208 protein-coding genes, 1 tRNA gene and 1 riboswitch (2 of these 210 running past the window's edge) are annotated in these 225,715 nt (G+C 67.6%); of the genes, 79 read left to right on the plus strand and 130 right to left on the minus strand.

Features of this window, described 5'->3' with window-relative positions; all coding sequences use genetic code 11:
- The 7 genes from RAN53_RS02145 to RAN53_RS02175 all read left to right on the plus strand — a co-directional run.
- Positions 1-2,017, plus strand: partial view of a monovalent cation/H+ antiporter subunit A gene (locus RAN53_RS02145; protein ID WP_305795176.1) — the 3' portion only. Its footprint begins 779 nt before the window's first position; the window shows 2,017 of its 2,796 coding nt (coding positions 780-2,796); its start codon lies off the left edge, out of view; it ends in the stop codon at positions 2,015-2,017.
- The gene (locus tag RAN53_RS02150) at positions 2,017-2,355 is read left to right on the plus strand and encodes a Na+/H+ antiporter subunit C (RefSeq protein ID WP_305795177.1); all 339 of its coding nucleotides are present in this window, start codon (positions 2,017-2,019) and stop codon (positions 2,353-2,355) included. The genes RAN53_RS02145 and RAN53_RS02150 overlap by 1 nt, the downstream gene beginning before the upstream one ends.
- Positions 2,352-3,875 carry a monovalent cation/H+ antiporter subunit D gene (locus RAN53_RS02155; protein ID WP_305795178.1) on the plus strand — a complete coding sequence of 508 codons (1,524 nt, stop codon included), beginning with the start codon at positions 2,352-2,354 and terminating at the stop codon, positions 3,873-3,875. Before RAN53_RS02150 ends, RAN53_RS02155 begins: the two co-directional genes overlap by 4 nt.
- A complete protein-coding gene (locus RAN53_RS02160; RefSeq protein WP_305795179.1) occupies positions 3,872-4,378 on the plus strand; it encodes a Na+/H+ antiporter subunit E in 507 nt (168 codons plus the stop codon). Before RAN53_RS02155 ends, RAN53_RS02160 begins: the two co-directional genes overlap by 4 nt.
- Complete coding sequence (locus RAN53_RS02165) at positions 4,375-4,644, plus strand: K+/H+ antiporter subunit F (protein ID WP_305795180.1); 270 nt, start codon at positions 4,375-4,377, stop codon at positions 4,642-4,644. The genes RAN53_RS02160 and RAN53_RS02165 overlap by 4 nt, the downstream gene beginning before the upstream one ends.
- Positions 4,641-4,988, plus strand: a complete 348-nt coding sequence (locus tag RAN53_RS02170; RefSeq protein ID WP_305795181.1) for a Na+/H+ antiporter subunit G — start codon at positions 4,641-4,643, stop codon at positions 4,986-4,988. Before RAN53_RS02165 ends, RAN53_RS02170 begins: the two co-directional genes overlap by 4 nt.
- A 103-nt stretch (positions 4,989-5,091) precedes the next feature.
- Complete coding sequence (locus tag RAN53_RS02175) at positions 5,092-6,198, plus strand: pyridoxal phosphate-dependent aminotransferase (protein ID WP_305795182.1); 1,107 nt, start codon at positions 5,092-5,094, stop codon at positions 6,196-6,198.
- 22 nt (positions 6,199-6,220) lie between these two features.
- Here the strand turns inward: RAN53_RS02175 and RAN53_RS02180 are convergent, their stop codons facing one another.
- The gene (locus tag RAN53_RS02180) at positions 6,221-6,412 is read right to left on the minus strand and encodes a hypothetical protein (RefSeq protein WP_305795183.1); all 192 of its coding nucleotides are present in this window, start codon (positions 6,410-6,412) and stop codon (positions 6,221-6,223) included.
- A gap of 206 nt (positions 6,413-6,618) precedes the next feature.
- Here RAN53_RS02180 and RAN53_RS02185 point away from each other — a divergent pair, with 206 nt between their 5' ends.
- The 3 genes from RAN53_RS02185 (at position 6,619) to RAN53_RS02195 (ending at position 9,192) form a co-directional block, all read left to right on the plus strand.
- Positions 6,619-7,827: an MFS transporter gene (locus RAN53_RS02185; protein ID WP_305795184.1), complete on the plus strand. Its 1,209-nt coding sequence runs from the start codon at positions 6,619-6,621 to the stop codon at positions 7,825-7,827.
- On the plus strand, positions 7,824-7,949 hold the full coding sequence (locus tag RAN53_RS02190; RefSeq protein WP_305795185.1) for a hypothetical protein: 126 nt from the start codon (positions 7,824-7,826) through the stop codon (positions 7,947-7,949). Before RAN53_RS02185 ends, RAN53_RS02190 begins: the two co-directional genes overlap by 4 nt.
- A gap of 79 nt (positions 7,950-8,028) precedes the next feature.
- Positions 8,029-9,192 (plus strand): alpha/beta fold hydrolase, encoded by a 1,164-nt coding sequence (locus RAN53_RS02195; protein ID WP_305795186.1) that lies wholly within the window; start codon positions 8,029-8,031, stop codon positions 9,190-9,192.
- Between the two features lie 53 nt (positions 9,193-9,245).
- Here the strand turns inward: RAN53_RS02195 and RAN53_RS02200 are convergent, their stop codons facing one another.
- Entirely contained in the window at positions 9,246-10,133 is an 888-nt protein-coding gene (locus RAN53_RS02200) for a helix-turn-helix transcriptional regulator (protein WP_305795187.1), read from the minus strand.
- A gap of 186 nt (positions 10,134-10,319) precedes the next feature.
- Here RAN53_RS02200 and RAN53_RS02205 point away from each other — a divergent pair, with 186 nt between their 5' ends.
- From RAN53_RS02205 to RAN53_RS02215, 3 genes are read left to right on the plus strand one after another with little or no spacing between them, the layout of a single operon-like run.
- A complete protein-coding gene (locus RAN53_RS02205; RefSeq protein ID WP_305795188.1) occupies positions 10,320-11,024 on the plus strand; it encodes an ABC transporter permease in 705 nt (234 codons plus the stop codon).
- Positions 11,021-11,746 carry an ATP-binding cassette domain-containing protein gene (locus RAN53_RS02210; RefSeq protein WP_305795189.1) on the plus strand — a complete coding sequence of 242 codons (726 nt, stop codon included), beginning with the start codon at positions 11,021-11,023 and terminating at the stop codon, positions 11,744-11,746. Before RAN53_RS02205 ends, RAN53_RS02210 begins: the two co-directional genes overlap by 4 nt.
- A gap of 56 nt (positions 11,747-11,802) precedes the next feature.
- Entirely contained in the window at positions 11,803-12,621 is an 819-nt protein-coding gene (locus RAN53_RS02215) for a substrate-binding domain-containing protein (protein WP_414842948.1), read from the plus strand.
- Positions 12,622-12,640: 19 nt separating this feature from the next.
- Here RAN53_RS02215 and RAN53_RS02220 read toward each other — a convergent pair whose 3' ends face one another.
- On the minus strand, positions 12,641-13,639 hold the full coding sequence (locus RAN53_RS02220; protein ID WP_305795190.1) for a LysR family transcriptional regulator: 999 nt from the start codon (positions 13,637-13,639) through the stop codon (positions 12,641-12,643).
- Positions 13,640-13,761: 122 nt separating this feature from the next.
- Between RAN53_RS02220 and RAN53_RS02225 the strand changes: the two genes are divergently transcribed.
- From RAN53_RS02225 to RAN53_RS02250, 6 genes are all read left to right on the plus strand, one after another.
- Positions 13,762-14,703, plus strand: coding sequence for a sodium-dependent bicarbonate transport family permease (locus RAN53_RS02225; protein ID WP_305795191.1), 942 nt, complete (start codon positions 13,762-13,764; stop codon positions 14,701-14,703).
- Positions 14,704-14,921: 218 nt separating this feature from the next.
- Positions 14,922-16,091: an isovaleryl-CoA dehydrogenase gene (locus RAN53_RS02230; RefSeq protein WP_305795192.1), complete on the plus strand. Its 1,170-nt coding sequence runs from the start codon at positions 14,922-14,924 to the stop codon at positions 16,089-16,091.
- 161 nt (positions 16,092-16,252) lie between these two features.
- A complete protein-coding gene (locus RAN53_RS02235) occupies positions 16,253-17,860 on the plus strand; it encodes a carboxyl transferase domain-containing protein (protein WP_305795193.1) in 1,608 nt (535 codons plus the stop codon).
- A 12-nt stretch (positions 17,861-17,872) separates the two neighbouring features.
- Positions 17,873-18,721 (plus strand): enoyl-CoA hydratase/isomerase family protein, encoded by an 849-nt coding sequence (locus tag RAN53_RS02240; protein ID WP_305795194.1) that lies wholly within the window; start codon positions 17,873-17,875, stop codon positions 18,719-18,721.
- Positions 18,718-20,769 carry an acetyl/propionyl/methylcrotonyl-CoA carboxylase subunit alpha gene (locus RAN53_RS02245; protein WP_305795195.1) on the plus strand — a complete coding sequence of 684 codons (2,052 nt, stop codon included), beginning with the start codon at positions 18,718-18,720 and terminating at the stop codon, positions 20,767-20,769. Before RAN53_RS02240 ends, RAN53_RS02245 begins: the two co-directional genes overlap by 4 nt.
- Positions 20,770-20,774: 5 nt before the next feature.
- The gene (locus RAN53_RS02250) at positions 20,775-21,674 is read left to right on the plus strand and encodes a hydroxymethylglutaryl-CoA lyase (RefSeq protein WP_305795196.1); all 900 of its coding nucleotides are present in this window, start codon (positions 20,775-20,777) and stop codon (positions 21,672-21,674) included.
- A 99-nt stretch (positions 21,675-21,773) separates the two neighbouring features.
- Here the strand turns inward: RAN53_RS02250 and RAN53_RS02255 are convergent, their stop codons facing one another.
- From RAN53_RS02255 to RAN53_RS02290, 8 genes are all read right to left on the minus strand, one after another.
- Positions 21,774-22,556, minus strand: coding sequence for a hypothetical protein (locus RAN53_RS02255; RefSeq protein WP_305795197.1), 783 nt, complete (start codon positions 22,554-22,556; stop codon positions 21,774-21,776).
- 537 nt (positions 22,557-23,093) lie between these two features.
- A complete protein-coding gene (locus RAN53_RS02260; protein ID WP_305795198.1) occupies positions 23,094-23,408 on the minus strand; it encodes a hypothetical protein in 315 nt (104 codons plus the stop codon).
- Between the two features lie 95 nt (positions 23,409-23,503).
- Positions 23,504-24,016 carry a DUF4145 domain-containing protein gene (locus tag RAN53_RS02265; RefSeq protein ID WP_305795199.1) on the minus strand — a complete coding sequence of 171 codons (513 nt, stop codon included), beginning with the start codon at positions 24,014-24,016 and terminating at the stop codon, positions 23,504-23,506.
- Positions 24,017-24,621: 605 nt separating this feature from the next.
- Complete coding sequence (locus RAN53_RS02270; RefSeq protein ID WP_305795200.1) at positions 24,622-25,122, minus strand: VOC family protein; 501 nt, start codon at positions 25,120-25,122, stop codon at positions 24,622-24,624.
- 66 nt (positions 25,123-25,188) lie between these two features.
- The gene (locus RAN53_RS02275) at positions 25,189-25,890 is read right to left on the minus strand and encodes an aspartate/glutamate racemase family protein (protein ID WP_305795201.1); all 702 of its coding nucleotides are present in this window, start codon (positions 25,888-25,890) and stop codon (positions 25,189-25,191) included.
- Between the two features lie 97 nt (positions 25,891-25,987).
- Positions 25,988-26,554, minus strand: a complete 567-nt coding sequence (gene tehB / locus RAN53_RS02280; RefSeq protein WP_305795202.1) for a tellurite resistance methyltransferase TehB — start codon at positions 26,552-26,554, stop codon at positions 25,988-25,990.
- Between the two features lie 105 nt (positions 26,555-26,659).
- Positions 26,660-27,343 (minus strand): DNA-3-methyladenine glycosylase I, encoded by a 684-nt coding sequence (locus RAN53_RS02285; RefSeq protein WP_305795203.1) that lies wholly within the window; start codon positions 27,341-27,343, stop codon positions 26,660-26,662.
- The gene (locus tag RAN53_RS02290; protein ID WP_305795204.1) at positions 27,340-29,244 is read right to left on the minus strand and encodes an ABC transporter ATP-binding protein; all 1,905 of its coding nucleotides are present in this window, start codon (positions 29,242-29,244) and stop codon (positions 27,340-27,342) included. The genes RAN53_RS02285 and RAN53_RS02290 overlap by 4 nt, the downstream gene beginning before the upstream one ends.
- 153 nt (positions 29,245-29,397) lie before the next feature.
- On the opposite strand from RAN53_RS02290, the gene RAN53_RS02295 reads away from it, so the two are divergent.
- Together RAN53_RS02295 and RAN53_RS02300 are read left to right on the plus strand one after the other, a co-directional pair.
- Complete coding sequence (locus RAN53_RS02295; RefSeq protein WP_305795205.1) at positions 29,398-31,017, plus strand: BCCT family transporter; 1,620 nt, start codon at positions 29,398-29,400, stop codon at positions 31,015-31,017.
- The gene (locus tag RAN53_RS02300) at positions 30,989-31,456 is read left to right on the plus strand and encodes a universal stress protein (protein ID WP_305795206.1); all 468 of its coding nucleotides are present in this window, start codon (positions 30,989-30,991) and stop codon (positions 31,454-31,456) included. Before RAN53_RS02295 ends, RAN53_RS02300 begins: the two co-directional genes overlap by 29 nt.
- 79 nt (positions 31,457-31,535) lie before the next feature.
- Here RAN53_RS02300 and RAN53_RS02305 read toward each other — a convergent pair whose 3' ends face one another.
- The 4 genes from RAN53_RS02305 to RAN53_RS02320 all read right to left on the minus strand — a co-directional run bounded on the left by RAN53_RS02305 (position 31,536) and on the right by RAN53_RS02320 (position 34,927).
- Complete coding sequence (locus RAN53_RS02305) at positions 31,536-32,411, minus strand: sensor domain-containing diguanylate cyclase (protein WP_305795207.1); 876 nt, start codon at positions 32,409-32,411, stop codon at positions 31,536-31,538.
- A gap of 270 nt (positions 32,412-32,681) precedes the next feature.
- Positions 32,682-33,161, minus strand: a complete 480-nt coding sequence (locus tag RAN53_RS02310; RefSeq protein WP_305795208.1) for an SRPBCC family protein — start codon at positions 33,159-33,161, stop codon at positions 32,682-32,684.
- 40 nt (positions 33,162-33,201) lie between these two features.
- A complete protein-coding gene (locus RAN53_RS02315) occupies positions 33,202-33,657 on the minus strand; it encodes an aminoacyl-tRNA deacylase (RefSeq protein ID WP_213311255.1) in 456 nt (151 codons plus the stop codon).
- Positions 33,658-33,895: 238 nt separating this feature from the next.
- A complete protein-coding gene (locus RAN53_RS02320; protein WP_305795209.1) occupies positions 33,896-34,927 on the minus strand; it encodes a GlxA family transcriptional regulator in 1,032 nt (343 codons plus the stop codon).
- A 109-nt stretch (positions 34,928-35,036) separates the two neighbouring features.
- Between RAN53_RS02320 and RAN53_RS02325 the strand changes: the two genes are divergently transcribed.
- Positions 35,037-36,122, plus strand: a complete 1,086-nt coding sequence (locus tag RAN53_RS02325) for a class I SAM-dependent methyltransferase (protein WP_305795210.1) — start codon at positions 35,037-35,039, stop codon at positions 36,120-36,122.
- A gap of 91 nt (positions 36,123-36,213) precedes the next feature.
- Here the strand turns inward: RAN53_RS02325 and RAN53_RS02330 are convergent, their stop codons facing one another.
- The 5 genes from RAN53_RS02330 to RAN53_RS02350 form a co-directional block, all read right to left on the minus strand.
- On the minus strand, positions 36,214-38,421 hold the full coding sequence (locus RAN53_RS02330; protein WP_305795211.1) for an OsmC domain/YcaO domain-containing protein: 2,208 nt from the start codon (positions 38,419-38,421) through the stop codon (positions 36,214-36,216).
- Positions 38,422-38,595: 174 nt separating this feature from the next.
- Positions 38,596-38,886, minus strand: coding sequence for a DUF1330 domain-containing protein (locus tag RAN53_RS02335; RefSeq protein WP_305795212.1), 291 nt, complete (start codon positions 38,884-38,886; stop codon positions 38,596-38,598).
- Between the two features lie 284 nt (positions 38,887-39,170).
- Entirely contained in the window at positions 39,171-39,878 is a 708-nt protein-coding gene (locus RAN53_RS02340; protein WP_305795213.1) for an ABC transporter ATP-binding protein, read from the minus strand.
- Positions 39,871-41,094 (minus strand): ABC transporter permease, encoded by a 1,224-nt coding sequence (locus RAN53_RS02345; RefSeq protein ID WP_305795214.1) that lies wholly within the window; start codon positions 41,092-41,094, stop codon positions 39,871-39,873. Before RAN53_RS02345 ends, RAN53_RS02340 begins: the two co-directional genes overlap by 8 nt.
- Positions 41,091-42,320 carry an efflux RND transporter periplasmic adaptor subunit gene (locus tag RAN53_RS02350; RefSeq protein WP_305795215.1) on the minus strand — a complete coding sequence of 410 codons (1,230 nt, stop codon included), beginning with the start codon at positions 42,318-42,320 and terminating at the stop codon, positions 41,091-41,093. Before RAN53_RS02350 ends, RAN53_RS02345 begins: the two co-directional genes overlap by 4 nt.
- Before the next feature lie 248 nt (positions 42,321-42,568).
- Here RAN53_RS02350 and RAN53_RS02355 point away from each other — a divergent pair, with 248 nt between their 5' ends.
- Positions 42,569-43,069 carry a CIA30 family protein gene (locus tag RAN53_RS02355; RefSeq protein ID WP_305795216.1) on the plus strand — a complete coding sequence of 167 codons (501 nt, stop codon included), beginning with the start codon at positions 42,569-42,571 and terminating at the stop codon, positions 43,067-43,069.
- 105 nt (positions 43,070-43,174) lie between these two features.
- Positions 43,175-44,488, plus strand: a complete 1,314-nt coding sequence (locus tag RAN53_RS02360; RefSeq protein WP_305795217.1) for a peptidoglycan-binding protein — start codon at positions 43,175-43,177, stop codon at positions 44,486-44,488.
- Positions 44,489-44,512: 24 nt separating this feature from the next.
- Here RAN53_RS02360 and RAN53_RS02365 read toward each other — a convergent pair whose 3' ends face one another.
- Positions 44,513-45,190: a TVP38/TMEM64 family protein gene (locus RAN53_RS02365; protein ID WP_305795218.1), complete on the minus strand. Its 678-nt coding sequence runs from the start codon at positions 45,188-45,190 to the stop codon at positions 44,513-44,515.
- 194 nt (positions 45,191-45,384) lie between these two features.
- Here RAN53_RS02365 and RAN53_RS02370 point away from each other — a divergent pair, with 194 nt between their 5' ends.
- On the plus strand, positions 45,385-46,974 hold the full coding sequence (locus RAN53_RS02370; protein ID WP_305795219.1) for a BCCT family transporter: 1,590 nt from the start codon (positions 45,385-45,387) through the stop codon (positions 46,972-46,974).
- A gap of 72 nt (positions 46,975-47,046) precedes the next feature.
- Here the strand turns inward: RAN53_RS02370 and RAN53_RS02375 are convergent, their stop codons facing one another.
- From RAN53_RS02375 to RAN53_RS02385, 3 genes are read right to left on the minus strand one after another with little or no spacing between them, the layout of a single operon-like run.
- Complete coding sequence (locus RAN53_RS02375) at positions 47,047-47,517, minus strand: GFA family protein (protein ID WP_305795220.1); 471 nt, start codon at positions 47,515-47,517, stop codon at positions 47,047-47,049.
- 27 nt (positions 47,518-47,544) lie between these two features.
- On the minus strand, positions 47,545-48,072 hold the full coding sequence (locus tag RAN53_RS02380; protein WP_305795221.1) for a GNAT family N-acetyltransferase: 528 nt from the start codon (positions 48,070-48,072) through the stop codon (positions 47,545-47,547).
- Positions 48,069-49,637, minus strand: a complete 1,569-nt coding sequence (locus RAN53_RS02385) for a glutamate synthase-related protein (RefSeq protein ID WP_305795222.1) — start codon at positions 49,635-49,637, stop codon at positions 48,069-48,071. The genes RAN53_RS02380 and RAN53_RS02385 overlap by 4 nt, the downstream gene beginning before the upstream one ends.
- A gap of 199 nt (positions 49,638-49,836) precedes the next feature.
- Between RAN53_RS02385 and RAN53_RS02390 the strand changes: the two genes are divergently transcribed.
- Positions 49,837-50,742, plus strand: a complete 906-nt coding sequence (locus RAN53_RS02390; RefSeq protein ID WP_305795223.1) for a cation diffusion facilitator family transporter — start codon at positions 49,837-49,839, stop codon at positions 50,740-50,742.
- A gap of 52 nt (positions 50,743-50,794) precedes the next feature.
- Here the strand turns inward: RAN53_RS02390 and RAN53_RS02395 are convergent, their stop codons facing one another.
- From RAN53_RS02395 to RAN53_RS02425, 7 genes are all read right to left on the minus strand, one after another.
- Positions 50,795-52,468, minus strand: a complete 1,674-nt coding sequence (locus tag RAN53_RS02395) for a mechanosensitive ion channel family protein (RefSeq protein WP_305795224.1) — start codon at positions 52,466-52,468, stop codon at positions 50,795-50,797.
- 153 nt (positions 52,469-52,621) lie between these two features.
- A complete protein-coding gene (locus tag RAN53_RS02400; protein ID WP_305795225.1) occupies positions 52,622-54,265 on the minus strand; it encodes an MBL fold metallo-hydrolase in 1,644 nt (547 codons plus the stop codon).
- A gap of 14 nt (positions 54,266-54,279) precedes the next feature.
- Entirely contained in the window at positions 54,280-54,726 is a 447-nt protein-coding gene (locus RAN53_RS02405) for a PaaI family thioesterase (RefSeq protein WP_305795226.1), read from the minus strand.
- 114 nt (positions 54,727-54,840) lie between these two features.
- The gene (locus RAN53_RS02410) at positions 54,841-55,194 is read right to left on the minus strand and encodes a DUF1428 domain-containing protein (RefSeq protein ID WP_305795227.1); all 354 of its coding nucleotides are present in this window, start codon (positions 55,192-55,194) and stop codon (positions 54,841-54,843) included.
- Complete coding sequence (locus tag RAN53_RS02415; protein WP_305795228.1) at positions 55,191-55,565, minus strand: YciI family protein; 375 nt, start codon at positions 55,563-55,565, stop codon at positions 55,191-55,193. The genes RAN53_RS02410 and RAN53_RS02415 overlap by 4 nt, the downstream gene beginning before the upstream one ends.
- Positions 55,562-56,401: a YciI family protein gene (locus RAN53_RS02420; RefSeq protein WP_305795229.1), complete on the minus strand. Its 840-nt coding sequence runs from the start codon at positions 56,399-56,401 to the stop codon at positions 55,562-55,564. Before RAN53_RS02420 ends, RAN53_RS02415 begins: the two co-directional genes overlap by 4 nt.
- A 75-nt stretch (positions 56,402-56,476) precedes the next feature.
- A complete protein-coding gene (locus RAN53_RS02425; protein ID WP_305795230.1) occupies positions 56,477-57,706 on the minus strand; it encodes an RNA polymerase sigma factor in 1,230 nt (409 codons plus the stop codon).
- Positions 57,707-57,928: 222 nt separating this feature from the next.
- Here RAN53_RS02425 and RAN53_RS02430 point away from each other — a divergent pair, with 222 nt between their 5' ends.
- Positions 57,929-58,351, plus strand: a complete 423-nt coding sequence (locus tag RAN53_RS02430; RefSeq protein ID WP_305795231.1) for a RidA family protein — start codon at positions 57,929-57,931, stop codon at positions 58,349-58,351.
- A gap of 22 nt (positions 58,352-58,373) precedes the next feature.
- Here RAN53_RS02430 and RAN53_RS02435 read toward each other — a convergent pair whose 3' ends face one another.
- The 5 genes from RAN53_RS02435 to RAN53_RS02455 form a co-directional block, all read right to left on the minus strand.
- Positions 58,374-59,297 (minus strand): metal ABC transporter permease, encoded by a 924-nt coding sequence (locus RAN53_RS02435; RefSeq protein ID WP_305795232.1) that lies wholly within the window; start codon positions 59,295-59,297, stop codon positions 58,374-58,376.
- Complete coding sequence (locus RAN53_RS02440) at positions 59,294-60,505, minus strand: metal ABC transporter permease (protein ID WP_305795233.1); 1,212 nt, start codon at positions 60,503-60,505, stop codon at positions 59,294-59,296. Before RAN53_RS02440 ends, RAN53_RS02435 begins: the two co-directional genes overlap by 4 nt.
- A complete protein-coding gene (locus tag RAN53_RS02445; RefSeq protein WP_305795234.1) occupies positions 60,502-61,311 on the minus strand; it encodes a metal ABC transporter ATP-binding protein in 810 nt (269 codons plus the stop codon). The genes RAN53_RS02440 and RAN53_RS02445 overlap by 4 nt, the downstream gene beginning before the upstream one ends.
- 3 nt (positions 61,312-61,314) lie before the next feature.
- The gene (locus RAN53_RS02450) at positions 61,315-62,304 is read right to left on the minus strand and encodes a metal ABC transporter solute-binding protein, Zn/Mn family (RefSeq protein WP_305795235.1); all 990 of its coding nucleotides are present in this window, start codon (positions 62,302-62,304) and stop codon (positions 61,315-61,317) included.
- A 137-nt stretch (positions 62,305-62,441) separates the two neighbouring features.
- Entirely contained in the window at positions 62,442-62,798 is a 357-nt protein-coding gene (locus RAN53_RS02455) for a hypothetical protein (protein WP_305795236.1), read from the minus strand.
- Between the two features lie 174 nt (positions 62,799-62,972).
- Between RAN53_RS02455 and RAN53_RS02460 the strand changes: the two genes are divergently transcribed.
- The 4 genes from RAN53_RS02460 to RAN53_RS02475 all read left to right on the plus strand — a co-directional run bounded on the left by RAN53_RS02460 (position 62,973) and on the right by RAN53_RS02475 (position 67,634).
- The gene (locus RAN53_RS02460) at positions 62,973-64,109 is read left to right on the plus strand and encodes a ChaN family lipoprotein (RefSeq protein WP_305795237.1); all 1,137 of its coding nucleotides are present in this window, start codon (positions 62,973-62,975) and stop codon (positions 64,107-64,109) included.
- Between the two features lie 113 nt (positions 64,110-64,222).
- A complete protein-coding gene (locus RAN53_RS02465; RefSeq protein WP_305795238.1) occupies positions 64,223-64,615 on the plus strand; it encodes a glutaredoxin family protein in 393 nt (130 codons plus the stop codon).
- Positions 64,616-64,735: 120 nt separating this feature from the next.
- On the plus strand, positions 64,736-66,481 hold the full coding sequence (locus tag RAN53_RS02470; RefSeq protein WP_305795239.1) for a chloride channel protein: 1,746 nt from the start codon (positions 64,736-64,738) through the stop codon (positions 66,479-66,481).
- A complete protein-coding gene (locus RAN53_RS02475; RefSeq protein ID WP_305795240.1) occupies positions 66,474-67,634 on the plus strand; it encodes an extracellular solute-binding protein in 1,161 nt (386 codons plus the stop codon). Before RAN53_RS02470 ends, RAN53_RS02475 begins: the two co-directional genes overlap by 8 nt.
- A gap of 16 nt (positions 67,635-67,650) precedes the next feature.
- Here the strand turns inward: RAN53_RS02475 and RAN53_RS02480 are convergent, their stop codons facing one another.
- The gene (locus RAN53_RS02480) at positions 67,651-68,865 is read right to left on the minus strand and encodes a methyltransferase (protein ID WP_305795241.1); all 1,215 of its coding nucleotides are present in this window, start codon (positions 68,863-68,865) and stop codon (positions 67,651-67,653) included.
- A gap of 178 nt (positions 68,866-69,043) precedes the next feature.
- Between RAN53_RS02480 and rraA the strand changes: the two genes are divergently transcribed.
- Positions 69,044-69,532 carry a ribonuclease E activity regulator RraA gene (gene rraA / locus RAN53_RS02485; RefSeq protein ID WP_305795242.1) on the plus strand — a complete coding sequence of 163 codons (489 nt, stop codon included), beginning with the start codon at positions 69,044-69,046 and terminating at the stop codon, positions 69,530-69,532.
- Positions 69,533-69,607: 75 nt separating this feature from the next.
- The gene (locus tag RAN53_RS02490; protein ID WP_305795446.1) at positions 69,608-71,491 is read left to right on the plus strand and encodes a glycerophosphodiester phosphodiesterase family protein; all 1,884 of its coding nucleotides are present in this window, start codon (positions 69,608-69,610) and stop codon (positions 71,489-71,491) included.
- Here the strand turns inward: RAN53_RS02490 and RAN53_RS02495 are convergent.
- Positions 71,488-73,323, minus strand: a complete 1,836-nt coding sequence (locus RAN53_RS02495; protein WP_305795243.1) for a gamma-glutamyltransferase family protein — start codon at positions 73,321-73,323, stop codon at positions 71,488-71,490. The two genes, RAN53_RS02490 and RAN53_RS02495, sit on opposite strands and share 4 nt — an antisense overlap.
- Before the next feature lie 169 nt (positions 73,324-73,492).
- Positions 73,493-75,865 (minus strand): phosphoenolpyruvate synthase, encoded by a 2,373-nt coding sequence (gene ppsA, locus RAN53_RS02500; RefSeq protein ID WP_305795244.1) that lies wholly within the window; start codon positions 75,863-75,865, stop codon positions 73,493-73,495.
- A gap of 237 nt (positions 75,866-76,102) precedes the next feature.
- Between ppsA and RAN53_RS02505 the strand changes: the two genes are divergently transcribed.
- Positions 76,103-76,936, plus strand: a complete 834-nt coding sequence (locus RAN53_RS02505) for a pyruvate, water dikinase regulatory protein (RefSeq protein ID WP_305795245.1) — start codon at positions 76,103-76,105, stop codon at positions 76,934-76,936.
- A gap of 135 nt (positions 76,937-77,071) precedes the next feature.
- On the opposite strand, the gene RAN53_RS02510 is transcribed toward RAN53_RS02505, so the two are convergent.
- From RAN53_RS02510 to purU, 5 genes are all read right to left on the minus strand, one after another.
- Positions 77,072-78,277, minus strand: a complete 1,206-nt coding sequence (locus RAN53_RS02510) for a CaiB/BaiF CoA transferase family protein (RefSeq protein WP_305795246.1) — start codon at positions 78,275-78,277, stop codon at positions 77,072-77,074.
- Positions 78,278-78,445: 168 nt separating this feature from the next.
- Complete coding sequence (locus RAN53_RS02515; protein WP_305795247.1) at positions 78,446-79,627, minus strand: acyl-CoA dehydrogenase; 1,182 nt, start codon at positions 79,625-79,627, stop codon at positions 78,446-78,448.
- A gap of 101 nt (positions 79,628-79,728) precedes the next feature.
- The gene (locus RAN53_RS02520) at positions 79,729-81,093 is read right to left on the minus strand and encodes an MATE family efflux transporter (RefSeq protein ID WP_305795248.1); all 1,365 of its coding nucleotides are present in this window, start codon (positions 81,091-81,093) and stop codon (positions 79,729-79,731) included.
- A 6-nt stretch (positions 81,094-81,099) separates the two neighbouring features.
- On the minus strand, positions 81,100-81,771 hold the full coding sequence (locus tag RAN53_RS02525) for an energy-coupling factor ABC transporter permease (RefSeq protein WP_305795249.1): 672 nt from the start codon (positions 81,769-81,771) through the stop codon (positions 81,100-81,102).
- A gap of 15 nt (positions 81,772-81,786) precedes the next feature.
- The gene (purU, locus tag RAN53_RS02530; RefSeq protein WP_305795250.1) at positions 81,787-82,641 is read right to left on the minus strand and encodes a formyltetrahydrofolate deformylase; all 855 of its coding nucleotides are present in this window, start codon (positions 82,639-82,641) and stop codon (positions 81,787-81,789) included.
- A gap of 142 nt (positions 82,642-82,783) precedes the next feature.
- Here purU and RAN53_RS02535 point away from each other — a divergent pair, with 142 nt between their 5' ends.
- On the plus strand, positions 82,784-84,472 hold the full coding sequence (locus RAN53_RS02535) for a ribonuclease J (RefSeq protein WP_414842949.1): 1,689 nt from the start codon (positions 82,784-82,786) through the stop codon (positions 84,470-84,472).
- Positions 84,473-84,572: 100 nt separating this feature from the next.
- Here RAN53_RS02535 and RAN53_RS02540 read toward each other — a convergent pair whose 3' ends face one another.
- From RAN53_RS02540 to mobA, 7 genes are all read right to left on the minus strand, one after another.
- Positions 84,573-84,863, minus strand: coding sequence for a hypothetical protein (locus RAN53_RS02540; protein WP_305795251.1), 291 nt, complete (start codon positions 84,861-84,863; stop codon positions 84,573-84,575).
- Between the two features lie 218 nt (positions 84,864-85,081).
- Positions 85,082-86,074, minus strand: coding sequence for a GTP 3',8-cyclase MoaA (moaA, locus tag RAN53_RS02545; RefSeq protein WP_305795448.1), 993 nt, complete (start codon positions 86,072-86,074; stop codon positions 85,082-85,084).
- A 24-nt stretch (positions 86,075-86,098) separates the two neighbouring features.
- Entirely contained in the window at positions 86,099-86,548 is a 450-nt protein-coding gene (gene moaE, locus RAN53_RS02550) for a molybdopterin synthase catalytic subunit MoaE (RefSeq protein ID WP_305795252.1), read from the minus strand.
- Between the two features lie 3 nt (positions 86,549-86,551).
- A complete protein-coding gene (gene moaC / locus RAN53_RS02555) occupies positions 86,552-87,364 on the minus strand; it encodes a cyclic pyranopterin monophosphate synthase MoaC (RefSeq protein ID WP_305795253.1) in 813 nt (270 codons plus the stop codon).
- Between the two features lie 11 nt (positions 87,365-87,375).
- Positions 87,376-88,641: a gephyrin-like molybdotransferase Glp gene (glp, locus tag RAN53_RS02560; protein ID WP_305795254.1), complete on the minus strand. Its 1,266-nt coding sequence runs from the start codon at positions 88,639-88,641 to the stop codon at positions 87,376-87,378.
- Positions 88,638-89,225 carry a molybdopterin-guanine dinucleotide biosynthesis protein B gene (gene mobB, locus RAN53_RS02565; RefSeq protein WP_305795255.1) on the minus strand — a complete coding sequence of 196 codons (588 nt, stop codon included), beginning with the start codon at positions 89,223-89,225 and terminating at the stop codon, positions 88,638-88,640. Before mobB ends, glp begins: the two co-directional genes overlap by 4 nt.
- The gene (gene mobA, locus RAN53_RS02570; RefSeq protein WP_305795256.1) at positions 89,222-89,827 is read right to left on the minus strand and encodes a molybdenum cofactor guanylyltransferase MobA; all 606 of its coding nucleotides are present in this window, start codon (positions 89,825-89,827) and stop codon (positions 89,222-89,224) included. Before mobA ends, mobB begins: the two co-directional genes overlap by 4 nt.
- A 192-nt stretch (positions 89,828-90,019) precedes the next feature.
- Between mobA and RAN53_RS02575 the strand changes: the two genes are divergently transcribed.
- Positions 90,020-90,610: a cupin domain-containing protein gene (locus tag RAN53_RS02575; RefSeq protein WP_305795257.1), complete on the plus strand. Its 591-nt coding sequence runs from the start codon at positions 90,020-90,022 to the stop codon at positions 90,608-90,610.
- 22 nt (positions 90,611-90,632) lie between these two features.
- Here the strand turns inward: RAN53_RS02575 and RAN53_RS02580 are convergent, their stop codons facing one another.
- The 19 genes from RAN53_RS02580 to leuC form a co-directional block, all read right to left on the minus strand.
- Entirely contained in the window at positions 90,633-91,922 is a 1,290-nt protein-coding gene (locus RAN53_RS02580; protein ID WP_305795449.1) for an MATE family efflux transporter, read from the minus strand.
- A gap of 117 nt (positions 91,923-92,039) precedes the next feature.
- A complete protein-coding gene (locus RAN53_RS02585) occupies positions 92,040-93,881 on the minus strand; it encodes a putative bifunctional diguanylate cyclase/phosphodiesterase (RefSeq protein ID WP_305795258.1) in 1,842 nt (613 codons plus the stop codon).
- A gap of 291 nt (positions 93,882-94,172) precedes the next feature.
- Complete coding sequence (locus tag RAN53_RS02590; RefSeq protein ID WP_305795259.1) at positions 94,173-94,757, minus strand: YceI family protein; 585 nt, start codon at positions 94,755-94,757, stop codon at positions 94,173-94,175.
- 51 nt (positions 94,758-94,808) lie between these two features.
- The gene (locus tag RAN53_RS02595) at positions 94,809-95,360 is read right to left on the minus strand and encodes a cytochrome b (RefSeq protein ID WP_305795260.1); all 552 of its coding nucleotides are present in this window, start codon (positions 95,358-95,360) and stop codon (positions 94,809-94,811) included.
- Between the two features lie 181 nt (positions 95,361-95,541).
- Positions 95,542-96,738, minus strand: coding sequence for an O-succinylhomoserine sulfhydrylase (locus RAN53_RS02600; RefSeq protein WP_305795261.1), 1,197 nt, complete (start codon positions 96,736-96,738; stop codon positions 95,542-95,544).
- Positions 96,739-96,749: 11 nt separating this feature from the next.
- The gene (gene purF / locus RAN53_RS02605) at positions 96,750-98,270 is read right to left on the minus strand and encodes an amidophosphoribosyltransferase (RefSeq protein ID WP_305795262.1); all 1,521 of its coding nucleotides are present in this window, start codon (positions 98,268-98,270) and stop codon (positions 96,750-96,752) included.
- A gap of 186 nt (positions 98,271-98,456) precedes the next feature.
- Positions 98,457-99,041, minus strand: coding sequence for a CvpA family protein (locus tag RAN53_RS02610; RefSeq protein WP_305795263.1), 585 nt, complete (start codon positions 99,039-99,041; stop codon positions 98,457-98,459).
- A 1-nt stretch (position 99,042) separates the two neighbouring features.
- The gene (locus tag RAN53_RS02615; protein WP_305795264.1) at positions 99,043-99,702 is read right to left on the minus strand and encodes an SPOR domain-containing protein; all 660 of its coding nucleotides are present in this window, start codon (positions 99,700-99,702) and stop codon (positions 99,043-99,045) included.
- Positions 99,699-101,003: a bifunctional tetrahydrofolate synthase/dihydrofolate synthase gene (gene folC / locus RAN53_RS02620; protein ID WP_414842950.1), complete on the minus strand. Its 1,305-nt coding sequence runs from the start codon at positions 101,001-101,003 to the stop codon at positions 99,699-99,701. Before folC ends, RAN53_RS02615 begins: the two co-directional genes overlap by 4 nt.
- The gene (accD, locus tag RAN53_RS02625) at positions 100,975-102,003 is read right to left on the minus strand and encodes an acetyl-CoA carboxylase, carboxyltransferase subunit beta (protein WP_305795265.1); all 1,029 of its coding nucleotides are present in this window, start codon (positions 102,001-102,003) and stop codon (positions 100,975-100,977) included. Before accD ends, folC begins: the two co-directional genes overlap by 29 nt.
- Before the next feature lie 73 nt (positions 102,004-102,076).
- A complete protein-coding gene (gene trpA, locus RAN53_RS02630; RefSeq protein WP_305795451.1) occupies positions 102,077-102,889 on the minus strand; it encodes a tryptophan synthase subunit alpha in 813 nt (270 codons plus the stop codon).
- Between the two features lie 15 nt (positions 102,890-102,904).
- Entirely contained in the window at positions 102,905-104,119 is a 1,215-nt protein-coding gene (trpB, locus tag RAN53_RS02635) for a tryptophan synthase subunit beta (RefSeq protein WP_305795266.1), read from the minus strand.
- 68 nt (positions 104,120-104,187) lie between these two features.
- Positions 104,188-104,817 (minus strand): phosphoribosylanthranilate isomerase, encoded by a 630-nt coding sequence (locus RAN53_RS02640; protein ID WP_305795267.1) that lies wholly within the window; start codon positions 104,815-104,817, stop codon positions 104,188-104,190.
- Positions 104,814-105,737: a tRNA pseudouridine(38-40) synthase TruA gene (gene truA, locus RAN53_RS02645; RefSeq protein ID WP_305795452.1), complete on the minus strand. Its 924-nt coding sequence runs from the start codon at positions 105,735-105,737 to the stop codon at positions 104,814-104,816. The genes RAN53_RS02640 and truA overlap by 4 nt, the downstream gene beginning before the upstream one ends.
- 7 nt (positions 105,738-105,744) lie before the next feature.
- Positions 105,745-108,540, minus strand: coding sequence for a FimV/HubP family polar landmark protein (locus tag RAN53_RS02650; protein WP_305795268.1), 2,796 nt, complete (start codon positions 108,538-108,540; stop codon positions 105,745-105,747).
- Between the two features lie 247 nt (positions 108,541-108,787).
- Complete coding sequence (asd, locus tag RAN53_RS02655; protein ID WP_305795269.1) at positions 108,788-109,900, minus strand: aspartate-semialdehyde dehydrogenase; 1,113 nt, start codon at positions 109,898-109,900, stop codon at positions 108,788-108,790.
- A gap of 185 nt (positions 109,901-110,085) precedes the next feature.
- Positions 110,086-111,165 (minus strand): 3-isopropylmalate dehydrogenase, encoded by a 1,080-nt coding sequence (gene leuB / locus RAN53_RS02660; protein ID WP_305795270.1) that lies wholly within the window; start codon positions 111,163-111,165, stop codon positions 110,086-110,088.
- 175 nt (positions 111,166-111,340) lie between these two features.
- A complete protein-coding gene (gene leuD / locus RAN53_RS02665; protein WP_305795271.1) occupies positions 111,341-111,994 on the minus strand; it encodes a 3-isopropylmalate dehydratase small subunit in 654 nt (217 codons plus the stop codon).
- A 3-nt stretch (positions 111,995-111,997) separates the two neighbouring features.
- Positions 111,998-113,449, minus strand: coding sequence for a 3-isopropylmalate dehydratase large subunit (gene leuC, locus RAN53_RS02670; RefSeq protein WP_305795272.1), 1,452 nt, complete (start codon positions 113,447-113,449; stop codon positions 111,998-112,000).
- A 299-nt stretch (positions 113,450-113,748) separates the two neighbouring features.
- Here leuC and RAN53_RS02675 point away from each other — a divergent pair, with 299 nt between their 5' ends.
- Both RAN53_RS02675 and RAN53_RS02680 read left to right on the plus strand, forming a co-directional pair.
- Positions 113,749-114,654 carry a LysR family transcriptional regulator gene (locus RAN53_RS02675; RefSeq protein ID WP_305795273.1) on the plus strand — a complete coding sequence of 302 codons (906 nt, stop codon included), beginning with the start codon at positions 113,749-113,751 and terminating at the stop codon, positions 114,652-114,654.
- A 116-nt stretch (positions 114,655-114,770) separates the two neighbouring features.
- The gene (locus tag RAN53_RS02680) at positions 114,771-116,015 is read left to right on the plus strand and encodes a hypothetical protein (protein WP_305795453.1); all 1,245 of its coding nucleotides are present in this window, start codon (positions 114,771-114,773) and stop codon (positions 116,013-116,015) included.
- A 4-nt stretch (positions 116,016-116,019) separates the two neighbouring features.
- Here the strand turns inward: RAN53_RS02680 and RAN53_RS02685 are convergent, their stop codons facing one another.
- The gene (locus RAN53_RS02685; protein WP_305795274.1) at positions 116,020-116,538 is read right to left on the minus strand and encodes a zinc ribbon-containing protein; all 519 of its coding nucleotides are present in this window, start codon (positions 116,536-116,538) and stop codon (positions 116,020-116,022) included.
- Between the two features lie 211 nt (positions 116,539-116,749).
- Between RAN53_RS02685 and leuS the strand changes: the two genes are divergently transcribed.
- The 6 genes from leuS (at position 116,750) to RAN53_RS02715 (ending at position 123,224) form a co-directional block, all read left to right on the plus strand.
- Entirely contained in the window at positions 116,750-119,344 is a 2,595-nt protein-coding gene (gene leuS / locus RAN53_RS02690; protein ID WP_305795275.1) for a leucine--tRNA ligase, read from the plus strand.
- A 26-nt stretch (positions 119,345-119,370) separates the two neighbouring features.
- On the plus strand, positions 119,371-119,850 hold the full coding sequence (gene lptE / locus RAN53_RS02695; protein WP_305795276.1) for an LPS assembly lipoprotein LptE: 480 nt from the start codon (positions 119,371-119,373) through the stop codon (positions 119,848-119,850).
- Between the two features lie 171 nt (positions 119,851-120,021).
- Positions 120,022-121,080 carry a DNA polymerase III subunit delta gene (gene holA / locus RAN53_RS02700; protein WP_305795277.1) on the plus strand — a complete coding sequence of 353 codons (1,059 nt, stop codon included), beginning with the start codon at positions 120,022-120,024 and terminating at the stop codon, positions 121,078-121,080.
- 321 nt (positions 121,081-121,401) lie between these two features.
- A complete protein-coding gene (locus RAN53_RS02705) occupies positions 121,402-121,794 on the plus strand; it encodes a PA2779 family protein (protein WP_305795454.1) in 393 nt (130 codons plus the stop codon).
- A gap of 12 nt (positions 121,795-121,806) precedes the next feature.
- Complete coding sequence (locus RAN53_RS02710; protein ID WP_305795278.1) at positions 121,807-122,790, plus strand: PA2778 family cysteine peptidase; 984 nt, start codon at positions 121,807-121,809, stop codon at positions 122,788-122,790.
- Positions 122,787-123,224, plus strand: a complete 438-nt coding sequence (locus RAN53_RS02715; protein ID WP_305795279.1) for a DUF488 domain-containing protein — start codon at positions 122,787-122,789, stop codon at positions 123,222-123,224. Before RAN53_RS02710 ends, RAN53_RS02715 begins: the two co-directional genes overlap by 4 nt.
- Before the next feature lie 94 nt (positions 123,225-123,318).
- Here the strand turns inward: RAN53_RS02715 and nqrM are convergent, their stop codons facing one another.
- From nqrM to RAN53_RS02755, 8 genes are all read right to left on the minus strand, one after another.
- Positions 123,319-123,573, minus strand: coding sequence for a (Na+)-NQR maturation NqrM (nqrM, locus tag RAN53_RS02720; protein ID WP_305795280.1), 255 nt, complete (start codon positions 123,571-123,573; stop codon positions 123,319-123,321).
- Positions 123,574-123,764: 191 nt separating this feature from the next.
- A complete protein-coding gene (gene nqrF, locus RAN53_RS02725; protein ID WP_305795281.1) occupies positions 123,765-124,997 on the minus strand; it encodes an NADH:ubiquinone reductase (Na(+)-transporting) subunit F in 1,233 nt (410 codons plus the stop codon).
- Positions 124,998-125,065: 68 nt separating this feature from the next.
- A complete protein-coding gene (gene nqrE, locus RAN53_RS02730; RefSeq protein WP_195688275.1) occupies positions 125,066-125,683 on the minus strand; it encodes an NADH:ubiquinone reductase (Na(+)-transporting) subunit E in 618 nt (205 codons plus the stop codon).
- A 1-nt stretch (position 125,684) separates the two neighbouring features.
- Positions 125,685-126,353: an NADH:ubiquinone reductase (Na(+)-transporting) subunit D gene (locus tag RAN53_RS02735; protein ID WP_305795282.1), complete on the minus strand. Its 669-nt coding sequence runs from the start codon at positions 126,351-126,353 to the stop codon at positions 125,685-125,687.
- Between the two features lie 2 nt (positions 126,354-126,355).
- Positions 126,356-127,174 carry a Na(+)-translocating NADH-quinone reductase subunit C gene (locus RAN53_RS02740; protein ID WP_305795283.1) on the minus strand — a complete coding sequence of 273 codons (819 nt, stop codon included), beginning with the start codon at positions 127,172-127,174 and terminating at the stop codon, positions 126,356-126,358.
- A complete protein-coding gene (locus RAN53_RS02745) occupies positions 127,174-128,400 on the minus strand; it encodes an NADH:ubiquinone reductase (Na(+)-transporting) subunit B (protein ID WP_305795284.1) in 1,227 nt (408 codons plus the stop codon). Before RAN53_RS02745 ends, RAN53_RS02740 begins: the two co-directional genes overlap by 1 nt.
- Positions 128,400-129,749, minus strand: a complete 1,350-nt coding sequence (locus RAN53_RS02750; RefSeq protein ID WP_305795285.1) for a Na(+)-translocating NADH-quinone reductase subunit A — start codon at positions 129,747-129,749, stop codon at positions 128,400-128,402. Before RAN53_RS02750 ends, RAN53_RS02745 begins: the two co-directional genes overlap by 1 nt.
- Before the next feature lie 343 nt (positions 129,750-130,092).
- A complete protein-coding gene (locus tag RAN53_RS02755; RefSeq protein ID WP_305795286.1) occupies positions 130,093-131,556 on the minus strand; it encodes a glyceraldehyde-3-phosphate dehydrogenase in 1,464 nt (487 codons plus the stop codon).
- Positions 131,557-131,767: 211 nt separating this feature from the next.
- Between RAN53_RS02755 and mfd the strand changes: the two genes are divergently transcribed.
- Together mfd and RAN53_RS02765 are read left to right on the plus strand one after the other, a co-directional pair.
- Positions 131,768-135,217, plus strand: coding sequence for a transcription-repair coupling factor (gene mfd / locus RAN53_RS02760; protein ID WP_305795287.1), 3,450 nt, complete (start codon positions 131,768-131,770; stop codon positions 135,215-135,217).
- Between the two features lie 371 nt (positions 135,218-135,588).
- Positions 135,589-136,623 carry a L,D-transpeptidase family protein gene (locus RAN53_RS02765; RefSeq protein WP_305795288.1) on the plus strand — a complete coding sequence of 345 codons (1,035 nt, stop codon included), beginning with the start codon at positions 135,589-135,591 and terminating at the stop codon, positions 136,621-136,623.
- A 132-nt stretch (positions 136,624-136,755) separates the two neighbouring features.
- On the opposite strand, the gene RAN53_RS02770 is transcribed toward RAN53_RS02765, so the two are convergent.
- The 10 genes from RAN53_RS02770 to RAN53_RS02815 form a co-directional block, all read right to left on the minus strand.
- Positions 136,756-137,019 (minus strand): Lpp/OprI family alanine-zipper lipoprotein, encoded by a 264-nt coding sequence (locus RAN53_RS02770; protein WP_161432779.1) that lies wholly within the window; start codon positions 137,017-137,019, stop codon positions 136,756-136,758.
- A gap of 196 nt (positions 137,020-137,215) precedes the next feature.
- Positions 137,216-137,830 carry a L,D-transpeptidase family protein gene (locus RAN53_RS02775; RefSeq protein ID WP_305795289.1) on the minus strand — a complete coding sequence of 205 codons (615 nt, stop codon included), beginning with the start codon at positions 137,828-137,830 and terminating at the stop codon, positions 137,216-137,218.
- 101 nt (positions 137,831-137,931) lie between these two features.
- Positions 137,932-139,182, minus strand: a complete 1,251-nt coding sequence (locus RAN53_RS02780; protein WP_305795290.1) for a GspE/PulE family protein — start codon at positions 139,180-139,182, stop codon at positions 137,932-137,934.
- A gap of 105 nt (positions 139,183-139,287) precedes the next feature.
- Complete coding sequence (locus tag RAN53_RS02785; RefSeq protein WP_305795291.1) at positions 139,288-140,880, minus strand: ABC-F family ATPase; 1,593 nt, start codon at positions 140,878-140,880, stop codon at positions 139,288-139,290.
- Positions 140,881-141,200: 320 nt separating this feature from the next.
- Positions 141,201-141,632, minus strand: coding sequence for a hypothetical protein (locus RAN53_RS02790; RefSeq protein ID WP_305795292.1), 432 nt, complete (start codon positions 141,630-141,632; stop codon positions 141,201-141,203).
- A 10-nt stretch (positions 141,633-141,642) separates the two neighbouring features.
- The gene (locus RAN53_RS02795) at positions 141,643-142,107 is read right to left on the minus strand and encodes a 2-hydroxyacyl-CoA dehydratase (protein WP_305795293.1); all 465 of its coding nucleotides are present in this window, start codon (positions 142,105-142,107) and stop codon (positions 141,643-141,645) included.
- Positions 142,108-142,246: 139 nt separating this feature from the next.
- Positions 142,247-142,720: an NYN domain-containing protein gene (locus tag RAN53_RS02800; RefSeq protein ID WP_305795294.1), complete on the minus strand. Its 474-nt coding sequence runs from the start codon at positions 142,718-142,720 to the stop codon at positions 142,247-142,249.
- Positions 142,721-142,725: 5 nt separating this feature from the next.
- Positions 142,726-143,190 (minus strand): DUF6586 family protein, encoded by a 465-nt coding sequence (locus RAN53_RS02805; RefSeq protein WP_305795295.1) that lies wholly within the window; start codon positions 143,188-143,190, stop codon positions 142,726-142,728.
- Positions 143,187-145,814, minus strand: coding sequence for a type I DNA topoisomerase (gene topA / locus RAN53_RS02810; protein ID WP_305795296.1), 2,628 nt, complete (start codon positions 145,812-145,814; stop codon positions 143,187-143,189). Before topA ends, RAN53_RS02805 begins: the two co-directional genes overlap by 4 nt.
- A 242-nt stretch (positions 145,815-146,056) precedes the next feature.
- Positions 146,057-148,735, minus strand: a complete 2,679-nt coding sequence (locus tag RAN53_RS02815; protein WP_305795455.1) for a DUF3141 domain-containing protein — start codon at positions 148,733-148,735, stop codon at positions 146,057-146,059.
- A gap of 316 nt (positions 148,736-149,051) precedes the next feature.
- Here RAN53_RS02815 and lipA point away from each other — a divergent pair, with 316 nt between their 5' ends.
- The gene (lipA, locus tag RAN53_RS02820) at positions 149,052-150,110 is read left to right on the plus strand and encodes a lipoyl synthase (protein ID WP_305795297.1); all 1,059 of its coding nucleotides are present in this window, start codon (positions 149,052-149,054) and stop codon (positions 150,108-150,110) included.
- A gap of 149 nt (positions 150,111-150,259) precedes the next feature.
- Here lipA and lipB read toward each other — a convergent pair whose 3' ends face one another.
- The 11 genes from lipB to RAN53_RS02875 all read right to left on the minus strand — a co-directional run bounded on the left by lipB (position 150,260) and on the right by RAN53_RS02875 (position 160,918).
- On the minus strand, positions 150,260-150,922 hold the full coding sequence (lipB, locus tag RAN53_RS02825; protein WP_305795298.1) for a lipoyl(octanoyl) transferase LipB: 663 nt from the start codon (positions 150,920-150,922) through the stop codon (positions 150,260-150,262).
- Entirely contained in the window at positions 150,922-151,233 is a 312-nt protein-coding gene (locus RAN53_RS02830) for a YbeD family protein (protein ID WP_305795299.1), read from the minus strand. The genes lipB and RAN53_RS02830 overlap by 1 nt, the downstream gene beginning before the upstream one ends.
- Positions 151,234-151,600: 367 nt before the next feature.
- Positions 151,601-152,812, minus strand: coding sequence for a D-alanyl-D-alanine carboxypeptidase family protein (locus tag RAN53_RS02835; protein WP_305795300.1), 1,212 nt, complete (start codon positions 152,810-152,812; stop codon positions 151,601-151,603).
- A 46-nt stretch (positions 152,813-152,858) separates the two neighbouring features.
- The gene (locus RAN53_RS02840) at positions 152,859-153,788 is read right to left on the minus strand and encodes a septal ring lytic transglycosylase RlpA family protein (RefSeq protein ID WP_305795301.1); all 930 of its coding nucleotides are present in this window, start codon (positions 153,786-153,788) and stop codon (positions 152,859-152,861) included.
- Positions 153,785-154,855 (minus strand): lytic murein transglycosylase B, encoded by a 1,071-nt coding sequence (gene mltB / locus RAN53_RS02845; protein WP_305795302.1) that lies wholly within the window; start codon positions 154,853-154,855, stop codon positions 153,785-153,787. Before mltB ends, RAN53_RS02840 begins: the two co-directional genes overlap by 4 nt.
- 40 nt (positions 154,856-154,895) lie before the next feature.
- A complete protein-coding gene (gene rodA, locus RAN53_RS02850; RefSeq protein WP_305795303.1) occupies positions 154,896-156,056 on the minus strand; it encodes a rod shape-determining protein RodA in 1,161 nt (386 codons plus the stop codon).
- A gap of 3 nt (positions 156,057-156,059) precedes the next feature.
- Positions 156,060-157,967, minus strand: a complete 1,908-nt coding sequence (gene mrdA, locus RAN53_RS02855; RefSeq protein WP_305795304.1) for a penicillin-binding protein 2 — start codon at positions 157,965-157,967, stop codon at positions 156,060-156,062.
- A 51-nt stretch (positions 157,968-158,018) separates the two neighbouring features.
- Positions 158,019-158,486 carry a 23S rRNA (pseudouridine(1915)-N(3))-methyltransferase RlmH gene (gene rlmH / locus RAN53_RS02860; protein ID WP_305795305.1) on the minus strand — a complete coding sequence of 156 codons (468 nt, stop codon included), beginning with the start codon at positions 158,484-158,486 and terminating at the stop codon, positions 158,019-158,021.
- Positions 158,483-158,845: a ribosome silencing factor gene (rsfS, locus tag RAN53_RS02865; protein ID WP_305795306.1), complete on the minus strand. Its 363-nt coding sequence runs from the start codon at positions 158,843-158,845 to the stop codon at positions 158,483-158,485. The genes rlmH and rsfS overlap by 4 nt, the downstream gene beginning before the upstream one ends.
- 85 nt (positions 158,846-158,930) lie before the next feature.
- Positions 158,931-159,560, minus strand: a complete 630-nt coding sequence (nadD, locus tag RAN53_RS02870; protein ID WP_305795456.1) for a nicotinate-nucleotide adenylyltransferase — start codon at positions 159,558-159,560, stop codon at positions 158,931-158,933.
- A 47-nt stretch (positions 159,561-159,607) separates the two neighbouring features.
- Entirely contained in the window at positions 159,608-160,918 is a 1,311-nt protein-coding gene (locus RAN53_RS02875; protein WP_305795307.1) for a glutamate-5-semialdehyde dehydrogenase, read from the minus strand.
- A gap of 101 nt (positions 160,919-161,019) precedes the next feature.
- On the opposite strand from RAN53_RS02875, the gene RAN53_RS02880 reads away from it, so the two are divergent.
- Genes RAN53_RS02880 through RAN53_RS02890 form a run of 3 tightly spaced genes read left to right on the plus strand, consistent with a single transcriptional unit; the run spans position 161,020 to position 164,248 of the window.
- Entirely contained in the window at positions 161,020-161,898 is an 879-nt protein-coding gene (locus RAN53_RS02880; protein ID WP_305795308.1) for a hypothetical protein, read from the plus strand.
- Complete coding sequence (locus RAN53_RS02885; RefSeq protein ID WP_305795309.1) at positions 161,885-162,811, plus strand: diguanylate cyclase domain-containing protein; 927 nt, start codon at positions 161,885-161,887, stop codon at positions 162,809-162,811. The genes RAN53_RS02880 and RAN53_RS02885 overlap by 14 nt, the downstream gene beginning before the upstream one ends.
- Positions 162,812-162,844: 33 nt before the next feature.
- Entirely contained in the window at positions 162,845-164,248 is a 1,404-nt protein-coding gene (locus RAN53_RS02890) for a bifunctional DedA family/phosphatase PAP2 family protein (RefSeq protein WP_305795310.1), read from the plus strand.
- Here the strand turns inward: RAN53_RS02890 and RAN53_RS02895 are convergent.
- From RAN53_RS02895 to mpl, 3 genes are read right to left on the minus strand one after another with little or no spacing between them, the layout of a single operon-like run.
- Positions 164,245-164,868 (minus strand): LysE family translocator, encoded by a 624-nt coding sequence (locus RAN53_RS02895; RefSeq protein WP_305795311.1) that lies wholly within the window; start codon positions 164,866-164,868, stop codon positions 164,245-164,247. The genes RAN53_RS02890 and RAN53_RS02895 overlap by 4 nt on opposite strands.
- Positions 164,869-164,926: 58 nt before the next feature.
- On the minus strand, positions 164,927-165,547 hold the full coding sequence (locus RAN53_RS02900) for a flavin prenyltransferase UbiX (RefSeq protein WP_305795312.1): 621 nt from the start codon (positions 165,545-165,547) through the stop codon (positions 164,927-164,929).
- Positions 165,540-166,919, minus strand: a complete 1,380-nt coding sequence (gene mpl / locus RAN53_RS02905) for a UDP-N-acetylmuramate:L-alanyl-gamma-D-glutamyl-meso-diaminopimelate ligase (protein ID WP_305795313.1) — start codon at positions 166,917-166,919, stop codon at positions 165,540-165,542. Before mpl ends, RAN53_RS02900 begins: the two co-directional genes overlap by 8 nt.
- A gap of 241 nt (positions 166,920-167,160) precedes the next feature.
- Here mpl and RAN53_RS02910 point away from each other — a divergent pair, with 241 nt between their 5' ends.
- The gene (locus tag RAN53_RS02910) at positions 167,161-168,417 is read left to right on the plus strand and encodes a 6-phosphofructokinase (RefSeq protein WP_305795314.1); all 1,257 of its coding nucleotides are present in this window, start codon (positions 167,161-167,163) and stop codon (positions 168,415-168,417) included.
- A 68-nt stretch (positions 168,418-168,485) separates the two neighbouring features.
- On the opposite strand, the gene RAN53_RS02915 is transcribed toward RAN53_RS02910, so the two are convergent.
- The gene (locus RAN53_RS02915) at positions 168,486-170,219 is read right to left on the minus strand and encodes a protein kinase domain-containing protein (RefSeq protein ID WP_305795315.1); all 1,734 of its coding nucleotides are present in this window, start codon (positions 170,217-170,219) and stop codon (positions 168,486-168,488) included.
- Positions 170,220-170,490: 271 nt separating this feature from the next.
- Here RAN53_RS02915 and ppa point away from each other — a divergent pair, with 271 nt between their 5' ends.
- Entirely contained in the window at positions 170,491-171,021 is a 531-nt protein-coding gene (gene ppa / locus RAN53_RS02920; RefSeq protein WP_305795316.1) for an inorganic diphosphatase, read from the plus strand.
- Positions 171,022-171,152: 131 nt separating this feature from the next.
- On the opposite strand, the gene RAN53_RS02925 is transcribed toward ppa, so the two are convergent.
- A complete protein-coding gene (locus tag RAN53_RS02925) occupies positions 171,153-172,379 on the minus strand; it encodes a DUF2333 family protein (RefSeq protein ID WP_305795317.1) in 1,227 nt (408 codons plus the stop codon).
- A gap of 248 nt (positions 172,380-172,627) precedes the next feature.
- Here RAN53_RS02925 and dsbD point away from each other — a divergent pair, with 248 nt between their 5' ends.
- The 7 genes from dsbD (at position 172,628) to purH (ending at position 180,897) form a co-directional block, all read left to right on the plus strand.
- A complete protein-coding gene (gene dsbD / locus RAN53_RS02930; RefSeq protein ID WP_305795318.1) occupies positions 172,628-174,511 on the plus strand; it encodes a protein-disulfide reductase DsbD in 1,884 nt (627 codons plus the stop codon).
- 239 nt (positions 174,512-174,750) lie between these two features.
- The gene (gene accB / locus RAN53_RS02935; RefSeq protein WP_305795319.1) at positions 174,751-175,218 is read left to right on the plus strand and encodes an acetyl-CoA carboxylase biotin carboxyl carrier protein; all 468 of its coding nucleotides are present in this window, start codon (positions 174,751-174,753) and stop codon (positions 175,216-175,218) included.
- Between the two features lie 43 nt (positions 175,219-175,261).
- Positions 175,262-176,611 (plus strand): acetyl-CoA carboxylase biotin carboxylase subunit, encoded by a 1,350-nt coding sequence (accC, locus tag RAN53_RS02940; protein WP_305795320.1) that lies wholly within the window; start codon positions 175,262-175,264, stop codon positions 176,609-176,611.
- 237 nt (positions 176,612-176,848) lie between these two features.
- Positions 176,849-177,763, plus strand: coding sequence for a 50S ribosomal protein L11 methyltransferase (gene prmA / locus RAN53_RS02945; protein ID WP_305795321.1), 915 nt, complete (start codon positions 176,849-176,851; stop codon positions 177,761-177,763).
- Positions 177,764-177,840: 77 nt separating this feature from the next.
- Positions 177,841-178,902, plus strand: coding sequence for a tRNA dihydrouridine synthase DusB (dusB, locus tag RAN53_RS02950; protein WP_305795322.1), 1,062 nt, complete (start codon positions 177,841-177,843; stop codon positions 178,900-178,902).
- A complete protein-coding gene (gene fis / locus RAN53_RS02955; RefSeq protein WP_305795323.1) occupies positions 178,899-179,219 on the plus strand; it encodes a DNA-binding transcriptional regulator Fis in 321 nt (106 codons plus the stop codon). Before dusB ends, fis begins: the two co-directional genes overlap by 4 nt.
- Before the next feature lie 97 nt (positions 179,220-179,316).
- Positions 179,317-180,897 (plus strand): bifunctional phosphoribosylaminoimidazolecarboxamide formyltransferase/IMP cyclohydrolase, encoded by a 1,581-nt coding sequence (purH, locus tag RAN53_RS02960; RefSeq protein WP_305795324.1) that lies wholly within the window; start codon positions 179,317-179,319, stop codon positions 180,895-180,897.
- Between the two features lie 215 nt (positions 180,898-181,112).
- Here the strand turns inward: purH and RAN53_RS02965 are convergent, their stop codons facing one another.
- The 3 genes from RAN53_RS02965 to folE form a co-directional block, all read right to left on the minus strand.
- On the minus strand, positions 181,113-182,570 hold the full coding sequence (locus tag RAN53_RS02965; protein WP_305795325.1) for an NAD-dependent succinate-semialdehyde dehydrogenase: 1,458 nt from the start codon (positions 182,568-182,570) through the stop codon (positions 181,113-181,115).
- Positions 182,571-182,693: 123 nt separating this feature from the next.
- The gene (gene folX, locus RAN53_RS02970) at positions 182,694-183,095 is read right to left on the minus strand and encodes a dihydroneopterin triphosphate 2'-epimerase (protein WP_305795326.1); all 402 of its coding nucleotides are present in this window, start codon (positions 183,093-183,095) and stop codon (positions 182,694-182,696) included.
- Positions 183,096-183,137: 42 nt separating this feature from the next.
- Entirely contained in the window at positions 183,138-183,695 is a 558-nt protein-coding gene (folE, locus tag RAN53_RS02975) for a GTP cyclohydrolase I FolE (RefSeq protein WP_305795327.1), read from the minus strand.
- Between the two features lie 261 nt (positions 183,696-183,956).
- Here folE and RAN53_RS02980 point away from each other — a divergent pair, with 261 nt between their 5' ends.
- Complete coding sequence (locus RAN53_RS02980) at positions 183,957-184,496, plus strand: hypothetical protein (RefSeq protein WP_305795328.1); 540 nt, start codon at positions 183,957-183,959, stop codon at positions 184,494-184,496.
- Between the two features lie 67 nt (positions 184,497-184,563).
- Here the strand turns inward: RAN53_RS02980 and RAN53_RS02985 are convergent, their stop codons facing one another.
- Complete coding sequence (locus RAN53_RS02985) at positions 184,564-185,550, minus strand: serine/threonine protein kinase (protein WP_305795329.1); 987 nt, start codon at positions 185,548-185,550, stop codon at positions 184,564-184,566.
- A gap of 42 nt (positions 185,551-185,592) precedes the next feature.
- Positions 185,593-186,297, minus strand: a complete 705-nt coding sequence (locus tag RAN53_RS02990) for a ComF family protein (protein WP_414842951.1) — start codon at positions 186,295-186,297, stop codon at positions 185,593-185,595.
- A gap of 81 nt (positions 186,298-186,378) precedes the next feature.
- Between RAN53_RS02990 and bioB the strand changes: the two genes are divergently transcribed.
- The 10 genes from bioB to RAN53_RS03040 all read left to right on the plus strand — a co-directional run bounded on the left by bioB (position 186,379) and on the right by RAN53_RS03040 (position 197,211).
- Positions 186,379-187,509, plus strand: a complete 1,131-nt coding sequence (gene bioB, locus RAN53_RS02995; RefSeq protein ID WP_305795331.1) for a biotin synthase BioB — start codon at positions 186,379-186,381, stop codon at positions 187,507-187,509.
- Between the two features lie 3 nt (positions 187,510-187,512).
- On the plus strand, positions 187,513-188,682 hold the full coding sequence (gene bioF / locus RAN53_RS03000) for an 8-amino-7-oxononanoate synthase (protein ID WP_305795332.1): 1,170 nt from the start codon (positions 187,513-187,515) through the stop codon (positions 188,680-188,682).
- A complete protein-coding gene (locus tag RAN53_RS03005; protein ID WP_305795333.1) occupies positions 188,679-189,422 on the plus strand; it encodes an alpha/beta fold hydrolase in 744 nt (247 codons plus the stop codon). The genes bioF and RAN53_RS03005 overlap by 4 nt, the downstream gene beginning before the upstream one ends.
- Positions 189,419-190,228, plus strand: a complete 810-nt coding sequence (locus RAN53_RS03010; RefSeq protein ID WP_305795334.1) for a methyltransferase domain-containing protein — start codon at positions 189,419-189,421, stop codon at positions 190,226-190,228. The genes RAN53_RS03005 and RAN53_RS03010 overlap by 4 nt, the downstream gene beginning before the upstream one ends.
- Before the next feature lies 1 nt (position 190,229).
- Positions 190,230-190,943: a dethiobiotin synthase gene (gene bioD, locus RAN53_RS03015; RefSeq protein ID WP_305795335.1), complete on the plus strand. Its 714-nt coding sequence runs from the start codon at positions 190,230-190,232 to the stop codon at positions 190,941-190,943.
- A gap of 40 nt (positions 190,944-190,983) precedes the next feature.
- Positions 190,984-191,068, plus strand: a tRNA-Leu gene (locus RAN53_RS03020).
- A gap of 136 nt (positions 191,069-191,204) precedes the next feature.
- The gene (gene bioA, locus RAN53_RS03025) at positions 191,205-192,503 is read left to right on the plus strand and encodes an adenosylmethionine--8-amino-7-oxononanoate transaminase (RefSeq protein WP_305795336.1); all 1,299 of its coding nucleotides are present in this window, start codon (positions 191,205-191,207) and stop codon (positions 192,501-192,503) included.
- A 142-nt stretch (positions 192,504-192,645) separates the two neighbouring features.
- On the plus strand, positions 192,646-194,634 hold the full coding sequence (locus tag RAN53_RS03030) for a hypothetical protein (RefSeq protein ID WP_305795337.1): 1,989 nt from the start codon (positions 192,646-192,648) through the stop codon (positions 194,632-194,634).
- Between the two features lie 142 nt (positions 194,635-194,776).
- Complete coding sequence (locus tag RAN53_RS03035) at positions 194,777-196,024, plus strand: ATP-grasp domain-containing protein (protein WP_414842953.1); 1,248 nt, start codon at positions 194,777-194,779, stop codon at positions 196,022-196,024.
- Between the two features lie 164 nt (positions 196,025-196,188).
- The gene (locus RAN53_RS03040) at positions 196,189-197,211 is read left to right on the plus strand and encodes a hypothetical protein (protein WP_305795339.1); all 1,023 of its coding nucleotides are present in this window, start codon (positions 196,189-196,191) and stop codon (positions 197,209-197,211) included.
- 22 nt (positions 197,212-197,233) lie between these two features.
- Here the strand turns inward: RAN53_RS03040 and RAN53_RS03045 are convergent, their stop codons facing one another.
- Positions 197,234-198,685 (minus strand): cobyric acid synthase, encoded by a 1,452-nt coding sequence (locus tag RAN53_RS03045; protein WP_305795340.1) that lies wholly within the window; start codon positions 198,683-198,685, stop codon positions 197,234-197,236.
- A gap of 129 nt (positions 198,686-198,814) precedes the next feature.
- Here RAN53_RS03045 and RAN53_RS03050 point away from each other — a divergent pair, with 129 nt between their 5' ends.
- Complete coding sequence (locus RAN53_RS03050; RefSeq protein WP_305795341.1) at positions 198,815-199,189, plus strand: DOPA 4,5-dioxygenase family protein; 375 nt, start codon at positions 198,815-198,817, stop codon at positions 199,187-199,189.
- 216 nt (positions 199,190-199,405) lie between these two features.
- On the opposite strand, the gene bluB is transcribed toward RAN53_RS03050, so the two are convergent.
- The 15 genes from bluB to RAN53_RS03125 form a co-directional block, all read right to left on the minus strand.
- The gene (gene bluB / locus RAN53_RS03055; RefSeq protein WP_305795342.1) at positions 199,406-200,119 is read right to left on the minus strand and encodes a 5,6-dimethylbenzimidazole synthase; all 714 of its coding nucleotides are present in this window, start codon (positions 200,117-200,119) and stop codon (positions 199,406-199,408) included.
- On the minus strand, positions 200,116-200,721 hold the full coding sequence (gene cobO, locus RAN53_RS03060; protein WP_305795343.1) for a cob(I)yrinic acid a,c-diamide adenosyltransferase: 606 nt from the start codon (positions 200,719-200,721) through the stop codon (positions 200,116-200,118). Before cobO ends, bluB begins: the two co-directional genes overlap by 4 nt.
- Positions 200,722-200,725: 4 nt before the next feature.
- On the minus strand, positions 200,726-201,493 hold the full coding sequence (locus RAN53_RS03065; protein WP_161432733.1) for an ABC transporter ATP-binding protein: 768 nt from the start codon (positions 201,491-201,493) through the stop codon (positions 200,726-200,728).
- A complete protein-coding gene (locus tag RAN53_RS03070) occupies positions 201,493-202,461 on the minus strand; it encodes a FecCD family ABC transporter permease (RefSeq protein WP_305795344.1) in 969 nt (322 codons plus the stop codon). Before RAN53_RS03070 ends, RAN53_RS03065 begins: the two co-directional genes overlap by 1 nt.
- Positions 202,458-203,366, minus strand: coding sequence for a cobalamin-binding protein (locus tag RAN53_RS03075; protein WP_305795345.1), 909 nt, complete (start codon positions 203,364-203,366; stop codon positions 202,458-202,460). The genes RAN53_RS03070 and RAN53_RS03075 overlap by 4 nt, the downstream gene beginning before the upstream one ends.
- Entirely contained in the window at positions 203,366-205,258 is a 1,893-nt protein-coding gene (locus RAN53_RS03080) for a TonB-dependent receptor domain-containing protein (protein ID WP_305795346.1), read from the minus strand. Before RAN53_RS03080 ends, RAN53_RS03075 begins: the two co-directional genes overlap by 1 nt.
- A gap of 128 nt (positions 205,259-205,386) precedes the next feature.
- Positions 205,387-205,623: riboswitch (cobalamin riboswitch) on the minus strand.
- Positions 205,624-205,680: 57 nt separating this feature from the next.
- A complete protein-coding gene (locus tag RAN53_RS03085) occupies positions 205,681-206,097 on the minus strand; it encodes a bifunctional adenosylcobinamide kinase/adenosylcobinamide-phosphate guanylyltransferase (RefSeq protein WP_305795347.1) in 417 nt (138 codons plus the stop codon).
- Entirely contained in the window at positions 206,052-206,684 is a 633-nt protein-coding gene (locus RAN53_RS03090) for a histidine phosphatase family protein (RefSeq protein ID WP_305795348.1), read from the minus strand. Before RAN53_RS03090 ends, RAN53_RS03085 begins: the two co-directional genes overlap by 46 nt.
- The gene (locus tag RAN53_RS03095) at positions 206,636-207,391 is read right to left on the minus strand and encodes an adenosylcobinamide-GDP ribazoletransferase (protein WP_305795349.1); all 756 of its coding nucleotides are present in this window, start codon (positions 207,389-207,391) and stop codon (positions 206,636-206,638) included. The genes RAN53_RS03090 and RAN53_RS03095 overlap by 49 nt, the downstream gene beginning before the upstream one ends.
- Entirely contained in the window at positions 207,388-207,960 is a 573-nt protein-coding gene (locus RAN53_RS03100; RefSeq protein WP_305795350.1) for a bifunctional adenosylcobinamide kinase/adenosylcobinamide-phosphate guanylyltransferase, read from the minus strand. The genes RAN53_RS03095 and RAN53_RS03100 overlap by 4 nt, the downstream gene beginning before the upstream one ends.
- Positions 207,957-209,120, minus strand: a complete 1,164-nt coding sequence (gene cobD / locus RAN53_RS03105) for a threonine-phosphate decarboxylase CobD (RefSeq protein ID WP_305795351.1) — start codon at positions 209,118-209,120, stop codon at positions 207,957-207,959. The genes RAN53_RS03100 and cobD overlap by 4 nt, the downstream gene beginning before the upstream one ends.
- A complete protein-coding gene (gene cbiB, locus RAN53_RS03110; protein WP_305795352.1) occupies positions 209,117-210,106 on the minus strand; it encodes an adenosylcobinamide-phosphate synthase CbiB in 990 nt (329 codons plus the stop codon). Before cbiB ends, cobD begins: the two co-directional genes overlap by 4 nt.
- Positions 210,099-210,803, minus strand: a complete 705-nt coding sequence (locus RAN53_RS03115) for an adenosylcobinamide amidohydrolase (RefSeq protein WP_161432723.1) — start codon at positions 210,801-210,803, stop codon at positions 210,099-210,101. Before RAN53_RS03115 ends, cbiB begins: the two co-directional genes overlap by 8 nt.
- Positions 210,800-211,846, minus strand: coding sequence for a nicotinate-nucleotide--dimethylbenzimidazole phosphoribosyltransferase (gene cobT / locus RAN53_RS03120; RefSeq protein ID WP_305795353.1), 1,047 nt, complete (start codon positions 211,844-211,846; stop codon positions 210,800-210,802). Before cobT ends, RAN53_RS03115 begins: the two co-directional genes overlap by 4 nt.
- Before the next feature lie 282 nt (positions 211,847-212,128).
- Positions 212,129-213,082, minus strand: coding sequence for a GlxA family transcriptional regulator (locus tag RAN53_RS03125; RefSeq protein WP_305795354.1), 954 nt, complete (start codon positions 213,080-213,082; stop codon positions 212,129-212,131).
- Positions 213,083-213,228: 146 nt separating this feature from the next.
- Between RAN53_RS03125 and RAN53_RS03130 the strand changes: the two genes are divergently transcribed.
- The 6 genes from RAN53_RS03130 to RAN53_RS03155 all read left to right on the plus strand — a co-directional run bounded on the left by RAN53_RS03130 (position 213,229) and on the right by RAN53_RS03155 (position 218,509).
- A complete protein-coding gene (locus RAN53_RS03130; protein ID WP_305795355.1) occupies positions 213,229-214,104 on the plus strand; it encodes an MBL fold metallo-hydrolase in 876 nt (291 codons plus the stop codon).
- Positions 214,105-214,296: 192 nt separating this feature from the next.
- Positions 214,297-214,500, plus strand: coding sequence for a hypothetical protein (locus tag RAN53_RS03135; protein ID WP_305795356.1), 204 nt, complete (start codon positions 214,297-214,299; stop codon positions 214,498-214,500).
- A 148-nt stretch (positions 214,501-214,648) separates the two neighbouring features.
- Positions 214,649-216,967, plus strand: a complete 2,319-nt coding sequence (locus tag RAN53_RS03140) for a heavy metal translocating P-type ATPase (RefSeq protein WP_305795357.1) — start codon at positions 214,649-214,651, stop codon at positions 216,965-216,967.
- 177 nt (positions 216,968-217,144) lie between these two features.
- Positions 217,145-217,747, plus strand: coding sequence for a class I SAM-dependent methyltransferase (locus tag RAN53_RS03145; protein WP_305795358.1), 603 nt, complete (start codon positions 217,145-217,147; stop codon positions 217,745-217,747).
- A gap of 139 nt (positions 217,748-217,886) precedes the next feature.
- Entirely contained in the window at positions 217,887-218,300 is a 414-nt protein-coding gene (locus RAN53_RS03150; RefSeq protein ID WP_305795359.1) for a hypothetical protein, read from the plus strand.
- Entirely contained in the window at positions 218,297-218,509 is a 213-nt protein-coding gene (locus RAN53_RS03155) for a GDCCVxC domain-containing (seleno)protein (protein ID WP_305795360.1), read from the plus strand. The genes RAN53_RS03150 and RAN53_RS03155 overlap by 4 nt, the downstream gene beginning before the upstream one ends.
- Before the next feature lie 312 nt (positions 218,510-218,821).
- On the opposite strand, the gene RAN53_RS03160 is transcribed toward RAN53_RS03155, so the two are convergent.
- The 3 genes from RAN53_RS03160 to RAN53_RS03170 all read right to left on the minus strand — a co-directional run bounded on the left by RAN53_RS03160 (position 218,822) and on the right by RAN53_RS03170 (position 223,677).
- Positions 218,822-221,458 carry an AAA family ATPase gene (locus tag RAN53_RS03160; protein ID WP_305795361.1) on the minus strand — a complete coding sequence of 879 codons (2,637 nt, stop codon included), beginning with the start codon at positions 221,456-221,458 and terminating at the stop codon, positions 218,822-218,824.
- Between the two features lie 287 nt (positions 221,459-221,745).
- Positions 221,746-222,528: a hypothetical protein gene (locus RAN53_RS03165; RefSeq protein ID WP_305795362.1), complete on the minus strand. Its 783-nt coding sequence runs from the start codon at positions 222,526-222,528 to the stop codon at positions 221,746-221,748.
- Between the two features lie 3 nt (positions 222,529-222,531).
- Positions 222,532-223,677: a hypothetical protein gene (locus RAN53_RS03170; protein ID WP_305795363.1), complete on the minus strand. Its 1,146-nt coding sequence runs from the start codon at positions 223,675-223,677 to the stop codon at positions 222,532-222,534.
- A gap of 604 nt (positions 223,678-224,281) precedes the next feature.
- On the opposite strand from RAN53_RS03170, the gene RAN53_RS03175 reads away from it, so the two are divergent.
- Complete coding sequence (locus RAN53_RS03175) at positions 224,282-224,884, plus strand: hypothetical protein (RefSeq protein ID WP_305795364.1); 603 nt, start codon at positions 224,282-224,284, stop codon at positions 224,882-224,884.
- A 56-nt stretch (positions 224,885-224,940) separates the two neighbouring features.
- Here RAN53_RS03175 and RAN53_RS03180 read toward each other — a convergent pair whose 3' ends face one another.
- Positions 224,941-225,300: a hypothetical protein gene (locus RAN53_RS03180; RefSeq protein ID WP_305795365.1), complete on the minus strand. Its 360-nt coding sequence runs from the start codon at positions 225,298-225,300 to the stop codon at positions 224,941-224,943.
- 132 nt (positions 225,301-225,432) lie between these two features.
- On the opposite strand from RAN53_RS03180, the gene RAN53_RS03185 reads away from it, so the two are divergent.
- Positions 225,433-225,715: the 5' portion of a nucleoside deaminase gene (locus tag RAN53_RS03185; RefSeq protein WP_305795366.1), read on the plus strand. Its footprint extends 194 nt past the window's final position; the window shows 283 of its 477 coding nt (coding positions 1-283); its start codon is at positions 225,433-225,435; the stop codon falls past the right edge of the window.

A 225,715-nucleotide genomic window follows, 5' to 3' on the forward strand; every position in this document is an offset into this window, starting at 1 on the left:
GCTTCACCCGGCGCTGGGCGACACCTCGCTGTGGTTCCACCTGATCACCCTGACCGGCATGGTGACGCTGATGCTGGGTGCCTTCGTGGCGATGTTCATGCACGACATGAAGGGCCTGCTGGCCTACTCCACGGTCTCCCACCTGGGGCTGATCATGCTGCTGCTGGGGCTGGGCACGCCCATGGCGCTGGCGGCGGCGCTCTTCCACCTGCTCTGCCATGCGCTGTTCAAGGCGCCGCTGTTCATGATGGCGGGCTACGTCGATCGCGCCACCGGCACCCGTGATATGCGCCGGATCAACGGCATGTGGCGTTTCATGCCGGCGCTGATGGTACTGTCCGGTATCTCCGCCGCCGCCATGGCCGGCCTGCCGCTGATGAGCGGCTACCTGAGCAAGAAGATGCTGTTCGGCGAGAGCCTGCAGGTGACGGCGCCGGACTGGGCGGTGGTGGTGATTCCCCTCTGGGTGACCCTGGCCGGGCTGTTCTCGGTGGCCTACTCGATCCGCATCTTCCACAACGTCTTCTTCAACGGCCGGCCGGTCGACCTGCCTGTCTGGCCCCCGGTCTCACCGCGGGCGGCGGCGCTGTCGCCCATCGCGCTGCTGGCCTTCGCCACCCTGCTGGTGGGGTTGGCCCCGGAGGCCTTCTACGCCGGCCTGGTCCACCCCGCCTTCGCCGCGGCGCGCCAGGCCATGGTGACGCCCTTCGACTTCGCCACCCTGGGGGGCCGCCTGCCGATGCTGATGAGCCTGTTCGCCCTGGCCGGCGGCGCGCTCTTCTACCACTTTCGCGATCCCCTGTTCCGCCTCCATGCCCGCCTGCCGGAGGTCGACGCCAAGGAGATCTTCGACTGGCTCATGCGCCGCACCATCGCGCTCTCCCAGCAGCGGGTCTTCCAGCTCGAGAACGGCTCGCTGCAGCGCTACCTGACCTTCATCATGGCCACCCTGGTGGTGCTGGTGGGCCTCGAGCTCGGCGGCGTGACCCACTGGGACGGCGGCGTGGCGCTCGCCCCCCTCGACCCGCTGACCCTGCTGGCGGCAGTGCTGTTGTGCCTGGCCGCCATCGGCGTGGTGGCCTTCCACCACTACCGCCTGCCGGCCCTGCTGCTGCTGGGCGTCACCGGGCTCTTCGTCACCGTCACCTTCGCGCGCTTCTCGGCCCCCGACCTCGCCCTGACCCAGCTGATGGTGGAGGTGATGGCGGTGGTGATCATGATGCTGGCGCTCTCCTTCCTGCCCCAGACCTCGCCCCGGGGCTCGAGCGGCTTCCGCATGGGGCGCGACCTGGCCATCGCCGGCCTGATGGGCATCGGCGTGGCGGCTTTCAGCTACGCCATCCTGACCCGTCCCCAGCAGACGATCTCGGACTTCTTCCTGGTCAACAGCGTGCCCGGCGGCGGCGGCAGCAACGTGGTCAACGTGATCCTGGTCGACTTCCGCGGCTTCGACACCCTGGGCGAGATCACCGTGCTGGGCATCGCCGCGGTGGCGGTGTTCGCCTTCACCCGCGACCTGCACCTCAAGGAACGGGTGGTGGAGACCAACCCCATGCACTGGGTCGCCGAGCCGCACCCGATCATGCTCAGCACCGTGGCCCGGCTGGTGCTGCCCATCGCCCTGCTGGTCTCGGCCTATATCTTCCTGCGCGGCCACAACCTCCCCGGCGGCGGCTTCATCGCCGGGCTGATCACCGCGGTGGCGCTGACGCTGCAGTACATGGCCGGCGGCCTGGTGTGGGCCCAGGCGCGCATGCTGACCGCCTTTCGGCCGCTGATCGGCGCCGGCGTGCTGATCGCCACCTTCACTGGCCTGGGCAGCTGGCTGTTCGGCTTCCCCTTCCTCACCTCGGCCCACGGTCACTTTCACCTGCCGCTGGTCGGCGAGTTCGAGCTGGCCACCGCCATGCTCTTCGACCTCGGCGTCTATGCCACCGTGGTCGGGGCCACGCTGCTGATCCTGGCCAACCTCGGCAAGCTGATGACGGTGGCCGGCCCCGGCAAGGAGATCGGCTGATGGAACTGCTCTACGCCATCACCCTGGGCGTGCTCACCACCTGCGGGGTCTACCTGCTGCTGCGGGCGCGCACCTTCACGGTGATCCTCGGGCTGACGCTGCTCTCCCACGCCGTCAACCTCTACCTGTTCGCTTCGGGACGCCTGGTCGCCGGCGCCCCGGCCATCGTCGGCCTGACGGAGCACTCCGCGGACCCGCTGCCCCAGGCCCTGGTGCTCACCGCCATCGTCATCGGCTTCGCCATGACCGCCTTCGTGGTGGTTCTGGCGCTCAAGGCCGCGGTGGAGCTGCGCAATGACCACGTGGACGGCGAGAACCCCGACGAGGACCGCGCATGAACCACGCCTTGATCCTGCCCATCCTGCTGCCGCTGCTCACCGGCGCCGGCCAGCTGCTGTTCTACCGAGCCCCGTTCCCCCTGCAGCGCCTGCTGGGCTTCGCCAGTACCGGCTGGCTGGTGTTGCTGGGCATCTGGGCACTGGCCACGGCCGGCTCGGGCGACTACCTGCTCTACCAGGCCGGCGACTGGCCGGCCCCCTTCGGCATCGTGCTGGTCCTCGACCGCCTCGCCGCCATCATGCTGGCCCTGACCGCCGTGCTGGGGTTGTGCTGCCTGCTCTATGCCAGCGGCGGCACCGACCAGCGCGGCGCCCACTTCCACGCCCTCTTCCAGTTCCAGCTGGCCGGCCTCAATGGCGCCTTCCTGACCGGCGACCTGTTCAACCTCTTCGTGTTCTTCGAGATCCTGCTGATCGCCTCCTACGCGCTGCTGCTGCACGGTGGGGGCCGCGCCCGCAGCCGCGCCGGGCTGCACTACGTGATCATCAACCTGGCGGGCTCGGCGCTGTTCCTGATCGCGCTGGGCACCCTCTACGGCCTCACCGGCACCCTCAACATGGCCGACCTGGCGCTGCGCGTGGCCGCGGCGCCGGCGGAGGATGCCCCGCTGCTCGCCGCCGCCAGCCTGATCCTGCTGGTGGTGTTCGGCATCAAGGCGGCGATCCTGCCGCTGCTGTTCTGGCTGCCGCGGGCCTACTCGGCGGCCAGCGCCCCGGTGGCGGCACTCTTCGCCATCATGACCAAGGTGGGGGTCTACGCCATCCTGCGGGTCTTCCTGCTGGTCTTCGCGCTGGGCGAGGCGCCGATCAACGAGACCGCCTGGGCTTGGCTGTGGCCGCTGGCGCTGCTGACCCTGGCGCTGGGCGGCGTCGGCGTGTTGGGCTCGGACAGCCTGCGCACCCTGGCCGCCTACCTGGTAATCCTCTCGGTCGGCACCCTGCTCGCCACCATCAGTCTGGTGACCCCGGCCGCCCTGGGCGCCGCACTCTTCTACCTGATCCACAGCACCGGCATGGCCGCGGTGTTCTTCCTGCTCGCCGACCTGCTGGGCCAGCAGCGCGAGGAGGGCTACGACCGCTTCTCGGCGCCCGGCCCCATCGGGCATCGCCGGGTCCTGGGCACACTGTTCTTCATCGCCGGCATCGCCATGGCGGGGCTGCCGCCGTTCGGCGGCTTCGTCAGCAAGGCGTGGATCCTTCAGGCCAGCGCCGCCGACCCCCGGGGGCTGTGGCTGTGGGGCGTGCTGCTGGCCTCGGCCCTGCTGGTGATCATCGCCATCAGCCGCACCGGCAGCAGCTGGTTCTGGCGCCCGGGCGAGATGGCCAGGCCCTATCCACTCAGGCGCGGCCTGCTCACACTGGTCTACAGCATGGTCGGCCTCAACGCGCTGCTGGCGGTCTTCGGCGACCCACTGATGGGCTATCTCGAACTGACCGCCGAGCAGCTGCTCGCGCCCCGCGGCTATATCGCCGCCGTGCTGTCCGACGCCCTCGCGTCCACCAGGGAGTCCAGCCCATGACGCCATCCTTCCGCTCCCGGCGGTTCTGGCTGCCGCACCCGCTTTTCTCGCTGTTCCTGGCGCTGCTGTGGCTGCTGATGGTCAACGAGGTCAGCGTCGCTCACGCCCTGCTGGGGCTGGCCCTGGGCGTGGTAATCCCCCGGGTGACTCACGCCTTCTGGCCCGAGGAGGCGAAGATCCGCCGGCCCCTGCCGCTGCTGCGCTACCTGCTGGTGCTGCTGGTGGACATCCTGCGCTCCAACCTGGTGGTCGCCCTGCGCATCCTGCGCCCCGCCCGCCACCTGCGGCCGGGCTTCTTCACCTACCCGTTGACGCTGGACGACGACTTCGCCATCACCATCCTGGCCAGCACCATCTCGCTGACGCCGGGCACCGTCTCGATCCACTACGACGCGAAGGCCAACACCCTGCTGGTGCACGCCCTGCATCTTGAGGATGAGGCCGAGACCATCGCCGGCATTCGTGAACGCTACGAGCAGCCGCTCAGGGAGATCTTCCGATGATCGCTTTCGTGATACCCATCGCGATGACGCTGTTTGCCATCGCCGCCCTGCTCAACCTCTACCGCCTGGCCGTGGGCCCGGACATCGTCGACCGGATCCTGGCGCTGGATACCCTGATGATCAACAGCATCGCGCTGATCGTGCTGGCCGACATGCGGATGGGACTCGGCGTGCTGTTCGAGCTGGCCCTGCTGATCGCCCTGATGGGCTTCGTCAGCACCGTGGCCATGAGCAAGTACCTGCTGCGGGGAGACGTCATCGAATGACCAGCATCGACATGCCGTGGTATCTGCAACTCATCGTCGCCGCCTTCCTGCTGGTCGGCGCGATCGTGGCCCTGATCGGCTCCTGGGGGCTGGCCAAGCTGCCCGACTTCTACACGCGCCTGCATGGCCCCACCAAGGCCAGCACCCTGGGCGTCGGCTGTACGCTGATCGGCTCGCTGCTCACCTTCAGCCACCAGCAGGACGGCGTCTCGGTGCAGGAGGCGCTGGTGACCATCTTCCTGTTCGCCACCGCCCCGGTCAGCGCCCACATGATGGGCAAGGCCGCCCTGCGCCGGCGCCTGCCGGGCGTGGCGGGCACGCGCAATATGCCCAACGACAAGTAGTCAGCTACCGGCAAGAGGCCACGTGATAGCCCGGCGAGGTCCATCTCCTCACCAAAGCCTGATAGGGTGAATAGCCAGCTGGCATCAACGACTGGAGGCCGACATGCCCCGCTTCCCCGACCATCTGACCGGCGACGGTCCCCACAACCCCTTCCCCGGCGTGCGCGTGCTGGAGCGGCGACTGGGCCGCGAGATCCCCCACCAGCTGGGCTCCAACGAGGGCCTCGACATGCCCCATCGCGCCCTGCGCGAGCGCTTCGGGGATGCCATGGCCGAGCATGTCTACAGCTACGGCGATGCCGAGGCACTGGGGATCCGCCGTCGCCTGGCGGACCAGAAGGGCATTCCAGTGGAGGCGATGCTGGTGGACGCCGGCGCCGACAGCCTGATCGCCCTGGCCCTGCGCGCCCTGGTCACGCCGGGCGACGCCGTGGTCGGCACCCGGGGCACCTACCCCACCTTCGGCTATTTCGCCCGTGGCGAGGGAGCTCGCCTGGTGGAGGTGCCCTATGACGAGGGGCCCGGTCGGCTGGCGCCGGACCTCGAGGCCCTGGCCAGGTCCGCCAGGGAGGAGAGCGCGCGGCTGGTCTACCTGGCCAATCCCGACAATCCCGGCGGTCACCTGCACCGCGACGACGACGTGCTGGCGCTACGCCGGGCGTTGCCGGATGACTGCTGGCTGCTGCTCGACGAGGCCTACCACGACTTCCGCGACGACGCCGATGGCGAGTTCGGCCGCCGGGTACTCCCCGGGGTGGTACGCCTGCGCACCCTCTCCAAGGCCCACGGCCTCGCCGGGCTGCGTGTCGGCTACGCCATCGCCGCCCCCGAGACCCTGGCGGTGATGATGAAGGTGCGCATCCACTATGCGGTGTCGACCCTGAGCCAGGCCGCCGCCGAGACCGTGCTGGACCACCCCGCCGAGGTCGATGCCCATGTGGCCGCGGTACGAAGGCGTCGCGAGCGTCTGGCGGCACACCTGGGTGGGCTGGGCGCCGACGTGCTGCCCAGTGCCACCAACTTCGTTGGCATCCGCCTGGCCAGCGCGGCGCTGGCCGGCGAGGTACACAAGGCGCTGCTCGACGAGGGCAAGCTGATCGCCCGCCCCGCCGACCCGTCGCTGGGCCACGTGCTGCGCATCACCGCGGTGGAGGATGCCCTGGTACCCGGCCGGCTGGCCACCCTGGAGAGGGCGCTGGCAACCCCCTGAGCCGGCAGGCCTTTCCGGTACCTCAGCAGCGTCCCTTCTTGGCCTGTCCCGGCGGGCAGAAGTATCCGCCACGCGAGCGGGAATGGTAGCCACCGCGATCGTCGTCGATGACGATCAGCGGCTCGGAGCTGATGCGTGCGGGGGTGTAGCTGCAGCCGGCCAGCACGGCCGCCGAGAGAGTCAGGACAACGGGGAACAGCAGGCGCCGGAACATGGGATCCTCCTTGAAAGTATCATCAGCGAACGCAGCGCATTCTAGCCAAGCGGGCGCCGACAACACATGTGGAGCATCGGCGACATCGATGTCGCCATCAGGAGACAGTAGCCAGCGGATCGTCACCGGGCGATAGTGACGGCTATTAGCCTGCAAACCGCACCCGCGACCTCAATCACAACGACAACCACGATAACGGAACGACCATGGATGCCCTGCGCCGCCACTCCCTATTGATCATCCTCTTCGGCAGCCTGGTGGTGACCCTGGCCATGGGCCTGCGCCACGGCTTCGGGCTGTTCCTGGAGCCCATGAGCAGCGAGCTGGGCTGGGGCCGTGGCGTCTTCGCCTTCGCCCTGGCCATCCAGAACCTGCTGTGGGGTCTCTCCCAGCCCTTCGCCGGCGCCCTGGCCGACCGCTTCGGCGCCGCACGCGTGGTGGTGGTAGGCGGCGCCCTCTATACCCTGGGCCTCGTCTGCATGGGGCTCTCCGACTCGGCGCTGGGCATGAGCCTCTCCGCCGGGGTGCTGATCGGCCTGGGCCTCTCCGGCACCACCTTCTCGGTGATCCTCGGCGCCGTGGGCCGCGCCGTGGCCCCGGAGAAGCGCAGCATGGCCATGGGCATCGTCAGTGCCGCCGGCTCCTTCGGCCAGTTCGCCATGCTGCCCGGCACCCTGGGGCTGCTGGGCTGGCTGGGCTGGTCCGCGGCGTTGCTGGCGATGGGCGCCATCGCCGCGCTGATGCTGCCGCTGGGCGCCCTGCTGCGCGACCGTCCGGCCGCTGCCGCCGCCGGTGACCTGCCGCTGCGTGAGGCGCTCGACGAGGCCGCCGGCCAGCGTGGCTTCTGGCTGCTCTGCATGGGCTTCTTCGTGTGTGGCTTCCAGGTGGTGTTCATCGGTGTTCACCTGCCCGGCTACCTCTACGACAACGGCATCGCCGTCCAGGTCGGCAGCACCGTGCTGGCGCTGATCGGCCTGTTCAATATCTTCGGCACCTACGTCGCCGGCTGGCTGGGCGGGCGGTTCTCGAAGCCCCGTCTGCTGAGTGGGATCTACCTGACCCGGGCGGTGATCATCACCCTCTTCCTGATGGCCCCTCTGAGCCCCACGACCACCTACCTGTTCGGCATCGCCATGGGGCTGCTGTGGCTCTCCACGGTGCCGCTCACCAACGGCATCGTCGCCTCGGTATTCGGCGTCCAGCACCTCTCGATGCTCGGCGGGATCGTCTTCCTCTTCCACCAGCTCGGCTCCTTCATGGGCGTCTGGCTCGGCGGCTTCCTCTATGACCTGCAGGGTGACTACGACGTGGTCTGGAAGCTGGCCATCCTGCTCGGCGTGGTGGCGGCCATGCTGCACTGGTGGATCAGCGAGGCACCGGTGGCGCGCGGCGCCCGCCAGGAGATCGAAGCATGAGTCGCCAACTGGCCTGGCGGCTGGCGGCGGCGGCCCTCACCGCGGCCGCCCTGGCGCTGGTATGGTGGGGCTGGCATCGGCTGGACGCCGCCCTGCTGCTGCTCGGCAGCCGGCTCTGCTGAGGCCCTTGCCGGAGCGAGTGACAGGGCGAAAGGGCTGACAGCCACGCCCGTGCGGCAGGCCGGCCGCGGAGGGGGGATCATGCGCTTGCCCGAGGACGACATACCGCGCCGCCGCCGGCGCCCGCTATGGGTGCTGCCAAGCCTGCTTCTCGGCATGCTGCTGTCGGGCTGCAGCGCTCTGGAGCGCCAGCATGAGGCCCTGCTGGTGCTCGGCGACCTGGCCGCCGGCGAGGGGCCGAGCCGGCTGAAGCAGCGTACCCCACCTCCCGAGCGTGAGCGACTCGCCTACGCCGTGGCGGGACGCGACTACCTGGCGGACCTCTACCGGCCGGAAACATCACGCCGCGGGACCCTGATCCTGGTGCATGGCCTGACCGAGGCGGGCCGGCGCGATCCCCGCCTGATGGCCCTGGCCCGCTCCCTGGCACGGGCCGGTTTCACCGTGCTGGTGCCCGAGCTGGACGGCCTGCGTGACTTCTCGGTCGGCACTCGCGAGGTGCAGGGCATCGCCGATGCCATTCGCTACGCCAGCGACGCGCTTGCCACCACCGACGGGGGGCCGGCGCTGGCCGCCATCAGTTTCGCCACGGGTCCGGCGCTGCTGGCGGCCATGCAGCCGGATACCGCCCACCGGGTACGTTTCGTGATCGCCGTTGGCGGCTATTACGACCTGACCGACCTGCTGCGCTACGCCACCACCGGGGAGGATCGGGGTAGCGCCTGCCGCCGGCCGCCTCCGCCCCAGCGCGACGTGCGCTGGGCCGTGCTGCGCAGCCAGCTCCACGCCCTGGAGGATGCCCAGGACCGGGAGCGCCTGGCGGCCATCGCCCGCGCTCGGCTGGCGGGCGAAGAGGCGGCGGATCCCGACACGAGCGAGCTAAGCCCCGAGGCAATGGCGCTGTACGCGCTGGTGACCAACCGCGACCCGGCGCGGGTCACGCCGCTGCTCGGGGCGCTACCACCGCCGCTGCTCGCCCAGTTCACGGCGCTGGATCTGGCGTCTCGGGATCTCGATGCGCTGGAGGCGAGGCTGGTACTGATCCACGGCCCGGACGACCGGGTGATCCCGGTCAGTCACTCGCGGCGGCTGCGCGCCGCCCTCCCCGCCGGCCAGGCGCGACTCTTCGAGGCCGAGGGGCTCGGCCACGTGGAGGTCTCGGCCAACTGGCGCGACGCCTGGACGCTATGGCGGGCGATCCATCATGTGCTCTGGCTGGGCGAGGATGCAGACACGAAGCGGTAGCCGGGTGTGGCCTTCCTGCGGCTCAGACAAGGACACGGAAGCGACGGCGACCCTCAGGCGTTGTAGACCACCCGCCCGAGTTCGCCGATATCGTAGCCGCCCAGCGCCTCGGCGCGCTCGGCGAAGCGTGGCTCCTGGACGAACGCCAGCAGACGCTGGATCGGCGCTTCGAAGTAGCTGCGCCGACGTAGTGCCAGGTCGAAATGCTCCCGGTGCAGGGGCAGGAAGGTCAGCCCCTGGCGCCTCGCCGCCGCCTCCACCCCGAGCCCCGCATCCGCTTCGTCCTGGCGTATCGCCAGTGCCAGATCATCCTCCGAGAGTGAGGGGTGGGCCGTGAAATGCAGCCGTGAAGCCTCCACGCCCGCCTGCTCCAGCAACCAGCTCAGCAGCCGCCCCGCCCCGGCGTCCGGCTGGCGATGGGCGATGCGCACCTCGGGACGCGTTAGATCGGCCAGGCGGCGAATGCCCAGCGGGTTGCCCGGCGCCAGCAGCAACCCCTGGCGCCGGGTCGCCCAGCGCACCATCACCAGGTCGCGCATCCCGCCCATCCCCAGGGCCTGGGGTTGGTTGTAGCCACCGCTCGCCGCATCCAGCAGGTGCAGCCCGGCGAGCATCGCCTGGCCCTCCAGCAGCCGTCGCACGCCGTCACCGCTGCCCTGGCACAGCAGCGCCAGTTGGGAGCCGCTCTCGCGCACCGCCCACTCCAGCAGCGGATCCTGGCTGCCGGCTAGGACCACCGGCACCGGGCGCGCCGTCGCCTGGTCGCCCTCCAGATGATTCATCAGCCACAGGTCGATGCTGTGGCGCGGAAACAGCAGCTTGCCGGTGACCCGCACGCAGGGGATCGCCCCCTGGCGCACCAGATCGTAGACCTTGCGCTCCTTGAGGCGCAGGTAGTCGGCCACCTCGGCGGTGGTCAGGTACGTGGCCCTCGATTCCATCAGGCTCTCCTTGCTTGCGCCGCCGGGGCCATCACCCCGGTCACCTCGGCCCTGCTCGAGCGGGAAGGGCAGGGTCCCACTCTCCTCACCTACTGCATATAGCTGTGTCTCACTGTTTTGATTTCCACACTGCATGCATATTGGAACCTGAGCGCACAAGATGCCAGACAACCAGAGGAGAACTGCATGCCCAGCGACTCCGGTGCCTTCGTCACCGCTCTCGACCTTATCCTCGGACTCGATCCCGACCTGCTGAACATCGTGGCCCTGTCGCTGCGGGTATCACTGAGCGCCGTGGCGCTCGCCACCCTGATCGGCCTGCCGCTGGGCGCGGCGCTGGCGCTGTGGCGCTTCCCCGGCCACGGCGTCCTGGTGGTGGCGCTCAATGCCCTGATGGGGCTGCCCCCGGTAGTGGCGGGCCTGTGCGTCTACCTGCTGCTGTCCCGCGCCGGCCCGCTGGGGGAGCTGGGCCTGCTGTTCACCCCCACCGCCATGGTGGTGGCCCAGCTGGTGCTGGTGCTGCCGATCATCGCCGCCCTGGCGCGCCAGCAGGTGGAGGAGCTGCACCAGGAGTATCGCGAGCAGCTCACCTCCCTGGGGCTGTCGCGGCTGCGCATGATCCCTACCCTGCTGTGGGACGCACGCCTGGGGCTGGTCACGGTGGTGCTCGCCGGCTTCGGGCGCGCCAGTGCCGAGGTGGGTGCGGTGATGATCGTGGGTGGCAATATCGATGGCGTCACCCGGGTGATGACCACCGCCATCGTGCTGGAGACCAGCAAGGGCGACCTGCCCCTGGCGCTGGGGCTGGGTATCGTGCTGCTGGGGCTGGTGGCGCTGGTCAACGCCGGCGCCTATCTGGTGGGCGAGACGTCGCGGAGAAAGCTGGGATGAACGACATGACCACGCTGGCCATCACCGAAACACCGGCGCTCGAGCTGCATGGCGTCAGCTTCACTCACCGTGGCCAGCGCCTGCTGGGGCCGCTGGACCTGCGCCTCACCGGCTGCCGGCGCACCCTGGTGATGGGCCCCAACGGCGCCGGCAAGAGCCTGCTGATGCGCCTGGCCCACGGCCTGCTGGCCCCCTCCGCGGGCCGGGTGAGCTGGCAGGAGCGCACCCCGCGCCAGGCGATGGTCTTCCAGCGCCCGGTGCTGCTCAAGCGCTCGGCGCTCGCCAACCTCACCTACGCCCTGGCGGTGAACGGTACGCCACGCCCCGAGCGCCGCCCGCACGCCCGCGAGGCACTGGAGCGTTTCGGCCTGGCCGCCCTGGAGAAGCGCCCGGCGCGGGTGCTCTCCGGGGGCGAGCAGCAGCGCCTGGCCCTGGCCCGTGCCTGGCTGCTCGACCCCGAGGTGCTGTTTCTCGACGAACCCACCTCGGCCCTGGACCCCGCCGCCATCAAGGCGGTGGAGGATGCGGTACAGGAGTTCCATCGCCGCGGCACCCGCATCCTGATGAGCAGCCACGACCTGCATCAGGCGCGTCGCCTGGCGGACGAGGTGCTGTTCCTCCATGCCGGTCGACTGATCGAGCACACCGACGCCACCACCTTCTTCACGGCCCCTGCCTCGAAAGAGGCGCGGGCCTTCATCCGCGGAGAGCTGGTGCTCTAGCCCGGCGCTCCGAACCCACCCGGCAACTCTCATCCCGACACAACAAGGAAGCGACCATGCAACACAAGGCACGCATCGCACTCACCGCCATCGGCATCCTGGGCCTCTCGATGGCCGCCCAGGCCCAGGACGGGGAGAAGTACATCACCCTGGCCTCTACCACCTCCACCGAGGCCTCGGGCCTGTTCGACGCCATCATCCCTCAGTTCACCGACAAGACCGGCATCGAGGTGCGCGTGGTGGCCGTGGGCACCGGCCAGGCCTTCGAGATCGCCCGGCGTGGCGACGCCGACAGCCTGCTGGTCCATGACACCGTGGGCGAAGAGCGCTTCGTCGAGGAGGGGTACGGCACCGAGCGTGCCGACGTCATGTACAACGACTTCGTGCTCATCGGCCCCGGCGGCGACCCGGCCGGCATCGCGGATGCCGAGACCGTCGCCGAGGCGCTGCAGCTGATCGCCGAGGCCGAGGCGCCCTTCGCCTCCCGGGGTGACGACAGCGGCACCAACCGTGCCGAGCTGCGCCTGTGGGAAGCCGCCGGCGTCGAGGCTGACGGCGAGTGGTACCGCGAGCTCGGCAGCGGCATGGGGCCGACCCTGAACACCGCCGCCGGCATGGACGCCTACGTGATGAGCGACCGCGCCACCTGGGTCGCCTTCGAGAATCCCCAGAATCTCGAACTGCTGTTCGAGGGCGACGAGGCCCTCTTCAACCAGTACGGCAGCCTCGTGATCTCCGAGGAGCGCCACCCCCACCTCAAGCATGATCTCGCCGGGCAGTGGCACCAGTGGCTGCTCTCCGCGGAGGGCCAGCAGGCCATCGGTGACTTCACCGTCAACGGCCAGCAGCTGTTCTTCCCCAACGCCGCCGAATAACCCTGCGGGGTCAGGCCCTTCAGGATACTTGAGGGCCTGACCCCAGCCCCGGGGGCGCCGCCTGGACCACCTCCAGGCGCCTCAGCAACACCGGTAGCTCATTGCTCAGAAAGCGTGACTCCACGCACTCCGCGAGTCGCTGGGCGCCGAAGCCCAGGAAGCCCAGCGCCGCATGGGAGAGGCGGCGGTCGCGGCGCACGATGAACTGCCAGTGACTCTCGATGGGCAGCCCCTCCACCGGCAGGATCACCAGCTCCGGGTGCTGCGGCGGCAGCACGTGCTCGGAGAGCACCGCCAGCCCCATGCCGGAGGCCACACCGACGCGAATCGCCTCGTTGCTGGCCATCTGCAGGGTCGGCCCCAGGGTCAGCCCCTGCTCCTGCAGCCAGCTCTCGAACAGCATCCGCGTGGCCGAGCCCGGCTCGCGCAGCAGCCAGCGCTCCTCGAGCAGCTCGCTCATGGCGATATGCTCGCGCCCCGCCAGCGGGTGTCCCCGAGGCGCCACCGCCACCAGCGGATTGCGCAGGAAGCGCCCGGCCAGGGCGTGGGCCAGCGACGGTGGATGGCTGAAGACGTAGAGGTCATCCTCCTGGCGCTCGAAGCGGGTCAGCATCTGGCGGCGATTGCCGATATGCACCGTGACCTCCACCTCGGGGAAGGCCTGGCTGTAGGGACCGAGCAGCCGCGGCAGCACGTACTGGGCGGTATTGACCAGGGCGATGGAGAAACGCCCCCGCTCGCCGCCGCGCAGGGCGGCCAGGTAGTCATCCAGGTCGTCGAAGCGCCCCAGCACCTCGCGGCTGGCACGGTAGAGTTCGCCGCCCGCCTCGGTGGGCGTCAGCCGCCCCTGCCGGCTTACCAGCAAGGGCTCACCCAGCGTCTCGGCCAGGCGCTTGAGCTGCTGCGAGACGGTGGGCTGGGTCAGGTGCAGGCGGCGCGCCGCTTCGCTGATCGAGCCGGCGCGTACCACCGCCACATAGACCTGCAGCAGGCGAAACGTCAGGTGTCGGATGTTCATTGCGGGTGATTCCAGCATGCATAGATAATTATCTATAGTGCATTGCAGAAGAGTTTATTGGAATCAATGGGCGTGGGTCAGCAGAATGCGTGGCGTTTCAACCCGCCACCAGAGACCCTCCGATGCCCGATATCGTGGTGATGTTCTTCCTGCTCGGCCTGCTGGCCGGGCTCGTCAAGTCCGACCTGGCCATTCCCAAGGCCGCCTACGACACCCTCAGCCTGCTGCTGATGCTGACCATCGGCCTCAAGGGCGGCATGGCGCTGTACGGCAACCTGGGCTGGTCGCTGCTGCCGGAGCTTGCCGCCGTGGCCGCCCTCGGCGCCCTGATCCCCCTGGCCCTGATGCCGCTACTGCGCCGCCTGGTGCGGCTCTCCGCCGCCGACAGCGCCAGTCTCGCGGCCCACTACGGCTCGGTGAGCGCCGGCACCTTCGCCGTGGCCCTGGCTTTCGCCGAGGGACGCGGGCTGCCCATCGGCGCCGAGGTGACCCTCTACCTGGTGATGATGGAACTGCCGGCGATCATGGTGGCCATCGCCCTCTACCGTCGCCACCAGGGCAGCAATGCCGGCGAGGCGATGCAGGGCATCTGGCACGAGACCCTGACCAACCGCGGGGTGATCCTGCTCGCCGGCGGCGCGGTGATCGGCGCCATGTACGGCCCCATGGAGGGCGCCAAGGTCACCGAGCTCTTCACCGGCGCCTTCCATGCCGTGCTCGCCCTCTTCCTGCTGCAGATGGGCCTGACCGCCGCCGAGACCCTGCGCCCCATTCCCTGGTTTCACTGGCGGCTGCTCGCCTTCGCCCTCATCGCCCCGCCGCTGCTGTCGCTGGCCGGCCTGGGTGTCGGCCTGGCCCTGGGGCTGCCCGCCGGGTCGCTCTTGATCCTGACCGCGCTGGCCGCCAGCGCCTCCTACATCGCCGCCCCGGCCGCCATGCGCACCGCCATCCCCGAGGCCAATATCGGCCTGGCGATGCTGGCCTCGCTCGGCTTCACCTTCCCCTTCAACGTGATAGTGGGCATTCCCCTCTATCACCGGCTGATCACCTGGCTGACCGGGTAGGCGCCCCGCCCGTCGCTTTCGACGCGGGGCCCCGACATTCGTCTAAGGCATGAGTAGCTTCACTTTACGTTAACGTCAACCTGACCTAGTCTTGACGAATCACGGTTCACCACCTGACCCGGACCGCTGTGCGCGCCGCCTTTGCCCCCTGGATCATGGACAAGAGGCAGGCGCCACCGCCCTGACCAGTACGCCTGACAAGAACGGGAGTCCCGCCCATGCACACGCCCTTCAAGCCCCTCGACTTCGGCCTCGACGACGAGCTCAACATGCTGCGCGAGCAGGTCAACGCCTTCGCCCGCGACGAGATCGCCCCGCGCGCCGCCGAGATCGACGAGAAGAACGAGTTCCCCAACGACCTGTGGCAGAAGTTCGGTGACATGGGCCTGCTCGGCATCACCGTCTCCGAGGAGGATGGCGGTACCGGCATGGGCTACCTCGCCCACTGCATCGCCCTGGAGGAGATCTCCCGGGCCAGCGCCTCGGTGGGCCTCTCCTACGGCGCCCACTCCAACCTCTGCGTCAACCAGCTCAAGATCAACGCCAGCCCGGAGCAGAAGGCCAAGTACCTTCCCAAGCTGATGAGCGGCGAGCACGTCGGGGCGCTGGCCATGTCCGAGCCGGGCGCCGGTTCCGACGTGGTCTCCATGAAGCTGCGCGCCCGCAAGGATGGCGACAAGTACATCCTCAACGGCAACAAGATGTGGATCACCAACGGCCCCGACGCCGACGTGCTGGTGGTCTACGCCAAGACCGACCCCGAGGCCGGCTCCAAGGGCATCACCGCCTTCATCATCGAGAAGGGCATGCCCGGCTTCTCCACCGCCCAGAAGCTCGACAAGCTCGGCATGCGCGGCTCCAACACCTGCGAACTGGTGTTCCAGGACTGCGAGGTGCCGGAGGCGAACATCCTCGGCGAACTGAACCGCGGCGTGCGCGTGCTGATGAGCGGCCTCGACTACGAGCGCACCGTGCTGGCCGCCGGCCCCATCGGCATCATGCAGGCCGCCCTGGACATCGTGGTGCCCTATATCCACGAGCGTAAGCAGTTCGGCCAGTCCATCGGCGAGTTCCAGCTGGTGCAGGGCAAGGTGGCCGACATGTACACCACCCTCAACGCCTGCCGCGCCTACCTCTACGCCGTGGCGGCCGGCTGCGACCGCGGCCAGACCTCGCGCAAGGATGCCGCCGGCGTGATCCTCTACTGCGCCGAGAAGGCCACCCAGGTCGCCCTGGACGCCATCCAGCTGCTGGGCGGCAACGGCTACATCAACGAGTACCCCACCGGCCGCCTGCTGCGCGACGCCAAGCTCTACGAGATCGGCGCCGGCACCAGCGAGATCCGCCGCATGCTGATCGGCCGCGAGCTGTTCAACGAATCTGCCTGAGCCACCGGCTTGTGTAGGAGGGATGCTTCGCATCGCGACCGGAGGCCGCAGGCCTCCCACGGAAAACCCCAAGGCACCTGACGGTGCCTGTCGCGCAGCGGAGCTGCCCTCCTACAACACCACCGGTACCCTGTGTTGGCATATCATTTCAAGGATTCGCTATGAGCATCCTGCAGACCCAGATCAATCCGCGCAGCGAGGGCTTCCAGGCCAACGAGGCGGCGATGCGCGCCGAGGTGATGAAGCTGCGCGAACTGACCGCCGCCATCGCCCAGGGCGGCGGCGAGAAGGCCCGCGCCCGCCACGAGAGCCGCGACAAGCTGTTCGTGCGCGACCGCATCGACCACCTGATCGACGAGGGCTCCCCTTTCCTCGAGTTCTCGGCGCTGGCCGCCCATGAGGTCTACGACTCTGCGGTGCCCGCCGCCGGCGTGGTCACCGGCATCGGCCGCGTCTCCGGCGTGGAGTGCGTGATCGTCGCCAACGACGCCACCGTCAAGGGCGGCACCTACTTCCCGCTCACCGTGAAGAAGCACATCCGCGCCCAGGAGATCGCCCGCAAGCACCGCCTGCCGTGCATCTATCTGGTCGACTCCGGCGGCGCCTTCCTGCCCCGCCAGGACGAGGTCTTCCCGGACCGCGACCACTTCGGCCGCATCTTCTACAACCAGGCCACCCTCTCCGCCGAGGGCATCCCGCAGATCGCCGTGGTGATGGGCTCCTGCACCGCCGGCGGCGCCTATGTGCCGGCCATGGCCGACGAGTCGATCATCGTGCGCGAGCAGGGCACCATCTTCCTGGGCGGCCCGCCCCTGGTGAAGGCCGCCACCGGCGAGAGCATCAGCGCCGAGGACCTTGGCGGCGCCGACGTCCACGCCAAGAAGAGCGGCGTGGCCGACCACTATGCCGAGAACGATGCCCACGCCCTGCAGCTGTGCCGGGCCAGCGTGTCGCGGCTCAACTGGCAGAAGCGCGGCCAGCTGAAGATGCAGGAGCCCAAGGCCCCGCGCCTGGACCCCAGCGAGCTCTACGGCATCGTCGGCACCGACCTCAAGAAGCCCTACGACGTGCGTGAGGTGATCGCACGCATCGTCGACGACTCCGACTTCGACGAGTTCAAGCGCTACTACGGCGATACCCTGGTCACCGGCTTTGCGCATATCCACGGCTACCCGGTGGGCATCGTCGCCAACAACGGCGTGCTCTTCTCCGAGTCCGCGGTAAAGGGTGCGCACTTCATCGAGCTGTGTGCGCAAAGGAAGATCCCGCTGATCTTCCTGCAGAACATCACCGGTTTCATGGTGGGCTCCAAGTACGAGCACGAGGGCATCGCCAAGCACGGCGCCAAGCTGGTCACCGCGGTGGCCTGCGCCAGGGTGCCCAAGTTCACCGTGCTGATCGGCGGCAGCTTCGGCGCCGGCAACTACGGCATGTGCGGCCGCGCCTACGATCCCAACCTGCTGTTCATGTGGCCGAATGCCCGCATCTCGGTGATGGGCGGCGAGCAGGCGGCGGGCGTGCTGGCCCAGGTCAAGCGCGAGCAGATCGAGCGCGAGGGCGCCGAGTGGACCAAGGAGGAAGAGGAAGCCTTCAAGGCGCCCACCCGCGAGCAGTACGAGCACCAGGGCCACCCCTACTACGCCAGCGCCCGGCTGTGGGACGACGGGGTCATCGACCCGGCCCAGACCCGTGACGTACTGGGCCTGTCGCTGGCGGCGGCGATGAACGCCGAGGTCGAGGAAACGAAATTCGGCGTGTTCCGGATGTAAGGGGAATCAGACATGTCAGATAGCACCTTCTCACGCCTGGAACTCGACGATCGCGGCGTGGCCTGGCTGACGCTCGACCGTCCCGAGGTCCACAACGCCTTCGACGACAGCCTCATCAGTGAGCTCAACGCCCAATTGGAGCGACTGCACGACGCCGCCCACCACGGCGAGATCCGAGCCGTGGTGCTGCGCTCCGAGGGCAAGAGCTTCTCCGCCGGCGCCGATCTGAACTGGATGAAGCGCATGGTCGAATACGATTTCGACGGCAACCTGGCGGACTCGCGCAAGCTCGCCGCCCTGATGCACGGCCTGGACACCCTGCCCTGCCCCACCGTCTGCCGCGTGCAGGGGGCCGCCTTCGGCGGTGCCGTGGGCCTGGCCGCCTGCTGTGACCTGGTGGTCGCCTCCGATAAGGCGAAGTTCTGCCTCTCCGAGGTCAAGATCGGCCTGTCGCCGGCGGTGATCAGCCCCTATGTGCAGCGCGCCCTGGGCAAGCGTCAGATGCGTCGGTATGCGCTGACCGCCGAGGTGATGGATGCCCCCACCGCCCTGGCCCTGGGCCTGGCCCACCAGGTGGTAGCGCCCGAGGCCCTCGACGACGCCGTCGCCGCCATGCTCGAGACCCTGCTGGCCGGCTCGCCCCAGGCCCAACGCGCCACCAAGGCGCTGCTCGCCGAGGTGGCTCGAGAGCCCGACAGCAAGGCCACCCGCGAGCACACCTGCCGGGTGATCAGCGAGCTGCGCGTCAGCGCCGAAGGTCAGGAGGGGCTGGCCAGCTTCTTCGAGAAGCGCCGCCCCGCCTGGACAAACGAAAGCGACAACCGTGTCGCAGAAAACAAGGCCGCGGAGCCCCGCTCATGACTACCGATCTGAACAAGTTCGACACCCTGCTGGTCGCCAACCGCGGCGAGATCGCCTGCCGGGTGATGCGCACCGCGCGCGCCATGGGCCTGCGCACTGTGGCCGTCTACTCCGATGCCGACGCCAACGCCCGCCATGTGCGCGAGGCCGACGAGGCCGTGCGCCTGGGCCCCGCCGCCGCCCGCGACAGCTACCTCAAGGTGGAGGCGGTGATCGAGGCCGCCAAGCGCACCGGCGCCGGCGCCATCCACCCCGGCTACGGCTTCCTCTCCGAGAACGGCCCCTTCGTGGACGCCCTGGAGAAGGCCGGCATCACCTTCGTCGGCCCGCCCGCCTCGGCCATCGCCGCCATGGGCGACAAGTCCGCCGCCAAGGCGCGCATGCATGACGCCGGCGTGCCGCTGGTGCCGGGCTACCACGGCGACGACCAGGACGACGCCCTGCTCAAGGCCGAGGCCGACAAGATCGGCTACCCGGTGCTGCTCAAGGCCAGCGCCGGTGGCGGCGGCAAGGGCATGCGCGTGGTCGAATCCGCCGCCGGCTTCCAGGCCGCCCTGGACGGCTGCCGCCGCGAGTCCCAGGCCGCCTTCGGCGACCAGCGCATGCTGATCGAGAAGTACCTGACCCAGCCGCGCCACGTGGAGGTCCAGGTGTTCTGCGACAGCCACGGCAACGGCGTCTACCTCTTCGAGCGCGACTGCTCCGTGCAGCGCCGCCACCAGAAGGTACTGGAGGAAGCCCCGGCCCCGGGCATGAGCGCCGAACTGCGCCGCGAGATGGGCGAGGCCGCCGTGCGCGCCGCCCGCGAGATCGGCTACGTGGGCGCCGGCACCGTGGAGTTCCTCCTCGACGTCGATGGTTCGTTCTTCTTCATGGAGATGAACACCCGCCTGCAGGTGGAACACCCGGTCACCGAGATGATCACCGGCCAGGACCTGGTGGAGTGGCAGCTGCGCGTGGCCATGGGTGAGCGGCTGCCGCTCGCCCAGGACGAGCTGACCATCACCGGCCACAGCTTCGAGGCGCGCCTCTACGCCGAGGACCCGGAGCAGGACTTCCTGCCCGCCACCGGCACCCTGACCCGCTTCGCCCTGGACCTGGAAGGCGCCGGCCTGGATGCCAATAAGGTACGCCTGGACAGCGGCGTGGAGAGCGGCGACGCCGTCTCCATGCACTACGACCCCATGCTCGCCAAGCTGATCGTCCACGGCGGCGACCGCGACCAGGCGCTGGCCACCCTCAACCGGGCGCTTGCTGCCCTCGACGTGCAGGGCGTGGTCACCAACCGCGCCTTCCTGCAGCGCCTGGCCACCCACCCGGCCTTCAAGGGGTGCGAGCTCGACACCCGCTTCATCGAGAAGCACGAGGCGACCCTGTTCGCGTCCCGTGAGGTCACCACCGAGGCCTACGCCTCCGCCGCGCTGATCGGCCTCAAGCAGCTCTCCCGGGAGTGCGAGAGCGACTCTCCCTGGGATCGCCACGACGGCTTCCGCCTCAACGCCCCCCACACCATTCGGCTGGCCCTGTGCGCCACCGGTCACGACCTGACCCGCGCCCAGGCCCCGGACGCCGAGGACGTGGTGATCGTGGAGGGCCGCCGCGAGACCGCCGCCGATCCCTGGCAGCTGGTGATCGGCGACGAGACCCTCACCGCGCGCATTCAGCACCTGGAGGGCGACGCCGTGGCGGTCACCCTCAATGGCCACCGCCGTCGCCTGCAGGCGCGCCTCGCCGACAACGGCGTGGTGGTGATGGCCGACGCCGCCGGCGAGACCCGCCTGTTCTGGCGCCGCATCGACGCCATCGACCATGGCCAGCACGAGGCGGAATCCACCCTCACCGCGCCCATGCACGGCACCGTGGTGGCGCTGCTGGTGGAGCCGGGCCAGAAGGTGGAGAAAGGCATGCCGCTGATGGTGATGGAAGCCATGAAGATGGAGCACACCATGTCCGCCCCCGCCGATGGCCATGTGGAGAGCTTCCACTTCGCCGCCGGCGACACCGTGGGCCAGGGCGACGTGCTGCTCGAGTTCGCCCCGGAGGAGTAACGCAGATGGCATTCCCGAAACACGTCCGCCTGGTCGAGGTCGGCCCCCGCGACGGGCTGCAGAACGAGCCTGAGCCGATCGGCACCGCCACCAAGCTGGAGCTGATCGACCGCCTAGGCGCGGCCGGCCTCTCCTACATCGAGGCGGCGAGCTTCGTCTCGCCCAAGTGGGTGCCGCAGATGGCCGACCATCGCGAGGTGATGAAGAACCTCGCCCGACGCGACGGCATCACCTACGCCGCGCTGACCCCCAACCTCAAGGGGCTGGAGGCGGCCCTGGAGTGCGGCCTCGAGGAGGTGGCCGTGTTCGGCGCCGCCTCCGAGGCCTTCTCACAGAAGAACATCAACTGCTCCGTGGCCGAGTCCCTGGCCCGCTTCGAGCCGGTGCTGGAGCGCGCGCAGCAGGCCGGCGTGCGGGTGCGCGGCTACGTCTCCACCGTGCTGGGCTGCCCCTACGAGGGTGAGATCGCTCCCGCCAAGGTGGCCGAGGTCTCGAAGGCGCTGTACGAGATGGGCTGCTACGAGATTTCGCTCGGCGATACCATCGGCACCGGCACCCCGCTCAAGGCCAAGCGCATGATCGAGGCCGTGAGCCGCGACATTCCCATGGACAAGCTCGCCGCCCACTTCCACGACACCTACGGCCAGGCGCTGGCCAACCTCTACGCGGTACTGGAGGAAGGCATCGCGGTGGTGGACAGCTCCGTCGCCGGCCTCGGCGGCTGCCCCTATGCCAAGGGCGCCTCCGGCAACGTGGCCAGCGAGGACGTGGTCTACCTGCTCGATGGCCTAGGCATCGAGACTGGCATCGACCTCGACAAGCTGGCCGACACCGGCACCTGGATCACCCAGACCATCGGCCGGCCCAACCGTTCCAAGGTGGGGGTGGCGCTGGCCGCCAGGTAATCGCAACGCCAACACGCAAAAGACCCGAGCCAGGTGACTGACTCGGGGCTTTGTTTTTGGACAGTTTAACGCCTGAGTTGGGCGGCAGCTCTTCAGCGATCACGACTTAGGAATCTCGATGAAAAGGACACAGCCCCCTGATGCAACATCTCTGACCCGCATGGCTTCGCGAAACTCGGCTTCACTGACCTTTGTTTCGACCCTAAATATACGTTCGGGAGACATTTGGACAAGGCTCATGTCGTCTTTCGAGACATCGAGTGCCGCTTGCATTGCACAGCCGAATTTAATTGCCATCGTTCCGCCCGGCCATTCCGTAACAACAACCAATACAGGCCTCTTACTTATCCGAGCCTTTTTTGGTGGCGCTTTCGTAGCACGAGGCACTTCGATCTGAGCATCAGGTTCCGACGGGCGTACTTGTGAATGCGAGATATCGCCGAAAGTATCGTTGTCGATTCCTCCCATCTTGAATGCGTCAGTCTCAGTGTTGGCAACCTTGACTTCCACCTCGCTCACGACGAAATACTTGCCATCGTACAAGTAGATTTTCACCCCTGAGCCGCCGGACCAAGCCTGTTCAGCCACTGGCTCCCCTAGCTCCGTGTAAAGGTCGCTTGGCACCAAACTCGGATCTAAGCCTGCGGATATAACCTCATACTCACCACATAAGAAGAAATCGTTGAGGTCGAATCCTTCGGAATCAACGTAATCGATTACATCTTGAAAATTCTCTATTGAATCGATTTCCGCAAGCTTTGACTGCCAGAATTCGTAATCCTCGGAACCTTTCACAGGCAAATTCATACCGACCCACTCTTCTAGGCGTGCAAGAAGGTCCGCTTTCATTCTCTCGATGACTTCAGCTTGGATAGTGCTCATGGCCGTTTTTGTTTTCGCTCCTAGAAATGGATTGCCGAGCACCCAGCACACGGAAGGGTGCATTGCCTCCCAACGCTGGGCTTAGCGATGCCCTTGAAAAGGAGGCGAAGCCGCGATGCAAAGGTCGCCCCGACGGCCACCGGCGGCGTAGTACAGTGATTTTTTCAAATACACTTCAAGCCCCGAGGTAGTAACCCAATGCAACGATGACGACTGCGATGACCAAATTCTTTAAGTAGCCACCGACTTCAAGAAAACGGACGGGAACCATACTTACCAGAAACCAGCCGAGAACACCTCCAAAAAAGATGTGCGCAACGCACGCTATTACTCCCGACCACCAGTTCACAGCATAGCCAACATATATTGCTGGCCCAACGGTGCACAGTAATACCCATATATTCTGGACCGGTGTCATGAAAACTCCATGAGCAATTGAACGCTGAGTTTAGCGACGCCCTTGTAATGGAGGCGTAGCCGCAATGAAAAGGGAGTCCGGCGGCCATCAGCCGCGCACTAAAGAAACTTTTTAAAACATCAGGCCCGCTTTGGGTAAACGTGATAACGGTCAGTACCAGTCTTCTCGATTACCACCCGATCGCCTGCAGCCAAATTGTGGACCTCGAAAAACTCGCCCACCCAAGCCCGACGACGAAAAATTTTCTTATCGCCTGCAATGTCAGTTCGCACTGAGGACGCGATGCCGCTATGAACTTCGAGAAATCGCGGAGCCAAACTAGAATCGTTGCTGCCTCCGATAGAATCGGATGGGAAGAACTCGATTACCGACGAGAGATAAAGATGATTGTTTTTGATATTGCCCTGAGTAAGCTCAATTTCGACAAACTCCATTTTATGTTTCCTTTTACATTTAACTCTTGCAGCATGCGCGCCCACGAAATGGAGCCGAAGACGCAATGTAGTGGGTGTCGCCGTGCCTGCAATTGTTAGGATTTTTCCCCATTCAAGTCCTCAATCTTGTCGTGTAGCTCTTCTATTCTTACTGGCAGTACGAAAAAGTATTCGATCAATTCCTCTGCCAAATCCAGCATCAATTGAGAGACCTCCTGTGTCGGCTCGGCTTCCAAATCGAAATGCGCACCCAAGTTCCCTCCCTTACGGATAGCATCTGCAATTTTCAGTACCGGTTCCGAAAGATCCTTTGTTTCGGGAAGCTTTTCTACTTGCTTGGCTAGCGGAAGAGACTGGTACTCTGGTGGAAGTAATGATTTGGTTACACCCTCCAGAAGCCTGCGAGTTAGTACAGCTGTTGCTCCCCATTCTTGGGCATTGAATACATTTACCGCTGAGACATAAGCTCGCTTAAGTGGGTCATCCAAGCCCTTCCCATCCAAAATTTCAGGAAGAGCCTCTCTTCCTGGTGGTTTAGCATGTATGTAAAGCTGCTCGTCACTGCCAAGGGTTCCTGCTTCCCCTTTATGATTCAGCAAAAAAAACATCGTAGGTGTTTGGCATGCCGGACATCGAACTACCGCTATTCTTGTATTCTGTGGCGCAGGACTCCATTTGGCTGTCGCGAATGAGACCAGACGCCCGCACTCTGGACACTGAGAGTCGATTGATGACGGCAGAAAAACGGAAGATTCCTTTTTCCATCTCGGGATCTGATCATTCGACAGTCGATACATAGATAGTCATAGCTCCACGCTCTGCGGAAACTTTGGAGCGCAGCGGAAATTTTGTCTTACAGCAGCGCTTTGTTAATCGATTACTTACCGTCATCCCATGAATTCAAAAAGTCTGCCAACAAGGAAATCGGGGACAGCCCCCCCCCCAATTGTTAAGTCACGCTACCGCCCCTACCCGGCAAGCCATGATGGCTCCCTGCCATCCCTGCGGTAGTCCCTGCGCTGCGTGTAGTGGCATTTCGCCTGGTCGTCTAAGCGACCTTAACCAATCAGCGTATGTGACGAAGCCGATGGATGCCACACCCGATTGGTCGCAGTGGTGGCAAGGCCCCCGAGCCAGATGAGTGACTCGGGGGCCTTGCCTGGGGGGGCAACGCTCAGCGGCGGTGCACAGCGCGATCTGCGGCATGCTGTTGTCAGGTCGAGGGCTTCTCACCACGAACCGCCGCTTCGATTGCGGCGATGTCGATTTTCCTCATCGTCATCATGGCATCGAACGCCCGCTTGGCGGCGGCGCGATCGGGGCTGGTGTAGGCCCTGGTCAACGCGATGGGGGTAATCTGCCAGGAGATGCCCCACTTGTCCTTGCACCAGCCGCAGTCGCTCTCCTGGCCGCCGTTGCCGACGATCGCCTTCCAGTAACGATCGGTCTCGGCCTGGTCCTCGGTGGCCACCTGAAACGAGAACGCCTCGTTGTGCTGGATGCCTGGCCCACCGTTAAGCCCCAGGCAGGGAATGCCCATCACGGTGAACTCGACGGTCAGGACATCGCCCTGCTTGCCCGCGGGGTAGTCTCCCGGTGCGGGATGGACCGCGCCGACGGAGGAATCGGGAAAGGTCCTGGCGTAGAACCTCGCCGCCTCCTCGGCATCGCGCTCGTACCACAAGCAAATCGTGTTCTTGGCAATCGTCGTCATAGGCGCCTCCATCATGGTTCCAGGCTTTCAATGGTGGCCGATCCGACGGGGCTTCGCCGGCATGCGCTATGACGCCGGGGTCGCAAGCGCCTCCTCAACCGCCTGTTCGGCGTGGATGGCGGTGGTGTCGAAGAGGAGAACGTCCGTGTCGTCGGCCTCGATCAGCAGCCCAATCTCCGTGCAGCCGAGGATGACGCCCTGGGCGCCCTGCCCGGCCAGCGAGGCCACGATCTCAAGATAATCAGCTTTCGAATCCGCGCGGATCTCGCCACGGCAGAGCTCTTCGTAGATGACACGGTGGACTGTCTCGCGCTGGGCGGCATCGGGAGTCAGCACCTGGATGCCCTGCGCCTCCAGGCGCTCGCGGTAGAAGGCCTGCTCCATGGTGAAGCGGGTGCCGAGCAGCCCCACCCGGTCCACGCCCTGCCGGTGCAACTCGTTGGCCGTGGCATCGGCGATGTGCAGCAGGGGGATATCCACGGCCTGCTCGAGCTGCGGGGCGACCTTGTGCATGGTGTTGGTGCACAGCAACAGGAAGTCGGCGCCGGCCGCCGCCAGGGAGCGGGCCGCCGCACCGAGGATCTGCGCCGTCGCGGCCCAGTCGCCGCGGTGCTGCAGCGCCTCGATCTCGGCGAAGTCCACGCTGTAGAGCACCAGCCGGGCGGAGTGCAGCCCGCCCAGCCGCGCCTTCACCCCCTGGTTGATGAGGCGGTAGTAGGTCTGGGTCGATTCCCAGCTCATGCCGCCGATCAGCCCTATGGTCTTCATCGTCTGCCCTCCTCTGCCCGGAACCCAGAGCGTCATCCAGGACAGGCCCCCAACGCAAGGCCCCCGAGCCGTTGAGTGACTCGGGGGCCTGGTGGAGCTACTCGGGCTTTCGCGCCAGCAGGGTGGCGAACTGCAACCGCGCGCCATTGTGCATGGTGCCCACGTCCTCGTTGTACTTGACCAGCTCCCACCCCGCGTAGGCCTCGCGCAGCTGCCCCTCGCCGATGGTGAAGGGGAAGCCCACCGGGCAGGGGTAGGCCTGCGTATCCATGGCACAGACGATGGTGTTGTATCCCCCGGGCAGGGTGTGCGCCTTCATGTCGGCGATCACCGCTTCGACACGCGCCGGGTCGAGGAACATCAGGGTGACGGTGCAGACGATCAGGCCGTAGTCCCTGTCCAGGGCAGCACGATTGAGGTCGTAGACTTGGGCATCGATATTCTCGATCCGCTCTCGGCTGACGATCTGCTGCAGCATGTCGATGGCGCCGGGGTTGTGGTCCACCGCGGTCACGTCGAAGCCAAGCTGGCTCAGGTAGAGGGCGTTGCGCCCGTTGGAGCAGCCCATGTCCAGGGCGCGGCACGGCGCCACCTGCTGGCATGTCTCGACCACTTCACTATGCGCGGGATTCAGGCCATAGCGGCTGTTCGGATCTGACGACATCGGATCTTCCCCTGCCTTTCAATAAAGAGCATTGATTTTACTCTTTTAAGGGCGCAGCGAAACAGCAACCGACAACACGGTGAAGGCTCGGGTTAGCGGCTCGCGCTAGAACCTGGGGTTGATACTCAGCGACAGCATCGCCGAGAGCTGGCAGAGCGGCCTGCCGGAAGCCTGCTGCAGCGCGTTGAAAGCGTTCTGCACCTGCTGTTTGTCGCGCTGGCTGGTGGGGGCCTGGTCGACGATGCCGGCGGCGACCAGCCGGGCCACCACGTCGCTGGTGAGCAGGAAGGTGTCCTTGCCCACCAGGCGCAGGAAGCCGGCGGCGGAGCGCCCGCCCAGGCGCTCGCCTCGCCTGGCCAGCAGTCGCCACAGGCCAACGATGTCGCTGCTCGGCCAGTCGGCAATGAACTCGCCGAAGCTGCCGCCCTGCTCCTGGCGGATATCCAGGATGAACTGGGCGTTGCGGGGGATGGTCTGCAGCTTGATGCGATGGCGGATGAGGCGCGCATCCTGCATGAAGCCCTCCAGTTGCTCCGGGGTGAGCAGCACCAGGGTCTCGGGCGCGAAGCCCCAGAAGGCCGCCTCGAAGGCGGGCCAGCGGGCATCGACCACCGCGTGATTCATGCCGGCGCGGAACACCCGCCGGCTCATGGCGGAGAGGTAGCGGTCATCCCCGAGTTGCTTCAACTCGTCGGGCGTCAGCGCCCGGGGCAGGAAGGCCTCCATGGCGGCGTCGGAGTCGAAACGCTGACGCACCGTGTCGTGGAGCCATCGGTAATCCAGTGTCATGCCTGCCTCGCTCTGGCTGGGCCATCATCGTCCTCGACCTCCACCCCGATGAAGCCACCGGACTGGCGGCGCCACAGGGCGGCGTAGAGGCCATCTCGCGCCAGCAGCTCGCGGTGGCTGCCGCTCTCCACGATACGCCCCTCGTCGATCACTACCAGGCGGTCGAGCATGGCGATGGTGGAGAGACGGTGGGCTATGGCGATCACCGTCTTGCCCTCCATCAGGGTGTAGAGCTGCTCCTGGATCGCCGCTTCCACCTCGGAATCAAGCGCCGAGGTGGCCTCGTCCAGCACCAGGATGGGGGCGTTCTTGAGCAGCACACGGGCGATGGCGATGCGCTGGCGCTGCCCGCCGGAGAGCTTCACGCCGCGCTCGCCCACGTGGGCATCCAGGCCGCGGCGCCCCTGCAGGTCCACCAGGTCGTCGATGAAGGTGTCGGCATGGGCGCGGCGCACCGCCTCCCGGATCTGCTCCTCGCTGGCCTCGGGGCTACCGTAGCGGATGTTGTCGCGCACCGAGCGGTGCAGCAGCGAGGTGTCCTGGGTGACCATGCCGATGCTGCGCCTCAGCGACTCTTGGGTCACCCCGGCGATGTCCTGGCCGTCGATCAGGATGCGCCCGCCCTCCAGGTCGTAGAAGCGCAGCAGCAGGTTGGCCAGCGTCGACTTGCCGGCGCCGGAGCGGCCGATCAGCCCCACCTTCTCGCCCGGGGCGATGGTGAGATCCAGTCCGTCGAAGACGCGCTTGCCCTCCCCGTCCGGCCGCTCGTAGCCGAAGCGCAGCGCCGCGAAGCGGATCTCGCCGCGGGGCACCGCGAGCTCGCCGGCGTCGGGGGCGTCGCGCACCGCCGGTTCCCGGGCGATGGTGTTGATGCCGTCCTGCACCGTGCCGATGTTCTCGAACAGGCTCGCCACCTCCCACAGGATCCAGTTGGACATGAAGCGGATACGCATCACGAGTGCTATGGCCACGGCGATGACGCCGAGCGACACCGCCTCCAGGTACCAGGCGCCGATGGCCATGGCGCCTACGCCGGCCAGCAGCAGCGAGTTGAGCAGGGTCAGGCTGACGGTGAGGCCGGTGGCCAGGCGCATCTGGCGGTGCACCGTGGTCATGAAGCCTTGCATGGCGTCACGGGCATAGGCCTCCTCCCGGCGGGTATCGGCGAACAGCTTGATGGTCTGAATGTTGCTGTAACTGTCGACGATGCGCCCGGTCATCACCGCCCGGGCGTCGGCCTGCTCCATGGAGACCCGGCGCAGGCGCGGCACGAAGACCCGCATGATGACGAGATAGCCGGCGAGCCACAGCACCAACGGCAGCATCAGCCAGGGCTCGGCGTTGCCCATCAGCAGCATGGCGCCGGTAAAGTAGACGATGACGTAGACCATCAGGTCCATCAGCTTCATCACCGTCTCGCGGATCGCCAGCGCCGTCTGCATCACCTTCTGGGAGACCCGCCCGGCGAACTCGTCCTGGTAGAAGGCCAGGCTCTGGCCGAGCATATGGCGGTGCGCCAGCCAGCGGCCGATCATCGGGTAGTTGCCGAAGATGCTCTGGTGGGTCACCAGGGCCTGGAGCAGGGTGATCAGCGGCAGGCCGATCACCACCAGCGCCGCCATGCCGGCCAGGCGCCAGCCATACTCGGCCAGGAAGCCCTCACGCTCGGCGTCGGCCAACCAGTCCACCAACTCGCCCATGTAGCCGAAGAAAACCACTTCCGCCGCCGAGACTAGGGCGGTGAGCAGCGACATGACGATCAGCAGCGGCAGCACCGGCCGCGAAAAGTGCAGGATGAAGGCGAAGAGACCCCGCGGCGGCGTGCCGCGCCGGTCCGCCGGGTAGGGCTCCACCAGGGTCTCGAAGCGGCGAAAGAGGGCGAGCATGGCGTCGCGGAGCATGGCGGCAGTCCGTTGGCGTGGGTGGCATCAGGCTCGGGGGGCTTGCCGGCGCGTGGCAGGGACTGATGAACCCGTCGGCGCCTGCAGCGGTTCGGTTTCCATGGTAGCGTGAACGCGACTCATCGGCCTTATCCCGACGCAACGGAGGCGCCTGTGCTGACCTGGCTGCAACGTCGACTCGGACTGCAGACCATCCCGGGGGTCTTCTTCACCTCGGCTGGCATCGCGGCGCTGTTCGTCGGGATATCCATTCCCTTTGACGAAGCCGTTGCCAGCAGTTTCGGCCTGCTGACCGGCTGGGTCGCCGCCAACCTGGGCTGGTTCTACATTCTCGTGGTCAGCGCACTGCTGATCTTCCTGCTCGGCCTGGCCGTCAGCCGCTATGGCAATATCCGGCTGGGCGCCGACGACAGCCGTCCCGACTACTCCAACCTGACCTGGTTCACCATGCTGTTCGCCGCCGGCATCGGGACCATCCTGATGTTCTGGGGCGTGGCGGAACCGATTTCCCACTTCGCCCGTCCACCCTTCGATGGCGTCACGCCACGCTCGGAGCAGGCAGCCAGCGATGCCATGACCCTCGCGCTCTACCACTTCGGCCTGCACACCTGGACCATCTTTGCCCTGCCGGGCCTGGCGATCGGCTACTTTGCCTACCGCCACAACCTCCCCATGCGCATCAGCAGCCTGTTCTACCCCATTCTGGGCGAGCGGGCCTTCGGGCCCTGGGGCTGGACCATCGATGTGATCGCGGTGCTGGGCACCCTGTTCGGGGTCGCCACTTCGCTGGGGCTCGGCACGCTGCAGCTGAACAGCGGCCTGAACTATCTGGTCGGTGCGCCCTCCAGCCCTCTGGTCCAGGTCGGCCTCATCGCCGTCATCACCGGCATCGCCGCGACCTCCGTCGCACTCGGGCTGGACAAGGGCGTTCGCCGCCTCTCCCAGGTCAATATCCTGCTGGCCGTGGTACTGCTGGCCTTCGTTCTTCTCGCTGGCCCCAGCGTGTTCATCGCCGAGGGCATGGTACAGAGCGTGGGCGACTACCTCAGTGCCCTGCCCTGGCTGGCCTTCTGGACCGAGACCTACAAGGAGACCGACTGGCAGCGGCAGTGGACCCTGTTCTATTGGGCCTGGACCATCTCCTGGGCGCCCTACGTCGGCATCTTCATTGCCCGCATTTCACGGGGACGCACCATTCGCGAGTTCGTGGCCGGCGTGCTGTTTGCCCCCACGGCCTTCACGCTGGTCTGGTTCGGCATCTTCGGTCTCTCGGCCATCCAGGCGGAGATGAGCGGTCAGCTGACGCTCGCCGGCCAGGTGCAGCAGGATCCCTCGGTGGCCATCTTCGCCTTCCTGGAGGGGCTACCGCTGACCAGCGTGGTATCGGCCTTGAGCGTGGCCATCATCGTGATCTTCTTTACCACCTCGTCGGATTCCGCCTCGCTGGTGATCGATATGCTGACCCGGCGCGATGACCAGCCTTCGCTGGTTCGCCAGCGCATCTTCTGGGCCGTCGCCCAGGGGGTGATTGCCGCGACGCTGCTGCTGGCCGGCGGCCTGGACGCCCTGCAGAACGTGATCACTGCGCTGGGCCTGCCCTTCTGCACTCTGCTGGTGTTCATGGCGATCGCGCTATTCAGGGCGCTGCGAGCGGACTATCGCGGCTTCGGCGTCGATGCGCTGGTCCAGGGGAGAGTATTTCCCGAGGTCGAGGCCACTACCTCGGCGAAACAGGAGATCACTGATGTACCAGAAACTAATACTCGCCATTGATCCGGAGGACGATGGCGAAGGCAAGTGCGCGATCGAGGCGGCCATGGAGCTACTGGCAGAAGATGGCGAGCTCCACCTGGCCAGCGCCTATCACCCCGGGGGCGGCGGCTTCTTCCCCCATGTGGCAGAGGCGCCGGAGGAGAAGGAAGCCGAGGTGCGCAAGACCCTGGACCTGCTGGTGCGCAAGTACCTGCCGCTGGACCGCGACGCCACCCTGCACGTGCTCGCCGGCAATGCCGGCGAGAAGCTGGTGGGCCTTGCGGCACAGCTCGGCGCCGACCTGATGATCCTCGTCTCCCGCGGCAGCAGCGGCCGCTGGCCCCTGCGCCGTGCCACCGTGGAGTACGTGGCGGTGAACGCCCCGTGCCGGGTGCTGGTGCTGCCGGCGCTGGAGAAGGCCGATGCCCACGCCGATGAGGAGCCGCCCGCCCAGGCCTGATGCCGTGCGCGCCTGGCTGTCGCGGGCGGAGCGCCTGGTGGCGAAAGGCACGCCCTAAACATGACGCGTGACAGGCCAGCTAGGCCAGTGGCGGCGCGCTCGACGCCGAGCGGCCCCGCTTCATGCGGTACATATCGCCGTCGGCATGGCTCAGCAGTGCATCGGCGTCGGCGCCGTCATCGGGATAGCGGGCCACTCCGATACTGCAGGACGGCGTGATCCCGCTGAGCTCGGCGCCGAACGGCTCGGCCATGACCCGGCGTATCTGTTCTATCTTGCGGGACACGGCATCCGCCGAGTGAATATCCGTCAGCAGCACGGTGAACTCATCGCCACCCATCCGGGCCACCGTGTCCGTTTCCCGCACGCAGCCCTCCAGCCGACGCGCCACCGAACAGATGACACGATCCCCCACGGCATGACCCTGAACATCATTGATCATCTTGAAATCATCGAGATCCAGAAACAGCAGGGCCACGCCGCTTTGGTGACGGTGCGCCGCATGAAGGGCGGAGTCCAGGCGATCATAGAACAGGGTGCGGTTGGTCAGCCCTGTCAAAGGGTCGTGATGGGCGAGGCGGCGAAGTTCCTCCTCGGCCTGCCGGAGCGCCGTCACGTTCCGGGCGACACCGATCCTCACCCCCTCCTCCTCGACCCACTGCGCCGACCACAGGATGTAGACGATGCCGCCATCCTTGCGGAGGTAGCGGTTGCGGAAATCGATGTGGGGTGTCCCCTCCATGACCCGCTGAATGGAGGCCCGGCTAGCCTCCAGGTCGTCAGGATGCATGTAGTCCAGGATCTGAGTGCCAATCAGCTCGTGGGCACGGTAGCCCAGCAGCGTCTCGCAGGCATCGCTCACGAAGACGATCCGGTTGTCGCGGTCGACGACGAAGACCGTGTCCAGCATCAGGTTGATCAGCTTGGGAAAGAGGGCCTTGAGGTCAACGGGCATAGGTCTGGAGAATCCGGTTCAATGAGTGGGATATCAGGCCGTTAACAAGAAGACGCGCGATCTCGCCTGGCATGATCCGGCTGGCGGGGACAACAGGTCGCCAGCCATCGACCCGAAGATGCCTGCGGCGCGCCGAATAGGCCGCAGCATAGCACCGCCATGATGATCGATGACGGGCATGGAGTCTCCAAAGGCAGGATCGCTGCCTCGAGCCTATGCGTGCGGACGCTGGTTGCAAAGTGGCACGGTGTGGCCGGGGTGGCCAGCGGCTCACTCGTGAGCCAGGCCCAGCAGCCGCCCACCGAGACGGCGCGCGAGCCCTTGGGCGCCATCTCGCATCACTGCATGGTGGCTCCAGACGAACAACGGCCGAGCCAGCGGAGCCACTCGATTCATCCACGGCCGGGTGGTGTGGACCTGCCACTCGTGGCATACCCGCGTCACCCCACCCTGCTCACTGAGCCGCCAGCGGCCAACACCGAACACATCACCGCTGGCCACGCCTTCGATGAGCCATGGTCTGACGACACGGGTCACCCGAATATCGAAGCACAGGCGATAGCCCAGGCGGCTTCGCCAAATGTAGTGGTAGACCCGCCCCGTGCCGTCATCCGCCCCCACGTCACGCTCCTCCACGGCGATCAGGTTCGGCCACCAGTCGGGCCACATTGGCGCCTCGCCGAGGGTGTCGAATACCCGGATGATGGGCGCTTCCAGGTACCAGAGGGTCGTCAGGGCGTAGGTCGCCATGCCCGCGCTGCCATCAGGCGCGGCGCCCGGTGGCCCTCCGTCACAATGCCACTTCAATGGGATCCACGAGCCGCTGGAAGTCCCCGTATGACAGCTGCATGACGTCCGTGTGGCTGCCGGCATTGAAAGCGATGCGATCGGCGGCGGTCAGATGCGGGGAAACGAATACCTCCACCCCGAAAAGATTACCGAAGGGCGGCATCGCACCGAGTTCGCAATCCGGAAAACTGCCCTTGAACTCGTCCTCTTTAGCCAGCTCGACGGACGTTGCGCCGACGGAGTGCGCCATGCGTTTCAGGTCCACCTGGTCGGTTGCCGGTAGGACCACCTGCGCCAGCCGTCCGTCGAGCTTCACCATCACGCACTTGGCGAAGTGCCTGCCGGTCACATGGACGGACTCGGCGACCTCCTGGGCGGTGTAGGCGGGGGAGTGCTGCAGGATGGAATACTTTACGTTCTGCTCATCGAGATGCTGTTTCACTCGCTCCATGGTCATGGCGATCACCTTCTCGTTGCCTTTTCAGAGCATTGCTATCTCTACAAGGATAGCCAGCATCGGAGCAACGGTCCTCAAGGATCGCTTGGTCCACACCATCATGCTAGGCGGCCTGCTGACCGATGACTCGGGCTCGGCGGCGCGAGGCCCGTACACCATGGAGGCGGTCCACCACCCAGTCCAGCCTCAACAGCGCCTCGTCAGCACGGACGCTGACCTCTGGCAGCAGAGGAAGGGCCTACTGCAGCTGCAACCGCATCCCGCGGAATCGGCGCCGGTACTGACGCGGCGTCAGCCCCACTCGCCTGGCAAAGAGCCGACGAAAGAAGCTGGGATCGGCATAGCCCACCTGCTCGGCCACCACCTCGATAGGTTCGTCACCGCTCTCCAGGAGCTGCTTGGCCTCCTCCAGGCGCAGGGTGTGGACGTACTCCATTGGCGTCATGCCGGTGGCGGCCTTGAAGCGTCGCTTGAAGGAGCGCTCGGAGAGTCCGCTCTCATGGACCATGCCCGCCACCGGCGAGGGAGTGTCGTAGTGGTAGGCGACCCAGGCCTGGCAGCGCGTGATGCAGGCGTCCTCCACCTGCCGCGAGATCGTCAGGGCGGCGTAGGGCTGCTGTCCGTCATGGTGCCAGTCCACCAGGTTGATGCGCGCCAGGTGCATGGCCTCCTCGACTCCCGCCAGACGCGCCACCAGGTACAAGGCCAGATCCACCCAGGAGGAGCCGCCGCCGGCCATGATCAGGCGCCCACCCTCGCCACTCACCACCAGGCTTCGGTGGGCGTGTACGCGTACCGTCGGAAAGCGCCGCTTCAGGGCATCGCAATAGGCCCAGTGGGTGGTGGCATCCTGGTGCTCCAGCAGGCCCGCCTCGGCGAACAGCAGGGCGCCGGTGCAGGCCGCGGCCAGCAGGGCACCGCGGCGATGGCAGGCCTGCAACCACTCAACCTCCGCCGCATAGTCCGCCAGACGGGCACCGGGGGCGACATACAGCTCCGGCACGCACACCACCTCGGGGGCAACCAGCGCCTCCAGGGCGGCATGGGGCTCCACCCAGGCGCCGTTGGCGGTGCGGAAGCCCTTACCGTCGCGGGAGACGATCACCGGCCTGAGCAACGGCTCCCCCATCCGCCCGCGGGTCAGGAACTCCCAGTCGCGCCCGGCCGAGCCGAACAGGTCGTACATGCCATAGAGGGCCGAGGCGGTCGCATCGGGTCCGGCCAGCAGCGCGATGCTGGTCGTCATGGAGGATTCGCTGGGTTCGCTCATGGCACAAACCCCTCGCTTGTGTCGCGATACGCCTGCGTGCCGCCCTCGCGCCGGCGTTATCTTGCTCCCGTGACCCCTGCCACATCACAACCACAAGAGGAGCAAGATCATGTGTGATATTGCCGTCATGTCCCAGGACCAGGCCGCGGCCAGCGACTTCGAGACACGGCTGGTACAGGCCCTCAACCACGGCGGCCTGCTGCTGCTGACCTCCATCGGCCACCGCACCGGCCTGCTGAATGCCATGGCCGGCCAGCCACCGCTCACCAGCCAGGCGCTGGCCGAACGTGCCGGCCTCCAGGAGCGCTACGTGCGCGAGTGGCTGGGCGGCATGGTGGCGGCCGAGGTGATCGAGACCGACCCCGCCACCGCCCGCTACTGGCTGCCGGCCGACCGCGCCGAGCTGCTTACCGACCGCGGTGAGGTGAACCTGGCCGTCTATGCACAGTTTATGCCCTTGCTGGGCAGCGTGGAGGATGATGTCGTGCGCTGTTTTCATGAAGGCGGCGGCGTGCCCTACTCCCGCTACCCACGCTTCCAGGAGGTGATGGCCAGCGATAGCGGCCAGACCGTGCTGCCGGCGCTGTTCGACGCCATCCTGCCGTTGGTGCCGGGGCTGATCGAACGCCTGGAGGCCGGCATCCGGGTGCTGGACTGCGCCTGCGGCCGCGGCCGGGCCCTGCTGGCCATGGCCGAACGCTTCCCGGCCAGCCGCTTCGTGGGCTATGACCTCTCCACGGAGGCGATCGACTGGGCCCGGGAGCGGGCCGCCGAGGCGGGGCTTTCCAACCTGACCTTCGAGGTCCGCGACCTGAGCGATTTCGATGTCAGCGCCACGCCCGAGGCCTTCGAGCTGGTCACCACCTTCGACGGCATCCACGACCAGGCCCAGCCGCGTCGGCTGCTGGCGGGCATCCACCGCACCCTGGCCGACGACGGGGTCTACCTGGTGCAGGATATCCACGCCTCCAGCCATCACCACCTGGATCGCGAGCACCCCCTGGGCGCGATGCTCTACGCCGTATCGCTGAGCCACTGCATGACGGTCTCCCTGGCCCAGGGCGGCGAGGGGCTCGGCACCATGTGGGGCCGCGAGCGGGCGCTCTCCTACCTTGAGGAGGCGGGCTTCCGGGATATCCGGGTCCATCAGCTGGAGCATGATATCCAGAACGACTACTTCGTCTGCCGGCCCTGATCGGCACCATGCAAACAAGGCCCGCCCGACGCTTGTCGGGCGGGCCCTGTACATGACGGTCTGAATCAGGCCTTGCGAGTCGACGGGATGATCACACGCCGGCCCTGGCCGCGCGGGCCGCATGCAGCTTGCGGTAGCTCTCGATCAGCCGCTGGTGCTTCTCCAGCCCCTCCAGCGCCATGCTGGTGGGCGTGAGACCATGGAAGCGCACCTCCCCCTGCACCGAGCCGATCACCGCCTCGATGGTCGCCTCGCCGAACATGCGACCGAGGTTATAGCGAAAATCGGCTAACCTGAGCTCGTCGTCCAGTGCGATCTCCAGCACCGCCTGTACCGCCTGGTAGAAGAGGTTGCGCTCGACGGTATTGTCGTTGTACTGCAGGAACATCTCGACCCGCTCCAGCGCCTCTTCGTGCTGAGCCAATGCCAGATTGATCAGCAGCTTGAGCTCGAGGATGGTGAGCTGGCCCCAGATGGTGTTCTCGTCGAACTCGATGCCGATCAGGCTGATGATCGTCATGTGCTCGTCGAGCTGGCTCTCCTCCAGGCGCTCGAGCAGGTCGGCCAGCGCGTCGTCATCCAGTCGGTGCAGGTTGAGGATATCCTCGCGGTAGTCCAGGGCCATATTGGTGTTGTCCCACACCAGGTCCTCCACCGGATAGACCTCCGAGAAGCCCGGCACCAGGATGCGACACACCGGCGCGCCGAGCTCTTCGCGCACCGCGACATAGGACTCCAGCCCCAGCTCGTCGAGGATGCCGAACAGCGCCGCGCTCTCCTCTTCGTTGCTATAGGTGCCGCCTCCGGTGAAGTCCCAGTCGCAGAACTCGAGCTGCGAACGGGCGCTGAAGAAGCGCCAGGAGATCACCCCGGAGGAGTCGATGAAGTGCTCCACGTAGTTGTTGGGCTCGGTGACCGCCATGGAGTTGAAGGTGGGCGCCGGGAAGTCGTTGAAGCCCTCCAGGCTGCGTCCCTGGAGCAGCTCGGTGAAGGTGCGTTCCAGGGCCACATGGAAGCTCGGGTGGGCGCCGAAGGAGGCGAACACGCCGCCCGTCTTGGGATTCATCAGGGTGACGCACATCACCGGGAACCGCCCGCCCAGGGAGGCGTCCTTGACCAGCACCGGGTAGCCCTGGGCCTCCAGCGCCTCGATACCCTCGAGGATCTCGGGGTAGCGCGCCAGCACCTCCCGGGGCACGTCGGGCAGCGCCAGCTCCTCCTCGATGATCTGCTTCTTCACCGCCCGCTCGAAGATCTCCGAGAGGCACTGCACCTGGGCCTCGGCCAGGGTGTTGCCGGCGCTCATGCCGTTGCTGAGGTAGAGATTCTCGATCAGGTTCGAGGGGAAGTAGACCGTCTCGCCGTCGGAGTGACGCACGAAGGGCAGCGAGACGATGCCGCGATCGGACCGGCCGGAGTTGGTATCGATCAGGTTCGAGCCACAAAGCTCCCCCTCCGGGTCGTAGATCTCGCGGCAGTAGGAATCCAGGATGCCCTCGGGCAAGGCATCATCGGGCCCCGGCTGGAACCACTTCTCGTTGGGGTAGTGGACGAACTCGGCGTCGGCGATCGCCTCGCCGAAGAACTGGTCGTTATAGAAGAAGTTGAAGTTGGTACGCTCGATGAACTCGCCCAGCGCCGAGCAGAGCGCGCTCTCCTTGGTGGCGCCCTTGCCGTTGGTGAAGCACATCGGCGAGGCGGCGTCGCGGATATGCAGCGACCAGACGTGGGGCACGATGTTGCGCCAGGAGGCGATCTCGATCTTCATGCCCAGCTCGGCCAGGATCCCGGTCATGTTGGCGATGGTCTGTTCCAGCGGCAGGTCCTTGCCCTCGATCCAGGTGCCCTCGCCGCGCTTTGCCCCCTTGGGCACACCCGTCAGCATGGCCTGGGCGTCCTCGTCGATGTTCTCCACCGCCTCGACCTGAAATTCGGGGCCTTCCTGCACCACCTTCTTCACCGTGCAGCGGTCGATGGAGCGCAGGATGCCCTGGCGATCCTTGTCGGAGATGTCCTCGGGCAGCTCCACCTGGATGCGGAAGATCTGCTTGTAGCGGTTCTCCGGGTCGACGATGTTGTTCTGCGACAGCCGGATGTTCTCGGTGGGGATGTCTCGGGCGTTGCAGTAGACCTTGACGAAGTAGGCCGCGCACATCGCCGAGGAGGCCAGGAAGTAGTCGAAGGGCCCCGGCGCCGAGCCGTCGCCCTTGTAGCGGATGGGCTGGTCGGAGATGACCGCGAAGTCGTCGAACCTGGCCTCCAGGCGGAGGTTGTCGAGATAGTTGACCTTGATTTCCATGGACGGGCACCGGAGCGTTGGGCGAAGCGGGGGCGGAAAACCCGTCATTATCCAGCTTTTCCCGCCAGGCGTCATGGAGGGGTTACAAAAAAGCACCGGCCCCGGCGACCATGGCGCGGTGCTGCATGTTGCGTGTGCCGTCGCCTCTCGGGGCAGCGAGGCGACGCTCGCGATTCAGCCTCCGGACCCGTTTGCCAGGACGGCCAGGCCATCGCAGTTTTCCAGGCGCAACCCGATGATCTCCTGGTACTCGGGCGAGTCATACCACCCCTTCGCCGCTTCCTTCGAAGGAAACCGCAGCACCACCGTCACATGCCCGGCATCGCCTTCCAAGGCTTCGCTTGCGAAATCTGCCGCGAGAATCTCTGCGCCATGGGCTTCCAGGATGCTCGCCACGGCCACAAGGTAGGGATCGTACGCTTCCCGATCATTGATCCGATAGTTGAAGACAAGATAAGCAGACATATCGTGTTCCCCCTTTCCTGCAGGACCCTGAGCCACGAGAAATGTGGCCGCCTCCCAGTGGGCGGTCCATGCCCTTACATTCTAGTCGGCTTCGCTGTCCTCGCCGGCAGGTCCTGCCTGGCTATTCTGGGCGGCCTTGGCGCTTGAGCCCTCGAAGAGGTCCGCAACATTGTCCAGCAGCTCGCGCTTCCACTGGCTCAGCTAGGGACGGGTGCATCTCGAAGCGAGCGGCCAGCGGCGTGGTGGTCTTCGCTGCTGTACTACCGACGCATGCCGCACAGGCGTCAGGCATTCATGGCATCGCTGACGATGTGCCCATCCACCAGGTCGATGGTGCGGTCGCAGGTGGACGAGAGGCGCGGGTCATGGGTCACCAGCAGCACCGCACAGCCGCGTTCGCGATTGAAGCGCCGGAACAGTTCGAACACCTCGGCCGCGGTGCGGGTATCGAGGTTGCCGGTGGGCTCGTCGGCGAGCAGCAGCGCCGGCTCGGTGATCAGCGCCCGGGCAATGGCCACGCGCTGCTGCTGGCCACCGGAGAGCTGGTTGGGCCTGGCGTCGGCAAAGCGCGCAAGCCCCACGGCGGCGAGCAGTTCGCGGGCGCGCTCGATGGCCGCCCGATCGGGTTTCCCCTGGGTCAGCATCAGCGGCATCAGCACGTTGTCCAGGGCGCTGAAGGCCTGTATCAGGTGGTGGAACTGGAAGACGAAGCCGATGGCGCTGCCGCGCAGCGCGGTGCGGCCGGCATCGCCCATCCCGCTGGTGGCCTGGCCGAGCAGGGTGAGCTCGCCGCTGCTCGGGGTGTCGAGCAGGCCGAGCAGGTTGAGCAGCGTGCTCTTGCCCGAGCCCGAGGGGCCGACCAGGGCGGCGAAGTCGCTGCGCCCCAGGGAGAGGTCGATGCCGTGCAGCACCTCGGCCTCGTTGGGTCGGCCGACGTTGTAGGACTTGCGCAGCGCCTCCAGGCGCATCACCTCGCGGATCGCCTCAGACATAGCGTATCGCCACCACCGGGTCGAGCCGCGCGGCGCGACGCGCCGGCACGGCGGCGGCCAGCACGCCGGTCAGGGTGGCCAGCAGCAGCGACGCCACCATCAGGAGCGGGGGCACGGGAATGTAGAAGAGCCCCGGCCCGAAGGCGTTGAACACCCACACCAGCAGGTAGCTGACCGCGATGCCCATGACCGAGCCGAGCAGGCCGAACAGCGCACCCTGGATGAGGAACACCCGCATGATCTGCCGCCGGGTGGCGCCGGTGGCCCGCAGGATGCCGATTTCCCGGGTGCGCTGCACCACGCTCACCGAGAGCACGCTGGCGATGCCGAAGGCCACCGAGATGGCCACGAAGACGATGATCATGTTGGTGGAGAGGCTCTGGGCGGTGAGGGCGTTCATCAGCTGCGCGTTGGTCTCGATCCAGCTCTCCGCCTTGAGCGAGGTCAGCCGGCCCACCCGCTCGGCGATCGTGTCTGCAGCGAAGATGTCGGCGACCGTCAGGTCGATGACCGTCACCCCGCCGGGCAGCGCCAGCAGCGACTGGGCCTGCTTGAGGTCCAGATACACATAGCGCGAATCCAGCTCGCGAACCCCCAGCTCGAAGATGCCGGCGATGTTCACTACCCGGCTGTTCTGCTGGCCGGTCTCCAGCCGTAGCTTCATGCCCACCTTGACGCCCAGGTCGTCGGCCAGCAGCTTGCCGATCATGGCCTCATCGGCCCCCACCCGCAGCCGGCCGCTGACCAGGTACTGCTCCAGTGGAATGATGCGCCGGTAGCGCGCCAGGTCGATCCCGGTCAGTGCCACCGACTGCACGGCCTCGCCGCGGCGGGCGAACGCCGGCCCCGAGACCACCGGCGACACCGCCGTCAACACCGGCAGCCGGTCGAGGGTGGTGCTGACCTGCTGCCAGTTGTTGATCGAACGCAGGCGTTGCGCGCGCCGGTCTTCCTGGACCAGCTGCAGGGTCCCGGGGGCGGCCGGCAGCACCACATTGACCTCGTCCGGCGAGAGCAGGCGGATGTGAGCCTGGGTGCCCAAGGTGCGCTCGACGATGTTGGCCTGCAGGCCCTGGATCAGGGCCGCGATGAACACGATCACCGCCACCCCCACCGCCACGCCCACGGCGATCATCAGCGACTGGGCGCGCCCCTCGCGCAGGAAGGCGACGGCGAGGGTCCACTCGGTCCACAGACCCCGCAGCGGGCGATTCAATTGAAGTTCACCGGCAGTTCATTGCGGGTGGCGGCGTCCTCGCCACTGCCGGACACCGGCGCCGCGCGCGGCGCGAACCGCACCCGTGCGCCCTCCTCGAGCGCGGTCGTGGGGTCCGCCAGCACCCGGTCGCCCGCCCTCAGCCCGTCGAGGACCTCGGTCATCGCCAGGCCGCGCAGCCCCAGGGTCACCTCTTGGCGTTGCACCCTGCCCTCGCGCACCACCCACACCCGCGCCTGGTCGCCCTGGACGTCAGCGAGGGCATCATTGGGGATCGCCAGCGACTGCTCGCGCCGGCCGGTCTCGATGTTCACCGACACGGTCATGTCCTGGCGCAGGAAGTCGGGAACCGGGTCCACCGCCAGGCGCACCTCAACGGTGCCGCGCTGGGGGTCGATGCTCGGGGCGATGAAGCCGACGCGGGCGGGGAACGGGCGCTGCGGATAGGCATCGGCGACGGCCATGGCGTCCTGCTGCAAGGCCAGCAGGGCGAGGTTGCGCTCATCGAGCGGCACACGGATCTCGGTGGCGCCGCTCAGCGCGATGGTGAACAGCACCTGGCCGGGCTGCACCAGGTCGCCGGGCTCCGCGTCACGGGTCAGCACCGTGCCGGCCACCTCGGAGCGCACCACGGTCTTGGCGAGCCTAGCCTGCAGGGCGGCAAGGCGCTCTCGCAGCAGGGTCTCCTCGACGTTGCCCGGCGCCAGCGCCGTCGCCGTCAGCCGGGCGGCATCAAGGGCATTGCGCGCCAGCGTCTGTGCCTGCTCGGCCTGCTCCAGCGCCTCGGTGGAGAGCAGCGCGCGCTCGGCCAGCGTGCGCCGCCGGGCCGTCTCGCGACGCGCCTGGGCCAGCTCGGATTCGGCGCGCTCGAGCGCCACCCGGGCCTGGGGGCGTCGACTGGTGGCAAGCTCGGTCAGCGCCGCCTCGGCCTCGCGCACCTGGGCGGCGAGCTCATCCGAGCGCAGCACCAGCAACGTATCCCCGGGCATCACGCTGTCACCTTCCTCGACATGGCGCTCCAGCACGACCCCGGTGATCTCACTGCCCACCTGGGCCCGGGAGGTCGTCACGACTCGCCCGGTCGCCACCACCGTCTGCACCAGCGGCTGCCGCTCGAGCACATAGCCCTGCACCTGGGGCCCCTGCCACCAGCGCCACAGGCCGACGCCGACGGCGAGTGCCAGGGCCAGTATCACGAGCACGGACGTGTAACGGACGCGGCCCAAGGCGTGTCTCCTTATCAGAATCTCCTCCACTTCCCCCTGACTTGACGCAACAAGCGCAGCAGCTGCGCTGTCCCGGGCTCTCGGGCGTTGCCCCGACATCAGCGTGCCGGTTTCAGGAGGATACCAGCAAGCGAGACGGGCTGGCGCCTCGCGGCGTCAGCTGGCCGTGATGCCGCCCGGCCTATCCCGCAGCCACTCATTGCAGGCATGCTGGAGACCCGATCCCGTCCCCGACCCGGAGGCCCCCAATGACGGTACGCCTGATCGACTTCCGCCACGCGGACGAGGCCACGCGCTGGCGGGCCATCAACGACGACGTGATGGGCGGCGTCTCCCGCGGCGGCCTGCATGGGGAAGACGGCGTCGGGGTGTTCCGCGGCGAGACGTCGCTTGCAAACAACGGCGGCTTCGCCTCGGTGCGCCGGGAACCCGAGGCCATGGACCCGAGCGACGCCCCAGGCCTGGAGCTAAAGGTGCGCGGCGACGGGCGCCGCTACCAGCTGCGCCTCTATACCGACCAGCTGCCACAGGGCGCGGCTTACCGAGCGATCTTCCAGCCCGAGGCCGGCGAGTGGCAGCGCGCTGGCCTGCCCTGGCACGAGTTCGAGGCGGTGTTCCGCGGCCGGCGGCTGGAGGATGCTCCGCCGCTCGACCCCGCGGCGATCCGGCAGGTGGGGTTTCTCATCGCCGACCGGCAGCCTGGTCCCTTCCGGCTGGAGGTGGCGTGGTTGGGGACGTTAAACAGCTAAGCCTTTCACCTGACGCCACCCGTCAGCACCATTCGGCCTGCGTCATCACACATATTGCCTATCCTGAGGTTACGGATGACAAGCCCGTCCACTGGAGGCACGACCGTGATCATCAAGGGACTCGTACTCAGTCTTATCCTCTTCGGTTCCGTCGGACTGGCCAGCGCCGATTACGCCGACGGCATGCGCTACTACGAGCGGCAGGAGTACCGCCAGGCACTGCAGGAATTCGGCGACGCGGCCAGACGCGGCGATGCCGATGCCCAGTACATGCTGGGCCGCCTGCACGAGGCCGGCAACGGGACGGCCCAGGATTTCGTGCAGGCCCACAAGTGGTACAACCTGGCCGCGGCCCGCGGACACCGCCATGCCGCCGAGGCTCGCGATTCACTGGCCCAGCGCATGACGGCCGGCCAGGTCGCCGAGGCGCAGCAGGCGACACGCGGCTGGCAACCGGAAGAGGCGCCTGCCTCACAGGCGACCGAGCGAGCGCGGCCCGACATCGAGACCCTGTCGGACCGGCAGGGCGTGGCCGAGATACAGCGTGAGCTCAATCGGCTCGGCTATGACGCCGGCCCGGTGGATGGTGCCATGGGACGCCGTACCCGCAATGCGATACGCGAATACCAGGCGGACAGGGACATGGCCCAGGATGGCTACGCCACGGCCGGTTTGCTGAAACGCCTGCGCGAGACACAGCGCGCCACACAAGACATGGCAGCCGCCAGCGAGCCGCCCCCCGCCGTCGAGTCCCGGGTCGCCCTGCAGGACGACTTCGCCGACGGCGATTACCGACGTGATCCGCCCTGGACGGTGCTCGGTGGCGATTTCGAGGTGGATGAGCACGGGTTGCGCAGCATCGTGGAGACGCGGCGCACGACCGAGCGGGAATCACGCCAGCTGAGCGCCGACCGGCCGGAGGAGCTTGGCCTCGCGGTACTCGAACTGATCCTCGAGCAGGCGAGCAATGGCCGTCAGGGCGAGTTGAGCATCCCGGTCGAACCGGCGCGTATCTTCGTCAATGCCCCCGTCGACAACGCCTTCAGGATGGAGCTCGAGCTCGCCTCCCGGCAGCGGCCCGGCAGCCTGGAACTCGGCGTCTTCCAGGGCAACCGACCCAGCGGCACCGGCTATCGGCTGGTCTACACGCCCGGTTCCCGCCCGGGACTCAGCCTGGTAAGGCTGGTGGCCGGCAGCGCCGAGGTCATCGCCCGCCACGAGGGAAGCCTCGACCTCGAGGATGCCCGTTTCCACCGCATCGTCTGGACCCGGGACGATACCGGGGAGATGCAGGTCCAAGTGGATGGCCAGCGCCTGATGCGTGTCAGCGACCGCGGCCTGCGCGACCCCTTCCAGGGCGTCGTACTGGCCAACCAGGGGGGCGACTACACCCTGCGCCGGATCAGGCTGGAGGAGTAGGCGGTGTCCCCCATCTGCCCCTCGCTATCCCAGCGGATGGCCGTGCGCCTCGACTCGACGCCTGAGCCAGGCACCGATCAGCAGCAGCAAGGTCAGGGCGACGAGTGGCAGAATCACGCTGGGACTCACGGCCTGCTCGGCCTCCACCGCCTCCAGGGCGCCGTAGATGGCGCTGGCGTAGACCGCCCATTTCAAGGCCAGACCGATGATGGCCGCCATCACGAAGGTGGCCAGCGGCAGCCGCAGCAGGCCGGCGGCGAAGTTGACCACCGAGTGCGGGAAACCGGGCAGCACGCGCAGGGCGCACTGGGTCAGGAAGTCACTGCGCCTTTCCAGCTTGACCATGACCTTGCGCGTGAGCCCCCGGGGCGTCCAGCGGTCGCTGAAACGGGAAGAGAGGTAGTAGGCCCCCAGGGCGCCTGCGACGCTGCCGAGGGTCAGCATCAGGGTGGCGATCGGGGGCGCGTAGAAGGGGGCGATCAGCCACAGCCCGATGCTGCCGGGAAAGCCGATCGCCAGGGTCACCGCCATGACCGCGATCACCGAGACGATCACCGCGGGGTGGTGGGAGGCCTCGTCGGCCCAACGCTGCACGTCGGCCAGCTCCGGCGAATGCCAGATCCACAGGTAGCCGGCCATCAACAGCGTGGCGACCACCGCGACCCAGCGCCACAGGCGGCCTGGCGAACTGCCGTTTAACATCAGCGGGTCTCGGTCATCCATCGAGGGCCATGGTGGCATGCCCACTTCGCCGGGTCACCCCTTGGGACGCCGGCCGAAGCCTTTAGGCTTAAGCCTATCCCTTTAGACGTTAGTCGAACATTGTTAGAATGCTATCGCTCTAGCCGGCGCCATGATCCATCGGCGCACACATCCTCCACCACTAGAGCCTCCTCATGCCTCCGAACAACACCCCCGTCCCACCCGGGGCCTCGCCACTGTCGCGCCTGGGCGATCCCATCGTGCTGCTGCTCACGGTCGGCTTCATCGTCGCCTTCGTCGGCCTGTCACTTTTCGACATCGACCTGGTGGCCGACAGCATCAGCGCCGGCTTCGCCTGGACGGCGGCCACGCTGGGCACCTACTTCCAGCTACTGCTGCTGCTGACCTTCCTGATCGCCATCGGAGTGGCCATCTCGCCGGCGGCCGGTGCCCGGGTCGGCAACCTGGATAGCCCGCAGATCGGCACCTTCAAGTGGCTGTCGATGATCATGTGCACCCTGCTGGCCGGGGGCGGCGTGTTCTTCGCCGCGGGCGAGCCGGTCTACCACTTCGTGGTGACCCCGCCGGCCTTCGACACCGAGGCGGGCACCGCCGAGGCGGTGGCCGGCGCCCTGGCCCAGTCGTTCATGCACTGGGGCTTCCTGGCCTGGGCGGTGCTGGGCTCGCTCTCCGCCATCGTGCTGGCCCACGCCCACTACGTGAAGGGCCAGCCGCTGCAGCCGCGCACCCTGCTCTACCCGGTACTCGGCGAGCGCGTCATGAAGGGCGCCCTGGGCAGCCTGGTGGATGCCTGCTGCGTGATTGCGGTGGTCGCGGGCACCGTCGGCCCCATCGGCTTTCTCGCCACCCAGGTGAGCTTCGGCCTGCACGAGCTGTTCGGCCTCAGCGAGGGCTACGCCACCCAGCTCGGCATCCTGGTGCTGCTGGCGGGGGTCTACGTCACCTCGGCGATGACCGGCATCCACAAGGGCATCCAGATCCTGTCTCGCTTCAACGTCTTCCTGGCGCTGGCCATCGCCGCGGTGATCCTGGTGGCCGGCCCCACGCTTTTCCTGGTCAACGCCTTCAGCCAGGGCTTCGGCGAGTACCTGTCGTCATTCTTCAGCATGGCCACCATGAGCGCCGAGACCGCGCCGGCCTGGTGGATGCAGTGGTGGACGGTGTTCTTCTTCGCCTGGTTCATCGGTTACGCGCCGCTGATGGCGATCTTCGTGGCACGCATCTCGCGGGGCCGCACCATCCGCGAGATGATCCTGGCCGTGGCGGTGATGGCCCCGGTGGCCACCGCGATCTGGTTCACCCTGCTGGGCGGCTCGGGCATCCACTTCCAGCTGACCGGGGCGATCGACCTCACCGAGGCGCTGAACAACTTCCAGTTCGACGTGGCGACCCTCAGCGTGGCCCAGGCGCTGCCGGGCGGGTCCCTGATGGCGCTGGCCATCCTGCTGCTGACCAGCATCTTCGTAGCCACCACCGGCGACTCCATGAGCTACGCCATCGCCGTGGTGTGCACCGGCCACGACGCGCCGAACCGCCTGGTGCGCGCCTTCTGGGGCATCGCCATGGCGCTGATGGCCGGCATCCTGCTCTACATGGGCGCGGGGCAGATCGGTGCGCTGCAACAATTCATCGTGATCACCGCGATCCCCGTCTCGCTGGTGCTGCTGCCCTCGCTGTGGGCCGGGCCCCAGGCGGCCTACGCCATGGCGCGTGAACAGGGCATCATCGCGCCCAATGCGGTGGCCACCACCAGGGCCGAGTGAGCCGCAGCTGACGAGCGGTGCACTACCTGAAGGCGGCACCCGGCCGGGTGCCGCCTTTGCTGTGCCTGCGGCCTACGTCTCGAGCCCCAGTCGCCGGTGCCACTCGGCGAGGCTCTCCTCGGGATACTCGGCGAAGCACCTGTCGTTCTCCCTTGCCTCGACCTCGACCCAGCCGGCCTTGCTATCGAGCAGCAGATGGACCCGTTCCGGCGGGATCGGCAGCTCGCTGTCGATCGCCGAGGCGAAGGGGTGTACCAGCTCCGGCCAGCGCGGGTCATAGACCCACAGGGCGCTGGCACAGTGGTGGCAGAAATGGCGCTCGCCGGGGCTCTGCTCCCCGTCGATGACGGCGCGGTAGATGCTCTTGCTTTCCTCCCCCTGGACCTCGAGGGTCTCGGCACGCGCACCGAGGTTGATGGCGTAGCCTCCGCCTCCCGCGGTCTTGCGGCAGATGGAGCAGTAGCAGCGCTGATAGGGATAGGGGTGCGGTGAGTCGACGCTAAATCGCACGGCGCCGCAGTGACAGGAGCCTTCGAGTCTCATCTTCGATCCTCCGATGCCAGGATGGCGCTATCGCGTCAGCTCCCGGCGCATGATGGTGACGCGCTCGCCGCGGTAGTCGCGCACCTCCACGGCGCACCAGCCCAGCCGGCCATAGAGCGCCTGGCGGTCCGGGGTAAACAGGTGGAGAGTGGCGATGCCATGCTCGCTGGCCTCCTGTTCCACGCGGCGAACCAGTCGCGAGGCGATGCCCAGCCCGCGCCATTCGGGGCACACATAGACCGAGGCCAGCCAGGGATTGAGCGCCGGACGGTCGTGCATGTCGTCGTCGATCAGGCTGGCCATGCCCACCGGGGAGTCACCGGAAAGCGCCACGAACACCGACGGCTTCCCGCCCTCCCCGCACTGGGCGTGGAAGGTGTCCAGGGCCTGGTCGAGGCGCCTGTCGGGGGCGAGGTGTCCCCACTGGGCAACCTCCCAGCGCACCAGGGCCAGCAGATGGGGCGAGTCTGGCACCAGGCGCACGATACGCACCCGCGGCGTGCCCGGGACCTGGCGCTCCGCCGCCGCCGTCACCTCGGCGGAAGGCGCCCTCACAGCCCCGGCTCCATCACGCCCGCGTAGCGAACGCCACTGAGCAAGGCCATCTCGCGCTTCCAGGTGGCCAGGTCGTTGGCGTTGAGGCCGGCCAGGCTGGCGTGGCCGCAGGCCCTCGCCATCACCTGCATCAGCCCCGTGGAGGCGCGCAGGAAGCGCTCGAGCTGGGCGGCGGACCTGTCGACGTCGAGGCGCTGGCGCAGGTCGCCGCGCTGGGTGGCGATCCCCGCCGGGCAGTTGTTGGTGTGACAGATGCGCGCCGCCACGCAGCCGATGGATTGCATGGCGCTGTTGGCGATGGCCACGCCGTCGGCACCCAGCGCCAGCGCCTTGACGAAGTCGATGGGCAGGCGCAGGCCACCGGTGACGATCAGGGTGACGCGACCACTCGCCCCCTCGTCGTCCAGGTAGCGGCGTGCCCGGGCCAGGGCGGGGATGGTGGGCACGCTGATATGGTCGCGGAACATCAGCGGCGCCGCCCCGGTACCACCGCCGCGGCCGTCGAGAATCAGGTAGTCGGCGCCGGCGTCGAGGGCGAACTGGATATCGCGCTCGATATGGTTGGCGCTGAGCTTGAAGCCCACCGGGATGCCGCCGGTGACCTCGCGCACGCGGTCGGCGAAGCGGCGGAAGTCGTCCACCGTGTGCAGGTCCTCGAAGGTGGCCGGCGACTCGGCGGCTTGCCCCTCCTCGAGGCCACGCACCTCGGCGATCCTGGCCGATACCTTGTTGCCCGGCAGGTGACCACCGGTGCCGGTCTTGGCCGCCTGGCCGCCCTTGAAGTGGAACGCCTGCACCTTCTCGAGCAGGCGCTCCTCATAGCCGAAGCGGGCACTGGCCAGCTCATAGAAGTAGCGGGAGTTCTCGGCCTGCTCCTCGGGCAACATGCCGCCCTCGCCGGAGCAGATGCCGGTGCCGGCCCGCTCGGCGCCACGGGCCAGCGCCACCTTGGCCTCCTCGGAAAGCGCCCCGAAGCTCATATCGGAGACCAGCAGCGGCATCTCCAGGGTCAGCGGCTTCCTCGCCTCGGGCCCGACCACCAGCCGGGTGGCCACCTCGGCCTCATCCAGTAACGGCTGGGTGGCCAGCTGCGCCACCATCAGCTGCAGGTCGTCCCAGCTCGGCAGCGTATGGCGCGGCACCCCCATGGCGTCGACGGGGCCATGACGCCCGACACCCTCGAGCCCCTCCCGGGCCAGGCGATGGATCAGCTCGACCGTGGGCTCCTCCTCGGTGGCCTTCGCCTCCGGCATGCCATCGTCGCCCTTGCCCTCGTCGCCCTTGCCCTCGTCGGGCTCCGGCGCTGCCTGGCCGACCTGATCGGCGTCGAACTGCTGGTGGGTGCCGTCGCAGTAGGGGGCGTCGCCGGTCTGCTTGCACCGACAGAGATAGGCCTCGCCCTCCTTATCGGCGGTGAACATCTTCGGCGTGAAGCCGCTGCCCTGGTGAGAGCCGTCGCAAAAGGGCTGGTCCTGCGAGCGGCCGCAGCGGCAGAAGGCGTACTCCTTGCCCTTCTCCAGCCTGACCTTCTTCGGCTTGTTGTCGGCGATGATCGGCTGATTCATGGTCCCCTCCCGTCGGCTAGGCCACCGCGTGGCGGCAAAGGTCTCCTGCTCCAGTCTGGTGGAAGGGCATCGACGCTGCCAGCGACGCCTATCGGGCCGCGTCAACGCAGCCGGGGTGTCGCGCAGCGAGGCGCCGCGCCATTCCCGACCCGGCGGGTCTTCGCTACCATGGCGGTTCACTGAACCACGAGCCCACGCCATGCAAGCCACCCTCGAGCAGCGCGCCCTGAAGCTCTCCATCGTGATGACCCTGGTGGTCTCGAGCCTGGGGGTGAGCGTGGGCCTGGCGGCCGGCTCCCAGTCGATCCTCTTCGACGGGGTCTTCTCGACCATCGATGCCGCCATGTCGGGTCTGGCGCTGCTGGTGGCACGGCTCGCCGTGCGCGAGGCCAGCACGCGCTTCCAGCACGGCTACTGGCACCTGGAGCCGCTGGTCGCGGCCCTGAATGGCAGCATCCTGATGCTGCTCTGCTTCTACGCCTTCCTCACCGCCCTGCTCGACCTGCGCGAGGGCGGTCGCGAGCTCGCCTTCGACCTGGCCATCGCCTACGCCGTGGTGGTGGCCATCGTCTGCTTCGCCATGACCGCCTACCAGCGGCGCATCGATCGCACCGCGGACTCCGAGTTCGTGCGCATCGATATGCAGGGCTGGCTGATGGCGGCACTGATCACCACCGCGCTGCTGGTGGCCTTCGTCATCGCCCGCCTGCTGCAGGGCACCGCCTGGGCGCACCTCACCCCCTACGTGGACTCCGTGCTGCTGATGGTGCTGACGGCCGGCTTCATGCCGGTGCCCATCGGCATCGTGCGCCGGGCAGTGAAGGAGATCTTCCTGATCGCCCCGAGCGCGCTGGACGAGGAGGTCCACGCCGCCATGGCCCCGGTGATGGCCCGTGAGGGGTTGCTTCACTACTACAGCCATGTGGCCAAGGCGGGACGCGGCCATTTCATCGAGATCCATATCGTCACTGCCCCGGACTTCGCCGCGGGCGAGGGGGTGGCGGTGATGGACGCGATCCGTGAGCAGATCGCCGAACGCTTAAGCCCGCCCCCCGAGCGCCGCTGGTTCACCGTGGCCTTTACCGCCGACGAGCGCTGGGCCTGACGGCCTCCATCGGAAGAACAGGAAAGCCACCGCGGTGCCTTCTCTTGCGCGATCACGATGAAGGCGCGTCACCGGTGGCGACGTCGCGACGCTGGAGGGCGACCACATCACGCGGCCACCACTCCGGGTGCTCGTCGCGGATGAAAGCGAGCAGCTGCTCGCGCAGATGGTTCTCGGCGCCCCAGCCGCCGATGGGCTCGCGGGTCATCAGGTAGCAGGTGACCTCGAGGGTCGCCTCGTGCTGGGCCGTCACGTGGCACTCCAGCTTGTCGAGTTCGACCACGTCGGGCTCCTCCCGGGCCAGCTCGACGAAGCGCCGGCGCAGGCACTCGACGTCGGTGCTCAGGTGCAGGGTCAACGTTACCCGGCGATAGAGGCGCGCGTCCTTGGCGGAGAGGTTCTGGAAGGGCCGGGAGACGAAGTACTTGACCGGCACGATCAGACGGCGCTCGTCCCAGCTACGCAGCCGGATGAAGGTGTAGAAGATCCCCTCGACGTAGCACCACTGCCCCTCGAAGACGATCAGGTCCCCCATGCGGATCGGCTTGGCCAGCGACACCTGGAAGGAGGAGAGGATATTGCCCAGCACCGCCTGTCCGGCGATGCCCACCAGCACCGTCAGCACACTGGCCGAGGCCAGCAGCGACAGCCCCAGGGTGCCGAACAGGTTGATCTGGGCAAGGATGTAGACCGCCACCGCGGCGACCGTGACCAGGATGATGCCGCGGCGCAGCGCATAGAGCGAGGTGAGCAGCTTGCGCTCGTCACGGTGGCGGGTATCGTCGATCTCCCCCACCAGCCGCCGGGTCATCCCCATCAGGAAGGTGTCGACCAGGCGCAGCGCTGCCAGCCCCATGCCCCAGGCCATGATCACGATCAGCAGGACGCGGAAGGTGGCGGTGGCGATCCCGGAGAAGGAGACCACGCCGTCCAGCAGCAGCTGGGCGAGCAGCGACATGGCGATGAAGGCGAGCGGCATCGGCACCTGGGCGACGAAGCGCTGCGCCAGGCCACCCGCCGGCAGCCAGCCGGCCAGGGTCGCGGTGACGCGATGCACCGCCCACCCCAGCAGCCCGACCAGCACCAGGAACAGCGGGATCGCCAGCCACTCCCACAGCCGCAGCAGGCCCAGGGGGCGCTGGAAGCGCTCGGGGATGCGCTGCTCGAGCCAGGAGGGACCGTAGGTGGCGTAGAGTACGGGGACGAAGGCCAGGGTATCGGGGGTGATCAGCCACACCGGGTCGTCCTCGCCGACCCGATAGCGGGCGATGCGGATGTCGTGGGTCTCGCCCTCGGCGTCCAGCGAGGTGAGACGCAGGTTGCGCCGCGGCTGCCCCGCCAGGGGGTGCTGACCGGAGGGGTCCTCGACCATGGCGTCGCGCCGGCTGGGGAGATCCGAGGGCTCGAGCCAGTCGCCCCGCTGCAGCACCGAGGCGAGCTGACGCGCCAGCTCGTCGCCCCGCGCCGCCTGCTCCTCGGGCGGCAGCTCGGTGAGGTTGAGCAGATGGGCCGCCGCCGCGAAGTCGCCCTCCCGGGTCAGCGTCAGGAAGCTGCGCAGCGCCTCGCGCGGGGTCTGGCGCCGCGCCGCCTCGGGTGGCTCGCCGAGCCCGCTGTTGAGTGCATCGAGAGTGAACCAGCGGCTCTCCTCTCCCTCGGAGGACTGCGCCACTGCGGAGCCGGCCATGAGCAGAAGGAGGAGCAGGCACCACGTGAGAAAGCGTGTCATGTCGATGACTCCCAGCCAGGACGTCCGCCACCCGATCATCCCGGACCGGGCCCCATGGCAGTACACCCCATGGCCGCCGCGACGTCCACCCTGGCCCTCTGCCCCCTGCACCGCCATCTCAGCACCGGCACAGGCGCAGGCCAGCCAACGACGTCAGCCCTCCACGACCTCCCAGAGGGCGTCACGCTGCCGCGCCCTCCCCTCCACCTCCAGCTTGAGCAGATGCGCCAGCGCCGAACGTGCGGCCAGTGCCCGACGTGCCTCGGGCACATCATCGTAGGCATGCTGCGTCAGCGTCTCCAGGCTGGCAGGACCGTGTCGCGCCAGCGCCAGGCGCACCTTGTGCTCCCGGGCCAGGCGATGGGTGACCAGGAAGTCGATGGCGGCGTGGGCCTCACCGATCAGGAAACCGTGGCCGGGGGCGATGGTATCGAAGGGTTCCTCGCCCAGGGCGTGCAGCGCGGCCAGGTAGGCGGCCATGTCGCCGTCCGGCGGGTTGATCACCACCGTGGAACCCTGCATCACCTGGTCGCCGGCGAACAGCAGCCGCGCGGGCTCCAGCAGGTAACAGAGGTGGTTGGAGGCGTGCCCCGGGGTATGCAGCACCTTGAGCGGGCCGGCGGGCGTTGCGAGGCGCTCGCCGTGGTCCGGCCGCTGATCGGGCATGAAGCCGGCGTCCTGGCTGGCCCCGGGCGGCGGCGGCAGGCCCACCAGCCTGGCGCCGGTGCGCGCCTTGAGCCAGGCCGCCCCCGGCGAGTGGTCGATATGGGTGTGGGTCACCAGCACCCGGGAGATGCGTCCGCCGGCCAGCGCCAGCAGCCGCTCCAGGTGGGCCGGATCCGCGGGGCCCGGATCGATCACCAGGTGATCATGGCCGTCACCCAGCAGGTAGCTGTTGGTGCCTGGGCCGGTCATCGCCCCGGGGTTGGGCGCGGTGACCCGAGTCACCCCCGGCGCCAGCTCCACCGCCTGGCCCGGCACGATAGCGGCGCTGGCCGTGCCCTGGCGATGCGGGTCCAGGCGGCTCACCTCCGCATAGGCCGGGGAATCGGGCTCCACCTGCCAGGCGGCGCCGCCCTTGCGGGCCGGCCAGGGACGGCCGGGACGCGACACCGGCGGATTGGCATGGGCATAACGCAGCAGCGCCTCGGGGGTCGCAAAGTCGGCGATCAGGCGCAGGGTACGCAGGGTGGGATAGCCCAGCGCCATTCGCCCCTGGCGATGCGCGGCCAGGGCCTCGGCGGGGCTCAGCCAGGCGTGGTCGATGGTCTCACTGCCGTCGTGGGCCGCCTGCTGGCCCGGTGGCGCCAGGGCCACGAAGAAGCGCGTGTCGAAGCGCCGCGGCGCGCCCCGGGGCGTGACCCAGTGGCCCAGGTAGGCCAGCCGGTCCAGCGGCAGGCCGAGGCCGTGCTGCTCGCACAGCGCCCGGAAACTCGTCGCCTCGCGACGCAGCGCCGCGCGCCCCTCGTTCAGCACCGGATGGTCGCCCGTCGGCAGGCGGCCTCGGCCGTCCACGGCCAGTAGCAGGCCCGCCTCCTCGAGGCATTCGCGCAGTGCCGCGATCATGTAGTCGGCCCCGCCCTCATCGAGGCTCAGGGTCTGGCTGATCGCGGCATCCCCGCGGCCGGAGGTGAAGGACCGCACGTCCGGGTCCTGGCGGTCCACGGCCCCGCCGGGAAAGACGAAGTAGCCGGGCAGGAAGGCCGCCTGCCAGGTGCGCTGAAGCAGCAGGACCTCCAGCCCCCGGTCGCTGTCGCGCACCAGGGCGAGGGTCGCGGCGGGACGGATCTCGGTCATGGGTTCCACCACCGTCACCGCGGCGTGACCACGGCCAGGGTCACCGTGGCCTTGGCCACTAGGCTGGCGCTCCCCTCGCCGGCGTAGACCTCGGACTCGGCGACGATCAGGGTGCGCCCGGGCTTGAGCACCCGGCCCACGCAGCGCAGTTCACGCCCCCGGGCCGAGCGCAGCAGGTTGATCTTGAACTCGGCGGTGAGCACGATCGCGCCCGCCGGGAGCAGCGTGGCTCCTGCGGCGCCGGCGGTGTGGTCGGCGATGGTGGCCAGCACGCCGGCATGCACGAAGCCATCCTGCTGCTGGTGCTCCTCGCGCACCGCCAGGCGCGTCACGCACTGGCCCGGGGCGATCTCCTGGGCCTCGACACCCAGCGCGCGGATGAAGGGCGCCGCCTGGAGGATACGCTCCACCTCGGTGCGATAATCGGGGTTGGCCGGCGGGAAGTCGGGGGCCTGGGGCATCACGGGGTCCTTGTGGTCAATGGCTAAACTTCCAGCAGTATCACAACAGGCACGCCCGGCCCATTGGTCGATGGCAGGGGGCCGGCCTGTCAGCCCCCTGCCAGGCGCCCGACGCTATTCGTCCACCACCACCTCGAAACCGCCATAGATCAGCCGCTTGCCATCGAAGGGCATGGGGTTCGCCTCGGGCTGTAGGCGCGGGTCCTCCATGACCTTGGCCATCCCCCGGTCGCGCACCTCACGGGAGGGCCAGGTGATCCAGGAGAAGATTACGGTCTCGTCCGGCTGGCACTTCACCGCCATGGGGAAGGAAGTGACCTTCCCCTCCGGCACGTCGTCTCCCCAGCACTCCACCATGGTGAGGGCGCCGTGTTCCTTGAACACCACGGCGGCGTCGCGGGCGTGCCGGATGTATCTCTCGCGGTTGGCGGTGGGCACCGCGGCTACGAATCCATCGACATAGGTCATGAGGGGTCTCCCGTATCTCTTGGGGGAAGTTCCCGCACCGGGCGCACCTCGATGGTGCCGAACCGGGCGGGGGGAATGCGGCTGGCGAGCTGCACGGCCTCGTTGAGGTCGCGGGCGTCCAGCAGGTAGAAGCCGGCCAGCTGCTCCTTGGTCTCGGCAAAGGGGCCGTCAGAGATCAGCACCTCGCCATCGCGCACCCGCACGCTGGCGGCGCGCTCCACCGGCTGCAGGGCCTGGCCGGCCAGGAAGTGCCCCTGGTCGGTCAGGCGCTCCACCCCGGCCAGGCACTCCTGGTTGAGGTCGTGCCACTCCTGCTCGTTCATGGCCTGGATGAGGCGCTCCTGGTAGTAGACCAGTGCGGCGTATTTCATGGTTGGCTCTCCTCCTCGCTCATAAGGCATTGGCCGGTCTGGCAGCCGATCATCCAGGGCACGCCGAAGCGGTCGGTGAGCATGCCGAACCCCTGTGCCCAGAAGGTGGCGCCGAAGGGCATGGTGACCTCACCACCCTCGGCCAGCCGGCTGAACACCGCCTCGGCCCGGTCGAGGGTCTCGTAGTCGAGGTGCACCTGGGCGACCTGCGGCGCCTGGTAGCAGTCGCCGGCCATGTCCGCGCCCATCAGGCGGCGGCCACGGACGTTGAGTGATGCATGGATGATCCGGTCGTGGCGCTCGGGCGGGGTGTCCCGGGCGGCCGGCGTCTCGCCGCAGGTGATCAGCGCCTCCAGCCGACCGCCGATGACCTCGGCGTAGCAGGTCATGGCCTCGCGGCAGTTGCCGGGAAAGCACAGGTGTACGTTGAGCTCGCTGGGCAGGCGCGCCATGGCGCGGTGCTTGTCCAGGCCGGGGCCGGGCTCGAAGTCCTCCAGGGCGAAGTAGCGGCGCAGCTCCAGGGTGACGTCGCCGTCTTCGGCGGGCCACTGCCTGGCCCATTCGATGGCGGCCTCCAGCGAGTCCGCCTCCAGCACGCTGTAGCCGGCGAGCAGCTCCCCGGTCTCGGCGAAGGGACCGTGGGTGACCCGCACCTGCCCGTTGCGACGCTCGATCCGGCAGCCTTCGCTGCTGGGTCGCAGGCCGTCGCCGGTGACGAAGACCCCGGCCTCGAGCATCCGGTTGTTGTAGTCGGCCATGGCCTCGAGCACGCCCTGGCCGGGCAGCTCGCCGGCCTCGGTGGCCGGGTCGGCCTTGCGCATCAGCATGTAGCGCATGAGTTCCACCTCCATTGGCTGGTTGCCTCCCTGAGTCGTGCGACGGCAGTGCGGATCGACATCGCCGCGCGTTTTTTATTGCGACGCGGAGGCCAGTTCGGCCAGCCGGCGCCGCAGGAAGCGGCGCTCCGGCTCCTGGGCGGTCAGCGCCAGGGCCCACTCATAGGCGAGCCGGGCCTGCCGAGGGTGGCCGGCACGGCGATGCAGGTCGGCCCGGGCGGCATGGAAGAGGTGGTAGTTGACGATCGCCTTGTGGGCCTCCAGCGCCTCCAGCAGGCGCAGGCCGGCCTCCGGGCCGTCACGCATGGCCACCGCCGCCGCCCGGTTGAGGGCGATCACCGGCGAGGGCTGCTGGCGATAGAGCGCCTCGTAGAGCATCACGATCCGTCCCCAGTCGGTCGCCTCGGCGCGGGACGCGCGGACATGCTCGGCGGCGATCGAGGCCTGCAGCGTGTAGGGGCCGGTGGGCGTCAGCGCCAGTGCCTGGCCGAGATGCACCATGCCATCGCGGATACGCCGCCGGTCCCAGCGGCCACGGTCCTGCTCCTCCAGGGGGACCAGCTCCCCGTCCGGGCCCTGGCGGGCCACGCGCCGAGCGTCGTGCAGCCACATCAGCGCCAGCAGGCCGTACACCTCCCCCTCCGGCAGCAGCCGGGCCAGCGCGTCCGCCAGCTCCATGGCCTCGGCCGAGAGGCTGACGTCGACCAGGGCATCGCCGGCACTCTGCGAGTAGCCCTCGTTGTACACCAGGTAGATCACCCGCAGGACATCGGGCAGTCGCCCCGGCAGCTCCCTGGCATCCGGCACCTCGTAGGGAATGCCGGCATCGCGAATCCGGCGCTTGGCCCGCACGATGCGCTGGGCCAGGGTGGCGGGCCGTTGCAGCAGCGCCCTGGCCACCTGCTCGGTGGTCAGCCCGCACATCTCGCGCAGGGTCAGGGCCACCCGCTCGTCCAGGGCCAGGCCGGGATGACAGCAGGTGAAGAGTAGCCTCAGCGGGTCATGCTGGATGCTGCGCTCGTCGAGGCTCGCCGCCGGCTCATCGGGCGCCACCAGATGTGCATGCTGGCGGGACGTCTGGCGGCGGCGAATCTGGTCGATGCCGCGCCGCTGGCCGGTGCGGATCAGCCAGGCGGCGGGATGCTCCGGCACCCCCTGCGCCGGCCACTGCTGTACGGCGGCCATGAAGGCCTCCTGGAGCGCCTCCTCCGCCAACTCGAAGTCGCCGAGCAGGCGAATCAGGGTCGCCAGCACCCGCCGCGAGTGCTGGCGGTAGATCACTTCGATGACGGCAGCATGGTTCATGACGGGAGTTGGCTCGGCCGGGATGCTCACTGCAAGCTTAGCCGCCAGGCGCGAGAACGCCGTAGGGGGAACGGCACGAGGTCAGCGGGGGCTTCATCGTCGATGAGCAGGAGCATCCCACCGGGCTGGAAGCCTGGCATGGAAACGCACGGAGATGGAAATCCGTGTGCGTCTGGACGACGCTTGACCAGATGCCGATCCACCCGCTCGGAGTGCGCCACCATGCCTCAATACCGCAACGACCCCACCCTCCCCGGCCTGCTGTTCCCGGGCAGCCATATGGTGATCGACGACGACTACGTCTTTCTGTCGGGGCTGAGCGCCGAGGATATCCAGGGCGGCGAGACCGTGCTCGGCAACATGGCCGAGGAGACTCGGCTGGTGATGCGGCGGATCCAGCGCATGCTGGTTTCCGCCGGCTGCGACATGGCGGACGTGGTGCGGGTCGACGTGCATATCACCGACCTCGACCTGATTCGTGAGATGGATGCCGCCTACGCCGAGTTCTTCGATGCCCACCGCTACCCGGCGCGCACCTGCACCGTGTCACCCCGACTCTACGGCGGCGCCCACGTCGAGATCACCGTGATGGCGCGCCGCCCGGCCGGCAGCCAGGCGCCGGGCAGCGTGGCGGACGCCGACTGACGTCCCAGGAAGCCCGGCGTGGTCAGCCGCGCTGCGCCGAGCCGCTGCGTGCGCGACAGGGGCCGAACAGGCAGGCGGCGAGCAGGATGATCCCGGCGACGGTGGCGATCATGCCGGCGGCGCTGAGCGAGGCCTCGAAGCCGAGCCAGCGTGGCGCCTCGCCGGCCAGCAGGTAGCCGGCCACCGCCGCCGCCACCGCGAAGCCCTGGCTCCAGGCGATCTGGGCACCGAGGCGGTTGGTCATCAGCCTTGCGGCGGCCGCCGGGCAGATGAACATGGCGATGACGATGATCGACCCCACCGCCTCGAAGGCGGCGATGGCCGCCACCGCCACCAGGGTCACCAGCAGCAGGTCGACCAATGCCGGGCGGGCCTGCAGGCTGGCGGCGAAGTCGGGATCGAAACTGGCCAGTACCAGCGGGCGGCGCATCACCACCACGAAGGCCACCACCAGCAGCCCTACCCAGGCGGCCCGGCCCAGCTGGGGCGGCAGGTCGGCCAGGGCTACCGGGTCGAACAGCGCGGCGAGGCCGGTGCCCTCGAACCAGATCAGGCTCTCCAGGTTGCCGTACAGGGCGTGTTCGACGTCCAGGTGCACCCCGCCGGCGCCGTGCCACTCCAGCAGCAGCACGCCCAGGGCGAACAGGCTGGTGAACACCACGCCCATGGCGGCGCTGCCCTCCACCCGGCCCAGGCGGCGTATCAGCTCGATCAGCACCACCGTCACCAGGGCGGCCACCCCGGCGCCCAGCATCATGGCCAGCGAGGCCAGGCTGCCGGTGATCAGGAAGCTGACCACGATGCCGGGCAGCGCCACATGGCTGATGGCATCGCCGATCAGGCTCTGGCGACGCAGCACCAGGAAGTTGCCGAGCAGCGCACAGGTCATCGAGATGATGATGGCGATCGTCAGCGGCACCAGGCTGAACATCATGAACTCGCTCATCGCGCCTCCTCCGGCGGCAGCTCCGCCTCCAGGGCCATGATGGCGTCCGCCGAGAGCACCTGGCCGATGGGCGTCAGGCCGGCGTGCTCGCGGTGCAGTGCATCATCCGGGTAGCGCCGGCGATAGAGCGCCCAGAGGCGCTCCTCATGCTCGGCGTCTCGCGCCGCCGCCTGGCCCGCCGGGGTAGCCACCCCATCGCGACGCACATGGCCGCGCCGCTGCAGCAGCTTGAGGGTCAGGCCATCGAAGATCGGCTCGTCGCGCCCCAGGGCGAGCAACCCTTGGCGAAGATGCACCCGGCGGCGCAGGCGACGATAGGCGAGCAGGGAAGCCAGCACACCGCGACGCGGCGAGAACAGGAAGGAGACCAGGAACAGGGAGAAGGCGGCGAGCACGATCAGCGGCCCGGTGGGCAGCCCCTCGCGCACGCTGGATAGTGATACGCCGAGATACCCCGACAACGCCCCGAGCAGCGCGGCCAGTGCCATCATGCGCATGGGCTGGTCGGTCCAGAAGCGTGCCGCCACCGGCGGGATGATGGTCAGCGCCACCACCAGGATCAGCCCGGTGACCTTGAGCCCGATCACCACTACCGCCATCAGGAGGAGGAGCAGCAGCAGGTCGAGCCTGCCGGTATCCAGGCCCTGGGTGCGGGCGAAGTCCGCGTCGAAGCACAGCAGCAGCAGGTCTCGGCGCCACACCAGCAGCGCCAGCAGCAGGCCTACGGCACAGGCGGCAATCAGCAACGCCTCGGAGTAGAGCATGCCGGCGGTGGCACCCACCAGATAGCCGGTCAGCCCAGACTGGCCGCGCACCGAGAGGGTCTGGATCACGGTGATCAGCACCACACCGAAGGCGAAAAAGGTGGAGAGCACGGCGCCGATGGCGGCGTCCTCCCCCAGCCGGGTGCGCTCGCTGATCCGCTGCACCAGCCACAGGCCCAGGGCGGCACTGGCCGCGGCGCCGGCCAGCAGCGCCGGCAGCACCCGGCCATCGCCCTGCCACACGCCCATGACCAGGAAGGCCAGCGCCAGCCCCGGCAGGGTGGAGTGGCTGATGGCATCGCTGACCAGGGCACGCTTGCGCAGCAGCACGAAGCTGCCCACCATGCCGGCGGCGGCGGCCAGCAGCATGGCGCCCACCGTCACCAGACTGGTGTTGTAGCCCAGGGTGAAGGTAAGCGCCCGCCACCAGGTTTCCATCATCATTGCCCCGCCTCTTCCTTGCGCACTTCTATCGGCGACTCGATGAGCCGTGCCAGCTGCACGGGGCTTAACCGACCGCCATAGGTGGCCTGCAGGTTTTCCTCGGTGAAGGCCTCGTCCACGGGGCCGGCGGCGATGCGCCGCACATTCATGAGCAGCACATGATCGAAATAGTCACGCACCGTGGCCAGGTCGTGGTGCACGCAGAGCAGGGTCCGCCCCTCGTCGCGCAGCGACTTGAGGACCTCGATGATCGCCGCCTCGGTGGCGGCATCGACCCCGGCGAAGGGCTCGTCGAGGATCGTGATGTCGGCCTCCTGGACCAGCGCCCTGGCCAGGAATACCCGTTGCTGCTGGCCTCCGGAGAGCTGGCCGATCTGACGTTCGGCGAACCCCTCCATGCCGACCCGGGCCAGGCTCTCCATGGCTCGCCGGCGCAGCCGCCGGGCACCGAACTGCCACCAGCGCAGGTCGCGGTAGAGCCCCATGCCCACCACGTCGATGACCCGGGCCGGAAAGTCCCAGTCGATGCTAGAGCGCTGGGGCACGAAGGCCAGATGGCGCATCTCCTGCTCGAGGGGACGGCCGAAGACCCGCACCTCGCCGGAGAGGCGCCGGGTGATGCCCAACGCCGCCTTGAGCAGGGTCGACTTGCCGGCGCCATTGGGGCCGATGATGGCACTCATGCTGCCCGGCGGCGTGATGAAGTCTACCGAGTGCACCACCGGACGGTGGTCATAGCTGACGGTGAGCCCCTGGATCGCCAGGGGGCTGGCGATCACCGCCTTGCCGAGTCGTGAATCGGGCATGGGTTACTCCTCCTCGGCAGAGCCTGGGTCGGCCTTGGCCAGGCGGCCCTGCCAGCCGGCCACCGGGGCGTCGCCGTCCAGTGCCCGGGCGATGGTGGTGACGTTGTGATCTAGCATGCCCAGCCAGCTGCCCTCGTAGCTGCCCTCGGGGCCCATGGCGTCGGAGAACAGCTCGCCACCGATGCGCACCTCGTGGCCCACGGCGGCGGCGCCCTCGATCAGCGCCCGGATGCTGCGCTCCGACACCGAGGTCTCGACGAAGATGGCGCCGATCTCGCGCTCCACCAGCAGGTCGACCAGGGTCTCGATACGCGAAAGCCCTGCCTCGCTCTCGGTGGAGAAGCCCTGGATGCCCAGCACCTCCAGCCCGTAGGCGTCGCCGAAGTAACCGAAGGCGTCGTGGGCGGTAACCAGCACGCGGGATTCCTCGGGAATGCTGGCGAGGACCTCGCGGGCATAGGCGTCAAGCCCCTCGAGCTCCTCCAGATACGCCTCGGCACCGGCCTCGAAGGCGGCGACACCATCGGGATCCAACTCGACCAGCGCATCGCGCACGGCGATGACAGAGTGGCGCCAACGCCCGGGGTCCATCCACACATGGGGGTCGGGCTGGTCGGGGTAGGCCTCATCGGCCAACAGCGCCTCCCGTGGCACCGTCTCGGCCACGGCAAATACCGGGCTCCGCCGACCCAGGCGCTCGAGCAGCTCGGCCAGCTGCACCTCGAGGTTCAGGCCGTTCCAGAACACGGCATCGGCGCGGGTCATGGCGACCACATCGCTGCGCGTCTGGCGGTAGAGGTGCGGGTCGACGCCCGGCCCCATCAGCCCCTGCACCTCGACCCGATCGCCGCCCACCTCCCGGACGATATCGGCAATCATGCCGGTGGTGGCGACCAGGCGCAGTGTCGACGCCTCTTCGGCGACGGCCTGTCCCCAGGAGAGCAGCGCGCACAGAGCGGCGATCGGGATCGACAGCGAACGGGGACTAGGCAAGGGGTTCTCCTCGGGTGGGCTCGATTGCCCCCTAGGGTACCGCGCCGGAGGGACTTTGCTAATGGCCACTTGTCGATCTCCCCGATAGCCTCGCGCATTTTCCCTGGCATGGCTGTCCTCTCTGACAGTGGCGGCGGTCAGTCTCGCTCCGCCAGGCGCGTGACGCGTTCAAGGGTCAGGCGTCGCCCCTCGTCGGGCGAGAAGGCGAAGCGCCCCTCGACCCGCACCGCTTCCCCCAGATGCGGGGCGATCTCGTCGTGGGGGAAGATCTCCACCCGATGCAGGTCCTCGTCCTCGATCCAGTAGTGCAGTGGCTCCTCGAAGCGGCGCACCACTCCCTGGGTGGCCACTCGGCTGCCGTCGTGGGTGGCCGGCTCGGCGGCCAGCACCGGCAGGGGCACCTCGGCCAGGCCCGGCTCGCCGCCGCAGCCGGCGAGCCAGGACACCAAGGGCAACAGCAGAAACAGAGAGAGCGCCGGCAAGCGATGCGTCATCGAGGACCTCGTGAAGGTGTCAGGGTAGCCGGTGGCATGGCGCCACCCTGACAGTCTAGATGCCCCGGCAGCCATTGGCCGGTCTCCCCGTCCCGCGCCGCGCCTGCTCATGGATCGCGGCCCCCTGCGGTCTGCGCTATGGTAGCGAATCGCCACTCATCGCCGGGAACCGCCATGCCACGCCGCCACCACGCCGCCCTTCTCCTCGCCGCGCTGCTGTGCGGCCAGACCGTCGCCCTGGCCGATGAGTGCCCCGCCGCCGGCGAGTGGCGGCGCCAGGGCGAGGCGGTGGCCCCGGACGCGCTTCTGCGCGAACTCGCCGAGCAGCGGGTCGTGCTGCTCGGTGAGCAGCATGAGCGCCTGGCCCACCATCGCTGGCAACTGCATACCCTGGCGGCGCTGCACGGCCATCAGCCGAACCTGGCGATCGGCCTGGAGATGCTGCCGCGGGAGGCCCAGCCGGCGCTGGATGCCTGGGTGGCCGGCGAGCTGGACGAGACGGCCTTCCTCGAGTCCAGCGACTGGCACGACGCCTGGGGCTACGACCCCGACCTCTACCTGCCGATCCTGCACTTCGCACGCATGCACCGCGTTCCACTGGTGGCGCTGAACGTCACCCCCGAGTTGCGCCGGCGTCTGGCCACGGAGGGCTGGGAGGAGGTGCCGGCGGCAGAGCGCCACGGCCTGACGGCGCCGGCGCCGGCCTCGCCCGAGTACCGCACCCTGCTCACCGAGACCTACGCCGAGCACCCCAGCGAAACCGCGGTCCCCGGAGGATTCGAGCGCTTCATCGATGCCCAGCTGGTGTGGGACCGCGCCATGGCCGAGGGACTGGCCGATGCCAGCGAGCACTCGCCGCTGGTGGTCGGACTGATGGGCGAGGGCCATGTGCGCCACGGCCATGGCGTTCCCCACCAGCTCGATGCCCTGGGTATCACGGCGCAGCGCACGCTGCTGGCCTGGTCGCCAGACCAGGAGTGCCCGCCCCCCGCGGCGATCGCCGACGCCCTGTTCGGCCTGGGCGACGAGGCGCGCCACGAGCCGGCGAGCCCCATGCGCCTGGGGGTGATGATCGTTCCGGACCCGGCGGGGGTGCGGGTGGCCCGGGTCGAGCCCGACAGCGTGGCCCAGGCGAGTGGCCTGCACGAGGATGACATCATCAGTGCCGCCGCCGGCAGGCCGCTGGGCTCCCCCGGCGAGCTGATCGACCTGGTACGCCGCCAGGCGCCCGGCACCCTGCTGCCGCTGGAGGTCGTTCGCGACGGTGAGATCCGCGAGCTCCTCGCCCGCTTCCCCGGCGAGGCTCCCTAGCGAGAAGGGACTGTCCCCGGATGGCCGGCACGTGCGATAGCTCGGGTGGCCGCTCGTCGGGGGGCGTGGCATCATGGCCGCCCCCTGCGAACCAACGAGGATGCCTAGACGCCATGCGCCCCCTGATCCGCCTCTTCTTCCGCGGCCTGCGCCTGCTGCTCGCACCGGTCGTGCTGATCGCCGAGAAACTCTCGACTCCCAAGGCCCTGGAGCGCTCCCCGGAGGCCCAGGCCGAGGTCGACCGCGCCTGTGAAGACCTCGCCCTCTACCAGTTCCGCAGCTGTCCCTTCTGCGTCAAGGTGCGCAAGGAGATCGCCCGCCTGGGTCTGCCCATCGAGACCCGCGACACCCGGCTCGACCCGGATCATCGCCGCGAGCTGGCCGAGGGCGGCGGACGCGTCAAGGTCCCCTGCCTGCGCATCGCCCACGCCGACGGCGAGATCGAGTGGCTCTACGAATCCGACGACATCAACGCCTGGCTGCAACGGCGCTTCGCCGTGGCCTGAGGCGCCCTCCTCTTCAGCAGCCCTTCGACGGCCCCTCCACCGGCCGGCTGGCCTTGCCGGGGCAGGCTGTCCCGCGCGACACCGGTGGACGTCGCCTGACCGGGCACCTACACCTAGGTCATGGAGACCACATCGGCGCCCACCGGCCGCGGCCCCCTGCCGGTGCTGCGCTTCCTGGGGCTGGTGTTGCTGGGTGCCGTCATCGGCGGCGTCGCGGCGCTGTGCGCCGCCGGCTTCGTGCGCGGCGTGCTTGTGCTCAACGAGCTGCTGCTGATCTCACCCCGCAGTCGCATGATGTTTCCCTGGCCCGAACTGCTGGCCCTGACCACCATCGCCGTGCCGACCCTGGGCGGGCTGATCGTCGGCCAGCTGCATCGCCACCTTCCCCAGGGACGCCCCCACACACCCGCCGACGCCATCGCCGCCGTCCAGACCCGGCGCGGTCGACTCCCGGCCAGGGAAGGGGGGATCTCCGCCCTGACCGCCATGATCTCCCTGGGGGCCGGCGCCTCGGTGGGTCAGTACGGCCCGCTGGTGCACCTGGGGGCCACCCTGGGCTCGCTGGGTGCTCGGCTGCTGCGCCTGGGCCGCTCCGACGACAACATCACCATCGCCTGCGGTGTGGCCGCGGCCATCGCCACCGCCTTCAATGCCCCGCTGGCCGGCATCGTCTTCGCCCATGAGGTGGTGCTGCGCCACTATGCGCTGCGTGCCTTCGCGCCCATCGCCGCGGCCGCCCTGGTCGGCCATGTGATCGCCACCCAGGCGCTCGCCCAGGGCGCCCTGTTCCATGTCGCCGAGACCGTGGTGCCACGGGCCTGGGAATTTGCACTGTTCGTGGCCATGGGGGGGCTGGGGGCCCTGCTGGCCGGGGCCTACATGCACGCCATCCTCGGCGTAGGCCGCCTCGCCCGGCGTCTGCCGCTGCGTCCCGACCTGCACCCCGCCCTGGCCGGTGCCCTGCTGGGGTCGGTGGCGTTGTGGGTGCCCGACATCCTCGGCATGGGCCAGGAGACGCTGCGCTTCGCCACCATCGCCGGTGCCTTCGGCGGGGGCGAGCTGCTGCTGGTGCTGGCTCTCAAGGTGGCGGCCACCGCCCTGTGCCTGGGCATGGGATTCAGTGGCGGCGTCTTCAGCCCCGCCCTGGTGATCGGCACGCTGTTCGGTGGGCTCTGCGGCAGCCTGGTGGCGGCCCTGGCCGGCGTCTCCCAGGAGACCTTCGTGTTCTATGCGGTATGTGGCATGGTCGCCGTCACCGCCCCGGTCATCGGCGCTCCGCTGACCAGCCTGCTGATCGTCTTCGAGCTCACCGGCAACTACGCCCTGACCACGGCGGCCCTGGCCAGCGTGACCCTGGCCAGCCCCATTGCGGCCCAGCTGTTTGGCCGCTCGCTGTTCGATATCCAGCTGCGCAACCGCGGGCTGGACCTCTCCTCCGGACGCGGCCAGGCGCTGCTGATGGACACCCGGGTGATCGACTACCTGACCCGGGAGTGCGTGATCCTCTCCCCCGAGGCCTCGCTGGACGAGGCCATCGCCACCCTGGCCCGTGAACGCCACGGCGAGGCCTACCTGGTGGACACCCAGGAGCGCTTCCATGGCTGCGTGACGCTGGCCGAGCTGGAGTCGGCGCGCCAAGCAGCGGGCGCGCACCGGGTGGGCGACTGCGTGGACGGCGAACGCCCGACGCTTCACTCCGGCACCACCCTGTGGGCGGCGATGGCGCTGCTCGAGGAGGTCACCGGCGAGGCCCTGGCGGTGGTCGACGAGGGCATCTTCCGCGGGGTGGTCTACGAGGTGCATATCGCCCGCGCCTACCTCCACCAGAGCGATGCGCTGCGCCGCGAGGAGCACGGCCATGGCTAGGACGTTTCGGACAACGCCTTGCCGCCTCGCCGCCGCCCTGTTGCTCCTGCTCGCCGGCACATCGGGGCTTCTCGCCGAGCCGCTGCGGGTGCTGAGCTGGGGCGGTGCCTACGAACGCGCCCAGCAAGAGGCGCTGTTCACCCCCTTCAGTGAAGCGCACGGCATCGAGGTCGAGGTACAGCGCTACGCCGGCGGCCTGGCCGAACTACGCCGGGCCGTGGCCGCTGGAGAGGTCCCCTGGGATGTGATCGACATGACCCGCAGCCAGGCCATGGCGGCCTGCGACGAGGGCCTGCTCGAACCCCTGCCGACGGATCTCGCCGCCCCGGCCCCGGACGGCCCCCCCGCCGAGCACGACTTCATGCCCGGGGCCATCGGCGACTGCGCGCTGACCCATACGCTGTTCGCGACGGTGGTGGCCTATCGCACCGACGCCTTCCCGGGACGCCGCCCTACGCGCATCGCCGACCTCTTCGATCAGCGACGCTTTCCGGGGCCCCGGGCGCTGCAGCGCACCCCGGCAGTCAACCTCGAGTGGGCGCTGCTCGCCCACGGCGTGCCTCGCGAGGAGCTCTACCGACTGCTGAGCACGCCGCGGGGCCTGGCCCTGGCGCTGGCGCGGCTGGATGCGCTGGAGGAGATCCGCTGGTGGGAGGATGGCGAAGCGCCCGTGCGCCTGCTCACCGAGGGCGAGGTAGTGATGGCCTCGGGCTACAACGGCCGCTTCTTCGATGCCATGGTCAACCGTGACCTGCCCATCGAGATCCTCTGGGATGGCCAGGTCCAGGAGCACGAGACCTGGGTGATTCCCCGCCACGCCGGCAATCCGGACACGGCACGGGCCTTCATCCGCTTCGCCACATCCACCGAGCGCCTCGTCGCCCTGGCCGAACGGATTCCCTACGGGCCGGCCCGCGCCTCGGCGGCCGAGCGGGTCGGCCGGCATCCCGACACGGGCGTGGACATGCGCCTGCACATCCCCACCCACCCGCTCAACGCCGAGGGCGCCATCGCCAAGGACGAGACCTGGTATGCGCGTACCCTGACGCGCATGGACGACTACTTCGCGGAGTGGCTGGAAGCTCGGCAAGCCCGCACCGGTGAGGCGCCAACGCCAACCGCCGGTGGTGACGACCAGCCGGTGGCGCCATGACAGCCACACCATGACCTCAAGCGGTGGCGGGGCGGCGTGCGCGGATCAGCAGGTTGCGTGGGGTGAGCTCGCGGTCGCAGAAGGTACCGATCTGGGCGTCATAGCCGGCCTCCTCGAGAAACACCAGGCGATCCAGCGCCAGCCACACCTCCAGGGGTCGCCGGAACAGGTGGCGTACAAGCTCCAGGCGTGCCACCTCGGCCTGGCGGCGCCACCCCGATGCCTCGAGGCCCGCCCAGTCGCTGTCGTCGGGCAGCGCGATTCCCTTCTGCTCGGCGGCCCAGTGACAGAAGTCGACGAAGCTCCCGGGCATGCGGCCATAGGCCAGGCTGGGCACCGGCAGGTAGTCATCCTGGCCGCGCACCGCCCGCTGCAGCCGGTCGAAACCCAGCCGCCAGGCATTGGCCCGCTGGCGATGGCGCTGCACATGGCGCGGGGCGGTGACCGTCTCCTGCACCGCCATGGCCAGATCCTCCCGGGACAACGACAGGTGATGCCGCGCCATGCCGTCGGCACCGAGACGCGAGAGCGGCCGGTAGCCTGCATCGGCGGTACGCTGATAACAGCAGGGGGCCAGGGTCAGCGCGCTGCCGGCGGCTACCGCCTGCTCCAGCAGGCGGCGGTGCAGGTCGCCGCAAGCGTGCAGCGCGCTGACATGGGTGGTCGGGGTCAGCCAGCACGCGACATCCGCTGCCATGACATCCTGCTGGACCAGCGTGAGAGGGACGTCCTGTGCCTCGGCCAGCGCCGCGCCACCGTCGCAGAGCGCCGCATCCCACTCCAGCGCGCTGACCTCGACCCCATGCCGGCGCGCCAGGGTGCGGGCCAGGTGTCCCTTGCCGGCACACCACTCCAGGGGCCTGTCGCCCGCGGCCAGGCGCACCCTGGGCAGGAAGGCCTCGATCTGGCGCCACTTGCGACCCCCGACATGGGTCGCCCAGCCCTGCGCAAGCGTCTCGCCCTCGCCCGGCAACTGCGGCAGGCTGGCCAGTCCCTCGAGCTCCGCGACCGGCAGCCATGCGGCCAGGGGGGGGTCGGTGAAGGGGGCATCCTGCAGGCGCGACACCTCGGCATCGGAGAGCGCCAGCAGCGCCTCAACCATGGCGGGCCACTCGGCCTGCCAGGGCAGCCGAGGGTGCTGGAAGGGCAGCGGCTGCCACAGCGGTTGCCAGGCGGCGAGCAGCTCGGTCAGACGCTCAAGGCGACGGCGGGCATCGTCGCTGGTGTTCATGGACTCTCTCCTTCAGGTTCGGCGCTTCCCCGCCGATCCGGGGACGCCATTGTGGCATAGCCTCGGCGACGTGCCAGCGCCTGACCCTCGGCGCCGGCGAGTGGCGACGAGTGGCGGCTGATGCCGAGCCAACGCTGTGGCATCATCAAGACTCCCTTTCGAGACAAGGAGCCCTGCCGTGCCCCAGATCATCACCCCAGACATCTGTGACGCCCACCCCGAGGTACGCGCACTCGATCCGCTGTTCATCAACTTCGGCGGCCGCGAGGCCTTCTGCGGCCCGATCCGCACCGTCAAGTGCTTCGAGGACAACTCCCTGGTCAAGCAGGCCGTGGCCGAGCCCGGTGAGGGCGCCGTGCTGGTGGTGGATGCCGGCGGATCACAGCGCTGTGCCATGCTCGGCGACATGCTGGCCGAGCAGGCGGCCGGCAACGGCTGGAGCGGCGTGATCCTGTACGGCTGCGTGCGCGACGTCGATGTGCTGGCGGAGACCGACCTCGGCGTGCAGGCACTCGGTGCCCATCCGCGCAAGAGCGAGAAGCGTGGCGAAGGGCAGCGCGATATCCCGGTGACCTTCGCCGGCGTCACCCTCGCCCCCGGCGAGTGGCTCTACGCCGACAACAACGGCATCCTGGTGGCCGAGGCGCGCCTGCCCCTGGAGGGCTGAGCCCGCCCCGCCGCCCTTGCCCAGGTCAGGCGGCGGGTGTCACCCTGCCCCCATGAAAGCGATATCGAGCCCGCCATGCTGGCCCTCTCGCGGCTGAGTCGAGACGTCCTGCGCAGCCTGCGCGAGCACCTGCGCCCGCTGGTGGCCTATCACCTGTTCTTTACCCTGCTGGCCTCCAGCCTGCTGCTGCCGGCGGTAGCCTGGAGCCTGGCCCACCTCGTGGGTCGCTTCGGCCGCACCGTGATCAGCAATGCCGAGCTCATCGACCTGCTGGTCAGCCCCGCCGGCACGCTGTGGCTGCTGGCCGCCACCGGACTCACCTTCCTGGTGCTCTACCTGCAGCAGGCGGGCATGATCCTGGTGGCGGCACGACCCCGCGACCATCACCTGCGACTGGCCTTCGAGGCGCTGTGGTGGACCCTGCATCGCCTGCCGGCCCTGGCCGGGCTGGTGGTGGTTCAGGTGGGTACCCACCTGCTGCTGGTGCTGCCGGTGGCGTTCGCCCTGGTCTGGCTGCATGGTGCCCTGCTCGGCGGCCTCGACCCCTACTATGTGCAGCGCGTGCGGCCGCCGGCGCTGTGGCAGTTCCTCGCCCTGGCCGTGCCGCTGGTGACCGCCTGGGCGTGGCTCGCCGCCTCCCTCTATGTGCGCTGGATCCTGGCCCTGCCGCTGGTGGCGCTGGAGACACTCTCGCCGCGCCGGGCCCTGGCGCGCAGCGGCGAGCTCACCCGCGGCAACCGTCGCCCCATCGCCGTGGTCACCCTCGCCCTGCTGGCGATGATCGTGACCCTGCCGATACTCGCCACGCTGATCTTCGACCGGCTGTTCACACCGCTGCTTTGGTGGCTGCCGGAGCGCCATGCGGTCCTGGTGCCCGCCACCCTCGCCTACCTGACCGCCTACGTGCTGGTGACCCTGGCCATCACCTTCGCCGGGATCGCCGCCAACGCGCTGCTCTCGGCCTGCCTCTACCTGCGCCTGGCCCACCGCGAGCCACGCCCCGCCCCACCACCCGCCGATGCCCATCCCGGGCGCCTGGCCTGGGCGGTGGAGCTCGGCGTGGTGTGCTTCGCCCTGTGGCAGGCGTGGCTGATCGTCAACAGCTTCACGCTGCGCGACGAGGTCGCGGTGATCGCCCACCGCGGCAGCTCCCTGGTTGCCCCCGAGAACACCCTGCCGGCGATCCAGCGTGCCCTGGACGACGGGGCGGACATGGTCGAACTGGATGTGCGCCTCACCGCCGACGAGCAGGTGGTGCTCTATCACGACGGCACCCTGCAACGCCTGACCGGCGATCCGCGTCGGCTGGGCGAGCTCGAGCGCGAGGCGCTGGCCGGCATCGATGTGGGCAGCTGGTTCGGGGACGCCTATGTGGGCGAGCGGATTCCCGGCCTGGATGACGCCCTGGCAGCCGTCCGCGGCCGCAGCGGTCTGATGATCGACCTGAAGACCGATCCCGGCCGCGAGGTGGCGCTGGTGGAGGCGGTCGTCGAGGCGCTGGTCGCCGAGCAGGCGGAGCGCCGACGCTGCCTGGCCGAGGCGGTGGTGGACCGGCAGGTCCGGGCCTGCGGCGACCCCGACCTCTTCGCCGAGACGCGCCTGGCCACCACCTCGCCGACGCTGGCGCGAACGATCCGTTCACGCCACCCCGAACTGCGCGTGACCCTGCTGGCCCAGCTGATCCTGCCCGGCACCCTGGAGCGCCGGAGCCTGGACGCGCTGGGCCTGCGCCATAACCGTATCGATGAGCGCGAGGTCAGCCTGGCGGGACGCTACGGCTACGAGTTGCACGCCTGGACCATCAACGACCGGACGCGGATGTCACAACTGATCGACCTGGGCGTCGACGCCATCATCACCGACCGCCCGGCCCTGCTCGCGGCGCTGGTCGCCGAGCGCCGCGAGCTCGGCGACGGCGCCCTGCTGCTGATCAAGCTGCGCAACTGGCTACGCCATTAATCGCCCATGACCACCCCTTCCCGGCGCGGGTCGGCGCCGCCGAAGAAGCCCTCGCCCACCACCTGGATCGCCTGCAGCCCGCTGACCAGCTCGCGCTCGCTGACCTCGTGGCCGCGCGCGGCCAGGCCCTCGAGGGTAGCCGCCGGGAAGCGGCCCTGCTCCAGGTAGACCGGCCCTCCCAGGGTGATGGCGTGGGGCAGGTCGAGCGCCTCCTGGGCGTCAAGCCCCCAGTCCTGCATCGCCACCAGTGACTTCGCTGTGTAGTGGATGATCGCCGCGCCACCGGCGGAGCCCAGGCTCGCCATCAGGTCGCCGCGTTCCTCGCCATCGCGGGCGAAGACCAGGGTCGGGCTCATGCTGGAGCGCGGCCGCTTGCCGGCCTCGACGCGGTTGGCGATGGGCTGCCCCTCGGCGTCCTCGGGGGTGAAGGAGAAGTCGGTGAGCTCGTTGTTGAGCAGGTAGCCGCCGGGCAGGCCGGTGCCGCCATCGGCCATGATCCGCGAGCCGAAGGCCTGCTCGATGGTGGTGGTCATGGCCAGGGCGTTGCCCTGTTCGTCGACGATGCTGATATGGCTGGTGCCGTACTCCGGCTGCTGGGGGTGCTGGCCCCAGGCGGTGTCGAGCACGCCGGGGGTGCCGGGCTTCGCGCCGCCGCTGCCCAGGCTCTGCTCGCCGACCCGCTCGGCCCGCTTGGCGAGGTAGTCGGGGGCCAGCATGCTCGACCAGTCGCCGTCGGGGGCGTCGACGAAGGCGGGGTCGGCGATGTAGCGGCCGCGGTCGGCGAAGGCCAGGCGAGCGGCCTCGAGGAAGGGGTGCAGCCACGCCTCGCTCGGCACCCCGTCGACCAGCGGTTCTTCGACATCCGGCAGCGCCTCGAGGATGCCGAGGATCTGCATCACGGTGAGGTGCCCCGAGGAAGGTGGCGGGAAGCCGCATACCACATAGGCCTGCCAGGGGGTGCAGAGCGGCGCACGCTGCTTGGCCTCGTAGGTTGCCAGATCCTCGCGGGTGAGCGTGCCGGAGCGCTCGGGGTGCCCCTGGACCCGCAGCACCAGGTCGTGGGCGACGGCGCCGGTGTGCAGCGCCGAGCTGCCCCCCTCGGCTACCTGACGCAGGATCTCGGCCAGCGCCGGGTTGCGCAGGGTCTCGCCGGCCGCCAGGGGCTCGCCGTCGGGGTAGTAGAAGGGGCCAGCCTGGGGATCGTCGCGCAGGCGTTCCTCGCCGGCGAGGCTAGCGGCCAGGCGCGGGCTCACCGTGAAGCCCTCCTCGGCGAGACGAATGGCCGGCGCGAAGAGCTCGGCCCAGGGCAGCACGCCGTGCTGCTTATGCGCCATCTCGAGCATGCGCAGGGTGCCGGGCACCCCCACCGAGAGGCCGCTGGCGGCGGCATCCAGGAACGCGAGGGGCTCGCCCTCCGCGTCGAGAAACAGGCTGCCGTCGACGGCGTCCGGGGCGGCCTCGCGGCCATCGAAGGCGGCCACCTCCTCGCCGTCGTAGTGGACCAGGAAGGCGCCGCCGCCGATGCCGCTGGACTGGGGCTCGACCAGGTTGAGTACCATCTGCACGGCGATGGCGGCGTCGATGGCACTCCCCCCGGCCTTGAGCACCTGATAGCCGGCATCGGTGGCCAACGGGTTGGCGGCGGCCACGGCGAAGCGCTCGGTGGCCCAACCGGGCTTCTCCTCGCTCTCTGACGACACCTCGGGGGCGATGGCGGGAATGTCGTAGGTGAAGGCGGTGTCCGCCTGGCCGGCCAGGGGCAGGCCGAGCACCAGGGCGGCGACGAGCGGCGCGAGCTGGCGGCGACGGTGGTTGGAGGGGGGCAGCGTCATGGGACAGGCTCCTTGTCGTGGCGGGTGGCCAGGCACTGAGCCTCTCAGCATAGACGAAGGACGCCCGGTCGACGGGGGTCGACCGGGCGCCATTGGCCTATCGCTCATCAGCTCGGAACTTGCCTGGCGTAGGACCTCCTCTACGGCTTGTCCCCAGCGCTCCTCGTATTTACCCCAGGGTTTCCCCGGCGAGCATGAACCAGGTCTCGAGTACCGCATCCGGGTTGAGGGAGACCGAATCGATGCCCTGCTCCATCAGCCACTTGGCCAGGTCCGGGTGATCCGAGGGGCCCTGACCGCAGATGCCGATGTACTTGCCCTGGGCCTTGCAGGCCTGGATGGCCATGGCCAGCAGCTTCTTGACCGCCGGATTCCGCTCGTCGAAGAGGTGGGCGACGATGCCGGAGTCGCGGTCGAGGCCCAGGGTCAGCTGGGTGAGGTCGTTGGAGCCGATGGAGAAGCCGTCGAAGTACTCGAGGAACTCATTGGCGAGCAGGGCGTTGGCCGGCAGCTCGCACATCATGATCACCTTGAGGCCGTTGTCGCCGCGCTTGAGGCCATTGGCCGCCAGCAGGTCGATCACCTCGCTGGCCTCCTCGGTGGTGCGCACGAAGGGCACCATGATCTCGACGTTGTCCAGACCCATCACCTCGCGCACCCGCTTGAGCGCCCGGCACTCCAGTTCGAAGCAGGCGCGGAAGGCATCGGAGATGTAACGCGAGGCACCGCGGAAGCCGAGCATGGGGTTCTCCTCCCCCGGCTCGTAGAGCTTGCCGCCGATCAGGTTCTCGTACTCGTTGGACTTGAAGTCCGACAGGCGCACGATCACCCGCTCCGGATAGAAGGCCGCGGCCAGGGTGCTGATGCCCTCGACCAGCTTGTCGACGTAGAAGTCCACGGGGCTCGAGTAGCCGGCGATGCGCAGGTCGATGGTCTGCTGCAGGTCCTCGGGCAGGGTGTCGTACTCGAGCAGCGCCTTGGGGTGCACGCCGATCATGCGGTTGATGATGAACTCCAGGCGCGCCAGGCCGACGCCGGCGTTGGGCAGCCCGGCGAAGCCGAAGGCACGGTCGGGGTTGCCGACGTTCATCATGATCTTGAAGGGGATATCGGGCATGGCGTCGACGCTGGTCACGGTGCGATCGAAATCGAGCAGGCCCTCGTAGACGTGACCGGTGTCGCCCTCGGCGCAGGAGACGGTGACATCGCGGCCATCGGCGAGCACCTCGGTGGCGTCGCCACAGCCCACCACGGCGGGGATGCCGAGCTCGCGGGCAATGATCGCCGCGTGGCAGGTGCGCCCGCCGCGGTTGGTGACGATGGCCGAGGCACGCTTCATGATCGGCTCCCAGTCGGGATCGGTCATGTCGGTGACCAGGACATCGCCGGGATTGACCTTCTCCATATCGCTCGGCGAGGCCACTACCCTGACCGCTCCGCGCCCGATACGCTGGCCGATGGCGCGGCCGCTGACCAGGTTGCGCCCCTTCTCCTTGAGCTGAAAGCGCTCCAGCTTGCCCCCCTCCTGCTGGGAGACCACGGTCTCGGGACGCGCCTGGACGATATAGAGTTCACCGTCGTCGCCGTCCAGCGCCCACTCGATGTCCATGGGTCGCTGGTAGTGCTGCTCGATGGTCACCGCCTGGCGCGCCAGGGCCATCACCTGTTCGTCATTGATGCAGAAGCGGCCGCGCTCCTTGAGCGGGACGTCCACGGTCTCCACCGACTTGCCGGCGCTGGCCTCCTGGCCGTAGACCATCTTGATCAGCTTGGAGCCCAGGTTGCGGCGCAGCACCGCCGGGCGGCCGGCGGCCAGGGTGGGCTTGTGAACATAGAACTCGTCGGGGTTCACCGCGCCCTGCACCACCGTCTCACCCAGGCCCCAGGAGGCGGTGACGAACACCGCGTCGCGGTAGCCGGATTCGGTGTCCAGGGTGAACATCACGCCGGAGGCACCGGTCTCGGAGCGCACCATCTTCTGGATGCCGGCGGAGAGCGCCACGTTCTCGTGGGCATAGCCGCGATGGACCCGATAGGAGATGGCGCGGTCGTTGAACAGCGAGGCAAACACCTCGTGCACGGCGCGCTTGATGTTGTCGAAGCCCTCGATGTTGAGGAAGGTCTCCTGCTGGCCGGCGAAGGAGGCATCGGGCAGGTCCTCGGCGGTGGCCGAGGAGCGTACCGCCGCCTTGAGGTTGGGGTGCTGGGCGAGCAGCGTGTCATAGGCGCTGCGCAGGTGCTGCTCGAAGGTCGGCGGCAGGGGGGTATCGATCACCCACTGGCGGATCTGGGCGCCGACCCGCGCCAGTTCGGTGACGTCGTCCACGTCCAGCGTGGCCAGTGCCTGGTTGATGCGCTCGTTGAGCCCCTCGTGGGAGAGAAATTCGCGGTAGGCGTGGGCGGTGGTGGCGAAGCCGCCGGGCACGGTGACACCGGCGCCAGCCAGGTTGGAGATCATCTCGCCGAGCGAGGCGTTCTTGCCACCCACGCGCTCGACATCGTCCATGCCCAGTTCATCGAACCACAGAATATAATCGTCCACGGGACCCCCTTGGCTTGCGACGACGGATCGTCATGCCGGCAGGCATGACGGGATGCTGGCGACTCTACCAAGCGGTGACCATATTCGCCATTGGTCTAACAGCGAAGTCACTGGAGGATTTTTACAACAGACGGGCGTTTTCGGACATTCATGTAGTCTGCAAACTACCGGGAGGCTTGTCGGGCGGGTACCCCGGCACCGACAATGGCGGCCTTTCCCTGCCAAAGCGACGCCGCCATGACCCGTACCGCCTTCTTCATCTCCGACGGCACCGGTATCACCGCCGAGAGCCTGGGCCGCAGCCTGCTGGCCCAGTTCGAGAACGTCGAGATCCGCATGCTCACCAAGCCCTATATCGACACCCTCGAGAAGGCCCACAATCTGGTGGAGATCATCAACGGCGTGGCGGTACGCGACGGCGAGATGCCGATCATCATCGACACCATCGTCGACAGCAATATCCGTCAGATCATCAGCGACGCGGAAGGCTTCAATATCGACATCTTCTCGACCTTCCTCGAGCCACTGGAGCAGGAGCTCAAGACCCACTCCAGCTACACCGTGGGGCGCACCCACTCCATCGGCAAGGATGAGGCCTATATGGACCGCATCCAGTCGGTGCACTTTGCGCTGGACAATGACGATGGCGCCCGTACCCACCAGTACGACAAGGCCGACGTGATCCTGATCGGCGTCTCGCGCTGCGGCAAGACCCCTACCTCGCTCTACCTGGCCCTGCAGTTCGGCATCCGCGCGGCCAACTATCCCCTCACCGAGGATGACCTCGACGAGGACGGCACCCTCAAGCTGCCCAAGGCGCTGGCGCCCCATCGCCACAAGCTGTTCGGCCTGACCATCGACCCCAGGCGGCTGGCGGCGATCCGCCACGAGCGCCGACCCAACAGCCGTTACAGCTCCATGGACCAGTGCATGCAGGAGGTGGGCCAGGCCGAGGGGCTCTACCGCCAGCTACATATCCCCTTTATCGACACCACCCGTTTCTCGGTGGAGGAGATCTCCACCCGGATGATCGCCGAGATGGGGCTGATGAGGCGATTTTCGCCGAGGTAATGCTGTCACAGCCGCGGCTTTCCCGGGGTCAGGCCTTCGCGGAGGCGCTGTGAACCCTTCCCTGGGCGCTACCGACGCCTTCCCTGGCGTAGGACCTCCGCTACGGCCTGGCCCCGGCGCCGCTAACTGGCTGTACTACCGGACCACCCCCGCCCGCCTGAGCCTGGCGATATCCTCCGCGGTGAGCCCCATCTCGGCCAGCAGGGCATCGCTGTCCTGGCCCAGGCGAGGCGGGGCCACCTCGCTGGTGGCGGAGGCGCCGTCGAAGCGCAGCGGGTTGGCCACCTGGGGTACCTCGAGATCGCCACGCTTGAGGACACGGTGCATCTGGCGATGCTGCACCTGGGGATCCTCGAACACCTCGCTGACGCTGTTGATGGGCCCGGCGGGGATGCCGCGCGCCTCCAGCTCACCCAGCCACTCGTCCCGGGGCCGGGTGGCCAGTATCGCCTGGATCATCGGCACCAGCACCTCGCGGTTGCCGACCCGGGCGGCGTTGGTGGCATAGGCGGGATCCCGCGCCCACTCGGGATGGCCCAGCAGTGCGGCGAAGCGGGCGAACTGGGCATCATTGCCCACGGTGAGCACCAGGTGGCCGTCGGCACAGTCGAAGGCCTGGTAGGGCACGATATTGGGATGGGCGTTGCCGTGGCGCTCGGGGTCCTGGCCGCTGACCAGGGCGTTGAGGGCCTGGTTGGCCAGGGTGGCCACCTGGACGTCGAGCAGCGCCACGTCCACATGGCGGCCGACGCCGGTGCCAGCACGCTCCTGCAGCGCCGCCAGCACGCCCACCGTGGCGTAGAGGCCGGTCATCACATCGGTGATCGCCACTCCGGTCTTCATGGGCATGGCGTCGGCTTCGCCGGTCAGGCTCATCAGCCCGCCCATGGCCTGGATCATGAAGTCGTAGCCGGCGCGGTGGGCATAGGGGCCGTCCTGTCCGAAGCCGGTGATGGAGCAGCCGATCAACCGCGGGTTGTCGGCGTGCAGGCTGGCGTAGTCGAGGCCGTACCTGGCCAGGCCACCGACCTTGAAGTTTTCGAGCAGGATATCGGCGCCCGCCGCCAACCGGCGCACCAGCGCCTGGCCCTCCTCGGTGGCGATATCCACGGCCAGGGAGTGCTTGCCGCGGTTGGCACAGAGGTAGTAGGCGGCGACCTTGTCGCGCTCGCTCTCCTCCGCCAGCCACGGCGGTCCCCAACCGCGGGTGTCGTCGCCGCGGCTGGGGTGTTCGATCTTGATCACCCGGGCCCCCAGGTCGGCGAGCAGCTGGCCCGCCCAGGGGCCGGCCAGCACCCGCGACATGTCGAGCACCGTGATGCCATCCAGTGGTCCACTCATCTCGAGCTCCTTGCTCACTCTCAGCTCACTCGGGCTGATCCGGCAACCCGCCTGCGGGGAGGCGCTGTGAATACCTCCCTGTACGCTACCGATTCCTTCCCTGGAATCGGACCTCCCCTTCGGCTGGTTCCCGGCGCCCTCGTCAGACGCATGTCATGACCTACCGGCTTAACCGGTAAAGGCCTGCAAGCCGGTCTGGGAACGGCCGAGGATCAGGGCGTGGACGTCGTGGGTGCCCTCGTAGGTGTTGACCGCCTCGAGGTTCATCACGTGGCGGATCACATGGTACTCATCGCTGATGCCGTTGCCGCCGTGCATGTCGCGGGCGACGCGGGCGATGTCCAGCGCCTTGCCGCAGTTGTTGCGCTTGATCAGCGAGATCGCCTCCGGCACCAGCTGGCCGTCGTCGATCATGCGCCCGACGCGCAGCGCGGCCTGCAGGCCCAGGGTGATCTCGGTCTGCATGTCGGCGAGCTTCTTCTGGATCAGCTGGTTGGCGGCCAGGGGGCGGCCGAACTGCTTGCGCTCCAGGGTATAGTCGCGGGCCGCATGCCAGCACGCCTCGGCGGCGCCCATGGCGCCCCAGGCGATGCCGTAGCGGGCGCGGTTGAGACAGGAGAACGGCCCCTTGAGTCCCTTGACGCCGGGCAGGCGCTGCTCGTCGGAGACCTCCACGTCCTGCATGGCAATCTGGCCGGTGATGGAGGCGCGCAGGCTGAACTTGCCCTCGATCTTGGGCGCGGAGAGCCCCTTCATGCCCTTCTCGAGGATGAAGCCGTTGACGACCCCCTCGTCATCCCGGGCCCAGACCACGAAGACATCGGCGATGGGCGAGTTGGTGATCCAGATCTTGGTGCCGTTGAGGCGCCAGCCGCCATCGGTGCGGGTGGCCCGGGTGCTCATGCCGCCGGGATCGGAACCGTGGTCCGGCTCGGTGAGGCCGAAGCAGCCTACCCACTCGCCGCTGGCCAGCTTCGGCAGGTACTTCTCGCGATGCTCCTCGCTGCCGAAGGCGTGGATGGGGTACATCACCAGGCTCGACTGCACGCTCATGGCGCTGCGATAACCGGAGTCGACCCGCTCCACCTCGCGGGCGATCAGGCCATAGCTGACATAGTTGAGCCCGGCACAGCCGTAGCCGTCGATGGTGGCGCCGAGCAGCCCCAGCTCGCCCATCTCGTTCATGATCTCGCGATGGAAGATCTCGTGGCGGTTGGCCTCGAGGATCCGCGGCAACAGCTTCTCCTGGCAGTAGTCGCGGGCGGTCTGGTGGACCATGCGCTCCTCTTCCGAGAGCTGGTCGACGAGGCGGAAGGGGTCGTCCCAGGTGACGGGGGTGATCTGGCTCATGGCGGACTCCTGTGGGGTGGCGGCTCTATAATGTCTACATTTTTTTCAAATGTAGACCACTAGCACCACCCTGCCAAGCCCCGATGGAGAAAAAACGCCCCTCAACGATAGCGGGAAAGCACCACCCGGATCTGCCACCAGGCGACCAGGGCCATCAGCAGGTTGGCGGCGAGCATGCCGGCGAAGATGCCGGTGGTGCCGGCCAGCCGACCGCCCAGCCAGGCCAGGGGCACGCTGAGCACGAAGAGCCGCACCACCGAGAGGCGCATGGCGCGGGCCGGGCGATGCAGGGCGTTGCACGACGAGACCGCCAGGATCACCACCCCCTGGGCCCCCAGGCCCAGGGGCACCAACCACAGGAAGTGGCGCAGTACCTCACCCACCGCCTCGCGCTCGGCGTAGCCCGCTACCAGCCAGGGCGCCAGCATCTGCAGCAGGGCCCACACCAGCAGCTGCCAGAGCAGCACGAACAGGAAGCAACCGAGGATGGCACGGCGTACCCGGTCGTACTGGCCGGCGCCGGCGTTCTGGCTGACCAGCGGCGAGAGAGTCATGGAGAGCCCCAGCACGGCGATCTGGGCGAACGCCTCGATGCGGGTGCCGACACCGAAGCCGGCCACGGCATCGTGGCCGTGGCCGGCGACGATGCGCGTCAGCAGGCCCATGGCCAGCGGGGTGAACACGCTGGTCAGGGCCGCGGGGCCGGCGATACGCCCCAGCTCCTGCCACGACTCGAGAAGCCCACGCCGGGTCAGGCCGGCGACGTCGAAGAGGCCGCTCAGTTCGCGCTGGAAGACCAGGGTCACCGCCATCAGGCCCCAGCTCAACACCGTGGCCAGCGCCGCCCCGGACACTCCCATGGCGGGTATCGGCCCCACGCCGAAGATCAGCCACCAGTCGAGCACCACGTTGACCAGGGCGGCCAGCGCCATCATCAGCCCCTGGGTGACGGTGTTACCGTGGGCACGCAGCAGGCTGTTGAGCACCCGGGGCACGATCATCGCCGCCGCGCCGAAGTACCAGACGCCCATGTAGTCGCGAATATGCGGCATCAGGGTGGCGTCGGCCCCCAGCAGACGGAACAGCGGCTCCAGGGTGGCAAGGCCCAGCAGTGTCATCAGCAGGCCGACGACGAGGCCCATCAGGGCGGCGTCGGTGGCGCGGCGCCGCACCGCTTCGAAGTCGCCCTGCCCCAGCCGTCGCGCCACCACCGCCGAGGTGCCGATCCCCAGGCCGATCGCCAGGCTGATCACGGTGAAGACCACCGGGAAGGTGAACGACACCGCCGCCAGGGGTTCGGTGCCCAGCCGCGAGATGAACCAGGTATCCACCAGGTTGAAGCTCAGCATGGCGATCATTCCACCGATCACCGGCAGGGTCTTGCGCAGCAGGGTGGCGGCGATGGGGCCTTCCAGCAGTTCGCGGCGGGCGGGGCGAGGCGGCGCGGCGGTGTGGGATGCGCTCATGGGGGCCTACTTGGTATCGATGTAGCGATGATCGTTGAAGGTCGCCACCCAGTGCGGGTGATAGACCAGCAGGATGCTCATCAGCATGCCGGTAATGAATGCCTCGGAGGGCATCAGCAGCGGCAGGAAACGGGCATACTCCATGGCCTGGTAGAGGGCGTGGGCATCGCTGGCACCGAGCAGCATCAGCCCCACCGCGGAGAGCCCCGCCGCCAGCGTGGAGAGGGCGGCGCCGAAGAAGCCGCAGACGAACAGGAACACCATCAGGTTGTCGGGCAGGAAGCGATCCACCAGTCGCCAGATGATCACCATGGTCAGCGCCGGCATGACACCGGTGACCAGCAGATTCACCCCCAGCAGCGGCCAGGCGACCCGGCCCGTCACCACCATCGCCAGGTTGATCAGCAGCAGGGAGAGCAGCGCCAGGGGCGCCTTGAACACCAGCACCAGCAGCGCGGTAAACATCAGGTGCAGGGTCAGCCAGTCCACCGCCTGGGCGCGCAGCTGCCACATCAGCAGCACCGCCACGCTGGCGGCCAGCCAGCGGTGCTGCAGCCCGCTGTCGGCGAGCAGGGCCCGCCAGGGACGCTGCAGCAGGGCCAGGGCCATCACGCCGAAGGCGATCAGCGAGGCGCTGACCAGCAGCCAGGGGGCCAGCACCGCATCGGAAAAGGACATGGACGCCTCCCGCCCTCAGGCAAACACCACGGTCTTGTTGCCGTGGATCAGCACGCGATCCTCGAGATGCCAGCGCAGCCCCCGCGCCAGCACCGCCTTCTCGACGTCACGGCCGAAGCGCACCAGGTCATCGGGGGTATGGCAGTGGCTGACCCGGTGGATGTCCTGCTCGATGATCGGCCCGGCGTCGAGTTCGGCGGTGACGTAATGACAGGTGGCCCCGATCAGCTTGACCCCGCGCTCAAAGGCCTGGTGGTAGGGCTTGGCCCCGGCGAAGCTGGGCAGGAAGCTGTGGTGGATATTGATCACCCGCCCGGTGTAGCGCTCGCACAGCGCCGGCGGCAGGATCTGCATGTAGCGCGCCAGCACGATGCAGTCCGCCCGGGCCTCGGCGACCAGACGCTCCACCTCGTCGAAGGCCGCCTGCTTGCCCTCGACCGGGACCGGCACATGGTGGTAGGCGATGCCGTGCCACTCCACCAGGCCACGCATGGCCTCGTGGTTGGAGATCACCGCGGCGATATCGCAGTCGAGCTCGCCGGCGGTCCAGCGGTAGAGCAGGTCCACCAGGCAGTGGGACTCCTTCGACACCATCAGCACCACCCGCGGACGCTGCCGGGTATCGGCCAGCGCCCAGGTCATGTCGAACTCCGCGGCGATGGGCGAGAAGGCCTCGCGCAGCGCCTCGGGCGGCATGCCGATGGAGTCGGCCAGGATCTCGTAGCGCATGAAGAAGCGCCCCGTCTCGAGGTCGGAGTGCTGGCTCGCCTCGGTGATCGAGCCGCCGTGACCGGCGATGAAGCCGGAGACGCGGGAGACGATCCCCACGCGATCGGGACAGGAGACAACCAGGCGGTAGTAGTGTGACATGCGAAGCTCCAGGCTCAACGGGACGGGCGCGACAGTGTAGCGAAAACAGCGAGTTCCGACATCCGCCGGACGCCGCGCGTTGTGGGCCCCGGCGGGCTTCCCGTATAGTGAAACCGCCATGTCTCAGGAAATTCCCTCCGCGATGCCCAAGCCTCGAGTCCAGATCCGCCCACGCCGCCGCCCTCCCCTGCGCTTCCTGCCGCTGGGCGGCTGCGGCGAGATCGGCATGAACCTCAGCCTCTATGGCCATGGGGATGAGGAGGGCGACTGGATCGCGGTGGACTGCGGCATGATGATCCGCCAGGACCTGCCGGACTCGCCGTTGCAGGTGCCCAACCTGGCCACCCTGGAGGCACTGGGCATCGTGCCGCGGGCGCTGGTCATCACCCATGGCCACGAGGACCATATCGGCGCCGTCGCCTGGCTGTGGCCGAAATGGGGCTGCCCCATCCATGCCACCCCGCTGGCCGCCGGCCTGCTGCGCGCCAAGTTCGGCGAGCGCGGGCTCACCACCGAGGCCATCCAGGTGATCGAGCCCGGCGAGGCCATGGAGACGGGGCCCTTCACCCTGCGCTTCCTGCCGGTGACGCATTCCATTCCCGAGAGCTGCTCGCTGCTGATCTCCGTCGGCGAACACCGCGTGCTGCATACCGGTGACTGGAAGCTGGACCCTGACCCGCTGCTCGGCGCGCCGATCTCACCGGCCACCTTCCGTGCCATCGCCCCGGTGGACCTGGTGGTGGGCGACTCCACCAATGCCCCGCTGCCCGGCGACTCGCGCAGCGAGGGCGAGGTGGCCGAGGCACTGGAGCACACCATCGCCCGCTGCGAGGGACGCGTGGTGGTCTCCTGTTTCGCCAGCAACCTGGCCCGGGTGCTGGCCATCGGCCGGGCGGCCGAACGCTGCGGCCGCCGGGTCAGCCTGATGGGGCGTTCCATGGAACGCATGGTGGCGGTGGCCCGGGGCCTGGGCTATCTGGACGACTTCCCGCCCCTGGTGCCCAGCAACGACCTCGGCTACCTGCCCCCCGAGGAGGTGCTGGTGATCGCCACCGGCAGCCAGGGGGAGCCGCGCGCTGCGCTGCAGCGACTGGCCCGGGGGCGGCATCGCTCGCTGGAGCTTACCCCCGGCGACAGCGTGATCTTCTCGGCCAAGGCCATCCCCGGCAACGAACTGTTGATCGAGCGTCTCAAGCGGGGGCTGCGCCACCTGGGCATCGAGATCCTCGACGAGTTCAACCACCCCGAGCTGCATGCCTCCGGCCACCCGGCCCAGGACGAGCTGCGCACCCTCTACGGCTGGGTGCGACCCCGCTACCTGCTGCCGGTGCACGGCGAGCCGCGCCACCAGCAGGCCCATCGCGAGATCGCCGAGGAACTCGGCATCCAGGCGCCGCTCTCTCCCCTGAACGGCGACATGATCCGCTTCGATGCCGACGGCCTGACCCTGGAGGGCCGCCATCCCCAGCCGCCCTGCATCGTCAGCCAGAACGCCGTGGCGCCGCTTCCCGGACTGGGCGGCCACCACGGCGGAGGCAGTCGCCACGGCAGTCTCTACCTGGCGCTGTCGGTGGCCGCCACCGAGGAGGGAGGCTGGACGCGCATCGGGCGGCTGATGCTCGACGCCGGCGAGGTGCAGGCCTTCGACGAGACCGACTTCTGCGACTGGCTCGATGACGCCCTGGAATCGCTGCGCGCCGACACCCTCGCCGATCTGCGCCTGGCCCTGCAGCCGCGGCTGATCGGCTGGTTCGCCGACCACCTGCGTCGCCTGCCGGAGATTCACCTGCAGATCCTCGCCATGGAGGCCCCGGCCACCAGCCACTCATGATAAGGCGGCAGGCCGGCATCCCCGCCTGGCCATGCTCCCGACAATGAAAAAGCCGCTCATCGAGAGCGGCTTTTTCTTATCGCTGTCACTGCCCGAGGCCTTATCCCTTGCTGGCATTCTTGGGTGGACGTCCGCGCTTGCGACGCGGCGGCTCCACCACCAGATCATCCACGGAAAGTCCCGCCTCGGTGATCGCCTCGAGGATCTCGGAACGCTTGCGCTCCTTCGCGGCCTCCTCCTCCTGACGCTGCTGCTCCTCGTCCTTCTTCTGCTCGATGACCTCCTCGATCACCTCGGCGAGCTTGTGCAGCTGTTCCATGCTTAGCTGACGTGCCGCGGCGCGTGCCACGTTCTTGTTGCGAGCGATGCGCTCCAGGGTTTCGCTGGACATCAGTCTCTCCTGAGCCGAATTGATGAGACGGGTGACGTGTGGTTACGTTGTGAAAAGTATATGCAGTAACTACCGCTTGGCAAGAAAAGTCGACGGAATTTATGCGGCGAAGCGGAAGACAAAGCCGGCACCCGGTATGCGGTAATATCATGCAAAAGCGGCGCTCGAGGACGCCGCTGAAGTGAAGACAAGGGCCAGGATGACACCCCGGAGGCGTATCAACCTCCGGTCATGTTCATGAAGCGCACCACCTGGACATCGCCATCGGTGGAGAAGTGATGACGCTCGGGCTTGAGCGGCATGGCGGCGACGATAGCCCGCTTGAGTGCCTCGATATCGCCGGGATGGGCGCGCAGCACCCGGCGCAGGTCCACCGAGTGCTCGTTGCCCAGACACAGCAACAGCCGGCCCTCGACGGTCACCCGAACCCGGTTGCAGCTGGCGCAGAAGTTGTGGCTATGCGGCGAGATGAAGCCGACGCGGGTGGCACTGTCGGCCATGCGGAAATAGCGCGAGGGTCCCGGTGTGGTTTCCGTGGTAGGCGTCAGGGGATAGCGCGTCTCGATCATCGCCTGTACCTCGTCGCTGGAGCAGTAGGTCTCGGCGCGACTGTGGTCGGAGACATCCCCCAGCGGCATCTCCTCGATGAAGCTGATATCGAGCCCCTCGTTGCGGGCAAACTCGACCAGGTCGAGGACCTCGTCATCGTTGCGCCCCTTGAGGATCACCGCATTGAGCTTGATGCGTTCGAAGCCCGCCTCCCGGCCGGCACGAATGCCGTCGATGACCCGATCGAGATCCCCGGTGCGGGTCAGCTGACGGAAGCGCTCGGGATCCAGCGAATCGAGGCTGATATTGAGGCGCTTGAGCCCCGCATCACGCAGTCGAGACGCATATCTGGGCAGGCTGGCGCCATTGGTGGTCATGGCGAAGTCCCTGAGCCCGGGCAGACCGCCGATCTGCTCGACCAGGGAATCGATATCGCGCCTGACCAGCGGCTCACCGCCGGTCAGGCGTATCTTCTCCACGCCCAACTCGACGAAGGCCCGGGCCACCATCGCCAGCTCCTCCAGGGTGAGGACCTGGGCCCGTGGCAGGAAGGTCATCTCCTCGCTCATGCAGTAGACACAGCGAAAATCGCAGCGGTCGGTGACGGAGATTCGCACATAGCTGACGCGGCGTCCGAAGTCATCGATCAGTTCGCGAGGCAGGGTCGTCATGGGGTGTCTCCCGTTTCAAGCTTCCCAGCGACGGGCATCCGAGTGATCGGAATGCCGCTCCGACACCCAGTAGTCGGCGTCGCTGGCGTGCTCTTTCTTCCAGAATGGTGCGCGCGTCTTGAGGTAGTCCATGATGAAGTCGCAGGCCTCGAAGGCGGCACGTCGATGGGCGCTGGCCACCACTACCAACACGATAGGGTCACCCGGGGTCAGTCGTCCAACCCGATGGATCACACTGACCGCATCCAGCGGCCAGCGGGCCCGGGCCTCCTCGACGATGGCCTCGAGCGCGGACTCGGTCATCCCCGGATAGTGCTCCAGGGTCAGGGCCACCACCTCGGGGCGCTCGTTGAAGTCACGCACCAGGCCGGTGAAACTGACCACCGCCCCGATATCGGTGCGCCCCGCCAGCAGGGCCTGCTGCTCGGCGCCGGCATCGAAGGGCGCCTCCTGCACACGAATCATGGCTCAGCCTCCGGTCACCGGCGGGAAGAAGGCGACCTCATCCTCGTTGGTCACCGGGGTGGCGTCACTGGCCATCACCTGGTTGACGGCACACAGCACGCGGCCCTCATCGAGTCGCGAGAAGCGCGGGTCGAGCGCCTTGAGGGCCGCCTTGAGGCCGGCCACATCCTGGCGCTCGAGGCTATCCAGGGGCACGCTCGTCTCACCGATGCCGAGGCGCTCGCGCAGCTCGGCCAGGCACTTGACGCGGATACAGGGCGAGTCGATGTCACAGCGACTGCCCAGGCTGACCTCGCCGGCCAGCCCCTCGCCGGTGACGATGGGGGCGGGCCGGGACTCGCCGGTGTCGCGGCGATAATCGCCGGAACGGCCGCCGCTCTTGGTCTCGAGCCGGATGGCGCCGATCTCCATCGACTTGTCCACCGCCTTGCACATGTCGTAGAGGGTCAGGCAGGCCACCGACACCGCGGTGAGCGCCTCCATCTCGACGCCGGTGCGGCCATTGAGGCGGCAGGTGGCGGTCACCTCGACGCAGCTCTCGGCCTCGTCGAGGCGGAAGTCGATCGCCACTTTCGACAGCGCCAAGGCGTGACACAGCGGGATCAGCTCATGGGTGCGCTTGGCCGCCTGGATGCCGGCGATGCGTGCCGTGGCCAGCACGTCCCCCTTGGGCAGCCCGCCTTCGGCGAGCAGCGCCAGGGTCTCGGGGCGCATGTGAATGCGTCCAGAGGCCGCGGCCTCGCGGCGGCTCTCCGGCTTGTCGGCGACATCGACCATATGGGCCTCACCGCGCGCATTGAGATGGGTCAGAGACATGGATCGGCACCTCATGGAAGTCGAAACAGGGGTTGAATGGTGACGCTCTCGCCCGCCTCCACGCCGGCGCGGGCGTCGTCGATCTCGATCAGGCAGTTGGCGCGCACCATGGAGGAGAGGATGCCGGAGCCCTGGCCGCCGCTCTCGTGCACCACCAGGCGGCCCTCGCCGTCGCTGCGGAAGAGGCCGCGCAGGTAGTCGACGCGCCCCTCTCGGCTGCGCAGCGGCTGCTCGGCCACCGCCGTCAGCCGCCGCGGCCAGGCGCCCTCGCGACCCTGCAGCCGGGCCAGCAACGGCGCGGCGAACTGCAGGAAGGTCACCATGCTGGCCACGGGGTTGCCGGGCAGCCCCAGGAAGGGCACGGCGCGCGCGCCGAGGCGGCCGCAGGCCAGCGGCCGGCCGGGGCGGATGGCGATCTTCCAGAATCCCAGCTCGCCCTGCGCGAGGAGCGCCGCCCGGGTATGGTCGGCATCGCCCACCGAGACGCCGCCGCTGGAGAGCACCAGGTCGGCCTCGGCGGCGGCACGCGCCAGGCCATCGGCGATGGCATCGCGGCGATCGGGCAGGATCCCCAGGTCAAGCACCTCCCCACCATGCTCCTCCACCAGCGCCATCAGCGCGAAGCGGTTGGCGTCATAGATCCCGGCGGCGGGGAGCGCCTCACCCGGCGCGGCGACCTCGTCGCCGGTGGAGAACAGCGCCACCCGGGGGCGACGCACCACCCTGGCCTCGGCGAACCCGAGGGAGGCGATCAGGCCCAGCTCGGCGGCGCCCAGGCGGGTACCGGCGTCCAGTGCCACCGCGCCGCGGGGAATGTCCTCGCCGGCCTGGCGCACGTTCTGGCCGCGTCGCACGCGCTCGGGACGCTCGACCCGGACACGGACCTCGCCGTCGGCGCCCGCCTCGATGACCAGTTGCTCACGCATGATCACGGTATCGGCACCGGGGGGCAGCGGCGCCCCGGTGGTGATCCCGGCGCACTCGCCGGCTGCCAGGGGGCGGTCGGCGCCGTGGCCGGCAAGGATCTCCACCACCCGCAGGAAGCCCTCGGGTGGCAGCGTCTCTGGCCAGGCCAGGGCCACGCCGTCCATGGCGGCATTGGTGTTCTGAGGCACGTCGATGGGGGCGAGGAGCGGCTCGGCCAGCACCCGGCCGCGCAGTGAGCACAGCGCCACCCGCTCGTCGGGCAGCGGCCCCTCGGCCAGCGACAGCACCGCGGCACGCGCCTCCTCCACGGGGAGCATGCGCTCCCCCAGCTCGAAACAGGAGAGGCTCATGACGACATCCCCTCCCCCACCCGCGGGTGGCGTTCGCCGGGCCAGCGCGCCGGCCAGGCGGCGATCCAGTCGGTCAAGGCCTGCAGGTCGTTGAGATCCAGGCGCTCGACCCCATCGGGCAGCGCCAGGGGAGCGTCCGTGGCCACGGCGCGCACCCAGGGATCCTCGGTCACCCGCAGGGGCTTGCCCAGCGCGGGGCGATGCAGCTCCAGCTTGGGCAGCGGCCAGGCCTTGAAGCCCTCCACCAGCACCAGATCGGGACGCTGGGGAGACACCATGGCGAGCAGCGCCGCGAGGTCCGCCTCCTCCTGGTCCGGAGTCTCCATCATCAGCGCCAGCCTCGCCCGGGAGGCGATCAGCATGGGGCTGGCACCGGCCTGGCGCAGGCGGTGGCTGTCCTTGCCGGGCTGGTCGACATCGAAGGTGTGGTGGGCATGCTTGATCACCGCCACCCGTAGCCCCCTCGCGCGCAGGCGCGGCAGCAGCGCCTCGAGGAGCGTGGTCTTGCCGGTACCGCTCCAGGCGGCGATGCCCAGCAGCGGCAGCTGCTCATCCAGCCTCAGGTCGTCCACGGGCTCGTTCATCGCTTGACGGGCTCCTCGCCCAGCGCCTGCTCCAGCCGGCGCTTCTCGTCCAGGGTATTGAGGTTGGCAAAGGCCCCCTCCCCCTCGGCGAAGTCCACCCGCACCCAGGCGTGGCGGGCGTACCAGCGGTCGATCTTGCGCTCGCCGGCGGCCAGGGCAGCCGCCAGGTCGTCGGCCAGGTCGGTGCGGATCAGCGCCACCACCGGGTGCAGACGCTCGCCATCGCCGGCCACGGCGATATCGGCCTCGCCGATGCCGGCCATCAGGCGCGCCACCAGGTCGTCGGGCAGCGCCGGCGTGTCGCAGGGCACCACCAGCAGCCAGGGAGTGCGCGCCGCCCGCAGGCCACTGTAGATGCCCATCAGCGGGCCCTGGTAACCCGCTTCGGCGTCCTCGATGACGCGGTCGGCGAACTCGCCGTAGGCGTCAAGGCTGCGGTTGGCATTGACCAGCAACTCGGCCACCTTGCCCTCCAGGCGCTCGCGCACGTGGGCCACCAGCGGACGGCCGGCGAAAGGCACCAAGCCCTTGTCGACGCCGCCCATGCGGCGCCCCTGGCCGCCGGCCAGGATCAATCCGGTGAGGTCATGTTGCGGGATCATCGAAGGTCTCCATCTCATCCCGTCATGATGCCTGAGCCGGCCGCCGGGTGCCACGCCGAAACGCCGCGCAAGTCATTGTCCTGACGAGCATCAAGCCATCGCCACTGGAGCGCTCCTGCCATCGGCAAGCGACGCTTATCGGGGCCGGCGTGAGCCGCTATCATATGTGCAGTTTTCTTGACAGGATGCCCCATGCAAGCGGAAAGCGGATTCGACGTGGGCGGCCGTCTGCGCCAGTTGCGCCTGGCGCGCGGTCTCTCCCAGCGCGAGCTGGCCAAGCGCGCCGGCGTGACCAACAGCACCATCTCGCTGATCGAGCAGAACAGCGTCAGCCCCTCGGTGAGCTCGCTGAAGAAGATCCTCGATGCCCTGCCGGTATCGATCAGCGCCTTCTTCGCCGGAGACGAGCTCAGCGCGCCCAAGATGTTCTACCGTGCCCGGGAGCTCACCGAGATCGGCGACGGCCGCCTGTCGTTTCGCCTGGTCGCCGCGCGGCGCCCCGAGCGGCACATGTCGATCATCCATGAGCGCTACCCGCCGGGGGCGGATACCGGCGAGGAGATGCTCGAGCACGCGGGCGAGGAAGGCGGTGTGGTGGTGGCCGGCGAGATCGAGATCACCGTCAACGGCGAGAGCGAGGTGCTCGGGGTGGGTGACGCCTACTACTTCGACTCCCGCCTGCCCCACCGCTTCCGCAACCCGGGCGAAGAGGTCTGCGTGATCGTCAGCGCCAACACCCCGCCCGGTTTCTCCGACGGCGGCCAGGAGCTGCATCACGCCTGAGGCGTCGCCTCGCCCCCCACCTTCAGGCGGGCTCCGCTGTCGGGCGCCGCCGCGGGCTGGCCAGGATGCGCCGCAGCACAAGCCAGGCGGCGACACCGGCCAACAGGTTGCCGATGGCGGCCCCGACGGCCAGGCCGAGGAGTCCACCCAGCCAGGCCCCCAGCGCCAGGCAGGGCAGATAGAAGATGAACAGCCGCGCCCCCGACATCAGCATGGCACGCAGCGGCCAGCCCAGGGCATTGCCCGCCGAGACCACCACCATGCACACCCCCAGCGCCGCATAGCTGGGCAGCAGGAAGCGGATCAGCAGCGCCAGGTCGTCACGCACCTCGGGGTTGCCGGAGAGCGCCAGCGCCACCCAGGGCGCGGCGACGGCCATCGCCAGGCCCAGCACCAGCTGCCAGGCGACGATGACCCGCAGCGCCAGGCGCATCAGGCGGTGTATCTGGTCCCAGTCCCCGGCCCCATAGCAGCGCCCCAGCCAGGGGGGCAGCGACATGGTCATGGCCAGCACCACCATCAGCGACAGGGTCTCCAGGCGACTGGCCAGACCCCAGGCGGCCACCTGGGTCTCGCCCAGGCTCGCCACCACGGCGATGGCCAGCATCGCCGCCAGCGGCGGCATCAACTGGCTGACCATGGCCGGCCCGGCGATGCCGGCGAAGGGGCGCGCCGAGGCCTTGAACTCGGCGGCGAGCCCGCGGCGCGCCAGCCAGTCGGTCTCGCCGATCCGCCAGCCCAGTACCGCCAGCCCCACGCCGAAGGCGATCACCGTGGCCCAGGCGGCACCGGGCAGCCCCAGCCCCTCCCAGGACCCCACCCCGAAGATCAGCAGCGGGTCGAGCACCAGGTTCACCAGGCTGGTCACCACCATCATGATCCCCGGCAGCCGGGTGTTGCCGTGGGCCCGGAACAGGCTGTACCCGAAATAGAGCGCCGCCCCCAGCCACGCGGCCAGCAGCTGCGGCGACCAGTAACCGCGGATCAGTTCGCGGGTCGGCGCATCGGCGCCCAGGGCGGTGAAGATCGGCGCCTGCAGGGCCCACAGGGCGACGGCCAGCAAGCCGATGACCGCGGCTCCGAGCAGCAGCACCAGGCTCCCCAAGCGGCTTGCCCGGGCGTTCTCGCCGGCACCCAGAGAGCGGGAGATCAGTGCGGCGATGGCGATCCCCATGCCCACCTGCACGCCGATGATCAGGAAGCTCAGCGGGAAGGTGAAGGTCTGCGCGGCCAGCTGCGAGGTACCCAGGCGCGCGATGAAGGCACTGTCCACCAGCTGGAAGCCGAGCAGCGCCAGCACGCCGATGGCCATCGGCCAGGTCTGGCGCCACAGGGTGAGGCCAAGGGAGGAAGAGGGTGCGTCAGGGGAATTCACAGCGACTCCAGGGTCATTCGCAAGGCTGCATTCTACGCCAAACCGGCGCCGGACTCAGCCCGAGCCCCCCGGACTCCCCGCCACCAGCCCGCCCAGTACACGCTCCATCTCCAGGGCAGGCATGGGTCGGAAGAGATAGAACCCCTGAACCAGGTCGCAGCGCATCTCCCGGATCAGCGTGAGCTGCTCGAGGGTTTCCACCCCCTCGGCCACCACCTCGAGGCCCAGGCGATGACCGATGAAGATCGCGGCCTCCATGATGGCGCGATCCTCGGGCTGGTCCGGGGCATCCCGCACGAAGGTCCGATCGATCTTGAGTGCCGTGACCGGGAAGTGCTTGAGGTAGCTCAGCGACGAGTAGCCGGTGCCGAAATCGTCGATGGCGATGCGGAACCCCTGCTCATGGAGCCGGCGCAAGCCCTCGAGGATCCTGTCATCGGCCTCGATCAGTACGTTCTCGGTGAGCTCGAGACCGATGTGCCGGGGCCCCAGGCCGTGGCGTGCCAGGCAGTCCTCGAAGCGCTGGAAGACATCGGGACGGCTCATCTGGCGGCCGGAGAAATTGATGTCGATGCGTTCGATGGCCAGGCCGGCCTCACGCCAGAGCGCCCGCTGACGGCAGGCGGCCTCCATGACCCAGTCGCCGAGACGATGGATGAGGTCGGAGCGCTCGGCGAGGGGAATGAACACGGCGGGCGAGATCGGCGGTCCCTCCGCCGGCTGCCAGCGCAGGAGAGCCTCCAGGCTCTCGATGCGCCCACTGACGGCCGAGACCTGAGGCTGGTAGTGCAGCGAGAGCTCATCCTTGTCCAGGGCCTGCTCCAGCCGGTCGACCAGGCGATGCTGGTGGAGCAGCTCGTCATGGAGCTGCTGGTCGAAGAACCACACGCTGCCGCGACCATCCAGCTTGGCCCGGTTCTTGGCCACATCGGCATTGCGGATCAGCTCGCGTGCCGTATCGCCGTTGTCCGGACACAAGCTGAGACCCAGACAGGCCGTCACCAGTCGCCACGAACCATCGATCAGGAAGGGAGCCCGCAGCACCTGCTGGACCTTGTGGACCAGCTGCGTAAGCACATCCTCACGCTGGAACCCCGGAAAGGCGATCACGAACTCGTCGCTTGAAATGCGAGACATCAGATCGGAGGCCCGCGTCGCTTGATGCAGTCGTCGAGTCAGCTCGATCAGCAGCCGGTCACCCTGCTCATAGCCGAAGGCATCATTGATCTCCACGAAGTGATCGACATCCAGATAGATCAGCACCAGTCCGGCGTCCCGACGCCGACACTCGGCGATGGCCTCGTCCAGCTGCGCCTCGAAGGTCTCGCGATTGGGAAGATGGGTCAGGTGATCGAAGCGCCTGGCGAAGTCCAGCTCACGGTGGGCTCGCTTCTGGTCCGACAGGTCGACGTCCACGCAGAACATCAACGGCGTGTCCGTGTGCTCGTTGAGCATGACATGGTGAGAGAAGACCGGGACCCGCTCCCCGCTCTTGTGCTGGAGCTCGAGCTCATCGGCCGGAATCTCGACGCCCTGCTCTACCCAGGCCCGGTGGGCCAGGATCACCGGCTCGCGCATCGGCTCCGGAATGATCAGCTCTTCCAGCAGCTGACCCTGGGCCTCCTCGGGGGCGTAGCCGTAGAGCCGGGTGCTGGCCTCGTTCCAGTAGATCACGCGACGGTCACGATCATACCCTTGCACCGCCACCCGGGGCAGGCTTTCCAGCAGGGCACGGAAGCGCTGTTCGCTCTCCAGGTACTGGCGGCGAACCCGCTCCACCTCACCCGTCGTGCCGACACTCGCTTCGCTCCCCCGGGGGTCCCGGGGGCCCTGGCGGTGCTTGAGGGGGTGATGTCGCCTCAGCCAGCGCCTGAGGCGGAATCGGGGTCCACTCATTCTGGCTCTCGTCAGGGCGGTGGCCGTGAAACGGCACGGCAAGGCGCGGGGTGTAGGAATCTCCTGCTGCCGGATCAGGGTATCGCATCGGCGTCTTCCTGCCTAACGCCTCCTTCCACGCGCTTACTTACACTGCCCTCGCCGCCGACACCGAGCTCTACCCAGGGCACTGCGCCTTGCAGGGGCAGGCCCGACCCGCACGGCTGAGCAGACGTCACCCAGAGTAAAGAACCGCTCCCGGCCTGGCCGGGAGCGGTTCGTCGTGACGCGGCGTTCCCCGAGGGAAGACGCTTACTGGCGAATGCCCTCGAAGGTGACATAGAGCTCCAGCTCATGCATCACCTCGGGGAAGTCGCTCATGTCGATGCCGTAGTCGGCGAGTTCCAGGGTGGTGCTGCCCTCGAAGCCGGCACGGTAGTTGCCCCAGGGATCCTCGCCCTCGCCCAGCAGGGTGACCGGCATCTCGACCTGGTTGGTCTCGCCGTGCAGGGTCAGGTCGCCGGTCAGCACGCCTTCATTCTCGCCGGTCGGCTCGAACCCGGTGGAGCTGAAGGTGGCGGTCGGGTACTCGCCCGCATTCAGGAAATCATCGCTCTTGATGTGCTTATCGCGCTCGGCGTGGTTGGAATTGAGGCTGTCGACCTGCACCTCGACCTGGGCACTCGATGCCTCGAGATTCTCCGGGTCGTACTGGAAGCTGCCGTCGAACTGCTCGAAGCTGCCGAGCAGATAGGAGAAGCCCAGGTGGCTGATCTTGAACTGCACGAAGGCGTGCTGGCCGTCGGTGTCAATGGCGTAGTCGGCGGCCTGGGCCTGGCTGACACCCATCAGGGCGGTGGCGCTCAGGGCGGCGGCGATGGCGGTCTTTTTGAACATGCGTAGTCTCCTTGTGGGACGGGGAAGCATTGATAGTTGCTGAGCAGCCGGTCAGCGCCGGCTCACTCGGGGATCGATCATCCGCATGAGCACCGGATGCCGATCGATGAAATGATGCTTGAGGGCCGCGGCGGCGTGCCCGGCGGACAGGATGATCAGGGCCAGGGCAGAGTACCAGTGCACCCAGCCGGCCACGCTGGCCTGATTGGGCAGGTCACTGATCAACGCAGGCACCGTGACCCAGTCGAATATCGCGATGCCCTTGCCGTCGGCGGTTGAGATCAGATAACCGCTGACCAGCACCACCAGCATCAGCACATAGAGGCCCAGGTGCCCGAGATGGGCGGCGAGGCGCTCCAGGCGATGGCCCAGGGCCTGCGGGGTCGGGTTGACCAGGCGCCAGATCAGCCGCAGCAGGGTGGCAAAGAGCACCAACATGCCCAGCGAGCGATGCCACCAGGGACCCAGGTTGTACCAGGGGTCGTAATAACCCAGCCCGGTCATCCACCAGCCCAGGATGAACAGGCCGATGATGGCGATCGCCAGGACCCAGTGCAGCAGGATGCTGACGAGCCCCCAGCCGTGTTTGGTGTTACGCCACATGGTCGCTCCGAACGCGTAATCGATGCATCACAGCCTACCCGAGCCGACCGTTCGAGTCCGCTGAATAATGCCGAATGCTGCATTCGGAAAAACCGCTGCTTCGGGGGGAACCGTCGAGACAAGAACGCCCGTGCCGGGGGTCACGGCACGGGCGTCATGCTGGGCCGACGCCGAAGCCGGATCACACCAGGGCGTCGAGCCCTCGGGCGAGGTCGCTGCGGATATCGTCGAGGGCCTCGAGACCCACCGCCACGCGGATCAGCCCCTCGGCGATACCGGCTGCCGCCTTCTGGGCGTCGGAGAGGCGCCCGTGGGTGGTGGTGGCGGGATGAGTGATGGTGCTCTTCACATCCCCCAGGTTGCCGGTGATGGAGAGCAGCCGGGTGGCGTCAATCACCGACCAGGCCGCTTCACGGCCGCCCTCGACCTCGAAGCCCAGCACGGCCCCGAAGCCGCGTTGCTGGCGGGCGGCCAGGGCGTGCTGCGGATGGCTCGCGAGGCCGCTGTAGTGCACCCTGGCCACCGCGGGGTGGGCCTCGAGCCACTCGGCGAGAGACTGGGCATTCTCGCAGTGGGCCTTCATGCGCAGGTTGAGGGTCTCGAGGCCCTTGGTGAAGACCCAGGCGTTGAAGGGGCTCAGGCAGGGGCCGCAGGTACGCACCACCCCGAACACCTCCTCCAGCTCCTTGTCGCGGCCCACCACGGCACCGCCGATTGCCCTGCCCTGGCCGTCCAGATACTTGGTGGCGGAATGGATCACGAGATCCGCACCCAGCGCCAACGGCTTCTGCAGCGCCGGGGTCAGGAAGCAATTGTCGATGGCCAGCAGCGCGTCGTGGCGATGGGCGATCTCGGCCAGGGCGGCGATATCCACCACTTCGGAGAGCGGGTTGGAGGGCGTCTCGGCGAACAGCAGCTTGGTGGCCGGCGTGATCGCCGCCTCCCAGGCCGCGAGGTCGGAGAGCTCCACATAGCGGGTGGTGATACCCAGCTTGCCGAGGTACTTGTCGAACAGGCTTACCGTGGAGCCGAACAGCGAGCGCGAGGCGACGATCTCGTCACCGGCCGAGAGCAGTGCCAGCGCCGTGGAGAGGATCGCCGCCATGCCCGAGCTGGTGGCCACGCAACGCTCGCCACCCTCCAGCGCCGCCAGGCGACGCTCGAAGGTACGCACCGTGGGATTGGTGAAGCGCGAGTAGATGTTGCCGGGCTCCTCGCCGCTGAACTTGCGCGCCGCCTCGGCGGCACTGCCGTAGACGAAGCTCGAAGTGGGGAAGATCGGTTCGCCGTGTTCCTGCTCGAAGGTGCGGTCGTGGCCGGCACGGATCGCCAGGGTCTCGAGCGCCCAGGGCGATGCGGAATCGTGTTCGTCATGCATGCGGGTCGGCCTCAATCGTCGATATCGTCTTCGAGGTTGTGGGTGCCGACCAGGGCGTGGTCGCCGGCACTCTGCTGCTTGGCATCGTCATTGCGCGAGGCCTCCAGCGCCGCCAGGTAGGCGTCGTCGATATCACCGGTCACGTAGTTGCCATCGAACACCGAGCAGTCGAAGGCCTCGAGGTTGGGGTTGACCTCGCGACAGGCCGTCTTCAGGTCCTCGAGGTCCTGGTAGAAGATGCGGTCGGCGCCGATCAGCTCCCCCACCTCGGCCTCGCTGCGCCCGTGGGCGATCAGCTCGCCGGCCGCCGGCATGTCGATGCCGTAGACATTGGGGTAGCGCACCGGCGGCGCGGCGGAGGCGAAGTAGACCTTTCGCGCGCCGGCCTCTCGGGCCATCTGGATGATCTGCCTGCAGGTGGTACCGCGCACGATGGAGTCGTCCACCAGCAGCACGTTCTTGCCCTTGAACTCGATGCCGATGGCGTTGAGCTTCTGGCGCACCGATTTCCGGCGCTGGGTCTGGCCCGGCATGATGAAGGTGCGACCGATATAGCGGTTCTTCATGAAGCCCTCGCGGTAGGTCACTCCGAGGTGCTGGGCGAGCTCCAGCGCCGAGGTGCGCGAGGTGTCGGGGATCGGTATCACCACGTCGATGTCGTGCTCCGGCCACTCGCTCTGGATGCGATCGCCAAGCTTGCGGCCCATCTGCATGCGGGTGCCGTAGACATAGGCGCCATCGAGGATCGAGTCCGGGCGCGCCAGGTAGACGTGCTCAAAGATGCAGGAGGTCAGCCGCGGGGCATCGGCGCATTGCTGGGTGTGGATCTCGCCCTGCATGTCGACGAAGATCGCCTCGCCCGGGGCCAGGTCGCGATGCAGCTCGAAGCCGCCCACGTCGAGCGCCACCGACTCGGAGGCGATCATCACCTCCTGGCCGGCGCCCTCGTCCCGCGTACCGAACACCACGGGACGGATTCCATGGGGATCCCGGAAGGCCACCAGGCCCACGCCGTTGATGATCGCCACCGCGGCGTAGCCACCCTTGCAGCGCCGGTGCACGCGGCGCACGGAGTCGAAGACGTCCCCCGGCCCCAGGTGCAGCCCCTGCTTGCCCAGTTCGTGGGCGAAGACGTTGAGCAGCACCTCGGAGTCGGAGCTGGTGTTGATATGACGCAGGTCCGAGGAGAACAGCTCCTGCTTGAGCTGATCGGAATTGGTCAGGTTGCCGTTGTGGGCCAGGGCGATGCCGTAGGGGGAGTTGACGTAGAACGGCTGGGACTCCGCCTCGCTGGAGGAGCCGGCGGTGGGATAGCGGACGTGGCCGATGCCCAGGCTGCCCTTGAGGCGCGCCATATGGCGGGTGTGGAAGACATCCCGCACCAGCCCGTTGCTCTTGCGCAGCAGAAAGCGGCCCTCATGCCAGGTCATCATGCCGGCGGCGTCCTGTCCGCGATGCTGGAGCACCGTCAGGGCGTCATAGATGCCCTGGTTCACCGCCTGCTTGGCCATCAGGCCCACAATACCGCACATTCCACCTTACCTCGCTTTGCTGGAACTTGCCTTGACTGAGACTTCAGGTCTATCGCAAATAGCTCGGGGCTGATCTGGCGACAAGCGCCCCTGTGTTCCTGTAACTGCGATAGTTCTGACTGAAACTTGCCTTGCTTGGAACTTGCTTGTAGAGACACCGCGCCCCGCGGGGCCGGCACTCGGAAATCATCTCTCGGAGGGCGTCGTCGTGTCGCTGTCGGGCGTGGCGTCCTCGGCCGGTTTGGCGCCCGGCAGTGAGAGCTCGCCAAGCGACCCGGGCGCCTCGGGAATCCGGCCATCCCAGGCCTCGAAGTGGCTCACCGCCCAGCCACGTAGCTGTTCGAGATGCGGACGCAACACCGCTCCCTGCCACGCCTCCAGCCTGGCCAGTGGCGTCAGCCCGATCACGATGGTCACCAGCACCAGGATCGCGGCCCCCTTGGCCACCCCGAAGGCGGCCCCCAGCAACCGGTTGACCAGCCCCATGCCGACCCACTCCACGGCGGCCTGCAGCAGGCGAATGATGATGCCGCAGGCCAGCACCACGCCGAGTATCACCAGCACGAAGGCCAGCACCAGGCGGCCATCGGCGCTGTCGATGACACCGGCCAGCAGGTCGGCCACCGGCTGAGCCAGCACACGCGCCGCCAGCAGGGCGACGACCCACGCCGCCAGGCCCAGGGCTTCGCGGACCAGGCCACGCAGCAGGCCAGTGATACCTGTCACCGCCAGCAGCGCGATAAAGGTCCAATCGAGCCAGGTCAGGGTCATGTCACTCTCTCACCCGCACCAGCAGGCCCTGGAGGTTGATCCGCGCCTTCACCTCGGCGACCGCCCGTTCGCCGGCCTCGGAGCTGGCGAAGGGTCCCACGTAGACGGTGGTGAGGTCGTTGCCGCGCGGGCGGCTGTAGGCGCTGAAGCCCTCGTCGCGCAGCTGGCTCAGCAGCCTCTCGACGTTGGCCGGCTCGCCGAAGCTGCCCACCTGAACGGCCCACTCGCCCTCCGCCACGGCGGGCTCCACCGTCTCGGCGTCGGCCTGACCGGATGCCGAGGGGGTCTCGGCCAGGCGCTGGTCGGCGGCCCGCGCCAGCTCGGCGATCGGGTCGATGGCGGGCTCGGCGGCCGGCTCCTCGGCGGGAGACTCCCCGGCCATCCCGGTCGGGTCTGGCTCGGGACTCGCCTGGTCATCCGGAGAGAGCCGGGGAGCCGGCTCGGGCACCTCGTCGGACGAAGCGGACCCCGACAGGCTGGCCGGTGGCACCGGCTCGGGGACGTCGTGTCGCTCGACGTCGATGGGTGCATCGATGCTCAACACCGGCTCGGGACGCTCGTCCCGAGGGGCCGGCTCGTCGAACAGCATGGGCACGAAGATCACCGCCAGGGCAATCAGGATCACGGCGCCACTGAGACGCTCTCGCATACCGTACTTCACGGGGCTACCTCCCTGGAGCTCGTGTCCTCAGTCTGACCCGGCGAGGCGTGACTCGCCAGCCATTGCAGTACCTCGCCCACCGTGAAGAAGGAACCGCATACCAGCACGCGGTCCTCGGCTTCCAGCCGGCTGGCCAGCCAGGCCGCCGCCTCGCCGGGCGAGGCGGCGCGGTGCAGGACGCGCTCGCCCTGTTCCTCGAGGTGTTCGGCCAGGTCATCGGCGCTGCGCGCCCGCTCGCCGGCCAGGCTCGCCGTTACCCAGCCATCAACAACCGGCGCCAGGGCGGCGATCACGCCGGGAGCGTCCTTGTCGCCGAGCATGGCCAGCAGCGCCAGGGTACGCCCGCGACAGGGACGGGCCCGCAAGCGGGCAGCCAGATAGTCGGCCGCGTGAGGGTTGTGGCCCACGTCCAGGCACCACTGCCCCAGCCACTGCATGCGGCCGGGCAGGCGCACCTCGGAGAGTGCCCGCCGGCACGCCTCGTCCTCCAGCGTCACACCAGCAAGACTCAAGGCCTGGAGCGCCGTGGCGGCATTATCCAGGGGCAGGCCGGGGTCCGGGAGGGTGGGATCCCAGGCGTAGGCCTCGCCCAGGGCGTAGACGGGGGCACCCAGCTCGTCGGCGACCTCCCGCACGCTGGCGGGGAGCGTGGTGCTGCCCAGCACCGCGGGACGCCCTGGGCGCAGGATGCCGGCCTTCTCGCGGCCGATCTGCGCAAGGTCGGTACCCAGGAAGGCGGCGTGGTCCTGAGCCACGGTGGTCACCACCGCCACGTCGGGGTCGATGATGTTCACCGCGTCGAGCCGGCCACCCAGGCCCACCTCGAGGATGGCGAGGTCGAAAGGCCGCTGCGAGATGGCCCACAGCGCCCCCAGGGTGCCCACCTCGAAGTAGGTCAGGCTGACGGGGGCGCCGGCCAGGCGTGCCGCCTCCACCGCCTCGAAGCCGGCGATCAGCGTCGCGTCGTCGGCCTCCTGACCGTCGAGGCGCAGCCGCTCGTTGTAGCGGACCAGATGAGGAGAGGTATAGGTCGCCGTGGTCAGGCCATGGGCGCGGGCCAGCGCCTCCAGCATGGCCACCGTGGAGCCCTTGCCGTTGGTGCCCGCCACGGTGATCACGCGGCCGGCCAGGCGGCCCTCCAGCAGCCCCATGCGCCGGGCGACCTCGGCAACGCGCTCGAGGCCGAGGTCGATCCCCACGGGATGGGCGGCCTCGAGACGGGCCAGCCAGGCGTCCAGGGTGGTGGTAGGCGTCGCCTCGCTCATGGAGGCGTCAGCGCCGCTCTTCAGCGGACGCCTCATCGTCCGCCGATGCCTCGCCCTCGGCGCCGGCATCTCGCACCTCGTCAGCGGGGTCGGCCACGGCCGGCTCGGGGGCCTGTGCCTGCTCGGCCGCGTCGACCAGGTCCGGCGTCGGGGTGACCGGTGGTTCGGGCTCGCCCATGGCGGGCTGATGAGTCAGCTTACGCAGCACTCGGCCCAGGCGGTGACGGATCTCGCGGCGATGCACGATCATGTCCACGGTGCCGTGCTCGAGCAGGAACTCGCTGCGCTGGAAGCCCTCGGGGAGCTTCTCGCGCACGGTCTGCTCGATGACCCGCGGGCCGGCGAAACCGATCAGGGCGTTGGGTTCGGCCACGTTGAGGTCACCGAGCATGGCCAGCGACGCCGAGACCCCGCCGAACACGGGGTCGGTGAGCACCGAGATATAGGGCACGCCGGCCTGCTTGAGCTTCTCCAGCGCCGCCGAGGTCTTGGCCATCTGCATCAGCGAGAACAGTGCCTCCTGCATGCGCGCCCCGCCGGAGGCGGAGAAGCAGATCAGCGGGATGCGCTCCTCGAGGGCCAGGGTAGCGGCGCGCACGAACTTCTCGCCCACCACGGCGCCCATGGAGCCCCCCATGAAGGAGAACTCGAAGGCCACGGTGACCACCGGCAGGCCGTCCAGGGTGCCGCGCATGGCGATCAGGGCGTCCTTCTCGCCGGTCTCCTTCTGGGCCGCGGCCAGGCGGTCCTTGTACTTCTTGGAGTCGCGGAACTTGAGGCGATCGACCGGCTCCACCTCGGCGGCGAGCTCCTCGCGGCCCTCCCTGTCGAGGAACCAGTCGAGCCGCTTGCGGGCGGTCAGGCGCAGGTGGTGATCGCACTTGGGACAGACGTTGTGCTGCTTCTCGAGCTCGGGAAGGTAGAGCACCGATTCGCACTTGGGACACTTGCGCCACAACCCGTCGGGTACGCTTGCGCGGCGGTCGTGGCGCTGGATACGCCCGATGGAGGGCACGATCTTGTCTAGCCAGCTCATGTCAGAAAGGGTCCGTGTTCGTGTCGACACCCGGGCAGGCCCCGGGTGCATGGATCGATTCGTGTGGCGAGTCTCAGGCGCCCAGCGCGTCCAGGGCCTGACGCATCTCGCCGAGTACTGCCTTGAGCTCGGCGGGAATCGCCTCGGGCGTCTCGGCATTGGCGGCGATACGGCTGACCAGCGCCGAGCCGACGATGACGCCGTCGGCCACCTTGCCCACCTCGGCGGCGGAGGCGCCGTCGCGGATGCCGAAGCCCACGCACAGCGGCAGCTCGGTCATGCGCCGCAGCGGGGCCAGGTGGTCGGCAACGTCCGACGCATTGAGGATGGCGGACCCGGTGACGCCCTTGAGCGAGACGTAATAGAGATAGCCCTCGCCATGGGCACATATTGTAGCGGCCCGCTCCTCGGAAGTGGTAGGCGCGACGAGAAAGATCGAGGCGAGGCCGTGGGACTTGAGCAGCGGCCCGAGCTCCTCGGCCTCCTCGGGCGGCATGTCCACCGCCAGCACGCCGTCCACGCCGGACGCCGCGGCCTGCTCGGCGAAGCTCGCCAGGCCGATGCGCTCCATGGGGTTGAGGTAGCCCATCAGCACCACCGGGGTGGTGGCGTCGGTCTGACGGAACTCGCGCACCATCTCGAACAGGTGGGAGAGGCGCACGCCATGCTTGAGCGCCCGCTCACAGGCCTTCTGGATCACCGGACCGTCGGCCATGGGGTCGGAGAAGGGCACGCCCAGCTCGATGATGTCGGCCCCCGCCTCCACCAGGGCGTGCATGAACCCCACGGTGTGCTCAGGCGACGGGTCGCCGGCGGTGATATAGGGAATCAGCGCACGGCGGCCCCGGGACTTGAGTTCGGCGAAGCGTTGGTCGATACGATTCATGGTCTGGCCCGTCATCTAGAATTCGATCCCGTCGATCTTGGCGACGGTCATGATGTCCTTGTCGCCGCGGCCGGAGAGGTTGACGACGATGTTCTGGTCGGGGCGCATGGTGGGCGCCAGCACCTTGGCATAGGCCAGGGCATGAGCAGACTCCAGGGCCGGCATGATGCCCTCGACGAGGGTCAGCTCACGAAACGCCTCGAGCACCTCGGTGTCGTTGGCGGCCACGTAGTTGACCCGGCCGACATCCTTCCAGAGCGCATGCTCCGGGCCGACGCCCGGGTAGTCGAGGCCCGCCGACACCGAGTGGGTGTCGGAGACCTGGCCGCCCTCGTCGGACATCAGATAGGTGCGATTGCCGTGCAGCACGCCGCGCGGCGCGCCGGAGGAGAGCGGCGCCGCGTGGCGACCGGTCTCGACGCCGTCGCCGCCGGCCTCGACGCCGTACATCACCACCTCGTCATCCTCGACGAAGGGGTAGAACAGCCCCATGGCGTTGGAGCCGCCGCCCACGCAGGCGACCAGCGCATCGGGCAGTTTGCCGAACTCCTCGAAGGACTGGCGACGCGCCTCGCGGCCTACCACGGAGTTGAAGTCACGCACCAGCATCGGGTAGGGGTGGGGGCCGGCCACGGTGCCGATGATGTAGAAGGTGTCGTCGACGTTGGTGACCCAGTCGCGCAGCGCCTCGTTCATGGCGTCCTTGAGGGTGCGGGTACCGGACTCCACCGAGATCACGTTGGCTCCCAGCAGGCGCATGCGATAGACGTTGAGCTTCTGACGCTGGATATCCTCGGCGCCCATGTAGACCTCGCACTCCAGGCCCAGCCGTGCCGCCACGGTGGCGGTGGCCACGCCGTGCTGGCCGGCACCGGTCTCGGCGATCACCCGCGGCTTGCCGCTCTTCTTGGCGAGCAGCGCCTGGCCGATGGTGTTGTTCACCTTGTGGGCGCCGGTATGGTTGAGGTCCTCGCGCTTGAGCCAGATCTGCGCCCCGCCGAGCCGCTTCGACCACCGCTCGGCATGATAGAGCGGAGACGGCCGACCCACATAGTGGGCCAGGTCATAGTCGAATTCCGCCTGGAAGGCCGGATCATCACGAAGACTCAGGTAGGTCTTCTCCAGCTCGTCCAGGGCGAAGCTCAGGGTCTCCGAGACGAACCGGCCGCCATAGGGGCCGAAGTGGCCGCGGGCATCCGGCAGTCGGGTCAGGTCACTGAACTTGCTCACGAAAGACACCTCACAGGTCGCCATTGGGCTTGGGTTCACAGGGGCTTGTATTCCGGCGGTCGCTGGCGTCACCGGCACCGATCGCCATCGCGTACCGCGGCCATGAAGGCCGCCATGCGCGAGACATCCTTGATGCCCGGTGCGGCCTCGATACCGCCGGAGACATCGAGTGCGAAGGGCGCGACCGCCGTGATGGCCTCGGCGGCATTGGCCGCGCTCAGGCCTCCGGCGAGGATAACAGGTTTTGCCAGGCTTGCGGGGATCCGCGACCAGTCGAAGGTCTCGCCGGTCCCCCCCGGCACGCCGGGCCGGTAGGCATCGAGCAGCAGCGCCCGGGCCCCGGCGTAGCGCTCGGCGGCGGCGCCAGGATCGAGGTCGTCGCGCATGCGCAGGGCCTTGATCCAGGGGCGCCCGGCGGCGGCACACGCCTCGGGGGACTCGTCGCCGTGGAACTGCAGCAGGTCGAGGTGGGGCGCGCAGCGGGCGATCCACGCCGGCTCGGCATCGACGAACAGCCCCACCCGGGTGACGAAGGCCGGTACCCGCGCGACGAGCTCGGCCAGCCGCGCCTCGTCGATGGCGCGCCGGCTGCCCGGCCAGAGCACGAAGCCCAGGGCATCGGCCCCCGCGGCCACCGCGGCATCCACGTCTTCGACCCGGGTCAGGCCGCAGAACTTCACCCGCGTGCGTCCGCTCATGTGGCCTCCCGTTCGACGGCCGCCACCGGCCAGCCGCGACGAAACTCGACCATGGGGCAGTCCGGCAGCGGTCGCTCGCCGGTCCACTCCCCCAGGAAAGCCAGCAGGTTAGGACCCAGCGGCTCGCGCGGCAGCCCCCAGTGGTCGTCGTACAGGGAGTCGACGAAGTGCAGGCCGCAGGCCGGGGCGGTGACGTCGGCAAGCCGCCGGTTCTTCAACGCCATCAGCTCGCTCAGGTAGTCATCGCCACGCTCGCCACGGCCCACGGTGACCAGGGCGCCGACGATGTTGCGGATCATATGGTGCAGGAAGGCGTTGCCCTGGACGTCGACCACCACCAGCGGACCGTGGCGGTGCACCTCGATGAAGTGCAGGTGGCGCCAGGGAGTCTTCGACTGGCAGCCGGCGGCCCGGAAGCTCGAGAAGTCGTGCTCACCCACCAGCGCCTGGGCGGCGCGGTGCATGGCAGCGGCGTCCAGGGGGTCACGACACCAGGTCACGTTGGCACGCTCGAGCACCGGGCGGCTCGGCTGATTGAGCAGCACATAACGATAGCGGCGCGCCAGGGCCTTGAAGCGCGAGTGGAACGCATCGGGCACCTCGGTGACCCAGCGCACGGCGATGTCGCGGGGCAGGTTGGCGTTGGTGCCGAAGACCCACGCCTTTTCGGAGCGCGACACCGGGGGATCGAAGTGGATGACCTGGCGCGTAGCGTGGACACCGGAGTCGGTGCGACCGCTGGCATGGACACGAACCGGGTGGCCGGCCACCCGGGCCAGGGCCTGCTCCAGCGAGGCCTGTACCGAGGGGGAGTGCTTGAGGAACTGCCAGCCACAGTAGGCACTGCCGTCATATTCCACCCCCATGGCCAGGCGTCCGGTCATGGGGGTGCGTTCGTCGAGGTGGTGGAAGAGGGTCATGCGGTGATCAGGCATCCAGTCGTCTGAGCAGCGCCAGGGCCTCGTCGCGAATCGCCGGGTCGTCGCTGCGACTCAGCTCATCGAGCAATTCGCGGGCCCGCCCGGATTCGCCGGCCTCGACCAGGCGATGAGTCTCGGCCAGGGGCTCGGCAGCGCTCATGGAAAAACCACCATTATCCGCCTGCAGTGGCGGGAAGGAAACCTCCTCGACGTCCCAGTCATCGGCAAGCGGGCGCACGCCGGGCCCCTCTCCGGCATCGCCACGCGGCAGGCTCGCCCCCTCGTCGAAGCCGGCCCCCTTCTCGGCCACGCCCAGGCCTTCGGTAGTGAAATCGACGCTCGGCTGCATGGGCATCTCCTCGCGGGTGGGCGTGGAGTCATCGAGGCTGGGCGGACGGTAGTCGATCACCTCGCGGCCATCATCGAGGCGCCGGGTGGCCACCTCGGGCAGCGGGGAGGCTTCTTCCGGTTCCTGCTCCTGCTCCTGCTCCTGCTCCTGCTCTGCTTCAGGGTAAAGCTCCGGCTCCCGCTCCAGCCCCTCCATGGCGCCGGGGGCCGCCGTGGCCTCGGGGGGTGTCGACGCCGTGGCCAGCGGTGACGCCCGCTCGGCGGCGGGACCGGCCTCATCGTCGGCACCCTGCTCACCGGCCCTGTCTGCGGCGGCATCATCGGTGGCCTCCGGGCGGCGGTATGGCGAGGCATCACCGGGCGACGCCGAAGGCTCATGATCGGCCAGCATCGAGGCACCCGTCTCGGCTGCCGGATCCTCCGCATCGGCATCGGACGGCTCGTCGAAGAGTCGCGGCGGGAAGGCGGCCGCTTCACCGAAGTCGGCGCGCTCGCCCCGCGGCTCGGGATCGACGCGGCCCGGCTCCCCGGCGGCGAGCCCGTGGCGTGCCATCATCCCCTCGGCCTCCTCGATCACCGCCGGGTTGCCACCCTCGCGCAGGGTGGCCAGCTCACGCTGGGCGGCCTCGCGGCTGCCCTGCTCCAGGTGGACACCGAGCAGCTTGAGACGCAGGTCGTCCCGCTCGGGCTCACGGGCCAGGTTCGCGTCCAGCAGTTCCCGCGCCTGGTCGTAACGACCGTAGGCGATAAAGATATCGGCCTCGTTGATCGCCTCCGCCTGGGGCAGGCTGGCACGCACCGAGGCATCGTCACGCGCGGCGTCGGCGGCAGGCAGGCCGTCGGTCGTCGATGCCGAGGGCCCTACCGGCGAGGCCGCCCCCGGGATGGCGACGCGCACCGCCCCCCCTTCCGGCGAGGCGCCCTCCTCTCTGCCGCGCCGCCGGCGCACCGCCAGCCACAGCGCGAGCAGCGCAGCCAGGCCGGCTCCCCCCAGCATCAGGTTACGATCCAGCGCTCCCGGGTAGAGCCCGCCCCACCAGGGCGTCTCCTGCTCGCCGCCGGGCGCGGCATCCAGCCCACCGCCGCCGGGAGCGTCGGCGCCACTGCCGCCGGCCGTCAGCGTGGCGAGCTGGTCACGCAGCGCCGCCAGCTCATCCCGCATCTCGCCGAGATCCTGCTGCAGTTCGTCGCGCTCCGCCTGAACCGCCTCCAGCTGGGCCTGGCTCTGCTGCCAGCGGTTTTCCAGGCGCAGCAGGCGCTGATCCTCGCTGAGGCCACCCTCGCCGTAGAGCACCTCGAGCCATTCGGGGTCGATCTCGACCCGCGGGGAGGCCTCGCCGCCGGCCTGCTCCGGGAACGGGTCGGCACCGCCCTCCCCCTCACCGGCCGCCTCGCCCCCGGCGGGACTAGCGCCATCGACACCCAGGGCCTCGGCGGCCAGCACCTGCTCCGCCGCCAGCTGGGCATCGGTCAGCAGGGTCAGGCGTGGCTCGGCAGCAGTCTCATCGACTGCCTGTGGCTCGCCCTGAGCGGCATCCTCGCTGGACGCCACTGCATCTGTTTCCTCGGCGGCGGAAGCCCGGTCCTGCGGGGATGTATCCGGCGCGGTGGCCGCCACACTCGTCGCCGCCGAACCGTCCGAGCCACCCAGCGGCACGCGAGCCGGGACGCCGCTCCCGCGATTGGCCCAGGCCTGGTTCATGGCGCTGACGGTGCGGTCGGCGTCTGCTTCCGAGCGCTCGGTGATGGTAGCGCGATCGGGTACCGCCAGGGTGATGCCGGCACGCATGGCGTTGATGTTGCCGGAGGGGAAGGCCTCGGGGTTGGCCGCCACCAACGCCACCATCATCTGGTTCATGCTGATGCCACTATCCGGCCTCAGGCGGCCGGCCACTCCCCAGAGGGTGTCGCCGCTGCGCACCCAGGCGGGGTCCCGGTTCGTGGTGGCGGCCGGACGGGGTGACGGCGAGGTGGCGGCTGACGTCGCCTGCCGATCCGGCTGAGCCGTCCTGGAGGATGCCGCCACCTGTCGGCTGCCGGTCACCAGTGCCGGCATCTCGGCATAGTTGGGGGGATCGAGCAGCAGTGTCACCTCTCGCACCTGCTGACCCGTGGGCCAATCGAAGCGCAGCAACAGATCGAGCCAGGGCTCGCGCACCGGCCGCTCGGTGGTGAGGTCGACGACCAGACGCCCCTGGCGTCGCTCCACCGCCAGCCTCACGCTGGCGGCGAGCGGCGTGCGTGAGAGACCGGCGGCGGCATAGGCCCGATCGTCGGCCACCGAGACGTTGAGCAGGCCGGGCTGGATGCCACCGGCATCCACCAGGGGAACCGAGGCGCGCAGTGGCGCATTGAGGGTCGAACGCACTTCCGCCTCTCCGAGCCCCAGGGCCAGCGCCGTGGAGCTGGTGGCAGAGAGCGAGAGCAGCATGGCGAGTGTCAGCTTGCGTTTCATGAGATTCCCTTGCAGACGGCGGCGAGCCTGACGCGTCACTCAGCCGAGGCGAAGCCGTTATGTCATCTTCTTCTTACCGCCTATGTATCATAAATCTGCTACCGCTGCGCCCGTGAACATCATCCGGGCGCCTTGCCCTTCAACGTAAGCCATTGATCCTGACGTGACGAATTCACCGCTCACGAACAGACAACGGGGCGCCCCAAGGGGCGCCCCGTTGTCGAACGACCGCCGGCACGCGGCGCGATTACTGCTGCCTGAGAATCGCGATCATGCGCTTGAGCGGCTCGGCGGCTCCCCACAGCAGCTGGTCGCCGACGCTGAAGGCGGAGAGGTACTCACCGCCCATGGCCAGCTTGCGCAGGCGGCCCACCGGAACGCCGAGGGTGCCGGTCACGGCGGACGGCGTCAGGTCGCGGATGGTGGCCTCCTTGTCGTTGGGCACCACCTTGACCCAATCGTTGTGCCTGGCCAGACGATCCTCGATCTCATCGATGGGAACGTCCTTCTTGAGCTTGATGGTGAAGGCCTGGCTGTGGGAGCGCATGGCACCGATACGCACGCAGAGGCCATCGATGGGGATGGGGTTGTCCTGGAGGCCAAGGATCTTGTTGGTCTCCACGCTGCCCTTCCACTCCTCGCGGCTCTGGCCGTTGTCGAGCTTGGTGTCGATCCACGGCAGCAGGCTGCCGGCCAGCGGCGCGCCGAAGTTGTCGGTGGGGAACTCGCCCGAGCGCATCGCCGCGGTGACCTTGCGGTCGATATCGAGGATGGCGCTGGCGGGGTCGGACAGCTCGTCGGCCACGCTGTCACGCAGGCCACCCATCTGGTTGAGCAGCTCGCGCATATGCTTGGCGCCGGAGCCGGAGGCCGCCTGGTAGGTCATGGAGGTCATCCACTCGATCATGTCGGCCTCGAACAGCCCGCCCAGGCCCATCAGCATCAGGCTGACGGTGCAGTTGCCACCGACGAAGGTCCTGGCGCCGCGGGCCAGCTGGGCATCGATGACGTGACGGTTGACCGGGTCGAGCACGATGGTGGCGTCATCCTCCATGCGCAGGGTGCTGGCGGCATCGATCCAGTAGCCCTTCCAGCCCCCCTGGCGCAGGTCGGCGTAGACCTTCTTGGTGTAGTCGCCGCCCTGGCAGGTGACGATCACATCCAGCGCCTTGAGCGCGTCGAGGTCGAAGGCATCCTTGAGCGGCGGCACGTCCACACCCACGTCGGGGCCGGCCTGACCGACCTGGGAGGTGGTGAAGAAGACCGGCTCGATGCCCTTGAAGTCTCCATCCTCCACCATGCGCTGCATGAGTACCGAGCCCACCATGCCGCGCCAACCGACGAAACCGACTTTCAACATGTGAAGTCCTCCAGAAATCGAATGTGGGACATATTATACAGAAACCGGGCCCGCCTCGCAGGCGGGCCCAGTAACGACTCAGGGCTATCGCTCTTCGTGGGAGCGCAGATTCTGCGCGATGGCGCCGGCAGGCGCCCTTGTACCACCGCAATCGCCGATAAATCGGGCTCCCACAATAATCGAGATCAGAGCGCCTCGAAGGCGGCCAGCACCGCATCTCCCATCTCGATGGTGGAGACGGTGCGCGTGCCCTCCGAGGCAATATCGGCGGTTCTCAGGCCGTCGTCCAGCACCTTGCCCACCGCCTCCTCGATCCGCTTGGCCAGGGTCGGCGCGTCCAGGGAGTAGCGCAGCATCATGGCCACCGAGAGGATGGTGGCTAGCGGGTTGGCGACGCCCTGGCCGGCGATGTCCGGGGCGCTGCCGTGGCAGGGCTCGTACATCCCCTGGCCACTCTCGTTGAGCGAGGCGGAGGGCAGCATGCCAATGGAGCCGGTGAGCATGGCGGCGGCATCCGAGAGGATGTCACCGAACATGTTGCCGGTGACCACCACGTCGAACTGCTTGGGGGCACGCACCAGCTGCATGGCGGCGTTATCGACGTACATATGGGAGAGTTCGACGTCGGGATACTCCGGCGCCAGGCGCTCCATCACCTCGCGCCACAGGATGGTGACCTCGAGCACGTTGGCCTTGTCCACGCTGCACAGTTTCTTGTTGCGCTTCTGGGCCATCTCGAACGCCACCCGGCCGATGCGTTCGATCTCGCTTTCGGAGTAGACGTAGGTGTTGAAGCCGACACGCTCGCCGTCACGCTCCTCGATGCCGCGGGGCTGACCGAAGTAGATGCCACCGGTGAGCTCGCGCACGATCATGATATCGAGGCCGGCGACCAGCTCGCGCTTGAGGCTGGAGGCCTCGGCCAGCTGCGGGTAGGTGATGGCCGGACGCAGGTTGCCGAACAGGCCCAGCTGCTTGCGAACGCCGAGCAGCCCCTTCTCGGGCCGCTTGGCGAGGTCCTCGATCCGGTCCCACTTGGGACCACCCACGGCACCCAGCAGGATGCCGCGGGCCGCCCTGGCCTTCTCGAGGGTCTCCGCGGGCAGCGGCTCGCCATGCACGTCATAGGCGGCGCCGCCCAGCAACCCCTCCTCGATCTCGACATCCAGGCCGCGGGCCTGGCAGGCGGCCAGGATGCGGCTGGCCTGGGCGGTGATCTCTGGGCCGATGCCGTCACCCGGCAGTACCAGAATCTTCTGAGTCATAACTTCTTCCTTGTCAGGTTACCGCCGGACTCGCAGCGGGGCGCCGGGGGCAGGCCGAAGAGGAGGTCCTACGCCAGGGATGGCGTCGGTAGCGCCCAGGGATGGGTTCACAGCGCCTCCTCGCAGGCCTGCCGCCGGATCAGCCCCGCATCCAGGCGGCAAGATCGTGAGAGTGTCAGGCCTGGGCGCTATCGCGGAACAACCAGGGGCGCGCGGCGCGGTGCTTCGCCTCGAAGGCGCGGATGGCGTCCTCATCCTGCAGGGTGATGCCGATGTCGTCGAGACCCTCGAGCAGGCAGTGCTTGCGGAAGGCGTCCACCTCGAACTCGATGACCTCACCCGAGGGCGTGGTGATGCGCGACTTCTCCAGGTCCACGTCCAGGGCATAGCCTTCGCTGGCCGCCGCCTCCAGGAACAGCCGCTCCACTGTCTCCTCGGGCAGGGTCACCAGCAGCAGGCCGTTCTTGAAGGCGTTGTTGTAGAAGATGTCGGCGAAACTGGGGGCGATCACCACCCGGAAGCCGAAGTCTTCCAGCGCCCAGGGGGCGTGCTCGCGGGAGCTGCCGCAGCCGAAGTTGCGGCGCGCCAGCAAGACGCTGGCGCCCTGGTAGCGCGGCTGGTTAAGCACGAAATCGGGGTTCAGCGGGCGCTGCGAGCAGTCCTGGCCCGGGTAGCCCTCATCCAAGTAGCGCAGCTCGTCGAACAGGTTGACGCCGAAGCCGGTGCGCTTGATCGACTTGAGGAACTGCTTGGGGATGATCAGGTCGGTGTCGACGTTGGCCCGATCGAGGGGGGCGACGAGACCTGCGGTGCGTTCGAACTTCTTCATGATTCAGGCCTCCTCTACCTGGGTGTCGTCGTTGGCCGCCAGCTGACGCACATCCACGAAATGGCCGGCAATGGCGGCGGCGGCGGCCATGGCCGGGCTGACCAGGTGGGTGCGACCCCCATAGCCCTGGCGCCCCTCGAAGTTGCGGTTGGAGGTGGAGGCGCAGTGCTCGCCGGCACCCAGCTTGTCGGCGTTCATGGCCAGGCACATGGAGCAGCCCGGCTCGCGCCATTCGAAGCCCGCCTCGATGAACACCTTGTCGAGGCCCTCCGCCTCGGCCTGGCGCTTCACCAGGCCGGAGCCCGGCACCACCATGGCCAGCGTGATGGAGTCGGCCACCTTCTTGCCGCGCGCCACCTTGGCCGCCTCGCGCAGGTCCTCGATGCGCGAGTTGGTGCAGGAGCCGATGAACACCTTGTCGAGGCGGATATCGGTGATCTTCTGCTTCGGGGCCAGGCCCATGTACTGAAGCGCGCGGGTGTAGCCGTTGCGAACGGTGTCATCATCCTGCTCGGCGGGGTCGGGGACCTCGCCGGAGACGCCGGTCACCATCTCGGGACTGGTGCCCCAGCTGACCTGGGGCTCGATCTCGGCGGCATCCAGCACCACCACCTTGTCGAACTCGGCGGCGTCGTCGGAGACGAGCCCACGCCAGTCGGCCACCGCGGCCTCCCACTGCTCGCCCGTCGGCGCGTAGTGGCGATCGCGCAGGTAGTCGATGGTGGTGTCATCCACGGCGATCAGGCCGACCCGGGCACCGGCCTCGATGGCCATGTTGCACACCGTCATGCGGCCCTCCATGGAGAGGCCCTGGATGGCGCTGCCGGCGAACTCGATGGCGTAGCCGGTGCCGCCGGCGGTGCCGATCCGGCCGATGATGGCCAGCACCACGTCCTTGGCGGTGACGCCGGTGCCGAGCTGGCCCTCGACGCGCACCTGCATGTTCTTCATCTTCTGGGCCAGCAGGCACTGGGTGGCCAGCACATGCTCCACCTCGGAGGTGCCGATGCCGTGGGCCAGGGCGCCGAAGGCACCGTGGGTGGCGGTATGGGAGTCACCGCAGACCACGGTCATGCCCGGCAGGGTGGCGCCCTGCTCCGGCCCCACCACGTGGACGATGCCCTGGCGGGGGTCGTTGATCTTGAACTCCTCGATGCCGAACTCGCCGCAGTTGTCGTCCAGGGTCTGCACCTGGATCAGCGACACCGGGTCCTTGATGCCGGCGTTGCCCTCGGCACGCTCCTTGAGGGTGGTGGGCACGTTATGGTCCGGGGTCGCCAGGTTGGCATCCAGGCGCCACGGCTTGCGACCCGCCAGGCGCAGGCCCTCGAAGGCCTGGGGCGAGGTCACCTCGTGGAGCAGCTGGCGGTCGATGTAGATCAGCGCGGTGCCGTCATCGCGCTCCTTGACGAGGTGCTGCGACCACAGCTTGTCGTAGAGTGTCTGGCCTGCCATATCGTTCTCCCGGGCCCTGGGCCCTGCCTGTCATGTCCGGTCTTGGGGTTGCGCCACCGACGCGGCTTTCCCGGCGGCAGACCTCCAAGGAGGCGCTGTGAATACGTCCCTGTACGCTACCGATGCCATCCTTGGCATAGGACCTCCTTTGCGGTCTGCCCCCGGCGCCGCTGCTGCGGAATGCACCGCGCGGGGCTCGGCGTTGGCGCTATGCGAGCAGTTTCCCGCCCCTCGCCCATAAAATCAATTCATGTTATTTATGTTACGCATTCCCAATTGGAATTCATAATGGAGGCGTCGTGGATACCCAGAGCCTGCAGGCCTTCCTCGCCGTGGCCGACAGCGGCAGCTTCTCCCGCGCCGCCGAGCAGCTGCACCTGACCCAGCCGGCGGTGAGCAAGCGCATCGCCGTGCTCGAAGGCCAGGTCGACGCCCGGCTGTTCGACCGCATCGGCCGGCGCGTCACCCTCACCGAGGCCGGACGCGTGCTGCTGCCCCGCGCCCGCGAGATCCTGATGATGGTCAACGACAGCCGTCGGGCGCTGGGCAACCTGGCGGGGGCGGTGGGCGGCAACCTGACCCTGGCCACCAGCCATCATATCGGCCTGCACCGCCTGCCTCCCCTGCTCAAGGCCTATACCCGGGCCCACCCCGAGGTGCGCCTCGACCTGCACTTCCTCGACTCCGAGGAGGCCTACCAGGGGGTGCTGGATGGCTCCCTGGAGATCGCCGTGGTGACCCTGGCGCCGCATCCGCACGCCCAGCTCGAGGTGGTACCGCTGTGGGTCGACCGCCTCTGCTTCGTGTGTGCCCACGACCACCCGCTGGCAGGCCGAGGGCGACTGGGGCTCGACGAGCTGTGCGACTTCGACGCCGTGCTGCCCGGACCGCTGACCTTCACCCGCGGCCTGATCGAGGCGCGTTTCGAAGCCGCCGGCCTGCACCTGCCGGTGGCGCTCTCCACCAACTATCTCGAGACCCTGAAGATGATGACCGCCATCGGCCTGGGCTGGAGCCTGCTGCCGGAGCGGCTGGTGGCCGATGAGCTGCATGAGCTCGAGGTCGACCAGCCGCCGATCCACCGTCCCCTGGGTTACCTGGTGCACCGCAACAGGACGCTCTCCAACGCGACCCGGGCCATGCTCGAGCAGCTCGAGGCGGCACGCGAACCGGACGCGCGGTCGCTGTCTCGCGGAATTGGTTAGACTGCTCACTTGACCGCCAGGAGCCTCTCGACGTGCCCCACTCCACTTCCCTTCCAACGCCGCTGCGTCATGTCTTCGCCGGCGGCCTGATCCTGACCGGCCTGGTGCTGCAGGTCATGCGCCTGGCCGGGCTGCCCGTGGCGCTGCCGGTGGTCAGCGTCGCCTTTTGGCTGGCGGTGGGCCTGCTGTGGCCGGACCTGCGTCGGGGCAATCGCCGCCAGGCACTCGCCCTGGCCGGCGTGGGGGTCGCTCTGCTGCTTGCCGCCGCGCTGTTCCACGACGCCGAGATCGCCTGGGGTCATCTGCTGGACGGCAACGTTTACGTGGTGGCCATGCTGGTGGGGGTGAGCTTCATCGGCCTGATCGGCACTCATCGGGGGCATGCGCCGCCCCCCGGCAGCGCGCTCACCGGCCCACGCGGTACCGCCGGCACCTGGATCGGGGTGCACCTGCTCGGGGCGATCCTCAACCTCTCCACGGTGTTCATGGTCGGCGACCGCCTGCGTCGCCATGGCGAGCTCTCCCTGCCGCAGCTGCTGGCCCTCAATCGCGGCCTCTCCAGCGCCGCGCTGTGGTCGCCCTTCTTCGCCTCCATGGGGGTGGTGATGACCCTGGCGCCGCAGATGAACTATGCCACCATCCTCGCCTTCGGCCTGCCCCTGGGGCTGGCCGCCGGCACCCTGTCGCTGCTCGACCTGTCACGACGCTTCGATCTGGACACGGTGGCGGGCTACTCGCTGTCGCCAAGGAGCCTGCTGATGCCGGTGGCCATGGCGAGCCTGGTGATGCTGTTCCACTACGGGCTAACCCCGTGGCTCTCCATCGTCAGCATCATCACCTTCCTGCTGCCCGGTGTGGCGCTGGCCAGCAACCTGCCCCGCGGCCCGCGCTGGACCCTGCAGCGGGTGCGTGGCCATGCCCTGGAGCGACTGCCGGCGATGCGCGGCGAGATCTCACTGTTCCTGTGTGCCGGGCTGCTCACCCAGGGGCTATCGGCCTACATCACCGCCGCCACGGGCAGCGACTGGCAGCTGTTCGAGCGCTTCGCGGCCCCCCAGGCCATCGCCAGCTTCCTGGCCATCGTGGCCAGCGCCGTCGTCGGGTTGCATCCGATCATCGGCGTCTCGGTGCTCGCCTCGATGCTGGAACTGCCGGGCGAGCGCCAGACACTGTTCGCCTTCGTCGCCCTGGCCGCCTGGGCGGTGGGCACCTCGGTGGGACCACTCTCCGGCATCAACCTCTCGCTGCAGGGGCGCTATGGGGTCAGTGGCACGCGCATGATGCGCCACAACCTGGGCTATGCCGCCGCCCTCTCCGCGCTGGTGGTGTCAGGCATCGTGCTGCTCGACGCCTGGCTTTGACGGCCTACTGCGACACCCGCCGGAAGTAGCGATGGCCACACTGGTGACAGGGTTCGATACGCGTCATCTCGGGCAGCTCCACCTCGGCGTCGCAGTGCACGCAGGCCAATCGGCCGGGTACCGCCATCTCGCCCTCGCAGTAGTCGGCGCGTGCCGCCTCGAGATCCTCCTCGAAGCGCTCCCGCTCCACCACGCTGCGGTCGGCGATGGAGAGCAGAGACTCGCTGACCTTGCGTGACAGCGCCGAGAGATCGATGCCGAGCCAGGCCGCCACGCCCTCGCCGCCGGCGCTCAGGTAGCGGCGCATGTCCTTGAGGTCGCGCTCCACCCAGGCGCGCAGCAGGGCGAGTTCGTCCCTGGTGAACTCCTCGAGCTCGGACTCGAACTCCACCGCATCGTCCAGCTCCTTCTGCAGGTTCTCCCAGGTCAGCTCATGGGCGCCCTCGCGAAGGCGATCCAGCATCCGCTCGTAGCCGTCCCTCAGGCGATGGTCCTGCGGTTCCTTGGGGTCTGTCTCACTCATGATGCTCTCCTCATGTGCGGATAGGGCGCGCCTGCCGAACGTAGCCGGGCGACGCCGTGCTGGGGTATCCTCTGCCTACCATTTAGACGACTTCCCGCCGTCAGTTCAACGCCTTGTCGCCAGCATGCACAGGGAACATGACGCCGGACAAGCCATACGAGCGTGCGCCGCCGGCGCGCCGAACCGACATCCAAGGTACCCGTTGACAGCGATGGACGCACAGTACAAGCCCCAAGAGATCGAACGCGACGCCCAGCAGTTCTGGGACAAGAACCAGTGCTTCAAGGCGGTGGAGGATGCCAGCCGCGAGAAGTTCTACTGCCTGTCGATGTTCCCCTACCCCAGCGGCAAGCTGCACATGGGGCATGTGCGCAACTACACCATCGGCGATGTGGTCTCGCGCTACCAGCGCATGCAGGGCAAGAACGTGCTGCAGCCCATGGGCTGGGACGCCTTCGGCATGCCGGCCGAGAACGCGGCGATCCAGAACCGGGTGCCGCCCGCCGAGTGGACCTACGCCAACATCGACTACATGCGCAACCAGCTCAAGGCGCTGGGCTTCGCCTATGACTGGAGCCGCGAGTTCGCCACCTGCGACCTGGACTACTATCGCTGGGAGCAGTGGTTCTTCGCCAAGCTGGTCGAGAAGGGGCTGGTCTACAAGAAGATGTCCACGGTCAACTGGGACCCCGTGGACCAGACGGTGCTCGCCAACGAGCAGGTGATCGACGGTCGCGGCTGGCGCTCCGGCGCGCCGGTGGAGCGCAAGGAGATCCCGCTGTGGTTCCTGCGCATCACCGACTACGCCGAGGAACTGCTGGCCGACCTCGAGAACATCGAGTGGCCCGAGCAGGTCAAGACCATGCAGCGCAACTGGATCGGCAAGTCCCGCGGCGTGGAGCTTTCGTTCGACATCAAGACCGCCGACGGCACCGCCTGCGAGCCGCTCTCGGTCTACACCACCCGCCCCGACACCCTGCTGGGGGTCACCTACGTAGCGGTGGCCGCGGACCACCCGCTGGCCAGACAGGCCGCCGAGAGCAACTCGGCGCTTTCCGCCTTCCGCGAGGAGTGCGCCCAGGGCGGCACCTCCGAGGCCGAACTGGCCACCCGCGAGAAGAAGGGCATGCCCACCGGCCATGTGGCGGTGCACCCGCTCAGTGGCCGCGAGGTGCCGGTGTATGTGGCCAACTTCGTGCTGATGGAGTTCGGTACCGGTGCGGTGATGGCGGTGCCCGCCCACGACCAGCGTGACTGGGAGTTCGCCACCAAGTACGGCCTGCCCATCGAGGCAGTGATCGCCGATGCCAATGGCCAGGCCCCGGACCTCTCCGCGGGCGCCCATGACGAACACGGCACCCTGATCCACTCCGGCGAGTTCGACGGCCTCGACTTCGAGGCGGCCTTCGATGCCATCGCCGCCAGGCTCGCCGAACTCGGCCGCGGCGAGGTCAAGACCAACTATCGCCTGCGCGACTGGGGCGTGGCTCGCCAGCGCTACTGGGGCGCGCCGATTCCGGTCAAGTATGGCCCCGAAGGCCAGACCGCACCGCTCTCCGACGCGGAGCTGCCGGTAGCGCTGCCCATGGAAGTCACCGTGGATGCCACCGGCTCGCCGCTCAAGCGCATGCCGGAGTTCTCCGAACTGGGCGACGGCTGGGTACGCGAGACCGATACCTTCGACACCTTCATGGAGTCCTCCTGGTACTTCGCGCGCTTCTGCTGCGCCGACAACCGCGAGGCGATGCTTGATGAGCGTGCCGACTACTGGCTACCGGTGGACCTCTACATCGGCGGCATCGAGCACGCTATCCTGCACCTGCTCTACGCACGCTTCTTCACCAAGCTGATGCGCGACCTGGGCCTGGTCAACGTCGATGAGCCCTTCCAGCGCCTGCTCACCCAGGGCATGGTGATCGCCGAGACCTTCTACCGGGAGCTGCCCAACGGCGGCAAGCAGTGGTTCAATCCCGCCGACGTCGAGGTCAAACGCGACGACAAGGGGCGCCCGATCAGCGCCGTGCTGATCGAGGACGGCCAGCCCGTGGCGATGGGCGGCATCGAGAAGATGTCCAAGTCGAAGAACAACGGCGTCGACCCCCAGTCGATGATCGACCGCTTCGGGGCCGACACCGTGCGCCTGTTCATGATGTTCGCCGCCCCGCCGGAGCAGTCTCTGGAGTGGTCCGACGCCGGCGTCGAGGGCGCCCACCGCTTCCTCAAGCGCCTTTGGCGCCTGGTCGGCGAGCACCTCGAGGCGGGCGAGCCCGGTAGGCTCGACACGGCCGCCCTCAACGATGCCCAGCGCGAACTGCGCCGCAAGACCCACGAGACCGTCCGCAAGGCGGGCGACGACATCGGCCGGCGCACCACCTTCAACACCGCCATCGCCGCGGTGATGGAGCTGACAAACGCTATCGGCCAGTTCCACAAGCAGAGCGATGCGGCCTCGCCCCTGGACCTGGCCGTGGCGCGCGAGGCGGTGGAGGCCTGCGTGCTGCTGCTCGCCCCCATCACCCCCCATGCCTGCCATGCACTGTGGTCGGCGCTGGGACACGCGGAGCCGGCGATCGACGCCCGCTGGCCGGGGGTCGACGAGAGCGCCCTGGCCCGCGACAGCATCGAGCTGGTGGTACAGGTCAACGGCAAGCTGCGGGCACGCATCGAGGTAGCCGCCGATGCCGACAAGGCCGCGGTCGAGGCCGAGGCCTTCGCCGCCGAGAACGTCCAGCGCCACACCGAGGGCAAGACGGTGCGCAAGGTGATCGTGGTGCCGGGCAAGCTGGTCAATATCGTGGTGGGCTGATGCCGCCACGACACAGGGAGCGACCCATGCAGCGACGCACCTTCCTTACCCTGGGCCTCGTCGGCGGTGCCGGCCTGGCCCTCGCCGGCTGCGGCTTTCGCCTGCGCGGCCTCGACACCCCCTCGGCACCGCTGAGTGAGCTCGCCCTGGCGGGACCCGACAGCGACCTGGCGCGGCTGGCCGAACGGCGCCTGACGGCCGCCGGCACCCAGGTGCATGACGGCGCCGGGCTGACCCTCAACCTGGGAGCGCCCGTGTTCCGCCAACGCCGCCTGAGCGTGCTGAGCTCGGGCCCCCGCGACGAGGAGATGCGCCTCGTCGCGCCCTTCTCCGTGCAGCGAAACGATGGCGCCTACCTGCTCGACCAGCAGCGACTCGAGGTCAGCCGCATCTACAGCGTGGACGATGGCGATCTGCTGGGCCGCGAGGAGCGCCGCGAGGAGACGCGCGAGGAACTGCTCGAGGAGGCCGTCCGACAGCTGATGGAGCGACTGCGCTCACTATAGATTCCAAAACTTGAGATACCGGGAAAGGGGCGCCGGGGACAGGTCGGAGAGGAGGTCCTATGCCAGGGATGGCATCGGTAGCGCCCAGGGAGGGGTTCACAGCGCCTCCTCGATGGTCCGACACTTCGGGGCCTGTCCCCGGATCAGCCCCGTTGGCAAAGGATGCACTCGTTGAAAGTCTTCCCCGATAAACTGGCCGATGCCCTGGCGAAGAAGCTGCCCCCGGTGGTGATCGTCGCCGGCGAGGAGCCGCTGCAGCACATGGAAGCCTGCGACGCCGTGCGCGCCGCGGCCCGCGAGCGCGGCATCGAGGAGCGCGAGGTGCTCCACGTGGAGGGCAACTTCGCCTGGGGACGCCTTCACGAGGCCTCGGCCAGCCTGTCGCTGTTCGCCAGCGCCAAGCTGATCGAGCTGCGCCTGTCCGGCAGCAACCTGGGCCAGGAGGGCGCCAAGGCTCTCAAGGCCTACGCCGAGGAGATGAAGGGCAGCGACAACGTGCTGCTGCTGGCCATGGGCAAGCTCGACTTCCGCCAGCAGAAGAGCGCCTGGTTCCAGGCCCTCGACAAGGCGGGACTCTTCGTGCCGGTGTGGCCGGTGGACGTCTCGCGGCTGGGGTTCTGGCTGCGCGACCGGGCCACACGCCACGGCCTCAACCTCGACCTGGACGCCGCCCGCCTGCTGGGCGAACGCACCGAAGGCAACCTGCTGGCCGCCGACCAGGAACTGCAGAAGCTTGCCCTGCTGCTGCCCCAGGGCAGCCGGGTCGCGCCCCGGGACGTCGCCGGCGGCGTGGAGGACAGCGCCCGCTTCGATGTCTTCACCCTGGTGGATGCCTGCCTCAAGGGCGAACGCTCGCGGGTCGCTCGCATCATGACCGGCCTCGCCGGCGAGGGGGTGGAGCCCCCCATCGTGCTGTGGGCCCTGACCCGGGAACTGCGCACCCTGCTCTCGCTGCACCAGCATCTCGACCAGGGCCAGAGCTTCGAGCACGCCTGCAAGGCCCAGAAGCCGACCATCTTCGAGAAGCGCCGCCCCGCCTACCAGCAGGCCCTCGGCCGCCTGCCGGTGAAGCGCCTGCACAAGCTACTGCTGTTCGCCCAGCGCCTGGACCTGGCCATCAAGGGTGCCGCCGCCCTGCCCCTGCAGGATGGCCTCCACGACCTGGCGCTGACACTGGCCGGCGGGCGCGGCCTGCTCGCCGAACTGCCCTCCTCCTACCGCATTGGCTGATGCCTGATTGTTACTATGGCTACTATCAGGTGCGAGGGGCGCCGGGGACAAGCCGAAGGGGAGGTCCTACGCCAGGGATGGCGTCGGTAGCGTACAGGGAAGTATTCACAGCGCCTCCCCGCAGGCTTGTCGACGGAACGGCCCAGAGCAATGCCAGCTATCTGCAATAGCCTTGACTCGTGATGACAAGGGTATGAAATCGAACACCATTTCGTCCTATACTGGGCAGGCATCATCGTGACGCCACACAGTCGCCAGGACGCGACGCGTGGATCATCCTGGAGCCGGAAGCCCACTCAAAGAAGAAGGAACACCGACATGATGAAGAAGATCTGCCGTTTCCTCAGCCCGCTGCTGATCGCCGCCCTGGTGCTGGGCAGCTTGCCGGTCGCCGCCGCCCCCTCACCCGCCGGCGGCATGGTCACCACCCAGGACGCCCTCGCCGCGGAGCGCGTCCAGTCCGACCGAGAGCGGATTCATGCCGTACTGGCACGGGATGACGTTCGCGAACAGCTGGTCGCCCAGGGTGTGGACCCCGCCGAGGTCGAGGCCCGTGTCGCGGCCCTCTCCGACGCCGAAGCCGCCCAGATGGCCGAGCGTCTCGACCAGATGCCCGCCGGTGCCAGCGTGGTCGGTGCGCTGTTCGCCGTCTTCGTGATCCTGCTGGTGACCGACATCCTCGGCCTGACCAACGTCTTCCCCTTCACTCGCTGAATGGGTGCCATGATGTTCGACTGCCCCAGGCGGCAGCCGACCAGCGACAGGAACGCCCGCCCAGCGGGCGTTCTTGCGTTGGTGCTGATGCTGCTGTTGCTCGCCGGCTGTGCCTCGGCACCCCGGCTCGATGACACCACCCGAGCGGCCGTAGCCCCCCGGGTGCTGCTCGACGATGTCCCCTTCCATGGCCAGCGCGACTATCAGTGCGGGCCGGCCTCGCTTGCCATGACACTGCAGCACGACGGGGTGGAGACCGACGTCGACGCCCTGATCCCCCAGGTCTTCACCCCCGGTCGCGAAGGCAGCGTGCAGCCGGAGATGCTGGCCACGGTGCGCCGCCACGGGCGCATCCCCTTCGTGATCGAAGGCCGGCTCGATGCCCTGTTGACCGAACTCGATGCCGGCCACCCGGTGGTGGTGATGCAGAACCTGTCACTGCCCGCCTGGCCGCTGTGGCACTATGCCGTGGCCATCGGCTACGACCTGGAGGCCCGGGAGATGATCCTGCACAGCGGCACGGAGGCCCAGCGCGTGGAGTCCTTCCGCCCCTTCGACGCCACCTGGGCGCGCAGCGACCGCTGGGCCTTCGTCGCCCTGTCACCGGGGGAGCTGCCGTCCACCATCGCCCCCCAGGCCGCCCTGCAGGCCATCGGCGACTTCGAGGCGGCCCGTGGGGCCGAGGCGGCACTACCGGCCTGGGAGGCGCTCGCGAGTCGTTTCCCCGACCACGCAATGGCCCACTTCGCACTGGGTAACGCGCGCCACGCCGAGGCGGATCTCGAGGGCGCCATCGGCGCCTTCCGGGACGCGGTCGCGTCGGATGCCACCCTCGCCCCGGCCTGGCTCAACCTGGGGCTCGCCCTGGAATCGGCGGGGCGCAGCGATGAGGCCCTCGACGCCCTGAGGCGTGCCGCGGCGCTGCCCGGGCGCTGGCAGCCGCACAGCCGCGAGGCCTTCGAACGCCTCAGCGAGGAAGCGAGGAGGAGTGAATGAGCTACCACATCGAGATCAAGGGCCTCGCTCAGCCCGCCGAGCCTGATGACGGCGCCCGCGTGCTGGTCGACCGGCTGTGGCCCCGCGGGCGGTCCCGGGAAGCGCTGGCGTTAGACGACTGGTATCGCGACGCCTCGCCGAGCCCCGCGCTGCATCGCCAGTACCGCCAGGGCGAGATCAGCGAGGGCGTCTTCGCCGTGCGCTACCGCGGCGAGCTGCGCGACCACCCCGAGCTGCTCGTACCGCTGATGCGCCAGGTCCGTCAGCGTGGGGCGCTTACCCTGCTGACCGCCGAGCGCGAGATCGAGGCCTCGCCGTTGCCGCTCCTCAAGGAGCGGCTGCTCTTCGCCCTGCACGAGGAGGATGCCGCCGATATCGAACCCGCCTCGCCGCCCTGCTTCGCCCATGAGCTGGACGACAAGCGGACCCCTTGAGGCGCGGGCCCCGCAACGAGACGGCCCCCGGTGGCTTTCACTACCGGGGGCCGAGCCGTCTGATCAGGCGGGGGGATGACTCATCGCCGCCGACTCAGCGCCGGGTGGCGTCATACCCCAGGTCGGCTCCACGACTCTCGTCGCTGCGACGCCGGGCGCTGCCCTTCTTGCGGTTCTCCTCCTCGCACACCTCGTCCTTGCCGCCGCAGATCTCGCAGCCGTCCTTGAGGCCGAGCTGGTTGAGCCCGCCGCAGGAGCCGGCGATGGGCTTGCGGCCCATGATCACACCCACGGCCATGGCCGCCATGATCAGCAGCATGATGGCGAATACCACCAGATAAATCGTCATTGCAACGCTCCTCGGTTACGGAAAAAGGGCAACCTGCGTACTCGTCTGACAACACTGGAGCGCCTGGGATCCAGTGTCACGGCAAAATCTGGTGCTTGAGATGACGACAGCAGGCTATCGCCATGTCGAGCAGCAGCATGGAAGAGGCCGGCCTTGCGGCCGGCCCGGTCTTCAACTTGCGACGATGGTCATCATCCTCCGAAGTCGTCCAGGAGGATATTCTCCGGCTCCACCCCGAGATCGAGCAGCAGCTTGATCACGGAGGCGTTCATCATGGGCGGTCCGCACATGTAAAACTCGCAGTCCTCGGGGGCCGGATGGTCCTTGAGGTAGTTCTCGTAGAGGACATTGTGGATGAAGCCGGTGGGGCCTTCCCAGTTGTCCTCGGGCTGCGGGTCGGAGAGCGCCAGGTGCCACTCGAAGTTGTCGTGCTCCTCGGCCAGCTTGTCATACTCCTCGTTGTAGAAGGTCTCGCGCCAGGAGCGCGCACCGTACCAGAAGGAGATCTTGCGCTTCGAGTTCAGGCGCTTGAGCTGGTCGAAGATATGGCTGCGCATCGGTGCCATGCCGGCACCGCCACCCACGAAGATCATCTCGGCATCGGTGTCCTTGGCGAAGAATTCGCCGAAGGGCCCCATCACGGTGACCTTGTCACCCGGCTTCAGGCTGAAGACGTAGGTGGACATCAGGCCCGGCGGATGATCGGTGTTGGGCGGCGGCGTGGCGATGCGGATATTGAACTTGAGGATGCCCCTCTCTTCCGGATAGTTCGCCATGGAGTAGGCGCGGATGATTTCCTCGTTGTTCTTGTGGGAGATGTTGAACAGGCCGAACTTCTCCCAGTCGCCCCGGTACTCCTCCTCGATATCGAAGTCCTTGAAGGCGATATCGTAGGGCGGCGCCACCAGCTGCACGTAACCACCGGCGCGGAAGGCGACTTCCTCGCCCTCGGGCAGCTTGAGGTTGAGCTCCTTGATGAAGGTGGCGACGTTGGGATTATCGATGACCTCGCACTCCCACTTCTTGACGCCGAAGACCTCCTCGGGCACCTCGATCTTCATGTCCTGCTTCACCGGGACCTGGCAGGAGAGACGCCAGCCGTCCTTCTTCTCGCGCATGGTGAAGTGCGACTCCTCGGTGGGCAGGATGGCGCCACCGCCCTCCTCCACGCGGCACTTGCACTGCGCACAGGAGCCACCGCCGCCGCAGGCGGAGGAGAGGAAGATGCCGTTGGCGGCCAGGGTATTGAGCAGCTTGCCCCCGGCCTGGGTGGTGAGGGTGTGCTCGGGGTCGCCGTTGACCTCGATCTGCACGTCACCGGTACTGACCAGCCTGCTGCGGGCGGCCAGGATGATCAGCACCAGGCCAATGACGACCACGGTGAACATGACCACGCCGAGCAAGATAAGTGATGTATCAACCATGTCGGTTTCCTATTGCTTGCGTTGCCTGGTACCCGGCCCCTGACGAGGCCGGGCAAGGACGACCTGCTTCAGAGCTGGATGCCGGAGAAGGACATGAAGCCCAGCGACATCAGGCCCACCGTGATGAAGGTGATGCCCAGGCCCTGCAGGGAGCCGGGAACGTCGCTGTACTTGAGCTTCTCGCGGATACCCGCCAGGGCGGTGATGGCCAGCGCCCAGCCGACCCCGGAACCGAAGCCGTAGACCACCGACTCGCCGAAGTTATAATTGCGCTCGACCATGAACAGCACGCCGCCCAGGATGGCACAGTTCACGGTGATCAGCGGCAGGAACACACCCAGGGCGTTGTAGAGTGCCGGCACATACTTGTCGAGGAACATCTCCAGGATCTGCACCAGCGCGGCGATGACGCCGATATAGCTGAGCAGGCCCAGGAAGGAGAGGTCGATGTTCTCGGCACCGCTGATGCCGGTCCAGGAGAGCGCCCCCTCCGCCAGCAGGAAGCTGTAGACCAGGTTGTTGACCGGCACGGAGATGGAGAGCACCACGATCACGGCGATGCCCAGGCCGAAGGCCGCGGAGACCTTCTTGGACACGGCGATGAAGGTACACATGCCGAGGAAGAATGCCAGGGCCAGGTTCTCGACGAAGACCGAGGCAACGAACAGGCTCAGATAATGTTCCATGTTACACGGCCTCCTTCGGTTCGGTATTGGCCTTCATCTTGAACTCGTTCTCCTCGACCTGCTCCGGGTTGAGGCTGCGCAGCACCCAGATGAACATGCCGATGATGAAGAACGCGGAGGGCGGCAACAGCAGCAGGCCGTTGGGCACGTACCAGCCGCCGTTCTGCACGGTCTCGAGCACGGTGAAGCCGAACACGCTGCCGGAGCCGAACAGCTCACGAATGAAGCCCACGGTCATCAGGATGACGCCGTAGCCCAGGCCGTTGCCGATGCCGTCCAGGAAGGAGAGCTTCGGGCTGTTCTGCATGGCGAAGCCTTCGGCACGCCCCATCACGATGCAGTTGGTGATGATCAGGCCGACGAACACCGAGAGCTGCTTGGACATCTCGTAGGCATAGGCCTTGAGGATCTGGTCCACCACGATCACCAGCGAGGCGATGATGGTCATCTGCACGATGATGCGGATCGAGGAAGGAATATGGTGACGGATCAGCGACACGAACAGGTTCGAGAAGGCCGTCACGAAGATCACCGCCAACGACATGACCAGCGACACGCTCATGCTGGTCGTCACCGCCAGGGCCGAGCAGATGCCCAGCACCTGCAGCGCGATGGGGTTGTTCTTGAACAGCGGCGTCGTCAGGACGCCTTTCGGAGTTGCATCCGCCATGATCAGGCTCCTTCCGCTTCGAGTTCGACGTCGGCGTCCTGGGCCTCGTCCTGGCTCACGCCAGTGCGGAACTTGGCCAGGTAGTCACCGAAGCCTTCCGGGCTCAGCCAGAACTGCAGCATGTTGGTGACGCCGTTGCTGGTCAGGGTAGCGCCGGAGAGGGCATCCACCTCGTTCTCGCCGCTGGCGCCGCCCTTGGTCAGGTGGATCGCCGGGGCGAGGGCATCCTCGCCGCCATAGACCTCCTTGCCTTCCCACTGGGCCTGCCAGCGCGGGTTGTTGACCTCGCCACCCAGGCCAGGCGTTTCGGCATGCTCGTAGTAGGTGATGCCGACGATGGTGTTGCCGTCACCCTCCACGGCGAGGAAGCCGCGCATCAGGCCCCACAGGCCCTGGCCACGGATCGGCAGGATGATCTGCTCGGGATCATCCGGGTTGCCGACCAGGTAGACGGTGGAGTAGGTCTCGACACGGGTCAGCCCGGCCGGGTCCTTCTCGCCCGAGAGGGTCCGGGAGGCGGCCGGGTCACGGCGCGCCTCGAAGGCGTTGTAGGTGGCCGGGTCATGCTCTTGCGAGTATTCGCCGGTCTCCAGGTTGACCACCCGCGGGGTGATGCTGGACTCGAAGGTCTCGTTCACGTCCATGCCGGACTCGTAGAGGTCGGCGACGTTGAGGATGTTGGTCTTGCGATCCAGCTCCTGGTTGAACTGCTGCTTCGAGCGCAGTGCCACCGCGGCGGTAGAGACGATGACCGAACACACGATGCAGAGTGCGAACGCCACCGTCAGGATCTTCTTGATGGAGTTGTTGCTCTGTGCCATCAGGCAGTCTCCTCGGCCGGCACACCGGTGCGCTTGAGTCGGCGCTTGATGTTGGCCTGAACAAAGATATGGTCGATGAGCGGCGCGAACAGGTTGGCGAACAGGATCGCCAGCATGATGCCCTCGGGGAAGGCCGGGTTCACGACGCGAATCAGCACGGTCATGACGCCGATCAGGGCGCCGAAGATCAGCCGTCCCTGGTGGGTCATGGAGGCGGAGACCGGGTCGGTGGCCATGAACACCATGCCGAACGCGAACCCGCCCAGCACCAGGTGCCAGTACCAGGACATGGCGAACATCGGGTTGCTGTCGGAACCGACCAGGTTGAACAGCGCGCTGGTCGCCACCATGCCCAGGAAGACGCCGAGCATGATTCGCCACGAGGCGATGCCGGTCCACAGCAGCACCGCGGCGCCGATCAGGATCGCCAGGGTCGAGGTCTCACCCACCGAACCGGGGATGAAGCCGAGGAAGGCGTCCCACCAGCTGAACTGCTCGGTGAGCGCGGCCATGCCATCCTGGAAGGCGATCGACAGGGCGGTGGCACCGGTAAAGCCATCGGCCGCCACCCACACCGCATCACCGGAGATCTGCGCCGGATAGGCGAAGTAGAGGAAGGCGCGACCGGTCAGGGCCGGGTTGAGGAAGTTCTTGCCGGTACCGCCGAAGATCTCCTTGCCGATCACCACACCGAAGGTGATGCCCAGTGCCACCTGCCACAGCGGGATGGTGGCGGGCAGGATCAGCGCATAGAGCACGGAGGTGACGAAGAAGCCCTCGTTGACCTCGTGGCCACGCTTGATGGCGAACAGCACCTCCCAGAAGCCACCGACCACGAAGGTCACCAGGTAGATGGGCAGGAAGTAGGTGGCACCCAGTACGAAGTTGGCCCACAGGCTGTCCGGGTTGTGGCCGGAGGCCAGCAACATCATGATCGCCTCGCGCCAGCCGGCCATGGAGGCGTAGCCGTCGGCGATGGCCATGTTGGCCTGCCAGCCGGCGTTCCACATGCCGAAGAACATCGCCGGGAAGGTACACAGCCAGACGGTGATCATGATGCGCTTGAGGTCGATGCCGTCACGCACGTGGGCGGTGGTCTTGGCAACATCCGGGGGCGCATAGAAGATGGTGTCCACCGCTTCATAGAGCGGGTAGAACTTCTCGTACTTGCCACCCTTGTGGAAGTGCGGCTCGAGATTGTCGAGTGTCTGTCGAATACCCATCATCAGGCCTCTTTCTCGATCGTGGTGAGGTTGTCACGCAGGATGGGACCGTACTCGTACTTGCCGGGGCACACATAGGTGCACAGCGCGAGGTCCTCCTCGTCCAGCTCCAGACACCCGAGCTGCATGGCGGTCTCGATATCGCCGACGATCAGCGAGCGCAGCAGCTGCGTGGGCAGGATATCCAGGGGCATCACCTGCTCGTAGGCACCCACCGGCACCATGGCGCGCTCGGAGCCATTGGTCGAGGTGGTCGGCGCATAGTCCTTGAGGCCGGTCAACTTCGAGAGATAGATCCCAAGCACCGAGTGGCGGTTCTTGCCCGCGGAGAGCCAGCCCATGAAGGCACGCTTGTTGCCCTCCTCGAGCAGGCTGACCTGATGATGGAAGCGGCCCAGGTAGCGCAGGCTGCCTTCGCAGGTAAAGCCCGAGAAGACGGAACCGGAGATGACGCGGGTGTCGTCCGGCTCGACTACTTCGCCGGCGAGCAGCTCATCGGTGCTGGCACCGATCCGGGTGCGCAGCAGGCGCGGCTGCTCGGCACGGGGGCCACCCACCGCGACGACGCGATTGACGTCCAGCTTGCCCTCGACGAACAGCTTGCCAAAGGCGATGACGTCCTGGTAGCCGACATGCCAGACCCGCTTGTGCAGGGCGACGGGCGAGAGGTGATGGATATGGGTCCCCACCAGGCCGGCCGGATGCGGTCCGGCGAAGGTCTGGGGCGACACGCCATCGATGTTGCCACCGGGGATGCTGCTGTCGGGGCCGCTGCACAGGTAGACCTTGCCCTCGGTGAGGCGGCTCAGCACCTTGAGGCCATCCTCGAAGGCCTGGGTCTGCTCGTTGATCACCTTGGCGGGATCAGCGGCCAGCGGATGGGTGTCGATGGCGGTGACGAAGATATCGGCGGGCACGCCGTCGATGGCCGGGGTGCGCGAGTAAGGGCGAGTGCGCAGGGCGGTCCACAGGCCCGACTCCACCAGCTGGTCGACCACGACCTGGCGCTCCAGACCGGCCAGGCGATCGCGACCGTGGGCGGTGAACTCGACGGCCTCCTCGGACTCGGCGACCTTGATCACCACCGAGAGAAGACGACGCTTCTCGCCGCGGTTGATCGCCACCACCTCGCCGGCGGCCGGCGCCGTGAAGCGCACGCCGTCGATCTTCTTGTCGGTGAAGAGCAGCTGGCCAAGCTTGACGGCATCTCCCTCCTTGACCTCCATGGTCGGCTTCATGCCGACGTAGTCGGTGCCCAGGACCGCCACGTGGCGCACCGGCCGCGCATCCTCGATACGCGGCTCGGGCGCTCCCGTGATGGGGAGATCCAGGCCTTTCTTGACTTCGATCATAGTCTCGCCCAGTTGGTGGATCGTAAAAATAAGGAAAGGGCCACGAGGCACGCCCGGCCCACCCCGAAAAATCCACCGTATTATAAAGAGAAGGCGAGGAGATGACTACCTGAGCGAAGGTCGCAAGCGCCGGCACGACGCAAGGGAAGGATTGTCGCAGGGGGCGGGGCGGCCAAGGGCAAGGGGCAAGGGGCAAGGGGCAAGGGGCAAGGGGCAAGGGGCAAGGGGCAAGGGGCAAGCTGAAAATCAGCAGCATGCTCCCGACCAAGCAAAAACAAACCCCGCGGCCATACAGCCTGCGGGGTTCCTTGAAGCTCGTCCCTTGTAGCTTGTAGCTCGTTGCTTAGGCGCTGGCGCGCGGCAGCTTGAGGAAGCTGACGTTGGACATGTGCTGCAGGATGCGGATCACCTGGCAGCTGTAGCCGAACTCGTTGTCGTACCAGACGTAGAGCACAGCGTTCTTGCCATTGGCGATGGTCGCCTTGGCATCGACGATGCCGGCATGGCGGTTGCCGACGAAGTCGGTGGAGACCACCTCGGGGGAGTCGACATAGTCGATCTGCTTCTGGAACGGAGAATCCAGCGACATGTGACGCAGGAAGTCGTTGAGCGCCTCGGCGTCGGTCGCCTTCTCCAGGCGCAGGTTGAGGATCGCCATGGAGACGTTGGGCGTCGGCACGCGGATGGCATTGCCGGTGAGCTTGCCGGCAAACTCCGGCAGCGCCTTGGCGACGGCCTTGGCGGCACCGGTCTCGGTCAGCACCATGTTGAGCGGCGCGCTGCGCCCACGGCGGTCACCCTTGTGGTAGTTGTCGATCAGGTTCTGGTCGTTGGTGTAGCTGTGGACCGTCTCGACGTGGCCATGCTCGACGCCGAACTCGTCGTTGAGCACCTTGAGCACCGGCACGATGGCGTTGGTGGTGCAGGAGGCCGCGGAGATGACGCGGTCATCGTCGCTCAGGTCATCATGGTTGATGCCGTAGACGATGTTCTTGATATCCCCCTTGCCCGGCGCGGTGAGCAGCGCCTTGGCCACGCCCTTGCACTGCAGGTGCTGGCCGAGGCCGGCCTCGTCACGCCAGATGCCGGTGTTGTCGACCACCACGGCGTTGTCGATGCCGTAGGCGGTATAGTCGACATCGGCCGGGGAGTCGGCGTAGATCACCTGGATGACATTACCGTTGGCGGTGATGGTGCGCGCCTCGGCGTCGACGCTGATGGTGCCGTCGAAGGGGCCATGGACGGAATCGCGGCGCAACAGGCTTGCCCGCTTCTCGAGGTCCTTGGCGATATCGCCGCGGCCGCGTACCACGATGGCGCGCAGGCGCAGCAGATTGCCGCCACCGGCCTTCTCCACCAGCACCCGGGCCAGGATACGGCCGATGCGGCCGAAGCCATAGAGGACCACGTCCTTGGGCTCGCCGTTACCGGCATTGGGGTCGTGGGCGTCGACGATCTCGGCGAGCTCCTCGCGCAGGAAGGCCACGGCATCGCCGCCGCCCTGCTTCTTGAAGGCCACGCCCAGCTTGCCCACGTCGACGTGGGCCGGCCCCAGGTTGAGCTCGGTCAGCGCCTTGACCAGCGGGTAGGTATCCTGCACGGAGAGCTCGGTTCCCTCCACCTTCCGCACGAAGCGGTGATCCTTCAGGATGCGGATCACGCTGCGATTGAACAGCGAGCGCCCATAGAGGGTGGTGACCACGTTGTTATGCCGGTAGAGGCTACCGATCATCGGGATCATCTGCTCGGCAAGCGCCTGGTTGTCGTGCCAGTCCTGAAAGACGGTATCGGAGGGTTGCTGACTCACGTGTGGCCTCACTGGTGGGATCGAAGGGTTCCCGGCCATTATCCCGGGGCCGGGTTCCTGCGGCAATCGCTGGATGGTCGCAACCGCTGTAGGGGGATTACAGGAACGGGCGTTTGACTACAAGAAACCGAGGGGCTGGTATGATGGTGCCCCCGCGAGGAGCCACACAGGATCCGTCGGGCCGCGCCCGTCGACAGCCCAATAGAGACCCATGCCGACATTCTCTCCGCTCGACCCACCGCGCCCCCAGGGGGTGCGCGAGACACGCTACTGGCAGATGCCCCAGGGCAGCGCCGCGTCGCTGGCGCTGGCGCACCTGGCCAGCGATGCCCCGCTGCTGGTGATCACCGCCGATACCGCCCAGGCGCTGCGCCTGGAGAGCGAGCTGCGTTTCTTCAGCCGGGTGCCGGTACTGCCCTTCCCCGATTGGGAGACCCTGCCCTACGACAGCTTCTCCCCTCACCAGGACATCGTCTCCGCCCGGCTGCGCACCCTGCGCCGGCTGCAGGACGGCGAGCACGGCATCGTGCTGGTGCCGATCAACACCCTGATGCAGCGCCTGGCGCCTGTCGAGTACATCGCCGGGCGGGTATTGACCCTGGAGGTGGGCCAGACCCTGGACCGCGAGGGCTTTCGCGACGCCCTCTCCCGCGCCGGCTACCGGGCGGTGGAGACGGTCTACGAGCCCGGCGAGTATGCCCTGCGTGGCGCCCTGATCGACCTCTTCCCGATGGGGGTGGAAGCGCCGCTGCGCATCGACCTGTTCGATGACGAGATCGACACCCTGCGCACCTTCGACCCCGACACCCAGCGCAGCGCCGACCGGGCCGATCGAATCGAGCTGCTCCCGGCCCACGAATATTCGCTGTCGCGCGGCGCCATCGCCTGCTTCCGCGAGGGCTTCGAGACGCTGTTCGATGTCGACCCGCGCCAGTGCCCGCTCTATGTCGACGCCCTCAAGGGCATCCCCTCCCCCGGCCTCGAGCAGTACCTGCCGCTGTTCTTCGAGGAGACGGCCACCCTCTTCGACCACCTCGCCGAAGGCACCCGGGTGGCGCTGTTGCCGGAGTGCCTGGCCGCCGCCGAGCATCACTGGGCCTCCATCGAGAGCCGCTATGAGAACCTGGGGGTCGACCCCACCCGGCCGCTGCTGCCGCCGCATCGCGCCTTCGTACCGGTAGCCGAGCTGTTTGCGGCGATCAAGCGCCACCCGCGGGTCGAACTGACCGAGGCGAGCGAGCATCGTCACGCCCTGGCGCCGGCCACCCAGGCGCCACCCGACGTGGGCATCAATGCCCGGGCCAAGGAGCCGCTGGCCCCCCTGGCACACTTCCTCGAGACGCGCGGCGACACCCGAGTGCTGTTCGTGGCCGAGTCCCGTGGCCGCCGGGAAGCCCTGGAGGAGGCCCTGGCGCCACTGCGCCTGGCGCTGCCCCACGTCGAGGACTTTGCCGACTTCCTCGCCGCCGAGATGCCCATCGCCATCACCGAGGGCGAGCTCGAGGCGGGACTGTGGCTGACCGACCCCGGGCTCGCGGTGATCAGCGAGTCCGAACTCTACGGCGAGGTGGTACGCCAGAGCCGTCGCCGCGAGAAGGCCACCGATGCCGACGAACTGGCCGTGCGCCACCTCTCCGAGCTGCGCCCCGGCGCGCCGGTGGTCCACCAGGCCCACGGCGTCGGCCGCTACAAGGGGCTCGAGACGCTCGAGGCTGGCGGCCAGGCCGCGGAGTTCGTGACCCTGGAGTATGCCGACGGCGCCCGGCTCTATGTGCCGGTGGAGAGCCTGCACCTGATCTCGCGCTACGCCGGCGCCGACGACGAGCTTGCCCCGCTGCACCGCCTGGGTTCCGAGCAGTGGCAGAAGGCCAGGAAGAAGGCCGCCGAGAAGATCCGCGACACCGCCGCCGAACTGCTCGACATCTATGCTCGCCGCGAGGCCCGCGAGGGGTTCGCCTGTGCGCCGCCCGACGCCGAGTACTCGCGCTTCGCCGCCGCCTTCCCCTTCGAGGAGACCCCCGACCAGCGTGCCGCCATCCATGCCGTGATCGAGGACATGACCGCGCCACGCCCCATGGACCGGGTGGTGTGCGGCGACGTCGGCTTCGGCAAGACCGAGGTGGCCATGCGCGCCGCCTTCCTGGCGGTCCACTCCGGCCGCCAGGTGGTGGTACTGGTGCCCACCACCCTGCTGGCCCGCCAGCACTACGAGAACTTCCGCGACCGCTTCGCCGACACCGCCGTCAATATCGAGCTGATCTCGCGCTTCACCGCCGGCAAGGGCCAGGCCGCCTCCCTCAAGCGTATCGAGGAGGGTCAGGCGGATATCGTCATCGGCACCCACAAGCTGCTCTCGAAATCCATGCAGCTGCCCAAGATGGGCCTGCTGATCATCGACGAGGAGCATCGCTTCGGGGTGGCGCAGAAGGAGCGCCTGAAGAGCCTGCGCGCCGAGGTGGACATCCTGACCATGACCGCCACCCCCATCCCGCGCACGCTGAACATGGCGATGAGCGGCATCCGCGACCTCTCGATCATCGCCACCCCGCCGGCGCGGCGCCTGTCGGTGAAGACCTTCGTGCAGCGCCGCGAGGAGGCGGTGCTCAAGGAGGCGGTCCTGCGCGAGATCCTCCGCGGCGGGCAGGTCTATTTCCTGCACAACGAGGTCAAGACCATCGAGACCGCCGCCGAGACGGTGCGCGAGCTGGTGCCCGAGGCCCGCGTCGGGGTGGCCCACGGCCAGCTTCCCGAACGCGCCCTGGAGCGGGTGATGTCGGACTTCTACCACAAGCGCTTCAACGTGCTGGTGTGCTCCACCATCATCGAGACCGGCATCGACGTTCCCAGCGCCAACACCATCCTCATCGAGCGCGCCGACAAGTTCGGCCTGGCCCAGCTCCACCAGCTGCGCGGCCGGGTCGGGCGCAGCCACCACCAGGCCTATGCCTACCTGCTCACCCCGCCGCCCAAGGCGATGACCCGGGACGCGATCAAGCGCCTGGAGGCGATCGGCGCCGCCGAGGACCTCGGCGCCGGCTTCACCCTGGCCAGCCATGACATGGAGATTCGCGGCGCCGGCGAGCTGCTCGGCGACGAGCAGAGCGGCCAGATGGAGGCGATCGGCTATGGCCTCTACATGGAGATGCTCGACCGCGCCGTGGCGGCCATTCGCGCCGGCAAGACGCCCAATATCGAGGCCCCCCTGGACGACGGCGTCGAGATCAGCCTCAACCTCCCCGCCCTGATTCCGGACGACTACCTGCACGATGTCCAGCAGCGGCTGGTGATGTACAAGCGCATCGCCAGCGCCGCCGACGAGGCCGAGCTCAAGGAGCTGCAGGTGGAGATGATCGACCGTTTCGGCCTGCTGCCGGGGCCGCTGAAGACCCTGCTGCGCCAGACCCGACTTCGCCAGCGGGCCGAGCGCCTGGGCATCACCCGCCTCGAGGCGGGCCCCGAGCGCGGCCGCGTCATCTTCGGCGCCCACACCGGTGTCGACCCCTTGACCCTGGTGGAGCTGATCCAGCGCGAACCGGGGCGTTATCGCCTGGATGGCGCCGACACCCTGCGCTTCGAGGCCGCCATGGACGACGAGGAGGCGCGCTTCCAGGCCGTGGAGCAGCTGCTCGAGACACTCAACCGCAAGGCACAAGCCGCCTGAAGCGGCCAAGCGGCCAAGCGGCCAAGCGGCCAAGCGGCCAAGCGGCCAAGCGGCCAAGCGGCCAAGCGGCCAAGCGGCCAAGCTGCAAGCTGCAAGCTGCAAGCTGCAAGCTGCAAGCTGCAAGCTGCAAGCTGCAAGCTGCAAGCTGCAAGCTGCAAACCAGGATGATGTTGCTCACATCGCTGGAAGCACAGGTTTTCCTTGAAACTTGCTCCTTGTAGCTTGTGGCTGGCCGAAGGCCTAGAAGAACTGGCGAACTCGTGCCTTTACCGGCACTCTATACTGTTAACCAAGAACTCATCGCACCGCCCACGGGCCACCGGTCACAGGAGTCACCGGTGCCCCTCCAGACCAAGAGTTGAACGCCCCTGATGAATACCCTGACACTGATCCGTTGCGGTGCCCGCCGCGCCATGGCGATAGGATTCGGTGCCCTGCTCGCATCCAGCGCTCAGGCCGCCATTCCCGACTATGACGATGTACACGATCTGCCTCGTGGCCACTATGCGCTGCCCGAAGAGAGCAGCGTAATAGGGGAAAGCTATACGATCACCGTCGAGGAGGGGGACACCCTCATCGACATCGCCCGCGAACATAACGTCGGCTACGAGGAGATCCGGATGGCCAATCCGGATGTCAGTATCTGGGCTCCCTTCGCGGACACCGAGGTCACCATTCCGGCCCGCCGGGTGCTTCCCGATGCCGAACGGGAAGGCATCGTGATCAACCTCTCCGAGCTGCGCCTCTACTACTTCTCGGAGCCCGGCGTGGTGGAGACCTATCCGATCAGCGTGGGCCGCGAGGAGTTCGCCACGCCGGTCGGGGTGACCAAGACCACCATCAAGGTCAAGGATCCCGCCTGGTCGCCGCCCGCCTCGATGCGTCGCGAAGCCGCCGCCCGCGGTGAGCCGGTACCGTCGGTGGTGCCGGCCGGGCCCGACAACCCGCTGGGCCGTCACGCCATCCTGCTGGGCATTCCCAGCTATCTGATCCACGGTACCAACAAGCCCGAGGGAGTCGGCATGCGCGTGAGTCGCGGCTGCATCCGCATGTTCCCCCAGGATATCGAGTCGCTCTATGAGCGCGTCCCCAGCGGCACCCGGGTCAATATCATCGACCAGCCGTTCAAGGCCGGCTGGAGCGCGGATGGGGAACTGCTCGCCCAGTCCTACCCGGCCCTGGAAGAGAATCGCGAAGGCTTCGAGCCGCTGATGCTTGCCATGGACACGCTGGCCCAGGCCTTCGGCGAAGAGCAGCCACCGGTGGACTACAAGCGCCTGCGCGAGCTGGTGGAGTCCCCGGACGGACAGGCGATCTCGCTTCTCAAGACCGCCGAGGAAGCTCCCACGCCGGCGCCGGCCAAACCCCGCAACCTCTATGAGTCTATCGCCATCGCCGAGCGCTGATTCGAGAGGCCCCGGACCTGAGGGCAGAACAGAAACCGGAAGGCCGGTAACAAGAAGACCCCGCCGAGGCGGGGTCTTCTTGTTCTTGCAGAACCGCCATCGCCCTGAGGCGATGTCAGAACTCCGGCAGAATTACTTCTGCATGGAGCGGCTGAACATGCGGTTCATCTCGTCACGGTTCTGCTCGGACATCTGCAGAGCCGCCTGGGCGTCACGCTGGGCCTGGTTGGCGGTGTTCTGCGCCTGAACAGCGATGCTGCGAGCTTCTGCAGCGTCGGCCTGTGCAGACTCAGCGGTCATGCGGACCTCTTCCAGGGCACTGGTGGAAGCACAGCCAGCCAGGATGGCCAGAGATGCGGCGGCGGCGGTCAGCTTCAGGGTGGTCTTCAGAGTCATGGTGTTCTCCTTGGGTCTTCCTTGGTACTGCGTTGAAAGAAGCCTGAGGTTCAGGCGTCTTGCCTGCGATTGCAGGCGCGTCTGCAGCGACTTGTGCTCGAGCCAACTTGTACTCGAAGCACGGGAGTCAAACGCTGTTTTATTATACGCAACGGCGCTTGTCCATCGCTTTAACGTCCCTTGCGCATGTACCAGCCTAGCGGATCACGACGCGTGTGCCAATATCGATCAACGCGACCAGGCGCTCGATCTGGTCATCGGTCACCGCTACGCACCCCTGGGTCCAGTGAAACCGGCGATGAATATCGGGGTCTCCCTTGCCCACGCCGTGCAGGCCGATGAAGCCTCCCAGCGCGGTATCCTGCGGCGGATACCCGTTGGCCCGGTAGTAGCGAAAATAGTCGTCGTAGTCCTGCTGGGTGAAGATGCCCTCATCCAGGGCGACACGCGCATGGGTCGGCGTCGGGTAGTCGAGCCCGACGAACAGGTGCCAGTCGCTCTCGTGGTTGAAGCGATTGACGCGAAACTCCCCCTTGGGGGTGGCCCCGCTGCCCTTCAGGCGCGTGGAGCGAGCCCCGCCGCGCCCCAGCGAGATGGGCACATAGCGCACCAGTTCGCGGTTGCCGCGGTAGACGATGAGCGTGGCATCGCTGTCATCCACCAGCACCCAGACCTCGTCGGCATGGCGCGGCAGGTGCGCCCGGGTGAGTTGTGTCTCGACCAGGTTGGCCCGGGCCGACTCGATGCCCAGCAGCGCCAGCGGGGTGGCAAGGACGAGTCGGCTGAAGCGACGGCGGGAGAGAGAAGGCATCGTGTGGGAACTCTTGAGCACTGATATCGAGCGTCGTCGATTCGTCACGACGACGCGGCTAGGTGGGTTATAGCGTATCGGCAGGCCATCTGTCAGGCCCGTCAGGACGGCAGTATCGCCCCCATGCGCAGCACCTCACGCAGCGAGGTGATGCCCTCCTCGGCCTTGTCGAGGCCATCCTGGAGCATCAGCACCTCGCCGCGCTCGACCAGGGCAGTGCGCAGCCGCGTCTCGTCGGCCTGGCGCAGGATCAGCCCATGGTCGTCTGCGGTGGGCTGCCAGACCTCGAAGATGCCGGTGCGCCCGCGATAGCCCAGTCCATCGCAGCGTTCACAGCCCACCGCCTGCCAGGCGGCACCGGGCAGCGCGACGCCCATGGCGGCCAGCCACTGCGCCTCGCGCTCCGGCAGCGGGCGTCGCTCGCGGCAGTGCGGGCAGAGACGGCGTACCAGGCGCTGGGCGACCACCAGCCCGAGGGTACCACTGATCTCGGCGTCACCCAGCCCCAGGTGGCGCAGCGTCGAGACCACCCCTACCGCGTCACGACTGTGCAGGGTCCCCATCAGCGAGCGCCCGCTGCCGGCCACGTTGAGCGCCGCCTGGGCGGAGTCGGGATCACGGATCTCGCCGATCAACACATAGTCGGGATCCAGGCGCAGCAGCGATCGCGTGCCGGTCGCGAAATCCAGGCCGCTCTCGGCATTTACCTGAACCTGGTTGATCCCCGGGATCTCGTACTCTACCGGATCCTCCAGGGTCACCACATGGCTCTCCTCGAGGCGCAGCTGGTTGAGCAGGGTGTAGAGCGTCGTGGTCTTGCCCGCACCGGTGGGCCCCGCCACCAACAGCATGCCGCCGGTGGCGTCCATCCAGCGCCGGATGCCGCGGGCGCCCTGCTCGCCTATCCCCAGTGACAGGGTGTCGCGGAAGGTCTCCGGCGGCGCCAGGAAGCGGATGGCCAGCTTCTCGCCCCCCACCGTGGTCACCGCCGTGACACGCAGGAAGGTCTCCTCGCGCTCCTCGTCGGGTGGCCAGCTGAAGCTGCCCTCCATGGCGCCCAGCGAGGGCACCGGGTTGAGGCGCGCCAAGACCTTGAACTGGTTGACCAGGCGAGCCCCGACGGCCGCCTCGACCGACATCGCCTCCACCACCCGGCCATCGATGCGCAGGCGGATACGCAGCGTCTCCTGATGGGGGTCGAGGTGGATGTCGCTGGCGCGGGCCCGCAGCGCATCAGCCAGCATGGTGTAGGCTTCGAGCCGCTCTTCGGCCGGGTCCGGCGGGGCCTCGAGCAGCGCTCGCAGGCGGGGCAACAGGCGAGGCGGGGCGGGATTCGATGCATCGACAGGCATGGCGTCCTCGTGGGTCCAGGCACCCGGCCGGGTGCGTACCCCCGTAAGACTAGGCGCCTCGCCTGCTCCTGCCCAGCCCGCACGCCGGCCGTGGGGCCGGCGCCGTCAGCCGAACAGCCCCTGGTTTCTCAGGTAATCGTCATAGCCGCCGCTGAAATCGGTGATCCCCTCCGCACTCATGTCGAGGATCCGGGTGGCCAGGGAGGAGACGAATTCACGGTCGTGGCTGACGAAGACCAGGGTCCCGGGGTAGTTCTCCAGGGCCAGGTTGAGCGCCTCGATGGACTCCATGTCCAGGTGGTTGGTGGGCTCGTCCATCAGCAGCACATTGGGGCGAGTCAGTGCCAGCTTGCCGAACAGCATGCGGCCCTGCTCGCCGCCGGAGATCACCCTGACCGACTTGCCGATGTCGTCGCTGGAGAACAGCATCCTGCCCAGGGCACCGCGCACCTCCTGCTCGCCGCCATCGGTCCACTGGGCCATCCACTCGTAGAGGGTGGCGTCGTTGGCGAAGTCGTCGGCGTGGTCCTGGGCGAAGATGCCGAGATCGGCGCTGTCGGTCCACTTCACGCTGCCGGCCAGCGGAGCCAGCTCACCGGCCAGGGTACGCAGCAGCGTGGTCTTGCCGATGCCGTTGGGGCCGATGATGGCGATGCGCTCGCCGGCCTCGACGGTCATGCCGAATCCCTCGAACAGCGCTGGCTCGCTGCCGAAGCCCTGGGCAAGCCCCTCGACGTTGACCGCGTTGCGATGGATCTTTTTGGCCTGCTCGAAGCGGATGAAGGGGCTGACCCGGCTGGAGGGCTTGATCTCCTCGAGCTTGATCTTCTCGATCTGGCGCGCCCGGGAGGTAGCCTGCTTGGCCTTGGAGGCGTTGGCCGAGAAGCGGCTGACGAAGGCCTGCAGATCGGCGATCTGCGCCTTCTTCTTGGCGTTGTCGGCGTGCTGGCGCTCGCGGGCGGCGGTGGCGGCGGTCATGTACTCATCGTAGTTGCCCGGGAAGAGCCGGATCTCGCCATAGTCCAGGTCCGCCATATGGGTGCAGACGCTGTTGAGGAAGTGTCGGTCGTGGGAAATGATGATCATGGTGCTGTTGCGGGCCGTGAGCATGCCCTCGAGCCAGCGGATGGTATTGATGTCCAGGTGGTTGGTGGGCTCGTCGAGCAGCAGCACATCGGGGTCGGAGAACAGCGCCTGGGCGAGCAGCACGCGCAGCTTCCAGCCCGGGGCGATCTCGCTCATGGGGCCGGTGTGCTGGTGCAGCGGGATACCCAGCCCCAGCAGCAGTTCCCCGGCCCGGGCCTCGGCGGTGTAGCCGTCGAGCTCGGCGAAGCGCACCTCGAGGTCGGCCACGGCCATGCCATCCTCTTCGCTCATCTCGGGCAGCGAGTAGATGCGCTCGCGCTCGGCGGCCACCTGGGAAAGCTCGGCATTGCCCATGATCACGGTATCGATGACCCGCTCCTCCTCGAAGGCGAACTGGTCCTGGCGCAACTTGCCGAGCCGGGCACCGGACTCGACCATCACCTGGCCCGAGGAGGGCTCCAGGTCACCACCGAGGATCTTCATGAAGGTGGACTTGCCGCAGCCGTTGGCACCGATCAGGCCATAGCGGTGGCCATTGCCGAACTTGATGGAGACATTCTCGAACAGGGGCCTGGCCCCGAACTGCATGGTGATATTGGCGGTGGAGATCAAGGAGAGGGTCCGGTCGGTACATGGAAGGGGCGCGATTGTACCGGTTATGGGCGTCCTTCACACCGCCCCTGAGCCGGGGCGCCTATCGGCGCCTTCGCCGGTTTGCTGTGGGAGGCCAGGTCCCCCGGGCGAATGGAGGCCGAAGGACTCCCCGGCGGCAAGCACAACGTCAGTGACATCGCCTGGGCACCTGTCGGTGCCTTCGCGCGGCAAAGCCGCCCTCCCACAGAAACCCCTGGCCCCAAGGCACAGCCCCTGGAAACGTCGCGGCCCCGGCGGGTACTCCGCCGGGGCCGCGTGTCACTTCGCCTGGGAACCCCTCAGTCGTGGCGCTCCACGGTGAAGATCGCCTGCAGCTTGTCCTTCCTGCCATAGAGATGGACGGTGGTGCGATCGAAGGGAAAGCGCTCCAGGTAGGGGCTATGCTGGTTGAGGCGGGGCTTGTGGGCATGAATCATGGCCGCCTTGAGGCGTTCGCGGTTGGCCTTGCCGCAGGGGCCGATGGCGTACCACAGCGCCTCGTCGGGTTGCAGGCATGCCTCCCAGCGCGGGCGGTGCTCGTCGTGCTGTATGCCGTGGCGAGCGCTGCCGCTCTCGCCGACGTAGAGCAGTTCCTGAGCCTCCATGACACCGGTTTCAGGATCGTTGGCTGCACGGTAGATGCAGAAGATCCCGGGCTCATCGGTGGCCTGGGCAATATCCGCATCGCTCCAGTAACCCAGCATCTTGGGCGAGAGTATCTGGTCGTTCATGGCGGTCTCCTCAGTAGTCCTCGAGTCGCTGCATGTCACGGGCGATGCGCCGCACCTCCGCCTCGTGGCCGCGGGAAAGGGCCTCGAAGAATTCGCGCTCGCCACTGCCGGCGGCACGCTCGGCACGATGATCGTAGAGGTCCTGCAGGGTGCGATGTGCCGTCAACGCCGTGGCGAGCACGGCCTGCACACTGCCGCAGTCGATGCACTCCGGCAGGCGCTCGAGCACGGGCGGATGCGGGAAGTCGGCCGGGTCATCGAACCAGGCCTCGAGCACCGCGCCGTGGTCGCTGCCATCCTGGCGATACTCGGTGAGATCCTGCTCCATCTTCCGCTCGTGCTCGGCCAGATACTCGAGGGCCATCTGCACCCGCTCGCCCACCTCGCCGACGGCCAGCGCCGCATACTGCTCGGCCAGGCGTCGATGATATCCCGACGCCCAGTCGACCAGCTCCTTCACCTGATGAAACCGCATGGCACCCTCCCTCTCTGGCGTCACTGACGGACAGTCATGGCATCCGCCGGGTGGCGGGCCGATGACTTCAGCGTAGCCAAGCTGGCGGCCGAGCGCTTGATGTGCATCAACTGAAGACGATACAGCCGTCGACGATGGACTAGAGCAGCAGTGCCCCCTCGATGGGCACGAAGTCGCTGGCCGCGCGGACCAGGGCGTCTGCGGTAAGGGACGCGACGCCGACGACGGTGACAGTGACGCCGAGGCGCTCACGCAGGCGGGTGACCAGCAGGTCGAAGTCACCATCGCCGGAGACCAGCACCAGATGATCGACCCGCGGTCCCGCTTCCATGGCGTCCAGGGTGATACCGACATCCCAGTCGCCCTTGGCGGAACCATCGCGACGCTGGATGAAGGGCTTGAGCTTCACGTTGAAGCCGATGCCGCGCAGGATCGCCTGGAACTGGCGTTGACGGGCATCACCGCGATCGATCGCATAGGCGTTGGCCACCACCACCTCGCGACCGGCCGCGAAGCGCGCCCACAAGGCGTTGTAGTCGAAGTGCCGGCCGAAGGCCTGGCGGGAGGTATAGTAGACGTTCTGGACGTCGACGAGGATGGCGAGGCGCTCCACTCGCCCTACCACTCCTGGCTGGTCTCGCGCAGGGCGGCGATCTCGGCCTTGGCCTGACGCAGACAGTCGCCAAGCTCGCTGCCAAGCTCGGCGCCGCCGCCCACTGCGATCAGGCCGGCGGCGGCTCCCCCCCGCCGACGGGCGGCGCCGTCGTCACCGTGCAGCGCCTCGAGCCTGGCGACCAGCCAGTGAAGCCAGCTGCCCTCCCGGGCGGCCAGGTCGCGCAGGCGCTGCAGTTCGGCGATGCCGGCACCCTCGCGGCCGAGAAGCTCGCGCCAATCGTGGCCGGGCAGGCGGGCATGCTCGGTGACCTCGCGCAGCAGCGACTGGAGCGCCAGTTCGGTGAGCGCCAGGGCACCCTCCTCGGCCGCCATGCGGCGGGCCTCGGCATGCTCATCATCGCCGGCGGGCATAGCGAGCAGCAGTTCGGCCTGGTAGAGCAGCTGATTGGTGCGAGAGCGTGGTGTCACTTGCGCTTGTCCTCCACCTGCCACCGGCTGCCATCGAAAGTGGCCTTCCAGCCGGTGGCCTTGCCGTTGTCGTCGCTCATCACGAACTGCTCCTTGGCCTTGCGCGAGAAGCGGATCTGGGCGGGGCGGCCGTCCGGGTCCTCGCTGGGCGCGTCGAGCAGGTAGCGATACTTCTCGGGCAGCTCCTCGGCGTGGGCCTTGAGTTCCTTGACCAACGGCGGGCGTGTCTCACGGTTCTTGGGGAACTTGCTGGCCGCCAGGAACAGGCCACTCGCCCCGTCGCGCAGCACATAGTGGTCGTCGACCTTCTGGCACTCGAGCTCCGGCATGTCGATGGGATCCATCTTGGGTGGCGCCACCTCGCCGCTCCTGAGCAGCTTGCGGGTGTTCTTGCACTCGCTGTTGGTGCAGCCGAAGTACTTGCCGAAGCGCCCGCTCTTGAGCTGCATCTCGCTGCCGCACTTGTCGCACTCGATGGTGGGGCCGTCATAGCCCTTGATGCGGAACTTGCCCTGCTCCACCTCGTAGCCGTCGCAATCGGGGCTATTGCCGCAGATATGCAGCTTGCGGGTCTCGTCGATCAGGTAGCTGTCCATGGCGGTGCCGCACTTGGGGCAGCGGTGCTTGGCGCGCAGCGCATCGGTCTCGGCCTCCTCGTCGGCGTCGGCGGCCACCGCCTCTTCGCCGGGAAGCAGGTCGATGGTGGTCTTGCAGCGCTCCTTGGGCGGCAGGTTGTAGCCCGAGCAGCCCAGGAAGACCCCGGTGGAGGCGGTGCGGATCTGCATCTTGCGCCCGCAGGTCGGACAGTCGATATCGGTGGGCACCGGCTGGTTGGGGCGCATGCCCTCCTCGCTCTGGGCCGCGTCGAGCTCCTTCTTGAACTCGGCATAGAAGGCGTCGAGCAGCGCCTGCCAGTTGCGCTCGCCATCGGCCACCTCGTCGAGGCCATCCTCCATGCGCGCCGTGAAGGAGTAGTCCATCAGGTCGGGGAAGGACTCCTTGAGACGCTCGGTGACGATATCGCCCAGCTTCTCGGCATAGAACCGGCGGTTCTCCAGCTTGACGTAGCCACGATCCTGGATAGTGGAGATGATCGCCGCATAGGTGGAGGGACGGCCGATGCCGCGCTTCTCAAGCTCCTTGACCAGGCTCGCCTCGGTGTAGCGGGCCGGCGGCTTGGTGAAGTGCTGAAGCGGGTCCAACGACGCCAGGGTCATGGTGGTGCCCTCGGCGAGGTCCGGCAGCGACTGGTCATCGTTCTTGCCGGCGGGCTTCATGACGCGGGTATAGCCGTCGAACTTGAGCACGCGCCCCTTGGCCCTGAGCTCGTAGCCATCGACCTCGACGGTGAGCGTGCTGGAGAGGTATTCGGCCGGGGTCATCTGGCAGGCCACGAACTGACGCCAGATCAGCTCGTAGAGTCGCTCGGCGTCACGCTCCATGCCGGAGAGCTCGGTGGCACGCCGCCCCACCTCGGAGGGTCGGATCGCCTCGTGGGCCTCCTGGGCGCCCTCCTTGCTGGAGTAGCGGACCGGCGACTCGGGCAGGTAACGCGGGCCGAACTCACCACCGATGAACTCGCGCACGCTCTCCACGGCATCCTTCGACAGGTTGGTGGAGTCGGTACGCATGTAGGTGATATAGCCGGCCTCGTAGAGGCGCTGGGCCAGGGTCATGGTCTTCTTCACCGAGAAGCCCAGCCGACCGCTGGCGGCCTGCTGCAGGGTCGAGGTGATGAAGGGAGCATTGGGCTTGGAGCGGGTCGGCTTGTCCTCCCGCGCGGTGATGGCGAGCGACGCCTGGCGCAGTGCGGCGATGCGCTCCAGGGTCTCGGCCTCGGAGGTGGGCCGGAAGGCCTTGCCATCCTGACGGGTGAGCTCGAAGCGCACCGGCTCACCGCTGTCGGCAACGAGATCGGCGTGGACATCCCAGAACTCCTCGGGCACGAAGGCGCGGATCTCGCGCTCGCGCTCGACAATCAGGCGCATGGCCACCGACTGCACTCGCCCTGCCGAGAGCCCGCGGGCCACCTTGGCCCACAGCAGCGGCGAGAGCATGAAGCCCACCACCCGATCGAGGAAGCGCCGCGCCTGCTGGGCCTCTACCCGCGGGATATTGAGGTTGCCGGGGTCCTGAAAGGCCTCCTGGATGGCATTCTTGGTGATCTCGTTGAACACCACGCGCTTGTAACGCGCCTCGTCTCCGCCGATGGTCTCGCGAAGATGCCAGGCGATGGCTTCCCCCTCGCGATCAAGGTCGGTGGCGAGATAGACGGCATCGGCCTTCTCGGCGAGCTTCTTGAGCTCGGCAACGACCTTCTCCTTGCCGGGCAGGATCTCGTAGTTGGCCTTCCAGCCGTGCTCGGGGTCGATCCCCATGCGGCGGATCAGCTGATCCTGGGCCTTCTGCCGGCGATGCTCGATCTTCTCTTCCGGCGACATCTTGCGCGTGGCCGCGGCCTGACGGGCTCGCTCCTTGGGATCGGAGGCCGCCTTGCCCGAGCCGCTGGTCGGCAGGTCGCGGATATGACCCACGCTGGACTTCACGATGAAGTCGCTGCCGAGATACTTGTTGATCGTCTTCGCCTTGGCCGGCGACTCGACGATGACCAGTGACTTGCCCATAGTGCTCCACTAAGTGTCGGTGACACGAGCCCGGTGCCGTGCCTGGCGAATTCCTGCCGCCTTGCCTTGGCGGGTGAAAAATGCGCTTACCCTACCCCAGCGCCAGGCGTCACGCCAGTGGCGCGCCCGGGCAGGCACTCTGACCCTAGACCGCGGATCACGCCCGGGCAAGCACCCGGCTCACACGACGGCGCCCCCGCCGCACGAAGCGACGGGGGCGCCGGGATAGCGCAGGCGACCGATCAGCGCGAGTTGTTACCGCCCCTCGGCTTGCGGCGCGTGGTGGTGCCGCGACGCCGCGCGGCCGCGGGCTTGGCCGCCGAACTGGCCTTGGGCTTGGGCTCGGACGCTGCCGCGGCGGGCTCCGCCTTGGCGGACTCGGACGTCGGCTCGGCGGGCTTGGGCTCGGCCGCCGTGGCATCCGCCTTGGCGGACTCGGACGCCGGCTCGGCGGGCTTGGGCTCGGCCGCCGTGGCATCCGCCTTGGCGGACTCGGACGCCGGCTCGGCGGGCTTGGGCATAGGCGCTGGCTCGGCCGCCTCGACCCGCTGCGCCTTGGGCGCAGGCTTCTTGGCCTTCTCGACCGTTTCGGGCTTTTCAGAGACCTCGGCGACGGACGCCGCGCGGGTCTCCATCAACCCCTCCAGCTCGCTGTAGGCCAGGCGCTGCGCCTGAGCCTGGCTGTCGAGCCATGCCTCGGCCTCGGCACGGGCCTCCGCCTCGATCTGCGGCGCACGGTCGATGGCGCGCTCGAAGAGGCCACGCACCCGCACCAGGCGACCGGCGGAGTTATCCGAGAGCTCGCCGCTGGCCGCCAGCACATGCTCGATATGCTCGAGGTGTGCCGCGATCTGCTCGGCATTCTGCCCCTTGAGCAGCGCCGGCAGCGCCTCCACGGCCGCCTCGCGATCCAGCTTGAGGATAGAGAACTGTTCGCGCATCAGGCGCTTGAAGTCGGCCAGCGAGAGCTGCGGCTCGAGCTCGGCGTGAGAGGCACGCAGGCGCTTGAAGTTGCGCTCATCGGTGGAGCGGGCACCGCCCAGTACAAAGATCAGCGCCCGGACGACCGCCTCGTGGCTGCCGCCCTCGGCGACCCGTTCGCCGAGCTCGGCCCGACGACGCTCGATGAAGCGGCGATGTTCCGGCTCGGCCCCCGGACGGCGGCGATGCACATGGGCGTCACCGCCCAGACCCACCAGGGACTGCAGCAGCGGCTGGCCGTAGATGTCCAGGAACAGACGCTCGGTGGCGCCGTCACGCAGGTCGCGCCAGGCGTTGAAGCTGCCGGTGATCTGGTCCGAGGCGATCGACTCCAGCACGCGGAAGAGGTTGTCCTCGTCCAGGGGGTGGCGGTCGGCGCGAATGCGTTCGGCCAGCACCGGAATCGAGGCCATCAGCGGGTTGCGGTCGGAGAGCAGCCGGTAGCCCAGGCGGTTGGGGTGCATGCGGCGCATCCAGTGGGCCGACTCGGGAGTGGCCAGGGCGCGCACCCAGGGCTGCACGAAGAGCCGGTAGAGCCCCAGGTTGATCTCGGAGAGACGCGCCACGGTGGCGAAGCGGGTATCGTCCTCGGCGCTGTGCTGCACCACCGTGTCGAGTTCGTCGACACTGCGCGGCGTGAACTCCAGCAGATAGTCGCGCTCGATCAGGTCGCTTTCGTCGTGCTCGTGGGCCTCCGAGATCGTGGTCTCGTAGAGGCCGGGCGGCAGCACATCGATATAGTCCATGTTGGCGGTGAACTCGGTGTGCTCCTTGCGCGACACGCTGCCCGAGACGAAGATGCCGAGGTGGCCCGTGGTGTCGTGGACGCAATAGACGATGGTCTGCTCGTTGGCGACGATGTCGTCACTGCCTTCGTAGAGGTCGCGCACCCAGCCCAGCGCCTGGGGGGGCGGGGTGATATCGTCACCCTGGGAGCAGAACACCACCACCGGCGAGCGCACGTTGCGCAGGTCGATGCGTCGTCCGTCGGAGGTCACCAGCTGGGCGGTGGAGAGACGGTTGCCGACGAACAGGTTGTCGACGATGTACTGGATCTCGTCACCGGCCAGCACCACATGGCCGCCCCACCAGCGTTCGAACTCGAGATAGCGCTGCGCCTCTGTATCCACCTGGGAGTAGAGCCGATACTGCTTGTTCCAGAAGGTGTTGGCCGGATTGAGGTTCTCGAAGTTCTGCACCAGCCAGGCACCATCGAACTGGCCGTCACCCAGGTCGCTGAACAGCGAGGTCATCCAGCTGCCGCCGGTCATCCCCCCGGTGTAGCGCATCGGCGCATCACCGCGCACCCCCGCCCAGTAGGAGAGCGGTGCCCCGGCGATCAGGATCGGCCCGAACAGGTCAGGCTCCAGGGAGGCGGCCATCATCACTTGCCAGCCCGCCTGGCAATTGCCCACCACCATGGGCTTCTCGGAGAGCTCGGTGTGGCGCTCGTTGACATGGCGCAGGAAGGCCACCTCGGCTTCCACCACGTCCTCGACCTGCTGGCCGGGCACCGGATAGGGCAGAAAGCCGATGAAATAGCAGGGATGACCGGCACGCAGCGCCACCCCGATCTCGCTGTCGGGCTTGAAGCCGCCGATGCCCGGGCCGTGGCCGGCACGCGGATCGACCACCACGAAGGGGCGCATCTGCAGGTCGGTGGGCTGGCCGGCGGGCGGCACGATGCGCAGCAGCTCGTAGTTGACCGGGCGCGGCAGGTCACGACCGTCCATCAGCACCTCGGCGTCGAAACCCAGCACGCTGGGCTTGGTCTGCTCGATATGCTCCAGGTACTGGTTGCCACGTAGGCGCATCACGTCCATGTAGAGCACGCTGCGCTCGAAGGCATCGAGCCAGTAGCGCCCTGCGGCGCGGCCGAAGCCGAAGGGATCGACAAGGGACAGCGCATCGGCCGACGGGGTCGGCATCGGAAGGGTCATCATGGTGACCTCCTGGTGTTGGCGGTCAGGGGAAGAGGGAACTCGGGTCGTCAACCCGGCATTTGCTGCAATGCAATATAGCGTAATATGGTTACGCTTGCGAGACCGATCTCGCAATGTGCGGTGACACGGAATGGTCCCGGCACAGCGCCAGACGCCCCTGGATACGATGCCGAACCCGCCCGGCTATGGTAAATTGGCGCCTGTTACCAGCAACCCAATAGCGCCAAGGCGGGCCAGGCCGGGCCAACGCTTCACCCAGCGGGTAGCGTGGCCGCGCCGGCCCGAAAGACGCCGAGCGGAGGGTTCACACCCGATGAGCGACAGCACCCCGAAAACCACCATCGCCAGCGGCAAGAAGTTTCGCACCGAGCACGGCTTCGCCGCCATCAAGGACGGCATCAAGCAGCGCTCCCAACAGGACGAGGGCGGCGGCGTCTCGGGCCGCAAGCCCAAGTGGCTGCGCGCCCAGATCCCCGGCGGCGAGCGCTTCGAGGCGGTCAAGCGCAATGTCAACGAGAACCGCCTGAGCACCGTGTGCGCCGAGTCACACTGCCCCAACATGGGCGAGTGCTGGAGCAATGGTACCGCCACCATCATGCTGATGGGCTCGGTATGCACCCGTGCCTGCCGCTTCTGCGCCGTGGACACCGGCAACCCCGGCGGCTGGCTGGATGCCGAGGAGCCGGCCAACACCGCCACGTCGGTGGAGCTGATGGGCCTGCGCTACGTGGTGCTCACCTCGGTGGACCGTGACGACCTCGACGACGGTGGCGCCGCCCACTACGCCGACTGCATCCGCGCCATCAAGGCCAACACCCCCGAGGTGGTGGTCGAGGCGCTGACCCCGGACTTCGATGGCGTGCACACGGCCATCGAGAGAGTCGTCGACTCCGGCCTCGAGGTGTTCGCCCAGAACGTCGAGACCGTCGAGCGCCTGACCGAGCGGGTGCGCGACCCCCGCGCCGGCTACCGCAAGACCCTGGACGTGCTGGCCCACGCCAAGGCCTACAAGCCCGGCGTGCTGACCAAGACCAGCCTGATGCTCGGCCTCGGCGAGAGCGACGAGGAGATACTGGCCACCTTCGACGACCTGCGCGAGATCGGCGTGGATATCGTCACCCTCGGCCAGTACCTGCGTCCCACCCGCAACCACCTGCCGGTGGAGCGCTGGGTCAGCCCCGAGGAGTTCGAACGCTTCCGCCGAATCGGCCTGGAGAAGGGCTTCATGGAGGTGGCGGCGGGTCCGCTGGTGCGCTCCAGCTATCGCGCCGACCGGGTCTTCGAGAAGAACAACCTGGGGCTGGCCGCCCCTGCCGAGGTACCCGGCCAGGCGCCCGACCCCAACCGCATCGATGCCATCAATGTAGGCTGAGCACCGAGGCAAATGTGGGAGGTCGGCCTTGCCGAGCGAATGGAGGCCGAAGGCCTCCCCGGCGGTAGACGCCAGCGCCAGCAACATCGAAAGGGCGCCTACCGTCGCCATTCGCCCGGGGGACCCGGCCTCCCACGACTGCCATATCGCTAGGCGCTATCCAGTTCCCTTCCCAACTCCCGCGCCAGGCACTCGGCCAGGCGCTCGCCCGCCGCCTCCACCCCGGGGCAGTCATCGACCAGGTCGGCCAGGCGCGTCATCGCCATGCCCGCATAGCCGCAGGGGTTGATGCGCTCGAAGGGCGACAGGTCGCCGTCGATATTCAGCGCCACGCCGTGGAAGCTGCCACCGCGGCGGATGCGCAGCCCCAGCGAGGCGATCTTGGCCTCCCCGCCAGCGGGCTGCTCCACATAGACTCCCGGCGCATCAGGGCGTGCCCGCGCCTCGACCCCGTGCTCGGCGAGCATGGCGATCACCGCGTTCTCCAGGGCGCTGACCAGCTCGCGCACGCCCAGCCCGCCGCGGCGCACATCGATCAGCGGATAAAGCACCACCTGGCCGGGGCCATGGTAGGTGACCTGTCCCCCGCGGTCGGTCTGCACCACCGGGATATCGCCGGGCATCAGCAGGTGTTCGGGCTTGCCGGCCTGCCCCTGGGTAAAGACCGGGTCATGCTCGACCAGCCAGAACTGGTCGGGGGTATCGGCATCGCGCTCATCGGTGAGCTCACGCATCGCCCGCCACACGGGCTCGTAGGGGCGGCGTCCCAGGCGATGCAGCTCGATCGACGCAAGAGTGGGGCTAGCGGCCATCACACCACCATGTGCACGCGGCCGGTGGCCTTGAGCTCGACGAACAACGCCTGCAGCTGGGCCTCGCCGGTGGCGAGGATGGAGAGCCGTACCGACTGGAAGCGGCCATTGCGACTGTCGACCACCTGCATGGCGGCGGCATCGAACTCGGGGGCATGGCGGCTGACGATCTGGCACACCACCGCGGCGAAGTCATCGGCGGCGTCCCCGACCACCTTGAGTGGGTAGCGGCACGGGAAGGTGATCTTCGGCGGCTTGCCGGAGACCGGCCGGCTGGGGCGACGCAGGTCGCGCAGCGACTTGTCGTTCATGCGGGTTCCAGGTGTTCGTGAATAGGCGACCATTTTACTCAAGGTCAGGGCTAGTGACCAATGCGCCGCCCCGAACGACAGGGCTATCGCAGATAGAGACAACACTATTTTGGGGAGCCCGATGATAGTGGGAGCCCGATTATAGTGGGAGCCCGATTATAGTGGGAGCCCGATTTATCGGCGATCGCGGTGGTACAAGGGCGCCTACCAGCACCATCGCGCAGAATCTGCGCTCCCACGAAGGGCGCCATCGCGCAGCATCTGCGCTCCCACGAAGGGCGCTACGGTAACTGCGATAGCCCTTCCCGAACGACGAGGAGCAAGCCTTAACGGCTTGCTCCTCATGGTCACGCCTGGCCGATGGCGATCAGTCGAACCAGCCACCGATCAGGTTGGAGAAGAAGCGCTGCACCTGGTCGATCAGTTTCTTGATGAAGCTGCCCTCCTCGACCGTCTCCAGGGCCACCAGGGGCTGCTCGCCGACGACCTCCTCACCGAGGCTCACCTGCAGGGTGCCGACGCGGTCGCCCTGCTGGATCGGTGCCTCGATATCGTCCTGGATATCCAGATGCGCGGTGAGCTCCTCGTTGCGCGCCCGCGGCACGGTCATCACCACGTCGCCATCGACGCCGACGCGCAGCTCGTTGATCTCGCCGCCCCATACCCGGGGTGTATTGAGCACCGAGCCACGGTCGTAGAGCTTGAGCGTCTCGAAGTAGCGGAACCCGTAGCTGAGCAGCTTCTGGGTCTCCTGGGCACGCGCCTCCTCGGAATTGGCGCCCATCACCACCGTGATCAGGCGCATGTCGTCACGCTTGGCCGAGGCCACCAGACAGTAGCCCGCCGCCTCGGTATGGCCTGTCTTGAGGCCATCCACGCTGGGGTCGCGCCACAGCAGGCGGTTGCGGTTTGGCTGGCGGATATCGCTGTAGGTGAAGTACTTCTCGGCGTAGATCTTATAGTGCTCGGGGTAATCCTGGATGATATGGCGCGAGAGCTGGGCCATGTCACGTGCCGTCGAGTAGTGATTCTCCGCCGGCAGGCCGGTGGCGTTGAGGAAGTTGGTGTTGCTCAGCCCCAGGCGGTCGGCGTGCTGGTTCATCAGGTCGGCGAAGGGCCCCTCTCCGCCGGCCAGGTGCTCGGCCACGGCCACGCTGGCATCGTTGCCGGACTGGATGATGATGCCGTAGAGCAGGTCGCGGATGGAGACCTGGCTCCCCACCTCGATGAACATCTTCGAACCCCCGGTGCGCCAGGCATTCTCGCTCACCGGCACCATGTCATCCATGGCGATATTGCCGCGATCGAGTTCACGCTCCACCAGGTAGGCGGTCATCAGCTTGGTCAGGCTGGCCGGCGGCAGGCGCTCATCGGAGTTGTGCTCGGCCAGCACGCGGCCGCTGTCGGCATCCATCAGGATCCAGCCACTCGCCGCCAGCTGCGGCGGCGAGGGAATCAGGGTCTGGGGCTGAGGAACCGGGACCTCCTGCGCCGCGGCAGGCGCCGCAACGAAAAGTGCCAGACAGGCCAGCAGCACCGGCAGCAGACGGCCACAACGTAGGGAAAACAGCTCTTTCATGGGGCGACTCTCGAAAGGATATTCTGGGAAGGGGGAGCGAGACCGATCACTCGGCCTCCTTGACGATGAAACTCTCGGCGAAGCCGGCACGCTGCAGCGCCTCGCGCAGCGGTTCGACCTGGTCGGCGCGTGAGATGGGGCCCACCTGCACGCGATGTGCCCCCGAGGCCTCGGCCACCCGCACCGGCCGCGACAACTCGCTCTCCAGGCGCGTACGCAGGGCACGAGCGCTGTCGGCGGACCCAAGCGCCGCCACCTGCAGGTAGAAGGGGCGGCCCTCCGCGGGGCGGCCGGCAGCAGAAGGCGCCTCGCGGGTCACGGACGTCATCGTGGAAGCGGCCGGCCGACCCGCGCCCTGACGCCCGGCGCCGGCAGCGGGTTGCGCCCCGCCGTTCTCGGCGAGCCAGCGGTCGACATCGATGGCCTCCACCCGCACCCGCCCGGTGCCGTTATCGAGGATATCCAGGCGCGCCGCGGCGGCGTAGGAGAGGTCGATCTCGCGATCGCTGTGGAAGGGGCCGCGATCGTTGACCCGCACGATCACCGAGCGGCCGTTATCCAGGCTGGTGACCCGGGCAAAGGTCGGCAGCGGCAGCGAGCGGTGGGCCGCCGACATCTTGTACATGTCGTAGATCTCGCCGTTGGACGTGGCGTAGCCGTGGAACTTCTCGCCATACCAGGAGGCCGTGCCCTGCCTGGCGTAGCCGCTGGCGTCCGGCAGCACATGATAGGTCTTGCCCCACACCTCGTAGGTGGACCGATTGCCACCGCGTGAGTGTGCTTCATGGCGGGGGACCGCATCGGGTACCCGGCTGACATCCGGCGGCTCCTCGGGGTAGGCGTCGCCGGACATGGCGTAGCGCCCCCCGGAAGACGCCGTGGCGGCCTGACCGGAATCGGATGGTGCGGGCCCGCCGCTTCCGGCACAGCCGGCCAGGGTGACCGCAAGGGCGATGGGCAGCCAGCGCAGCATCATGGTCGTGCCTCCTCGTCATCGGCATCCACCGCCTGCAGCCAGTTGGCGTCGAGCTCGCTCGCCGCGGCGATGGCCTCGGCCAGCTCGACCACCGCCATGGCATAGAGGTGGCTATGGTTGTAGCGGGTGATCACGTAGAAGTTGTGCTCGCCGAGCCGATAGCGCCAGTTGCCCTCGCCCTCCTCCACCGCCACCGGCAGCAGGCGATGGGCGTCGTCGACCGCCTCGGGCACCGCGATACCGGCGTCGCGCAGCGCCCCGGCGCGGGTGGCAGGCGGGCGGGCCGCGCGGTTGAAGTCGATGCTCTCCGGGGGCGTGGCGGGCCCCTCGGCCGTGTGGACGACGGGCGCACCGGGGCGCCAGCCGTGCTCGGCGAAGTAGTTGGCCACGCTGCCGATGGCATCCACCGGGTTGCTCCAGAGATCGCGCAGGCCGTCGTCGTCGAAGTCCACGGCGTAGGCGCGATAGCTGGTGGGGATGAACTGCGGGTAGCCCATGGCACCGGCGTAGGAGCCCAGTGGCTCGTCCGCGGGGACCTCCTGCTCGTGGGCGATCTCCAGGAAGGCGCCCAGCTCGCGGCGGAAGAAGTCGCCGCGGGTCGGGTGGTGGAAGGCCAGGGTGGCCAGGGAGTCGATCACCCGGTGGCTGCCGGTGATGCGACCGTAGCGGGTCTCCACCCCGAGGATGGCGGCGATGATCTCCTCGGGCACGCCGTGCTCGGCCTCGGCGCGGGCGAAGGCGTCGGCGTGGGCCTCCAGGAAGGCCACCCCGCCGTGGATGCGCTCGGCGTCGAGGAAGATGGCACGGTACTCGTCCCAGCGCAGGCGCCGCTCGGCGGCGCCTGACATGGCGTCGAGCACCTCCTGGCGATAGCGCGCCTGTTGCATGGCGCTCTCCAGCCAGCCGCGCGCGATCCCCTCATCGGCCAGTTCGTCGACCAGCGCCCGCGCCCCGGCGTGGTGGTCCGGGGCAAACTCCTGAGCGGCCAGCGGCGAGCTGGCCAGCAGGGCGGCACAGGCCAGCGTGGCCAGGCGCCCCTTCCTTCCCTGAATGCATGCCGGCATCATGTGCGGCCTCCCTTGTCGGTGCCCGGCCCTCGTCGCGCGGCTAGCGAGGCAGCAGCCTGCGGTGGGCGTGAATGGCCATGAGAATACCGAAACCGGCCATCAAGGTCACGCTGGAGGTGCCGCCGTAGCTGACCAGCGGCAGCGGCACGCCGACCACCGGCAGGATGCCGCTGACCATGCCGACGTTGACGAACACATAGATGAAGAAGGTCAGGATCAGGCTGCCGGCCAGCAGGCGCCCGAAGGTCTCCTGGGCCTCGGCGGCGAGCCACAGCCCGCGGCAGACGATCAGCAGGTAGAGCACCAGGAAGGCCAGCATCCCCACCAGGCCGAACTCCTCGCCGAGCACTGCGACGATGAAGTCGGTATGCCGCTCGGGCAGGAACTCGAGCTGCGACTGGGTACCCTCCATCCAGCCCTTGCCCAGCACCCCGCCGCTGCCGATGGCGGTGGTGGACTGGATGATGTTCCAGCCCGCCCCCAGCGGGTCGCTGTTGGGGTCGAGGAAGGTCAGCACGCGTCGGCGCTGGTAGTCGTGCATGTTCATCCACAGTAGCGGCATCGCCGCCGCCGCCAGGGCGACAAGCAGGCCGATGATGCGCCAGGAGAGACCCGCCAGCAGCACCACGAAGACCGCCGAGGCGCCCACCAGCAGCGAGGTGCCGAGGTCCGGCTGCTTGGCGATCAGCACCACCGGCACCCCGACGATCACCGCACAAACGGCAAGATCCCGGGCCCTGGGCGGGAGTTCACGGCGGCTAAGGTAGGCGGCCACCATCAGCGGCATCGCCAGCTTCATCAGCTCCGAGGGCTGGAAGCGGATGACGCCGGGAATCACCAGCCAGCGCTGGGCCCCCATGCCCATGTCGCCCACCAGCTCCACCGCCACCAGCATCATCACGCCGAGCAGGTAGGCCGGCAGTGCCCAGCGTATCAGCGTGGCCGGCGCAAACTGGGCGATCACCACCATCACCCCCAGCGCCACGCCGAAGCGGATGCCCTGGGCGATGACGATATCGAGGCGCTGGCCGCTGGCGCTGTACATCACCACCAGACCGGCGCCCATCAGCAGCAGCAGCATGCCCAGCAGCCAGGGGTCCAGGTGCACCCGCTCCCAGAAACCCCGGCGACGCGACATGCCGCTGGCCGGCGCCTTGACCGGATACGGTCGCCAGCGGCGCGAGAGGTCACTCAGCGCCATGGGTCAGTTCCCCGCCAGGCGTTCATCATCTTCCTCCATCTCCTCGCGAATCTGCTCGACATCGGACTCATCGTCATCGAGCAGCCAGGCATCGGTCATCGCCCGCGCCAGGTGGGCGGCATGGGTGCTGCCCCCGCCGGCGTTCTCGACGATCACCGACACGGCAATCTGCGGCTCCTCGATCGGCGCGAAGGCCATGAACAGGGCATGGTCGCGCAGGCGCTCGGCCAGCTCGTCGGCGTTGTACTTCTGGTCCTGTCCCAGCGAGAAGACCTGGGCGGTGCCCGACTTGCCGCCCATGCGGTACTCGAGCCCCACCCCGGTGCGCCGTGCGGTCCCCTCATGGCCGGAGATCACCTTCTCCATGCCGGAGAAGACCCGGTCCCACCAGCCCTCGTTGGCCAGCTCGATATCCTCCGGGGTATCGGGCAGCGGCTCCGGCAACGCCTCCCCGCCGAGGCTCCTGGCCAGGCGCGGCTTGACCCAGTGCCCCCGGTTGGCCAGCACCGCGGTGGCGGTGGCCAGCTGCAGCGGGGTGAGCTGCCAGTAGCCCTGGCCGATCCCCACCGAGAGCGTCTCGCCGGGGTACCACGGCTGGTTGTAGCGCTCCCGCTTCCAGTCCCGGGACGGCATCAGGGCGTCGCTCTCGCCGAAGATATCGTGGCCGACCCGCGTGCCGAAGCCGAAGTCGGTCATGTTGGCATGGATGCGGTCGATGCCCAGGTCGTGGGCCAGGGTGTAGTAGTAGGTGTTGTTGGAGACGGCGAGGGAGCGCTCCATATCGACGCGCCCGTGCCCCCAGCGCAGCCAGTTGCGGTAGCGACGATCGTCGTTGGGGAGCTGGAAGTAGCCGGGGTCGTAGATGGTCTTGTCGGGGGTGATCACGCCCTCGGCCAGTCCGGCCAGGGCCAGGAAGGGCTTGATGGTGGAGCCGGGAGGATAGTGGCCGCGAATCGCCCGGTTGTAGAGCGGCAGATCGAGGTTCTCCTGCAAGCCGCGGTAGGCGGCCACATCGATACCGGTCACGAACTGGTTGGTGTCGTAGCCCGGGGCCGAGACCATCGCCAGGATACCGCCGGTGGCGGGCTCGATGGCGACGATGGCGCCGCGCCGACCGTCGAGCAGCTCGAAGGCCAGGTGCTGGAGCTCCTTGTCCAGCGTCAGGGTCAGGTCCTTGCCGGGCACGGGATCGGTGCGTCCCAGTTCACGCAGCACCCGACCGCGGGCATTGGTCTCCACCTTGCGCAGCCCGGCCTCGCCATGCAGCGCCTCCTCGTAGAAGCGCTCGACGCCGGTCTTGCCGATGAAGTGGGTGCCGGCATAGCGACCGGCGTCCAGGCGTTCGAGCTCCTCGGTATTGATGCGTCCCACGTAACCCAGGGCGTGAGCCATCACTTCGGCATCGGGGTAGTAGCGCAGCAGCTGGGCCTCCACCTCGACGCCCGGCAGCAGGTGGCGATTGACCGCCAGCCGCGCGATCTGTCCCTCGTCGAGATCGCTCATCAGCAGCGCCGGCTGGAAGGGACGCTGGCGCTGGCGCGAGCGCACCCGGAACGCCTCCGCCTCTTCGGGGGGGAGCTCGAGGATCTCCACCAGCCGCGTCAGGGTCGCGTCGAGGTCCTCGACCCGCTCACGCACCAGGGTGAGGTTATAGGTCGGCCGATTCTCTGCCAGCAGTTCGCCGTTGCGATCGTAGATCAGGCCGCGGGTAGGCGGCAGCGGCTCGACACGCACCCGGTTCTTCTCCGAGCGCGTGGTGTAGACCTCGTGCTGAACCACCTGAAGATAGGCCAGGCGTCCCATCAGCAGTCCGGTGAGGCTGAACACCACGACCAGGGCCAGCAGCGCACGCACCCGGAAGATACGCAGCTCCTGCTCGGGGCTCTTGAGGTTATGACGTGACTTGCGCATCGGGTTCCCGGGGTTGGCGAGAGCGCGGCGAGAGAGCGGCGAGGCGTCGACTCAGCGATGGTAGGGGTGGCCGACCATCAGCGTCCAGGCGCGGTAGAGCTGTTCGGCGAGCAGGATACGCACCAGCGGATGTGGCAGCGTCAGCGGCGACAGCGACCAGCGCTGATCGGCGGCGGCGGAGAGCTCCGGCGCCAGGCCGTCGGGACCACCGACCAGCAGCGCCACGTCGCGCCCGGCCAGCCGCCAGGCCTCGGCCTGCTCGGCGAGCCGCTCGGTGCTCCAGGCCTTGCCGCCCACTTCCAGGGCGACCACGTGCTCATCGCCGCGCAGCCTGGCGCGTATCCGCTCGGCCTCGCTGGCCATGGCCCGGGTCAGATCGGCGTTCTTGCCGCGCTGCCCCGGGGCGATCTCCTCCACCGTCAGGGTGAAATCACGGGGCAGGCGCTTGCGGTACTCCTCGACCCCCTCATTGACCCAGGCGGGCATGCGCGTGCCTACCGCCAGCAGGCGCACCTTCATGCGCCGGACAGCTCGTCTTCTCGCTCCAGGTCGCTGGGCAGGTCGGCCCAGAGCCGCTCCAGGTCATAGAGCTGGCGGGTCTCGGGCAGCATCACGTGGACCACCACGCTGCCCAGGTCGACCAGCACCCAGTCCGCACCGGCCTCGCCCTCGACGCCACGCGGCTGCAGGCCGGCCTCCTTGGCGCGCTCGACCACCCGCTGGGCCAGCGCCGCCAGGTGGCGGGTCGAGGTGCCGCTGGCGATGATCATCAGGTCGGTCACGCTGGTCAGCCGTGCGACGTCCAGCTGGACGATATCCTTGGCCTTGAGTTCTTCCAGCGCGTCCACCGCCAGAGTCTTGAGTGCGTCGTTGTGCATAGGGTCTTCTGTCAGGCTGTCGTTGAATGGCCATTGTACCGCCTTGACCGCCGTCTGACAGGGCCCGTTCGGCCCTGAACGGTCTTCAGTCCCGACGATAGAGGCCGTGGGCCAGGATATGCCGCTCCACCGCCTCGGGCAGCAGGTAACGCACGTTGCGCCCCTCGCCCAGGCGGCGGCGCAGCTCGGTGGCCGAGATCGCCATCCGCGTCGGGAGTGTCAGGCGCAGCAGGCCCCCGGCGGGGCGCGCCATCAGCGCCTCGGGCTCGTCGCACTCGCGCCCGGCGACCAGCTCGCGCAGCGACTCGGGCAGCGGCGCCTCGAAGTCCGGGCGGTCGATCACCACCAGGTTGGCCAGGGAGAAGAGACGCTGCGGCTCGTGCCACTCGGCCAGGCGCAGGAAGGCATCGTGGCCCAGCGCCATCACCAGCCGCGCATCGCGGCCCAGCTCCTCGCGCAGGGAGGACAGGGTGTCGGCGCTGAACGAGGGGCCCTCGCGGGCGAGTTCGCGGTCGTCGGCGACCAGCCCCGGGGTATCGCCGATCGCCAGGCGCAGCAGCGCAAGGCGCTCTTCGGGCGCCACCCGGGGCTCCCCGCGCAGCGGCGGGGCCTTGGCGGGGATCAGGTGCACCCGGTCGAGCCCCAGCACCTCCTGGAGCTCCACGGCGCTGCGCAGGTGGCCCAGGTGCACCGGGTCGAAGGTGCCGCCGAGCATGGCGACACGCGCCGGGCGCGCGTCCTGCCGCGCCGGGGATGGCTCGTTCACTGGCGGACCTGACCGTCGCCCAGGACCACGTACTTGCGGGTGGTGAGGCCCTCGAGCCCCACCGGGCCGCGGGCGTGGAGCTTGTCGGTGGAGATGCCGATCTCGGCGCCCAGGCCATACTCGAAGCCGTCGGCGAAACGGGTCGAGGCGTTGACCATCACCGAACTGGAGTCCACCTCGGCCATGAACCGCCGCGCCAGGGTCCAGGACTCGGTGACGATGGCATCGGTGTGGTGGGAGCCGTAGCGCTCGATATGCGCCATGGCGGCCTCGATGCCGTCGACCACGCGGATCGCCAGCACCGGGGCCAGGTACTCGGCGTGCCAGTCCTCCTCCCGGGCCGCCACGACGTCCGGGAGGATCCCGCGGGTACGCTCGCAGCCACGCAGCTCGACACCATGCTCGGCGTAGGCGGCGGCCAGTGTCGGCAGCAGCGACTCGGCCAGAGGCGCATCCACCAGCAGCGTCTCCATGGTGTTGCAGGTGCCGTAGCGGTGGGTCTTGGCATTCACCGCGATGGCCAGCGCCTTCTCGGGATCGGCGGTGGCGTCCAGATAGACGTGACAGACGCCATCCAGATGCTTGATCACCGGCACCCGGGCCTCGCGGGAGATGCGCTCGATCAGCGACTTGCCCCCCCGCGGGATGATCACGTCGACGAACTCGGGCATGGTGATCAGGCGGCCCACGGCGGCGCGATCGGTGGTCGCCACCACCTGCACGGCCCCCTCGGGGAGCCCCGCGGCGGCCAGCCCCTGGCGGATGCAGGCGGCGATGGCGGCATTGGAGTCGCGTGCCTCGGAGCCGCCGCGCAGGATCGCGGCATTGCCCGACTTGAGGCACAGGCTGGCCGCCTCGAGGGTGACGTTGGGGCGCGACTCGTAGATGATGCCGATCACCCCCAAGGGCACGCGCATCTGGCCGACCTGGATGCCGCTGGGCCGGGCGCGCAGGCCATCGATCTCGCCCACCGGGTCGGGCAGGCCCGCCACCTGGGTGAGGCCCTCGATCATCGCATCGACTCGGCCCTCATCCAGGGCCAGACGGTCGAGCAGGGCGGCGTCCAGGCCGCTCTCTCGCCCGCGCTCAAGGTCCCTGGCATTGGCCGCCAGCACCTCGCCCCGCGAGGCCTCAAGCGCCTCGGCCATGGCCAGCAGCGCGGCATTCTTGGGGCCGGTGGGCGTGCGACGCAGGATCGCGGCGGCGGCCCGCGCCGCCTGTCCCAGGCCGGTCATGTAGGCATCGATATCGCGGATCTCCTCGGCGCCTGCCGCGGCGGCGCCGTCGCGCTGGACTTGAGCTGTCATGCCAGAGGGTGTCTCCTGTGGGCGTGGCCTGAACGAACCGGAACGGCGCTATACTGGCGCTCGGCGGGCACGTTGCGTAAAGGGAGTCATAGTAAGCCACCATGCAGAGCAAGTACAAAGTCGGCCTGCTGCGCCTCAATCTGCTGCTGGCGGCGCTATTCCCGGCGCTGATGGTGGCCAGCGCCCACGACATCTCAGAGGCCATGCTGCTCGGCCTGGCGGCGGCCTGGCTCGCCATCAGCGCCGGCCTGGTCGAGTTCAGCCATCGCCGCCCCCCGCTGGTGCCCTGGCAGCTGCTGCCCAGCCTGCTGCTCGGCGCCCTGCTGTGGTCCTCGGCGGAGCGCTATCCCTTCTGGCTATGGGCCTGGGCCGCCCTGGTCATGCTGCCCCAGCCCGCCTGGATGGCCGCCCTCAACGCCCTGCTGGCGGCGGCCTCCTGGGCCTGGCTGGCACGCCTGATGCCCATCGAACAGTCCCTCGCCGCCGGCCTGGTGTTCGCCCTGCTGCTGGCGCTCGGGCTCTCTCGGGCGCGCCGGCTGACGCCACTGCACGGCCAGGCCAGGGGCCGAGTCAGCCTGGAACCGGGGCTGCGCCTCTGGCCACGCGCCAGGCTGGCCGGGGACCTGGCCCGGGAGCGTGGCCGCGCCGGGCGCGACGGTACCCATGCCGAGCTGCTGCTGGTGCGTACCCGGAGGCGTCACCTCTGGCGCGTGGCCAGGCAGCTGTGCGAGATGACCCGACGCTTCGAGCACTGCTATCGACTCGATGCCCGCACCCTGGCCGCCCTGCTCGTCTGCCGCAACGCCGCCCAGGCAGACAGTCGACGCGAGACGCTGCTACAGCGCCTGGCCGAGGTGGAGCGCGTGCGAGCGGTCCCGCTGCCGCAGACCCGCCCGCTGGCCGAAGAATTACGCGCCCTGGAACAGCAGACGGCGCCACGCACCACGACGCGGAGGGCGAAGCCCAATGCCGAGGACTGATACCCCACGCCTGCTGGCGGGCCTCTATGCGCTGGGGGCAGTGCTGCTGCTCGGCCAGGCGCTGTGGCACTACCTGGTCGGTGACTACGCCCGGATCCTGCTGCCGGCCCTGCTCGCCCCGCTGCTGCTGACCGCCGCCCTGATGCGCCTGGGACAGCAGGAGACGGCACGCCTCTCGGCCTATCTGGTGCTGATCTGCGGCTACCTGCTGGTCGCCACCAGCCTGCCGGGCGAAGGCCGCCTGGCGCTGCTGTGGCTGGGACTGCCACCGGTGTTGACCCTGCTGTTGCTGCCGCTGGGCCCGGCCACCCTGCTCAACCTGACCCTGGCACCGATCTGGCTGCTGCTGGCCGACGGCGGCCTGTCACTACCGCTGTCACTCGCCTACCTGGCGCTGGTGATCGCCGCCGGGCTCGCCCCCTGGGGAGTACGCCATCAGCAGGCCCTGCTGCTGGCCACCGACCCCCGCGACGAGGAGTGTGCCGCCCTGAAGGCGGCACCGCTTCTCGAGCGCCTGGAGAGCGAGGTGGAGCGTGCCGACCTGCTGGGCCAGCGACTCGCCGTGGTGGTGCTCCACCTCCCGCAGCTGGAGATGGCCGATGAGCCGTATGGCGGCCCCGCCCGGCTGGCCCTGCTGGGCAGCTTCTGCGGGACGGTGGCGGAACACAGCCGTGACCACGACCTGCTGGGCCGCCTCGACGATGCCGACTTCTGGCTGGTGCTGCCCGATACCAGCGAGAGCGGGGCCCTGCTGGTACGCCAGCGCATCGAGGAGGCCGCGGCGGGCGCCATGCTCGACGGCAGCGGGGGCCTGGAGGTACGCGGGGGCACCTGCAGCCACTCGCCGGGCTCTCCCTTCATGGCGCTGAAGCGCCGCCTGGATGCCACCACACGACGCCTCGCCGATGGCTGACGCCCTGTCCGTTCCTGCCCCGGAAGCCCCGCCATGGACCTGACCCAGCTGCTCTACCAGCTCACCCCGTCGCCGGGCCTGCTGCTGCTGATCATCGCCGGCATCGCCATGCTGGAATCGCTGGCGCTGGTGGGCGTCCTGGTGCCCGGCGTGTTGCTGATCACCGCCGCCGCCTCCATGGCCGGCCACCAGGAACTGGCCCTGCCGGCGACCCTGTTTGCCGCCTTCCTGGGCGCGGTGGTGGGCGACAGCACCAGTTTCGTGCTGGGCTACACCCAGCGCGAGCGCGTCACGCGGCGCTGGCCACTCTCGCGCCACCCCGAGTTCCTCGCCAGGGGGGCACGCTTCTTCCAGCGTTACGGCGTGCTGTCGGTGTTCCTGGGACGCTTCGTCGGCCCCGTACGCCCCATGGTGCCGCTGATTGCCGGCATGCTGCGCATGTCACCGCGCACCTTCACCTGGGCCAATCTCGCCTCCGCGGCACTCTGGGCCCCCGCCTATGTGCTGCCGGGCTACCTGCTGGGACGTACCTGGGAGCAACTGCTCGAGGTACCTTCGGCGTTCAGCAAGCCGCTGGCGGTGCTGGCCGTGATGCTGCTGGTGCTGGCGGTGACCTTCTCCTGGCTGCGCCACCACGCCGGCAGGCGCGGACGCGTCTACCGCCTGACCGCTGGTCTGGCCCGGCGTCACCCTCTGCTGCGCACCCTGTGGCTGCGCCAGAGCGGCAGCGGCGAGGTCCCCCTGGCCAGCCTGATGCTGCTGATACTGGCCCTGGGCGGGGTATCGGGCTGGACCCTGCTGGTGATGCAGCATGACCTGCATGGCCCGCTACCCATGGATCTCCAGGCCCAGGCCCTCTTCGAGGGGCTCGCCTTCCCCGCCCTGACCCTCGTCAGCGAGGGACTGGCCCGCATCGGCGACCTGCTCGGCGTGGCGGCGCTCGCCCTGCCCTGGGGTGCCTGGCTGCTGTGGCGGCGACGCCTGGATGCCGTCTGGCACCTCACCGCCGGTCTGGTGGGCATCGCGGCGCTCAACACCCTGGGCAAGGCGCTGTTCGAGCGACCGCGGCCGCATGTTCCCGCCCACCTGGCGGACTCCTTCTCCTACCCCAGTGCTCACGCCTCCAGCGCCGTGGTGCTGTTCGGCCTGGCGGCGGCCTTCGCCGCCCGGGAGCTGGCGCCGGCCTGGCGCCACTGGGCCTACTGGGCGGCCATCCTCGCCGCCACCCTGATGGCGCTGTCGCGCCTGGTGATCGGCGTACACTGGTTCAGCGATCTGGTCGGTGGCGCCCTGCTGGGGCTGGTGGCCTGCGCCCTGGTCCAGCTCTCCTGGCAGACGCGGGAACGGCCCCCGCTCGCCCCCTGCCCCTGGCCTTGGCTTACCGCCGCGTCACTTTGTCTGGTAGCGGCACGCGTCGCCTGGCTACCGTCGGTCTAACCCAGCGCCAGCCACAGGCCGACGCCGACCATCAGGGTCCCGGCGATGCGGTTGAGCAGGCGCACGCTGCCGCCTCGCGAGAGCAGGCGACGCAGCCGGCTGCCGCCGGTGGCGTAGAGCATCAGGCAGGCGAACTCGATGGTCAGGATCAAGGCCACCAGCACGGCGAGCTGGCCGCTCAGCGCTCGCTCGGCATCGAGGAAGGGAGGCAGCAGCGCCACGAAGAAGGCCCACCCCTTGGGGTTGGCCACGGCGGTGACGAAGCCCTGGGTGACCAGTTGTGCGCGCCCGGCGGGCGCCACCTCAAGCCCCTCCTCGGGGATCGCCATGCGCCCCCGGGAGCGCCACATCATGATGCCCAGATAGGCCAGGTAGGCCCCGCCCAGCCACTTGAACAGCGCGAAGAGCTCCGGCTGGCGGAGCATCAGCGCCGCCACCCCGGCCCCGGCCGCGGCGGCCACCAGCCCCACCCCGACCAGCTCCCCGGCCATCATCCACAGGCTGCGGCGCACCCCCTGGGTCATGCCCAGCACCATGGCCAGGGTCATGCACATCCCCGGGGTGAGGGAGACGAGGAAGAAGGTCGGCACGAAGACCGAGAGCAGTGAGAGGTTCAGCATGCCATGTCCTTGCTGCAACGAGAGGCGCCCAGGATGCCTGGGCCGGGTGACAGCGAGCTTACGTCGCCTCGCCCCAGCGCGGCATCAGGTGGTGTTCGATGCCCAGCTGATTGAGGATCCGCGCGACGATAAAGTCGACCAGGTCATCGATCGACTCGGGCTGGTGATAGAACCCCGGCGCGGCGGGCAGGATCACCGCCCCCAGGCGGCTCAGGTTGAGCATATGCTCGAGATGGATCGCCGAGAGCGGCGTCTCGCGGGGCACCAGGATCAAGCGGCGCCTCTCCTTCAGCGCCACGTCGGCGGCGCGCTCGATCAGGTTGTTGCTGGCCCCCGTCGCCACCGCCGAGAGCGTGCCGGTGGAACAGGGGCAGATCACCATGGAGGATGGCGCCCCGGAGCCGGAGGCCACCGGCGACATCCACTCCTCGCGGCCGAAGCAGCGGATCTGCCCGGGCCGGGCGCCGCTGCGCGAGATGAGCTCCGCGGCCAGACGCTCGGGGCGGGCCGGCAGGCCGGCGTCGGTCTCGGTGGCGATCACCAGATGGGCCGCCTTGGAGATCATCACCCATACCTCATGGTTGGCCGCTACCAGCGCCTCGATCAGTCGCAGCCCGTACTGGGCGCCGGAGGCACCGGTCAGCGCCACCGTCACCGGGGGGGAAAATGCCTCAGCCATGGGCCAGCTCCAGCGCCGCCAGCAGCTTCTCGTGGATGCCACCGAAGCCGCCGTTGGACATCACCACGATGCGGTCATAGGGCCTGGCCTCTGCCACCAGGGCCGCCACCAGGGCATCCAGATCCTGCTCCAGGCGCGCCGGCACCGGGCTCGCGGCGACGACCGGCTCCAGCGGCCAGTCCAGCCCCTCCGGTCGATACCAGAAGGCGATATCGGCGGCCACCACGCTCGCCGCCAGGCGATCACGCAGGGTGCCCAGGCGCATGGTGTTGGAGCGCGGCTCGACCACCGCCAGCAGCCTGCCCCGGGCGGTGGCCGCACGCAACCCCTCGAGGGTGGCAGCGATGGCCGTGGGATGATGGGCGAAGTCGTCGATCACCTGGATATTGGCCACCTCCCCACGCAGCTCCTGACGCCGCCGAGGCGACTCGAAACGTGCCAGGGCCGCGGCACCGCGGGCCGGGTCCACCCCGCAGGTGTGGGCGGCGGCCAGCGCCGCCAGGGCGTTGCGGGCGTTGTAGCTTCCGGTCAGTGGCCAGTCGACCACCGCATCCTCGTCGACGTCTTGCGCTTGATGAATCACCCGGAAGCGCGAGGCATCGTCGCGCTCCAGCTCGAGCCTCCAGGGGCTCGTGGCGGCCTCGCCGAAGCGCACCACCGGGGTCCAGGCCCCCATCGCCAGCACCCGGTCGAGGGCCTCTTCGTCATCGGCTACCAGCAGCCGTCCCCTGCCGGGCACCGTGCGCACCAGGTGGTGGAACTGGCGCTCGATGGCGGCCAGATCGTCGAAGATATCGGCATGGTCGAACTCCAAATTGCCCAGCACCGCGATCTCGGGGCGGTAGTGGACGAACTTGGAGCGCTTGTCGAAGAAGGCGGTGTCGTACTCGTCGGCCTCCACCACGAAGGGCGCATCCGCGGCGCCCAGGCGCGCCGAAACGCCGAAGTTGCGCGGCACGCCACCGATCAGGAAGCCCGGCGCCAGTCCCGCCGACTCCAGCAGCCAGGCGGTAAGGCTCGCCGTGGTGGTCTTGCCGTGGGTGCCGGCCACGGCGATCACCCGCCGGCCGGGCAGCACGTGCTCGGCCAGCCACTGGGGACCGGAGACATACGGCAGGCCCGCATCGAGCACCGCCTCCACCTCGGGGTTGCCGCGCGACAGCGCATTGCCGATCACCACCAGATCGGGGCGTGGCTCGAGGTTGGTGGGCGAGTAGCCCTCCATCAGGGCGATGCCGGCCTCCTCCAGCTGGGTGCTCATCGGCGGGTAGACCCCCGCGTCCGAACCACTGACACGGTGGCCAAGCTCGCGTGCCAACAGCGCCAGGCTGCCCATGAAGGTGCCACAGATACCGAGGATATGAAGGTGCATGGGGCTCGCTCCAGCATGGGGTCGGTGGCCGCATCGGCGCGGCGCGCAAAGGGGGGAGACTAGCATGGCCCCGACGAGCCCCTCCAGCGCCTGTTCAGGGCGAATGGCACGATAGCGCGAGGCGCCGGGGACAGGTCGGAGAGGGGCGCCGGGTGCAGCCTCGGCCACTTTCGGCTAGAATCCTGCGACTTTCGTCACCCCATTCCCGAACAGCAGCGACGCTCAGGAGCAGACCAGCCCCATGGCCCACAATGCCTTCTACGCCCAGTCAGGTGGCGTCACCGCCGTGATCAACGCCAGCGCCTGCGGCGTGATCGAGGCCTGCCGCCGCCATCCCGACCGTATCGGCAAGGTCTATGCCGGCCACAATGGCATCATCGGCGCCCTCACCGAGGAGCTGATCGATGTCAGCCAGGAGTCCGACGAGGCGATCGCCGCGCTGCGCCATACCCCGGGCGGCGCCTTCGGCTCCTGCCGCTACAAGCTGAAGGACATCGAGAGCCACCGCGCCCAGTACGAGCGGCTGATCGAGGTGTTCCGCGCCCACGATATCCGCTACTTCTTCTACAACGGCGGTGGCGACAGTGCCGACACCTGCCTCAAGGTCTCGCAGCTCTCCGAGAAGCTCGGCTATCCGCTCACCGCCATCCACGTACCCAAGACCGTGGACAACGACCTGCCGATCACCGACAACTCCCCGGGCTTCGGCAGCGTGGCCAAGTATATCGCCACCTCGACCCTGGAGGCCTCGCTGGACATCGCCTCCATGTGCGCCACCTCCACCAAGGTGTTCGTGCTCGAGGTCATGGGCCGCCATGCCGGCTGGATCGCCGCCTCCGGGGCACTTGCCGGCCAGGGCGAGGGCGAGCCGCCCCACCTGGTGATCTTTCCCGAGATAGCCTTCGACCGTGAAGCCGTCATGGCCCGCGTCGACGAGGCGGTAAAGAAGTACGGCTACTGCGTGATCGTGGTCTCCGAGGGTGCCCGCTACGAGGATGGCACCTTCCTCGCCGACGCCGGCAACACCGATGCCTTCGGCCATCGCCAGCTGGGCGGCGTGGCGCCGACCCTGGCCGGCATGGTCAAGCAGGACCTGGGCTACAAGTACCACTGGGCGGTGGCCGACTACCTGCAGCGCGCCGCTCGCCACCTGGCCTCCAGGACCGACGTCGAGCAGGCCTATGCGGTGGGCGAGAAGGCCGTGGAGCTGGCCATCGAGGGCAAGAACGCGATGATGCCGGCGATCAAGCGTGTCTCCGATGCCCCCTATGCCTGGCGCATCGAGGCCGCCCCGCTGGCCGAGATTGCCAACCGCGAGAAGTTCATGCCTCGCGACTTCATCAGCGAGGATGGCTTCGGCATCACCGCGGCCTGCCGCCAGTACCTGTCGCCGCTGATCCAGGGCGAGGACTTCCCCCCGTTCGACAACGGCCTGCCCCGGGTGGCGAAGCTGGCCAAGCACCGTGTCGAGCGCAAGCTGCCGGAGTTCAAGCTCTAAGTCACAAGGAACAAGGGTCAAGGAACAAGGGGCAACCTCCCCTTGCGCCTTGATCCTGGCCGAAGGCCCTATCGCAGCAACCAGGAAAGCACCAGCAGCAGCAGCAGGATCGCCGCGATGCCCTGCCAGAAGTGGCCGGAGTCGCGGAACCGCCGCGGGCTGAGTCGCGATGCCGTCGACTGGCGCGAGATCGCCAGGGGCTGGCGAAGCTCACGCAGGAACTCCGACATGCGCCGATAACGCAGCGCCCGCTGGGGGTCCAGCGCCCGGCGCAACGCCTCGTCCAGGGCCTGAGGCACTTCGGGGTTGCGCTGCCGCGCGCTGCGGTAGACGAGCTGCTCGAGATCGGTATGGCTGCGCAGGCGGTTGGGAGGCACTTCATAGGGCAGCTCGCCGGTCAGCAGCCAGTAGACCGTGGAGGCATAGGAGTACTGGTCGCTGCGCCGACCGATCCCGTCATCCAGGGCGTATTCCGGGGCGCTGTGTTCGGTGAGCCCCACCTGGCGCAACAGCTCGCGGGCATCCTTGAGCCCACCCCCGTCGCGCATCCGGCAGGCACTGAAGTCGGTCAGCACGACCTGCCCATGGGTATCGATCAGCACATTGCCGGGATGGATCTGCTGGTGCAGCAGCTCGCGGTGGTGCAGGGCCTGCACCGCCTTGCCCAGCTGGTTGGCGATATCCAGGCGCTGGGCCAGGCTGGCCTGGGGGTGGCGCCGCGCCCAGTCCACCAGGGTCTCGCCCTCGACATGGGCCATCAGGTAGTAGAGGAAGCGACGCGGCCGCGACGTCTCCATCACACGCACCACGAAGGGTGACTTGACCCGCTCCACCACCCACTGCTGGAGCAGGAAGTGCTCCAGGTAGATATTGCGGTGGGAGAGCTCGGGGCTCGGTGCCTTCATCACCATCTCGCGTTCGCTCTTGAGGTCGCGCACCCGGTAGACCCGCGACTGGGCGGTGCGTGACAGCACGGCCAGCACCTCCAGGCCATCGAGGCGATCCCCAGGCGAGAGCTCGGGCGGGATCGGCAGTTCACCGTACACCTTGGCCGGGTGGTCGGACTGGGCGTCGGGCAGCTCATCGATGCGCACCAGCTGGAAGCAGAACTGGTCGGCCCCGTAGCCGCGCGACTGGGCGCGCTGCACCGCCGCCTCGGCCAGGCGATCACAGGCGGCATCGAGATCGCTGGCGTCCTGGCGGATCAACTGCACATACTCCGACGGCATCAGGGTGCCCAGCACCGCCTGGGTGGTGAACAGGAACAGATCCCCCTGCTTGACCGGAAAGTGCAGGTAATCGATGTCGATGCTGTTATCCATGCCCAGGGCCCGAGAGGGGTAGCGATAGCCCCCGAGGTCGGTGACGTGATCACGGGTCAGCTGTTCGAACTCCGCCCCGCGCAGCCGGAACACCAGGGTGTCGCCCACATGGAAGAGATGCCCCTCGGCACCGCGCAGCACCAGCGCCGACAGCGAGGTGACGTAGCTGACCTCCGCCACCTGGCGGCTCTGGCTGTAGCTCCAGGCGTTAAGGGCGCGCAGCACGCGGGTCGCCGACGTCTTGACGTCCCAGTGGTCGGGGGTGGAGTAATAGTCGGCGAGGAAGCCGCGCACGCTGAGGTCCCCGGCCTGCTGGGCCATGCTGTTGCGCAGGGTGGCGTCACTGATCAGCGCACAGGCCCCCTTGGCGTTGAGCTGGGGCGCGTCGGGCAGCCGTACCGACATGGAGCTGCGATGCCGCCGGCGATTCGGCGCCACGAAGGCCTGGCCAAAACTCAATGACAGCTGCGCGGGAGTCACTCACCCCTCCTTGCCCGATGGTTGCCTGCCCGAAGCCCGGCTCCGTGGCGGCGCCCATCATACACGGGAGCGCGGCACGGCGGTGCCCCTCCGAAGGTGCCGCCCTGGGGCGAAGCAGCGACGGCACCGATGGTCGAATTGGTATTCACCCGGGCAGGCCCGTATAATTTCGCAAATTTTTTCATCCAGACGATTCGCCAAGATCATTGGCCAAGACCATTCGCCAACCACCATTTCCAACCGCTATTGGCAACCCCCCAAGGAAGCGACGATGAACTTCGACAACATCCCCGCCGGCAAAGACCTTCCCAACGACCTCTACGTGGCGATCGAGATCCCGGCCAACCATGCGCCCGTGAAGTACGAGATCGACAAGGACATGGGCGCCCTGCTGGTCGACCGCTTCATGGCCACCCCGATGTTCTACCCGGCCAACTACGGCTTCATCCCGCACACCCTGGCCGACGACGGCGATGCCCTGGACGCCCTGGTCGTGACCCCCTACCCGGTCCAGCCCGGTAGCATCATCCGCGCCCGCCCGGTGGGCATCCTCAACATGACCGACGAGGCCGGTGAGGACGCCAAGCTGGTATGCGTGCCGCATCACAAGCTCTCCAGCCTCTATGACGATGTCCAGGAAGTGACCGACCTGCCCGAGCTGCTGCGCCAGCAGATCGCCCACTTCTTCGAGAACTACAAGGATCTCGAGAAGGGCAAGTGGGTCAAGGTGGAGTCCTGGGAAGGCGTCGAAGCGGCTCGCAAGGCCATCGAGAAGGCCTCCGCCGCCTACCACAAGGCCTGAATTCGCGTCCGACTGCGGCCCTCGGCCGCCTGGACTCGAGCCAGACGTGAAGCGGGCCGCCCAAGGGGCGGCCCGCTTCATTGTTGCCCGCTAAACTGGGCCAGCCGAACACCGGGCCGGTTGATGGCCGGCTACTCGCTGGCCTGCGGTGCGGGCTCTTCCTGGCCAGCCTCTTCCTGGCTGCTCGCCTCCTCCTGGCTGCTCGCCTCTTCCTGATTCACGTCCTCCGGAGTCACGTCCTGCCCGCCTGCCTGAGGCTCGCCCTGCCGCTCGGGCGAGGCATCCCGGGTCACCTCGACCACCTCGGGCTCGCTGGCCGGCGCCTGGATGACGCCATCGCCAGACGCCTCGAGGGCGTCACTCTCGGCCAGCGCCGTGGCGATCTCCTCGACCAGGTCGCGGGCCCGGCTGACGTGGAGCGCCATCACCAGCGTATGGTTGGCGAAGGGGCCGAAGCCGGAGCCGCTCATCACCACCGGGCTCCACAGCCGGCGCTGGGTCATGGCCAGCTCGGCGCGCAGCCGCTCCCAGCGCGCGGTCACCCCGGCGCTCTCCAGCACATCGGCCTGGTCGCGCTGAACACCCTCCAGCATCTGGACCAGCGCCCAGCCGGTGCCGCGCGCCTCAAAGAAGACGTTGTCGACCCGATACCAGGGCGTGCCCTCGGGTAGTGCCTCGCTGTCGATGGCCAGCTCACGCAGCAGCTGGTGCCCTCCGGCCCCCGAGGCCAGGCGCAGGGAGAGATCGTCGAGGCGCACCCCGACATCGGCGAGCCAGCGGCGCAGTCCGGCCCCAGGGACGAAGCCCTCGGCCTGCATGCCGCCCAGCGCCGCCAGCTCGCTATCCAGGGCGGCCACCGCCGCTACCAGGTGTGTCTCGGTGGCGGGCCGGTACCAGTCGAGGCCGTCTCCGGCCAGGCCGCGCACCGCCTCTTCCAGGCGTTCGACCTCGTCCGGATGCATCGAGGGCAGGGCTCGCGCCAGATCCTTGGCCTGGTCCAGCACGCCCCGCTCCCAGCTCGGCATGTTGTCCAGCCACAGCCCCGGGGGCAGGCGATCGTTACGCAGATAGCCACCGGGCTTGGCATACAGGGTCTCGACGATGGAGGCCAGGGTGGCCACCGTCACCGCGCCTCGGGCGGCGGGCTCGCCACCGGCGTCCCCACGCCGCTCCATGGGCACCTGCTCGACGCTGTGCGGCGGCGGCGTGCGGCTCCACCAGACCCCGAGGGCCAGCGTCACCACCAGATAGATCACCAGCAGCGTCAGCAGCGGCTTCCAGATCCAGCCGTATTCAGGGCGCTCCAGCGCTTCGACCCTCTCGCGACGCCTGGCGCCGCCCTTGCCCATCCAAGCCATGTGCAGGTTCCTTTCCGATACGAGTCATGGGAGCGTGCGACAACGTGGCACACCTCTCGCCACGTCCCTCGATGAAGACACGCCCTCTCCTGCGGTATCCTAGCACCCGACCAGCGCAAGCGGTCAGCCCATCCCGGCTCTCTCGCCGGGAGTCGACACCAGCGCGCCGATGCCGGGCCGGCACCGGAACCCCCTGGGTCGGGTGGAGTCTGATCGCCAGCCACACCCCAACCCAGGACAGGATTTCCGTGACCAGCCTTCGACGATTCGCCTTGACGACCCTGCTGCTGTTGCTGCTGCCGATCGCCGCCCAGGCCCAGTGGTTCGGAAGCGATGACAAGGAGTTCCTGCCGGTACTGGAGGCCTTCCAGCCCAGCGCCTGGCATGACGGCGAGACCCTCTACATCGGCATGCAGGCCGCCGAAGGCTACTATCTCTATCGCCACCAGTTTGCGGTGGAGTCGGCCAACCAGCCGCTAGGGGAGCCGGAGCTCCCCGAGGGCACCTTCACCAGCGACGAGTTCCTCGGCGACGTCTATACCTTCCGCGACACCCTGGTCTTCGAGGTGCCCCTCGAGGAACCGGCCAGCGGCGTGGTCCCGATCACCGTCACCTTCCAGGGCTGCGCCGACGCCGGCCTCTGCTACCCCCCCGAGCGCGTCGACATGGAGGCCGCCGAGCAGCAGGCGCCGGTGGCCTTTGCCGGCTGGCAGCCGCCGGATGGCGGTGCCGGCTCCGCCGAGGGGGGTGGCACCGACAGGGCCAGCGCCGATGCCTCACCCGTCGGCCTCGCTGCCCCGCAGAGTGAGGACGGGCGCTTCCAGGCGCTGATGGCCGAGGCCAGCCTGCCGCTGGCGCTGGGGCTCTTCTTCCTCGCCGGCCTGGGGCTGACCTTCACCCCCTGCGTGCTGCCCATGGTGCCGATCCTCTCCTCGATCATCGTCGGCCAGAACCCCAGCCGGCCACGCGCATTCGCCCTCTCCGCCAGCTACGTGGCCGGCATGGCACTCACCTATGCTCTGGTCGGCGTGCTGATGGGCCTGTTCGGGGCCGGACTCAACCTCCAGGCGCGGCTGCAGTCGGCGCCGGTGCTGATCACCTTCGCGGCGCTCTTCACCCTCTTCGCCCTGGCCATGTTCGGCGCCTTCGAGATGCGTCTCTCGCCCCGACTGGCCGGCCGCATCGACGGCTGGCAGGCGCGCGCCCAGCAGAGCGGCCCCGCCGGCCTGGCCCTGGCCGGCGCGCTGTCGGTGCTGGTGGTCTCACCCTGCGTCTCGGCACCCCTGGCCGGCGCCCTGGTGTTCATCTCCACCACCGGCGACGCCGTGATGGGGGGCGCCGCCCTGCTCGCCCTGGGCCTGGGCATGGGCGTGCCGCTGCTGCTGGTAGGCACCTTCGGCACCACCCTGCTGCCGCGCAGCGGTGCCTGGATGAATGGTGTCAAGATCGCCTTCGGCATCCTGCTGCTGGGGGTGGCGATCTGGCTGGTCGAGCGCCTGCTGCCGGCCACTGCCGTGCTGCTGCTGTGGGCGGCCCTGGCGGTCGGTACCGCCCTGGCACTCGGCGCCATGTCCACCAATCTGCCCCAGGGATGGGCGCGGGCACGTCAGGCGCTCGGGCTGCTGCTGCTGGCCTGGGGCCTGGCACTGGTGCTGGGCGCGGCCGGCGGCGCCAGCGATCCGCTCCGCCCGCTGGCACCGCTGACGGCCGGGGCCGGGTCGGCGTCGGGCAGTGGCCAGCCCGCTGCCGCGGTGACCACCGTGGACGAGCTCGGCGGACTGCAGCAGGCACTCGCCTCGGTGCCCGAGGGTCAAGCCGCCTTCGTCCACTTCACCGCCGACTGGTGCATCTCGTGCAAGCAGCTCGAGCGTCAGGTCTACCCCGACCCGCGGGTCGCCGAGCCGCTGGCTGCCTTCGCCCGCATCAACGTCGATGTCACCGACACCAACGCCGCCAGCCGCGAACTGCTCGACCGCTACGAGCTGTTCGGCCCGCCCAGCCTGCTATTCTTCCACGGCGGCGAGGAGATTCGCTCGGCTCGCATCCAGGGCGAGACCCGCGCCGAACCGCTGGCGGAGCACCTCAACGGCGTGCTGGGCTGGCTCGAGGCGCGCACCGCCGAGAGCGCCTGAGGCCCCTTGCCATCGCCCTTCCCGACGCCGTTCAGGTCTCGCTCGCCGGGTTGTGAACGACGTTTTCGTCTGCGCTGGACATCCCTGCGGTTTTTCGGCAAACTCCGGCGCTACCCTCTTTTAACGGCCTATAGACGCGGAAGAGTCGCCATCTTGCCGCGATCTAATGAAACTTGGCCATGGTTGACAGCACCGGGCCAACGGCCATTCACCGCACCCAACCGATCGGGACGAACGTCATGGATATCCGCAAGGTCAAGAAGCTGATCGAGTTGCTCGAAGAGTCGAACATCAGCGAAATCGAGATCCAGGAAGGCGAAGAGTCGGTTCGCATCAGCCGCCACCCCAACGGCGTGAACTGGCAGGCCCCCATGCCCCAGGGCTACGCCCCGGCGGCGCAGCCGGCTCCCGCCAGCGCACCGGCCCCCGCCGAGAGCGCCGGCCCGGCGGCACCCGAGGGCCCCAGCTTCCAGGGCCAGGCCGTCACCTCCCCCATGGTGGGCACCTTCTATCGCTCACCGGCCCCGGGCGCCAAGGTCTTCGTCGAGATCGGCTCCCACGTCAAGAAGGGCGAGACGGTATGCATCGTCGAGGCCATGAAGATGATGAACCAGATCGAGGCCGACCGTGACGGCGTGATCGAGGCGATCCTGGTCGAGGACGGCGAGCCGGTGGAATACGACCAGCCCCTGGTCGTCATCGCCTGAGCATCGCTTACCTCTTCATTCACCCGACACTGGCGGACCCATCATGCTGGACAAGGTTCTTATCGCCAACCGCGGCGAGATCGCCCTGCGCATCCTGCGCGCCTGCAAGGAGCTGGGCATCAGGACGGTGGCGGTCCACTCCAAGGCCGACCGCGAGCTGATGCACGTGCGCCTGGCCGACGAGGCCGTGTGCATCGGGCCGGCCCCCTCGGCCCAGTCCTATCTCAACATCCCGGCGCTGATCAGTGCCGCCGAGGTCACCGACAGCAGCGCCATCCACCCCGGCTACGGCTTCCTCTCCGAGAATGCCAACTTCGCCGAGCAGGTGGAACGCTCCGGCTTTACCTTCATCGGTCCCCGGGCGGAGACCATCCGCCTGATGGGCGACAAGGTCAGCGCCATCGAGTCGATGAAGAAGGCCGGCGTGCCGACCGTTCCCGGCTCCGACGGCCCGCTGCCCGAGGGTGAGGGCGAGGAAGCCGAGATCCTGGCCACCGCGCGGCGGATCGGCTACCCGGTGATCATCAAGGCCGCCGCCGGCGGCGGCGGGCGCGGCATGCGCGTGGTGCACACCGAGGCGCACCTGCTCTCCGCCGTGAACGTGACTCGCACCGAGGCGCACTCGGCCTTCGGTGACGGCACCGTCTACATGGAGAAGTTCCTCGAGAACCCGCGCCACGTGGAGGTGCAGGTGCTCGCCGACGGCCAGGGCAACGCCATCCACCTGTATGACCGCGACTGCTCGCTGCAGCGCCGTCACCAGAAGGTGATCGAGGAAGCCCCGGCACCGATGCTCGATCCCGAGGCCCGCGCCGAGGTCCTCGAGGCGTGCCGCCAGGCCTGCATCACCATCGGCTATCGCGGCGCCGGCACCTTCGAGTTCCTCTACGAGGACGGCGAGTTCTTCTTCATCGAGATGAACACCCGCGTGCAGGTGGAGCACCCGGTCACCGAGATGGTCACCGGCGTGGATATCGTCAGGGAGCAGTTGCGCATCGCCTCCGGCCTGCCCCTCTCCCTCCGCCAGGAGGATGTGGAGCTCAGCGGCCACGCCTTCGAGTGTCGCATCAATGCCGAGGATCCGCGCACCTTCATGCCCTCTCCGGGCAAGGTCAGCCTCTATCACCCGCCGGGCGGCCTGGGCGTGCGCATGGACTCCCACCTCTACACCGGCTACACCGTGCCGCCCCACTACGACTCGCTGATCGGCAAGCTGATCACCTGGGGTGCCGACCGTGAAACGGCGCTGACCCGCATGCGGGTCGCCCTGGACGAGCTGCTGGTGGAGGGCATCAAGACCAACACCGACCTGCACAAGGATCTGGTGCGCGACGGCTACTTCCGGCAAGGCGGCGTCAATATCCACTACCTGGAGAAGAAGCTGGGGCTGTAACTCCTTGATCCCCGGCCCCGTCGGCCCCGAGTGCCACATGGCTCGGGGCTGATCCGGCGGCAGGCTTGTTCGGGGGCGCTGTGAACCCCTCCCTGGGCGCTACCGACGCCATCCCTGGCGTAGGACCCCCTCCAAGCCTGCCCCCGGCGCCCCTCGCCGCCGAGCCAAGCCATTATTCCAGGCCGCATCGACACCGCAGTGCGGCCTTTTCATTTCTGAGCCACCACGGGAACCTTTATGCCCTGGCTGCAACTCAAGGCCCATATCGCCCCGGAGCAGGCCGAGACCCTCGAGGAGCTGCTGCTCGCCGAGGGGGCGACCGCCATCACCCTTCAGGACGCCCATGACGACCCGGTATTCGAGCCCGAGCGCGGTAGCACTCCGCTGTGGCACGAGACGGTGCTCACCGGGCTCTACGACGACCTCGAGGGGGTCGATGCCATGCTCGAACGGGTACATCAGGCCTGGGCCGCCGAGCAGCCCGAGGAGCCCTGCCCCGAGATCGAGGTCGAGCTGCTCGCCGACCGCGACTGGGAACGCGAGTGGATGGACGACTTCACGCCCCTGCAGATGGGTGAACGCCTGTGGATCGTGCCCAGCTGGCACGAGCCCCCGGAGCCGGGCGCGGTCAACCTGCACCTGGACCCGGGGCTGGCCTTCGGCACCGGCACCCACCCGACGACCGCGCTCTGCCTGGCCTGGCTCGACGGCCTGGCAATAACAGAGGCCCTCGACGGCCAGGCGATCCTCGACGTGGGCACTGGCTCGGGCATCCTGGCCATCGCCGCCCTCAAGCTCGGCGCGGCCACCGCGACGGGCACCGATATCGACCCCCAGGCGCTCACCGCGAGCCGCGACAATGCCGAGCGCAACGGCGTGGCGGAGCCGGCCCTGCGCCTCTGCTATCCGGAACAGCTCGATGACGGCGAGGCCTTTCCCATCGTGGTGGCCAACGTCCTCGCCGGGCCGCTGGTCGAGATGGCGCCGATGATCGCCGGCCACGTGGCTCCCGGCGGGCGCCTGGCGCTCTCCGGCATCCTCGCGGCCCAGGCCGAGGAGGTGCTCCAGGCCTATCGCGAGCAGGGCCTGCGGATGGATGAGCCGGTCACTCGCGAGGGCTGGGTGCGCCTCAGCGGGCGTCGGCCGAGCTAGCAAGCCCCGAGTGCCACTTCACCCTGTCCGATGGGGGGCGTATGATATGCCCCCTCCTGCCGCCACTGCCCCGAGCCATGTCCGAGTCCAGCCAGCCATTGCCCCGCATCGGTGACCATACCCTGCCCAACCGCGCCATCCTGGCGCCCATGGCCGGGGTCACCGACCGCCCCTTCCGGCAGCTGTGTCGCCAGCTGGGGGCCGGGCTGGTGGTGGGCGAGATGGTCACCTCGGATCCCGGCCTGTGGCACACCCGCAAGTCACGGCTGCGTATGGATCATCGCGGCGAGCCGGGGCCGCGCAGCGTACAGATCGCCGGCGGCGATGCCACCATGCTCGCCGAGGCCGCCCGCCTCAACGCCGACCAGGGCGCCGAGATCATCGACATCAACATGGGCTGCCCGGCCAAGAAGGTGTGCAACAAGGCCGCCGGCTCCGCCCTGCTGCGCGACGAGGCGCTGGTCGCCGAGATCCTCACGGCAGTGGTGGCGGCGGTGGACGTGCCGGTGACCCTGAAGATCCGCACCGGCTGGTGTGCCGAGAGCAACAACGGCCTGCGCATCGCGCGGCTCGCCGAAGACGCCGGCATCCAGGCACTGGCGGTGCACGGTCGCCACCGCCAGCAGCGCTACACCGGCCACGCCGAATACGACACCATCGCCACCATCAAGGCGGCGGTGTCGATCCCGGTATTCGCCAACGGCGATATCGACTCCGCCGAGAAGGCCGCCGAGGTCCTCGACTATACTGGGGCGGATGCGGTGATGGTCGGGCGTGGCGCCCAGGGCAATCCCTGGATCTTTCGCGAGATCAACCACTATCTGCGCCATGGCGTCCCCCTGTCGCCACCGAGTGACAGCGAGCGTGCCGGGGTGCTCCGCGACCACCTCGAGGCGCTCCACGATTTCTATGGTGATTTCATGGGCGTGCGCATCGCGCGCAAGCACATCGGCTGGTACCTGGCCGGCGACGCCTGCATCCGCGAGGCCCAGCGCCGCGAGCTCAAGGGACATTTCAATCGCCTCGAGAGCACGGCCGACCAGCACCGTTTCATCGACGACCTCTTTGGTCATGCCCGCTCATCGGCCGCTGCGCCACACGAGTCGGGTGCGACCGCGAAAGGAACACGAGCCGCATGACCAGCCAAGCCCTTCCCTCCGACCCAGCGCTATCGACAGGCCGCCAACTGGACGACGCGCCCCCGCACCTCGCCGCACAGGAGGGTGGCCAACAGCCGCTCCGCGAGGCGGTGGAGCTCTCCATGCGCCGCTATTTCGCCCATCTGGATGGCGGCGACGTCACCGGGCTCCACGCCATGGTGATGGCCGAGGTCGAGGCCCCGTTGCTGGCCTCGGTGCTCGAGCATACCCAGGGCAACCAGACCCGCGCCGCCGAGATGCTCGGCCTCAATCGCGGCACCCTGCGCAAGAAGCTCAAGCAGTATGACCTGATTTGACGAGGGGAGCCTCGCGCTCCCTTCGGCGCGGCACTCGACCCGCCACCGCGACTTTCGCCCCCTCCATCCACCGCCCAGACGTCAAGAGAGTGTCCCCATGGCCCAAGCCTCCCCCACCGCGGTTCGCCGCGCCCTGATCAGCGTCTCCGACAAGACCGGCATCGTCGACTTCGCCCGCGGCCTGTCCGAGCACGGCGTCGAACTGCTCTCCACCGGCGGCACCTTCCGCCTGCTCCAGGAGAACGGCATCGCGGTGACCGAGGTCTCCGAGCACACCGGCTTCCCCGAGATCATGGACGGCCGCGTCAAGACCCTGCATCCGAAGATCCACGGCGGCATCCTCGGCCGTCGCGGTCAAGACGATGCGGTGATGGCGGAGCACGACATCGCGCCCATCGACATGGTGGTGGTCAACCTCTACCCCTTCGCCCAGACCGTGGCGCGCCCCGACTGCACCCTGGAGGACGCCATCGAGAACATCGATATCGGCGGCCCCACCATGGTGCGCGCCTGCGCCAAGAACCACGCCTACACCACCATCGTGGTAGACGCCGGCGACTACGCCCGGGTGCTGGGCGAGATCGCTGCCCAGGACGGCGCGGTGAGTGACGCCACCCGCTTCGACCTGGCGGTGAAGGCCTTCGAGCACACCGCCGGCTACGACGCCGCCATCGCCGACTACCTCGGCCAGCGCGTCGCGGGTGGCGAGGATGGCTTCCCGCGCACCTACAACCTGCAGTTCGAGAAGAAGCAGGCCATGCGCTACGGCGAGAACCCGCACCAGAACGCGGCCTTCTATGTCGAGGCCGATGCCAGCGAGCCCAGCGTGGCCACCGCCGTGCAGCTCAACGGCAAGGCGCTCTCCTTCAATAACGTCGCCGATACCGACGCCGCCTTCGAGTGCGTCAAGGCCTTCTCCGAGACCGCCTGCGTGATCGTCAAGCACGCCAACCCCTGTGGCGTGGCGGTGGGTGCCAGCGCCGTGGAGGCCTACGACAAGGCCTTCGCCACCGACCCCACCAGCGCCTTCGGCGGCATCATCGCCTTCAACGTGCCGCTTACCGCCGAGACCGCCCGGGCCATCATCGACCGCCAGTTCGTCGAGGTGATCATCGCCCCCGGGGTCACCGCCGAGGCCGCCGAGATCGTCGCCGAGAAGCAGAACGTACGCCTGCTCGACGTCGGCGCCCACTGGCCCGGCGAGCGTGGTCATGCCCACGACTTCAAGCGGGTCACCGGTGGACTGCTGGTCCAGGACCGCGACCTGGGCATGGTCGGCCGCGACGAACTCACCGTGGTCAGCGAGCGCGTGCCCACCGAGCAGGAGCTGCGCGACCTGGCCTTCGCCTGGAAGGTGGCCAAGTACGTCAAGTCCAACGCCATCGTCTACGCCAAGGGGGGCCAGACCATCGGCGTGGGCGCCGGCCAGATGAGCCGCGTCTACTCGGCCAGGATCGCCGGCATCAAGGCCGCCGACGAGGGCCTCTCGGTACCCGGCTCGGTGATGGCCAGTGACGCCTTCTTCCCCTTCCGCGATGGCATCGATGCCGCCGCCGCCGCCGGCATCGCCGCGGTGATCCAGCCCGGCGGCTCCATGCGCGACCAGGAGGTGATCGACGCCGCCAACGAAGCGGGCATCGCCATGGTGTTCACCGGCATGCGCCACTTCAGGCACTGACGCCAGCGCCTGCGGCGAGCTGCAAGGAGCAAGGAGCAAGGAGCAAGGAGCAAGGAGCAAGCGATGATATTCCGGGGCTCCTTGCAGGCGTCCTGACTCTGACCACAGTCACTGAAAAAACCCACTCAACTGTCAGGTCGAGTGGGTTTTTTCGTGGGAGGGATTGCGGCCCGTCGACGAGCCGCTTGTTCCTTGCCCCTTGAGCCTTGTCGCTCCTATCCCAGATCGATGCAGAGGTACTTGGTCTCGAGGAACTCATCCAGCCCCTGATGGCCGCCCTCGCGGCCGAGGCCCGAGGCCTTGACCCCACCGAACGGAGCGGCGGCGTTGGAGATCAGCCCGGTGTTGATGCCCACCATACCGTACTCCAGGGCGTCGGCGACGCGCCACACGCGGCCCAGGTCGCGAGAATAGAAGTAGGCGGCGAGGCCATACTCGGTGTCGTTGGCCATCTCCACCGCGCTCTCCTCGTCGTCGAAGGGGAACACCGCGGCCAACGGGCCGAAGGTCTCCTCCCGGGCCACCTTCATCTGGTCGGTGGCGAAGCTGATCAGGGTCGGCGTGAAGAAGTTGCCGCCCAGCGGGTGGGGGTGGCCGCCCATCAGCAGCTCGGCGCCCTTGTCCACGGCGTCCTGGACGTGCTCGCTCACCTTGGCCACCGCCTTGTCATCGATCAGCGGGCCGATGTTGATCCCGTCCTGGGTGCCGTCGCCCACCCTGAGCTCGCTGTGCATGGCCACGGCGAGCTTCTCGCAGAAGGCGTTGACCACGCTGGACTGCACCAGGAAGCGGTTGGTGCACACGCAGGTCTGACCGGCGTTGCGGAACTTGGCGGCCATGGCGCCCTCCACCGCGGCGTCCAGGTCGGCATCCTCGAAGACGATGAAGGGCGCGTTGCCGCCCAGTTCCAGGGAGATCTTCTGGATATGCCGGGAGGCATTGGCCATCAGCTCGCGTCCCACCTCGGTGGAGCCGGTGAAGGTGATCTTGCGCACCAGCGGGGACTCGGTCATGGCCGCGGCGATCTCGCTGGCACGCCCTGGCACCACGTTGAACACGCCGCGGGGCACGCCGGCACGCTCGGCCAGCAGCGCCAGCGCCGTGGCCGAGAACGGCGTCTGGCTGGCCGGCTTGCAGACGATGGTGCAGCCGGCGGCCAGCGCCGCGCCCGCCTTGCGGGTGATCATCGCGGCCGGGAAGTTCCAGGGGGTGATGGCCCCGACCACGCCCACCGGCTGCTTGGTCACCACGATGCGCTGGTTGGCCTTGGCGGCCGGGATGGTATCGCCGTAGACGCGCCGTGCCTCCTCGGCGAACCAGCGCAGGAAGCTCGCCGCGTAGGCGATCTCGCCGGCGGCCTCCTTGAGTGGCTTGCCCTGCTCGAAGGTCATGATCATCGCCAGGTCATCCTGGTGCTCGAGCATCAGCTCGTACCACTTCATCAGGATGTCGGCGCGCTCCAGGGCGCTCAGCCCCTTCCAGGCCGGCAGAGCCGCGTGGGCGGCCTCGATGGCGCGCTCGGTCTCGGCGCGCCCCAGGCGCGGCACGTCGCCCATGGCCTCGCCGGTGGCCGGGTTGACGACCTGGATCTGCTCGCCGCTGTCGGCGGCCACCCAGCTGCCGTCGATATAGGCGAAGGGACAGTAGAGCTGCGTTTCCTTGAGGGCTTGCATGTTGTTCTCCCGCCGCTTCGCGGCACTGGTCGGTTTGCCCTCATGCTAAGCGCAAAGCCCCGGCACTCCAAGCGCCGGGGCCTACCTTTTATCGTACCGCCATCAACGCGGCAGATGGCTCTCTCAGCGTGGCTGACGGCTCTCGGACAGGGTGATCGAGACCGAGTCGGCGAAGCGCAGGGCGTGGGGCTTGTCGATCTCGACCTGGGCGGTCAACACCTGCTCGTGGGCCATGATCAGGTCGAGCACCTCGCGGGTCATGCGCTCGAGCAGCAGGAAGCGGTTCTCCTCGACGTGGGCGATCACCTGCTTGGTGATGGTGCGGTAGTTCAGCGCCTGCTCGATATGGTTGAACGCCACCGCCTTGTCGGCGCGATAGCGGATCACCGCGTTGATCACCACGTCCTGGCGGTTCTTGATCTCCTCCTCCTTGATGCCGATATGCGTGCGCAGGCGGAGGTTCTTGATACGAATGGTCGCCAGATCGTGGTCGAAATGCTGGTCGTCGATGGCGTGCAGCGGCATGGCCGGCTCTCCTGGGCTCTCGAGGGTATGCACCTGGGGGGCTCAGCGCCCGTTGATCAACATCAGGAACTCCTGACGGGTCGACTGATTCTGGCGAAAGGCGCCGAGCATCACCGAGGAGGTCATGCTGGAGTTCTGCTTCTCGACGCCGCGCATCATCATGCACAGATGGCGGGCCTCGATCACCACCGCCACGCCACGGGCGCCGGTCACCTCCTGCACGGCCTCGGCGATCTGCCGGGTGAGATTCTCCTGGATCTGCATGCGGCGGGCGAACATGTCGACGATGCGCGCGAACTTGGAGAGCCCCAGCACCTTGCCATCGGGCAGGTAGGCGATATGACACTTGCCGATGAAGGGCAGCAGGTGGTGCTCGCACATGGAGTAGAGCTCGATGTCCTTGACCAGCACCATCTCGTCGGTCTCCGACTCGAAGACGGCGCCATTGACGATCTCCTCCAGCGACTGAAGATAGCCGCGGTTCAGGAACTGCATGGCCTTGGCGGCGCGCTTGGGCGTGTCACGCAGGCCCTCCCGCTCGGGATCCTCGCCCAGCGCGAGGATGATCTGCCGATAGTGGTTGGCGAGCTCTTCTGTCATGGGGGCCCCGTCAGGTCGTCGCTGATTACCAGTTGTCATGTACACTGTATATACAAGATTTTAATCTTGTACAAGTTATTGTCACTCCAAGCCCATAGTCTAGCAGTCCGCCGGCGCTATTCGGCATCTCGACCGATGCATTCTCGCCCTGCCTCGCCTCGCGACATCCTGCCGCACCCGGAATCCCGCGGTGAGTGGATGCGTCAGGCTGTGATAGTATGCAATCTTCTTGCTGTGCAGATCTTTCCGCGAGAGCCCGACATGACCAAGACACCCCTGCTGCTGGGCCTCCTGCTGGCCCCCTCCCTGGCCTTCGCCGCCACCCTGGAACTCCCCGCCGATGCCCGCCTGGAGGTACAGGTGGTCTCGTCATTGAGCCTCGACGCCGAGACACCTCGCCAGGACGACATCCTGCTGCGCCCGGTGGCCGATGGCAGCGGTAGCCATCAGGTACCCGACTACTGCGTGATGGTCGGCGATGCCCAGCTCGACGGCGAGCGCATCCGCATCACCACCTCCAGCGTCACCTGCATCGACACCGAAGGCAACGACAGCCACATCTACAGCGGCGAGATCTCTGCCGCGGCCTACGGCAGCGACGGCGAGTTCGGCATCGACGCCTGTCAGGACGGGCGCTGCGAGCTCTCCCCGGAACACGGCTTCGAGCTCCAGCTGGCCAGCGACCTGGCCATCGAGGAGCAGGCGAACCCCTCCGAGCAGATCAATATCGAGCGCCGCCAGGCCGAGGGCGACGGCGTCGCCAACCCGATCCCCGCCGAGCAGCCCGACCCCGACCAGTGATCGCAACAGCAGCTCGGCATGATCCAGACGCACCCCTCGGGGTGCGTCTGGCGTTTGGGGCGACCACTCAGGCCAGCCAGCGCGGCGCCCTCTCTAGCGCCTGGCGCTGCTGCTCCAGGGTCCTGATATGCCCATCCCAGTAGCCGGCATCGGCCAGCCAGGGAAAGGCGACGGGAAAGGCCGGATCCTCCCAGCGTGATACCAGCCAGGCCGTGTGGCGCAGCAGGCGAAGGGTGCGCAGGGGCTCGGCCAGGGCCAGCTCGCGGCGATCGAATTCGCGGTGCTGCTCGTAGCCTTCGATCACCTCCGAGAGCTGCATATGCCGCTCCTCGGGCGCCTGTGCCGTGATCAGCATCCACAGGTCCTGCACCGCCGGGGCCATCAGGCAGTCGTCGAAATCCACCAGGGCGAAGTGCTCGTCGCGGCCCAGGATGTTACCGATATGGCAGTCACCGTGGACGCGTATCGCCTGCTCCGGGGCCCAGCGATACACCGCCAGCGCCTCGTGCAGCGCCGTCGTGATGCGCGCGTAGGCCTGACGCTGAAGGCGACCCAGCCAGGGCCCGGCGAGCACCCGCTCGCGGGCCTCGAGCACCATGGCATCCAGGTCCATGGCGCCGCGATGCCGGAAGGGTTCCCGCTCGCCCACCGCGTGCACGCTGCCGATCAGCTCGCCCAGGGCAAACAGGTGGGCGGGGTCCTCCAGCTCCGGCGCCTGGCCCGGCAACTGGGGAAAGAGCGCGAAGCGAAAGCCCTCGGCATGCTGCAGGCTGCGCCCTTCGGCATCGCGCCAGGGCGCGGCCACCGCCACGTCTGCCAGGGCCAGTTCGGCGAGGAAGTCTAGCTCCTCCTGGATGCGCGCATCGCTCCAGCGTTCGGGGCGATAGAACTTGGCCACCCAGCGACGGCGCTCGTCGTCGTGGACCAGGTACACGCGGTTCTCGTAGCTGTTCAATGCGAAGGGCTCGCCGGGCAGCCAGAAGCCCAGTGACTCGATGGCCGCCACGACCCGGGCGGGCGACAGCGTGGAGAAGGGGTGCAGATCGGTGTCCATGGTCCATCCTCCAGGGAAAACCCCCACTCTACCAGGCTTCCCTTATATTTCCCCCAGCGGCGTGCGCGCCACCGCCCAGGCCTCCACCTCCTCGGCCCCGGCGGCCAGGCAGGCTCGCGCCAGGGCCTCCAGGGTCGCGCCGGTCGTCATGACGTCGTCGAGCAGTGCCACTCGCGCCGGCAGGGGGCCCACCACCCGAAAGCCTCCGCGCAGGTTGGCCCGCCGCTCGCCGCGGTCGAGCCCCCGCTGGCTTGGCGTATCGCGCAGGCGTCGGCCACGCAGCAGCGGGACCTCCAGCCGCCTGGCCAGCCGCGTCGACAGCCACTCGGCCTGATCGAAGCCACGCCCGCGGGCGCGACGCGCATGCAGCGGTACCGGTACCAGCGCCTGGGGCCACGCCCTCGCCTCCTCGCTCAGCGCCGCGTCCAGCAGCGCCAGCAGCACCGTCCCGGCCCGCGGCGAAGCCTGGAACTTGAAGCGCCTCACCAGCCAGGCGACCTCGTCCATATAGCGCAGCGGCGCCCGCGTGCGCACGAAGGTCGGTGGCCGGCGCAGGCAGGCGCCACACGTCCGGCCCCGCCACGCGCCGGGCTGGGGCTCGCCACACAGGGGGCAGGCGGGCAGATTCCACGGCAGCCCCTCGAAGCAGGCCCGGCACCAGGGCCGCTCGGCGTAGGCCGGCGCCAGGCAGAAGACGCAGCGACCCGGCAGTGCCCGACGCAGCGTCTTGTCAACCAAGGAATTCACGGAGGTTGACACTGCGAGCCCGGACCGTAAGCTATCCGTCAACTTCCTATCAAACGACAAGTTGACCACAGGCGAATCCCCATGTCCCCGACAACGCCGTCTTGCGCCGCCGATACCCAGACCCTAGCCACCCCGGGCGAGGTGCGCCACGACTGGCGCCTCGACGAGATAGAAGCGCTCTTCGCGCTGCCCTTCAATGACCTGCTGTTCCGGGCCCAGCGGGTGCATCGCGCCCACTTCGACCCCAACGCCGTGCAGGTCTCCACCCTGCTCTCGATCAAGACCGGCGCCTGCCCGGAGGACTGCAAGTACTGCCCCCAGTCGGGCCACTACAACACCGGCCTGGGCAAGGAGAAGCTGCTGGAGATCGACAAGGTGGTCGAACAGGCCCGAGCGGCCCAGGCGGCCGGCGCCAGCCGCTTCTGCATGGGGGCGGCCTGGAAGAGCCCCCGTGAGCGCGACCTCGAGGTGGTGCTGGAGATGGTCCGCCGGGTCAAGGCGCTGGGACTCGAGACCTGCATGACCCTGGGGATGGTCGATAACGACCAGGCCGGGCGCCTGGCCGAGGCCGGGCTCGACTACTACAACCACAACCTCGACACCTCGCCGGAGTACTACGGCGAGATCATCACCACCCGTAGCTATGCCGACCGCCTGGCGACCCTGGGCCACGTGCGCCAGGCGGGCATGAAGGTGTGCGCCGGGGGGATACTCGGCATGGGCGAGGCGCCCCGCGACCGTGCCGCCCTGCTCCAGCAGCTGGCACGCCTGGCGCCCCACCCGGAGTCGGTGCCGATCAACATGCTGGTCAAGGTGCCGGGCACGCCACTCGAGGACGTGGACGACCTCGACCCCATCGAGTTCATCCGCGCCATCGCCGTGGCCCGCATCCTGATGCCGAAGAGCCACGTGCGCCTCTCCGCCGGCCGTGAGCAGATGAACGAGTCCACCCAGGCGCTGGCCTTCCTGGCCGGCGCCAACTCCATCTTCTACGGCGAGCGACTGCTGACCACCGCCAACCCCCAGGCGGAGCGGGACCGGGCGCTGTTCGCCAAGCTCGGCCTGCATCCCGAACGCCGGGACACCTGCGTCGACGATGCCGGGATGCAGGCCAGGGTCGAGGACGAGCTACAGGCCGACCTCGCCCGCCAGGCGGCGCAAGAGGCCGCCGCCCGGGCCGATGCCCTCGCCTTTGATGCCAGCGGCGCCTGAGCCATGAGCAGCGACTGGCCCACGCGCCTCGCCGCCCGCGCCCAGGCCCGCCGTGCCGATGGCCGGTGGCGGCAGCGCGCCACCTGGCCGGCGTCGGGCGCGCCGCGCGACTTCGCCGGCAACGACTACCTGGGCCTGGCCCGGGACCCGCGGCTCGCCGAGGCCATGGCCCAGGGCGCCCGGCACTTCGGCGCGGGCGCCCGGGCCTCGCACCTGGTGAGCGGCCACCTCGAGGTCCACGAGGCGCTGGAGGCGCGACTGGCCGCGCTGACCGGGCGCCCCCGAGCGCTGCTCTTCTCCACCGGTTACATGGCCAACCTGGGCACCCTGCAGGCGCTTTGCGACGGTGGGACCCGGGTGTTCCAGGATCGCCTCAACCACGCCTCGCTGATCGACGGCGCGCGGCTCGCCGGCGCCACCTCGCGGCGCTACCACCACCGTGACCTGGCCGACCTCGAGCGGCTGCTGGCTCGCGCCCCGGCCGAGGCGCCCCGGCTGGTAGTCAGCGACGGCGTCTTCAGCATGGATGGCGATGTCGCCGACATTACCGGGCTCGCCGAGACGGCCCGCCGCCACGGCGCCTGGCTGATGATCGACGACGCCCACGGCCTGGGCGTACTCGGCCGGATCGGCGACGGCTGCGTGGGCCGTGCCCACGGCCTCGATGCGGTGCCGGTGCTGGTGGGTACCCTGGGTAAGGCACTAGGCACCGACGGCGCCTTCGTGGCGGGAAACGAGGCGCTCATCGAGCACCTGATCCAGTTCGCCCGCCCCTACGTCTACACCACCGCCCAGCCACCGGGGGTGGCGACGGCGACCCTCAGGGCCCTGGAGCTGCTCGCCGACGAGCCCGAGCGGCGCGGCCTGCTGCAGGCGCATATCCGGCGTTTTCGCCGCGAGGCGGCGAGCCTGGGACTGCCGCTTCTCGAGAGCCCCACGCCGATCCAGCCGCTGGTGCTCGGCGACGACGCCCGGGCGATGGCCTGGGCCGAGCGGCTCGCGCAACGAGGCATCGCGGTGGGTGCCATCCGCGCCCCCAGCGTGCCCCGGGGCCAGGCACGCCTGCGCATCACGCTCTCCGCCGCCCATACCAACGCCGACCTCGACGCCCTGCTCGAGGGGCTGGCGGCCTGCCGGGCCCATGATGCCGACCTGCAGGAGGTCGGCCCATGACGGCCCTGGTGCTGCTCTCCGGCTGGGGCGTCGACGCCGGCATCTGGCGCCCGCTGGCCGACCACTGGCCGAGTGGCGTGACGGTTACCGCCCCGGACTGGCCCGGCTACGGCGGCCGTCCTCCGCTGGCGACTCCCGGCAGCCTGGATGAGCTGGCCGAGGCCATGGCCGACGACCTGCCAGCGGACGCCGTCTGGGTCGGCTGGTCGCTGGGCGGGCTGCTGGCCGCCGCCCTGCTCGAACGCCTGCCCACGCCCCTTTCCCCACCCCGGGGGCTGGTGCAACTTGGCATGGGTGAGCGCTTCTGCCACCCCGAGGGGGTGCCGACGCGGGAGCTGGCCGCCTTCCGCCATGCCTTCGGCCGAGCCCCCGACGCCACCCTGGCCCACTTCCGCCGCTGGCAGCTTTCCGGCGAGCCGGACCCGCGGGGGGCACACCGTCGCCTGCTCGACCTGATGGATAGCGGCGTCGACACCGCCACCCTGGCCGCGGGCCTCGACCGGCTCGCCGGTCTCGATGTCAGCGACACCCTGAGTAACGCTCGCTGCCCGGTACGCCGCCTCGCCGGCCGCCACGACCCGCTGCTCGCCCCGGATACGATCGCCGGCGCCGACCGCGTGCTGGAGGATGCCGGCCACTGCCCCATGCTCTCGCGCCCCGCCGCCCTGGCCGAGGCCCTCGTCGTCCTGGCCGGCGCCATGGCGACCCCGCACACACCCGCCGAGGAGGCCCCGGCATGACCGTCGCCACCGCCCTGCCACGCCTCCGGCCACCGGACTCACCGGCCGACTGGCGGCAACGCGTGGCTCGCGCCTTCTCCCGGGCCGCGCCCCGCTACGCACGCCTCGCCGTGGCCCAGTGCGCCCTGGGCGAGCATCTCTGGTCGCGCCTCCCGGCTCGGGCCGACGCGATCCTCGACCTGGGCTGCGGCCCGGGCCACTGGAGCGCCCGCCTGGCCGAACGCTACGGCGAGCGCTGCGCGGTCGCCGGCCTCGACCTGGCCCCGGGCATGCTGGAGCAAGCGCGCCGGCGCCACGGCGAGCGCATCCGCTGGCTGTGTGCCGACGCCGCCGCGCTGCCGCTGCCCGACGCCGACCTGGATCTGCTGTTCTCCAACCTGGCCCTGCAGTGGTGCCCCGACCTCGAGGCGGTGCTCTCAGAGTTGCATCGCGTGCTGCGCCCCGGCGGGCGGGCGCTGATCACCACCCTGGCGCCCGGCACCCTGGCGGAGGTGAGCGAGGCCTGGTCCCGCCCCCGCCGGCCCGCCGCCCTGCTGGGCTTCCGGGACGGCGCTCGCCATGCCAGCGCGGCGCGACTCGCCGGTTTCTCCCACGTCGACATCGAAGCCACCAGCCGGTGCTTCCACTACCCCGACCTGGCCGCGGTGATGGCCTCGATCAAGGGCGTGGGCGCCCAGACCGCGCGGACAGGCGCCAGGCTTACCCGCGCCGACCTGGTCCGTGCCGCGCGCCGCTATGAGGCCCTGCGCGAACCCGCCGGGCTGCCCGTGACCTACCGCCTGCTGACCCTGGAGCTGACCCGCTGAGATGAGCGCCTACTTCGTGACCGGCACCGACACCGACGCCGGCAAGACCCTGGTGGCCAGCGGCCTGCTGGCCCTGGCCCGCCGCCGCGGCCTTACCACCCTGGGGCTCAAGCCCGTGGCCTCGGGCAGCGAGGCCACCCCCGAAGGCCTGCGCAACGCCGATGCCCTGGCGCTGCAGGCGCAGTGCCACCCCGCGGTGGGCTACGAGAGGGTCAACCCCCACGCCTTCGCCCCGGCCATCGCCCCGCACCTGGCGGCCCGCCGGGCCGGGGCACACCTCACACTCGAGAAGCTGGCGGTATGGGCCCGGGAGGAGATGGACACGGGACGCGACCTGATCCTGGTGGAGGGCGCCGGCGGCTGGCGGGTGCCACTCAACGAGCGCGAGGATCTGGCCGGCCTGGCCGTGGCGCTGAGACTACCGGTGATCCTGGTGGTGGGCCTGCGCCTGGGCTGCATCAGCCACGCGCGGCTCACCGCCGAGGCCATCCGGGCCGATGGCCTGCACCTGGCGGGCTGGGTCGGCAGCCTGGTGGAGCCTGGGCTCGCCTTCGATGCGGCCGCCGACGAGGCCCTCTATCGTGACAACCTGGCGACCCTCGAGGCCACGCTGCCCGCGCCCTGCCTGGGCGTGGTGCCACGGCTGCCCACCGGCGACCCGCGCGCCATGGCCGCGGCCGCCGCCGACCATCTGGTCCTGCCCGATGGCGATTGACTTGCGCGCATGCCTCCGTACAATGTGCTCGCCTGTCCGTGCGGATGTGGTGGAATTGGTAGACACGCCAGGTTTAGGTCCTGGTGCCTTCGGGCGTGGAGGTTCAAGTCCTCTCATCCGCACCATCGCTGATCCCCTCTTACATTCCTTCTCGTTCCCGCTGCTTTCCCATTCTCGACGCGCTCCCCCGACATCTCCCCGAGATGCGCGGCGTTTTCGCGTGCCCGTCATCCTGCGTCCACTCTGCCACGGAGCCCTCTGATGTCCTCGCCGTTCTCGCACTCAGCGTCTCCTGCCTCGCCCGTCTGGCACCCCTATGCCCATCTCAAGACCCAGCGCCCGGCGCCGAGGGTGGTCGGCGGCGAGGGGCCGCGCTTCACCCTGGAGGGCGGCGAGACGCTGCTCGACGCCACCTGCTCCTGGTGGTGCATGATCCACGGCTACCGTCACCCGCGCCTGGTGCGCGCCATCCAGCAGCAGGCCGACACCCTCTGCCACGTGATGCTCGGCGGCCTGACCCACGAGCCCGCGGACCGCCTGGCCCGGGCACTGGTGCGCGTCACCCCGGAAAGCCTCAACCACGTCTTCTTCTCCGACAGCGGCTCGGTAGGCATGGAGGTCGCCATGAAGATGGCCGTGCAGTATCACCAGCTGCGCGGCAAGCCCGGCAAGCACCGCCTGCTCTCGCTGATGAAGGCCTACCACGGCGACACCGCCGGCTGCATGGCGGTCTGCGACCCCGAGGAGGGCATGCACTCGCTCTTCGCCGGCTACTTGCCCCGCCACCACTTCGCCCCGGCCCCCACCGCCCCCTTCGAGGCAGGGCCCGAGGCGGTGGAGCAGGACCTCGCCGCCCTGCGCGCGGTGCTCGAGCGCCACCACCACGAGATCGCCGCCCTGCTGATGGAGCCGCTGCTGCAGGCCGCCGGCGGGCTCAACATGACCTCGCCCCACTACCTCGCGGGCGCCCGCGAAATGTGCGATGAGTTCGACGTGCTACTGGTGTTCGACGAGGTAGCCACCGGCTTCGGCCGCACGGGAAAGATGTTCGCCGCCGACCATGCCGGCGTCACCCCCGACATCATGGTGCTCTCCAAGGGGCTCACCGGGGGGTATCTCGGCCACGCGGCGACGCTTGCCACCGACCGGGTGCATGACGCCTTCATCGGTGACAGCGAGATGCACGCCTTTATGCACGGCCCCACCTTCATGGGCAATCCGCTGGCCTGCGCCGTGGCCCTGGAGAGCCTGGCGGTCTTCAAGGAGGAGGACTATCTGGGCAGGATCAGCGCCCTCAACGCGGTGCTGCGCGAGGCGCTGATCGACGACGACAGGCTCGCCGCCCATCCGGCGGTGGCCGACGTGCGCGTGCTCGGCGCGACCGCAGTGATCGAGACACACGCGGCGGCGGACCTGGTCGGCGTGGGCGACTGGGCGCGCCAACAGGGTGTCTGGCTACGCCCTATCGGCCGCTGGCTCTATACCATGCCGGCCTATGTCACCTCGGAGGGCGACATGCGCCGCATCACCGACGTCATGAAGGGCTGGTTCAGACACTGAGCGACTGCCGTCTCAGCCGGTGACGCCCTTTGCCATGAAGGTGGGGGGACACCGACATCTCCGCCGCCGACCGCAGAATGTCCGTTGCATGGCCTGTCCAAATGTGTTTGACAAGCCACGACATAGGACGGACTGTAGATCCATGAGCGCAGATCCTCACGACCCCGCCCCCGATGACGACGACATGTCAGGCGAGCTAGTGAATCAGCTCGACGCCGCCATCGAACGACTGGCCGCTGCGAATGCCGTTGCAGAGGTCTCTCCCGTATTCGAGGTCATCGCTGCGGCACGCCCCCTGATGTTCGATGCCGGAGGGCTCGACGTCCTCTACGCGCGTGTACCGGCGATCGAGGCCGCCGGGTTCTTCGGTGGTAGCGACTGGAATTATCCCCAGACACTGGTGCCCTCGCTTGCCATGCGCACCGTGCGTCACGGGGACCCGACCGCCACCCTGGTCGAGAGCCTGAGCCAGATTCGCCTGCTCGCCGTTGCCAAGGGCGACTATTCGCACCCTTCGGTCTCGGCGGAGCACGCCAATCACTTCCTCGCTCAGGTGATGGCCATGAACCTCGATCTCGTCGTCAGCGACCTGCACGAGGGCGACCGGCTGCGGCCTGACCGGCTCGGGTTCGCCGTCCAGAACCTTTACCACTACCTGCTTGAGCACCTGGGCTACGAGAATCTTCTGGAGCATCTGGTGGCCGAAGTCTGGCGAATCCTGGCGCAACGCCCGGTCCAGGTGGATGGCGTCAAGCAGATGGTGACCCAGATCGCCGCCTGCCTGAACACGCCGGACAGCCCCGTGGGAGAGGCCAGCGAGGATGCCCGCACGCTCGTCAATGCCGTCTTCGGCCCCACCGAAGGCTGCCGCGAAGACCCCGGCTTTGACGTCTACGCCGAACGGCTGGCGAGCATGGATGACGCGACCCTGCTGCAGGAGGCCATTGCCTTTGCCCAGAGCATGCACAGCACTGGCCTGGTCTCGTCCTACATGCCTGGATTTATTCGCTACCTGCGTAATCGATGGAACGCACTGATTCCCACGGCACTGGGGCTGAGTCAGACGGGGGCAGACGCCTTTCATTGTTATCCGGCGCTGATTCACACGCTGATCGATGAGGCCCTGTTTCCCGAAACCAACCAGGCCGCCTATGGCCTGGCCATGATGCTCGAGCGCGGCATTCTGTACTCGCCGTCGGTGGCTCCCTCGCTGTGGCGGCAGCTGAGGCTGACGGTGTGCGATGCCGCCACACGGAAGATCGTTGCCGTCTTCGGGACCCGGCGCTCGCCGGAATGCTTTCTGCTCGCCGACGTTCTCAACGTGCTCGGCCGCCCGCTGGGTGTGGGGCAGGGTAATTACCCCACTTGCCAGTCGACACGCGCCCTGTCCATGTGGGCCTACAATACCCCTGCCGACCTGCTGCGAGTCGTCGCCTGGGCGGCCCGCGACGATGAAGTGATCATGCGTTTCGAAGGCAACAGCATTTCCTCCCGGGAACTGGGCGCCGGCCTGGCAACCGAGCCCCCGGTAGATGTCGATGCTGTCTCGCTGTTGACCGTCCCCCATCTCGACCGCATCTACTTCGAGATGGGACGCCGCAGCGTCGGGCGCGGAGAGGATCCCCATAAGTGGGTCAACGCCGAGTTTCATGGCGATCACGTGGGCCATGGCTTCCGCATCGCGGTCGATGTGTTTACCGGCGGCTTGAAAGACTTCGAGGGGTTCATGCGTGACTTCTATGCCGCGTACCACCCCTTCTACAACGGCAACATTCCGGTGATCAATCCGCAGCCGGCAGGCATCGCCGTCACCGATAGCGCCACGCGGTTCCTCGGCTGGCACGCGATCACTATCCAACGCCTCGCGCTCGATCCGCACCAGGTCATGCGGGTCTACTTCTTCAACCCCAACAACGACAGCGGGCAGGACTGGGGCCAGGGAATCATCACCTCGACCCAGGGCAATGGCGAACTCTACGGTGAGGCCTCGCTGCCGGTGGCGCAGTTCGCTTCGCGACTCTACGTCTTTCACTACGACCCGCTCGAGAAGGGCGAGCCGGCCGATGTACCAGACGATGAAGTGTATCGGGCCATGGGTCTGGCCCGAGATAGCTGGGCGTCGGGGCGATAGCCCAACGATGCTTGGCGCTTAAGCTCGACAAGAACGCAATAAACCGAGCGCCAATACTCTGCCACTGGCAGAAGGAGAACAATCTATGTCGATTGCATCAGAAGCCCCCGAAAAGGACGTTTCAAGCTGGACCGACCCGACCATGGATTCGGTCAAGGGGACTGAGACGCCCAAGGACCCCAACAAGGGCTACATCGCGCTGCTAGGCTGGAGCGTCAATGCCATCAAGGCCGCCCAGAAGTTTGACCGCCGCTATGTGGTAGTAGCACCAGACTGGGCCGCCGACTTCTGCGAAGCCAACAAGATTCCATACATTCAATGGGATTTTGTGCGCCTGAATGACCGCTCCATGGAGATCGCGGAGCGGCTCAAGGAAGAAGGCGTGGATGTGGCCATTCCGCTGTTCGAGGAAACCGTCGAATGGTCAGGCGCGATCAACTCGGTGCTCATGGACAGCCCCCGCATGTACGGGCAATCCATCCTGTTTCGCGACAAGGCACTGATGAAGCGCCGCGCCCAGCTGGGCGGTATTCGCGTGGGGATCTTCGAGGAAGCCCACGAGAAGGATGACATCATCCGCTTCATGAAACGCGTCAATCAGACGCTGCTCAAACTCGACGGCGACCCCGATGACCCGATTCACGTCAAGGCCTTCGACAAGGCCGGCTGTCTCGGACACCGCATGATCCGCAAGATCGACGAGATCGACAGCATACCGGCCGAAGAGTATCCCTTGCTGATGGAAAGCCACCTCGACGGCTGGGAGTTTGCCGTCGAGGCCTGGATCCATGATGGCAAGATCAAGTTCCTCAACATCTCCGAGTACGTGACCCTGGGCTACTCGGTATTCGTTCCCGCCACCCGCGAACTCGAGAGCTGGCGTGATGCCATCACCAAGCAGATCGAGAAGTTGATCAAGACGTTCGACATCCAGTTCGGCCTGATCCATCCCGAGTACTTCGTGGCGGCGGACGGCGAGATGTACTTCGGCGAAGTCGCCTATCGCCCGCCCGGCTTCAAGGCCTTCGAGCTCATCGAGCGCGCCTACGGCTTCAGCCCCTATCAGGCATCGATGCTGGTCTTCGACCCCAAGAGCACCAAGGAGGAGGTCGAGGCCTTCTTCCCCCGCGAGGTGGTCGACGCCAAGGGCTATGCGGGCTGCTTCGGGGTGTACCCGCGGCGACGTGTCGTCAGCAAGCTGGAGATGCCCAAGGAGACCATCGAACACCCCTACTTCGAGTCTCACGAACTGGTAGCGCCGACCGAAGAGACGGTCCCGGACCGCTCGGCGTTCGGCACCCACTGGGGCCTCGTGTTCTTCTTCGGCGACGACCCGATCAAGATGCGGGACCTGCTCAAGGCTCAAGAGGATCTGGACTTCTATGTCTAGCAACGCGTTCAACACCGATTCGCACCTGAGCTGATACGACCGGGGGCAGGGCTGACGCCCTGCCCCTTTCAATCCTGCCCCTTTCAATCAGGCTTAAAGCGTTGGCGACGTCGGCCGTTTCGCGGATAGACTTGGTTCCAGGAAATACAAGAAGGAACCCACAGATGAGAAAGGTCCTGATCGCACTGGCCGCCTGTGCTGCCCTGGGTGCTCACGCCGATACCCTGCCGGTGCCCACCGAGGGTTCGCTCGACGCCATCAGCATGCCGGAGGACGACAGCGACCTGCCCGAGTGGGCGGTGAAGCGCATCGGTCCCTTCCACGCCACCATGACCGACTGGGTAGACGGTACGTCGCGCAGTATCGACGGCTTCTTCGGTACCACCGACGCCCTCACCGTGGACTCCGACTCCTACCTGCGCATCAGCCAGGAGTTCGCCTGGAAGGAGGGCGAGGCGTTCGACCAGGACCTGGGCGCCCGCTTCCGCCTCGACCTGCCCACTACCGAGGAGCGCCTGCGCCTGATCATCGAGAGCGAGCCCGACGAGACCCGCGGCACCCTCGACGAGCAGGAGTCCTCGCTGACGGATGACCGCGTCGACAGCATCGAGGACGTGCTGGTGGGGCTGCGCCGCCTGGGGGACGGCGACAGGACCCAGGAGTGGGACACCGAGCTGGGCGCTGGCGTGAAGGTGCGCCTGCCCCTCGACCCTTACGCCCGTGTCACCACCCAGCGGCTCTGGACCCTGGACAACGGCCCCTGGCAGCTGCATAGCGACAACCGCCTTTCCTGGTTCAACGAGGATGGCTACTCGGCGCGCACCCGCTGGGACCTGGGCCGCCCGGTGGACGAGAAGCGCCACCTGCGCTTCATCAGCAACGTGCAGTGGCGCGAGGAGGTGGACACCCTGGAGTTCAGCCAGGCCGCCGAGCTCAACCAGCGCATCAACAACCGCAGCGTGCTGCGCTACTCCGCGGTGGTGCTCGGCGAGAGCCTCTCCCACACCACCATCGAGGACAGCTACCTGCAGCTGCGCTTCCGCCGCGACATCCACAAGGGCTTCACCTTCCTCGACGTCGCCCCGGCCCTGCACTTCCCCCGCGAGGCGAACCGCGACCCGCGCTGGGCACTCACCCTGCGCGTGGAGATGTACTTCCGCCGCTTCATCGACCGGGTCACGCTGTAGCCCGCTCACGAGACGCCTGGCGTTAACACCGCAACAACCGCTGAATAGCGGACATATCAAGATGCGCTTCCAGGGCATCGGCCAGCCGCTCGAGCTCCGCCTGGCGGTGGGCGGCCAGGTCCACCGCCTCGCCTGCCTCCTCCAGCCCGCAGCGGGCCAGCAGTGCCGCACCGGCCGCGGGCTGATCGAACAGGCCATGCAGGTAGGTGCCCAGCACCCGGCCGTCGTCGCTCACTGCCCCGTCCGGGCGCCCCACCAGCTCGCACAGGGGGCGCTCAAGCGCCGGCCCCGTGGTAACGCCGTTGTGGATCTCGTAGCCGGCGATCGGCACGCCCTCGGGCAGCAGGCGTCCGCTCACGTTGCGCAGCTGTTTGCCGGCCACCATGCGGGTCTCCATCTCGAGCAGCCCCAGCCCCGGCGCCGAACCGGCCGCCCCCTCCAGCCCCTCGGGATCGTGGATCCAGTCGCCCAGCATCTGGAAACCACCACAGATCCCCAGCAGCTTGCCGCCATAACGTAGATGGCGGCGGATGGCCGCCTCCCAGCCTTGGGCGCGCAGCCAGGCGAGATCCGAGCGGGTGCTCTTGCTGCCCGGCAGGATGGTCAAATCGGCCGGCGGAATGGGCCGATCCGGCCCCACGAAGGTGAGCGCCACCCGCGGGTGCAGGCGCAGCGGATCGAAGTCGTTGTGGTTGCTGATGCGCGGCAGCGCCGGCACCACCACGCGCAGCGCCGGTTCCCCCTGGCTCCTGCCCTCCAGGCCCAGGCTGTCCTCGGCGTCCAGCACCAGCCCCTGCAGGTAGGGCAAGGTTCCCAGCACCGACTTGCCGGTGTACTCCTCCAGCCAGTCCAGCCCCGGCTGCAGCAGCGCCATATCGCCGCGGAATCGGTTGATGATAACGCCCCGGGTGCGTGCCCGCTCGCTCTCGCTAAGCAGCTCGAGTGTGCCCACCAACTGGGCGAAGACGCCGCCGCGGTCGATATCCCCCACCAGCAGCACCGGGCAGTCCACCGCCTCGGCGAAGCCCATGTTGGCGATATCGTTCTCGCGCAGGTTGATCTCAGCCGGGCTGCCCGCCCCCTCGGCGATGATCACGTCATAACGACTCGACAGCGCCTCCCAGGCGGCCAGCATGGAGGCCTTCGCCTCGCGCTTGTAGGCCTGGTAGTCCAGGGCACCCATATGGCCATGCACCTGGCCACGCAGGATCACCTGGGCTCCGCGGTCGCTCTCCGGCTTGAGCAGCACCGGGTTCATATCGCTATGCGGCTCGACGCCGGCCGCCAGCGCCTGCAGCGCCGTGGAGCGTCCGATCTCGCCGCCATCCGCCGTCACCGCGCTGTTCAGCGCCATGTTCTGCGGCTTGAACGGCGCCACCGACACCCCACGCCGCGCCAGTGCCCGGCACAACGCGGCCACCACCGTGCTCTTGCCCGCATCCGAGGTGGTGCCCTGGATCATGAGTGTCGTCATGCGAATTGCCGCCCCTCGCTGCTGCTGGATTGCCTGTGCGTGAAAGGGCACTAAGGTACCAGAGGCGGCATCATGGAACCCGATCCCGTTTCAGGTAGCCTTGAGGAAAGTCACCGCGAGGATTACCGAATGACCGACACCTCCCCCGCCCGGATCATCGACCCGACGTGCATCGGCTACTATCACGCCCATCTCTACTACCAGGACACGCAGGGGCTGGCCGAGGCCCGCCGACTGGCCGAAGCTGCCGCCGCGCGCTTCGATATCAAGGTAGGGCGCTTCCATGAGCGCCCGGTGGGCCCCCATCCGCTGTGGAGCTGCCAGCTCTCCTTCGCCGCCGAAAGCTTCGGCCAGATCGTGCCCTGGCTGGCACTCAACCGCGGCGACCTCGACATCTTCGTGCATGTCGGCACCGACGACGACCTATTCGACCATACCCAGGGCGTGATCTGGCTGGGCCACAGCCATCAGCTGGACCTGAGCGGCTTTACGGGTGACGGCTGAGGCCTGGCCCAAGCTCGGCCTCGACGCAACGGGGGGCGTGGCCTGCCGGACTTCATGGACGCAGCGCTGATGGATCTTGACCTGGATGATGACGAGGGTGACGGATGAGGCGTGGGGATCTCGTCACCATCACCTTGTCGGTTGACTCCGGTAAGCCTCGTCCCGCCTACAACAGACCTTCCCGAGTCCTTTCCCACGCCCAGCGCTGTGTAGTGGTCATCGAGCGCGTCCCTGGAGGTCATTGAGGGCGCCGGCCAGGCCTTCGAGCGTCGTCGCTTCGCCCCAGTGGCTGCCATGCACCAGTTCGCCTAACGACAGGCGTTGTCGCCAGCCGGATCGGGCCAGCTCGGGCTGATCGAGAAACTCATCCACATAGCCGAGGCAGAGGTAGGCGAGCGGGTAGACCCCCTGCGGCAGGCCCAGCACCTCGGCCAGGTCCTGCTGGTCGAGGATGCTCACCCAGCCCACGCCGATGCCTTCCGCCCGGGCCGCCAGCCACAGGTTCTGTACCGCCAGGCAGGCGCTGAACAGGTCCGTGTCGATGATGCTGTTGCGCCCCAGCACGTGCTCGCCGCCGCGTGTCCGGTCGCAGGTGATGCACAGGTTCAGGGGGCCATCGCGGATGCCTTCGAGCTTGAGGCTGCGGTAGGTCCGCCCGCGCTCCCCGACGTAGTGATCCGCGGCCTTGGTGTTCTCCCGCTGGAAGATCTGATACACCCGTTCGCGGGTCGCCAGGCTGTCGATCACCAGGAAATCCCAGGGCTGCATGAAACCCACCGAGGGGGCGTGATGCGCGGCCTCCAGCAATCGCGCCAGCACCGCCGGCGGGATGGGGTCGGGCAGGAATTGAGAACGCACGTCCCGGCGCTCGTGGATGGCGCGATAGACACCGGCCCGCTGTGCCTCGGAAAAGGCGTGCTCGGAGCTCATAGCTCGACGCCCTTCTGGGCCCTCACTCCCTGATCCTTGAAGGCGTGCTTGACTACTTTCATCTCGGTGACGGTGTCGGCCAACTCGATCAGCGCGTCGGGGGCGTAGCGCCCGGTCACGATGGCGTGCTGCATGGCCGGCCGCGCCTGGAGGTCGTCCAGCACTCGATCCAGGTCGAGGTAGCCGTTCTTCAGGGCGATGTTGAGTTCATCGAGCAGCACCATATCGAAGCTCGGGTCGGCGAGCATGCGCCCGGCCACCTCCCAGGCCGCCTCGGCGGTCTGGACGTCGCGCTCGCGGTCCTGGGTGTCCCAGGTGTAGCCCTCGCCCATTACGTGGTACTCCACGCCCGGTAGATTACGGAAGAAGGCCTCCTCGCCGGTGCTGAAGGCGCCCTTGATAAACTGCACCACGCCCACCTGCATGCCGTGGCCGAGGGCGCGTGCCAGCATGCCGAAGCCGGAGCTGCTCTTGCCCTTGCCGGGGCCGGTGAGCACCAGCAGCACGCCCTGCTCCTTGTCGGCCTTGGCGATGCGCTCGTTCATGATCTTCTGCTTGTGGGCCATGCGCTCGGCATGGCGCTGGGGATCGACTTTTTTCATTTGATTACCTCACAGGTACAAAAACCGGGGCACCGTCGACCCAGGCGGTGGCCAGGCGCTGGCCGTATAAGCGCTCCAGGACCTCGGGCACCAGCATCGCTTCCGCCGGGCCCCAGCACGCCTCGCCATCCGGGTAGAGCAGCAGTAGGTGGTCGCACCAGCGCGCGGCCAGGTTGAGGTCATGCAGGCACATCAGTACAGCGCAGCCCTCGGCGGCCTGCTCGGCCAGCAGGGCCATCACCCCCGCCTGGTGATGCAGGTCGAGATGGTTGGTGGGCTCATCGGCCAGCCAGATGGCCGGTGCCTGGGTCAGCACGGTGGCGATGGCCAGGCGCTGGCGCTCGCCCCCGGAGAGGGTGCTGACCAGGCGCTCGGCGAGATGCGCCACATCGAGGCGCTCCAGCGCGGCCTCGGCCAGGCGCAGCTCCTCGGCGCCCTCCATCTGCCAGGGCGACAGATACGGGTGGCGGCCGATCAGCGCGGTCTCGCGTACCGTGGCGGGGAAGCCGTCGTGGCGCTCCTGGAATATCAGCCCCAGTTGGCGCGCTACCTGGCGCCGCTTGAGCGCGGCGAGCGGGCGGCCGTCGAGACGCACCTCGCCGCGACGCGGCGCGCGTAGCCCGGCCAGGGTATGCAGCAGGGTGGTCTTGCCGGCGCCGTTGGGACCCAACACGCCCCACATCTGGCCCGGCTCCACGCAGACGCCCAGGGCCCGCCCGGCGGGGCGTCCCGGCACATCGATCACCAGCTCCCGAGCCTCGAGTCGACGCATCACTGACTCCGATAGAGCAGATAGAGGAAGGTGGGCACCCCGAGCAGCGCGGTGATCACCCCCACCGGCAACTGCTCCGGGGCGATCATGATCCGCGCCAGGGTATCCGCCAGCAGCAGCAGGGTGCCGCCGGCCAGGGCACAGGCGGGCAGGATCAGGCGCTGATCGTTGCCCAGCAGCAGGCGCAGCATGTGCGGCACCACCAGCCCCACGAAGCCGATACTGCCGGCGGTGGTCACCGCCATGGCGGTGAGGGCGCTGGCGGCCAGGTAGAGGCCCCACTCCAGGCGCCGCACCGAGACCCCCAGGGCAGCGGCCTGCATGGCCCCCCGGGCCAGCACGTTGAGGCTACGCCCCAGCGGCACCGCCAGTAGACAGACTATCGCTAGCAGCACCAGCGGCGGCCAGGGGGTGCCGGCGTAGGACAGATCGCCCATCAGCCAGTAGAGCATGCCGGGCAGGCGGTCGGCGGGGCTCACCGCCAGCATCAGGGTGATCACCGCTCCCCAGCCGGCGGCCACCACCACCCCGGTGAGCAGCAAGCGCGCCGGGGTCCAGCCGCCGCGCCCGTGGGCCAGGCCGAACACCAGCAGGGTCGAGACCAGCGCTCCGACGAAGGCCGAGCCCGAGACCAACACACTGCCTAGCCCCGCCAGCATGGCCAGCAGGGCCCCCACCGAGGCACCTCCGGAGAGCCCCAGCACATAGGGGTCGGCCAGGGGGTTGCGCAGCAGCACCTGCATCAGGGCGCCGGCCACGGCGAGCAGCCCGCCCACCGCGAAGGCGGCAAGCGAGCGCGGCAGGCGCAGCTCGAGGATCAGGGTGCGGGAGAGCGCCTCGCCCTGCCCTCCCAGGGCCGCCAGGATCTCGTCCGGCGACAGGGTCACGCTGCCCAGCGCCACCGACAGCACCAGGGCCGCCAGCGCGGCCAGGGCCAGGGCGCCGAGGGGGCGGATCAACGCCGTCACGAGCCCTGTGCTCCCCGCCGCTCGCGGGCCCGCTCCAGCTTCTCGCAGAACAGCCGGCTACCCTCCAGTAGCCGCGGCGTAGGCCGCTGGATCAGCGACGGCGGCACGAAGAAGAGGTTGTCCCGCGCCACCGCGGTGAGCTGCGGATACTGTGCCCAGTGGTCCAACCAGTCGCGGTTCTCCTCGCCCATGCCGCCGGCCAGGATCGCCTCGGGATCGGCGGCCAGCACCGCCTCCTCGCCGGGACGCGGCACCAGCCGCGGAAGCGCCCCGAAGACGTTGACGCCACCGCACAGGCGCAGCACCTGGCCGATCAGGTGGTCGTCGTTGATCGTCATCAAGGGCTCGTCCCACACCTGATAGAAGACCCGTACCGGCGCGGCCTCGGCGTAGCGGTCGGCGAGTGCCGCCATGCCGTCGCGAAACTCACCGGCCACCCGCTCACCTTCCGCTTCGGTATCGGCGAGCGCCGCCAGGCGCTCGATGGCGCCGGACACGCCCTCGAAGGAGCGCGGCTCGATATAGAAGACCGGCAGCCCCAGGGCCTCGAGGCGCTCCAGCTGCTCGGGTGGGTTGCCGGTGACCCAGCCGATCACCAGGTCCGGCCGCAGGGTGACGAGCCGCTCCAGGTCGAGGCGGGTATGGCTGCCCACCGAGGCGACCTCGCGGGCCTCGGGCGGATAGTCGCTGTAGGCCACCACTGCGACGACCTTCTCGCCGGCGCCGGCGGCGTAGACCAGTTCGGTGGCCCCCGGCGAGAGCGCGGCGATGCGCTGCGCCGGGGCCGCCAGGCACACTTCCCTGTCGGTATCGTCGACGGCGCAGACCTCGGCGCTGGCCGGAGCTGCCACACTCAACAGCAGCGCCAGGCCGGTCAGGAGTAATCGAGAAATCCGTATCGTCATCACTGCCCGAAGTGCACGCTAAGGAAGGCGCTACGACCGGCGTTGATGTAGTCATCGCCGTCGAAGAACTTGGCTGTAGTGTACTCCTTGTCCAGGGCGTTCTCGACGGTCAGACGAGCCGACCATAGCGGCGCAAACTGCCAGCCGGCACGCAGGTTGAGCAGGCCAAAGCCACCCAGGCGGTTCTGGTTGGCGGCATCGTCGTAGCGATGGTTCTGGGCAATCCAGGAGCCGCCCAGTGACCACTCGCCCAGCTCGCGGTCGACATCGAAACGTAGGCTCTGGCTGGCACGGCGTTGTAAACGATTACCGGTTTGACGATTCTCGGGGTCGGTATAGGTCAGCGCCGTTGCCAGGGTCCAATCATTGATCTCGGTCCCTATGGAGAGCTCGGCACCACGGATACGCGCCTCATTGATATTAATCGGTCGACTATCGCCATTGATAGTCTCTGTAGTGATCATATCCTCGATGTCGGTTTGATAGACGGATAAATCCCAGAACCAATCTTGGTACTGGCCTCGCACGCCCAACTCTAAAGCCTGAGAAGTTTCCGCCTTGAGATCAGGGTTTCCTTGATAGGACCCAAAGACACCATAATCTTCAAAAGGCCAGTAAAGATCATTAAAGGTCGGTGCTTTAAAGGCCGTGCCATAGCTGGTACGCAGGGTGTGATGGGCATCCAGGTCATAGCCTAGTGCCAAGCTGCCTGTAACCTCTTCACCAAAAGCTTCGTTGTCGTCGTAGCGCAGACTGGCCTGCACCGCCAAGGGGGAAAAATCGAGCAGCGCCTGGCTGAAAATGGCCTTGTTATCGCGATCCTCTATGTCATAAGGACCACCAAACGGCTCACTCCCGGTGATACTACCGGCCACGCTGTCATTCATGTACTCTGCGCCAATGACCAACTCATGCGCACCAGCGCTAAGCGTGTTTTCCCAACGGGCTGTGCGCGTCTGCGTATCGAAGATAGAATCTTCGGCAAGGTTGACACTTTCATCGCGTGCTTCGCTAAGCGTCAAGCGGCTACGCCAGTTTCCGGTAATAGGCAGCTCACCATAGATACCCGCCACCTGCTGCACATAGTCCGTCGTGGCCAGCGAGCCACTCTTGTCATACTCGGTGGTACCACGCGCCCTAAGTGCCAATACCCCCAGTTCCGCGCCGCTATCCAACGTATGCGACATTCGCGCCAGCGCTGAGGTGTTGTCGTAGCCCATATCGTCTCCGCCACGGCGAACCGGCTCGCCGTCGGTATCGAAGCGGCTGGCGGCGAAATGGTATCGCGTGCCGCCCTCGGCACCGGAAAGGCTGGCGCTGTAGCGCTGGGTATCGAAGGAGCCGCCGCCGAAGGAGATACGCGGTGCGGGCTCACCGTCGCCTTCCGGCGTGAACAGCTGCACCACTCCGCCCATCGCATCGGCGCCATAGAGGCTGCCACGCGGGCCGCGTACGATCTCGGCCCGCTCGAACATGCGCGGATCGAGGAACTGCCACGCCGGGCCACCAAGAGTCGCGGAGCGCAGGCGAATGCCATCGATCATCAGCAGGCTCTGGTTATTCGAAGTGCCGCGAATATAGACGCTACTGCTCTTGCCAAAGCTGCCGCTGGAGGTGACGTCCACCCCGGGCTGACCGCGCAGCAAATCGGTGATGCTGGTGGGGTCCTGGCGGCGCAGGGTGGCCTCATCCAGCAGCGTTACCGAGGAGAGGCTCTCGTCGGCGGTGCGCGGCGCCAGCGCGGCGGTGACCACCAGGGGGTTGAGTCTCTGAGGGGTATCGTCGCCATCGACCGAGGCGTTCTGGGCCTGGGCGGCATGGGAGATGACGGCCAGCGGCAGGGTGGCCAGGGCGAAGGCGGCCAGGCCACGTGAGGGGTAAGCGATAGTCATGGATGTCCCTTGCTTGTCGTACCAACCCGTACGATGCGGGTCTATTCTGGGCCGAGGCGAGGGAGGGACATCAGGCGAGAGTGCGGCCAGGCGAGTGGCAACTGCCCTGCCCGAGACCGCCCTCCGCGGTTCGGCATGCGCTCTCCGGCCGGTCTCCGGGCTGACGAGCGAAGGCCTCTCACTGGCCTTCAAGGCGACCGCCTTCCCGTGCCTTGGCACAGTGGCTGTTTGGCCGCTTCTATCTCGATCACCGTTGCGGGGGCAGCGTCGGAATGGCGGACTCTCGGCAAGAGCACCGCGCACCGACTTCCCGTTTCACCCCGGCGCTGTGATACGCCTGGGGCACCTGAGAGTGCGCGTAAGCTAGCAAGGCGCGGCAGCGCGGTCAACGCCGGAGGTTAGAAGGCACAATCAAAATTCTTTTATTTCAGCTGCTTGCAGAGGCCATGACGCATATACCAGGCCGTCCGGCTACGCTCGACCGCGGCCTGGGCCAGCCAGCCGTTATGGTCCCGCAGGCGCCGCGCCGCCGGGTCCATCGGCACGATGCCACGCCCCATCTCGTCGAGGATCAGCACCACTTCGCAGGGCGCCGCGACGAGGCCATCAAGCAGCCTCAACCAGGTCTCGCGCAGGGCATCGTCGTCCGGGATCTCGGCAAGGGCGGCCGAGAGCCAGGCGGCGATGCCGTCGACCACCAGCACTTCCCGCCCCGCGTGTCCGGCCAGGCACTCCTCGGCGCCCTCCCCCTTCACCAACCGGTGCCAACGAGCACGGGGGAAGCGCTCCGCCACTAGCCGGCGTCGACCCGAATAGGCACCACCGATGACGCTCTGCATTGCCACTCTCCCTCCTGGTTGTCGAACTCGAAACGGCGACCCTGGGCCTGACCCACCACACCTTCCCAGAAGTCGCTGCCTTCCAGGCGCCGCCGAAGCTCACGAATCACCCCGCCGTGGCTCACCGCCAGTACCCGGCGATGCCCCCGCTCGGCGGCCTGCAGGAGCACCTCCCCAAGCCAGGCCTCCAGGCGCGTCCAGAGCGCCTCGGCGGACTCGCCACCGGGGGGCGCCTGCTCACCGGCGCTGTCGATCCAGGCCCGATAGCGGGCGTCCTCCTTGAGCGCTTCCCAGGTGCGCCCCTCGTACTCACCGAAGTCCAGCTCCCTCAGCCGCGTATCGAAGAGCGCCGCCGCCTCCCACGCCGGCAACACATGCGTCAGGGTCTGGCGACAGCGGGTCAGGTCACTGCAGTGCACGGCGTCGAAGGCCTCGTCCGACAGGTGGTCGCGAAGCCGATCCATATCCGCCAGCGCATTGGGCAGCAGCAACGGGATATCGCGCTGGCCCTGGTAGCGTCGCTCGAGATTCCAGGCGGTCACGCCGTGGCGAACCACCACCAGCTCCAGGCGCTGAGCAGCACCCATAGTTCTCCTCCCTCGATAGCGGCACCCACGATATCGCCGTTGATGCCGGTAAAGGCCCGCACCATGGCCAGGCCATACAGAAACAGAAAGACGCAGAGGGCGCCGAGCAGCCAGGCGCCGCCGGGCACGAAGCCGAAGAAGGGCAGCAACGGCAGCAGCGCCAGCCCCAGATCCCGCCGCGCCAGGTGCTGGCGCCAGGTCCAGGCAAGCCCCTCGCGCCGTGCCAGGGGGGCCAGACGCAGCAGCAGCAGCGCCCCGAAGCGCGAAAGCGCCGGCAGCACCAGCCACAGCCAGGGGCTCGCCCCCGCCTCGAGCAGGGCCAAGATCAGCGCCCCCTTCCAAGCCAACAGGAAGACCAGGGCCAGGATCGCGAAACTGCCCACCTGGCTGTCCTTCATGATTGCCCAGCGCCGCTCCAGGGGGGCATTGCTGCCCAGGGCGTCGGCGATATCCATGACCCCGTCCAGGTGCAGTCCCCCGGAGAGCGCCACCCAGAGGCTGAGCAGCGCCAGCGCCAGCAACGGGCTGGGCAGCCCCTGCCCCAGCATGGCCAGCCCTGCCAGAAGCGCGCCAATCAGCAGGCCCACCAAGGGATAGCAGCGCAGCGCCCAGCGGCAGGTGGCGGCATTCCAGGGGCAGACGATGGGCAGCGGAATTCGGGTCAGGAACTGCAGCGCCAGCACCAGTCCGTAGAGGGCGTTTTTCATCGACGCGTCTCCACGTCTCGCTCCCCGGAGGGCTGCCTGTCGATGGCTTTCCATTCGAGAGCCATGCCCGCCACCACCTCGATCACCCGATCCGCTTCTCGGGCCAGCTGGCGGTGCAGCCGCTGGAGGAAGGCCAGGTAGCGCCAGGTCTCCGCGTCGGTTGGGGGAATATCTTCATTGAGGTCGTTGGAGACCACCACCAGGGCGATATCGCGTGCTCGGGCCACCTCAATCACCCGGGCCAACAGCGCCTCCCCCTCCGCCTCGCGGCCGCCACCGGCGTAGAGCCACTGGCTGGACCAGAGGGTCAGGCAATCCAGCAGGACGGTGTTGCCCACGCCCACTTCGGCCAGGGCGGAGTCCAGCGCCAGCGGCACCTCCAGGGTGTGCCAGCCGGCCCCGCGCTCCCGTCGGTGGCGGGCGATGCGCGCGGCCATCTCGGCGTCCGCGGCCCGCGCCGTGGCGAGATAGACGAGTTCTCCGCCGCCGGCGGCCTGCCACTGGCGGGCCAGGCCCTCGGCGTGGCGGCTCTTGCCGGAACGCGCCCCGCCGCTGACAAAGGCGATCATGACGCGCCCTCATCGCCGCTGTCCGCCAACGCGCCGGCCAGGGCCGCCAGCAGGCGCTCGTTGTCCTCGGCATCGCGCAGCGCCAGGCGCAGCCAGCCGCCGTCGAGGCCCGCAAAGGATTCGGTGTGACGCGCCAGCACGCCGCGGCGCAACAATGTCGGCAACAGCGCCCGGGTCGCCTCGCGCCCTTGTTCACCCGATCCGGAATGGCGCACCAGGAAGAAGTTGGCCCGGCTCTGCACCACCTCAAGGCCCAGGGCCTCGAGCCCGGCCTGCAGCCTGGGCCGCTCGGCGGCGAGCCAGCCCTCGGTGCGCCGGGCGAAGTCGCAGTCGGCCAGCAGGGGCGCCACCAGGCTCGCGGCCAGGGCGTTGACGCTCCAGGCGGGTTGGCAGGCACGGGCCGCCGCCACCGCCTCGGGCGCGCCCAGCAGGTAGCCCAGCCGCAGCCCCGGCAGGGTGAAGTGCTTGGTCATCGAGCGCAGCAGCACGAGGTGCGGATGGTCGGCGAGCAGCGGCGTCAGCGACTCCCGGGGGTCCCCGATGAAGTCCACGAAGGCCTCGTCCACCACCAGCCGACAGCCTCGCGCCGCGGTCAGGGCGAGCAGGCGCTCCACGTCGGCCTTAGGTACCAGGGTGGCGGTGGGGTTGTTGGGGCGGCAGAGCCACAGCAGCCGCGCCTCGCCAAGCCCCGCGGCAATGGCCTCGACGTCGAGGCGAAACTCCGGGGGTGCCAGGGGCAGCGTCACCACCGGCAGCTCGTGGGCCGCGCAGGCCCGTGCGTACTCGGCGAAGGTGGGCTCGATGATGGCCGTCGGCACCCCCGGCCATTCGCGGGCCTGCAGGGCGGCGGCCAGGAAGATCGCCTCGGCGCCGCCGTTAGTCAACAGCACCTGGTCCATGGCCAGCCCCTCGTGGGCGGCGATGGCCGCATGAGCCTCGGCGTAGCCGGGGTCGGGGTAGCGCGCGAGCGTCTCGGGCTCGGCGAGCCGGGCCGTCAACCACCCGGGAAGCCAGGCCGGCGGCCCAAGTGGATTGAGGTTGGCGCTCACATCCAGCACCGGGGCCTCCTCGGCCAGGCCGAAGCGCGCCAACAGGGGGCCGGGCTGGCCGCCGTGCAGGGGCCAGCCAGGGGAGGTGGATCTCGAGTCTCGTGCCCTCACGATATTGTCTCTCCAAGCAGCACCGTCGACGCCAGCAGGATGAGGAAGACCAGCCAGCCACCGTGCATCAGGCGAATCGCCGCACCGATATGGGCCTGGCCCAGCGGCTCCCGAGGCGTACCCAGGCGGGCGCGCTCGGAGATCTCGCCGCGGTAGCGGTTGGTGCCGCCGAGCTGGACCCCCAGCAGGTTGGCCACCATGGCCTCGGGCCAGCCGCTATTGGGGCTCGGGTGCCGGGGCGCCTCGCGGCGAGTGGCGGCCAGGGCACTGCGGGTATGGAGGGCCTGCCGACCAGCCGCCAGGCAACAGGCACCCAGCCACAGGGTCAGGGCGGTGAGCCGGGCCGGCAGCCAGTTGGCGGCGTCATCCAGGCGCGCCGAGGCCCGGCCGAAGTCGCGGTAGCGCTCGCTGCGGTAGCCCACCATGGAGTCCAGGGTGTTGACCGCCTTGTAGGCCACCGCCAGCGGGGCACCCCCCAGCATAGCGAAGAGGAGCGGCGCGGTGATGCCGTCCACCGTGTTCTCGGCCACGGTCTCCACCGCCCCGCGGGTCACCTCCCCCTCGTCCAGCCCCTCGGTGTCGCGGCCGACGATCAGGGAGAGCGCCCGACGCGCCGCGGGCAGGTCGCCCCGGGCCAGCGGTGCGGCCACCGAGAGGGCGGCGTCGCGCAGGCCGCGAATGGCCAGGCAGCTGGCCAGCAGCCACCCCTCCGCCAGCCAGCCCAGCCAGGGGTGCAGGTTCGCCAGCAGGGCGATGGCGGCCCAGGCCAGCAGGGCGCTGCCCGCCACCACCAGGGCGGTCATCAGCGCGCCGCGGATTCGGCGCGCCCGGGGCGAGCCATGGTTCCAGGCGCGCTCCAATAGGGCGATCACCGCCCCCATGCCCACCACCGGATGGGGCAGCCGGCGCGGATCGCCGATGGCCAGGTCCAGGACCACGGCGGCCAGCACCAGGGCCAGCAGCGCAGGCGACAGCGGCTCAGCCATGGGTGCCCTCCTCCATCGCCTGGCGCCGCCGCCACTCCCGGGAGGCCAGCAGCGAGGCGCGGGTGGCCCGATAGACCGCCCGGCCCAGCTCGCGACCGAGCCGTGTTCCCGAACCGGCATAGGGGGTCACCTCGCCCACTTGCGTCGCGGCAACGGCCAGGCAATCGGTGGAGGTGCCGCTGGCCGGCGTGCCGCTATGGGGGTCCAGCACCCCGAGGGAGTGCAGGGCGCGCACCTTGGCCTCGCTGGCCGACAGGCAGGCGTTGACCAGGCCGCCGTCGGTGAGGTGGCCATCGATCAGGAGCAGGGTATTGATGGTGCCTACCGGCCGAGGATCCCCGGCCAGAGGGGCGGCGATATCCACGGCATTGCCGGCCCCGGCGGTCACCGCCGCCAGCACCCCCTGCCCCGCCTCCACGTGCAGGTGTTCAAGGCGCACCGCGGTCATCATGGCCAGGCTCTCGCCCGCCGGCAGCCGCCGCGCCGCCAGCCAGTCGGCGAGATCCGCCGCCGGCGCGCCCCCGGCGTACCCCTTGTCCACGTGGAAATTGCAGAAGTGCCGCCGCCAGCCGAAGCCGCCGCCCACCAGGGCGCTACTCAGGGTCCAGAGCGGGCGCGAGGCGGCCAGGTGCACCCAGTCGGCGGTGACGTCTAGGGTGATTCCCGGGCCGAAGGCGAGACGTTGTTCCGACGTCACGGGGCGGTGTCGATGCCGATAGCGTCGAAGGTGGCCATCTCGGCCGGCACACGACAGGCCGCTTCCAGTAGCGGGTAGGCCAGGGCCGCGCCGGTGCCCTCCCCCAGGCACAGCTCGAGGTCGAGCAGCGGCTGGGCATCGAGGGCCGCCAGGGCATGAGTGTGGCCCGGCTCGCGGGAGCGGTGTCCGAAGATCAGATAGTCGCGGGTGTCGGCTCCCAGTCGACAGGCCACCAGAGCGGCCACCGTGGCGATGAAGCCGTCCACCAGCAGCGGCACCCGGCGCGCCGCTCCGCCCAGGTAGGCGCCGGTCATGGCGGCGATCTCGAGTCCCCCAAGCTTGGCGAGCACGTCCAAGGGGTCGTCACGATCCGGCGCACGGGCGGCAAGGGCGCGTTCGATGACCGCCTGCTTGTGGGCAAGGCGTTCGGCCGGGAGGCCGGTACCGCTGCCGATCAGGCCGGCCACCGGCGCCTCGCTGAGCGTGGCGAGCAGGGCGCTGCTCGCCGTGGTATTGGCGATGCCCATCTCGCCGATGATCAGGCAGCGGCAGCCGGCATCGACGGCCCGCTCGGCGGCGCGGATGCCCGCCTCGATGGCCAACACTGCCTGATCGCGATGCATGGCATCCGTCTCGACCATGTTGGCGGTGCCATGGCGCACCTTCTCATCCACGACGCCCTGGCCGGGCAGCGTGGCGGCCACCCCCACGTCGATCACCTCGAGGCGTGCCCCGAGCTGGCGGGCGAAGACGTTAATCGCCGCCCCGCCGGCCACGAAGTTGGCCACCATCTGTGCGGTGACCTCCTGGGGAAAGGCCGAGACACCCTCGGCGGCTACCCCATGGTCGGCAGCGAAGACCAGCATCCCTGGGGGCGAGACCCGGGGAGAGGCCTCGCCGGAGATTGCCGCCAGCGTCACGGCCAGCGTTTCCAGGCGCCCCAGGCTGCCAGGTGGCTTGGTGAGGTTATCCAGATGCAACGCCATACGGTGGCCGGCGGCGTGATCGGCGGGGGTCAGGGCGGCAAGGGTGTCGGCGAGCATAGCGGGAGATCCAGCGGGATGGTGGCTAACGAAATGGCGCCATGATAGCAGCTCTCGGCCGGGACATTGTTCCGCCGATGCTGGGCAAGACCATGATACGCCTGGGAGAAAAGCCGGCCGGGATCAAGGCCGCGCGTCTCCCGCCCCGCACCGCCGCGGTCGGCTGCGACCTGCGGGGCGCTTGAGCCAAGGGCCGACGCCCCACAGAGTCGCCGCTGTCACCGGCGGGCATAGCGTCGGCATCGAGAGCGATCACGTGCAGAAGGATAGGCCCAACGATAATCAGGGGCTTTCGCCGAAGGTCTTGCGCCAGTCGCGGGGACTGACCCGATGCCGCTGCCTGAAATGTTGCCGAAACGATGTCGCCGTGTGGAAACCGACCCTTTCCGCAATGGCCTCTACCGACAAGGAGGTGGTTTCCAACAGCTCGCGTCCACGCCGCAGCCGCTCGCTCACCAGCCACTCCACCACCGTCATGCCGGTGGCCTTGTGGAAGTGGCGCGTGAAGGTCCGCCGACTCATGGCGGTACGGGTGGCAAGCGCATCGATGGTGTGCGACTCCGCCAGGTGTTCTCGCAGGTAGTCGAGCAGGCGGTTGATGTGGGCGTCCTGGGTAGAGGTAGCAACCGGCTGCTCGATGAACTGCGCTTGCCCACCCTCTCGATGCGGTGGGACCACCATGGCCCGGGCCACCTTGTTGGCAATTTGCGCGCCGTAATATTCACGCACCAGGAACAAGCAACAATCCAGGCCGGCCGCGGTACCGGCAGACGTCACCAGACGATCCTCCTCCACGTAGAGCGCATTGGTATCCAGCTTGACTCTGGGAAAGCGGCCGATGAAATCCTGCTCGGCCATCCAGTGAGTCGACGCCCGCCTAACGTCCAGCAGCCCGGCGTAAGCCAGGGCATAGGTGCCGTAACATAGCCCCACCACATGGGCACCCCGCTCATGACAACGGACGAGCGCCTCGGCCAGCTCTGGCGGCGGCGCTTCATTCAGGTCATGCCAGCCAGGCACCACCGCGATATCCACCCGGTCCAGCAGCTCCAGGCCGCCATCGGGCCGTACCGTCATCGCCCGCTCGGCCGCCAGCGGCTTCCCCTCCGGCGCCACGATGGACAGATCGAACAGTGGGCGATCGGGCAAGGCCATACCGAACACTGTATAGGGCACCGAGAAATGGAAGGGACTGATATTCGGGTAAAGGATCAGTCCGACGCTGGGCAACGGCAAGGTGCGACTCCTGAGCTTCGTTCCTCATAATCATGGCACCTTGGCCCGAATCTTTCGAATATTGTCATTCAGGCCAATTTTTTGCTCAACCGCGCCCCGCTAAACTGCTTGCCATCACCCCAGCAACGTAATGGAGGAGCATCCAGATGCTGATCAAGACCCTCGCCAGTTCCCTGGCCCTGGCCACGGCCCTAATCGCCGGCAGTGCATCCGCGGACTCGATCTCTCAGGAGACAACGCAGCAGGTGCAGCAGATCCGCAATGCCACGGTGAAGATCACCTATGGGGATACCACCTTCCTGATCGATCCCATGCTGGCCGAGCAGGGCGCCTACCCGGGCTTCGATGGCACCTACCGCAGCGAGCTGCGCAATCCGCTGGTTGGGTTGCCAATGCCGGCAGAGGATGTGATCGACGACACGGACGCCGTGATCGTCACCCACACCCACCTCGACCACTGGGACGCCGCCGCCCAGGCGCTGCTGCCGAAGGATATCCCACTGTTCGCTCAGCACCAGGCCGATGCAGCGATGATCCGTGAGCAGGGCTTTACCAACGTGCGCATCCTTTCCGATAAGGCCGAGTTCGATGGCGTAACCCTGAGCAGGACAGGCGGCCAGCATGGCACCGATGAAATGTATGCCTCACCTGAAGTCGCGGCCGCTCTCGGGGATGTGATGGGCGTAGTCTTCCAAGCGCCTGGCCAGGAGACTCTCTACCTGGTAGGCGACACCATATGGCGCGATGAAGTTGATCAGGCGTTCGATGAGTATGACCCTAAGATTGTGGTGCTCAACGCAGGGCAAGCGATGCGCAGCGATTATGATGATCCCATCATCATGGGCAAGGAAGATGTACTGCGCGCTACCCAGACAGCACCGGAAGCAACAGTAGTCGCCACACACATGGATGCTATCAACCATATGTCGCTGACACGGGCAGCGTTGAGAGAGTACGTGAAGGCGGAGGGCATCGAAGATCATGTCGTGATCCCCGCCGACGGCGAGGTCATCTCCTTCTGATCCCAAGGGCCGCCACCTTCATGGCGGCCCGATTTTCTCTTTCTGCCCGGGTGAGGCTTCACCCGGGCAGTTGCCATCACGTAGAGACGTTAAAGCGTCGTGTATGGCTGAGCCTCACCGGGGTGTCCGCTCCGATTGGACCACTTCAGCCTCAGCCGTGACTGGCTTCGGTGCTATAGACACAAGGAGTGCGTGGTCTTCGTTCTGGCGGGACTGTTGATCATGGTGGGACTGGAGTGGCACGCCACCGTCATCGCCCAACGCTGGAGCTACACCCCGATGATGCCCACCCTGCCACGGCTGGGCACCGGCCTCACGCCTCTGCTGCAGTGGCTGCTGCTCCCCCGCTTATTCTGTGGCCGGCGCGGCGAGAACCGAGCGGAACCGCTTTTATGATCCGTGTCGCCTATTGACCATTGGGTAACCCATGGGTTCTACGCTGCAAGACAGATCCCCCTCGGCTTCCTCCAAGTCGCATTCCCGACACAGACATCTCTTCATCTCATGAAGCACAGGGCTTGGCGTCGCCATAGGAGAATGAAGAATGATTCATGATCACTCGCATCACGCGAAGGACCCCGTATGTGGCATGGACGTCGATCCTCACCATACCGACCACCGCGCCTCACACGCTGGAAAGACCTGGTACTTCTGCTCGGCCAGGTGCCAGCAGAAGTTCGAGGGGGACCCTGACGCCTACCTGCAGGGCGACGACACACCGGCCGAGCCAGCGCCGCCCGGGACGATCTACACCTGCCCGATGCACCCCGAGATCCGCCAGGAGGGGCCGGGCGACTGCCCCATCTGCGGCATGGCCCTGGAGCCCGAGACGGTCTCCGCCGAGTCCGGGCCCTCCGAGGAGCTCAAGGACATGACGCGGCGCTTCTGGATCGGGCTGGTCCTGGCGCTGCCGGTGCTGGTGCTGGAGATGGGGGGGCATATCTTCCGACTCGATCACCTGATCGCCCCCCAGGTCTCGAACTGGATCCAGCTGCTGCTCGCCACGCCGGTGGTGGTCTGGGCGGGCAGGCCCTTCTTCGTGCGCGGCTGGCGCTCCATCGTGCGGCGCAGCCTCAACATGTTCACCCTGATCGCCATCGGCACCGGGGCGGCGCTGGTCTACAGCCTGCTGGCGACCATCGTGCCGGGCATCTTCCCCGAGACCTTCCGCCAGACCGACGGCTCGGTGGCGGTTTACTTCGAGGCGGCGGCGGTGATCGTGGTGCTGGTACTGCTCGGGCAGGTGCTGGAGCTACGAGCCCGGGAGAAGACCTCCGGGGCAATCCGCGCCCTGCTCGACCTGGCCCCGGCCACCGCGCGACGCCTCGATGACGAGGGCCAGGAAGAGGAAGTCTCCCTCGACAAGGTCCAGGTGGGCGATCGCCTGCGCGTGCGCCCCGGCGACAAGGTGCCGCTGGACGGCGAGGTACTGGAGGGGCGCTCCAACATCGACGAGTCGATGGTCACCGGCGAGCCGCTGGCGGTGCGCAAGGAAGCCGGCGATAGCGTAATTGGCGGCAGCATCAACGGCCAGGGCTCGTTCATCATGCGCGCCGACAAGGTGGGCCGCGACACCATGCTGTCGCAGATCGTGCAGATGGTGGCCAGCGCGCAGCGCAGCCGGGCGCCCATCCAGGGGCTGGCCGACAAGGTGGCCGGCGTCTTCGTGCCGGCGGTGATCCTGGTGGCCGTGGTGGCCTTCATCGCCTGGTCGCTGTGGGGGCCCGCACCACCCATGGCCTTCGGCCTGATCGCCGCGGTCAGTGTACTGATCATCGCCTGCCCTTGTGCACTGGGGCTGGCCACTCCCATGTCGATCATGGTCGGCGTGGGACGCGGCGCCCAGGCCGGCGTGCTGATCCGCGACGCCGAGGCGCTGGAGCGCCTGGAGAAGGTCGATACCGTGGTGGTCGACAAGACCGGCACCCTGACCGAGGGCAAGCCTCGGGTCACCGAATTGCGCCCGGCCGAAGGTTTCGACGCTCAGGAACTCCTGCGACTGGCCGCGGGGCTTGAGCGCGGCAGCGAACACCCCCTCGCCCAGGCGATCGTCGACAAGGCCAAGGACGATGGCGTGACGCTCTCGGAGGCCACGGAGTTCGACGCCCCTAACGGCAAGGGGGTGACCGGGCAGATCGACGGCTACCACATCGCGCTCGGCAATCGCCTGCTGATGGAGAGCGAAGGGGTAGACCTCTCGGAGCAAGCTGAGGAGGCCGATCGGCTGCGCGGCGACGGCGCCACCGTGATCTTCGCCGCGGTGGATGGCCGCCTGGCGGGCCTGCTGGCCATCGCCGACCCGGTCAAGGAGACCACCGAGGCGGCCATTCGTGCGCTGCAGGCGGATGGCATTCGCGTGGTCATGCTCACCGGCGACAACCGCACCTCCGCCGAGGCGGTGGCGCGCCGCCTGGGCATCGATGAGGTAGAGGCCGAAGTATTGCCCGAGGACAAGGGTCGCGTGGTGCAGCGCCTGCGTGACGAGGGACGCGTGGTGGTGATGGCCGGCGACGGCGTCAACGACGCCCCCGCCCTGGCCACCGCCGACGTGGGCATCGCCATGGGCACCGGCACCGACGTGGCCATCGAGAGCGCCGGGGTGACCCTGCTGCGCGGCGACCTGACCGGCATCGTCGAGGCGCACCGGCTGTCGCGGGCCACCATGCGCAACATCCGCCAGAACCTGTTCTTCGCCTTCGTCTACAACGCCGCGGGCGTACCGATCGCCGCGGGCGTGCTCTATCCCTTCACCGGCCTGCTGCTGTCGCCGATCATCGCCGCCGCGGCGATGTCGCTCTCCTCGGTGAGCGTGATTACCAATGCCCTGCGGCTTAGGCTGGTGAAACTGACCTCTCCTGACTGACGAACCTGTGGTGTCGCGCGTGTCTCGTCGGGGAATCAGCGCCCGCCCACAAGCGTTTGAGGCAGTTGAGCACCCCGTTGGCGCCATCGCCACGGGGCCGAGATATTCGGGGGCGGATTCGAACTAAGATACAAGTGTGAACCAGGCCTTGAGTGCCGCAATGAAGAAGGACCTCGAGTGACGCCCCAAGACCGCTTTTTTCCCGCCACGGCCATGCCGAACCAGGACTGGTGGCACGCCCTGTGGCCCGATCCTGATGGCGTCGTCAGGGCCTTGCGCATCGGGCAAGGGATGACGGTTGTCGATCTCGGCTGTGGCGATGGGTATTTCACCGCCGCCATCGCCCGGCAGCTGGTGTCGGGGCGCGTCATCGGTGTCGACCTCGATCCGGACATGCTGGAGCAAGCGCAAGCGGCGTGCGCGGGGATGCCGAATAGCGACTGGCTGCTCGGAGACGCCATGGCGCTAAGCCGTCTGCTGAGTGCGCCGGCCGACTATGTGCTGATCGCCAACACCTTCCACGGCGCGCCGGACAAGACGGCGCTGGCCCGAGAAGTCGCGGCGGCATTACAGCCAAACGGCCGCTTCGCCATCGTCAATTGGTACCCCCTCCCCCGTGAGGAAACGACGGTTCTCGACCAGCCGCGCGGCCCCAAGACAGACATGCGGATGTCACCGGAGCAAACCCGAACGGTAGTCGAGCCGGCCGGCTTCACGCTCGAGAGGCTGGTCGAACTGCCGCCCTACCACTACGGCGCCGTTTTCATCCATACCCACTGATTCAGAAGTGAGCCATCGCCGGCCACTCCCCCGAATCATTCTCCAGGAGGTTCAACATGGACCCCGAAACACAAGACACCATGCCAGCCACCACGCGCCGCCCGAACACGGTTGCGCTTGCAACCCGATGATGAGGGGCATGATGCAAAAGATGAGGGCGCAGATGGGCCCGGGCGGCGAAGACCCCATGGCCATGATGCAGAAGATGATGGGGCAGACGGAAAGTGAGTCCGGCGGTGAGGCCGGTAATCCCATGCCGCAGATGATGGGCATGTGCATGAGCATGTACTCGGAAATGCTGACGGCCATGCACAAGACCACGTCGATGGCCGCCTTTGCCACGCCCGAACTTCACACCCTATTCGGCGAGTGGATGGAAGGCCTGGAGCGGGAGGCGCTCGCCGTGCTGGACGACCACGGCGAAGCCGATGCAACGGCCCTGGCGACCCAGCTCAACATCAGCGAGGCAAGCGCCATCCATCTTATTGGGCATCTTGCCGACGAGGGCAAGGTAAGGCTGAGCGTCCAGGCCACCGGGAAGGGGGAACCGTGAGTACCGTCGTGCTGGAGTCCGTGTTGACGTGCCCCCACTGTGGCCATGCCCAGCAGGAGACTATGCCGACCAACGCCTGCCAGTTCTTCTACGAATGCGGCAACTGCAAGGTACTGCTGAGGCCCAAGCCTGGCGACTGCTGCGTGTTCTGTTCCTTCGGCTCGGTGAAGTGCCCGCCGGTTCAGGCGCAGCAAGGGTGTTGCGAGTAGCGTTACGTTTTCGCGGTCATCATTGACAACGCACCCTCGGGCCGGCGGTTTACAGTGAGAGGCGACGACCGGCTTGAGCAGCTTTCCAGTGCATGGGTTTACACTACCGCTTTACACAAAACTGCCCCCTCACGTCCTCCAGGAGAGGAAGTCAGCGTGCGCAAAGAAATGATGATATTTTCCCACAGCCGCTATCGGCCAGAAGCAGTCCTTCAGCGAGAATTAATATAACGATTTGCTCACCGGTAAGCTGCGAGCACAGCGAGTAATTTATCCGCGTGCAGCAACTTGTTATATGCCGGAACCGCCAATTCAGTTCGTCTCACTTAGGGCAGTATCCAAACTTTCTAAAGCAGAGATCACCTCGTTAACAGTATGCTGATCGAACTCAGGCAAGTCAGTCTCGTCATGTGTACCTTTGTTCAAGTGCGACCAATACGCGTTTCTTCCATCTTGACCTAGCACAGTAGTGAGAGCAGACACTATCATCTCTTTATTAGGTATATTTGACTGGGAACGATTCAGCTTAGATCTTAGATTTTCAGCTAATGCCCTTAGATCCCATGGCGCCGAAGGAGAACGACGAGAGACACTAATTAGGCTGTCCTTCTTATCACTATATTTTCCGTAATGAAACCAAGTTTTTTCACATAAGTTCTCTAGCGCTCTTCTTGCCGACATAAGCGCGTCGCGATACTCCCCTTGTGCATACAGTTCGCGTGCAGCTAATACATAATTTTTTGGCCGCCTTAATGAGTCAACTTGAATATGGCCTTCGCCAGCGCTTGATAAGAAAACATATGACTGAGACGCAAGTGACTGACTCTTACCTAGCAGTTGATGTGTGTTATTAAAGAACTCCTCACCATGCACTGCCAAAATGATCTGACAACCCTTGAAAAAATCATCAACAAATAACGTTTCCCTGATGGCACGACGATGCTCATCATCAATTGCGTTCACCGGGTCGTCAAAAATAAGAACCGGACAACGCTCTTTTATGTTCTTAGCAAGCAATATTGCTAGCCCAAGGCAACGGATATGCCCCTCACTCAGAATATGAAGCGCATCAAATAAGGCAGAATGGTCTTTCAAAAATGTAATGGACAGCCGTTGATTTTGAGATAACGGAAGCTGAACAGAAGCTAATTTATCTTCTTCTGAATCGTAACGATTAAAAGCATTGTAAAGTCTCACAATCAGGTCGCCGAGGTCAGCAACTAACTGGCTCGGCAATCGATTCATATATGTATTCAAGCTTTCTACAAATCTCTTATAAGAAGTTGCAATGTCTTGATTTTTTTGAACTTTGGCATGCTCAGCATCCACATCAGCTATAAGTTGAGCATTCTCCGTATCAAAACTAGTGATTGCCTGTTGCGCAGCAATAATTGCTTGTTTAGCTGTGTCTCTGCGTATTTCTAAGACAGTGACTTGCTCTTTAAAACAGCGCAAACGATTTAGCTCAGTTTTCTTAGTTGAACGTATTTGGGCGTCCTGATCAGTCTTTTTGTCGGCTTCCTCGAGATACTTTACCTGAGCTTCCAGGTGCTGCCATGGCGTAAAACCATCCGCTAACTGTTGCTGCAAGGAATGCCACCATCCGATATCGACTTGTGAGCCAGGTGAAATATGAAAATGTCGGATAACATTGTTTTGTGGCAGAAACGTCAAACAAACATTCAATATTTGCGAGAGGTCCAGCAACCATCTACTAACATTTTGTTGAAGCCGTTGTGCAGTTTTCTGAAGCTCTGCCAAGTGTTGCAGCTTTTGAAGTTCTTCATTAGCGTTACCGTAAGGGTTTACGGATACTTGGGTGAGCGGCGTTTTACACGCTGGACAATGCTCTGGACTATTCGATTGTAGTTGAACAACTGCGTCGTATAAATTCTTGAATGATACCTCCTGACTTGCACTTTCCAAGTCTTTTTTCTTCAACTCCAGCTCTCTGAGACCGCTGCTAATGGAGCTACCAAGTGTCTGTAATGCGCCAATTGTTAAGTTGGTTTTACTTGCTTGGGGCTGTTGCAAATCGGTTTCTAATCGATGGATTGCTCCTTCATTTTCATCGTCACCGTTTAGTTCAAAGACCAATTGGCTAAAGGTTGCTGCTTCACGGTACTGGGTGGCTAGTGCTTGCTCCTCAGCATTTAGTCTTTTCAGCTCTGCATTGTTAGTCGCTATCTGCTGCTGAGAACCAGAAAGTGCCTGCCTTTTTTGCGCTAACTGAGCTGCTTTAACACCAGTAAGATCAATATATTTTGGGTCAAACTCAGAAGTAAAATTGCGCACAAACTCGTTGAAAGAGTCTAAGCCAAATAACGTCGATATAAGCTCAGTTTGCTTGGCGGGTGCCTGAGCGGCAATTCTGGAAAAATTATCGATACGATTTTTTTCAACGAAACAAAATCTAAATAGCTCTTCATTTGCTTCAATTTCAACCTCAGCGCCTTGCTCATTTAAGCCTGTAACAACTGGCGTTGAAAAACGATTAACATGTGCGTTTTTCAGGTAATTCCCCTGATCTCGAAAACGCTTGCTTTCCGCTTCAGCTACGTTACCCAGAAGGCTATATTCAAGGGCTTCGCAGAAGCTAGATTTGCCAGTACCATTCGGACCGTATATTAGGACTAAAAGACTTTCTAAATCAAAAACCTCTTGCCTAGAGAAACCACGAAACGGCCCCACTGCCATGCTTTTTATCTGAGTAATGGGGGAAGTTTTCTCGGCGGTCATCTCGGGTAAAGACTGAATCTCTATGCTTAAGGCATCCCAGTTAGCTTGGGCCAAGGCAACCATTTTCTTAACCCGCTGGCCTTGATAGGTTCCTAGAAAAGCAAGCTCATCAAGGTTTGCCAGGACAAGGTTCGCTATCTTGCGCACTCCCGGAAGAACTTCGTCTGAATCCAGAGTTCGCAAAAATCGTAGATATTCAGACTCAATCATAATACTTCCTTATATTTTAGATTCAATTCCTTCACTTTTGTCACCTGTTAGTAAAGTCCGATGGTGCTCTCTAGAGGCTTTTAAATACTAGCTGAATATGTATTCAGGTTGATCTTATTTGAGTATCTTGGATCGGCAACGGGCCATATCTTGCCCTAAAGGCGAGATTTTTTGATTACTTACTGGGCACTCCCATTTTTCAGGCTTTGGCATATAACGCCCGAATTTTCGGCTGGTTTGGAGCAAAACGGAAAAGCAGTCCGACAATATGCGATTGTTAGAAAACGTCATGACGGGCCAATTTCCCAAAAAACAGAAAGCACTGTGTACGAATCATCTTTCGAAAACGAACTATAATCTTTAGCAACATAGAATATTAAGTATGGAAGAAAGTATTGTTGTATAACCGCACTTCCAAGACTTGAAATAGTTGCTCCACCGAATCTAATTTTTGAGAAGACATTCTCATCGAACAGCTCTTCTGGTATGGGAAACTTAACAATAAATGGCTTAAAATTTTCAAGCTCAATCCAAGCATCAACCCTTTTAGAGCTAGGCGTGTAAAAATCCTCTCTATCGATAACCAACGAACAGAATCGTGACAGCACTATATCCAAATTATTATAGATTGTGCTATCTAGATTCGGAATGCCCTTGACCGCTTCATCCGAAAAAATAAATTTGAGTCCATTCCTCAAGATCTTTTCTCTATCTCCGTGAACAGAAAAATTATACCTAGTTAGAAGTATTTGGCTGAGTTTTGAGCCCTTTATATCGCCTTTTTCGATAACCACCTTGTCTATAAGCGATGGGTTTTTACCCAAGATTGAATAGTACTTTTTCCTCTTTGACGGAATACCGAAGTCAAACCTTCTATTCTTTTTGAACCGATCTTTGAGATACACATACAGCGCAATAACAATGGAAAAACCACTTATTATCGTAGCCACATTAGCAGCAAGTGACACAGTTGCAGGTGATATCACAGAACTAGTTTCCTCAGTTTTTCTAACGCCAAGCATCACGCGACCGAAAACCGCGTAGCGGTTTTTGGGTCGCCGTGGATGCACTTGTTAGCCACCAACTCGCTCCCCCACCCATTCTACGGCTTCATTGATATCAGCAATGACCTCACATGGATAATCGTTCGCCAATTGGAGATGCTTTTGCTGAAGAAGTGATCTTAACGGTTTCTCCGTCATGAAAGCTCTACAGTATCCAACTGCGGCTGCCGCATGGTGAAAATCGTAGAAATCATTCGCCACCAATTTCCTCCCTTTATCCCAGCGAACCGCAGCATGACATAGGGCAGAAACATGCAGACTCGGCAATCTCAGTGCCACGGACCTCTTTGTGACTAAGTTTCCGAATACTGTATGCCATTTCTGTTCACGCTCCTGTATTTCATGGTCCGAGCACGCAGCCGAAACGCCCGACACCCTCTCATATTCCTTTTCCGACCACATGCGAGGCACATGCATGAACAGACTCAACCCACCGCGGATTTCGTCAAGATAGACCTGCTTGAAGTTCTTCACCTCATCTTGATGATTTCGATTTAGCTCATTCAGTTTGCCTGCCGTTTCACCAAACTTCCCTGGTGGAAAAAATGCTCCGTCCTCCAGACAGGAAAGCACTTCAACCAATGGAATCTGCCACATATGGTCGAAAAATGACTTTTGAATGACGAGTTCCTCTTCCGGAGGAAAGGCTGTCTCAGAAGGGTGCACTACGCCCAACACATAGCTGAGCTTAGACCACACTAGGTCTTTGGGCTCGTGATACTGAGCACCGTTGGGTGTCGGCACGGCAATGACACTAACCAACTCCTGTGCAACCCGTTGTTCATACGGAACCAGCGTTATGCCATGACTGAATTCATCAATTAGCTCTGCTGTGGCTTGCCGGGTGGTTAGATCTTGCTGCTTCAGTAACTCCAGAAACACGGACTCACTAATCGGACAGAGAACTTTTCCGCTCGTTACGGCGCTTCTTATCTTGCCGAGCAGCTCATCGGCAGCCTGAATTTTTGACCGACCCATGTGGGCATCACGAAGCAGCACCCAAAAGCGTTGATCGAGATATATCTTCTCCAAGCCCTGAATTGACTCAGCAAGCTCCAGTGCTTTTTCTTTGACGTATTGATCTATAGAAATCTCAGGATGTCGCCTGTGGAATTCGAATGAAGCCGCTATATCAGGAGCAGTGGGTCCTTGCATGGGATGGCCTTGGTGTCTAAAAGTTGTATTATATAGCACGCTTGATTTTCCACTTGAACGCGAACGCGCGTTCAACAATGTTATGCCGCACGCTCAACCCCCTCTCATCCTATTGAAATCCCAAGTTATTAAGTATACAGCCACATAACACCGATCACTGTGTATGCCACATATCCTCAGCGACCGTGCTCGCTGACTTTTCCGGCATGGCCGCTTAGGGTCGAAACCTGTCATAAGAAAATCAAAATAAAACCGGCATTTCGCCGGATCGGGGGCTTCGCCCCTGTTCCGAGAAAACGCCGGTAAAACGTTACGTCTGCTGAGTCTCGTCATCATCCTGCGTCCCTGCCCCCTGCGCCGGCCGTTTGCGGGCCTTGCTCTCCTGCCTTGCCATTCCAGCCTAGCTCAGGGGGATTCGGGCTGCCACGCCTGCCCTGTCCACGAACCAGGGTCCACAATGAGCACCGGCACAAGGGGTCCGCGCTGGCTATATTGGTAGGGATGGACCGCCCTTCGCGCTCGGCCTGCCTCACCGGCAGGCAGCGCATCCGTGCCGGGCGCCAGCAGCGAGCTGGGCTGCCCGGCTCATCTGGAGGATCACGAGATGAGTGACATCCTGCGGGGCGGCGTCCTCGCCATCGGGCTTGCGGCGGCGGGTCTGCCAACCGCGCACTTGATGGCCGACGACACCGAGGCAATGATCGAGACACTGCGCACCGCCACCCAGCGTTTCGAGGACATCAACGTGGCCCTGGCGGAGGGCTATGTGCCGGATCCCTCCGGCGAGTGCGTCAAGGCCGGCGCGCATGGACTGCCGCCGGAACTCGGTCACATGGGCATCCACTACCTGCGCCCCGACCTGCTGGGCCTCACCGCCAGCGAGCCGCGTGTTAACGGTACAGGTACCCATACCGACTTCAACAACCCCGCCATCCTGCTCTACGAGCCCCAGCCGGACGGCACCCTGGTGCTGGTGGGCATCGAGAACCTGGTCTTTACACGGGCCTGGCATGAGGCCGGCAACGTTGATCCGCCAAGCTTGCTGGGCCGCCGCTGGGACTACATGGCCGATGACCCGGCCATCCCCGGCGACCAGGCCCATGGCTTCGAGCCTCACTACGACCAGCACGTCTGGTTACGCGAGAATCCGAGCGGCAACCTGGAGCCCTTCAACCCGGCAGTCAGCTGCGATCTGCGCAGCACCTGACGCCACAGGGGAGGCATTACCGCCTCCCCTGCCCTTTCGCCCGTGATGCCCCGCCGCTAGGGCCCGGCGTCGACCCGATAGCCCAGTGCCGCGAGCCGGCGTTGCTGCGCCGCCGTCAGTGCCACGCCGGCCTCGTCGTCGTCCTCTGAAGAGCCCGCCAGCACCGCCACGCCGGCCTCATCATCGGCGTGCAACAGGCGCTCGCCGCAGCGCCAGCACTGCCAGGCATCGACGCCGCTCGCATCCGGCACCACCTCGAGCTCATCGGCGCCCTGGCCGAGCTGGATGGCCTCCTGGGGCCAGAGGCTCACGGGCTCACCCTCGGCATCCCGGCCGTGGCCGAGCGGTGCACCGCACACCAGCAGCGTGACGGCGCCGCAGCCGCAGGCGAGTTGCCCATAGGGTCCATTGCTCATGATTGGCTCCTCGGGAAGGGGGTGGCCACAGTGTGGCAGCCTCAGGCGGTCCTGCCGAACCGGGACCCGGCTTGGCCAACGGCGAGCATGGCGTATGCTGGTGGTCACTCGGACACCCAAGGAGCCCGGACGATGATCGATGCGAAGGACATGCCCCACCTGGAGCGCTGCGTGGCGCTGGCGGAGAAGGGGCTGGAGGCGGGCGACGAGCCCTTCGGCTCGGTGCTGGTGAGCGGCGACGGGGAGGTACTGGCGGAGGACCACAACCACGTGGCCGGCGGTGATGCCACCCGGCACCCGGAGTTCTTCCTGGCACGCTGGGCGGCGGAGCACCTGACGCCCGAGCAGCGCGCCCGGGCCACGGTCTACACCTCCGGCGAGCACTGCCCCATGTGTGCGGCGGCCCACGGCTGGG

Source organism: Halomonas sp. SSL-5 (genome assembly GCF_030708455.1).
GTDB lineage: Bacteria > Pseudomonadota > Gammaproteobacteria > Pseudomonadales > Halomonadaceae > Halomonas.

Excerpts from the sequence above, each read along its gene's own strand:
- RAN53_RS02150 (WP_305795177.1), top strand. The coding sequence starts at position 2,017 with ATGGAACTGCTCTACGCCATCACCCTGGGCGTGCTCACCACCTGCGGG.
- RAN53_RS02155 (WP_305795178.1), top strand. The coding sequence starts at position 2,352 with ATGAACCACGCCTTGATCCTGCCCATCCTGCTGCCGCTGCTCACCGGC.
- RAN53_RS02160 (WP_305795179.1), top strand. The coding sequence starts at position 3,872 with ATGACGCCATCCTTCCGCTCCCGGCGGTTCTGGCTGCCGCACCCGCTT.
- RAN53_RS02165 (WP_305795180.1), top strand. The coding sequence starts at position 4,375 with ATGATCGCTTTCGTGATACCCATCGCGATGACGCTGTTTGCCATCGCC.
- RAN53_RS02170 (WP_305795181.1), top strand. The coding sequence starts at position 4,641 with ATGACCAGCATCGACATGCCGTGGTATCTGCAACTCATCGTCGCCGCC.
- RAN53_RS02175 (WP_305795182.1), top strand. The coding sequence starts at position 5,092 with ATGCCCCGCTTCCCCGACCATCTGACCGGCGACGGTCCCCACAACCCC.
- RAN53_RS02180 (WP_305795183.1), bottom strand. The coding sequence starts at position 6,412 with ATGTTCCGGCGCCTGCTGTTCCCCGTTGTCCTGACTCTCTCGGCGGCC.
- RAN53_RS02185 (WP_305795184.1), top strand. The coding sequence starts at position 6,619 with ATGGATGCCCTGCGCCGCCACTCCCTATTGATCATCCTCTTCGGCAGC.
- RAN53_RS02190 (WP_305795185.1), top strand. The coding sequence starts at position 7,824 with ATGAGTCGCCAACTGGCCTGGCGGCTGGCGGCGGCGGCCCTCACCGCG.
- RAN53_RS02195 (WP_305795186.1), top strand. The coding sequence starts at position 8,029 with ATGCGCTTGCCCGAGGACGACATACCGCGCCGCCGCCGGCGCCCGCTA.
- RAN53_RS02200 (WP_305795187.1), bottom strand. The coding sequence starts at position 10,133 with ATGGAATCGAGGGCCACGTACCTGACCACCGCCGAGGTGGCCGACTAC.
- RAN53_RS02205 (WP_305795188.1), top strand. The coding sequence starts at position 10,320 with ATGCCCAGCGACTCCGGTGCCTTCGTCACCGCTCTCGACCTTATCCTC.
- RAN53_RS02210 (WP_305795189.1), top strand. The coding sequence starts at position 11,021 with ATGAACGACATGACCACGCTGGCCATCACCGAAACACCGGCGCTCGAG.
- RAN53_RS02215 (WP_414842948.1), top strand. The coding sequence starts at position 11,803 with ATGCAACACAAGGCACGCATCGCACTCACCGCCATCGGCATCCTGGGC.
- RAN53_RS02220 (WP_305795190.1), bottom strand. The coding sequence starts at position 13,639 with ATGAACATCCGACACCTGACGTTTCGCCTGCTGCAGGTCTATGTGGCG.
- RAN53_RS02225 (WP_305795191.1), top strand. The coding sequence starts at position 13,762 with ATGCCCGATATCGTGGTGATGTTCTTCCTGCTCGGCCTGCTGGCCGGG.
- RAN53_RS02230 (WP_305795192.1), top strand. The coding sequence starts at position 14,922 with ATGCACACGCCCTTCAAGCCCCTCGACTTCGGCCTCGACGACGAGCTC.
- RAN53_RS02235 (WP_305795193.1), top strand. The coding sequence starts at position 16,253 with ATGAGCATCCTGCAGACCCAGATCAATCCGCGCAGCGAGGGCTTCCAG.
- RAN53_RS02240 (WP_305795194.1), top strand. The coding sequence starts at position 17,873 with ATGTCAGATAGCACCTTCTCACGCCTGGAACTCGACGATCGCGGCGTG.
- RAN53_RS02245 (WP_305795195.1), top strand. The coding sequence starts at position 18,718 with ATGACTACCGATCTGAACAAGTTCGACACCCTGCTGGTCGCCAACCGC.
- RAN53_RS02250 (WP_305795196.1), top strand. The coding sequence starts at position 20,775 with ATGGCATTCCCGAAACACGTCCGCCTGGTCGAGGTCGGCCCCCGCGAC.
- RAN53_RS02255 (WP_305795197.1), bottom strand. The coding sequence starts at position 22,556 with ATGAGCACTATCCAAGCTGAAGTCATCGAGAGAATGAAAGCGGACCTT.
- RAN53_RS02260 (WP_305795198.1), bottom strand. The coding sequence starts at position 23,408 with ATGGAGTTTGTCGAAATTGAGCTTACTCAGGGCAATATCAAAAACAAT.
- RAN53_RS02265 (WP_305795199.1), bottom strand. The coding sequence starts at position 24,016 with ATGTTTTTTTTGCTGAATCATAAAGGGGAAGCAGGAACCCTTGGCAGT.
- RAN53_RS02270 (WP_305795200.1), bottom strand. The coding sequence starts at position 25,122 with ATGACGACGATTGCCAAGAACACGATTTGCTTGTGGTACGAGCGCGAT.
- RAN53_RS02275 (WP_305795201.1), bottom strand. The coding sequence starts at position 25,890 with ATGAAGACCATAGGGCTGATCGGCGGCATGAGCTGGGAATCGACCCAG.
- tehB (WP_305795202.1), bottom strand. The coding sequence starts at position 26,554 with ATGTCGTCAGATCCGAACAGCCGCTATGGCCTGAATCCCGCGCATAGT.
- RAN53_RS02285 (WP_305795203.1), bottom strand. The coding sequence starts at position 27,343 with ATGACACTGGATTACCGATGGCTCCACGACACGGTGCGTCAGCGTTTC.
- RAN53_RS02290 (WP_305795204.1), bottom strand. The coding sequence starts at position 29,244 with ATGCTCCGCGACGCCATGCTCGCCCTCTTTCGCCGCTTCGAGACCCTG.
- RAN53_RS02300 (WP_305795206.1), top strand. The coding sequence starts at position 30,989 with ATGTACCAGAAACTAATACTCGCCATTGATCCGGAGGACGATGGCGAA.
- RAN53_RS02305 (WP_305795207.1), bottom strand. The coding sequence starts at position 32,411 with ATGCCCGTTGACCTCAAGGCCCTCTTTCCCAAGCTGATCAACCTGATG.
- RAN53_RS02310 (WP_305795208.1), bottom strand. The coding sequence starts at position 33,161 with ATGGCGACCTACGCCCTGACGACCCTCTGGTACCTGGAAGCGCCCATC.
- RAN53_RS02315 (WP_213311255.1), bottom strand. The coding sequence starts at position 33,657 with ATGACCATGGAGCGAGTGAAACAGCATCTCGATGAGCAGAACGTAAAG.
- RAN53_RS02320 (WP_305795209.1), bottom strand. The coding sequence starts at position 34,927 with ATGAGCGAACCCAGCGAATCCTCCATGACGACCAGCATCGCGCTGCTG.
- RAN53_RS02325 (WP_305795210.1), top strand. The coding sequence starts at position 35,037 with ATGTGTGATATTGCCGTCATGTCCCAGGACCAGGCCGCGGCCAGCGAC.
- RAN53_RS02330 (WP_305795211.1), bottom strand. The coding sequence starts at position 38,421 with ATGGAAATCAAGGTCAACTATCTCGACAACCTCCGCCTGGAGGCCAGG.
- RAN53_RS02335 (WP_305795212.1), bottom strand. The coding sequence starts at position 38,886 with ATGTCTGCTTATCTTGTCTTCAACTATCGGATCAATGATCGGGAAGCG.
- RAN53_RS02340 (WP_305795213.1), bottom strand. The coding sequence starts at position 39,878 with ATGTCTGAGGCGATCCGCGAGGTGATGCGCCTGGAGGCGCTGCGCAAG.
- RAN53_RS02355 (WP_305795216.1), top strand. The coding sequence starts at position 42,569 with ATGACGGTACGCCTGATCGACTTCCGCCACGCGGACGAGGCCACGCGC.
- RAN53_RS02365 (WP_305795218.1), bottom strand. The coding sequence starts at position 45,190 with ATGTTAAACGGCAGTTCGCCAGGCCGCCTGTGGCGCTGGGTCGCGGTG.
- RAN53_RS02370 (WP_305795219.1), top strand. The coding sequence starts at position 45,385 with ATGCCTCCGAACAACACCCCCGTCCCACCCGGGGCCTCGCCACTGTCG.
- RAN53_RS02375 (WP_305795220.1), bottom strand. The coding sequence starts at position 47,517 with ATGAGACTCGAAGGCTCCTGTCACTGCGGCGCCGTGCGATTTAGCGTC.
- RAN53_RS02385 (WP_305795222.1), bottom strand. The coding sequence starts at position 49,637 with ATGAATCAGCCGATCATCGCCGACAACAAGCCGAAGAAGGTCAGGCTG.
- RAN53_RS02390 (WP_305795223.1), top strand. The coding sequence starts at position 49,837 with ATGCAAGCCACCCTCGAGCAGCGCGCCCTGAAGCTCTCCATCGTGATG.
- RAN53_RS02395 (WP_305795224.1), bottom strand. The coding sequence starts at position 52,468 with ATGACACGCTTTCTCACGTGGTGCCTGCTCCTCCTTCTGCTCATGGCC.
- RAN53_RS02400 (WP_305795225.1), bottom strand. The coding sequence starts at position 54,265 with ATGACCGAGATCCGTCCCGCCGCGACCCTCGCCCTGGTGCGCGACAGC.
- RAN53_RS02405 (WP_305795226.1), bottom strand. The coding sequence starts at position 54,726 with ATGCCCCAGGCCCCCGACTTCCCGCCGGCCAACCCCGATTATCGCACC.
- RAN53_RS02410 (WP_305795227.1), bottom strand. The coding sequence starts at position 55,194 with ATGACCTATGTCGATGGATTCGTAGCCGCGGTGCCCACCGCCAACCGC.
- RAN53_RS02415 (WP_305795228.1), bottom strand. The coding sequence starts at position 55,565 with ATGAAATACGCCGCACTGGTCTACTACCAGGAGCGCCTCATCCAGGCC.
- RAN53_RS02420 (WP_305795229.1), bottom strand. The coding sequence starts at position 56,401 with ATGCGCTACATGCTGATGCGCAAGGCCGACCCGGCCACCGAGGCCGGC.
- RAN53_RS02425 (WP_305795230.1), bottom strand. The coding sequence starts at position 57,706 with ATGAACCATGCTGCCGTCATCGAAGTGATCTACCGCCAGCACTCGCGG.
- RAN53_RS02430 (WP_305795231.1), top strand. The coding sequence starts at position 57,929 with ATGCCTCAATACCGCAACGACCCCACCCTCCCCGGCCTGCTGTTCCCG.
- RAN53_RS02435 (WP_305795232.1), bottom strand. The coding sequence starts at position 59,297 with ATGAGCGAGTTCATGATGTTCAGCCTGGTGCCGCTGACGATCGCCATC.
- RAN53_RS02440 (WP_305795233.1), bottom strand. The coding sequence starts at position 60,505 with ATGATGATGGAAACCTGGTGGCGGGCGCTTACCTTCACCCTGGGCTAC.
- RAN53_RS02445 (WP_305795234.1), bottom strand. The coding sequence starts at position 61,311 with ATGCCCGATTCACGACTCGGCAAGGCGGTGATCGCCAGCCCCCTGGCG.
- RAN53_RS02455 (WP_305795236.1), bottom strand. The coding sequence starts at position 62,798 with ATGACGCATCGCTTGCCGGCGCTCTCTCTGTTTCTGCTGTTGCCCTTG.
- RAN53_RS02460 (WP_305795237.1), top strand. The coding sequence starts at position 62,973 with ATGCCACGCCGCCACCACGCCGCCCTTCTCCTCGCCGCGCTGCTGTGC.
- RAN53_RS02465 (WP_305795238.1), top strand. The coding sequence starts at position 64,223 with ATGCGCCCCCTGATCCGCCTCTTCTTCCGCGGCCTGCGCCTGCTGCTC.
- RAN53_RS02470 (WP_305795239.1), top strand. The coding sequence starts at position 64,736 with ATGGAGACCACATCGGCGCCCACCGGCCGCGGCCCCCTGCCGGTGCTG.
- RAN53_RS02475 (WP_305795240.1), top strand. The coding sequence starts at position 66,474 with ATGGCTAGGACGTTTCGGACAACGCCTTGCCGCCTCGCCGCCGCCCTG.
- RAN53_RS02480 (WP_305795241.1), bottom strand. The coding sequence starts at position 68,865 with ATGAACACCAGCGACGATGCCCGCCGTCGCCTTGAGCGTCTGACCGAG.
- RAN53_RS02490 (WP_305795446.1), top strand. The coding sequence starts at position 69,608 with ATGCTGGCCCTCTCGCGGCTGAGTCGAGACGTCCTGCGCAGCCTGCGC.
- RAN53_RS02495 (WP_305795243.1), bottom strand. The coding sequence starts at position 73,323 with ATGACGCTGCCCCCCTCCAACCACCGTCGCCGCCAGCTCGCGCCGCTC.
- RAN53_RS02505 (WP_305795245.1), top strand. The coding sequence starts at position 76,103 with ATGACCCGTACCGCCTTCTTCATCTCCGACGGCACCGGTATCACCGCC.
- RAN53_RS02510 (WP_305795246.1), bottom strand. The coding sequence starts at position 78,277 with ATGAGTGGACCACTGGATGGCATCACGGTGCTCGACATGTCGCGGGTG.
- RAN53_RS02515 (WP_305795247.1), bottom strand. The coding sequence starts at position 79,627 with ATGAGCCAGATCACCCCCGTCACCTGGGACGACCCCTTCCGCCTCGTC.
- RAN53_RS02520 (WP_305795248.1), bottom strand. The coding sequence starts at position 81,093 with ATGAGCGCATCCCACACCGCCGCGCCGCCTCGCCCCGCCCGCCGCGAA.
- RAN53_RS02525 (WP_305795249.1), bottom strand. The coding sequence starts at position 81,771 with ATGTCCTTTTCCGATGCGGTGCTGGCCCCCTGGCTGCTGGTCAGCGCC.
- purU (WP_305795250.1), bottom strand. The coding sequence starts at position 82,641 with ATGTCACACTACTACCGCCTGGTTGTCTCCTGTCCCGATCGCGTGGGG.
- RAN53_RS02535 (WP_414842949.1), top strand. The coding sequence starts at position 82,784 with ATGCCCAAGCCTCGAGTCCAGATCCGCCCACGCCGCCGCCCTCCCCTG.
- RAN53_RS02540 (WP_305795251.1), bottom strand. The coding sequence starts at position 84,863 with ATGTCCAGCGAAACCCTGGAGCGCATCGCTCGCAACAAGAACGTGGCA.
- moaE (WP_305795252.1), bottom strand. The coding sequence starts at position 86,548 with ATGATTCGTGTGCAGGAGGCGCCCTTCGATGCCGGCGCCGAGCAGCAG.
- moaC (WP_305795253.1), bottom strand. The coding sequence starts at position 87,364 with ATGTCTCTGACCCATCTCAATGCGCGCGGTGAGGCCCATATGGTCGAT.
- glp (WP_305795254.1), bottom strand. The coding sequence starts at position 88,641 with ATGAGCCTCTCCTGTTTCGAGCTGGGGGAGCGCATGCTCCCCGTGGAG.
- mobB (WP_305795255.1), bottom strand. The coding sequence starts at position 89,225 with ATGAACGAGCCCGTGGACGACCTGAGGCTGGATGAGCAGCTGCCGCTG.
- mobA (WP_305795256.1), bottom strand. The coding sequence starts at position 89,827 with ATGATCCCGCAACATGACCTCACCGGATTGATCCTGGCCGGCGGCCAG.
- RAN53_RS02575 (WP_305795257.1), top strand. The coding sequence starts at position 90,020 with ATGCAAGCGGAAAGCGGATTCGACGTGGGCGGCCGTCTGCGCCAGTTG.
- RAN53_RS02580 (WP_305795449.1), bottom strand. The coding sequence starts at position 91,922 with ATGGCCATCGGCGTGCTGGCGCTGCTCGGCTTCCAGCTGGTGGACAGT.
- RAN53_RS02585 (WP_305795258.1), bottom strand. The coding sequence starts at position 93,881 with ATGAGTGGACCCCGATTCCGCCTCAGGCGCTGGCTGAGGCGACATCAC.
- RAN53_RS02590 (WP_305795259.1), bottom strand. The coding sequence starts at position 94,757 with ATGTTCAAAAAGACCGCCATCGCCGCCGCCCTGAGCGCCACCGCCCTG.
- RAN53_RS02595 (WP_305795260.1), bottom strand. The coding sequence starts at position 95,360 with ATGTGGCGTAACACCAAACACGGCTGGGGGCTCGTCAGCATCCTGCTG.
- RAN53_RS02600 (WP_305795261.1), bottom strand. The coding sequence starts at position 96,738 with ATGCATGACGAACACGATTCCGCATCGCCCTGGGCGCTCGAGACCCTG.
- purF (WP_305795262.1), bottom strand. The coding sequence starts at position 98,270 with ATGTGCGGTATTGTGGGCCTGATGGCCAAGCAGGCGGTGAACCAGGGC.
- RAN53_RS02610 (WP_305795263.1), bottom strand. The coding sequence starts at position 99,041 with ATGACCCTGACCTGGCTCGATTGGACCTTTATCGCGCTGCTGGCGGTG.
- folC (WP_414842950.1), bottom strand. The coding sequence starts at position 101,003 with ATGAGGCGTCCGCTGAAGAGCGGCGCTGACGCCTCCATGAGCGAGGCG.
- accD (WP_305795265.1), bottom strand. The coding sequence starts at position 102,003 with ATGAGCTGGCTAGACAAGATCGTGCCCTCCATCGGGCGTATCCAGCGC.
- trpA (WP_305795451.1), bottom strand. The coding sequence starts at position 102,889 with ATGAATCGTATCGACCAACGCTTCGCCGAACTCAAGTCCCGGGGCCGC.
- RAN53_RS02640 (WP_305795267.1), bottom strand. The coding sequence starts at position 104,817 with ATGAGCGGACGCACGCGGGTGAAGTTCTGCGGCCTGACCCGGGTCGAA.
- truA (WP_305795452.1), bottom strand. The coding sequence starts at position 105,737 with ATGACCCTCTTCCACCACCTCGACGAACGCACCCCCATGACCGGACGC.
- RAN53_RS02650 (WP_305795268.1), bottom strand. The coding sequence starts at position 108,540 with ATGAAACGCAAGCTGACACTCGCCATGCTGCTCTCGCTCTCTGCCACC.
- asd (WP_305795269.1), bottom strand. The coding sequence starts at position 109,900 with ATGTTGAAAGTCGGTTTCGTCGGTTGGCGCGGCATGGTGGGCTCGGTA.
- leuB (WP_305795270.1), bottom strand. The coding sequence starts at position 111,165 with ATGACTCAGAAGATTCTGGTACTGCCGGGTGACGGCATCGGCCCAGAG.
- leuD (WP_305795271.1), bottom strand. The coding sequence starts at position 111,994 with ATGAAGAAGTTCGAACGCACCGCAGGTCTCGTCGCCCCCCTCGATCGG.
- leuC (WP_305795272.1), bottom strand. The coding sequence starts at position 113,449 with ATGGCAGGCCAGACACTCTACGACAAGCTGTGGTCGCAGCACCTCGTC.
- RAN53_RS02680 (WP_305795453.1), top strand. The coding sequence starts at position 114,771 with ATGCGCCTGGCCGGGCTGCCCGTGGCGCTGCCGGTGGTCAGCGTCGCC.
- RAN53_RS02685 (WP_305795274.1), bottom strand. The coding sequence starts at position 116,538 with ATGAGTGAGACAGACCCCAAGGAACCGCAGGACCATCGCCTGAGGGAC.
- leuS (WP_305795275.1), top strand. The coding sequence starts at position 116,750 with ATGGACGCACAGTACAAGCCCCAAGAGATCGAACGCGACGCCCAGCAG.
- lptE (WP_305795276.1), top strand. The coding sequence starts at position 119,371 with ATGCAGCGACGCACCTTCCTTACCCTGGGCCTCGTCGGCGGTGCCGGC.
- RAN53_RS02705 (WP_305795454.1), top strand. The coding sequence starts at position 121,402 with ATGAAGAAGATCTGCCGTTTCCTCAGCCCGCTGCTGATCGCCGCCCTG.
- RAN53_RS02710 (WP_305795278.1), top strand. The coding sequence starts at position 121,807 with ATGTTCGACTGCCCCAGGCGGCAGCCGACCAGCGACAGGAACGCCCGC.
- RAN53_RS02715 (WP_305795279.1), top strand. The coding sequence starts at position 122,787 with ATGAGCTACCACATCGAGATCAAGGGCCTCGCTCAGCCCGCCGAGCCT.
- nqrM (WP_305795280.1), bottom strand. The coding sequence starts at position 123,573 with ATGACGATTTATCTGGTGGTATTCGCCATCATGCTGCTGATCATGGCG.
- nqrF (WP_305795281.1), bottom strand. The coding sequence starts at position 124,997 with ATGGTTGATACATCACTTATCTTGCTCGGCGTGGTCATGTTCACCGTG.
- nqrE (WP_195688275.1), bottom strand. The coding sequence starts at position 125,683 with ATGGAACATTATCTGAGCCTGTTCGTTGCCTCGGTCTTCGTCGAGAAC.
- RAN53_RS02735 (WP_305795282.1), bottom strand. The coding sequence starts at position 126,353 with ATGGCGGATGCAACTCCGAAAGGCGTCCTGACGACGCCGCTGTTCAAG.
- RAN53_RS02740 (WP_305795283.1), bottom strand. The coding sequence starts at position 127,174 with ATGGCACAGAGCAACAACTCCATCAAGAAGATCCTGACGGTGGCGTTC.
- RAN53_RS02745 (WP_305795284.1), bottom strand. The coding sequence starts at position 128,400 with ATGATGGGTATTCGACAGACACTCGACAATCTCGAGCCGCACTTCCAC.
- RAN53_RS02750 (WP_305795285.1), bottom strand. The coding sequence starts at position 129,749 with ATGATCGAAGTCAAGAAAGGCCTGGATCTCCCCATCACGGGAGCGCCC.
- mfd (WP_305795287.1), top strand. The coding sequence starts at position 131,768 with ATGCCGACATTCTCTCCGCTCGACCCACCGCGCCCCCAGGGGGTGCGC.
- RAN53_RS02765 (WP_305795288.1), top strand. The coding sequence starts at position 135,589 with ATGAATACCCTGACACTGATCCGTTGCGGTGCCCGCCGCGCCATGGCG.
- RAN53_RS02770 (WP_161432779.1), bottom strand. The coding sequence starts at position 137,019 with ATGACTCTGAAGACCACCCTGAAGCTGACCGCCGCCGCCGCATCTCTG.
- RAN53_RS02775 (WP_305795289.1), bottom strand. The coding sequence starts at position 137,830 with ATGCCTTCTCTCTCCCGCCGTCGCTTCAGCCGACTCGTCCTTGCCACC.
- RAN53_RS02780 (WP_305795290.1), bottom strand. The coding sequence starts at position 139,182 with ATGCCTGTCGATGCATCGAATCCCGCCCCGCCTCGCCTGTTGCCCCGC.
- RAN53_RS02790 (WP_305795292.1), bottom strand. The coding sequence starts at position 141,632 with ATGAACGACCAGATACTCTCGCCCAAGATGCTGGGTTACTGGAGCGAT.
- RAN53_RS02795 (WP_305795293.1), bottom strand. The coding sequence starts at position 142,107 with ATGCGGTTTCATCAGGTGAAGGAGCTGGTCGACTGGGCGTCGGGATAT.
- topA (WP_305795296.1), bottom strand. The coding sequence starts at position 145,814 with ATGGGCAAGTCACTGGTCATCGTCGAGTCGCCGGCCAAGGCGAAGACG.
- RAN53_RS02815 (WP_305795455.1), bottom strand. The coding sequence starts at position 148,735 with ATGACCCTTCCGATGCCGACCCCGTCGGCCGATGCGCTGTCCCTTGTC.
- lipA (WP_305795297.1), top strand. The coding sequence starts at position 149,052 with ATGAGCGACAGCACCCCGAAAACCACCATCGCCAGCGGCAAGAAGTTT.
- lipB (WP_305795298.1), bottom strand. The coding sequence starts at position 150,922 with ATGGCCGCTAGCCCCACTCTTGCGTCGATCGAGCTGCATCGCCTGGGA.
- RAN53_RS02830 (WP_305795299.1), bottom strand. The coding sequence starts at position 151,233 with ATGAACGACAAGTCGCTGCGCGACCTGCGTCGCCCCAGCCGGCCGGTC.
- RAN53_RS02835 (WP_305795300.1), bottom strand. The coding sequence starts at position 152,812 with ATGAAAGAGCTGTTTTCCCTACGTTGTGGCCGTCTGCTGCCGGTGCTG.
- RAN53_RS02840 (WP_305795301.1), bottom strand. The coding sequence starts at position 153,788 with ATGATGCTGCGCTGGCTGCCCATCGCCCTTGCGGTCACCCTGGCCGGC.
- mltB (WP_305795302.1), bottom strand. The coding sequence starts at position 154,855 with ATGATGCCGGCATGCATTCAGGGAAGGAAGGGGCGCCTGGCCACGCTG.
- rodA (WP_305795303.1), bottom strand. The coding sequence starts at position 156,056 with ATGGCGCTGAGTGACCTCTCGCGCCGCTGGCGACCGTATCCGGTCAAG.
- mrdA (WP_305795304.1), bottom strand. The coding sequence starts at position 157,967 with ATGCGCAAGTCACGTCATAACCTCAAGAGCCCCGAGCAGGAGCTGCGT.
- rlmH (WP_305795305.1), bottom strand. The coding sequence starts at position 158,486 with ATGAAGGTGCGCCTGCTGGCGGTAGGCACGCGCATGCCCGCCTGGGTC.
- rsfS (WP_305795306.1), bottom strand. The coding sequence starts at position 158,845 with ATGCACAACGACGCACTCAAGACTCTGGCGGTGGACGCGCTGGAAGAA.
- nadD (WP_305795456.1), bottom strand. The coding sequence starts at position 159,560 with ATGCTCGGCGGCACCTTCGACCCGGTGCACCTGGGCCACCTGCGCAGC.
- RAN53_RS02875 (WP_305795307.1), bottom strand. The coding sequence starts at position 160,918 with ATGACAGCTCAAGTCCAGCGCGACGGCGCCGCCGCGGCAGGCGCCGAG.
- RAN53_RS02880 (WP_305795308.1), top strand. The coding sequence starts at position 161,020 with ATGCAGAGCAAGTACAAAGTCGGCCTGCTGCGCCTCAATCTGCTGCTG.
- RAN53_RS02885 (WP_305795309.1), top strand. The coding sequence starts at position 161,885 with ATGCCGAGGACTGATACCCCACGCCTGCTGGCGGGCCTCTATGCGCTG.
- RAN53_RS02890 (WP_305795310.1), top strand. The coding sequence starts at position 162,845 with ATGGACCTGACCCAGCTGCTCTACCAGCTCACCCCGTCGCCGGGCCTG.
- RAN53_RS02895 (WP_305795311.1), bottom strand. The coding sequence starts at position 164,868 with ATGCTGAACCTCTCACTGCTCTCGGTCTTCGTGCCGACCTTCTTCCTC.
- RAN53_RS02900 (WP_305795312.1), bottom strand. The coding sequence starts at position 165,547 with ATGGCTGAGGCATTTTCCCCCCCGGTGACGGTGGCGCTGACCGGTGCC.
- mpl (WP_305795313.1), bottom strand. The coding sequence starts at position 166,919 with ATGCACCTTCATATCCTCGGTATCTGTGGCACCTTCATGGGCAGCCTG.
- RAN53_RS02910 (WP_305795314.1), top strand. The coding sequence starts at position 167,161 with ATGGCCCACAATGCCTTCTACGCCCAGTCAGGTGGCGTCACCGCCGTG.
- ppa (WP_305795316.1), top strand. The coding sequence starts at position 170,491 with ATGAACTTCGACAACATCCCCGCCGGCAAAGACCTTCCCAACGACCTC.
- RAN53_RS02925 (WP_305795317.1), bottom strand. The coding sequence starts at position 172,379 with ATGGCTTGGATGGGCAAGGGCGGCGCCAGGCGTCGCGAGAGGGTCGAA.
- accB (WP_305795319.1), top strand. The coding sequence starts at position 174,751 with ATGGATATCCGCAAGGTCAAGAAGCTGATCGAGTTGCTCGAAGAGTCG.
- accC (WP_305795320.1), top strand. The coding sequence starts at position 175,262 with ATGCTGGACAAGGTTCTTATCGCCAACCGCGGCGAGATCGCCCTGCGC.
- prmA (WP_305795321.1), top strand. The coding sequence starts at position 176,849 with ATGCCCTGGCTGCAACTCAAGGCCCATATCGCCCCGGAGCAGGCCGAG.
- dusB (WP_305795322.1), top strand. The coding sequence starts at position 177,841 with ATGTCCGAGTCCAGCCAGCCATTGCCCCGCATCGGTGACCATACCCTG.
- fis (WP_305795323.1), top strand. The coding sequence starts at position 178,899 with ATGACCAGCCAAGCCCTTCCCTCCGACCCAGCGCTATCGACAGGCCGC.
- purH (WP_305795324.1), top strand. The coding sequence starts at position 179,317 with ATGGCCCAAGCCTCCCCCACCGCGGTTCGCCGCGCCCTGATCAGCGTC.
- RAN53_RS02965 (WP_305795325.1), bottom strand. The coding sequence starts at position 182,570 with ATGCAAGCCCTCAAGGAAACGCAGCTCTACTGTCCCTTCGCCTATATC.
- folX (WP_305795326.1), bottom strand. The coding sequence starts at position 183,095 with ATGCCGCTGCACGCCATCGACGACCAGCATTTCGACCACGATCTGGCG.
- folE (WP_305795327.1), bottom strand. The coding sequence starts at position 183,695 with ATGACAGAAGAGCTCGCCAACCACTATCGGCAGATCATCCTCGCGCTG.
- RAN53_RS02980 (WP_305795328.1), top strand. The coding sequence starts at position 183,957 with ATGACCAAGACACCCCTGCTGCTGGGCCTCCTGCTGGCCCCCTCCCTG.
- RAN53_RS02985 (WP_305795329.1), bottom strand. The coding sequence starts at position 185,550 with ATGGACACCGATCTGCACCCCTTCTCCACGCTGTCGCCCGCCCGGGTC.
- bioB (WP_305795331.1), top strand. The coding sequence starts at position 186,379 with ATGTCCCCGACAACGCCGTCTTGCGCCGCCGATACCCAGACCCTAGCC.
- bioF (WP_305795332.1), top strand. The coding sequence starts at position 187,513 with ATGAGCAGCGACTGGCCCACGCGCCTCGCCGCCCGCGCCCAGGCCCGC.
- RAN53_RS03005 (WP_305795333.1), top strand. The coding sequence starts at position 188,679 with ATGACGGCCCTGGTGCTGCTCTCCGGCTGGGGCGTCGACGCCGGCATC.
- RAN53_RS03010 (WP_305795334.1), top strand. The coding sequence starts at position 189,419 with ATGACCGTCGCCACCGCCCTGCCACGCCTCCGGCCACCGGACTCACCG.
- bioD (WP_305795335.1), top strand. The coding sequence starts at position 190,230 with ATGAGCGCCTACTTCGTGACCGGCACCGACACCGACGCCGGCAAGACC.
- bioA (WP_305795336.1), top strand. The coding sequence starts at position 191,205 with ATGTCCTCGCCGTTCTCGCACTCAGCGTCTCCTGCCTCGCCCGTCTGG.
- RAN53_RS03030 (WP_305795337.1), top strand. The coding sequence starts at position 192,646 with ATGAGCGCAGATCCTCACGACCCCGCCCCCGATGACGACGACATGTCA.
- RAN53_RS03035 (WP_414842953.1), top strand. The coding sequence starts at position 194,777 with ATGGATTCGGTCAAGGGGACTGAGACGCCCAAGGACCCCAACAAGGGC.
- RAN53_RS03040 (WP_305795339.1), top strand. The coding sequence starts at position 196,189 with ATGAGAAAGGTCCTGATCGCACTGGCCGCCTGTGCTGCCCTGGGTGCT.
- RAN53_RS03045 (WP_305795340.1), bottom strand. The coding sequence starts at position 198,685 with ATGACGACACTCATGATCCAGGGCACCACCTCGGATGCGGGCAAGAGC.
- RAN53_RS03050 (WP_305795341.1), top strand. The coding sequence starts at position 198,815 with ATGACCGACACCTCCCCCGCCCGGATCATCGACCCGACGTGCATCGGC.
- bluB (WP_305795342.1), bottom strand. The coding sequence starts at position 200,119 with ATGAGCTCCGAGCACGCCTTTTCCGAGGCACAGCGGGCCGGTGTCTAT.
- cobO (WP_305795343.1), bottom strand. The coding sequence starts at position 200,721 with ATGAAAAAAGTCGATCCCCAGCGCCATGCCGAGCGCATGGCCCACAAG.
- RAN53_RS03065 (WP_161432733.1), bottom strand. The coding sequence starts at position 201,493 with ATGCGTCGACTCGAGGCTCGGGAGCTGGTGATCGATGTGCCGGGACGC.
- RAN53_RS03075 (WP_305795345.1), bottom strand. The coding sequence starts at position 203,366 with ATGACGATACGGATTTCTCGATTACTCCTGACCGGCCTGGCGCTGCTG.
- RAN53_RS03080 (WP_305795346.1), bottom strand. The coding sequence starts at position 205,258 with ATGACTATCGCTTACCCCTCACGTGGCCTGGCCGCCTTCGCCCTGGCC.
- RAN53_RS03085 (WP_305795347.1), bottom strand. The coding sequence starts at position 206,097 with ATGCAGAGCGTCATCGGTGGTGCCTATTCGGGTCGACGCCGGCTAGTG.
- RAN53_RS03090 (WP_305795348.1), bottom strand. The coding sequence starts at position 206,684 with ATGGGTGCTGCTCAGCGCCTGGAGCTGGTGGTGGTTCGCCACGGCGTG.
- RAN53_RS03095 (WP_305795349.1), bottom strand. The coding sequence starts at position 207,391 with ATGAAAAACGCCCTCTACGGACTGGTGCTGGCGCTGCAGTTCCTGACC.
- RAN53_RS03100 (WP_305795350.1), bottom strand. The coding sequence starts at position 207,960 with ATGATCGCCTTTGTCAGCGGCGGGGCGCGTTCCGGCAAGAGCCGCCAC.
- cbiB (WP_305795352.1), bottom strand. The coding sequence starts at position 210,106 with ATGGCTGAGCCGCTGTCGCCTGCGCTGCTGGCCCTGGTGCTGGCCGCC.
- cobT (WP_305795353.1), bottom strand. The coding sequence starts at position 211,846 with ATGCTCGCCGACACCCTTGCCGCCCTGACCCCCGCCGATCACGCCGCC.
- RAN53_RS03130 (WP_305795355.1), top strand. The coding sequence starts at position 213,229 with ATGCTGATCAAGACCCTCGCCAGTTCCCTGGCCCTGGCCACGGCCCTA.
- RAN53_RS03140 (WP_305795357.1), top strand. The coding sequence starts at position 214,649 with ATGATTCATGATCACTCGCATCACGCGAAGGACCCCGTATGTGGCATG.
- RAN53_RS03150 (WP_305795359.1), top strand. The coding sequence starts at position 217,887 with ATGATGCAAAAGATGAGGGCGCAGATGGGCCCGGGCGGCGAAGACCCC.
- RAN53_RS03160 (WP_305795361.1), bottom strand. The coding sequence starts at position 221,458 with ATGATTGAGTCTGAATATCTACGATTTTTGCGAACTCTGGATTCAGAC.
- RAN53_RS03170 (WP_305795363.1), bottom strand. The coding sequence starts at position 223,677 with ATGCAAGGACCCACTGCTCCTGATATAGCGGCTTCATTCGAATTCCAC.
- RAN53_RS03175 (WP_305795364.1), top strand. The coding sequence starts at position 224,282 with ATGAGTGACATCCTGCGGGGCGGCGTCCTCGCCATCGGGCTTGCGGCG.
- RAN53_RS03180 (WP_305795365.1), bottom strand. The coding sequence starts at position 225,300 with ATGAGCAATGGACCCTATGGGCAACTCGCCTGCGGCTGCGGCGCCGTC.